General features: G+C 44.5%; 200 protein-coding genes, 3 tRNA genes, 1 pseudogene and 1 riboswitch. Of the genes and pseudogenes, 121 read left to right on the top strand and 83 right to left on the bottom strand.

What is annotated here, in order from left to right; translation table 11 throughout:
* Positions 1 to 132 precede the first annotated feature (132 nt).
* Both LX99_RS17560 and LX99_RS17565 read right to left on the bottom strand, forming a co-directional pair.
* On the bottom strand, positions 133 to 1,314 hold the full coding sequence (locus LX99_RS17560; RefSeq protein ID WP_170122737.1) for an IS4 family transposase: 1,182 nt from the start codon (positions 1,312 to 1,314) through the stop codon (positions 133 to 135).
* Positions 1,315 to 1,618: 304 nt separating this feature from the next.
* Positions 1,619 to 2,668 carry a phospholipase A gene (locus LX99_RS17565; protein WP_170122738.1) on the bottom strand — a complete coding sequence of 350 codons (1,050 nt, stop codon included), beginning with the start codon at positions 2,666 to 2,668 and terminating at the stop codon, positions 1,619 to 1,621.
* A gap of 618 nt (positions 2,669 to 3,286) precedes the next feature.
* Between LX99_RS17565 and LX99_RS17570 the strand changes: the two genes are divergently transcribed.
* The 4 genes from LX99_RS17570 (at position 3,287) to LX99_RS17585 (ending at position 7,916) form a co-directional block, all read left to right on the top strand.
* Entirely contained in the window at positions 3,287 to 3,946 is a 660-nt protein-coding gene (locus LX99_RS17570; protein WP_211319047.1) for a 3-keto-disaccharide hydrolase, read from the top strand.
* A 133-nt stretch (positions 3,947 to 4,079) separates the two neighbouring features.
* Positions 4,080 to 5,816, top strand: a complete 1,737-nt coding sequence (locus tag LX99_RS17575) for a GMC family oxidoreductase (protein WP_109609062.1) — start codon at positions 4,080 to 4,082, stop codon at positions 5,814 to 5,816.
* A gap of 20 nt (positions 5,817 to 5,836) precedes the next feature.
* A complete protein-coding gene (locus tag LX99_RS17580) occupies positions 5,837 to 6,484 on the top strand; it encodes a gluconate 2-dehydrogenase subunit 3 family protein (protein ID WP_109609063.1) in 648 nt (215 codons plus the stop codon).
* 604 nt (positions 6,485 to 7,088) lie between these two features.
* A complete protein-coding gene (locus tag LX99_RS17585; RefSeq protein ID WP_211319048.1) occupies positions 7,089 to 7,916 on the top strand; it encodes an alpha/beta hydrolase in 828 nt (275 codons plus the stop codon).
* Between the two features lie 245 nt (positions 7,917 to 8,161).
* Here LX99_RS17585 and LX99_RS17590 read toward each other — a convergent pair whose 3' ends face one another.
* Positions 8,162 to 9,058 (bottom strand): hypothetical protein, encoded by an 897-nt coding sequence (locus LX99_RS17590; RefSeq protein ID WP_109609064.1) that lies wholly within the window; start codon positions 9,056 to 9,058, stop codon positions 8,162 to 8,164.
* Between the two features lie 97 nt (positions 9,059 to 9,155).
* Here LX99_RS17590 and LX99_RS17595 point away from each other — a divergent pair, with 97 nt between their 5' ends.
* Both LX99_RS17595 and LX99_RS17600 read left to right on the top strand, forming a co-directional pair.
* Complete coding sequence (locus LX99_RS17595; RefSeq protein ID WP_109609065.1) at positions 9,156 to 9,608, top strand: 3-oxoacyl-ACP synthase; 453 nt, start codon at positions 9,156 to 9,158, stop codon at positions 9,606 to 9,608.
* Between the two features lie 422 nt (positions 9,609 to 10,030).
* Positions 10,031 to 10,411, top strand: coding sequence for an RNA recognition motif domain-containing protein (locus LX99_RS17600; protein WP_022832787.1), 381 nt, complete (start codon positions 10,031 to 10,033; stop codon positions 10,409 to 10,411).
* 168 nt (positions 10,412 to 10,579) lie between these two features.
* Here the strand turns inward: LX99_RS17600 and LX99_RS17605 are convergent, their stop codons facing one another.
* Entirely contained in the window at positions 10,580 to 11,785 is a 1,206-nt protein-coding gene (locus tag LX99_RS17605; RefSeq protein ID WP_109609066.1) for a sensor histidine kinase, read from the bottom strand.
* A 252-nt stretch (positions 11,786 to 12,037) separates the two neighbouring features.
* Between LX99_RS17605 and LX99_RS17610 the strand changes: the two genes are divergently transcribed.
* The 6 genes from LX99_RS17610 (at position 12,038) to LX99_RS17635 (ending at position 18,439) form a co-directional block, all read left to right on the top strand.
* Positions 12,038 to 12,886, top strand: a complete 849-nt coding sequence (locus LX99_RS17610; protein WP_109609067.1) for a dienelactone hydrolase family protein — start codon at positions 12,038 to 12,040, stop codon at positions 12,884 to 12,886.
* Between the two features lie 81 nt (positions 12,887 to 12,967).
* Complete coding sequence (locus LX99_RS17615; RefSeq protein WP_109609068.1) at positions 12,968 to 13,942, top strand: lysylphosphatidylglycerol synthase domain-containing protein; 975 nt, start codon at positions 12,968 to 12,970, stop codon at positions 13,940 to 13,942.
* Positions 13,926 to 15,056 (top strand): glycosyltransferase, encoded by a 1,131-nt coding sequence (locus LX99_RS17620; protein WP_109609069.1) that lies wholly within the window; start codon positions 13,926 to 13,928, stop codon positions 15,054 to 15,056. Before LX99_RS17615 ends, LX99_RS17620 begins: the two co-directional genes overlap by 17 nt.
* Positions 15,057 to 15,197: 141 nt before the next feature.
* Positions 15,198 to 16,436 (top strand): PP2C family protein-serine/threonine phosphatase, encoded by a 1,239-nt coding sequence (locus LX99_RS17625; RefSeq protein ID WP_109609070.1) that lies wholly within the window; start codon positions 15,198 to 15,200, stop codon positions 16,434 to 16,436.
* Positions 16,437 to 16,591: 155 nt separating this feature from the next.
* Entirely contained in the window at positions 16,592 to 17,188 is a 597-nt protein-coding gene (locus tag LX99_RS17630; RefSeq protein WP_109609071.1) for a ribonuclease HII, read from the top strand.
* Positions 17,189 to 17,245: 57 nt separating this feature from the next.
* On the top strand, positions 17,246 to 18,439 hold the full coding sequence (locus LX99_RS17635) for a glycosyltransferase family 4 protein (protein WP_109609072.1): 1,194 nt from the start codon (positions 17,246 to 17,248) through the stop codon (positions 18,437 to 18,439).
* A 164-nt stretch (positions 18,440 to 18,603) separates the two neighbouring features.
* Here the strand turns inward: LX99_RS17635 and LX99_RS17640 are convergent, their stop codons facing one another.
* The 3 genes from LX99_RS17640 to LX99_RS17650 form a co-directional block, all read right to left on the bottom strand.
* Positions 18,604 to 19,659, bottom strand: coding sequence for an alpha/beta hydrolase (locus tag LX99_RS17640; protein WP_109609073.1), 1,056 nt, complete (start codon positions 19,657 to 19,659; stop codon positions 18,604 to 18,606).
* Positions 19,660 to 20,026: 367 nt separating this feature from the next.
* Positions 20,027 to 20,917 (bottom strand): helix-turn-helix domain-containing protein, encoded by an 891-nt coding sequence (locus LX99_RS17645; RefSeq protein WP_109609074.1) that lies wholly within the window; start codon positions 20,915 to 20,917, stop codon positions 20,027 to 20,029.
* A 100-nt stretch (positions 20,918 to 21,017) separates the two neighbouring features.
* Positions 21,018 to 21,173, bottom strand: a complete 156-nt coding sequence (locus LX99_RS17650; RefSeq protein ID WP_109609075.1) for a lmo0937 family membrane protein — start codon at positions 21,171 to 21,173, stop codon at positions 21,018 to 21,020.
* A 160-nt stretch (positions 21,174 to 21,333) separates the two neighbouring features.
* Between LX99_RS17650 and LX99_RS17655 the strand changes: the two genes are divergently transcribed.
* Complete coding sequence (locus tag LX99_RS17655; RefSeq protein WP_109609076.1) at positions 21,334 to 22,497, top strand: hypothetical protein; 1,164 nt, start codon at positions 21,334 to 21,336, stop codon at positions 22,495 to 22,497.
* Positions 22,498 to 22,581: 84 nt separating this feature from the next.
* Here LX99_RS17655 and LX99_RS17660 read toward each other — a convergent pair whose 3' ends face one another.
* The 4 genes from LX99_RS17660 to LX99_RS17675 form a co-directional block, all read right to left on the bottom strand.
* Positions 22,582 to 22,986 carry a hypothetical protein gene (locus LX99_RS17660; RefSeq protein ID WP_146203154.1) on the bottom strand — a complete coding sequence of 135 codons (405 nt, stop codon included), beginning with the start codon at positions 22,984 to 22,986 and terminating at the stop codon, positions 22,582 to 22,584.
* Between the two features lie 316 nt (positions 22,987 to 23,302).
* Positions 23,303 to 24,343, bottom strand: coding sequence for a DUF4097 family beta strand repeat-containing protein (locus LX99_RS17665; protein ID WP_022832775.1), 1,041 nt, complete (start codon positions 24,341 to 24,343; stop codon positions 23,303 to 23,305).
* 100 nt (positions 24,344 to 24,443) lie between these two features.
* Positions 24,444 to 25,166 (bottom strand): SDR family oxidoreductase, encoded by a 723-nt coding sequence (locus LX99_RS17670; protein ID WP_109609078.1) that lies wholly within the window; start codon positions 25,164 to 25,166, stop codon positions 24,444 to 24,446.
* A 74-nt stretch (positions 25,167 to 25,240) separates the two neighbouring features.
* Complete coding sequence (locus LX99_RS17675; RefSeq protein ID WP_022832773.1) at positions 25,241 to 25,813, bottom strand: Crp/Fnr family transcriptional regulator; 573 nt, start codon at positions 25,811 to 25,813, stop codon at positions 25,241 to 25,243.
* Positions 25,814 to 25,998: 185 nt separating this feature from the next.
* On the opposite strand from LX99_RS17675, the gene LX99_RS17680 reads away from it, so the two are divergent.
* Positions 25,999 to 26,343 carry a HopJ type III effector protein gene (locus LX99_RS17680; RefSeq protein WP_109609079.1) on the top strand — a complete coding sequence of 115 codons (345 nt, stop codon included), beginning with the start codon at positions 25,999 to 26,001 and terminating at the stop codon, positions 26,341 to 26,343.
* A gap of 93 nt (positions 26,344 to 26,436) precedes the next feature.
* Here LX99_RS17680 and LX99_RS17685 read toward each other — a convergent pair whose 3' ends face one another.
* Positions 26,437 to 27,039, bottom strand: coding sequence for a DUF1349 domain-containing protein (locus LX99_RS17685; RefSeq protein WP_211319049.1), 603 nt, complete (start codon positions 27,037 to 27,039; stop codon positions 26,437 to 26,439).
* Positions 27,040 to 27,233: 194 nt separating this feature from the next.
* Between LX99_RS17685 and LX99_RS17690 the strand changes: the two genes are divergently transcribed.
* From LX99_RS17690 to LX99_RS17700, 3 genes are all read left to right on the top strand, one after another.
* Positions 27,234 to 28,364 (top strand): acyltransferase family protein, encoded by a 1,131-nt coding sequence (locus LX99_RS17690; protein ID WP_109609080.1) that lies wholly within the window; start codon positions 27,234 to 27,236, stop codon positions 28,362 to 28,364.
* 71 nt (positions 28,365 to 28,435) lie between these two features.
* Positions 28,436 to 28,807: a hypothetical protein gene (locus LX99_RS17695; RefSeq protein ID WP_109609081.1), complete on the top strand. Its 372-nt coding sequence runs from the start codon at positions 28,436 to 28,438 to the stop codon at positions 28,805 to 28,807.
* 78 nt (positions 28,808 to 28,885) lie between these two features.
* On the top strand, positions 28,886 to 29,527 hold the full coding sequence (locus LX99_RS17700) for a C40 family peptidase (RefSeq protein ID WP_109609082.1): 642 nt from the start codon (positions 28,886 to 28,888) through the stop codon (positions 29,525 to 29,527).
* A gap of 6 nt (positions 29,528 to 29,533) precedes the next feature.
* Here the strand turns inward: LX99_RS17700 and LX99_RS17705 are convergent, their stop codons facing one another.
* Together LX99_RS17705 and LX99_RS17710 are read right to left on the bottom strand one after the other, a co-directional pair.
* A complete protein-coding gene (locus tag LX99_RS17705; RefSeq protein WP_109609083.1) occupies positions 29,534 to 29,947 on the bottom strand; it encodes a hypothetical protein in 414 nt (137 codons plus the stop codon).
* Complete coding sequence (locus LX99_RS17710; RefSeq protein WP_109609084.1) at positions 29,944 to 30,501, bottom strand: RNA polymerase sigma factor; 558 nt, start codon at positions 30,499 to 30,501, stop codon at positions 29,944 to 29,946. Before LX99_RS17710 ends, LX99_RS17705 begins: the two co-directional genes overlap by 4 nt.
* A 125-nt stretch (positions 30,502 to 30,626) precedes the next feature.
* Here LX99_RS17710 and LX99_RS17715 point away from each other — a divergent pair, with 125 nt between their 5' ends.
* Entirely contained in the window at positions 30,627 to 30,956 is a 330-nt protein-coding gene (locus tag LX99_RS17715) for a DUF6249 domain-containing protein (protein WP_109609085.1), read from the top strand.
* A 117-nt stretch (positions 30,957 to 31,073) separates the two neighbouring features.
* Positions 31,074 to 33,494 carry a beta-sandwich domain-containing protein gene (locus LX99_RS17720; RefSeq protein WP_109609086.1) on the top strand — a complete coding sequence of 807 codons (2,421 nt, stop codon included), beginning with the start codon at positions 31,074 to 31,076 and terminating at the stop codon, positions 33,492 to 33,494.
* Positions 33,495 to 33,681: 187 nt separating this feature from the next.
* Here LX99_RS17720 and LX99_RS17725 read toward each other — a convergent pair whose 3' ends face one another.
* Genes LX99_RS17725 through LX99_RS17740 form a run of 4 tightly spaced genes read right to left on the bottom strand, consistent with a single transcriptional unit; the run spans position 33,682 to position 36,369 of the window.
* Complete coding sequence (locus LX99_RS17725; protein ID WP_109609087.1) at positions 33,682 to 33,945, bottom strand: Trm112 family protein; 264 nt, start codon at positions 33,943 to 33,945, stop codon at positions 33,682 to 33,684.
* Position 33,946: 1 nt separating this feature from the next.
* Entirely contained in the window at positions 33,947 to 34,594 is a 648-nt protein-coding gene (locus LX99_RS17730; protein WP_109609088.1) for a thiamine phosphate synthase, read from the bottom strand.
* Positions 34,594 to 35,646, bottom strand: a complete 1,053-nt coding sequence (locus LX99_RS17735) for an AIR synthase family protein (RefSeq protein WP_109609089.1) — start codon at positions 35,644 to 35,646, stop codon at positions 34,594 to 34,596. Before LX99_RS17735 ends, LX99_RS17730 begins: the two co-directional genes overlap by 1 nt.
* A 9-nt stretch (positions 35,647 to 35,655) precedes the next feature.
* The gene (locus LX99_RS17740) at positions 35,656 to 36,369 is read right to left on the bottom strand and encodes a class I SAM-dependent methyltransferase (RefSeq protein ID WP_109609090.1); all 714 of its coding nucleotides are present in this window, start codon (positions 36,367 to 36,369) and stop codon (positions 35,656 to 35,658) included.
* Between the two features lie 98 nt (positions 36,370 to 36,467).
* A riboswitch (TPP riboswitch) is annotated at positions 36,468 to 36,569 on the bottom strand.
* A gap of 234 nt (positions 36,570 to 36,803) precedes the next feature.
* Here LX99_RS17740 and LX99_RS17745 point away from each other — a divergent pair.
* A tRNA-Met gene (locus tag LX99_RS17745) sits at positions 36,804 to 36,876 on the top strand.
* Positions 36,877 to 36,984: 108 nt separating this feature from the next.
* Here the strand turns inward: LX99_RS17745 and LX99_RS17750 are convergent.
* Entirely contained in the window at positions 36,985 to 37,995 is a 1,011-nt protein-coding gene (locus tag LX99_RS17750; RefSeq protein ID WP_211319050.1) for a zinc-dependent alcohol dehydrogenase family protein, read from the bottom strand.
* A 96-nt stretch (positions 37,996 to 38,091) separates the two neighbouring features.
* Here LX99_RS17750 and LX99_RS17755 point away from each other — a divergent pair, with 96 nt between their 5' ends.
* The 6 genes from LX99_RS17755 to LX99_RS17780 all read left to right on the top strand — a co-directional run bounded on the left by LX99_RS17755 (position 38,092) and on the right by LX99_RS17780 (position 44,295).
* Complete coding sequence (locus tag LX99_RS17755) at positions 38,092 to 38,952, top strand: AraC family transcriptional regulator (RefSeq protein WP_109609091.1); 861 nt, start codon at positions 38,092 to 38,094, stop codon at positions 38,950 to 38,952.
* Positions 38,953 to 39,202: 250 nt separating this feature from the next.
* Complete coding sequence (locus LX99_RS17760; protein WP_109609092.1) at positions 39,203 to 40,651, top strand: circularly permuted type 2 ATP-grasp protein; 1,449 nt, start codon at positions 39,203 to 39,205, stop codon at positions 40,649 to 40,651.
* 108 nt (positions 40,652 to 40,759) lie between these two features.
* Positions 40,760 to 41,695, top strand: coding sequence for an alpha-E domain-containing protein (locus LX99_RS17765; protein WP_022830450.1), 936 nt, complete (start codon positions 40,760 to 40,762; stop codon positions 41,693 to 41,695).
* 96 nt (positions 41,696 to 41,791) lie between these two features.
* On the top strand, positions 41,792 to 42,757 hold the full coding sequence (locus LX99_RS17770; protein WP_022830451.1) for a transglutaminase family protein: 966 nt from the start codon (positions 41,792 to 41,794) through the stop codon (positions 42,755 to 42,757).
* A 133-nt stretch (positions 42,758 to 42,890) separates the two neighbouring features.
* A complete protein-coding gene (locus LX99_RS17775) occupies positions 42,891 to 43,724 on the top strand; it encodes an N-acetylmuramoyl-L-alanine amidase (protein WP_031266067.1) in 834 nt (277 codons plus the stop codon).
* Between the two features lie 106 nt (positions 43,725 to 43,830).
* Entirely contained in the window at positions 43,831 to 44,295 is a 465-nt protein-coding gene (locus LX99_RS17780) for an HAD domain-containing protein (RefSeq protein WP_109609093.1), read from the top strand.
* Positions 44,296 to 44,461: 166 nt separating this feature from the next.
* On the opposite strand, the gene serS is transcribed toward LX99_RS17780, so the two are convergent.
* Positions 44,462 to 45,757, bottom strand: coding sequence for a serine--tRNA ligase (gene serS, locus LX99_RS17785; RefSeq protein WP_109609094.1), 1,296 nt, complete (start codon positions 45,755 to 45,757; stop codon positions 44,462 to 44,464).
* A gap of 98 nt (positions 45,758 to 45,855) precedes the next feature.
* Here serS and rsmI point away from each other — a divergent pair, with 98 nt between their 5' ends.
* Positions 45,856 to 46,623: a 16S rRNA (cytidine(1402)-2'-O)-methyltransferase gene (gene rsmI / locus LX99_RS17790; RefSeq protein WP_109609095.1), complete on the top strand. Its 768-nt coding sequence runs from the start codon at positions 45,856 to 45,858 to the stop codon at positions 46,621 to 46,623.
* A 124-nt stretch (positions 46,624 to 46,747) separates the two neighbouring features.
* Positions 46,748 to 48,370, top strand: a complete 1,623-nt coding sequence (gene lnt / locus LX99_RS17795) for an apolipoprotein N-acyltransferase (protein ID WP_109609096.1) — start codon at positions 46,748 to 46,750, stop codon at positions 48,368 to 48,370.
* Positions 48,371 to 48,377: 7 nt separating this feature from the next.
* Here the strand turns inward: lnt and LX99_RS17800 are convergent, their stop codons facing one another.
* Positions 48,378 to 48,959, bottom strand: a complete 582-nt coding sequence (locus tag LX99_RS17800) for a TetR/AcrR family transcriptional regulator (protein WP_022830457.1) — start codon at positions 48,957 to 48,959, stop codon at positions 48,378 to 48,380.
* Positions 48,960 to 49,029: 70 nt separating this feature from the next.
* Positions 49,030 to 49,779 (bottom strand): SDR family NAD(P)-dependent oxidoreductase, encoded by a 750-nt coding sequence (locus LX99_RS17805; protein ID WP_031266070.1) that lies wholly within the window; start codon positions 49,777 to 49,779, stop codon positions 49,030 to 49,032.
* A gap of 266 nt (positions 49,780 to 50,045) precedes the next feature.
* On the opposite strand from LX99_RS17805, the gene LX99_RS17810 reads away from it, so the two are divergent.
* Positions 50,046 to 50,408: a TM2 domain-containing protein gene (locus LX99_RS17810; protein WP_109609097.1), complete on the top strand. Its 363-nt coding sequence runs from the start codon at positions 50,046 to 50,048 to the stop codon at positions 50,406 to 50,408.
* Between the two features lie 103 nt (positions 50,409 to 50,511).
* On the opposite strand, the gene LX99_RS17815 is transcribed toward LX99_RS17810, so the two are convergent.
* The 4 genes from LX99_RS17815 to LX99_RS17830 all read right to left on the bottom strand — a co-directional run bounded on the left by LX99_RS17815 (position 50,512) and on the right by LX99_RS17830 (position 55,390).
* A complete protein-coding gene (locus tag LX99_RS17815) occupies positions 50,512 to 52,161 on the bottom strand; it encodes a M28 family metallopeptidase (protein ID WP_109609098.1) in 1,650 nt (549 codons plus the stop codon).
* Positions 52,162 to 52,285: 124 nt separating this feature from the next.
* Positions 52,286 to 53,611 (bottom strand): APC family permease, encoded by a 1,326-nt coding sequence (locus tag LX99_RS17820; RefSeq protein ID WP_109609099.1) that lies wholly within the window; start codon positions 53,609 to 53,611, stop codon positions 52,286 to 52,288.
* Positions 53,612 to 53,725: 114 nt separating this feature from the next.
* Positions 53,726 to 54,574, bottom strand: coding sequence for a KPN_02809 family neutral zinc metallopeptidase (ypfJ, locus tag LX99_RS17825; protein WP_109609100.1), 849 nt, complete (start codon positions 54,572 to 54,574; stop codon positions 53,726 to 53,728).
* 120 nt (positions 54,575 to 54,694) lie between these two features.
* Positions 54,695 to 55,390: an SIMPL domain-containing protein gene (locus tag LX99_RS17830; RefSeq protein WP_022834181.1), complete on the bottom strand. Its 696-nt coding sequence runs from the start codon at positions 55,388 to 55,390 to the stop codon at positions 54,695 to 54,697.
* A 363-nt stretch (positions 55,391 to 55,753) separates the two neighbouring features.
* Between LX99_RS17830 and LX99_RS17835 the strand changes: the two genes are divergently transcribed.
* From LX99_RS17835 to LX99_RS17855, 5 genes are all read left to right on the top strand, one after another.
* Complete coding sequence (locus tag LX99_RS17835; RefSeq protein WP_109609101.1) at positions 55,754 to 56,305, top strand: YciE/YciF ferroxidase family protein; 552 nt, start codon at positions 55,754 to 55,756, stop codon at positions 56,303 to 56,305.
* 560 nt (positions 56,306 to 56,865) lie between these two features.
* Complete coding sequence (locus tag LX99_RS17840) at positions 56,866 to 59,859, top strand: SusC/RagA family TonB-linked outer membrane protein (RefSeq protein ID WP_109609102.1); 2,994 nt, start codon at positions 56,866 to 56,868, stop codon at positions 59,857 to 59,859.
* A gap of 26 nt (positions 59,860 to 59,885) precedes the next feature.
* On the top strand, positions 59,886 to 61,502 hold the full coding sequence (locus LX99_RS17845) for a RagB/SusD family nutrient uptake outer membrane protein (RefSeq protein ID WP_109609103.1): 1,617 nt from the start codon (positions 59,886 to 59,888) through the stop codon (positions 61,500 to 61,502).
* A gap of 80 nt (positions 61,503 to 61,582) precedes the next feature.
* Positions 61,583 to 62,659, top strand: coding sequence for a phosphatidylinositol-specific phospholipase C1-like protein (locus LX99_RS17850; RefSeq protein WP_109609104.1), 1,077 nt, complete (start codon positions 61,583 to 61,585; stop codon positions 62,657 to 62,659).
* Between the two features lie 129 nt (positions 62,660 to 62,788).
* The gene (locus LX99_RS17855; protein WP_109609105.1) at positions 62,789 to 63,574 is read left to right on the top strand and encodes a DUF4261 domain-containing protein; all 786 of its coding nucleotides are present in this window, start codon (positions 62,789 to 62,791) and stop codon (positions 63,572 to 63,574) included.
* Here LX99_RS17855 and LX99_RS17860 read toward each other — a convergent pair.
* From LX99_RS17860 to LX99_RS17875, 4 genes are all read right to left on the bottom strand, one after another.
* Complete coding sequence (locus tag LX99_RS17860; protein ID WP_109609106.1) at positions 63,556 to 64,836, bottom strand: cation:proton antiporter; 1,281 nt, start codon at positions 64,834 to 64,836, stop codon at positions 63,556 to 63,558. The genes LX99_RS17855 and LX99_RS17860 overlap by 19 nt on opposite strands.
* 114 nt (positions 64,837 to 64,950) lie before the next feature.
* Positions 64,951 to 66,138, bottom strand: coding sequence for a DUF2062 domain-containing protein (locus LX99_RS17865; protein WP_109609107.1), 1,188 nt, complete (start codon positions 66,136 to 66,138; stop codon positions 64,951 to 64,953).
* Positions 66,139 to 66,385: 247 nt separating this feature from the next.
* On the bottom strand, positions 66,386 to 66,973 hold the full coding sequence (locus tag LX99_RS17870; RefSeq protein ID WP_109609108.1) for a DUF308 domain-containing protein: 588 nt from the start codon (positions 66,971 to 66,973) through the stop codon (positions 66,386 to 66,388).
* A gap of 116 nt (positions 66,974 to 67,089) precedes the next feature.
* The gene (locus LX99_RS17875) at positions 67,090 to 67,686 is read right to left on the bottom strand and encodes a Crp/Fnr family transcriptional regulator (protein WP_109609109.1); all 597 of its coding nucleotides are present in this window, start codon (positions 67,684 to 67,686) and stop codon (positions 67,090 to 67,092) included.
* 166 nt (positions 67,687 to 67,852) lie between these two features.
* Here LX99_RS17875 and LX99_RS25750 point away from each other — a divergent pair, with 166 nt between their 5' ends.
* From LX99_RS25750 to LX99_RS17890, 4 genes are all read left to right on the top strand, one after another.
* Positions 67,853 to 68,026, top strand: coding sequence for a hypothetical protein (locus LX99_RS25750; RefSeq protein ID WP_170122739.1), 174 nt, complete (start codon positions 67,853 to 67,855; stop codon positions 68,024 to 68,026).
* 393 nt (positions 68,027 to 68,419) lie between these two features.
* Positions 68,420 to 68,746 carry a nucleotide pyrophosphohydrolase gene (locus tag LX99_RS17880; RefSeq protein ID WP_109609110.1) on the top strand — a complete coding sequence of 109 codons (327 nt, stop codon included), beginning with the start codon at positions 68,420 to 68,422 and terminating at the stop codon, positions 68,744 to 68,746.
* A 116-nt stretch (positions 68,747 to 68,862) separates the two neighbouring features.
* Positions 68,863 to 69,732: a DUF4349 domain-containing protein gene (locus LX99_RS17885; protein WP_109609111.1), complete on the top strand. Its 870-nt coding sequence runs from the start codon at positions 68,863 to 68,865 to the stop codon at positions 69,730 to 69,732.
* A gap of 221 nt (positions 69,733 to 69,953) precedes the next feature.
* Entirely contained in the window at positions 69,954 to 70,367 is a 414-nt protein-coding gene (locus tag LX99_RS17890; protein ID WP_022834194.1) for a hypothetical protein, read from the top strand.
* A gap of 134 nt (positions 70,368 to 70,501) precedes the next feature.
* Here LX99_RS17890 and dapF read toward each other — a convergent pair whose 3' ends face one another.
* A complete protein-coding gene (dapF, locus tag LX99_RS17895; RefSeq protein WP_109609112.1) occupies positions 70,502 to 71,287 on the bottom strand; it encodes a diaminopimelate epimerase in 786 nt (261 codons plus the stop codon).
* A 193-nt stretch (positions 71,288 to 71,480) separates the two neighbouring features.
* Here dapF and LX99_RS17900 point away from each other — a divergent pair, with 193 nt between their 5' ends.
* Positions 71,481 to 73,013: a Do family serine endopeptidase gene (locus tag LX99_RS17900; RefSeq protein WP_109609113.1), complete on the top strand. Its 1,533-nt coding sequence runs from the start codon at positions 71,481 to 71,483 to the stop codon at positions 73,011 to 73,013.
* 437 nt (positions 73,014 to 73,450) lie between these two features.
* On the opposite strand, the gene LX99_RS17905 is transcribed toward LX99_RS17900, so the two are convergent.
* The 6 genes from LX99_RS17905 to LX99_RS17930 all read right to left on the bottom strand — a co-directional run bounded on the left by LX99_RS17905 (position 73,451) and on the right by LX99_RS17930 (position 79,202).
* Positions 73,451 to 75,175, bottom strand: coding sequence for an STN and carboxypeptidase regulatory-like domain-containing protein (locus LX99_RS17905; protein ID WP_170122740.1), 1,725 nt, complete (start codon positions 75,173 to 75,175; stop codon positions 73,451 to 73,453).
* Between the two features lie 259 nt (positions 75,176 to 75,434).
* On the bottom strand, positions 75,435 to 76,424 hold the full coding sequence (locus LX99_RS17910; RefSeq protein WP_109609115.1) for a FecR domain-containing protein: 990 nt from the start codon (positions 76,422 to 76,424) through the stop codon (positions 75,435 to 75,437).
* Positions 76,421 to 77,062: an RNA polymerase sigma-70 factor gene (locus LX99_RS17915; protein ID WP_109609116.1), complete on the bottom strand. Its 642-nt coding sequence runs from the start codon at positions 77,060 to 77,062 to the stop codon at positions 76,421 to 76,423. The genes LX99_RS17910 and LX99_RS17915 overlap by 4 nt, the downstream gene beginning before the upstream one ends.
* A gap of 19 nt (positions 77,063 to 77,081) precedes the next feature.
* Entirely contained in the window at positions 77,082 to 77,762 is a 681-nt protein-coding gene (locus LX99_RS17920; RefSeq protein WP_109609117.1) for a DUF6134 family protein, read from the bottom strand.
* 284 nt (positions 77,763 to 78,046) lie between these two features.
* Entirely contained in the window at positions 78,047 to 78,373 is a 327-nt protein-coding gene (locus LX99_RS25380; protein WP_146203155.1) for a hypothetical protein, read from the bottom strand.
* A gap of 52 nt (positions 78,374 to 78,425) precedes the next feature.
* Positions 78,426 to 79,202 (bottom strand): HNH endonuclease, encoded by a 777-nt coding sequence (locus LX99_RS17930; protein ID WP_109609119.1) that lies wholly within the window; start codon positions 79,200 to 79,202, stop codon positions 78,426 to 78,428.
* Positions 79,203 to 79,383: 181 nt separating this feature from the next.
* On the opposite strand from LX99_RS17930, the gene LX99_RS17935 reads away from it, so the two are divergent.
* A complete protein-coding gene (locus LX99_RS17935; protein ID WP_109609120.1) occupies positions 79,384 to 80,550 on the top strand; it encodes a hypothetical protein in 1,167 nt (388 codons plus the stop codon).
* A 3-nt stretch (positions 80,551 to 80,553) separates the two neighbouring features.
* Positions 80,554 to 81,687: a ubiquitin family protein gene (locus tag LX99_RS17940; protein WP_109609121.1), complete on the top strand. Its 1,134-nt coding sequence runs from the start codon at positions 80,554 to 80,556 to the stop codon at positions 81,685 to 81,687.
* Between the two features lie 38 nt (positions 81,688 to 81,725).
* Here LX99_RS17940 and LX99_RS17945 read toward each other — a convergent pair whose 3' ends face one another.
* Positions 81,726 to 82,565, bottom strand: coding sequence for an AraC family transcriptional regulator (locus LX99_RS17945; RefSeq protein WP_109609122.1), 840 nt, complete (start codon positions 82,563 to 82,565; stop codon positions 81,726 to 81,728).
* 206 nt (positions 82,566 to 82,771) lie between these two features.
* Between LX99_RS17945 and LX99_RS17950 the strand changes: the two genes are divergently transcribed.
* The 8 genes from LX99_RS17950 to LX99_RS25760 all read left to right on the top strand — a co-directional run bounded on the left by LX99_RS17950 (position 82,772) and on the right by LX99_RS25760 (position 89,198).
* Positions 82,772 to 83,713 (top strand): NADP-dependent oxidoreductase, encoded by a 942-nt coding sequence (locus LX99_RS17950; protein WP_109609123.1) that lies wholly within the window; start codon positions 82,772 to 82,774, stop codon positions 83,711 to 83,713.
* 841 nt (positions 83,714 to 84,554) lie between these two features.
* Positions 84,555 to 85,766 (top strand): MFS transporter, encoded by a 1,212-nt coding sequence (locus LX99_RS17955; RefSeq protein WP_211319051.1) that lies wholly within the window; start codon positions 84,555 to 84,557, stop codon positions 85,764 to 85,766.
* A gap of 131 nt (positions 85,767 to 85,897) precedes the next feature.
* The gene (locus LX99_RS17960; RefSeq protein WP_109609124.1) at positions 85,898 to 86,146 is read left to right on the top strand and encodes a hypothetical protein; all 249 of its coding nucleotides are present in this window, start codon (positions 85,898 to 85,900) and stop codon (positions 86,144 to 86,146) included.
* 38 nt (positions 86,147 to 86,184) lie between these two features.
* Complete coding sequence (locus tag LX99_RS26285) at positions 86,185 to 86,310, top strand: hypothetical protein (RefSeq protein ID WP_022832881.1); 126 nt, start codon at positions 86,185 to 86,187, stop codon at positions 86,308 to 86,310.
* A gap of 37 nt (positions 86,311 to 86,347) precedes the next feature.
* Complete coding sequence (locus LX99_RS25755; RefSeq protein WP_170122741.1) at positions 86,348 to 86,509, top strand: hypothetical protein; 162 nt, start codon at positions 86,348 to 86,350, stop codon at positions 86,507 to 86,509.
* 250 nt (positions 86,510 to 86,759) lie between these two features.
* Entirely contained in the window at positions 86,760 to 88,178 is a 1,419-nt protein-coding gene (locus LX99_RS17965) for an inorganic phosphate transporter (RefSeq protein ID WP_031267111.1), read from the top strand.
* Between the two features lie 14 nt (positions 88,179 to 88,192).
* Entirely contained in the window at positions 88,193 to 89,014 is an 822-nt protein-coding gene (locus LX99_RS17970; RefSeq protein ID WP_022832878.1) for a universal stress protein, read from the top strand.
* Between the two features lie 16 nt (positions 89,015 to 89,030).
* Complete coding sequence (locus LX99_RS25760; RefSeq protein WP_170122742.1) at positions 89,031 to 89,198, top strand: hypothetical protein; 168 nt, start codon at positions 89,031 to 89,033, stop codon at positions 89,196 to 89,198.
* A 121-nt stretch (positions 89,199 to 89,319) separates the two neighbouring features.
* Here the strand turns inward: LX99_RS25760 and LX99_RS17975 are convergent, their stop codons facing one another.
* The 4 genes from LX99_RS17975 to LX99_RS17990 all read right to left on the bottom strand — a co-directional run bounded on the left by LX99_RS17975 (position 89,320) and on the right by LX99_RS17990 (position 92,318).
* Positions 89,320 to 89,997, bottom strand: a complete 678-nt coding sequence (locus tag LX99_RS17975; protein ID WP_109609125.1) for a metal-dependent hydrolase — start codon at positions 89,995 to 89,997, stop codon at positions 89,320 to 89,322.
* Between the two features lie 186 nt (positions 89,998 to 90,183).
* Positions 90,184 to 90,534 (bottom strand): hypothetical protein, encoded by a 351-nt coding sequence (locus LX99_RS17980; RefSeq protein WP_109609126.1) that lies wholly within the window; start codon positions 90,532 to 90,534, stop codon positions 90,184 to 90,186.
* A gap of 84 nt (positions 90,535 to 90,618) precedes the next feature.
* Positions 90,619 to 90,933, bottom strand: a complete 315-nt coding sequence (locus LX99_RS17985) for a YbaB/EbfC family nucleoid-associated protein (RefSeq protein ID WP_109609127.1) — start codon at positions 90,931 to 90,933, stop codon at positions 90,619 to 90,621.
* 173 nt (positions 90,934 to 91,106) lie between these two features.
* Positions 91,107 to 92,318, bottom strand: coding sequence for a serine hydrolase domain-containing protein (locus LX99_RS17990; RefSeq protein ID WP_109609128.1), 1,212 nt, complete (start codon positions 92,316 to 92,318; stop codon positions 91,107 to 91,109).
* A gap of 100 nt (positions 92,319 to 92,418) precedes the next feature.
* Here LX99_RS17990 and LX99_RS17995 point away from each other — a divergent pair, with 100 nt between their 5' ends.
* The 3 genes from LX99_RS17995 (at position 92,419) to LX99_RS25925 (ending at position 95,261) form a co-directional block, all read left to right on the top strand.
* Entirely contained in the window at positions 92,419 to 93,396 is a 978-nt protein-coding gene (locus tag LX99_RS17995) for a tetratricopeptide repeat protein (protein ID WP_109609129.1), read from the top strand.
* A gap of 634 nt (positions 93,397 to 94,030) precedes the next feature.
* On the top strand, positions 94,031 to 94,366 hold the full coding sequence (locus tag LX99_RS18000) for a hypothetical protein (protein ID WP_022832872.1): 336 nt from the start codon (positions 94,031 to 94,033) through the stop codon (positions 94,364 to 94,366).
* A gap of 208 nt (positions 94,367 to 94,574) precedes the next feature.
* Positions 94,575 to 95,261, top strand: a complete 687-nt coding sequence (locus LX99_RS25925; protein ID WP_211319052.1) for a helix-turn-helix domain-containing protein — start codon at positions 94,575 to 94,577, stop codon at positions 95,259 to 95,261.
* An 86-nt stretch (positions 95,262 to 95,347) separates the two neighbouring features.
* On the opposite strand, the gene LX99_RS18010 is transcribed toward LX99_RS25925, so the two are convergent.
* From LX99_RS18010 to LX99_RS18020, 3 genes are all read right to left on the bottom strand, one after another.
* Positions 95,348 to 95,839: a hypothetical protein gene (locus LX99_RS18010; RefSeq protein ID WP_109609130.1), complete on the bottom strand. Its 492-nt coding sequence runs from the start codon at positions 95,837 to 95,839 to the stop codon at positions 95,348 to 95,350.
* 116 nt (positions 95,840 to 95,955) lie between these two features.
* A complete protein-coding gene (locus tag LX99_RS18015; protein ID WP_022832869.1) occupies positions 95,956 to 97,326 on the bottom strand; it encodes a hypothetical protein in 1,371 nt (456 codons plus the stop codon).
* 49 nt (positions 97,327 to 97,375) lie between these two features.
* A complete protein-coding gene (locus LX99_RS18020) occupies positions 97,376 to 100,213 on the bottom strand; it encodes a TonB-dependent receptor (RefSeq protein ID WP_109609131.1) in 2,838 nt (945 codons plus the stop codon).
* Positions 100,214 to 100,434: 221 nt separating this feature from the next.
* On the opposite strand from LX99_RS18020, the gene LX99_RS18025 reads away from it, so the two are divergent.
* From LX99_RS18025 to LX99_RS18090, 14 genes are all read left to right on the top strand, one after another.
* Entirely contained in the window at positions 100,435 to 100,752 is a 318-nt protein-coding gene (locus LX99_RS18025) for an ArsR/SmtB family transcription factor (RefSeq protein WP_022832867.1), read from the top strand.
* A 260-nt stretch (positions 100,753 to 101,012) separates the two neighbouring features.
* Complete coding sequence (gcvH, locus tag LX99_RS18030) at positions 101,013 to 101,393, top strand: glycine cleavage system protein GcvH (protein ID WP_022832866.1); 381 nt, start codon at positions 101,013 to 101,015, stop codon at positions 101,391 to 101,393.
* Positions 101,394 to 101,789 carry a VanZ family protein gene (locus tag LX99_RS18035; RefSeq protein WP_022832865.1) on the top strand — a complete coding sequence of 132 codons (396 nt, stop codon included), beginning with the start codon at positions 101,394 to 101,396 and terminating at the stop codon, positions 101,787 to 101,789.
* Positions 101,790 to 102,361: 572 nt separating this feature from the next.
* Complete coding sequence (locus tag LX99_RS18040; protein WP_109609132.1) at positions 102,362 to 102,577, top strand: FeoA family protein; 216 nt, start codon at positions 102,362 to 102,364, stop codon at positions 102,575 to 102,577.
* Positions 102,578 to 102,587: 10 nt separating this feature from the next.
* Positions 102,588 to 104,702 carry a ferrous iron transport protein B gene (gene feoB, locus LX99_RS18045; protein WP_109609133.1) on the top strand — a complete coding sequence of 705 codons (2,115 nt, stop codon included), beginning with the start codon at positions 102,588 to 102,590 and terminating at the stop codon, positions 104,700 to 104,702.
* Between the two features lie 138 nt (positions 104,703 to 104,840).
* Positions 104,841 to 105,470, top strand: coding sequence for a SprT-like domain-containing protein (locus LX99_RS18050; protein ID WP_109609134.1), 630 nt, complete (start codon positions 104,841 to 104,843; stop codon positions 105,468 to 105,470).
* A gap of 54 nt (positions 105,471 to 105,524) precedes the next feature.
* A complete protein-coding gene (locus LX99_RS18055) occupies positions 105,525 to 106,049 on the top strand; it encodes a Uma2 family endonuclease (RefSeq protein WP_109609135.1) in 525 nt (174 codons plus the stop codon).
* Positions 106,050 to 106,111: 62 nt separating this feature from the next.
* Positions 106,112 to 106,750 carry an MBL fold metallo-hydrolase gene (locus tag LX99_RS18060; protein ID WP_022829721.1) on the top strand — a complete coding sequence of 213 codons (639 nt, stop codon included), beginning with the start codon at positions 106,112 to 106,114 and terminating at the stop codon, positions 106,748 to 106,750.
* A gap of 60 nt (positions 106,751 to 106,810) precedes the next feature.
* Positions 106,811 to 108,037 (top strand): FtsX-like permease family protein, encoded by a 1,227-nt coding sequence (locus tag LX99_RS18065; protein ID WP_109609136.1) that lies wholly within the window; start codon positions 106,811 to 106,813, stop codon positions 108,035 to 108,037.
* A gap of 10 nt (positions 108,038 to 108,047) precedes the next feature.
* Positions 108,048 to 108,419 carry a hypothetical protein gene (locus LX99_RS18070; protein WP_109609137.1) on the top strand — a complete coding sequence of 124 codons (372 nt, stop codon included), beginning with the start codon at positions 108,048 to 108,050 and terminating at the stop codon, positions 108,417 to 108,419.
* A gap of 98 nt (positions 108,420 to 108,517) precedes the next feature.
* Entirely contained in the window at positions 108,518 to 108,889 is a 372-nt protein-coding gene (gene rbfA / locus LX99_RS18075; RefSeq protein WP_109609138.1) for a 30S ribosome-binding factor RbfA, read from the top strand.
* A 32-nt stretch (positions 108,890 to 108,921) separates the two neighbouring features.
* Entirely contained in the window at positions 108,922 to 109,629 is a 708-nt protein-coding gene (locus tag LX99_RS18080; RefSeq protein WP_109609139.1) for a peptidoglycan DD-metalloendopeptidase family protein, read from the top strand.
* A gap of 53 nt (positions 109,630 to 109,682) precedes the next feature.
* A complete protein-coding gene (locus LX99_RS18085) occupies positions 109,683 to 110,357 on the top strand; it encodes an energy transducer TonB (protein WP_109609140.1) in 675 nt (224 codons plus the stop codon).
* Positions 110,358 to 110,506: 149 nt separating this feature from the next.
* Entirely contained in the window at positions 110,507 to 110,992 is a 486-nt protein-coding gene (locus LX99_RS18090; RefSeq protein ID WP_109609141.1) for a hypothetical protein, read from the top strand.
* Here LX99_RS18090 and LX99_RS18095 read toward each other — a convergent pair whose 3' ends face one another.
* On the bottom strand, positions 110,993 to 111,838 hold the full coding sequence (locus LX99_RS18095) for a hypothetical protein (protein WP_109609142.1): 846 nt from the start codon (positions 111,836 to 111,838) through the stop codon (positions 110,993 to 110,995).
* 112 nt (positions 111,839 to 111,950) lie between these two features.
* Positions 111,951 to 112,079 carry a hypothetical protein gene (locus tag LX99_RS26290; RefSeq protein WP_281270976.1) on the bottom strand — a complete coding sequence of 43 codons (129 nt, stop codon included), beginning with the start codon at positions 112,077 to 112,079 and terminating at the stop codon, positions 111,951 to 111,953.
* A 141-nt stretch (positions 112,080 to 112,220) separates the two neighbouring features.
* Between LX99_RS26290 and LX99_RS18100 the strand changes: the two genes are divergently transcribed.
* The 4 genes from LX99_RS18100 to LX99_RS18115 all read left to right on the top strand — a co-directional run bounded on the left by LX99_RS18100 (position 112,221) and on the right by LX99_RS18115 (position 119,297).
* Positions 112,221 to 114,539 (top strand): PSD1 and planctomycete cytochrome C domain-containing protein, encoded by a 2,319-nt coding sequence (locus LX99_RS18100; RefSeq protein WP_109609143.1) that lies wholly within the window; start codon positions 112,221 to 112,223, stop codon positions 114,537 to 114,539.
* A 5-nt stretch (positions 114,540 to 114,544) separates the two neighbouring features.
* Complete coding sequence (locus LX99_RS18105) at positions 114,545 to 116,002, top strand: DUF1501 domain-containing protein (protein ID WP_109609144.1); 1,458 nt, start codon at positions 114,545 to 114,547, stop codon at positions 116,000 to 116,002.
* A gap of 88 nt (positions 116,003 to 116,090) precedes the next feature.
* Positions 116,091 to 117,116 carry an NHL repeat-containing protein gene (locus tag LX99_RS18110; protein ID WP_109609145.1) on the top strand — a complete coding sequence of 342 codons (1,026 nt, stop codon included), beginning with the start codon at positions 116,091 to 116,093 and terminating at the stop codon, positions 117,114 to 117,116.
* Between the two features lie 24 nt (positions 117,117 to 117,140).
* On the top strand, positions 117,141 to 119,297 hold the full coding sequence (locus LX99_RS18115; RefSeq protein ID WP_109609146.1) for an FN3 associated domain-containing protein: 2,157 nt from the start codon (positions 117,141 to 117,143) through the stop codon (positions 119,295 to 119,297).
* 59 nt (positions 119,298 to 119,356) lie between these two features.
* On the opposite strand, the gene LX99_RS18120 is transcribed toward LX99_RS18115, so the two are convergent.
* Entirely contained in the window at positions 119,357 to 119,917 is a 561-nt protein-coding gene (locus LX99_RS18120; protein WP_109609147.1) for an RNA polymerase sigma-70 factor, read from the bottom strand.
* 204 nt (positions 119,918 to 120,121) lie between these two features.
* Between LX99_RS18120 and LX99_RS18125 the strand changes: the two genes are divergently transcribed.
* Positions 120,122 to 120,490 (top strand): bleomycin resistance protein, encoded by a 369-nt coding sequence (locus LX99_RS18125; protein WP_109609148.1) that lies wholly within the window; start codon positions 120,122 to 120,124, stop codon positions 120,488 to 120,490.
* A 193-nt stretch (positions 120,491 to 120,683) separates the two neighbouring features.
* Here LX99_RS18125 and LX99_RS18130 read toward each other — a convergent pair whose 3' ends face one another.
* Positions 120,684 to 122,936 (bottom strand): transglycosylase domain-containing protein, encoded by a 2,253-nt coding sequence (locus tag LX99_RS18130; RefSeq protein WP_109609149.1) that lies wholly within the window; start codon positions 122,934 to 122,936, stop codon positions 120,684 to 120,686.
* 115 nt (positions 122,937 to 123,051) lie between these two features.
* On the opposite strand from LX99_RS18130, the gene LX99_RS18135 reads away from it, so the two are divergent.
* From LX99_RS18135 to LX99_RS18145, 3 genes are all read left to right on the top strand, one after another.
* Positions 123,052 to 124,140: an Mrp/NBP35 family ATP-binding protein gene (locus LX99_RS18135; RefSeq protein ID WP_022831164.1), complete on the top strand. Its 1,089-nt coding sequence runs from the start codon at positions 123,052 to 123,054 to the stop codon at positions 124,138 to 124,140.
* Positions 124,141 to 124,171: 31 nt separating this feature from the next.
* The gene (locus tag LX99_RS18140; protein ID WP_022831165.1) at positions 124,172 to 124,450 is read left to right on the top strand and encodes a NifU family protein; all 279 of its coding nucleotides are present in this window, start codon (positions 124,172 to 124,174) and stop codon (positions 124,448 to 124,450) included.
* A 120-nt stretch (positions 124,451 to 124,570) separates the two neighbouring features.
* Positions 124,571 to 125,200 carry a hypothetical protein gene (locus LX99_RS18145; RefSeq protein WP_022831166.1) on the top strand — a complete coding sequence of 210 codons (630 nt, stop codon included), beginning with the start codon at positions 124,571 to 124,573 and terminating at the stop codon, positions 125,198 to 125,200.
* A 136-nt stretch (positions 125,201 to 125,336) separates the two neighbouring features.
* Here LX99_RS18145 and LX99_RS18150 read toward each other — a convergent pair whose 3' ends face one another.
* The 4 genes from LX99_RS18150 to modA form a co-directional block, all read right to left on the bottom strand.
* Entirely contained in the window at positions 125,337 to 125,816 is a 480-nt protein-coding gene (locus LX99_RS18150; protein WP_109609150.1) for a hypothetical protein, read from the bottom strand.
* A 241-nt stretch (positions 125,817 to 126,057) separates the two neighbouring features.
* Complete coding sequence (locus LX99_RS18155; protein WP_109609151.1) at positions 126,058 to 126,687, bottom strand: sulfate/molybdate ABC transporter ATP-binding protein; 630 nt, start codon at positions 126,685 to 126,687, stop codon at positions 126,058 to 126,060.
* Positions 126,684 to 127,355: a molybdate ABC transporter permease subunit gene (modB, locus tag LX99_RS18160; RefSeq protein WP_109609152.1), complete on the bottom strand. Its 672-nt coding sequence runs from the start codon at positions 127,353 to 127,355 to the stop codon at positions 126,684 to 126,686. The genes LX99_RS18155 and modB overlap by 4 nt, the downstream gene beginning before the upstream one ends.
* 15 nt (positions 127,356 to 127,370) lie before the next feature.
* Complete coding sequence (gene modA / locus LX99_RS18165; RefSeq protein ID WP_109609153.1) at positions 127,371 to 128,147, bottom strand: molybdate ABC transporter substrate-binding protein; 777 nt, start codon at positions 128,145 to 128,147, stop codon at positions 127,371 to 127,373.
* A 223-nt stretch (positions 128,148 to 128,370) separates the two neighbouring features.
* On the opposite strand from modA, the gene LX99_RS18170 reads away from it, so the two are divergent.
* The 10 genes from LX99_RS18170 to LX99_RS18215 all read left to right on the top strand — a co-directional run bounded on the left by LX99_RS18170 (position 128,371) and on the right by LX99_RS18215 (position 143,700).
* Positions 128,371 to 129,858: a glycoside hydrolase family 30 protein gene (locus LX99_RS18170; protein ID WP_109609154.1), complete on the top strand. Its 1,488-nt coding sequence runs from the start codon at positions 128,371 to 128,373 to the stop codon at positions 129,856 to 129,858.
* Between the two features lie 185 nt (positions 129,859 to 130,043).
* Complete coding sequence (locus LX99_RS18175) at positions 130,044 to 131,951, top strand: 7TM diverse intracellular signaling domain-containing protein (protein WP_109609155.1); 1,908 nt, start codon at positions 130,044 to 130,046, stop codon at positions 131,949 to 131,951.
* A gap of 673 nt (positions 131,952 to 132,624) precedes the next feature.
* Positions 132,625 to 134,520, top strand: coding sequence for a glycoside hydrolase family 30 beta sandwich domain-containing protein (locus tag LX99_RS18180; protein ID WP_245927958.1), 1,896 nt, complete (start codon positions 132,625 to 132,627; stop codon positions 134,518 to 134,520).
* Positions 134,521 to 134,560: 40 nt separating this feature from the next.
* The gene (locus tag LX99_RS18185; RefSeq protein ID WP_109609157.1) at positions 134,561 to 135,793 is read left to right on the top strand and encodes a family 16 glycosylhydrolase; all 1,233 of its coding nucleotides are present in this window, start codon (positions 134,561 to 134,563) and stop codon (positions 135,791 to 135,793) included.
* Between the two features lie 63 nt (positions 135,794 to 135,856).
* Entirely contained in the window at positions 135,857 to 136,750 is an 894-nt protein-coding gene (locus tag LX99_RS18190) for a hypothetical protein (RefSeq protein ID WP_109609158.1), read from the top strand.
* 295 nt (positions 136,751 to 137,045) lie between these two features.
* Positions 137,046 to 137,702, top strand: coding sequence for an NAD(P)H-binding protein (locus tag LX99_RS18195; RefSeq protein WP_109609159.1), 657 nt, complete (start codon positions 137,046 to 137,048; stop codon positions 137,700 to 137,702).
* A complete protein-coding gene (locus LX99_RS18200) occupies positions 137,699 to 139,564 on the top strand; it encodes an ABC-F family ATP-binding cassette domain-containing protein (protein WP_109609160.1) in 1,866 nt (621 codons plus the stop codon). The genes LX99_RS18195 and LX99_RS18200 overlap by 4 nt, the downstream gene beginning before the upstream one ends.
* Positions 139,565 to 139,810, top strand: a complete 246-nt coding sequence (locus LX99_RS18205) for a CBU_0592 family membrane protein (RefSeq protein ID WP_109609161.1) — start codon at positions 139,565 to 139,567, stop codon at positions 139,808 to 139,810.
* 265 nt (positions 139,811 to 140,075) lie between these two features.
* Positions 140,076 to 141,938, top strand: coding sequence for a tRNA uridine-5-carboxymethylaminomethyl(34) synthesis enzyme MnmG (gene mnmG / locus LX99_RS18210; protein WP_109609162.1), 1,863 nt, complete (start codon positions 140,076 to 140,078; stop codon positions 141,936 to 141,938).
* A 115-nt stretch (positions 141,939 to 142,053) separates the two neighbouring features.
* Positions 142,054 to 143,700 carry an Ig-like domain-containing protein gene (locus tag LX99_RS18215; protein ID WP_109609163.1) on the top strand — a complete coding sequence of 549 codons (1,647 nt, stop codon included), beginning with the start codon at positions 142,054 to 142,056 and terminating at the stop codon, positions 143,698 to 143,700.
* Here LX99_RS18215 and LX99_RS18220 read toward each other — a convergent pair.
* Complete coding sequence (locus tag LX99_RS18220; RefSeq protein WP_109609164.1) at positions 143,690 to 144,202, bottom strand: gamma carbonic anhydrase family protein; 513 nt, start codon at positions 144,200 to 144,202, stop codon at positions 143,690 to 143,692. The two genes, LX99_RS18215 and LX99_RS18220, sit on opposite strands and share 11 nt — an antisense overlap.
* 76 nt (positions 144,203 to 144,278) lie before the next feature.
* On the opposite strand from LX99_RS18220, the gene LX99_RS18225 reads away from it, so the two are divergent.
* A tRNA-Gly gene (locus LX99_RS18225) sits at positions 144,279 to 144,351 on the top strand.
* Positions 144,352 to 144,428: 77 nt separating this feature from the next.
* Here LX99_RS18225 and nadB read toward each other — a convergent pair.
* Complete coding sequence (gene nadB / locus LX99_RS18230) at positions 144,429 to 146,021, bottom strand: L-aspartate oxidase (RefSeq protein WP_109609165.1); 1,593 nt, start codon at positions 146,019 to 146,021, stop codon at positions 144,429 to 144,431.
* Between the two features lie 408 nt (positions 146,022 to 146,429).
* Here nadB and nadA point away from each other — a divergent pair, with 408 nt between their 5' ends.
* The 4 genes from nadA (at position 146,430) to LX99_RS18255 (ending at position 150,259) form a co-directional block, all read left to right on the top strand.
* Complete coding sequence (gene nadA / locus LX99_RS18235; protein WP_109609166.1) at positions 146,430 to 147,422, top strand: quinolinate synthase NadA; 993 nt, start codon at positions 146,430 to 146,432, stop codon at positions 147,420 to 147,422.
* A gap of 460 nt (positions 147,423 to 147,882) precedes the next feature.
* Positions 147,883 to 148,929 carry a thiamine-phosphate kinase gene (gene thiL / locus LX99_RS18245; RefSeq protein ID WP_109609168.1) on the top strand — a complete coding sequence of 349 codons (1,047 nt, stop codon included), beginning with the start codon at positions 147,883 to 147,885 and terminating at the stop codon, positions 148,927 to 148,929.
* Positions 148,930 to 149,367, top strand: a complete 438-nt coding sequence (locus LX99_RS18250; RefSeq protein WP_109609169.1) for a hypothetical protein — start codon at positions 148,930 to 148,932, stop codon at positions 149,365 to 149,367.
* A gap of 31 nt (positions 149,368 to 149,398) precedes the next feature.
* Positions 149,399 to 150,259 carry a hypothetical protein gene (locus LX99_RS18255; protein ID WP_109609170.1) on the top strand — a complete coding sequence of 287 codons (861 nt, stop codon included), beginning with the start codon at positions 149,399 to 149,401 and terminating at the stop codon, positions 150,257 to 150,259.
* Here the strand turns inward: LX99_RS18255 and rmuC are convergent, their stop codons facing one another.
* The 6 genes from rmuC to LX99_RS18285 all read right to left on the bottom strand — a co-directional run bounded on the left by rmuC (position 150,260) and on the right by LX99_RS18285 (position 156,632).
* Positions 150,260 to 151,630: a DNA recombination protein RmuC gene (rmuC, locus tag LX99_RS18260; RefSeq protein WP_109609171.1), complete on the bottom strand. Its 1,371-nt coding sequence runs from the start codon at positions 151,628 to 151,630 to the stop codon at positions 150,260 to 150,262.
* A 203-nt stretch (positions 151,631 to 151,833) separates the two neighbouring features.
* Positions 151,834 to 152,064: a hypothetical protein gene (locus LX99_RS18265; RefSeq protein WP_109609172.1), complete on the bottom strand. Its 231-nt coding sequence runs from the start codon at positions 152,062 to 152,064 to the stop codon at positions 151,834 to 151,836.
* Positions 152,065 to 152,124: 60 nt separating this feature from the next.
* A complete protein-coding gene (locus tag LX99_RS18270; protein WP_109609173.1) occupies positions 152,125 to 153,408 on the bottom strand; it encodes a tetratricopeptide repeat protein in 1,284 nt (427 codons plus the stop codon).
* Positions 153,409 to 153,477: 69 nt separating this feature from the next.
* Entirely contained in the window at positions 153,478 to 153,960 is a 483-nt protein-coding gene (locus LX99_RS18275) for a gliding motility lipoprotein GldH (RefSeq protein ID WP_109609174.1), read from the bottom strand.
* Positions 153,957 to 155,483 carry a regulatory iron-sulfur-containing complex subunit RicT gene (gene ricT, locus LX99_RS18280; RefSeq protein WP_109609175.1) on the bottom strand — a complete coding sequence of 509 codons (1,527 nt, stop codon included), beginning with the start codon at positions 155,481 to 155,483 and terminating at the stop codon, positions 153,957 to 153,959. The genes LX99_RS18275 and ricT overlap by 4 nt, the downstream gene beginning before the upstream one ends.
* Positions 155,484 to 155,486: 3 nt before the next feature.
* Positions 155,487 to 156,632 (bottom strand): DNA polymerase III subunit, encoded by a 1,146-nt coding sequence (locus LX99_RS18285; protein ID WP_109609176.1) that lies wholly within the window; start codon positions 156,630 to 156,632, stop codon positions 155,487 to 155,489.
* Positions 156,633 to 156,825: 193 nt separating this feature from the next.
* On the opposite strand from LX99_RS18285, the gene ruvX reads away from it, so the two are divergent.
* On the top strand, positions 156,826 to 157,239 hold the full coding sequence (gene ruvX / locus LX99_RS18290) for a Holliday junction resolvase RuvX (protein WP_109609177.1): 414 nt from the start codon (positions 156,826 to 156,828) through the stop codon (positions 157,237 to 157,239).
* Between the two features lie 102 nt (positions 157,240 to 157,341).
* On the opposite strand, the gene LX99_RS18295 is transcribed toward ruvX, so the two are convergent.
* The 5 genes from LX99_RS18295 to LX99_RS18315 all read right to left on the bottom strand — a co-directional run bounded on the left by LX99_RS18295 (position 157,342) and on the right by LX99_RS18315 (position 167,489).
* Positions 157,342 to 159,249, bottom strand: coding sequence for a beta-N-acetylhexosaminidase (locus tag LX99_RS18295; RefSeq protein ID WP_031266398.1), 1,908 nt, complete (start codon positions 159,247 to 159,249; stop codon positions 157,342 to 157,344).
* A 418-nt stretch (positions 159,250 to 159,667) separates the two neighbouring features.
* Positions 159,668 to 160,795: an acyltransferase family protein gene (locus LX99_RS18300; protein WP_022831478.1), complete on the bottom strand. Its 1,128-nt coding sequence runs from the start codon at positions 160,793 to 160,795 to the stop codon at positions 159,668 to 159,670.
* A 133-nt stretch (positions 160,796 to 160,928) separates the two neighbouring features.
* Entirely contained in the window at positions 160,929 to 162,713 is a 1,785-nt protein-coding gene (locus LX99_RS18305) for a RagB/SusD family nutrient uptake outer membrane protein (RefSeq protein ID WP_109609178.1), read from the bottom strand.
* A 23-nt stretch (positions 162,714 to 162,736) separates the two neighbouring features.
* The gene (locus LX99_RS18310) at positions 162,737 to 166,207 is read right to left on the bottom strand and encodes a TonB-dependent receptor (RefSeq protein WP_211319053.1); all 3,471 of its coding nucleotides are present in this window, start codon (positions 166,205 to 166,207) and stop codon (positions 162,737 to 162,739) included.
* 220 nt (positions 166,208 to 166,427) lie between these two features.
* On the bottom strand, positions 166,428 to 167,489 hold the full coding sequence (locus tag LX99_RS18315; RefSeq protein WP_109609179.1) for a FecR family protein: 1,062 nt from the start codon (positions 167,487 to 167,489) through the stop codon (positions 166,428 to 166,430).
* 549 nt (positions 167,490 to 168,038) lie between these two features.
* On the opposite strand from LX99_RS18315, the gene LX99_RS18320 reads away from it, so the two are divergent.
* From LX99_RS18320 to LX99_RS18355, 8 genes are all read left to right on the top strand, one after another.
* A complete protein-coding gene (locus LX99_RS18320; RefSeq protein WP_109609216.1) occupies positions 168,039 to 169,094 on the top strand; it encodes an AAA family ATPase in 1,056 nt (351 codons plus the stop codon).
* A gap of 121 nt (positions 169,095 to 169,215) precedes the next feature.
* On the top strand, positions 169,216 to 170,097 hold the full coding sequence (locus LX99_RS18325; protein WP_109609180.1) for a DUF58 domain-containing protein: 882 nt from the start codon (positions 169,216 to 169,218) through the stop codon (positions 170,095 to 170,097).
* A gap of 5 nt (positions 170,098 to 170,102) precedes the next feature.
* On the top strand, positions 170,103 to 171,071 hold the full coding sequence (locus LX99_RS18330) for a flagellar basal body-associated FliL family protein (protein WP_109609181.1): 969 nt from the start codon (positions 170,103 to 170,105) through the stop codon (positions 171,069 to 171,071).
* Positions 171,068 to 172,072 carry a vWA domain-containing protein gene (locus tag LX99_RS18335; protein WP_211319054.1) on the top strand — a complete coding sequence of 335 codons (1,005 nt, stop codon included), beginning with the start codon at positions 171,068 to 171,070 and terminating at the stop codon, positions 172,070 to 172,072. The genes LX99_RS18330 and LX99_RS18335 overlap by 4 nt, the downstream gene beginning before the upstream one ends.
* A 4-nt stretch (positions 172,073 to 172,076) precedes the next feature.
* Complete coding sequence (locus LX99_RS18340; RefSeq protein WP_109609182.1) at positions 172,077 to 173,123, top strand: vWA domain-containing protein; 1,047 nt, start codon at positions 172,077 to 172,079, stop codon at positions 173,121 to 173,123.
* Complete coding sequence (locus LX99_RS18345) at positions 173,120 to 173,881, top strand: tetratricopeptide repeat protein (RefSeq protein ID WP_022834115.1); 762 nt, start codon at positions 173,120 to 173,122, stop codon at positions 173,879 to 173,881. The genes LX99_RS18340 and LX99_RS18345 overlap by 4 nt, the downstream gene beginning before the upstream one ends.
* A gap of 24 nt (positions 173,882 to 173,905) precedes the next feature.
* Complete coding sequence (locus LX99_RS18350; protein ID WP_109609183.1) at positions 173,906 to 175,750, top strand: BatD family protein; 1,845 nt, start codon at positions 173,906 to 173,908, stop codon at positions 175,748 to 175,750.
* Between the two features lies 1 nt (position 175,751).
* A complete protein-coding gene (locus tag LX99_RS18355) occupies positions 175,752 to 176,513 on the top strand; it encodes a tetratricopeptide repeat protein (protein ID WP_245927959.1) in 762 nt (253 codons plus the stop codon).
* Positions 176,514 to 176,846: 333 nt separating this feature from the next.
* Here LX99_RS18355 and LX99_RS18360 read toward each other — a convergent pair whose 3' ends face one another.
* From LX99_RS18360 to LX99_RS18375, 4 genes are all read right to left on the bottom strand, one after another.
* Positions 176,847 to 177,695 (bottom strand): PfkB family carbohydrate kinase, encoded by an 849-nt coding sequence (locus LX99_RS18360; RefSeq protein ID WP_245927960.1) that lies wholly within the window; start codon positions 177,693 to 177,695, stop codon positions 176,847 to 176,849.
* A 176-nt stretch (positions 177,696 to 177,871) separates the two neighbouring features.
* Complete coding sequence (locus LX99_RS18365) at positions 177,872 to 179,044, bottom strand: glycosyltransferase family 4 protein (protein ID WP_109609185.1); 1,173 nt, start codon at positions 179,042 to 179,044, stop codon at positions 177,872 to 177,874.
* A 27-nt stretch (positions 179,045 to 179,071) separates the two neighbouring features.
* On the bottom strand, positions 179,072 to 179,947 hold the full coding sequence (locus LX99_RS18370) for a phosphatidylinositol-specific phospholipase C/glycerophosphodiester phosphodiesterase family protein (protein ID WP_109609186.1): 876 nt from the start codon (positions 179,945 to 179,947) through the stop codon (positions 179,072 to 179,074).
* Positions 179,948 to 180,130: 183 nt separating this feature from the next.
* Complete coding sequence (locus LX99_RS18375; RefSeq protein WP_146203156.1) at positions 180,131 to 181,021, bottom strand: glutamate--tRNA ligase family protein; 891 nt, start codon at positions 181,019 to 181,021, stop codon at positions 180,131 to 180,133.
* Between the two features lie 153 nt (positions 181,022 to 181,174).
* Here LX99_RS18375 and LX99_RS18380 point away from each other — a divergent pair, with 153 nt between their 5' ends.
* Positions 181,175 to 181,867, top strand: a complete 693-nt coding sequence (locus LX99_RS18380; protein WP_245927961.1) for an SMUG2 DNA glycosylase family protein — start codon at positions 181,175 to 181,177, stop codon at positions 181,865 to 181,867.
* Between the two features lie 331 nt (positions 181,868 to 182,198).
* On the top strand, positions 182,199 to 183,218 hold the full coding sequence (locus tag LX99_RS18385) for a nucleoside hydrolase (RefSeq protein ID WP_109609189.1): 1,020 nt from the start codon (positions 182,199 to 182,201) through the stop codon (positions 183,216 to 183,218).
* A 177-nt stretch (positions 183,219 to 183,395) separates the two neighbouring features.
* Here LX99_RS18385 and LX99_RS18390 read toward each other — a convergent pair whose 3' ends face one another.
* Positions 183,396 to 183,968, bottom strand: a complete 573-nt coding sequence (locus tag LX99_RS18390; protein ID WP_022834105.1) for a porin family protein — start codon at positions 183,966 to 183,968, stop codon at positions 183,396 to 183,398.
* Between the two features lie 195 nt (positions 183,969 to 184,163).
* Between LX99_RS18390 and LX99_RS18395 the strand changes: the two genes are divergently transcribed.
* The 3 genes from LX99_RS18395 to LX99_RS18405 all read left to right on the top strand — a co-directional run bounded on the left by LX99_RS18395 (position 184,164) and on the right by LX99_RS18405 (position 186,791).
* Positions 184,164 to 184,379 (top strand): hypothetical protein, encoded by a 216-nt coding sequence (locus LX99_RS18395; protein ID WP_022834104.1) that lies wholly within the window; start codon positions 184,164 to 184,166, stop codon positions 184,377 to 184,379.
* Positions 184,380 to 184,459: 80 nt separating this feature from the next.
* Positions 184,460 to 186,193 (top strand): S41 family peptidase, encoded by a 1,734-nt coding sequence (locus LX99_RS18400; protein WP_109609190.1) that lies wholly within the window; start codon positions 184,460 to 184,462, stop codon positions 186,191 to 186,193.
* A gap of 124 nt (positions 186,194 to 186,317) precedes the next feature.
* Entirely contained in the window at positions 186,318 to 186,791 is a 474-nt protein-coding gene (locus LX99_RS18405) for a hypothetical protein (protein ID WP_109609191.1), read from the top strand.
* Positions 186,792 to 186,915: 124 nt separating this feature from the next.
* On the opposite strand, the gene LX99_RS18410 is transcribed toward LX99_RS18405, so the two are convergent.
* Positions 186,916 to 188,016, bottom strand: a complete 1,101-nt coding sequence (locus tag LX99_RS18410; protein WP_109609192.1) for a zinc-binding metallopeptidase family protein — start codon at positions 188,014 to 188,016, stop codon at positions 186,916 to 186,918.
* Between the two features lie 258 nt (positions 188,017 to 188,274).
* Between LX99_RS18410 and LX99_RS18415 the strand changes: the two genes are divergently transcribed.
* A complete protein-coding gene (locus tag LX99_RS18415) occupies positions 188,275 to 188,661 on the top strand; it encodes a hypothetical protein (RefSeq protein WP_109609193.1) in 387 nt (128 codons plus the stop codon).
* A 462-nt stretch (positions 188,662 to 189,123) separates the two neighbouring features.
* Here the strand turns inward: LX99_RS18415 and LX99_RS18420 are convergent, their stop codons facing one another.
* Positions 189,124 to 190,428: a leucine-rich repeat-containing protein kinase family protein gene (locus LX99_RS18420; RefSeq protein ID WP_109609194.1), complete on the bottom strand. Its 1,305-nt coding sequence runs from the start codon at positions 190,426 to 190,428 to the stop codon at positions 189,124 to 189,126.
* 156 nt (positions 190,429 to 190,584) lie between these two features.
* On the opposite strand from LX99_RS18420, the gene LX99_RS18425 reads away from it, so the two are divergent.
* From LX99_RS18425 to rplS, 13 genes are all read left to right on the top strand, one after another.
* A complete protein-coding gene (locus LX99_RS18425) occupies positions 190,585 to 191,193 on the top strand; it encodes a sigma-70 family RNA polymerase sigma factor (RefSeq protein WP_022834098.1) in 609 nt (202 codons plus the stop codon).
* Between the two features lie 72 nt (positions 191,194 to 191,265).
* Positions 191,266 to 192,228 (top strand): FecR family protein, encoded by a 963-nt coding sequence (locus LX99_RS18430; RefSeq protein ID WP_109609195.1) that lies wholly within the window; start codon positions 191,266 to 191,268, stop codon positions 192,226 to 192,228.
* A 119-nt stretch (positions 192,229 to 192,347) separates the two neighbouring features.
* The gene (locus LX99_RS18435) at positions 192,348 to 195,884 is read left to right on the top strand and encodes a SusC/RagA family TonB-linked outer membrane protein (protein WP_109609196.1); all 3,537 of its coding nucleotides are present in this window, start codon (positions 192,348 to 192,350) and stop codon (positions 195,882 to 195,884) included.
* A gap of 21 nt (positions 195,885 to 195,905) precedes the next feature.
* Complete coding sequence (locus LX99_RS18440; protein ID WP_109609197.1) at positions 195,906 to 197,705, top strand: RagB/SusD family nutrient uptake outer membrane protein; 1,800 nt, start codon at positions 195,906 to 195,908, stop codon at positions 197,703 to 197,705.
* A 14-nt stretch (positions 197,706 to 197,719) separates the two neighbouring features.
* Positions 197,720 to 198,559 carry an endonuclease/exonuclease/phosphatase family protein gene (locus tag LX99_RS18445; protein ID WP_109609198.1) on the top strand — a complete coding sequence of 280 codons (840 nt, stop codon included), beginning with the start codon at positions 197,720 to 197,722 and terminating at the stop codon, positions 198,557 to 198,559.
* Positions 198,560 to 198,850: 291 nt separating this feature from the next.
* Positions 198,851 to 202,195: a transglutaminase family protein gene (locus LX99_RS18450; RefSeq protein ID WP_109609199.1), complete on the top strand. Its 3,345-nt coding sequence runs from the start codon at positions 198,851 to 198,853 to the stop codon at positions 202,193 to 202,195.
* Positions 202,196 to 202,217: 22 nt separating this feature from the next.
* A complete protein-coding gene (locus tag LX99_RS18455) occupies positions 202,218 to 204,770 on the top strand; it encodes a circularly permuted type 2 ATP-grasp protein (protein ID WP_022832147.1) in 2,553 nt (850 codons plus the stop codon).
* The gene (locus tag LX99_RS18460; protein WP_022832146.1) at positions 204,770 to 205,645 is read left to right on the top strand and encodes a transglutaminase family protein; all 876 of its coding nucleotides are present in this window, start codon (positions 204,770 to 204,772) and stop codon (positions 205,643 to 205,645) included. The genes LX99_RS18455 and LX99_RS18460 overlap by 1 nt, the downstream gene beginning before the upstream one ends.
* A 124-nt stretch (positions 205,646 to 205,769) precedes the next feature.
* Positions 205,770 to 206,453 (top strand): tRNA (guanosine(37)-N1)-methyltransferase TrmD, encoded by a 684-nt coding sequence (gene trmD, locus LX99_RS18465; protein ID WP_109609200.1) that lies wholly within the window; start codon positions 205,770 to 205,772, stop codon positions 206,451 to 206,453.
* A 224-nt stretch (positions 206,454 to 206,677) separates the two neighbouring features.
* The gene (locus LX99_RS18470) at positions 206,678 to 207,244 is read left to right on the top strand and encodes an RNA polymerase sigma factor (protein WP_109609201.1); all 567 of its coding nucleotides are present in this window, start codon (positions 206,678 to 206,680) and stop codon (positions 207,242 to 207,244) included.
* Between the two features lie 44 nt (positions 207,245 to 207,288).
* Positions 207,289 to 207,780: a hypothetical protein gene (locus tag LX99_RS18475; protein ID WP_022832143.1), complete on the top strand. Its 492-nt coding sequence runs from the start codon at positions 207,289 to 207,291 to the stop codon at positions 207,778 to 207,780.
* Between the two features lie 6 nt (positions 207,781 to 207,786).
* Entirely contained in the window at positions 207,787 to 208,011 is a 225-nt protein-coding gene (locus LX99_RS18480; protein WP_109609202.1) for a hypothetical protein, read from the top strand.
* A gap of 169 nt (positions 208,012 to 208,180) precedes the next feature.
* Positions 208,181 to 208,528: a 50S ribosomal protein L19 gene (rplS, locus tag LX99_RS18485; protein ID WP_022832140.1), complete on the top strand. Its 348-nt coding sequence runs from the start codon at positions 208,181 to 208,183 to the stop codon at positions 208,526 to 208,528.
* Between the two features lie 664 nt (positions 208,529 to 209,192).
* Here rplS and LX99_RS18490 read toward each other — a convergent pair.
* From LX99_RS18490 to LX99_RS18505, 4 genes and pseudogenes are all read right to left on the bottom strand, one after another.
* Positions 209,193 to 209,846, bottom strand: a pseudogene (locus tag LX99_RS18490) (phosphatidylserine decarboxylase family protein); the annotation flags it as partial.
* A gap of 26 nt (positions 209,847 to 209,872) precedes the next feature.
* On the bottom strand, positions 209,873 to 210,679 hold the full coding sequence (locus LX99_RS18495; RefSeq protein WP_109609203.1) for a phosphatidate cytidylyltransferase: 807 nt from the start codon (positions 210,677 to 210,679) through the stop codon (positions 209,873 to 209,875).
* Entirely contained in the window at positions 210,676 to 210,888 is a 213-nt protein-coding gene (locus tag LX99_RS18500) for a putative signal transducing protein (protein WP_022832136.1), read from the bottom strand. The genes LX99_RS18495 and LX99_RS18500 overlap by 4 nt, the downstream gene beginning before the upstream one ends.
* A complete protein-coding gene (locus LX99_RS18505; protein ID WP_109609204.1) occupies positions 210,889 to 211,833 on the bottom strand; it encodes a CPBP family intramembrane glutamic endopeptidase in 945 nt (314 codons plus the stop codon).
* Positions 211,834 to 211,870: 37 nt separating this feature from the next.
* Here LX99_RS18505 and dusB point away from each other — a divergent pair, with 37 nt between their 5' ends.
* Together dusB and apaG are read left to right on the top strand one after the other, a co-directional pair.
* Complete coding sequence (dusB, locus tag LX99_RS18510) at positions 211,871 to 212,863, top strand: tRNA dihydrouridine synthase DusB (RefSeq protein WP_022832134.1); 993 nt, start codon at positions 211,871 to 211,873, stop codon at positions 212,861 to 212,863.
* Between the two features lie 45 nt (positions 212,864 to 212,908).
* A complete protein-coding gene (apaG, locus tag LX99_RS18515; protein ID WP_022832133.1) occupies positions 212,909 to 213,295 on the top strand; it encodes a Co2+/Mg2+ efflux protein ApaG in 387 nt (128 codons plus the stop codon).
* Between the two features lie 125 nt (positions 213,296 to 213,420).
* On the opposite strand, the gene LX99_RS18520 is transcribed toward apaG, so the two are convergent.
* Both LX99_RS18520 and LX99_RS18525 read right to left on the bottom strand, forming a co-directional pair.
* Complete coding sequence (locus tag LX99_RS18520; RefSeq protein WP_109609205.1) at positions 213,421 to 214,386, bottom strand: YXWGXW repeat-containing protein; 966 nt, start codon at positions 214,384 to 214,386, stop codon at positions 213,421 to 213,423.
* A gap of 191 nt (positions 214,387 to 214,577) precedes the next feature.
* On the bottom strand, positions 214,578 to 215,288 hold the full coding sequence (locus tag LX99_RS18525; protein WP_245927962.1) for a zinc metallopeptidase: 711 nt from the start codon (positions 215,286 to 215,288) through the stop codon (positions 214,578 to 214,580).
* Positions 215,289 to 215,459: 171 nt separating this feature from the next.
* Here LX99_RS18525 and LX99_RS18530 point away from each other — a divergent pair, with 171 nt between their 5' ends.
* A complete protein-coding gene (locus LX99_RS18530) occupies positions 215,460 to 216,605 on the top strand; it encodes an NAD(P)/FAD-dependent oxidoreductase (protein WP_109609207.1) in 1,146 nt (381 codons plus the stop codon).
* A gap of 37 nt (positions 216,606 to 216,642) precedes the next feature.
* Here the strand turns inward: LX99_RS18530 and LX99_RS18535 are convergent, their stop codons facing one another.
* The 3 genes from LX99_RS18535 to LX99_RS18540 all read right to left on the bottom strand — a co-directional run bounded on the left by LX99_RS18535 (position 216,643) and on the right by LX99_RS18540 (position 218,853).
* Positions 216,643 to 217,194: a transposase gene (locus LX99_RS18535; RefSeq protein ID WP_109609208.1), complete on the bottom strand. Its 552-nt coding sequence runs from the start codon at positions 217,192 to 217,194 to the stop codon at positions 216,643 to 216,645.
* Entirely contained in the window at positions 217,184 to 217,324 is a 141-nt protein-coding gene (locus LX99_RS25765; RefSeq protein ID WP_170122743.1) for a hypothetical protein, read from the bottom strand. Before LX99_RS25765 ends, LX99_RS18535 begins: the two co-directional genes overlap by 11 nt.
* Before the next feature lie 326 nt (positions 217,325 to 217,650).
* Entirely contained in the window at positions 217,651 to 218,853 is a 1,203-nt protein-coding gene (locus LX99_RS18540) for a PQQ-dependent sugar dehydrogenase (RefSeq protein ID WP_109609209.1), read from the bottom strand.
* Between the two features lie 194 nt (positions 218,854 to 219,047).
* On the opposite strand from LX99_RS18540, the gene LX99_RS18545 reads away from it, so the two are divergent.
* Positions 219,048 to 219,121 (top strand) — tRNA-Ala (locus LX99_RS18545).
* Between the two features lie 108 nt (positions 219,122 to 219,229).
* Here LX99_RS18545 and LX99_RS18550 read toward each other — a convergent pair.
* Complete coding sequence (locus tag LX99_RS18550; RefSeq protein WP_342769432.1) at positions 219,230 to 219,436, bottom strand: transposase; 207 nt, start codon at positions 219,434 to 219,436, stop codon at positions 219,230 to 219,232.
* Between the last annotated feature and the right edge of the window lie 3 nt (positions 219,437 to 219,439).

Here is a 219,439-nt window from a genome sequence, read left to right on the forward strand (position 1 = left end):
TAAATACATCATAGACGATACAAAAGCTTGCTTTTTTACCTTTCTTAGGTTCAATAAGCAGACTTTTTATAATTGGGAAGATAGACAACTCCAGCCAGGCTTCAAAGGTGATGTTATAGTTCATTACTGCTCTTAATGAGTATGCCGATAGTTTGGCTTGTTTAAAGAACTTCCAATGAGAGCAGGCATATTCTCTGTTCTCTTTTTAATAGCGGCATCAAGACATCGGAAGATTTTCCAGTTGATTAATATCCAGATGAACTTTGCAAGTAGCATGCACTCAAACCGTTCTTTTTTTACAGGTTTTACCCGGCGGAGGTTTAACAGCGATTTCCAACTTTTAAAGATTAGTTCAATTTGCCATCTGAGACGATAAAGCTCAATCACATCTGTTGATTTAAAGATAGCCTGATCTACATTAGTAATGAATACACTGAAACGGCAGCGTTCTTTGTATTCTTCTGAAAGTTCCCTCCCCCGGCTCTTTGCCTGCTTTTGTGCTTTCCTTATCCGCTCCGCCGAAATTTGCTCCGCGACTGGTACCACGATCAGGCGGCATTCAAGCGCGTTTTTACCCTTGTCAAGTATGATTTCAGTTTCAAAGCATACCTGTTTATTTGCCTGCATACGCTCATAAAGTAACGACCAGTCAATCACTTTGCCTGTGGCCTTATCAACGGGTTTCCATTTCGGTTGCAGTCTGTTTAGAAAAAACGCTTTGCTCTCGGCAACCCCTCTTAAATAAGCCATTGTAACATAACCCAGGTCCCGGATATGGAGATCATCTTTGGCTATGCGGCCTGCTGTTTTCTTCGAATAACTTTGATCGTTTTTTGTTGCTTTGGTTAACTCCAGATTCTCCCAATCTCCATTTTTGAGGTCAAATGAATATTGTATGTTCATTAACGGATTGGAAACCGCTCCTCCGTAACCCGGATAACTTTCCTTGTATTCATCGGGTAGGCAGAATTTACAGGAGTCGGTAATCAGTACCCGCGAGAATGGTTGCCATATATCGTGATTGTAGATAACTAATTTGGTAGCCATTTGCTCTGCTAAAACAAGCTTCATAAATTCAACACTACTTTCGTTGAACCGCTTATGAAGACCGACCTTGCTCAATGGCTTATCATTTTGCTTTATCAGGTCATCGCAACAATCCTGGAGGCTAAGCTGGTGATCAATGCTGTTGAATACAAGCGTATCAATAAATGCTTCCGGCTTAAGTTTGGAACTACGGCGACAAAAACCGCTACGGTGGGCGAATTCTGCGATCTTATCGGTCTTAATAACGGCGCAGATGGAACTGTTCAATGTATCCGAATCATCTGAAATAAACTTACTTTTATCAAAAATAAAAGGTGCTTTTCCTTAGCAAAGCACATTGTTTTTAAAAAAAATGTTATATTTATATAAGAAAAGGCGGTCTTGCCTCGAAACAAACCGCCTTTTCAATAAATATTTAAACTATACAAATATGGGAAAATCTAATCGGTTTTGCCCAACGGCGAAGCCTCGCTTTATGCTCTTTTCAAATTCACTTCAATACAAAAATCCTTAAGTTAACGGCTATGGGCTCCAGCCGAGCGTTTGCGTGTTTTTTTATATTGAGATTTGTTTAACGCTTATGTGCATTAAAGCTCAAACTTGTAGCAAAGCCAATAGTCATATAAGCATAACTATCCTCAAAAAACTGGTTATAATCATCCTGGCCGCGATAACCACCGCCAACCGTAAGCGCGGCATCCGGCATAAACGGAAACTGGTAATAGTATCTCAAACTCACGTTCAGTCGCTTTTTTAGATTAAAATGCGAATAATCATCGTACTTGTCGGCAATGTAAGTGAAGTCGAAACGGATGCGCTGCCAGTTTTGGTAAACCTTTTTGGTTTTATCGGTAGGGTCAACCTCTGCTTTGGCAAAGTTGTACATGCGGCTACCGTTAATGCGGATAAAGCCGTAATGATCTTTCAAACCTTCGGATAAGCCGAGGTTAAACAAACCGGCATGAACTTCTAAGCCCAAATTGTCATATCGCTGAATGATCAGGTCTTTTTTATCAATGCGCTTGCCGTTGTAAAAAGTAAGGGTGTAAAAGTTGGTGGTGAATTTGCCGCTGTCGCGGTTAAAGCTGCCATCCGGGTTGAGCGACGGGCCACGCACACCGTTGGAGTGGTGCGAATAACCTAACGACAAAAACTGCGGCTTGTAAGTATCCGCGTTAAGCCTGTAATAAAAGGTTAAGCCGGGCATAAAGCTTGGCGATTTTACCGGCGCGCCCTGTGATGACAGCAAACGGATTTTTACCCTTGCCGTAAACACCGCATACAACGGCGATTTGGGCGTATTGAACAAAACGAAGTTCGGCGCCAGATCGGCAGTGAGCTGCGTTTTAATTTTGTTGAAGTAATCATTACCGCCCTCGGAGACGCGCAGGTTTTGTTCATAAATATGACCGAATGCCTGGTTAACAAGGCGCTTCTTTATTAACGCGCTGTCTGAAGAGGTGTCTGCCGGGGTATTATAACGAATGCCTGCTGAGGCCGAAAATCCATCAGCCAAAACAAAAAGGAGTACTGCGCAAATTACTTTAAGTGCGGCAGCAGCTAAACGACGGGATAAAACAGGCTTGGCGAAAGCCGGTTTTACTGAAGTAAAATTGATCAATGTATTGCGTATTATTTTTACCGATAATGCCTGAAATAGAACTGTTTGTATTTCAATTCGCTATGTTAAAACACTGTTAACAACAACGGCGCAATATTACTTATTATAAGTTTTTGTTCAATCAGGAATGTGTCAGGGTTAAGTAAATGTATGGGGTGCTAAAAAATCCCCTCTTGAGAGCGGTGGAAAGTGCGGTAGCAGGGGGTATACAAGCGATAAACCGCACGTCGTATAACACCCCCCCCGCCCTCTCAAGAAGCGAATCGCACCTCCCCAGCTTTTTAACAACCCAATATTTTCCGAAAGCAACCACTCCTTACCCCAAATTATCTATTGTAACCAAGCTTTTACCTGGAATTTAACCGGATGACAATTTATTTTTGCGATAATCGTTTTAGCAATGAAAAAATGCCAATATATTTAACCAAAACTAAGTGGGCTTTTATTTATAATTGTAAATAAAACGTTTTATCAACTGCCGCTACCAAAACTACCGGCTTGCTGGTAATCCCTACTTTACCTGAAAAAATAAACTAAAATAATGAAACCAAAGCGGGGCTGTTTAAACCAACCAAACTTATGCATGGTAGCCCTGCCTGCATTTAACAATTATAACTTATGAAAAAGATGATGCTTGGCCTGATGGCCATTCCAGCCTTTTGCCTGTCGGTATCTGCACAAACCAAACTGTTTGATGGTAAAACCACCAAAGGCTGGCACACCTATTTAAAACAAGAGGTTACCGGCTGGAAAGTTGTTGACGGCGCCCTGCAGCTTGACCCTGCCGCGCAAGGCCATGGCGACCTGGTTACCGACGGCGAATATGAAAACTATGAACTTACCCTGGAGTGGAATATTACTAAGGAAGGTAACAGCGGCATCATTTTCAGCGTACATGAAGACCCTCAATTTGGCGCTACTTACCTAACCGGCATGGAAATGCAGGTACTGGATAACAAAGATGCTGATGACAATAAAAAAGCGAACCACCTTGCCGGCTCCTTATATGATATGATAGCCCCGTCAAAAGATGTGTGCAAACCGGCCGGCGAATGGAACAAGGTAAAGCTGCGCAAAAAAGACGGACAGCTTACTTTCTGGCTCAACGGAACGCAGATAGTTGATGTAAAAATTGGTAGCGATGAGTGGAACAAGGCATTGGCCGACAGCAAATTCAAAAACTGGAAAGGCTTTGCCCAATACCCTAAAGGGCACATCGCCTTGCAGGATCACGGGCACCTGGTTAGTTACCGTAAAATTAAACTGAAACAACTTTAATAATTTGATAAACAGGGTGTGTAATAGCGTCCTGTTTAATATATTTACCCTAACTTAAATTATGTTTAAACATGCCGAAAGGTATGTGCAATAATATCTCCTCCCAACACAAAGAAGATACTTTTGATACAATATGAGCGATCTGCAAATTAAAAAATCATCAACCACTTATGATGTGGTTATTGTTGGTTCGGGCGCGGGCGGCGGTATGGCCGGTTACGTACTCGCCAATGCCGGCATTAAGGTTTTAATGCTTGAAGCCGGTGCTTATTTTGACCCGGCTAAAGATTCACAGCAATTAAAATGGCCCTGGGAATCACCTCGCCGCGGCGCAGGTACTACCCGTCCGTTTGGCGATTTTGATGCTGCTTTTGGTGGCTGGCAAATTGATGGTGAGCCGTACACCACCAAAGACAACACCGAGTTTTTCTGGTTCCGCTCCCGTATGCTGGGCGGTCGCACCAATCACTGGGGCCGGATCTCGTTAAGGATGGGGCCTAAAGATTTCCAGGCAAAAGATGGCCTTACTGATGACTGGCCAATCACTTACGACGATGTTAAACCTTATTACGATAAGGTTGACCGTATGATTGGCGTTTACGGCACCAAAGAGAATTTAGAAAACGAGCCGGACGGGATCTTCCTCCCTCCACCTAAACCAAGGCTTAACGAACTGTACATTGTACAGGGCGCGCAAAAAGCCGGTGTAAAAATTATCCCGGGCCGCGGTTCGGTATTAACCGAGGCTTTGCCGGGCAATAAAGACCGCGGCGCATGTTTTTTCTGCGGGCAATGCGGCCGGAGCTGTAAAGTTTACGGCGATTTTTCGGCTTCGTCATGTCTGGTTATCCCGGCCATTAAAACCGGCAACCTCAAGGTGATCACCAATGCCATGGTGCGCGAGATCATCACCAACAAGGAAGGTATCGCTACCGGCGTGTCTTATGTGAATAAAGAAGACCTGCAGGAGTACCAGGTAAACGCCAAAGTAGTTGTACTGGGCGCAAGCGCGGGCGAATCGGCCAGGATCCTATTAAACTCAAAATCAGAAGCCCATCCGGGCGGGCTTGCCAATAGCAGCGGTGTGGTTGGGCATTACCTGCACGATTCTACGGGCTCAAGCGCAGGCGGTTTCCTGCCGCAATTAATGGATCGCAAACGTTATAATGAAGATGGCGTAGGCAGTGTGCACATCTACTCGCCATGGTGGCTGGATAATAAAAAACTGGATTTCCCGCGCGGCTATCACATCGAATACGGTGGTGGCTTACATATGCCCTCATACGGTTTTGGCGGCGGCATCCAGAACATGAACGGTGTTGTTCCCGGTCGTGATGGTAAAATGAAGGAGGCCGGTGGTTATGGCGCTTCGCTGAAAGATGATTACCGTCGTTTTTACGGTACGCAGTTCGGCATGGCCGGCCGAGGTACCGCCATTGCGCGTTATGATAACTATTGCGAGATCGATCCGAACGTAGTTGATAAATACGGGATCCCGGTATTGCGTTTCCACTACAAATGGGCGCCTGAAGAAATTAAACAGGCCAAACACATGCAGGAAACCTTCCAGGAAATTATGCACAATATGGGCGGCGCCATTTATGGTCCGCCGCAAGGCCCCGAAACCAACTACGGCTTAGAGGCCCCGGGCAAAATTATTCATGAGGTAGGAACCATCCGTATGGGTAACGATCCTAAAAAATCGGCCCTGAACAAATATTGCCAGGCACATGATTGTAAAAACCTGTTTGTGGTAGATGCCGCCCCTTTTGTACAACAAGGCGATAAAAATGCTACATGGACCATCCTTGCCCTATCTATGCGTACCGCGGAATACATCATCCAGGAAAGAAAAAAATTAAACGTTTAACAAGCAATCCATAACATATCATGAACAGACGTGATTCCCTTAAAGCATTAGGCTTTACCACACTATCGGCAGGATTATTATTGGAGGCCTGTAAAACCGATACCAAAAAAGGCGCGGAAGAAACAACCACAGCCGCCGCTGGCGACGAGGTTGGCCGCCAGCCCTTTGAAGTTGAGCGCGACAAAAAACTGCATGCCGACAAATTTTTCACCGCCGCCGAAATGGCAACCATAACCGTACTGGCCGATATCATCATCCCTAAAGATGAAAAATCTGGCAGCGCGTCTGACGCCAAAGTGCCCGATTTTATCGAGTTTATTGTAAAAGATATGCCGGACCATCAAACACCGATGCGCGGCGGCTTGCGCTGGTTAGATCTGCAATGCCTTAACCGCTTCGGTAAACCGTTTACCGATTGTACTAAAGATCAGCAGCTGCAACTGGTTGATATGATTGCCTATCCTAACAAAGCTAAACCGGAAATGGCGCAGGGTGTGGCATTTTTTAATCGTATGCGCGATTTAACCGCGTCGGGCTTTTTCACCAGCGAAATGGGAGTTAAAGACCTGGGCTTTGCAGGTAACCAACCAGGTAAATGGACAGGCGTTCCTGAGGATGTTCTGAAACATTACGGTATGGAAAATGTGAAAGCATCCGCTTCAATGTAAACCCATTTTAGTATCGCCTCCTACGAGGGCGAATATCCTGACACCAAAAGGAGTATTAAGCTCCTTTTGGTGTTAACTCTTCTTGTCTCTGCCTGCCGGAAAACGTTTTACAAACCGGGAGCAAGTGGGTTGTTTAAAACCACATCAGGTAAAACGAGCCCTGTCTTAGCTAAATATTAACCCAAACACACGACGAAAAGCGCGCCGAAGGGATAATATATACCATTTTTTGGACAATTTAGTAAACTTTTAACGTTTACGGTTAAGTTATTTTTGCTATTCAGGGTGTAGCCAAATCAAGTGTGATCGTGTCATCTTGTTCAAAAAAAATGCATCTGCCTGTATAAAATGCAAACCCGGAAGCTGATGGTTTTAAATTGCCTTGCGCAGAAAAAAATCATAAGTGGCTAACATGCCGGATGCGATAGTGGATTATATTCCGGGTTAATAGCGGGCAATAGCTTTACTAAGTTGCCTGCAAATATGCTGCGAAAATAATACAGTTACACGGCAGGGAGCACTTGTGTTGATACAATGCAGTACCCTTAAATATTTTAAAAATTGATAAAGCCGTTAACAATACATGCGTACCCGGGAGCGAAACATGGCATTGTTTACAACTGTTACGCCCCCCATGCCATTTAGAACTACCGAGATATCAAATCCCCAATTCGAAAGCAACAATTTACGTTTTATTACAGTTAAAACCATTAACCTGAAAGGCCGCGGAGATATTTGCGTTTACGTGCCGCGGGGCGTAAGCAAAACCGAAATTTTACCTATAGTAATACTGCTGCACGGTGCATACGGCAGCGCCTGGAGCTGGGCCATGGGCGCCGGGGTGCATATTAAAGTTCATGAACTTATAGAAAAGGGCGAACTGCCCAAAATGATCCTGGCTATGCCATCCGACGGGCTTTGGGGCGATGGCTCAGGTTATTTACCGCACAGCGGCCTTAATTTTGAAAAATGGATAGCCGAAGATGTGCAAATGGCCGTGGTTGAAAATATCGCAGGTGCCAGGCCCGATTCGCCCCTGTTTATAGCGGGTGCATCTATGGGCGGCTTTGGAGCATTACGAATAGGCGCCAAATACGGGTATAAGTTCAGGGCAATTGCCGGCCTTTCGTCAATTACCAGTCTTCCGCAAATAAAACTTTTTGCAGGTGAGCCTTTGAAAGTTTACGCACAGGATGTAGTGGATGATGAAGATGTGCTGGCCACATTTAAAAAATACCGGGATCAGTTACCCCCGGTGAGGTTTGATTGCGGCATCAACGATTTGCTTATCAACTATAACCGCGATCTGCATAAAAAGCTGGAAAAAGAAAAGATCCCGCATATTTATGAAGAAAACCCCGGCGTGCACGAGTGGTCGTACTGGGGTAAGCATATCCTGTCAACACTTAAGTTTTTTGCAGGTAAGTTGTAATGTTTTACAATAACAGCTTTGCTCATTACAAATGCTGTTAAATCACAACGCATTTAAAATTGCTTTGAACAACCTATAGGAGCACCGATATGCGATTATCATTATTCTGTCAGTTTTGACAAGGTCAATATACCATTACCAGTAATGCCTGCGTTAATCTACTTTGTAGGTAACACCTGCAAAATAGTGATAAGGTTTAGGTTTAAAGCCCCCAAGCAGCGAGTGCAAGGGGGCTTTTATTTTAACTAATCCTCGTATAGTATTTTCACGGGGTACTTTTTTTCGCCAAATATTTTAATGTTTTTTTCCTGGTCAGCAAATTCATTTTCCATCTCTTCAAAGCATGATATCACACTTGTTGACCCTGCCATTTTTAAACCGGATATTATTTTTAACGAGCCTATGTTTTGAAACTTTCCGGTAAAAAGGAGAAGTTTCTTATGTTCTATTATAAATTGAGCGATACCAAAAAAGTAGTTGCAATTTCCGCCCTCATATTCAAAACTCCATACCTTTTCTACACCCGGCTGCATTTCTCTTGTTTTCTGTTGATCATATCCGGTACCCATTCTTCGGCCAATTACATCAATTTCAAGAATGTCGGCCACGGTTGGTTTGCGAGAGTCGTTATAAGTTGTTCTTGCAAACGCATAATTGCATCTTCCCCGGTGCTGAATTACGTCAATGCAAATAATAGCCCGGTAACTACCGTTTGCAAGCTGGAATGCCAATGCTGTATCTGGCTGAAAATGGAGGTTTGTTATTTTTCGATAGGTTTTAGGTCGGCGTATTTTAAGATTTTTCTGCGAAATCTTTTTCCAAAAGTTTTCCAATTCTCGCTTGCGCGCCTTGCCTTCTTTATCACTATTTTCTGCCCAAAGCGCTACCCCCGCTCCCTTTTCTATAACAGCTTTTACTAATAACAACTTTTCGGGTGTTAGCATTCCGGTTTCCCAATAAGCATGCGCGCAGACAGTCACATAAATTTCGTTATCAACCTCGTCAAAATCATCAAACTCCCTTAGTGGAAATTGATGTTCAATGAACTCAAAATCTATTTGACTATCGTATAAATCCATAAAGCCCCAGTAGGTATCATGTGCTAAATCGCTGTCAATAATTTTCACGCCGTCGATGGCCATATTTTACTTTTGATATTAAAACAAACTAAAGATAAAACCATTAAGGGGTTTTGTTTAAAAAAATCCCCCTACTTTAGCTTTTTGTTTAATATCGTAAATGAGCGATCTGAAAAAAGAATTACACCTGCTATGTGTTAACTACGTGCACAAAAGCATGCAGGCGGCACAGGATGCCATAAATGATGCACAGAAAGCGTCAACCGATGATACCAAAAGCAGCGCCGGCGATAAGTATGAAACAAGCCGCGAAATGATGCAGCAGGAAACCGACCGTAATATGGCGCAGCTTAACGAGGCCAATAAACTATTGGTTGCCTTAAACAGGATTAGCGTAACGGGCATATCAGTCGCAGCCGAACCGGGCAGTATAGTTTTAACCAACAATGGCAACTTTTACCTGGCTATAAGCGCGGGCAGCCTTGTATTGAATGGCAAAAGCTATTTCGCGGTATCTCCGGCATCACCCGTTGGCAATATGCTTCGTGGTAAAAAAGCAGGCGAAACGTTTACATTAAATGGTAAAACCTACCGGGTAGAATCGGTGATCTGATTTTTGTAATTTATACGCTTTGCACATTGATCAACCTATCGGTTCGGATAGTTGTATGGCTATTGAAACCGGTTTATCTTGAATTTTTTCGCTTTGTTTAAACGGATAAAGCGATTTAACAACCGGGCGTGCATATTGCATATGCAGACGGCGTTTTGATAATGAAATGATTAAACCGCGAACGCCTAATTCAGGCTTTTTTACAAAAGCATCATATTTTTAAAACAAATAATTTATGATTTTGTAATATATGATTACCTCATGCCCTATTTTTCATTAATATCAAAAAAAATTAACCTTTTTTAAAAATAAAAGTATTCATTCACACAAACATGCAGTAATCATCAAATATCTATTACTATATTTGATGATAACAAAACGTGGGTAACTAACAAAGCGTACCCATTAAAAACTAAATATTAATGAACATATTCGTAGGAAGTCTTCCTTTTTCTTTAGGGGAAGCCGATTTAAAACAGCTTTTCGAAGCTTATGGTGAAGTTAATTCAGTAAAAATTATTATTGACAGGGAATCAGGAAGAAGTAAAGGTTTCGGATTCATTGAAATGGAAGATGATGAGGCTGCTCAACAAGCAATCAGCGGCCTGAATGGTTCTGAAGTTAAAGGAAGATCAATTGCAGTAAGCCAGGCAGAAGAGAAAAAACCAGGCGGCGATCGCAGAAGCAGCGGCGGCGGTTACGGCGGTGGCAATCGCGGTGGCGGTGGTTACGGCGGCGGCAACCGTGGCGGCGGCGGCGGTTATTCACGTGATAACCGTGGCGGCGGCGGCAAAAGCTGGTAAAATATAATCGGATTAAAATACCGGTTCATACAGATCGGTATTTTAATTTGAACGTACGTTTGCATCTACCTTTTTCAGAAAAACAATCATTTAAATCGGGCTTACCTGTACCGGGCTTGCCCGTTATTTTCAAAAAATAATTTTTTCTGAAGCGTTTTGTGTATACTATTATTGTATTTGAGGTAACCTTACTTCAAATATCGAACCTTCATTGGGTTTTGAGTAGATATTCATCGAGCCGTTTAAAGTATCAATAAGATGTTTTACCAACGCAAGGCCGAAACCGAAACCGGCCTCCTTCGCCGTTCCTTCTGTTGATTTGGCATCGCCTTTTAAAATTTCGCTGATCCCTTTTTCGTCAATACCGGTACCGGTGTCCTTTACCTTAATTTGGAGCGTGTTATAGGCTTCGCCTACTTCAAGGTTTAACTCGACCGCTACATGCCCGCCCGGCGGCGTAAATTTGATAGCGTTTGAAATAAGGTTACCACTGATCTGCAGCAGTTTGTTTTTTGAAAGAGGGATCTGCTCTGAAGCTGCCGAGGTACTCACCGTAAGCCGAACGCCTTTATTACGGGCCTGAGGTATAAATAAGCGTTCGAGTTTATCTTTAAATACCAGCAGGGTAAACTCATTGTTGGTTGCCGCGGCTGTATGTTCCTTTTTATCAGCGCTTAATATCTCGTCGGCCAGATCGAGTATGGACCGGCCGCTTTTGTTGATCAGCTGCATAAATTCCAGCACCTCATCTATCTGGTTGCCTTCCCCCTGCTCGGCAATAAGCTGCGCCAGCCCAATGATGCCGCTCAGTGGCCCCCTAATATCGTGTGCGACTTTCTTCTGTGTTTCGCGTACTTCTAAAAGCTTGGTTTTTAGGTTATCGATCACTTTAAGATCGTTTAACCGGCTAACAATTTCGTTGGCAATAATTTTCAACAATTCAACTTTTTCGGGCGAAAGTTCCCTTACATTCTTATCCAGTACACACAACGCTCCTATATGATGGTTATCCTTTGTTTTTAGCGGGATGCCATAATAGTACCTCAGCTTAGGTTCTTCGGTTACGTAAAACTTATCTTTAAAACGCTCGTCATTACGCAAATCCTCAACCTCAAAAAATTCGTCGTTAATAATGGTATACTGGCAAACAGAATCTTCGCGGGGCATTTGTTCAATTTCCAAGCCGTGCCCGCTGATGCTCCACTGGGTAAACGAATCGATCAGGTTAACCAGCGAAATCTCGGTACCGGCAACCTTAGCGGCCAATTTGGCCAGGTCTTTAAAGCAATCCTTTTGTTCGGTGAAATCAATATCAAAAGCCGAAAGCGACAAAAGCCTGTCCATTTCATTTTCAGGAAGAGGGGGGATTGGCATAATATATATGGTTTATTTGGGTATATATAAACGAAATATCATCCTTTAAAGTTTCAGGAAGCGCGTAATGATTGTTTTAAAATTAACCATTATTTCATTTGATAATCCGTAACTATTCGTGTGAAAATTTTTCAGGATATATATATATACCGGTGATTTCTGTAACAGGTTAAAAAGCGATCTCACGGATGTGATTAACTGTAATTTGTTGACACCGGTAATTTTAAATAAATTCGTAATAAATTGAACCTCATGAAAAAACTGATTTTACTAACCTTGTTTTTAGGCTTTAGCGCCATAACCTTCGCGCAGCGCAAAGTAGTTTGCTGCAGCAACCCATCTTCGGCAACACAACAGTTTGCTATGCTGGCTTCAAATCCGGCTTTTAAAATGTCGCACAAAAACCCTAAGCCTATCCGTTTTCAAAGCAGCATAGGGGCGCCCCTTACCTACAAAACACCCGACGGAAAAGAGGCGACTGCTTTTTTTATGAAAGCCAAAAAGCCTACCAACAATTACCTGTTTGTAATACATGAATGGTGGGGCCTTAACGATTATGTAAAAAAAGAATCAGAAAAATTATATAACGACCTTGGCAACGTCAACATCATCGACCTCGACTTATACGATGGCAAGGTAGCAACCACCCGTGAAGATGCAGGCAAATTAATGCAGGCCGTTAATGAAGACCGTGCGCGGGCCATTGTTGCCGGGGCTATAGCTTTTGCAGGTACAAAAGCCCGCATAGCCACCATTGGCTGGTGCTTTGGCGGCGGATGGAGCCTGCAAACCACGTTACTTGCCGGTAAAAAAGCCGCGGGCTGTGTAATGTACTATGGTATGCCCGAGCAGGATGTAGCCAAACTAAAAACCCTTAACACCGATGTACTGGGCAACTTTGCCAATAAAGACCAATGGATAAACACTAAAGTGGTAACCAAATTTGAAGCCGACATGAAGGCCGCCGGGAAAAGCCTTACCGTACATCAATATGATGCCGACCACGGTTTTGCCAACCCCAGCAACCCTGTTTATAACAGCGATGCAACAAAAGACGCATACGCCAATACGCTTGCTTTTTTAAAAGCACACTTAAAATAAACAAAAGCACTTATGCAGCGTTATATGGGGCAGGAAAAACCTTGCCCCATTTTTTTGTAACATTGCATAAAATTTAGCTGTTTGACACCTTCTACCAAAAAGATAGTCTCCTACCTTTTAAAAGCCGGTATTTTAATTGTGGCCGGTTGGTTCATCTACCACCAGTTCACTAAAAAAAATAACGATTTAAAGCAGTTTGAGTATTTCGCATCGCATATAAACCCAGCACAGGTTGTTGTTACTATGGCGATGGTTGTTTTGCTGATGTTTTTAAACTGGTTTTTAGAAGCCCTGAAATGGCGCTATGTAACCAAAGCCCTTATCAATATTAGTTTATGGGAAGCTATCGAAGCCGTTTTTTGCGGGCTTACCTGGGCGGTTACCACGCCAAACCGACTGGGAGAATATGGCGGCCGTGTGATGTTTTTGCCGCCCCGCAAACGTGTTCCGGGGGTGTTTGCCATGGGTGTAGGTTCGTTTAGCCAGGGAACGGTAACTAATGTTTTGGGCGTAATTGCCATGGTTTGGTTTGTATTTAGCTATATCCACAGCAATTTAACCCTGGCTTGGGGCGTAACAGGGCTTTGCGCTGTGATAGTGGCTATACAGGTGATATTCTATTTCCACATCAACTGGGTGGTTAGCTTTTTTGATAAAATTCCTTTTATTAAAAAATATCACCGTTTTTTTGAGGTGATGAGCCGGTACCATACCCACGAGCTGATCAAGATCATGGGGTTCAGTGTAGCACGCTATGCCACCTTTTCGTTTCAATATTTTTTGGTGTTCAGGATGCTGGTACCAACCATGCCGGTATTTGAAATGCTCATGATGCTGATGTTATTTTTCCTGGTATCATCGGCCATACCATCATTAGATCTTTTTGATATAGGCGTACGGGGTTTTACGGCCTCGCACCTTTTTGTTTACATTACCGATCAAAATATCGCGGTAATTGCAGGCGTATCATCAATATGGCTTATTAATTTATTTATTCCTGCTATTTTAGGTTCATTTTTCGTTTTAAAACTCAAATTCTTTGATCGCGCTTATTAGTTTTCTTTCAGTATTTTCTATCGGTTTATATGTGGTTCTGCTTATCTATTTGCGGATAGGCTGGGCAAGGGCTACTACCGGACCGGTGGCAAGCCCCTCGTTTACTACCAGGGTTACCGTATTGATAGCCGCCCGCAATGAAGAGGAAAACATCGGCAAAACAATAGGCGATCTGCTGGCGCAGGATTACCCCAGGCACCTTGTTGAAATTATTATAGTAGATGATCATTCTACCGACAATACAGCCGCTATTGTTAAAAGCTACGCAGATCAGGGTGTTAAACTACTGCAACTTCAGCTGGGTGAGGCATTAAACTCCTATAAAAAGAAAGCCATTGCAGAGGCCATCAAACTATCAACCGGCGATTTTTTAATGGCTACCGATGCCGATTGCCGTATGGGTACCTCATGGATAAGCACCGTGGTTGGGTTTTACGAACAAAACAACCTGGTGATGATCTCATCGCCGGTAACCTATTTCCAGGAAAAATCGGTTTTTGAGCGGATGCAAACGCTCGATTTTTCATCACTGATAGGCATGGGGGGCGCATTCATGACCAACGGTTTCGCCGCCACCTGTAACGGCGCCAATTTTGCCTACCGCAAAGATGTATTTTACGAGGTGGGGGGCTTTACCGGCATTGATGAGCTGGCCTCGGGCGATGATGAGTTACTTTTGCATAAAGTGGCCGTAAAATATCCGGGGCGGATTGGCTTTTTAAAAAGGCGTGAAGCTATTGTTTATACCCATGCCAAGCCAAACCTTAAAGAGTTTATGCAGCAAAGACGCCGCTGGGCATCAAAATCAACCAAATACAAGGATAAACGTATGGTAGCCTTCGCGCTAAGCGTGTGGCTGTGCAACTTTATGCTACTGCTTACCGCCGTACTCGGGATCTTTAATTTTTACTTCCTTAAGCTGTTTTTGATTACCATTGGCGTAAAATATATTATTGATCTGGTGTACATGACCCCTATCATGAACTTTTTAAAGCGCAGGGAACTGCTTTGGTATGTAAGCTTTACCCTGCCGGCTAACATTATCTATTTTATTATCATTGGATTTTTGGGAAAAAATAAAAAATACGCCTGGAAGGGCAGAATGGTGAAGTAAGTGTCCATGGTTTTTTCCACTATCATGCTGCACGTTTAGCCTTGTTGCCGCCGGCCTGCGTACCGCACTCTACATAAAATCAGAAAGTACTCGCATTTAAAAATTATTTCTTCTATTTTAGTCAGCGGACTAATATAAAACATGGCTAATCTTGAAGACGGCTCGGGCGAAGACGAACTGATCAGGCTGCTGCTTAAACGGCAGTCGGAGTTAAACTCTTTATTGGAAATTACCCGGGCTATCAATAAAAATACGTCAACGCCCATTCTTATCCAGATGCTTGAGGTTATCCTGCAAAATTACCTGCAGGTGGGCAAGCTCAGGTTTTTAATTGAAAAAGACGGAAAATTTGCCTGTATAGCCAAGTACGGCGGTGATGTTGAATCGGCCATGGTATTAAGCCGGGCATGCCGTAAAATGAATAAGTTTAAAACCCCCGTGGGTATATCTGACCATACCGACCCGGTTTTAAAGCGCTACAATTACTTTATCCCAATTTATCATAAAAGCAAGGCCCTTGCCTACGCCCTCATCGGCGATTTTAATACCTCGGGCGAGATGCTTAACAACGATCTGAACTTTATTCAAACGCTGATGAACGTGATTGTTGTAGCGCTTGAAAATAAAAAACTTTTCCGCGAACGATTGCAGTCCGAACGTTTTCAGCGTGAAATGGAACTGGCCGTTGAGGTACAGAACATGCTGATCCCCATGCGCGAGCATAAAGATGAAAGCGTTGAAATTGGCGCCAGGTACCTGCCCCATCAAAACATAGGTGGAGATTATTTTGACTTTATCCGCATTAACGAGCACGAATTTTTATGGTGTATAGCGGATGTATCAGGCAAGGGCGTTTCCGCGGCATTGTTAATGGCCAACTTCCAGGCCAGTCTGCATGCCTGGGCCGCTGTAGAAAATGATTTGACCAATATTATTGACAGGCTCAATAAAATAGTGCTCAACAATACCAAAGGCGAGCGCTTTATTACCCTGTTCCTGGCCCGGTATAACCAAAAAAACCGGAGGCTTAACTACATTAACGCCGGCCATAACCCAACCATACTATATTCGGAGGGCGGAGCTATTCCGCTAAAACTGGGCACCACCATGATAGGGGCTTTTGAAGAACTTCCCTTTTTAAATGAAGGCGAAGTTGATGTAGAGCCGGGTAGCCTGATATTTAATTACACCGATGGCCTAATGGATTTTGAATCGCCCAATACGCGGGTATGGAATGAAGATAAACTGCTGGATTTTGTTTTGGCCCATGGCGAGCTATCGCCTGATCACTTTAACCAGGCATTAATGGATTACCTCGGTTCGGTACATAAAAGTAAACCCATAGATGATATCACCCTGCTTACCCTGAAGATCTTTTAATTTTTACACGGATCTTTCAAAGTGAAACGAATTACACAAAAGAGCGGTTTCTTCCATTAAAATTCGTGTAACGCTTCTTAATCTTACATCGCCGGGAAGTAATTGGTGTAAAATTTAATCTGTATCATCGTTCACAACAATATTATATTTGTAAAATGTTATCAGCAAGGTATCAATATGAATTTTTAGAAGCAGGTTGTGATGAAGCGGGAAGAGGGTGCCTTGCCGGACCGGTATTTGCCGCGGCCGTAATTTTGCCCCCCGATTTTGACCACCACCTGCTTAATGATTCCAAGCAGCTTACCGAAGAAGTAAGGTACCAGCTCCGTACCGAGATTGAAGAAAGGGCCGTTGCCTGGGCGGTAGCCTCCGTTGATAATTTCGAGATTGACGAGATCAATATCCTTAACGCATCTTTCCTTGCCATGCACCGGGCAATTGAAAAGCTGCATCTGGAGCCGCAGTTTTTGATAATAGATGGCAACCGCTTTAAAAAATACCGCAATACCCCTCATGAGTGTATTATTAAGGGCGACGGAAAATATTTCAGTATTGCCGCGGCATCCATCCTGGCAAAAACCTACCGGGACGATTTTATGACCCGAATAGCCATAGAACACCCTGAGTATGATTGGCATACCAACAAAGGCTATCCAACCATAAAACACCGCGAAACGGTGATGAAAATTGGTTACACCCCCTATCACCGCCGCACCTTCAGGGTGAGCGACCCGCAGTTAAGTATTTTTTAAATGAGGCTTTGAATACCACCCTAAGGATGGTATTTTTGTTTAAAACCCATCCACTCCTTGAAGATCCTTATTCTAACACATCGTGTTCCATTTCCGCAAAATGGCGGCTATGCCATTGTGGTATGCAATACCATTAAGGGATTAATAGCGCTTGGGCATGAGGTATCGCTGGTTGCCCTGAACGGTAAAAGATACTATGGCAGCGCACAAAGCGCCGAAGATGATCTGCAGCAAAAAATACAATACACATCCTACAACATCAATATCAATGTATCGGTATTTGACGCATTCAAAGGCCTGTTTAGCCGAAAAGCGAGCCATGTTGACAGGTATTTTGACACGGAGTTTGAAAAACTACTGATCCGTGAGGTAAGGCAAACCGAATATGACGTAATCCAGTTTGAGGGTTTATATGTTACCCCTTACTTTGCATCGTTGCGTAAGCATACCAGGGCCAGGATGATTTACCGGTCGCACAATATTGAACACCAGGTATGGATGCGCCTGGCCCAGCAAAAAAGCGATCTGTTTAAAAAATGGTACCTGCAATTGCTGGCCCGGAGAGTGAAGGATTATGAATTACAGGAACTTAATAAATTTGACGCTATAGCAGTTTTTACAGCTGAAGATAAAAAAACGCTGGCATCATACGGCATCAATATCCCGGTTGAGATTTTTCCGGTAGGTATTGCGCTTGATGATTATAAGCCGGATTACAGCAAAACCGAATTCCCGAGTTTGTTTTTCCTCGGTTCTTTAGATTGGATGCCCAACCGCGAAGGCATAGAATGGTTTATAGATAATTTTCACAAAGACCTTACCGATGGCGACCTGCGCGTAAAATTTTATGTTGCCGGGCATAATATCCCCGATAGTTTTGACGATTATGAAGTATTGGGCAAAATTTTTATCCAGGGCGAGGTTGACGATGCTTCGGAGTTTGTGAACAGCAAGGCGATTATGATAGTGCCCTTGTTATCAAGCGGCGGCATGCGCGTAAAAATTGTTGAAGGTATGGCGATGGAAAAATGCATCATCTCCACTTCATTAGGTGCCGAGGGCATTGATTACACCAACGGCACCAACATCCTGATTGCCAATAACAGGCAGGAGTTTTATGATGCGATAGCGCGTTGTATAAGCGACGAAGATTTTTGTAGAGGCATTGGCATTAACGCCCGAAAACTTATTGAACAACAGCATGATGTAAATGTAATTGCACCAAAGCTTGTTGAATTTTACAGGCAATAAAGCTTTAATTTGCCCGATTAAGATTTTATATACCTGGCTAATTACCTGCCATTTAAATTAAAAACCCGGATCGGAAAATCGCTTCCCAATCCGGGTTTTACTCTTGTAGCAGAGCAGCTGTTTATCTTTAAGATACTCAAATCAGGTGTTTATCAATGTTCAGCTTATTTCGCCAGCGCTTTTTTGATCTCGGCGGCTGCCTGTAACATGGCTGATTGGGTGCCGGGTACGGTAGCCAGCGGGTTTAACAAACCCCAATCGTGAATCATACCGTTATAACGAATGGCGGTTACTTTAACACCGGCTTCGTCCAGCTTGCGGGCGTAGGCTTCGCCTTCATCACGCAACACGTCGTTTTCGGCAGTTTCAACTACGGCTGTTGGCAAACCTTTTAACTGATCTGTTGTGGCCTGCAGCGGCGAAGCGTAAATCTGTTTACGTTCGTCGGGGTTGGTAGTGTAATTATCCCAAAACCATTTCATCATATTTTTAGTCAGGAACCTGCCGGTAGCAAACTGGTTGTATGATTCTGTTTCAAAGTTAGCATCGGTTACCGGCCATAACAGTACCTGTAATTTAATTTCGGGGCCTTTTTTGTCTTTAGCCATCAGGGCTACTACAGCGGCCATGTTACCGCCAACGCTGTTACCGGCCACGGCCAGGCGTTTGCCGTCTACATTAATTTCGGCACCGTGGGCAGCAACCCATTTGGTAGCGCTGTAAGCCTGGTTAATGGCTACCGGGTAATGCGCTTCGGGCGATGGGGGGTAGTTTACAAATACGGCAGCAGCACCGGAGTTAACTACCAAATCCCTAACTAAACGTTTGTGGGTAGGGAAATCGCCTAAAACCCAGCCGCCACCATGAAAGAACATGAATACAGGCAACACGCCTTTAGCATTGGCCGGTTTAACAATATCCAGTTTTATTTGCTGACCATCTTCGGTAATGGTTTTTTCGGTAACGGTGATGTCGCTGTAATCAAACTTTACCGATTCCTGGGCGCCGGTAAGTACGGCGCGGGCATCTTTAGGTGATAATTGTTCAAGAGGTTTGCCGTTGCCGGAGTTAAGCACATTTAAAAACGCCTTAACGTTGCTTTCGATATGTGGGTCTTGTGCTGGATTGATGGGTTGCACGGTTTGTGCTGAAGCTGCTGTACCTAAACTTAAGGTTAATATTACGCTTGCAATTTTGTTGGTTATTGATGGAGTTTTCATTTTGTTATGTATTAAGTTTTTGATCTCTTATTGTACACAACAAAGGTAGGGCGCTAACAAAGGCTACTCAATGCACGAATGTAGACACGAACAGGACATTTTGCCCCGGCGGCGCCCCCCAGCCCCATAAGGGGGGAGTAAGATGAACAAGGTTATAAGCAAGATCGATAGTATACTGCAACGGGTAACCTAAACTACCCGCTCCCACTTCAGGGCATAGCCGTCAACTTAGGCAAAAAGCGGTGGATTGTGCGAATCCCCTCTTGAGAGGGGTGGAGGGGTGTATTATTCTGTGCGAGGTTTATCGCTTGCATAACACACCCCGCCCCCGCGCTTTCCCGTCGCGCGCCCCTCTCAAGAGGGGATTTTAAAAGCTTGATTCCTTAACTTGACGGCTATGCCCTTCAGGGGGCCGGGGGCGCCCTGGCGCATACTGTACCCTGAAATTTTGGGGTGATGTTTCCGCCTGCCTGCTAAACAGCCTGATAAAGTACGAGGGGTCATCATACCCTAATTTGTATGCTATCTCTTTTACGCTTAGCTGCGTATGCACCAGCAAACGTTTGGCTTCAAGTATAATGCGGTTTTTAATAATATCGTTAGGGGTGGTTTTACTGTAGCGGGTAATGCGTTTATTAAGCGCCTTGGGGGTGATGTTGAGCATATCGGCATAGTCGGCAACGGTGTGGAGTTTGGTATAATTCCATTCCACCATCTGGCTGAAACTACGCGAAAACTCTACCTCCTGCCGGGCCTCTTCGGTGGTAACATGGTGTTCCTGTTTCCAGATGCGGGTGGAACGGATGATGATCTGTTTTAGCAGGATCCTCAGCATTTCTTCCAGGTTGCTGTCGCTGGCATCAATCTCTGCTTTTATCTCGCCTATTGACCGCTGCATCACCTCCGAATACCGCTCATTCATCATCACCACCGGGATATCATACACATTATGAAAAAGGATCCCATCGCAGGCTACTTCTTTATCATGTAGTTCCACGCAATAAAAATCGCGGTTATAATAAAGCATGGTGCCTACACAGGTATCTTCAATTTTATGAAACTGACCGGGATTGATAAAAAAGAGCGCGTCCTGCTTTAAATCGTATGCCTTAAAATCGATAACCGTGTGGCCGCCTGCTTTTATAAACAGGATCTGGATAAACTCGGAGTAATCTGTTTTCTGTATTTGCGCGTTATAATCATGTTCAAAATCCAGGTACCCGAATTTTTTAAAAGAGAATTGTTTGAAGCCGGCCATCACGCTTAAATATTTTAACTATGCAGGTAAGCCACAAAGATACCAAGAAAAAATGCCCCGGCTAAAAGGCCGGAGCATCAGTTTTATATTTCGGACAGTGTTATACTGTCGAGGAGCGCCTGATTACGCCCAATAAAAGCGCGATAATGGCTATTACGAGCAGAATATGGATAAGGCCGCCAACTGATGTGAAAAATGCGCCTATTGCCCATCCTATAATAAGGATAACAGCAATAACATACAGGAGTGAGTTCATGATAATTTTATTTTAATTAATGATTTTCATAGATATCAGTATAATACCGGCAGCGGGGTAAAAGTTTTAAAAAATTTCTTTTTTAAACTGTTTTACCGTTACACTAATGTTTTGAAATCATTTAATCGTACATTACCTCTATCCAACACCTTATAAAATAATGAAATGTTTTTTTTTGCTGATAAGCCTGCTAACAGCCAGTTTTGCTTTTAGCCAGACCAAACTGCCGGTAATTAAAGCCACATCAAAAAGTGTAGCTATAAATGATGGCGGTTTCCTTGATAAAAATGCATGGTCACTATCGCCTAAAACCCGGCCTGATATTTATACTGCCGAGCGTACAAGACAAACCAAATGGGTTACTTTTTATACCGACGTGGATTCGATACGGGTAAAGGTGAAGCCCGGCACACGGTTCAACTTTGTGATCCTTCTTAACGGCAAAGATTCATGTTTTACCCAAATAGCCAGCGCCATTCCCCCTCCGGGTAAGCAGGGCGGTATTATAAAAAACGATACCATTCCTTTTACAGTATCAGCCAATAACGCCATCGCGGTAAAAGCTATCCTGAACGATGCTGATACCTTAAACCTGCACTTCGACATCAGTTCGTTCGATTTTCATTTAACCCGCGATGCCATCATCAAAAAAACAAAGCTGCTGCCTAACCAGGCAGATGTATTGGCAGGTAATGCGAAGCCAAATTTCAATAACATGGGCAAAGCGCAAAAACTGCAGTTGGGTACCGCCGTTTGGCGTAACCAGGAAATACTGCCTACCGGCATAACGGCAAGCGGCATGGATGGCCGCTTTGGCTGGAACCTTTTTGAGGGCAGGCAGGTGGCGGTTGATTATGATAACAACCGGATTGTGATTTATAATAAGATGCCCCGCAATACAAAAGGCTATAAACGCTCCAGGATGGGCTTTGTCCGTTCATTTCCGTATGCCGCCGGAACCTTTGAAATAGACGGTAAAAAATACACGGGCAACTTTTCGATGGATACCGGCTCCGATCAATCGCTGATCCTGGATAGCGGCTGGGTGGCCCGGAACAATTTCGCTCAAAATCTTAAACTGATCAAAACCTCAACCCTCAGCGATCCGCGGGGCAATAAATACCTGATCAGGGTGGTGGAAGCGCCGCTTTTTAGGGTTAACGGCTTCCCGGTTAGTAATGTGCCCACGCTTATTTTAGGCAGTAAAAACCCGGTGGGCTTTGAAATGAACTTTTTTGGCAACGACCTCTTAAAACGCTTTAATATGATCCTCGATTTTAAAAATGATTACCTGTACCTACAGCCAAATAAGTTATCAACCTGAAGGGTGCAGGAAGTGCAAAGCTTATGGGAAGATAAGGATACTATCATCCGCAGCGGCAGCGAAGTGCATGACAATGCGGCGTACCTACCGGCCGCCAAGCGATATCATCACGTATTTTTGGTTGGTTTGAATAGTGAAAATATAATCGGTATCCTCAAAAATTTCCTTTCCGGTTTTCGAAGTATCGGCAGGAGCACCTGTACTGATGAGGTTGAAATTATGATTTTCAAAATATGGAGGGTAAGCCTCCGCGTATTCAACGGGTTCCATCAATCTAAGTTCATTTTCCCTGATGGCTAAGGCGCTGTTGTGCCGGCTGTTTACCCATCGGTTTTTGCCGGGCTCAAATTGCCAGCCGGGGTAAACTTTATTAAGTTCGTTTGTGTAATCGGCAGGGTTCATGTTAATCAGGCGAATCAGATTTGCCGGGCCTATCCCCTGCTGCGTATGCGCCGTATTAAAGTTTCGGCACGAGGAAATCGCAATCATCGCCAAACATAAAACAACAACAGCCCATAAATTTTGCCGCAGTATTTTAATCTTTTGTTGTTGTCTGTTAAAGAGCGGTTTAAGCATTGAGCGTGATGTGGTGAGGTTAACGTATAGGGCGCCGTTATAACAATTGCCGACATACGGTATCAACGCTATGATACTGATTATTATTGTACGCGTTTAACATACGCCAAGGCAATGGGTTTGGTATTGCGGTTCGTTGCTTTGATAAGGAAGGATAGGAAAGCTGATAAACAACAAATAAAAAACCCCGGCTGGTAAACCGGGGTTAAAGCTTTACGTTACAGGTTGATTATTTTAGGCGCAGGTTAACGCTGCCGCCTGATGATTCGGCCTTAACGGGGATGCCACCGCCGTTATAGCTGCCGCGCACGCGTTCCTTCTCCCACGTACCGTTAAATTTGGCTAACGATGATGGCGATACGCCATCGCCCCGCAGGTCGAGATCATAGCCCTGGTTTTGAGGTAGTTCAATATCCACATTGCCCGCGCTCGATTCCAGTTTAATGTATTTACCAACTTTTAGCAGTTGTGCATATAAGCCACCACCGCTGGTTGAGGCGCTAACGCTACCCATTATCCGTTTAAGGTTAATGCTGCCGCCCGAGGTGGTAGTCATCAACTCACCGTCAATATTATTGCCGTCAACGCCGCCACCGCTGGTTTCGGCATTGATGTTACCTTTCAGGTTTTCGAGCACGATGCCGCCCCCGCTGGTTTCCAGCCTGATTTTGCCGCTGCAGTTTTTGGCCTCAATGCCGCCGCCCGATGTTTCGAGCGAGATATCATTGCCCGAGTTGGATACCTGGATGCCGCCGCCGCTGGTATTACCGCGAACAACGCCGTAAAGCCTGTCAAGCTGTAAGCCGCCGCCGCTGGTGCTGAATTTCTGGTTGCCCTTTAAATTGTCAATCACAATACCGCCGCCGCTTGTTTGCAAATCGGTTGAGCATTGCCCGGGCACGTAAATCCTGAAGGCGATATTCAATGAACTGCGCCAGTTAAAAAAGTTTTGGCGTTTGCTTTTGGCGATAGCCCTAACCTGGTGACCACTAACGGATACGTCGAGGGTATAATCCTTATCGAGGCGCTTTTGTATCTCCTCTTTCGATAGTATGTTGCCGTTGTTACCTTTAATGTAAACCTCAACACGCGGAGCCTCGCCGGCTTTACCGCTAACAACAATACCTCCGCCTGAGGTATTAACCAAAACGCTGTTAATGGCATCGTTGGCTAATGATTTGGTGAGGTATAGCGCATTCCTATCTTTATCCTGTGCTGCAGCTACCACAGTTTGCCCGGCAAGCAACAAAAGTAAAATGTAATTTTTCATAACGGGTTTAGTTTGCTTTTTCAATATGACAACGCCCGGGGCCAATACGTTACAGGCTTACTGCATTTAATTTGAAGCATAATACTAAAGCCCCTTAACACTAAACCAATACATATCCACCATCAACAACAACCGCCTGACCGGTGCCATATGGTTGTCTCATCAGGTACAAATAAGTTAATGCGATGTCGTCCGGACCGGCAACATACTTAACCGGTAGTTTTTCGGAGAAGTGGCTAAACATACCATCCTGGGCCTCGGTAGTCATGTTGGCCCACAAATTAGTTTTTACAAGGCCTGGCACAACTATATTTACGCGAATTGGCGCTAACTCTACAGCCATGGCGCGGGTAAAGCCTTCCATGGCGGCGCAGATGCTTGCCCCCAAACCCCAGCCTGTACCCGGTCGTTTAGCAGCCGAGCCTCCCGTTAGCGTAATAGAGCCCCCTGCATTAATGTTGCCTGCCGCATATTGCACTGCTAAAAAAGCGCCCCAATAGCGCACGTTAAAGAAGTTCTTCGCTACATCAATATTAGTATCGGCAACGTTGCCTAACTGCAAAGTTTCGCCCGCGGTGAAAACGAGGTGATCGAAATGACCGATGGTTGTGAACAGTGTTGCTATCTGCCGTTCGCTAGCCAGATCTACCGTAAAGCTTTTTGCATTTGCGGGCAACCTGCCAAGTGCTTTATTTAATCGTTCGGGGTTGCTGGATACGATGATTACTTCTGCTCCTTCTTCGGCGGCAGCTTTTGCAACCGAAAACCCTATTCCAACGCTTCCGCCTAAAACAACCACTTTTTTACCTTTTAAATTTTCCATGTGTATTTGCTTTTTGTTGATGCAAATTTGAGGATGCAAAAAGAGGCGGCACTTAACAAATGGTAAAAAATGCTTCAGCGGATATTTTTCCTAATGCGGCTGAGCGATTGTGGCGTGATCTCCAGGTAAGACGCAATATCACTCAGCGGAACTTCCCTTGCGATATCAGGTTGTTGCGATACAAAAGTTTTATAACGGGAAGCCGCATCCTGGCCCAGATACTCATTCCGTACAGCTATTTTATCCAGTAGTGCCTGTTGGGTAATCTGGTTGATGAGGGGTTTTAAGTAGGGCAATTGTTCAAAAAGCTTATTAAGCCCGGCGCGCGTCAGTACAATCACTTCGGCATTGCTAACCGCCAAAATGTTTTCTTTGGCAATTGTGCCATTGTTAAAACTATTTAATATTGAACAAAGCCGACCTTCACGAATAAAAAAGTAAGTCACCTCGTTTCCGGCTTCGTTGATAACCATAATGCGCAATATACCGCTGCACACCAGAAACAACTCGCGGCAAACTTTTCCGGCCACGAAAAGCGGCTCGCCTTTTTTGTAAAAACGACGCTCGGTAGCCGCGTCGATGAGAAGTTGGTCTGTTGCCGGGATTGCCTGGTACTGTTGGAGAAACGAAACAAATTGGGATGCCATAGATACAAAAGTAAAAATACGCCCTGTTTTTAAGTTAGGTATCCCTGGGCAAATATCATCGTACAAACATTTGTTTCAAGCGATGCGTTCATTAGCTGCGCCTGCTCAGGGAATAATACGCTTTGCAAAAATATAACGACGAGGTAAGCTGATTAAATCCTATTTTCAGCCCATATTATATCAACATGAAACAGGAACTATCAGTGCTGCTAAAAGATTTACAGGAAAAGAAAAGAGCATTCGGCGATGTGATCGCTTTTATTGAAACTTACTATAACCACCGGCCAACAGCCTTTAAAAATGGCGAGGCTTACAACGAAGCCACCCAAAACCAGGGCAGCGCAAAAGTTTTTTCATTCGCTCAAATAAACGGATTAAGCGCCGAAGATACCTTGCTGTTATTTGCTGAGCATTATCAATCAGTACTGGCCCACCCCAATGCCGCCGACCACCAGAATATCAGGCAATTTATTGCCCATGGCTGGGCGGGGATTGTTTTTGAAGGACAGGCCCTGGTTGCCAAAAATTAACGCCATATAAACATTTAAAAACCGGAATGATTAGTTCCGGTTTTAATGTTAATTTTCACGGTAAACGCGGCGGTGCCGCAGTGAGCATATTGATCACTTAACCGGCTTTACCACAAAATCATCAAAAGTTACATCAAAGCTCTTTCTACCCGGCGCGGCGGCTACCACACCGATCTGCGCTTTTACTTTTGGCGGGAAATAGGCCAGGCGAAGCATTTTGAAATCCTTATTATCAAACGAGTATTGAATTTGTACATAATCGCCTTTGCGGAGCAATTTTAACCAAACAGATTTAGGGCTGTCACTACGGGGCACAACCGACCAGTCCGAAACTTCGCGGGTTACCACAGCGCTCAGGTTTTGTACGCCGTCAACGTATTCAATGCCGGTTTTAATCCAGTTTTTATAGTCGATGCGTACCATCAGGCCGGCCTGGTGAAACAGTTCCTGGTAGTTGCCCGTCACTTTTACCGATGCTTCAAAATCGCCGGTAACATCTTCATAATAAAACGGCCCCGAATCGCGGATAAAACCGTAGTGGGTTACGCGCCAGTAATCGGTATTAGGGTCAACCGTTACCGTAAGCTGTTTGGCATTACCTTTCCATGCTTTGGGTTTGTTAAACCATTTCATGGTTTGGCCGTGGCTTAACAAGGTAGTTAATGTAAGGGCAAATGTTAGGATATGTTTTTTCATGGCCGCAAAATAACATTTACTGCCAAAATTATTAGCATTTAAATCATCCCCGGTTAAATTTTTGTCATCATTTCTTCCCCTGATATCATTAACCGCCTCTTGTATTTTATGATAAATTACAGCATATTAGGCCTCCGGCTCCAACCAACCCAATTTATTAAACCCAATCAGCTCAAAACAAATAAAATCCTGTAATGTCACAAAACCCTGCTTATCTCGAAACCAAAAGCCATTATAAAATTCTCGACGGACTGCGCGGTGTGGCCGCTATTACCGTAGTGGTGTTTCACACTTTTGAGACCTTTAACGGCGGCAGCCGCTTTGCCCAGATTATAAACCATGGTTACCTTGCCGTAGATTTTTTCTTTTTGCTTTCGGGCTTTGTAGTTGCTTATGCCTACGATGACCGCTGGGGTAAAATGACCCAATGGGATTTTTATAAGCGCCGTTTAATCCGGCTGCAGCCTATGGTTATTATGGGCTCAATTATCGGCGCTATATTTTTTTATTTGCAGGCCGGCAACTTATTTCCGCTTATAGCCCCTACGCCGGTTTGGAAAATGTTGCTGATCATGCTGATCGGTTGTACCATGATCCCTATACTGCCCTCCATGGATATCCGTGGCTGGCAGGAAATGCACCCGCTCAACGGACCTGCCTGGTCATTATTTTTTGAATACGTGGCCAACATCTTATACGCCCTTTTTATTCGCAAATTTTCAAATACGGTGTTAGCCATATTCGTAATAGCTGCGGCAGTTTTACTGATCCGTTATGAGGTTTGGGGACCTACCGGCGATGTGATCGGCGGCTGGACAGTTAATACCGAACAGTTGAACATTGGCTTTACGCGTTTGCTTTATCCCTTCCTGGCCGGGATGCTGCTTTGCCGCACAGCGAAACTGATTCGCGTTAAGTGGGCTTTTACAGTCAGCAGTTTTTTGCTCTTATTAACCTTGTTTATACCCCGCATCGGTGGCCCTCAGCAGCTCTGGATGAACGGCCTTTACGAATCGGTTTGTATTATTTTGATTTTCCCTTTAATTGTATTGATAGGCGCGGGAGGCGAGCTTAACAGCCAATTTGCAAACAAGGTATGCAAGTTTTTTGGCGATATCTCTTACCCTATTTACATTACCCACTACCCGCTTATTTACTGGTTTACCGCCTGGGTGGTGGATAATAAAATCCCGATGAGCTATGGGCTGCGGTGGGGTGCTGTACTGGTTGCCTCAAGTGTAGCTATTGCTTACGCTTGCCTGAAACTGTATGATGAGCCCGTGCGGGAATGGTTGAGGAAAAAGTATCTGGTGAAAAAAAACTAATCATCCAGGTAGTGAACGGATAATTGAAGCGGAATTAAGATGTGGATTTTTTTATGGTTCAAAAATCTTATATGAAATACAAAGCCACATGTTTACTATGGGGCGCACTACTTTTTATAAGTGCCTGCACCCGTTATAACCCTGATATAAAGTTTAACAAAAAGGGATGGAATGAAAAGGACGACTGGGATTATCCGCAGCGGGAACATATGGTTGCAGATCTGATGCAACATCATCAACTTAAAGGGTTATCGTACAAACAGCTTATCGATTCGCTTGGTGAACCTGAAAATTTTTCTGATACGGGCGATATGCATTATCAGCTATTGATGGATTTTGGAGATGACATTGATCCGGTACATACCAAATACTTGGTATTGAAGCTAAACAGGGATTCTGTTGTTACCGGATTTGGCATAAAAGAGTGGAGAAAAGATAATTAACAACACCTGTTAATAAAACGCCCGCATCTTTTTTACATTTTAATGGCAATCTGAAAGTTTTTTTCCTATCATTACAAAATGCATTTTGTAGTTGGCAGCAAACTTCTTCTTATTGCTTTTTTATCATTTTCGAAGCCGGTAAAACCTGCGGCTCACTATGCGGCAGCAAAACGCAAGGCAAATAAAACCGTTAAAATGCACAGGCACGTACGTGTAAGGCATGATGAGGCTGAAGTAGAAGCCAATTACGATACCGGCGAAATCACTCCAAACCAACTGGTTGAATTTGCACAGACACTTAAAGGCATCCGCTACCGTTACGGATCAAGTAATCCCGACAAGGGCTTTGACTGTTCGGGATTTGTGAATTACGTATTCAGTCATTTCGGAATTTCCATCCCCCGCAGTTCGTCAGATTTTGCACCCGTAAAAGGTATTGATATTTCTGAGGCCCGCTTTGGCGACCTGATCTTATTTACAGGCACCCGCAGCCACCACTACCGCAGCGCAGGGCATATAGGCATTGTGATATCTCAACCCGGCGAACCCCTGGTTTTTATCCATTCCACCTCGGGTGAAGAAAACGGCGTTACTGAAACGGCTATGAATGAGCGTTATCAGCGCCGGTATATCAAAACTATCCGCGTGTTTAAAAACGATGCTCCGGCAGAAGAGGAAGAAGCTATTACCCCCGACGACACTGAAACAGTAGCGAGATAACCCGATCTAATAACTTCTCTTTGCCAATCGCTGATCTATAAATAGAAAAGCCAAAAAGCCAGCAACCATCGTTAGCAATACCCATTTATAACTCAAAACAACAGTTAAAAACATATCCCCGCTTTCCGGGCTGATCAGTGCTAGCATTCCGTAAGCCAGGGCTAAGCCAACCACAAATAACAGCAACGCCAATAAATTAAAACGCATATCGCTTTTACGAGCGGCCTGCTCCTGTGTAGCGCGCCTAACGTTAGCGGCAAAACCCATTGGTAAACCCTCGGAAGGTTCAGTATTAAGTGCCTTGAACAGGCTTTGATAGGTTTGCAGGTTATGCTTATCGCTATCCGAAAGCGTTTCATCGTCCGGAAGCAGGCCGCTGTTCAGCAATTCCTGTAATTCATCATCATCCAGGTCTTTCATATATTTTCTCTCTTTAGCTCTTTTTCAATTTTTTCTTTCAGCAACTTTCTTGCCCTAAACAGATGGCTTTTTACAGTGCCCTCTGGTATACCTGTAATTTCTTCTATCTCGGCACACGAAAACTCGTTGAGGTGGTAAAGCGTGAGCACTGTTTTATACTGATGTGGCATTTGTTCAATAAGCAGGTTAACATAAGCAGCGGTGTTTTTCTTTACCAGTTCCTGCTCAGGGTTTTCACCAGTAAAATGATAGTTATCAATATTTTCAGGATATTCGGAAGAAGAATTGTTTTTATTCTTTTTTAGATAGTTTACAGCGGTTAAATAGGCTATGCGTGCTATCCAGGTTGATAATTTGGATTGAAACCGGAAACGGTGCAGGTTTTGGTGAACTTTAATAAACACCTCCTGGCAAATATCCTCTTTGTTTTGCTTGTCATGAACAAGGCGATGTATCACAAAGAAAACCAGCTTTTCATACTGCTTTACCAGCAGTTCAAAAGCCCGCATATCTTTGTTCAATATCCTGGATACTACCTCTTGTTCATTAAACATATTACAGTAGTCAAGATATATGCTTTAGCGGTTGCAAAAAAGAAATAAAAAATATTTTAAAATAATTGCAACCGCGGTGGGCCAAGTGCTGACTACTGGAGCAAATAACTTAAACAAACAACAACATGAAACAGTTAATGCCGTTCATAGTAGTTATCGTATTTTTTATATTGATAGCGATCTTCATACTTGCCCTTTACAATTACAGGCTAAAAAAACGCATTATTGATGCAGGGCCACTTGACGAAAACAGCACCAGATTTTTAGCCGAATTAGGCTCGGGCAACGAAGCTTTAAAATGGGGCCTCGTTCTGCTTTGCGCCGGTATAGGCCTTGTAATAATGCAATTTATCCCATACAGCGCCGAAGATTCTCCGGTTCCTTACGGGGTTGAAATGATCTTTATCTCGGTCGGCTTTATCATCTACTACCTGTTACGCCGCCGCAAGGTTTAAATACACACAGATTATTGCTTAAGCGGGTGGTTTAGCCACCTGCTCTATCAAATTTTTAAGGGAGAAACCCTCCTTTGGGAACCCTTTTGCCTAAAAAACCCAAATACCTCAACACATATGAAAACTAAAACATTCGCAATGCGGCTTATCATCATAATTACCCTGCTGCTCACCCATAATACCATCACTTACAGCCAAACCATATCATCCATAAAAGGCACCGTGGCCGATTCGGTAAGTAAAGCAACCCTTCCTTTAATAACCGTTAGATTAAAAGGACCGGATAACGAAACCATTAAAGTTGCCGTAACTAAAGACGACGGCTCATTTATCTTTACTTTGGTACCTGTATCAAAATATACTCTGTACATCAACGCAATAGGGTATCAAACTAAAACCGTAACTATTGATCTGACACAACAAAAAATACTTGACCTAAAACCCATTTACCTAAACAATGCTACCACCGCGCTGAAAGAGGTATCCATTACTGCCGAACGGCCCATCATCAGGCAAAAAGCCGACAGGATCATTTACGATTTGAAAGCCGATCCGGAAAGCAAAGGAAACAACGTTTTAACCATAATGCGTAAAGTGCCTTATCTTTCGTTAGATGGCAATGATAACCTGTTGTTGAGGGGCAGTTCCGGCTTCAGGGTATTCATCAATGGCAAGCCATCGGGTAGTTTAGAAAACAACCTGAAAGCTGTTTTAAAAAGCATGCCGGCCTCAACCATCGAGCGCATTGAGGTGATCACCAATCCGCCATCCAAATACGATGCCGAAGGATTGGCTGGTATAATCAACATAATCACAGGTAAAAAAATAAATGATGGCATAAACGGCACTGTAAACATTAATGAAAGCCTGCCCACCGGCGGTCCGGGCGTTGGCGCTTCGTTTACAGCTAAAAAGGGCAGGTTTGGCATTTCGGCTTTGGGTGGCGGCAGTATCAATAACGCTCCTGAAACTTATAATAACAATAACCGCGTTGACACCAGCGGCAATATACTTACCCAGCAGGGCTATCAGCGCTCAAACAGCAAAACGGCCTACTTCGGCACAGAAATGAGCTTGCAGATAGATACCCTGCACCTGTTAACTGCTCAGTTTAATTACAATGGCAGCCAGGCTAATGACCATAACGGGCAGGCATCGGTGCTAAACAGCCCCGCCGGGTTTCAACAATACAATTTCGCCAATAACGGCAAAGCTACCGGCTATGGCATTGATGCAGGCATCAATTACGAGATGGGCTTTAAAGCGGTTAAAAACAGGCTGCTCACCCTATCATACCTGTACAGCACCAACCTGAATAACAGAAATGGTAATGTTGAATTTTTAAACCAACTCCATATTAACCATACCAATTTTATCCAGACCGACAGGCAGAATTTTAAAGAGCATACCGTACAGCTTGATTTTGTTACCCCAGTAAATAAAGTAAACATTGAGGCTGGCTTAAAAGGCATTTTCAGGAATAACAGCAGCGATTTTAGTTACAGGGATTTAGATAGCACAACCGGTTTGTACCGGCGTAATGATGGGCTCTCTAACGCTTTCACCAATACACAAAATGTTTTCAGCGCTTATAATTCGTACCAGGTAAACCTGAACAGCTGGAATATCAACGCGGGCTTAAGGATGGAAGAAACCGTGATCCGCGCCAATTTTATGAGTACCGCTTCGGCGGCCGATCAAAACTATTTTAACGTGATTCCTAACCTGTCGGTAAGTAAACATTTTAAGGATGAGAGTAGCATTAACTTCGGCTTTTCGCAACGCATCAGGCGGCCGGGCGTCAATCGCTTAAACCCTTATACAGATCGTTCCAACCCTAACTTTGAAGTTACCGGCAACCCAGACCTGAAACCTGTTTTGTTAAACGATATCCAGTTTAACTACAGCAGCAACAAAAAGCTATCCGTAAATATCGGGGCCGATTATTCGTTCATGAACAACCTGGATGTACAGGTGGTGAACTTTAACAAAGCTACACAAACAAACCAGGTAACTTATGCTAACACCGGCAAAGCCAGTAGCGTGGGTATCAATTTTTACCTGGCATATCCGGCGACTAAAATATACAATGTAAGTCTTAATGGAAGCAGTATGTACTTATGGCTGCAAGGTCAGTCGGCTGGACAAACTGTCTACAACAATACAATGATGTATAATGCCACACTATCAAACGTAGTGCGCCTTAACCATGGCTGGGCCCTGAACGCCGACCTGGGTATTAACAGCCGCACCCCAACTGGATTGCAGGGGTACACCAATGCGTTTTTTTACAGCGCCCTTAACTTTAATAAGGATATTGTTAAAAACAAGTTCAGCATTTCGGGAGGGATTAAAAATCCATTCACCAAATATCGTAACAGTGTGAGCAAAACATTCGGTCCGGAGTTTCGTCAAACTTATCAAAGCATAAATTACTACCGCTCATTCAGCGTTAGCCTCAATTATAATTTCGGCGGTTTAAAGGACAGAATCAATAAAAACAGGGTTGGGATAGAAAATAATGACGTGGCAAATTAACAGGATTATGATACCGGTTTGTCATCCTGAAGCGAAGGGGATTCTCCGCCCTGCCTAACCGCTCTGCACAACGTAGAAGCCCCTTCGCTATCACCACCCATAACAACTCGTTTTTAACATTTCCTGAGCGGTTACCAAGTTGCCGCACTGCCACCGGGAATTATGCGTGCATCGTGATAGCATTTTCCTATCCCTCCGGCAATAGCTTTACATCAACTAAATCATACTCCAGCTTCCACTTTTCAACAATAGGTTGCTCTAATTGAATTTGCCTGTACTCATCCGGCGCCATAATGGGTACACCGTACACAATAGGATATTTGCGGCTACAGGTATTACAGGTAAGGATTCCTTCTATCACATTCTGATCAAGATCTTTAGTCAATACCTGCAGGGTGAGGTCTTGCTTGTCAAAGGGGCAGCACAGTTTGTTAATGGTTTTGAGTTGCATGTTAGATTCGGTTAGCGCTTAGCGCGAGTTGAAATTGTTTAACTTTTTGTTCAGGATCATCGGCACCCATAATACCGGATATAATGGCGATACCATCAAATGAGGTAAGCTTTTTCAGGCTGATGATGTTTTGCAGCGTGATACCTCCGGCCACAAACAGCGGCATATTTGTAAGCGCCCTTGCCCGTTTTACGGTTAGCGGGGTAACGATATCGCAGGTTCCGGCAGATGAAGAGGGGAACATGGAGCAGAACGATACATAATCCAGCCCGTTATCTTCGGCCCAGGCCACCGTATCCAAACTACCCGAACAGGTAATGCCCGTTATAAACGGCCTTTTAACCACATCACGGATTACCGGCAATGAAGCCGGAACCGTATCGAAATGAACCCCATCCAAAGCAGGCACATCGCGCAGCAAAACCCAATCATGGTTAATAAGCAAGGGAACGTTGCGGGGCTTACAAAGCGCGGCTACTTTGTTAATCAGGGCCGGTTTATCAGCCGTGGGGTGCCAGTTATTCCATATTTGCACTACATTGATACCACCCTGCAAAGCTGAATGCAATTTAGCCAGCAAGGTGGCTTCATCAATAGCGGGGTTTAGCACCAGGTAAATACCGCCGGTAATATGATAAGGTTTATCCATTATTTCCATCCGTTTTTATAAGCGTCAAAAAAAGCAGCCCAATAAGGATCTTCGCTGAAGTAGGGCATCGGTTTTTCTTCCCCGTTTTCAATGAGTGTATACCCCTTTTGTTTTTCGGTAAAGCGACCGATAATGGTAGCGGGTATTTTATTTTCGTTGAGGCGCTGTACTACATTATGCACCCATTGCTCATTTACGGCAGTGATCATGGCTCCGGCGCCAATGCAATAGCGCGGATCGATATTGAACAGCCCGCAAATATGGCGTTGAACTTCAGCTACCGGCAGCAGGTGATTATGAACCTCTACCCCATTGCCTGAGGCTATGGCCATTTCGTAAACGGCACCCAATACGCCACCCTCAGTTACATCATGCATGGCGGTAACATCTTTTAAGCCGTTTTCAGTACCGGCGGCAATAAGGCCATCTTTTAATGACGATGTTTGATAAAATAATTCGCAGCCCTGGTTGTAAACTTCCGCACCTAATTTGTTTTTCACCTTTTGAGGAAAGCTCATAGCCAGGATAGCTGCCGACGACATGGCGCATTGCCTGGTCACAACAATCACATCGCCAACCTGCGCGTTTTTGCTCAACAAAATATCGTTAACGGGCGCGGTAAGCAACATGGTACCGCCACCGGCAATGGTGGAATTTTGGCCTTCAATGCTACCGGTATGCCCGCCGGTGATGGCTACGCCAATCTGATCACAATAACGGTGGATATGATCCCAATAGGTAGTAAAATCCTGGCGGCTTAGCCCCGGCGGCAGGTTCAGCACCATTTGCGCGTACTGCGGCGCGAAGCCGGTGGTAGCCATGTCATTAGCCATTAAATGCACCGAAAGCCAGGCCGATTCCTGCAAACCCAATGATGGGACCAGCGAAAGCGGATCGCTGGTTAGGGCCAGCCCTAAACCACCAGGCAGGTTAATCACCGATACATCTACACCAAAAGCCGGACCGCTTAAAACTTCATCCCTGCGGCGGCCACGGCGCGGAAGGATGATATGTTCAAAACCTTCGCCGGTTATTTTCCCTGATAACGACATTGGCTGGTATTAATCTGAAAATTTAACATACAAACCAAAAAAATCGCCGACGGGCACACTCCATTGCTGCACCGGGAACCACTCCGGCAAACCTGTACACGTCCACTCCAGGCTATATTGACGCCCCTTTAGCGCTTCATGAATTTTATGAGTGAGCATGGCCGGAGTGTAAAAAGTGGCAGTAACGTAAAACGGGTTTTTGCCGAATATTTGCTGCACCCGGCGGCGCAAAACTTTAGGCGAATTGCGGTTCATCATGCCAAAGGCGATGCCGTGTTTACCCACACGCGCCGCCTCGCGGATCACCTGCACCGGGTCGCGGTAGTATTCAAAGGTGGTGATAAAGGCCACAGCATCGAAGGTATTATCCTTAAACGGCATAAAGTGCGAATCGGCATTTACGAGGTCGCCTTTAAACAGGTGTACGGCCTGGCCAAGCATAAAAGGCGATAGGTCGCCGCCCGTGGCGTCGATACCTATCTCATGCCACCAGCGGGTGAAACGGGTGGTGCCGCAGCCAAACTCCAACAATTCTTTAACGCGGAGATCGGAGCCCAACAGTTGGGCCATCACCTTTTTTTGCCATACCTCGGCCCGTTTGTAGCGGCCTTCATACCATTGCTCGTAAGTATCGGTGTGTTCGCGGTTAAAAAACCACTCTTTGCGGCCTTGCCAGTTGCTGAGGCTTTGGGTTACGAGGCCAAAATTGTTTTCGGGTTCCATGTGTTTAGTTCATTAAATAAAAAAAGCCTTGTTACTGCACAGGCGTACCGGTACAGAAACAAGGCCATATATCAATAAACAGCAAACGCTGCAAACCAACAATCAAGCCAGTGCATCCCTACGCCGGTATTATCCGTGTCAGGTTGTGCGGGTATTATCTCAGCCTTAACCCTGCGGTTAAAGCACCCCGTGCTATATAAAACGAAGGTAGTTTATTTAATGGAAAATGGCGGATAGAATTTTTATAAATAAAATCATAAGCAATTTAGTTCATACATACAGAGCGCTTTTAACCCGTTACAAAAATTCAGCATATAAAATTTTTCAGAAATTAACACTCTATCCATTAGTGTGTTAAGCGAATATTAAGCAAAGGAGGGGCATTTTTACACTTTGCTGTCATAACTTATTGTACATTTGCAACAACAAAATAGTGCGGGATGGAGCAGTTGGTAGCTCGTCGGGCTCATAACCCGAAGGTCGTAGGTTCGAGTCCTGCTCCCGCTACCTGAAAAAGAGCCTTTAATTGAAAAATTAAAGGCTCTTTTGTTATCATGCCGGAATATCGCATGTGAATTACACGCTTAAAAAGAAAAAACTTCCCCTTCCGGCACCTTATTCCCTAACATCAATCACCAATTTTCCAATCGCCTTGCCATGCTCCAATATCTGGTGCGCTTCATTAGCGGTAGCGAGCGTAAACCTGCGTTCATCAACCAAAGGAACCATTTTCCCTGCTTCGGCAAGTTTGGTAGCCTCTTCCATAATTTCTCCATGATGTTTACAGCCCTTACCGGTAATCATTGGCATTAAAGTAAATACGCCGGAATATGTTGCGCCGCGGAAGGATAAAGGCGCCAGTTTGTGCTCTCCCCATCCCAAACAGCTTACTACGTGGCCGGTGTAAAAACGGGCGGCAGCGAACGAGGCATCCAATGTAGCGCCGCCAAGGGTATCGTAAACAATATCAAAGCCTTCGCCATCGGTGTACTCGTTCACATATTGCCCGACTGTTTTTTCCCGGTAATCAATAAATGTAGCGCCAATGCTTTCAATATATGGTTGTTGAGCCGCACTGCCGGTAGCATAAACCCAGGCACCAAAAGCTTTGGCAATTTGTACCGCTAAATGGCCAACACCACCGGCACCGCCATGTACCAGTACTTTTTGCCCCTCGTGCACCTTAGCCCGGTCAACCAATCCTTCCCAGGCTGTAATAAAGTTAAGCGGCATCGAGGCCGATTGCCGCATGCTCAGGTTTGATGGTTTTAAGGCCAATAAATCGGCATCGAAAGCGCCGTATTGGGCATAAGTGCCCTGCAGGCCGCCAATCCCCCCGGCAAGGCCGTAAACTTCATCGCCAGCCTTAAAACGGGTAACGCCTTCGCCAACAGCTTCTACCTCGCCTGCAAAATCCATCCCTAAAACAGCGGGTAACGGTTGCTGGGCATGGCCCCCTTTACCGGTACGGATCTTGTTATCCAGCACACTTACGCCACTGGCTACTATCCGTACCAACACTTGCCCGGCTGCGGCTACCGGGCGTTCAACTTCGGTTAATACAAAAGGAGCGTTCGCTTCGGCTGCAATGAGGGCTTGCATGGTTGTTTTATTTTGAGTTTTCATTGTTTTTGTGCTTATCATTTAATTGCAATGCAAAATTATACAAGAGCACAACCACTCTTCTTGTACAATCATTCGTAACATTTGTATATTTATACTATGGTAAAAGACAACCTGTATCAGCCATTTGAAATTGTTTTGCGCGAACCGCTCAGCGCATGCCCCCGCAGCGAACATTCACACAGCTTTTTCGAGTTTATTTATATTGTAAGCGGCAGCGGTAAACAGCGCATCAACAAAAGCAAATTCGCGTACAGGCCCGGTCACTTGTTTTTACTTACGCCGGATGATTCACATTACTTCGAAATCGAGGCTGAAACGCAGTTCCTGTTTGTCCGGTTTAACCCGCTTTATATTAAAAACAGCAAGCTGACCGGCGAAATGGCACAACATCTTGACTTCCTGTTAAAAAATACCCAACAAGCTCCGGGCTGTATATTAAAAACAAGTGAAGATAAAGCCGTTGTGAAAGCCATCATGCAGGCTATAATCAGCGAAAAACAAAAAACCAGTTTGTACAGCAAACCGCTTTTGAAGCAGTATGTCAATACTATTATCATAATAGCCGCCCATAACATGGCCTTGAGTATGCCTGATGAGGTTGATGAAAATACCGAAGAGAAAGCGTTAGATATCCTGCAATACATCCAGGCCAATATTTACTTTCCCGAAAAATTGAAAGCTGAAGTTATAGCCGATAAAATGAGCCTCTCCGAAACATACCTGGGCAGGTATTTTAAAAAGCATGCCGGCGAAACCATGCAGCAATACATTATCAATTACAAGCTTAAGCTGATTGAAAACCGCTTGCTTCACAGCAGCATGCGCATGGCAGAAATAGCCAACGAACTTGGCTTTAACGACGAAAGCCATTTGAACAGGATTTTTAAGAAATACAGAAATGTAAATCCGTCGGAGTTTAGGAAAACGGGGATAATCGATAACGCGATTATTGCTTAATGCATTTATCTTCTTAAAGGCATCGTCAATAAGGATCTCATTTCATCCTAAAGGCGCATTTTTTTTGTTAAAAGATGATTTACCCAAACTTAACCTGCTATTAATAATAGAAATCTCAATATAAATTACCAATTTCATTAGAATATATGTAAAAAAATCAAAATAATTTGCTTTTTTATCAAAAACACTTCATAAATTACAATTCTTAAAGATAACTGATTATCAATTTTTAAACTATTGTAATTTTTTCATGGAAGAATCAGCTTATTTTGACAAATACAGCCCAATTGATAACGTTTGGGACGAAATGTACGGCACCGACGCTAATGTTCGTGAGCATTACCGCAAGGTGATCGATTACATTTCGAAAGAATCGGCCGACGACCTGAACAAAAAAGAAGAGCTCGCCAAACGCCTTTTTATGAGCCAGGGCATTACCTTTACCGTTTACAACAGCGGCGAGGGTATTGAAAAGATTTTTCCGTTCGATATTATCCCCCGGATCATCACGGCAAGCGAGTGGGCTTTTGTTGAGCGTGGCATCAAGCAACGCCTTACGGCGCTCAATCTTTTCCTGAAGGATATTTACCATAATCAGTTTATTGTAAAAGACGGCATTGTACCGATAGATATCATTTATTCCTGTCCGCATTTTCTGCGCGAAATGTACCAGCTCCAGGTACCTTATGACATTTATGTACACATTTCAGGCATCGATCTGATCCGCGATCACGACGGCACTTTTTATGTACTGGAAGATAACCTTCGTACCCCATCGGGCGTAAGTTATATGCTCGAAAACCGGGAAATTACCAAGCGCTTATTTCCGGATCTGCTGCCGCAGTGCAGTGTGCGCAGTGTTACCGAATACCCGTCTATTTTATATAAAAACCTGCTGGCCCTTTCGCCAAGGCAAATCCAGAACCCAACCATCGTGTTGCTCACACCGGGCATTTACAACTCGGCCTATTTTGAGCATACCACGCTGGCCCGTTTAATGGGCGTTGAGCTGGTTGAAGGCCGCGACCTGGTAGTAAATAACCATAAAGTATACATGAAAACCACCACCGGTCTGCAGCAGGTTGATGTAATTTACCGCCGGGTGGACGACGAGTTTTTAGATCCGCTGGTATTTAACCCCGAAAGCATGTTGGGTGTGGCAGGCCTGATGGGCGCTTATCGCAAAGGCAATGTAGCGATAGTGAATGCAACAGGAACCGGCGTTGCCGACGATAAGGCCGTTTATGCCTACGTGCCGGATATGATCCGCTATTACCTGAACGAGGAACCGGTGCTTAAAAACGTACCCACACACCAGCTGGGCAACCCCGACGAGCGCGCGTATGTTTTTGAAAACCTAAACAAAATGGTGGTAAAAAAAACCAACGGCAGCGGCGGCTATGGCATGCTGATGGGCCATGCCGCCAGCGAACAGGAAATTGAAGATTACAAAAAGGAAATCCTGAAAGATCCGCGTAACTTCATAGCGCAGCCAACCATCAACCTATCGGCAGCACCATGTTATATGCAGGGCTCGTTAAAACCCCGCAGGGTTGATTTAAGGCCTTACGCGTTATACGGCCCGGATGGCATTGAGATAGTACCTGGCGGCCTCACCCGGGTGGCGCTGAAGGAAGGTTCGCTGGTAGTTAACAGCTCGCAGGGCGGGGGCAGTAAGGATACGTGGGTATTGACCTAAGGCGAAAGGATAAAGGTGAAAGGCAAAAGGTTTTTAATCAATCAAAAAATAAAGGATACGGACAAATAAATCCGAAATCGAACATCCGAATTCCGAAATTCAAATTATATGTTAAGCAGGGTAGCAGCAAGTTTTTATTGGTTAAGCCGTTACATTGAGCGCAGCGATGGTTTGCTGCGGATGCTCAAAATTAATTACGCGTCGTCGCAGGATACGGTGCAGGAATTTACCTGGGAGCCGGTAATGCGCATTTTTGCCGGTTTGGATGCGGATGAAGCCGAGGCGCTTGAAAATGACAGCCGTGCAGTTTTAAAATATATGGTTACAGGTAAAAACAATTCCAACTCCATATTAAACATCATTACGCTGGCCCGCGAAAATGCACGCGGGGTACAGGAGCACATTACTAAAGATTTGTGGCAATGCCTGAACGAGTATTATCACACGGTAAAAGACCCGCGACTTGACCGCGCCCTTCAGCGCGAAGACCCGATAAGCGTATTGGATGTGCTGATTAAACAGGTTATGCTGTACTATGGCACCGTAGAAATTACCATGGAACGCGGCGAAGGCCGGGCATTTATGAACATCGGCAAATACCTGGAACGGGCAATCCAATCGGTGGATATCCTTGACACCAAATTTAGCTCTATCAGCGAAAACCCCGACCTGCTTACAGACACCACCTACTGGAAACACCTTTTACTGTCGTTAGGCGGTTACGAACTCTACCTTAAAACCTACCGCGAAGGCTTTGAATCAGAGAACGTACTGGAACAGGTGGTATTGAATGTTGATTTTCCGCGATCTGTTATTTATTCGGTAAACAATATTCAGCGCTATTTTGATAGATTGAAGAACGAAAGCAATGTAGATGACTACCGCGAAATGTCGTTCCAGATAGGCAGGTTGCAAAGCCGAATTAAATACAGCTCGGTAAAAAGCATTAAAGCAGAAGGTTTGCACCTGTTTTTAACACAGATCAGGAGCGAACTGTACAGTATAGGCAATTCGCTGAACCAGCACTATTTTGCCAATTCATAATTATTATTTGAAAATGAGTTGATTTGAAGATTTGAAAAATGCCGGTCTGGTTTTCATTTTCAAACTTTCAAACTAACAAATCAATCAATTAAAGCCATGCCCGAATTTAAGATCCAACATATCACCAAATACACTTACGAAGGCCCCGTTCGCGATAGCGCCAACCAGATCATTCTTTTCCCCATCAAAGATGAATACCAGGAGGTAATTAAACAGGAACTGCATATAACCGGCAACCCGGTTGTTGATACCCATATTGATTACTACGGCAACGAAGTGGGCAGTTTTACTTACAGTGAGCCACACGCAACGCTGTTGATCAACTCAAAGATCGACGTGATTACCCGCCCCCGGCCTTTGCCTGTAAACGATATTTTCCCCGAACAACACTGGGAAGATTTAAAGCGTCTGCAATACATGGTGCCATATATAGATTTTTTAAAGCAGGAATACTTTGAAGGGCTGCACGAATTGCAGGCCTTTGTTGAAACCGAGCACAATAAAAACGAAGCGCCTTACCAGGTAGCCCTCAGGTTTTGCAACTGGGTATACAAAAATTTTGAGTACATCAAAGGTGTTACTTCCGTCGAAACCACACTTGATGAAGTATGGAAACTTAAAGCCGGGGTATGCCAGGATTTCGCGCATATATTGATGGTGATGCTGCGCCTGCTTAAAATACCCGCCCGCTATGTAAGCGGTTACATATGTACGCATAGCAGCGCCATGCGGGGCGCCGGTGCAACACACGCCTGGGCCGAAGTTTACATTCCGGATTACGGCTGGCTGGGTATCGATCCAACCAATAATTGTGTAGCCAACGAAACCCATGTACGCCTGGCCGTTGGCCGCAACTTTTCGGATTGTTCGCCGGTTAAGGGAGTGTATAAAGGCTCATTTGGCCACAAGCTGGAGGTATCGGTTTTGGTGGATGACGCCGACGCCATTTTATTTGAAGAGAAACCAGCCGAGATACCTGCCCTGCATGCCACCGGCTTTGCCAAAAACAGTTATCAACGTTATATGGAGGTTATCCAGCAACAACAACAGCAGCAGCAATGATTTAGTTGGCAGGGAATTTGTTGCAAAAGCGCCGGCAACGGTTAGTTGCAGGGAAGAAAGAATTAATTTAATATTGCCAACTAACGTCTTTCTTCTTTCAAAAACCCGATAATTCAAATAATCATCAAACCAGGTGCATCAAGTTTATAAATTACTATTGTTAATGATGTCGGTGGCTGTAATTAGTGCCTGTTCGCCCAAAATACAACCGCCTTACGCGGCTGCCAATAAAGTATACCATACCCAAACCGATTCGCTGGTTGAGGTAATAAGCCGCGAACAACCCGCCATGCTGGTTGACAGCGCTGGCGGCGCCATCCCATCCGAATGGGTGGGCACGGTAAACTTTAACCTGCGCAAACCCAATTATGTAATTATCCATTACACCGCGCAGGATTCGGTTAAACAAACCCTTAACACGTTCACCCTGGTAAAGCCCCAGGTAAGCGCACATTATGTGGTGAGCAAAGATGGCAAGGTGTACCATATGCTTAACGACTACCTGCGCGCCTGGCATGCAGGTATCAGCAAATGGGGCAGCATCAGCGATATGAACAGCTGCTCGATAGGTATCGAGATTGACAATAACGGGCACGAACCTTTTAACGATGTACAGGTTAAAAGTCTGCTGGCCCTACTGGCTCAGCTTAAAAAAGCCTACAACATTCCTCAAGCCAATTTTATCGGCCACCAGGACATAGCGCCGTCGCGCAAGCCCGACCCGGGGCCACTGTTCCCATGGAAACTGTTAGCGCAAAAAGGATTTGGTTTTTGGCGGGAAGAGCTCCTGGAACTCCCGCCCGATAATTTTGATTATGCTACAGCATTGCGGCTGATGGGCTATGATACCAGCAACCTGCCTGCCGCTATTGTGGCCTTTAAACGGCATTTTGTACAAACGGATGAAACGCCCGTTATGACAGGGCTGGATTTGAATATTTTGTATAACGTTTATAGGAAGTATTAGCCCCCGGCCCCCTGAAGGGGGAGGAATTATACAAATGTAGTGTTACAAACGCTAAACCACGTTAAGCGCCCGTTGCAAACGAGCGCAAGTAAATAATTTAAATTCGATGTTGATTTTGTTGGATATAGATGGTGTGCTGGTTTCGGCTGCCTCGTGGCGAAAACCTGAATTCATGGATGATGGCTTTCCGGTATTTAACGAAGCTTCGGTTAAAGCCCTCCAACGCATTCTCGCTGAAACGGGTGCTTCTATTTTACTAACAACTTCGCATAAGTTAAAGTATGAGCTTACAGAATGGAAAATCATGCTTAACGCCAGAGGGATTTATCCCAAAGAAATTCAACGACTTTATACTGATAGCCTGACTAAAAAACGCTTGGACGAGATATTGGAATGGTATCAAAAGCGGCAATTACCTAACCGGGCATTTGTAATTATTGATGATGATAAGATGTTGAACAACTTACCTGAAAATATCAAACGCAACCTTATTTTAACAAGCTCATCAGTCGGGCTTACAGATGAACTTGCGGATAAGGCAATTAATATTTTGAGGAAAAAGGAATTATAGCGTTACAAACGCTATACCACGTTAAGCGCTCGTTGCAAACGAGCGCAAGTAAATTACCTGGACAAACAATTACCTGGCACTTGCCGATACAATCAAAAAAACGCCCCGCACAATAAATTGTACAAGGCGTCATACTTTTAACCTCCCCCTTCAGGGCGCCGGGGGGCTAAATCCACTCAAACTTAGTATAAGGCACCAGCACTTCCGGCACTTTAATACCTTGTTCAGTCTGGTTATTTTCTAACAAAGTGGCCACAATACGCGGCAAAGCCAGGGCGCTGCCGTTAAGTGTGTGCGCTAATTGCGTTTTACCCTCCGCATTGCGGAAACGCAGTTTTAGCCTGTTGCTCTGGAAGGTTTCGAAGTTTGATACTGATGATACCTCCAGCCAGCGTTGTTGCGCGGCGCTCCAGGTTTCCATATCGTAAGTTAAAGCCGAGCCGAAGCCCATATCGCCGCCGCAAAGGCGCAATACACGATATGGCAAGCCTAAGTTTTTTAACAGGCCCTGTACGTGGTTGCTCATCAACTCCAATATCTCGTACGATTTATCCGGATGGGCAATGGTTACAATCTCCACCTTATCAAACTGGTGCAAGCGGTTTAAACCACGCACATGCGCGCCGTATGAACCCGCTTCGCGGCGGAAACATGGCGTATGCCCGCAATTGCGGACAGGCAGCTGATCTTCTTTCAAAATCACCTCCCGGTACAGGTTGGTGATGGGCACCTCGGCAGTTGGGATCAGGTAAAGGTTATCGATACCTACGTGGTACATCTGTCCTTCCTTATCAGGCAGTTGCGATGTGCCAAAGCCAGAAGCCTCGTTCACCATCAGCGGTACGCTTACTTCACTGTAGCCTGCTTTTTCGGCCTCATCAATAAAATAATTAATGAGGGCGCGTTGCAGTTTTGCGCCTTTGCCTTTGTATACCGGAAAACCTGCGCCGGTTATTTTAACACCCAATTCAAAATCAATAAGGCCGTATTTGGCAGCCAGTTCCCAGTGCGGCAGGGCATCGGCAGGCAGTTCCGGCTTTTCGCCATGCTCTAAAACAACCTCGTTATCTTCAGGAGTTAATCCCTTAGGTACCGAACTGTGCGGCAGGTTGGGCAGCAGCACCAGTTTTTGATAAAGCTCTTCTTCTAATGCTACCAAATTATCACCTTCTTCCTTTGCTATATCTTTTAATGTCTTTAAGTCCGTAATTCCTGGCACATCGGCTGTGCCGGATTTTATCGCCTCGGCTTCTTCCTTTTTACCGGAACGCATAAGTTCACCGATTAACTTAGATGTTGTATTAACCTGCATTTGAATTTTTTCCAAATAGGTTTTGGTCGAACGTAATTTGCTGTCCAGCTCAATTATTTCATCAACCAGTTCGGGCTGTTTAAAATTTTTTACAGCCAAACGTTCCAAAACCTGTTCCCGGTTATCACGGATATAACTAACTTGCAGCATTATTTGATTTTTTTTTTAGGCAAAGATATAAATAAGTCGATAGTCCATAGTCGATAGTCCATAGTAATTTGCGTTATACCAAGGGGTAATTCAAAGCCATGGACTATGGGCCATCAACCAAGGACTTAAAATCAACCATGAACAACACCACAGGAAAACTATACTTAGTTCCTACCCCAATCGGTAACCTTGAGGATATGACCTTCAGGGCTATCCGCGTACTCAAAGAGGCTGATCTGATCCTGGCTGAGGATACCCGTACATCTGCGCCGATGCTGAAGCATTTTGAGATCCATCAGAAAGTATTTGCGCATCATCAGCATAATGAACATCAGTCAAGCAACGAGATTGTGAAATTTTTGCTGGAAGGAAAAAACATTGCCCTCATTTCGGACGCTGGTACACCGGCTATTTCCGACCCTGGTTTTTACCTGGTACGCGAGGCTTTGAAGTTTAATATCGCTGTTGAGTGCCTGCCGGGCGCTACCGCTTTTGTGCCGGCCCTGGTTAACTCGGGTTTCCCTACCGATAAATTTTGTTTTGAAGGGTTTCTGCCCCTGAAAAAGGGCCGCCAAACCAGGTATAAATTTTTAGCACAGGAAGAACGTACGATTATACTTTACGAGTCGCCGCACCGTTTGTTAAAAACACTGGATGAGATGGCTACCTATTTTGGTACCGACAGGCAGATCTCGGTATCTCGCGAGCTGACCAAAATGTTTGAAGAAACCGTGCGGGGAACTGTTACCGAAGTAAAGCAATACTTTGAAACACACCCCATGAAAGGCGAATTTGTGATGTGCGTGGCAGGGGCCCCGGCCAAACCAGCCAAAGGAAAGTATGAGCGCGATGAGGATGAAGAATAGTAAATAGTATTAAAATAACCACCCGTTATTGCGAGGCACGAAGCAATCTCCAATAAGCAGGTTCGCCCTGTATAGTTCGCGATTGCTTCGTACCTCGCAATGACGGGTTGGAATAACACTCTACATGAAAAAAAACCTACCATTAGCCATACTCTCAGGCCTCCTTTTGTGGATAGCCTGGCCCCCTACTCCATATACCACTTTTTTATTGTTTATCGGTTTTGTGCCGATGCTGCTGGCTATCGAAAACATTATTAAAGATGAAAAGGCTAAAAAAGGCAGGCGCGTATTTAACACCGCTTTCATCGGCTTCCTGGTCTGGAATACGCTTAGTGTTTATTGGGTTTATAATGCCCTTAAATCAATTGGCGAGATAGTAGCTATCCCAATTACACTTATCCCCTATTCTCTTGGCCCGCTGTTAATGGCTACTGCTTTTTGGCTTTATTACCGCTTAAGATTGGTTGCACCCCGCTGGGTAGCGCTTATCGGCCTGGTTTGTTTTTGGGTGGGATACGAATATTTGCACCAAAGCTGGGATTTGAATTTTCCGTGGATGACTTTGGGTAACGGTTTTGCCGTATCGCACCAGTGGGTACAATGGTATGAGTATACCGGCGTTTACGGCGGCACATTGTGGGTTTGGGCCGTAAATATTCTTCTGTTTTTAATTTATGCTGGTCTCCGCGAAGCGCAAAATAAAAACACCCGGCTGGCGCTAATCGGGGCTACATTGGTGGTTTTATTGGCACCGCTCGGCTATTCGCTTTCGGTTTATAATAATTATGTTGAAGAGCAAAACCCATCCAATGTGGTAGTGGCCCAGCCCAATATCGATCCTTACGAAAAAGAAGGAAGCATCCCCGCTAATTTACAGGTAGATGTGCTGATCCACCTTTCCAGGCAAATTGCCCAGCCCAACACCGAATACTTTATCTGGCCCGAAACCGCCATTCCTGAATACATCGATGAGGATAAGCTACGAAGCAGCAACCTGATAGCCCAGGCAAAGTTTTTTTTACGCAACTACAAAAACGCCAACCTGATAACCGGTGCCGAAACCTATAAAATGTACGATACCAGAGCTACCAATACTGCAAAACCCTCGCCGGACGGTGGTTTTTACGATAGCTACAATACAGCTTTAAGCATCGAAAACGGCGACAGGCTGCAAACCTATCATAAATCGCGCCTGGTACCGGGTGCCGAATCTCTGCCATTTGGCGATGCTTTATCATTCATGAAACCGGTATTTGAACATTTGGGCGGCGCTACAGGCACCTATGCACCCGATAAAGATGCAGGCGTATTTTACTCGCAAAGCGGTATCGGGGCGGCGCCCTCTATTTGCTTTGAATCTATCTGGGGCGCTTATGTAGCCCGTTCAGTGGCCAAGGGGGCACAATTCATCGCTATTATCACCAATGATGGCTGGTGGGAAAACACCTCAGGCAAAGATCAGCATCTGGACTATGCCAAGCTCCGCGCCATCGAAACCCGCCGCTGGGTGTGCCGCTCAGCCAATACAGGCATCTCGGCATTTATCAACCAGCGGGGCGATATCGTTAAACATACCGAATGGTGGACCAAAACCGCCATTAAACAGGATATCAACCTGAACAGTACCATTACATTTTATGTAAAACACGGCGATTATATCCCGCAAACGGGAAGTGTTTTGGCAGGACTGGGAATGTTATTTTTGTTGGGGATGAGGTTAAAGAGGAGACAGGTAGTAACCGCATAGCCAAAGGTTAATCAAGTACCGACAGTGTGGTTTTGATAATATCGTCAAAAAAAGCCCTTTCTTTAATTGATTTGGCCGATACCTGTAAGCCTTTGATGGTATTGGAAATGAAGCGGGCAAGCGCCCTGGCATCCTGCCGGGTCTGGATCTCGCCGCTTTGCTGCCCCTTAACTATAGCCATGTAAAAGGCTTCCTCCATTTGCTGTACGCTGCGGCAAATCACATCTTTAACGCAATCGTCGTGCGATGCCAGTTCAATTTCGGCATTCACCATGAAACAGCCTTTTTGCTGGTCATCGCCAATCAAATCATTTACCGTAAGCTCAAGCAGGCGTTTTATTGCAGCTTTTGCACCTGGAGCGGATTTAATCAGGTTGCAAACCTGTTCATCGGCCGCTTTCTGGTAACGCTCTAACGATTTAACATACAGGGTATGTTTATCGGTAAAGGTATCGTACATGCTTGATCTGCTTATGCCGAGGCCGTCTACCAGGTCTTGCATGGAGGTGCCGTTGTATCCTTTATTCCAAAAAATGCAAATAGCCTTACGCAGTACCTCTTCCTCATCAAAATCTTTGGTTCGTGCCATAATTAAAAAAGCTCTGCCTGTTTTAAAAGGCAAAGCTATTCATTTTTAGTTAATTGTTTAAACGTAAACCTTACCTCACGCCGCCACTGGCCAGTATGATCTCGCCGGTTAACCAGCCCGCATCGTCAGACGCGAGAAATACCGCTACCGGGGCGATATCATTTGGCTGGCCGATGCGGCCAAGCGGTGTAGTGGCCTCAAGCTGCGATTGAAAATCGCTGCCGATAAATCCGGCGGTATGTGTACCCTCTGTTTCTACCATACCCGGGTTAATAGCATTTACACGTATTTTTTTAGGCCCCAATTCCTTCGACAACACTTGTGTTATGGAATCAACTGCGCCTTTAGTGCCGGTATAGATAGCGCTTTGCGGCGGGGTAATGCGGGTTACCGTTGAGCTGATGTTGATAATGCTTCCGCCTTTATCGCCAAAGCTTGCCACAGCGCCTTTAGTTGCTAATAACAAGCCCAGTACGTTGGTGTTAAACTGCCGGTGAAATTCTTCTTCAGTGACCGCTTCTATAGGGGTGAACTGGTATACGCCGGCATTATTTACCAGGATATCCGCGGCACCAAAAGCTTCATGTGTTTCTGCAAAAATACGATCTACATCAGCGCTTTTTGATACATCGCCCTGCACTGCTATAGCTTTACCGCCGTTACCGGTAATATCGGCAACCACTTTATCAGCACCGGTTTTATCAGAAGAATAATTTACTACTACCGAAGCACCTTCGGCGGCTAATCCCCTTGCTATTTCGGCTCCTATGCCTTTTGATGCGCCGGTTACAACGGCTACCTTGTTTTCTAACTTTTTCATTTTTTCAGATGTTTTGTTTTGCGTTTCTGGAATGTTTGTTCCGCAAATATAGAGACGTTTTGGAATACTCATTCCGAAATAAACTTTTATTAGGATAGGATGACAAATCACCTATAATTCCGGTAAAAGATTCCAAACGTTTTTCACCGCCAAAACCCATCCTTTTACCGACATCTTATCTGCGCTAACCTATCTTCCATAGGCTTCTGATAGTTACGGATATACCTTTATATCATAAACAATCGCAAACATTAAAACTTACTGAGATGAACACTTATCAAAACCCATATATGTCATTCGACGGTATCACTCCCGAAGAGTACACATTTCTGCAGCAGGCTACCGCCTCATTAACAGAAAACCAGGCACGCACTTTTATGTCATTTTATGCCAGCAAAAGGCGTAACCCGCAGGATATCATGTTTGCAACGCTGGCCGGCTTCCTGGGCGTATCCGGCATACAGCGCTTCATGACAGATCAGATTGGTATGGGGATCCTGTACTTTTTTACCGCAGGCTTTTGCTTTATCGGTACTATTGTGGATCTGATCAACTACAAAACCATCGCTAACGATTATAATCGCCAAATGGCCTACGAAAGCTTCAACATCGCTAAAATGAGCAACTAAATCCCTGTAAGGGCATAGTTTCACCATATATCAAAAAAAATCCACCTTCTGTTACGAGGTGGATTTTTTTAGCCTTTTTAAAGTCTCCCCTTCCGGGGGAGATTTATTGGGGGTTAGATTTATCCCGGATCGCTTTAAACTCCGAACCCGGCTTCCAACCCGGAAAAGTACTTTCATTACTCAGTTTTAGGCCAATCTGGTACATAATGGTGGCTATCTGGGCCATACCGGTTGCATCCATCGCATCGGTATAATTATCAGCCTGCTGGTGATAACGGTTATCGCCATAATCTTTTTGCCTTGCCTCACCATAGCCGCCGCCATGCAGCGCGCTGATGCTCCCGGTGTTAATATCCAGGGCGGGTATGCCTACTTTAGCAAAATTAAAATGATCTGACCGGTAGTAGCTGCCCGAGCCGGGTTGCCTGTCACCAACCGTAGTAAGTCCGTCGTTTTTGGCAATCTCCTCCACATAATCCTCCAGATCATTCTGGCCCTTGCCCGTTACCGCAATATCTTTTGTTTCGCCATAGTCGCCCAGGGCATCCATATTCAAATCGGCAACGGTTTTGTTTACCGGGAAAACCGGATGGGTAGCATAGTATTCCGAGCCTAAAAGGCCCTGCTCTTCTGCAGTTACCGCCAAAAATACTATTGTACGTTTTGGTTTCTCTTTAGTTTTGGCAAACGCTTTGGCTACGCTTAACATGGCGGCAACACCATCGGCATTATCAACAGCGCCGTTATAAATACTATCGCCTTTGGCATTGGGTTTACCAACACCAAGGTGATCCCAATGGGCGCTGTACAATACATACTCGCCCGCCTGACCGGTACCCTTCAATGTAGCGATAACATTGTGCGACATGGAATATTTAAGCTTATTATTGATGGTTAAGCTTACAGATTGGTTAAGCGGGATAGCTTTAAAATCTCTTTTCCGGGCCAGCGCACGAAAATCGCCTGTAATACCGGCTTGCGCAAGTAATTTTTTACCGGCGTCTTCAGTTATCCAACCCTCAACCTTGCAACGGTTCATGTGCTTATCAGCCTGCTGTAAATAAAGTTTCGCGCCGGTATTGCTGTTCGATACCACTTCCCAGCCATAGCTTGCCGGCTCGGTTTGGTGGATGATCAACACTCCCGCCGCGCCCTGACGGGCGGCTTCTTCATATTTATAAGTCCAGCGGCCGTAGTAGGTCATGGTATCGCCCTTAAAAAAATGCGGATCGCCATTTTTAAAACCCGGATCATTTACCAGCACCACTACCGTTTTGCCTTTAACATCAAGGCCTGCATAATCATTCCAATGATATTCGGGCGCTACAACCCCATAACCCGCAAAAACCAGCGGCGAATTTTTAAGGCTTACCGAGTCAACCTCACGGCGGCTAAAAGTTACAAAATCGGTTGTGGCCTTTAATGATAGCGGCTCTTTTCCTCCGGTAATCTCCATAACCGGCGATGGTGTGCTGGTAATTTCAACTAACGGCACATCCTGGAAATAGCTGCCCTTGCTACCCGGCTCAAGCCCTATTTTTTTAAACTGCTGCGCTATGTAGTTGATAGCTTTGGTTTCGCCGGCGGTAAAAGGTTTACGTCCCTGCATCGAATCGTTGGCCAGGGCCGAGATGTATTTTTTAATGTCGGCACCGGTTACCGGTTTTTCGGCAGGTACGGTTTTATTGTTCTGGCAGCCTGCAAAAATGGCAAGCGCCCCTAAAAAGGAAAGTTTATGGAATATGTTTTTCATAAGCAAAACAGGGATTGAATAAGTACAAACGGTACTGAAAGACCGAATTTACACAAATTGTGTTCAAAATATGCAAAAGCCGGGGCAAGGGAATTTAAATACCGGCCAGGTCAATGCCATGCGGTTAAGTTTTCCATCTGAGCCTTTTGCTAAGCCAAACACCGCCCCAGGCTATCCAGGCACTTAACAGGGCAAGTAAGGCAAATACCGCCGCCCGGAAAGCGCCATCAGTTGACCGGAAAGCGCCGATCAGCGCAACGATATAAACAATTAAGGGCAGCAGTAATACCATAGCTAAACCCCAAACCCCAAGCGGAATGCGAAACGGACGCTCCTTATGTGGTTCCGTTATCCTTAATTTGATAAGAGACACATACTCAAGCGATAAGCCCGCCCCATAAACCGTAACATCAATAATCAACAATTCGCCGAACGACCATAGCACCATCAGGCTTACCACTACAGAGCAGATGATGATTGAAATATAAGGTGTTTTAAACCTGCCATGTAACTTGCTGATAAAACGGGGTAACAGTTTATCATCTGCCATCACCTGTGGCACCCGTGATACCGATAGCAATACAGCCGCATAAATACCAAGCGAACTGGCCATTCCCCCAAGTGCTATGATTGTACCCAACCATTTGCCCCCAATCAGTTCGCCTAATACCGGGAAACCGCCGTCTTCAAGTTTAGCATGGTTAATGCCTGATTGCAGGGACACCCAAATCACAAAGAAATAAACCACCATTACCAAAACAAAAGCTCCAAGTACCGATACAAGGTACGACCGCACAGGCTTCTCAACTTCTTCGGCATAGGTTGTAACATTGTCCCAACCCAAACAATTCCACATTACCGTATATAGCGCCATACCAAACGACGGAAAATTGACCCTGCCAAACGATGGCGCCGGGATGTGGATATCGCCGCCATGATGGTAAAAGAACAATACCACTATTATAACAAAGGGTGTTAATACCAAAACGCCCAACAAAAGAGATACGCGACCAACCGGTACAATACCCAGGATGTTTAACAAGGCCGACGCCCATATAATAACCAGGCAAACCGTTATACGGTGCTGTTCGAGGTCGGGATAAAAATAGGTAGCATAAAGTACAAACAGGCCGGGATAAATGGCCAGGTCAATAAAAGTATAAAGCCAGGTCCACCAGCCTTCAATAAAACCCCAGTGCGTACCTAAAGCATATCTTACCCATTTATAGTAACCGCCGGTAACGGGCATCATGCTGTTCAGCTCAAGCACGGTAAAAATGGCCGGAACATCCCACAGTAAAGGGGTAATCAGTAAAACAGGCAAAGCTGCATGATCGCCGGCATAACTAAGCAACTGCTCAAGGCCGTACGGTCCGCCCGATACGGTAAAGAAGATAACAGCGATTAGCTGTATGGGGCGTATTTTTTTTAAGGTGGCTGCTGAGGGCATAAGCTATAAAACTACAACTTATGGTGTAATTTTTATGTTTTATAGCTTGTGAATGCTGAATAATGATCCGGTAACACCGTACAAACGCTTATTAGTTTAAGTTTATGGGCACTATCAATTTAGGTCGCCATTACTAAAGGTATCTCCCTGGTTAATATCGCCTGTTTCAAAACCCTTTTTAAACCAGTACATCCGCTGGGCGCTGGTACCGTGAGTAAAGCTATCCGGCTCCACATGGCCCTGGGCCTGCTTTTGCAGCCGGTCGTCGCCAATGGCGTTGGCGGCGTTCAGGGCTTCTTCTATATCACCCTTATCCAGCACGTTTTTCATCGACTGTTCGTAGTGCGCCCATACGCCGGCGTAAAAATCGGCCTGTAGTTCCAGCTTCACCGAGAGTTTGTTGTAGGCGCGCTCGCTGAGCCTTGAACGGGCGTCATCCATTTTCTGTGAAATCCCTAATAAGTTTTGCACATGGTGACCGACTTCATGCGCTATTACATAGGCCTGTGCAAAATCGCCCCCGGCACCAAGGCGGTTTTTCAGTTCGTCATAAAAAGAAAGATCGATATAAACCCGCGAATCGCCGGGGCAATAAAACGGCCCTGTTGCAGAACTGGCGTTACCACAGGCCGATTGCACATAATCTGTAAAGAGTGTTAAGCGCGGCTTTTGGTAGCTGCGGCCCATATCATTAAAAAGCTTGGTCCAGATATCTTCGGTATCGGCCAGCACAACACGTACAAAATGTTTGCCCTCGTCTTCGGGGCCGTTGTTAGCCTGTTGTTCCTGCCGGGGCTGGTTGGTTGTAACCTGGTTTAGCACCGCCGAGGGGTTGATGCCCGTAAAAAAATAAATCGCCGCCCCTATCAGGCCAAGTAAACCACCGCCTATAGCGAAACGGCCGCCGCCACCGCCGCGTTCATCGTCAACATTATCGCTTTCGCGTCTGCCAAACCATTGCATATTTTTGCCTCCGGAACCTAAATGGATTATTATTTTTCATACAAGATAATGAAAAACGGCCCTGTTTGTTTGAACAGGGCCGCATATTTTTTCACTCCCCCCTTAGGGGTCCGGGTGGCGTTATTTTACGATCTCAAAAACTGCCTGAATCTGGAAACTCAATTTAATGGTTTTGAAACTAATATCCGAATCAGCAACATTGCTTTCAGCTGCTGCTTTAAACATCATGGTATTGGCGTAAACGCGTGGCTGCGGATAGCTGCTGTTATCGCTTTCAGTAATATTGATGGCGCCGCCCAGTTTTTCGCCCAGTGCTGCTAACAGGTAGGTGGCTTTATCGCGGGCGGCCAGCAGGGCTTTAATTTTGAGGTCACGCTTCAGGTCGGCCATTTTTGAATAATCGTAGCTTTCAATATTGGTAGACTGAACACCTTTAGGGTCGATTTTCGACATGATCTGGTTAAATTTATTCAGATCGCGTACACGCAGGCCATACTGTTTTCCGGCCAGAAAATCAGGCGCTCTTTTCTTTTGATAAGTATTATTCCAGGCTGATACATTATTTACCGTAAAATCTGATGCAGGGATCCCGGCATCCTTTACAGCTTTTTCCAGTTGATCTTCCAGATCGTTAATGGCAATGTGCTTTTTGCCATCCATGTATTCCTGTAGTGATATGGTTACGTTTATAATATCAGGAGTAACTTCCTGTTCGGCAATGCCGGTAACTTCAATTTTACGCCTAAGATCAACGTTTTGGGCAAAAGCGCCAATGCTGGTTGCTAATAGTGCGGCAAGGATAAATAGCTTTTTCATGTGTATGTTATTTGATAATATGACTAAGATAACGGGTGTTTAGTTTAATGTGTAACATTAGGGCTACAATATATTTGCTAAATAATTGATATGCATGTAAATAAAACACAGGGCTGTTTTGTTTGGCGCCAGATACAGCACAGGTTGCGTTTCACCCTGCCCCTACCGATTTAATCCGACTGCGTAATTCCTGAAAAACAGTCATGGTGTTCAGTTTTTTAGAGCCGGTAGTTTTGAGACTTTTGGGGGTTGTATCATCTTTCCCGCTTAAATTATCATAATAATTAATTTATTTTAAGATAAATTACAGTTTGGCGTTGTGTTTGTAACATCACGGATGTAAAACATTAAAAAACATCTACCATGGCTACTAATAAAGTAAAAACACCCGAGCAAGAACAAACTACCCCCGTACAGGAATCAGCATTAAATGAGTTATTTATCGACGAGTTGAAAGATATTTACTGGGCTGAAAAGCACCTTGCCAAAGCGTTACCCAAAATGGCGAAGGCAGCTACATCTGACGAACTGAGGTCGGCTATTGAAAATCACCTCGAAGAAACCGAGCGCCAGATCACCCGTCTTGAAGATGCATTCGCCTCTATCGGTGAAAAAGCCGTTGCTGTAAAATGCGAGGCTATGGCCGGTTTAATTAAAGAGGGCGAAGAAATCATTTCTGAAACAGAAAAAGGCAGCATCACCCGCGACGCGGGCATTATTTCGGCTGCTCAAAAAATTGAGCATTATGAAATTGCCTCATACGGCACACTGCGCACATTAGCAGGCGTATTAGGATATGAACAGGCCGCAGAACTATTGGATTCTACCTTGCAGGAAGAAAAAACATGCGACAGCCTGCTCACTCAAATTGCTGAAGCGGGCATTAACCAATCGTCAAAAGCCGAAAAAGCTTAATTTACACCCTAAACAGCCGGTTGACCGGGCTGTTGCTGAAACTAAATTTAACAATAAAAACAGGCTATGCCATTACGGTGTAGCCTGTTTTTTATTTATCGCTTTTATTAAACAGTAATTATGTAATTTACCTCGTTGGCTGAATCCCTTTTAACAACGGTTAGTAAACTCCCATCATTCAATAAGAAAAAAACACGTCTGAAACCAGACTAACTACCCTTCTCTCTAAATCCAATACGACAGGCACTCTTCCGCCAAATTTCCTCCCTGCTCACCCGGCTACTTAATGATTGTTTTAACCAATCCTACAGAAAAATATTAAGCTTTAAAACTGGATAATCTTCCATTAACAAGGCTTAAATATTTATTAAATATAAATAACTGCAAATCAAGCGAAAGTGCCTTTTTTAAGTAAAATATCCTGTTTTTTAATTAATGAATAAGTTAACCTGTCATTTATTTAATGATAATAAAACAACTGTTGCTTTGCGGCAATTATTGCCCGGCTATTCTCAACCAGGGCTTCTTTTTTAAAAAGGGTTTATCATTAAGTAAAAACTATGGAAAAACATTACAAATCTATTTCCAGGCTAACGCGCACATCATGCAAAACAATTTGTTTTTTGATGCTGATGCTGCTGGCCTCATCAGCCGCGTTCGCTCAGCAACGCGTAATTAAAGGTACTGTTACCGACGAGGGCAACCTGCCGCTGCCGGGTGTGGTAGTAACGGTACAAAGCTCGGGCAAAGCAACATCAACCAATGCCAACGGCGGATACCAGGTAACCGTTAACGGCGCAGGCGATGTAATCAAATTTACCTTTTTAGGCTCGGTACCAAAACAGGTTACTGTTGGCGAAAAAAATATAGTTAACGTAACCATGGTTACCGATACCAAACAACTGAAGGATGTGGTAGTTATTGGTTACGGCACAGCCAGCCGTAAGGACGTAACAGGCGCTATTACCTCGGTAAAAGCCGACGAATTCAACAACGGCGTTTTAACCACCCCTGCCGAATTATTGCAGGGAAAAGTTGCCGGTTTGAACATTACCAAAAGCGGCGACCCCAATAAACAGCCTGCTACAATTTTAAGGGGGCCGTCAACCCTGCGCGAAGGTGCCGCACAGCAACCTTTTTATGTAATTGACGGCGTACCGGGCGCTTCTATCGATCTGCTGGCTCCTGCCGATATTGAAAGTATTGATGTATTAAAGGATGCTTCTTCAACCGCTATTTACGGCTCACGTGCAGCAAATGGTGTAATCATTGTTACCACCCGTAAAGCTAAAACGGGCCAGTCGCGCCTTTCATACAGCGGTTATGGCGCCGTTGAAAACGTTTCAAAAAACATTGACGTACTCACCGGCGACGAACTGCGTAAATATTTAACCGACAACGGTGTGCCTAAATTGAGTACAGCCGATGATGACGGTTCAAACACCAACTGGCAAAAACTGGCTGAGCGTACCGGTTATTCGCAAAGCCATAACATTGCATACGGGGGCGCAGGCACCAATTCAGAATATGGAGCAAGCGTAAACTATATGAAAAACAATGGTATTTTACGCAACACCAGCCTTGAACGCACCATTTACAAGGGCTACGTCAACCAACGTTTTTTTAATGACCGTTTAAAATTGGGTATCACCTTAACCAACAGCGTTACTAAAAACAACGACATTTTTCAGAGCCAGGTATTATCAGGAATTCTCTTCTATCTGCCAACGGTAAGCCCCTTTAACCCGGATGGCACTTACAAAGAAAACTATACCCGCACAGGCAGTGGTCCGTTAAACCCGTTATCGTTAATCAACAACAACTTCACCAACACCGAGAATAACAAAACCCTCATTAATGGTTTTGCCTCGTTAGACATTTTGAAGGGGTTAAAATTCACCGTATCGGGATCAACCCAAAAAGAACAGAATAACGTTAATACCTACTCAACCAGCCAATCGGGCATTTATGTGAATGCCGGTGGTGTAGCTGTACGCAGCGCTTACACCAATACCAGCAACGTTGTTGAGGCTTACTTTAACTACGACCGTGTTTTTGGCAAACACTCATTAAAGTTATTAGGTGGTTATTCGTACCAGCAAGATCGTACCAACGATGGTTTTGGAGTACAAACCCAGGGCTTTTCAAACGATGCCCTGACTTACAACTATCTGGCGCTTTCAAACCCTACGCAGCTTTCACAAATAGTTTTTAATCCGGCATATATTTCTACGCTCAGGTTCGTTTCGTTTTATGCACGTGGCCAGTACGAGTTTTCGGATAAATACCTGGTGCAGGCTTCGCTAAGGGAAGACGGTTCTTCGGCATTCGGTATCAATCAGCGTCATGGTTACTTCCCTGCTGCCTCTGCAGGCTGGAAAATCATTAACGAAGATTTTATGAAAAGTATCTCCGTAATCAGCGACCTGAAATTGAGGGCCGGTTATGGTGTATCTGGTAACAGCCTTGGCTTTGACGCCTTTACGGCCAGGTTAATTTACGGTGTGCCTCCGGGGGGCGGTAAGTTTTTAAACAATGGTAACATTGTTAACCCTATCGGCCCGGTACGTAATGACAACCCGGATCTGAAATGGGAAAGCACCGCCACCACTAATATTGGTCTGGATTTCGGCTTGTTCAACAACCGCTTAACAGGTTCGGTTGATTACTACATCAAGAAAACTTCCGATCTGATCTATACCTACCCGGTATCCACCACATTATATTTTTATCCATACTATACGGCTAACGTTGGTAAAATTAAAAACAGCGGTATCGAGGTGGTTTTAAACGCTGTACCTGTAAAAACGCAGGCCTTTACATGGCGCACCTCATTCAACGTTTCGCACAACAAAAACGTTGTTGAAAGCTTATCAAACAGCCAGTTTGGCCTTAACTATATTCAAACGGCACAATTAGGCGGCAAAGGCCAATCAGGCAACTACAGCCAGATCATCCAGCCTGGATACGCTATCGGTACTTTTGATTTATGGCATTACGTTGGGAAAAACTCAAATGGTGTAAGTACTTATCAAAAAGCCGATGGTTCGGTAATTGCCACGCAACCACTTACTACCGATCAGTTTATTAAATACGACGCGCAGCCTAAACTGGTGTACGGTTGGAGCAACAGCTTCTTCTACAAAAACTTCGATTTAAACTTCCTGGTTCGCGGCGTTTACGGAAACAAGATCCTGAATGCTACCCTTGCTTCGTTAAACAACCCTGCCGACTCGAAACTGCAAAACATACCACGTTTTACCCTGGGCGAATCATTTAAAGATATCAACGCATACCTGATCTCTGATCGTTTCCTCGAAAGCGGCTCATACCTGCGCCTGGATAACGCAACCTTGGGTTACACCATTAAACCGCACATCCAGGCTATTAAAAGCCTGCGCTTTTATGCATCGGGCAACAACATCTTCATCATTACCAAATACCGTGGTATCGATCCGGAGGTTAACATCGGCGGCCTTACCCCAGGTATTGACAACCGCGATTTTTATCCTAAAACACGCACGTTCAGCCTTGGTGTAACCGCGCAATTCTAAAACCCAAACAGTAAAGAGAAAAAAAAATGAAAAAGATATTTATAGCATGTGCCGCTGTTGCTACCATGATTGGCAGTTATTCATGCACTAAACTCGACGTGCCCGTTGAGTCGCAATATGTAAAATCAAACTTCCCGGTTACCGACGCCGACTACACCGCGTTGCTGGGAACTATTTATTCAAACCTTTCGTCGAGCTATGCAGTGCCTTACTGGCGCATGCAGGATATGTCGACAGATGAGGCTATCCTTCCGGCCCGTGATGGTAATTTTGACGACGGCGGTCAATATCGCCAACTGCACTACCACACCTGGACGTTTGACCATCCAAACGTGATCGGTGTATGGCAATGGGGTTTTGGTGGTATTAATACCTGTAACCGTATTATCAGCGTTATTAACGCTGGTCCTTCATCAGCGGCTAAAAAAGCGTCGTCAATAGCTGAGGTTAAAGCCATGCGTGCCTTGTATTTGTACTTTATGATGGACCTTTACGGCAACGTACCTATCATAACCGACTTCCCGGTTACCACGCAGCCTTCAAACCAACCGCGTGCACAGGTATACGCATTTATTGAAAGCGAATTAAAAAGCGTACTGCCATTATTACCCGCCAAAAGCAGCAACGCAGCTACAAACGTTTCGCAATACGGTAGGCCAACAAAAGGCATGGTATTCGCCCTGCTTGCAAAAATGTACTTAAACTCGGGGGTTTATGCCGGTACAACCCGTTACCAGGAAACTGTAGCCATGTGCGATAGTGTGCAAGCTAACACTAATTATTTCCTGGATGCTAAATACCGCGATATATTTTTACCAACCAACGGTCCGCAAATTAATGAAACCATTTTCGCAGTACCTTATGATCAGCAGATTCCCGGCAACCAATTTACCCGCTTCGGTTTCTTTTATTACCTGGCCAATGCCTATGGCTTTAACGTTGGTTTAAGTATTGCCATGAGCACCACGCCCGAGTTTTACAACCGCTTTAATATCCCTGGTGACGACCGTACCAAAACCTGGCTGGCCGGCCCGCAGTATTATCCCGACGGCAACGGCGGCTTCACCAACCAACCGGTGTATTACCCTGCCCCAAATGCCGATAAGCAGATCAATATCATCCCAACCCTAACCCTTACCGGTTTAAAACCGATGGATTTGGGCAACGATGTGTTAACCTCGCAATCAGAAGGCGTACGTTCAATTAAATACTACCCGGATGTAAACATTATACAGGCCACCCGTTTAAACAGTAACGACGTTCCGGTATTCCGTTTAGCCGACGTTTACCTGATGAAAGCGGAAGCCATCCTGCGTGGTGCTGCTCCCACCACTGTTAACGGCGAAGTACAAACGCCGCTTACCCTCGTAAATAAATTACGGGCCCGTGCACATGCCCAGTTAGCCTCATCAATTGATTTAGATGGCTTGTTAGACGAACGTGCCCGCGAACTATCATGGGAAGCCTGGCGCCGTAACGACCTGATCCGTTATGGTCTGTTTGAAAAGGAATACCCGCTACCGGTTATGGGCGGCAAAACTGATGACCTGAAAATGAACACCGACCCAACCCGCAGGTTATACCCAATTCCATCAACCGAATTAAAAACTAACCCTAACCTGAAACAAAATCCAGGTTATTAATAAAAGTTAATTTTGATATAAGCGCAAAAGGCAAGCCTTTTGCGCTTTGTTTTGTTAAACCCTATTTATATTTCACCTACATGAAACTTACCATCGGCTTACTTGCGTGCATAGCCCTCTCGGCTTCAGCCTTAACCGGCAATCCCGGCGACCAAAAAATGAACCATTTCCAGGTAATAGGTTCACATAACAGCTACAAACAGGCCATAAATCCAAAGCTATTCAAGTTTTTGCAACAGCGCGATTCGGTTGGTATGAGCAAGATCGATTACGAGCATATCAGCCTTACCGATCAGCTTAATTTAGGTTTGAATGCTTTAGAAATTGATGTTTATGCCGATAGCAAGGGCGGCAAATACGCGCACCCCAAAGGTTTGGATTGGGTACCCGGTCAGCCGGCTTTTGATACGCAAGGTGTAATGAAACAGCCGGGCTTTAAAGTTTTTCATATTGAGGATATCGACTTCCGCAGCAATTGCGCCACTTTTAAACTTTGCCTGCAGGAGCTGAAAAAATGGAGCGACGAGCATCCGGATCACAACCCGATCTACATCACCATGAACGCCAAAGATGAACCGATGGACAAACCGGGATTTACTATACCTGAAAAATTCACCGCAAAAACCTTCGCCGATCTGGATAAAGAGATCCTGGATAACCTGGGCAAAAAGTATTTAATTACCCCAGATGATGTTCGCGGCAGCTACAAAACCTTAGAAGCAGCCGTACTACACAACAACTGGCCTACATTAAACGCCGCCAAAGGCAAATTCATTTTTATTTTGGATGAGAAAGGGGAAAAACGGGCTGCCTATATTGCAGGGCACCCATCATTAAAAGGCCGCGTGCTTTTTGCCGATGCCGAGCCGGGAACGCCCGAGGCTGCCATCCACATTATGAACAATGCGAAGAAGGACCTGGCGCAGATTCAAAGGTTAGTAAAGAAAGGCTTCATCATCCGCACCCGCGCCGATTCGGATACCGAAGAAGCCCGTGCTAATGACAAAAGTTCGTTTATCGCCGCCCAAAAATCCGGTGCGCAGATCATCAGTACTGATTATTATAAAAAAAGCACCCATTTTAAATCTGACTATGTGATCAGTTTTGACGGCGGAACTTATTTTAGGGCTGATCCGTTGTTTGGTTCGGGAAAGTAAGATAACCGGGCTTGCACAATTTAACATGAAACAGGTTTTGCGTAACAGCAAGACCTGTTTTGTTTTGTACGGGTAATCCGCTTTCAAAATAACCACCACGATAACATTTACAGACGTTATATTAGCAATATGAATTTTATAAAAAGGCTTTTCAAAAAACCTGAACCAATTCAAAAGCCCTGCATAAACCTGGCAATGGTTATGCTCCCTGAAGCCGGTTCTTTTTCATTTCACAATTTTTTATCCGATATCAGTAAAAACCACGTAATAAACGAAGCAGATGGCGACAATGAAGCTGCCTCATTTAAATTTGATGGCGAGCTATTTTATATTGCCGCCATGCCGGTGCCAATTCCAAACGAAGATATAGAAGGCACCGCTCAATATGCGTATAACTGGCCAACGGCAGTCCAAGACCTTGAGGGTCACAAGGCTTATATTCTCGTTGCATTATCATCATCCAATAATAATTTTGTTAAGCATTTCAGGCTGATTACCCACGTAGTTAACAGCATCCTTAAAACTACTGATGCTATTGGCGTTTACATCGGGGATCAATCTTTATTAATACCGAAAAATGAGTATTTAATTGAAGTTGAAGCCGCAGCAATGGACGAATCCCTTCTGCCTCTGAATACGTGGATATATATCGGGCTTAGAACTATCGGCGATCAACGCAGCGGCTATACCTATGGCCTCAAAGCTTTTGGGCTTGATGAGATCGAAGTAATTGACACGTCGGCACCGCTAACAAGTATCCGGGAATTGCTATACGATGTATCTCACTATCTCATATCGAACAACATAAAGCTCAATGCAGGCGAAACCGTTGGCAGTTCGGCAGATGAAAAAATCAAGGTTGGTTTTTCGAAGGCCGTTTTTGTGGAGGGTGATAGTTACAAGCTTATTTTTTGATCGTCGGGAGCATTTTGCTGATAACCTTCACCTAAAACCGGTTTACTTTCCTGCACCGGTTCAATTAATTCTTTTCCTGCCTTTTCTGTAGCAAAAGATGCCACCACGCACGTAACCAATATCAATATAATAGTTCCGTTCAAAATATTATCGTCAATAATCTGCGCCTTAAAACCGACCAATATAATGGCCAGCGTGGCTGCCGCATGCGCGCTGCTCAACCCGAAAATCAATGTGCGTTGCGTTGACGAATATTTAAATATTTTTTGGGTAGATAATGCCGCCAGCCATTTGCCCAGCAATGCGCCAATTGTGAGGCCCAGCGCCACAATGGTAGCCTGCGGGCCGCGGGTAAGCACCCGCAGATCAACCAGCATGCCTACGCTGATGAGGAAGAACGGGATGAAGATGGCATTTCCCACAAAATCAATCCTGTGCATTAATACCTGCGATTGCTGTACCGCTTTATTCAGTGCCAACCCGGCCACAAAGGCCCCGATAATTGGCTCGACCCCGGCCAGTTGCGAAAGGAAGGCTGACAGGAACACGATGAACAGCACAAACACATAAGGCAGGGTTTTGCTATCGCAATAACGGTTAAAAAACCAGCGTGCCAATGGGGGAACCAGCACAAACATGATAAATGCGAAAACGGATAGCGAACTCACAAGCTGCAGCCAGAAGCTGAAGCCTAACCCGCCGTTTTTAGCCCCCATAATTACGGGCAACAGAATTAAAACGGCTGTATCGGTAAGGATAGTGCCGCCAACGCTGATGGCCACCGCTTCGTTTTTGGCTATTCCGTACTTACTAACAATGGGATAAGCTACCAGGGTATGCGTAGCAAACATACTGGCTGTTAGCGCCGATGTAATAAGCGGATACCCCAGCAAATAATGACAAACCGGAAAACCGATTACAATAGGAATACAAAAAGTAAAAAAGCCAAAAACGAGGCTACGGTGCTTTTTCTGCTTAAACTCGTTCAAATCAAGCTCAACACCGGCAATGAACATAATGTATAGCAAACCAATAGTTGAAAACAACTCGACCGCCGAATTTTTGGCAAGCAGGTTTAATCCGTGCGGGCCTATGGCTATCCCTGCCAAAATAAAACCCACAATACCGGGGATTTTAAATTTGCCCATAACAATTGGTGCGAGCAGAATAATCAGGAGGATGAGCGAGAAAATAAGTACCGGATTAGTAAAAGGCAAATTGAACTGCTGTGTTAACCGGCCAAGAATATCGGTATTATGCATACCGCAAATTTAGCACTTAAAGTTTTACTTTCTTCTATAGATGCTCTTGCCAGGCTTACGCGCTATCCCCCAATCAGTAATTTCCGAGTAATTCCCTTAAGCACTATCCACTAATTACAACGCGGGAACGGGCTTCCGCCTAAACAGCTTTAACAAAGCGAAAGCGAGCAATCCCGCCGAAATGCCGGCAATAACCGCCAGCGAGATACTGCCATAAAGATATTGTTCCATGTGCTCGCCAATGGATTTGAGCGAAATTTTATCCAACGGGATATCCACCTCCTTGCCGCCCATCCACAAACCGCCGGTTTTATAGCTCATAAAGATGATAACCGGGATCATGGGCGGGAAACTGATGTGTGCCGCCGTAATTACGATAGCCTTGTTTAACCTGAAAACGATAGCCAGCGAAATAGCTACCAGCGACTGAAAGCCCCAGATGGGTATAATCCCCATAAAAACACCAAATGCAACCGAGGCAGCCTTTAAACCGGGAGATTCCGCAGGGTTAAAGAACAGGTTTTTGAGCATTAACTTCGCTTTTCTTTTATCACCAAGCGTTCTGAAAAAATCGCGGGGCCTGATCCACACAAAAGAGGTGATCACCAAAAACACATTCAACAAACCAACGCGCGAAAAATCCTTCAAAGTACGAAAACGCGATCCGCTGGTTTCTTTGGGCGAATTATAAGCCCTAACCGGTACCCAAACAATCCTGATCCCCTCCCAGGCGGCACGTACCATCACTTCTGTCTCAAAGTTGTTGTTACCGGTAATGTATTTGCTGTTGTTTAGCAAATGAACAGGATACAAACGATAACCCGATTGCACATCCGGGCATTTGATACCGGTTTGCAACCAAAAACAAAAACCGGAAAGCTTATCTATCAAACTGCTTAAGGCCGGTTGCTGCTTATTGCGCGAGCCAACAATGAGCGCCGCCCGCTCGTGCTCCAGTTTTTCTATAAAAGCGGGCAGGTCGGCAGCAATATGCTGCCCGTCCGGATTGATGGTGATGGCGTATTGATAGCCCCCTTCGCTTGCCAAATCAAATGCCTTACGTAAAGCCTGCCCTTTGCCCGTATTTTGACTATAATTAACATATTGTACTTGCGGCAATGATTGAATAACGGCAGGTGTATTATCTGTTGAGCCGTAGTTAACCACAATAACCTGGTCGGTATAGGCCAACACATCGGTCATAACGGTGTTCAGCTCACCATCGTTATTATTGGCGGGTATAATTACGCATACCTGTAACTGTTTAAACTTTGCCTGTATATGTTGTAAATTATCCGTCATATGGTATAACCGCAGGTACCGGCTTCAAGTTCAGGTTGGTATTAATGGGTTTGCGGGATTTATTTTTGCTTTACAAAGTTATTTGTTTCGGGTTAAATTAAAGGTTAAATTTTTGTATATATGATTGTAGCACAGCCCGACGGCAATTTATATTATTTAAAACCAGGGCGACGTTATATGTCATTGCCTCATGTAATAAAGAAAAGCCCCCGATAATCAAACCGGAGGCTTTAATCGCACTCATTTATTAGGCCTGTAAAGCGCCCTTTGCTGTTTTCCCTAACCTGATGGCCGCTAATAAGTAATAAAAAGCACCAAAAGCCGAGTATCCCGCCAAATTAACGATACCCATGGCAGGCGAGTGCGCCATGGCAATAAATGATATACCGGCAAGCATTGATTGGCCGCCGCTCAATATCATAGGCCATTGGCCACCCAACGCTTTGCGCCTTTTTACGCCAAGCACCAGTTGGATCAGGCCGGTTAACAACGCCCAGGCGCCAAAAACAATCAGTGCCGATGGTACGCCTTTATCAATAGCAAAGCTAACCGCTATTGTGGTAATGATACTGATGCCAAGGTTAACATATTGCGGCGTTGCCGATGTTCCGTTGCCCTGGTTTGCGCGGATATCCAGAAGTGTTCCGACCACATCCCAGAGAGGATAAATTACAAGCAATATTGTTGCCGCTGTAAATGAAGTTTTGGCTAATAATGATACCGCTGTTACCCAGGCAACTGAAAATATTACCCTGATAAAATAGAGTTTACGCAATTGAGCGGCGGTACGGGTTGCTGCAGAAGTTTGGACGATTACAGTTTTATTTGCTGACATGATTTTTCAGTTTTTTTTGTGTTTTATTTGATGAAGCAAAACTGTACACAAAACGGAACAATAATTTTCACCCGGGTGAAGATCAGGGATAGCAATTGTCAGCCCTGTATCGATTTTTAGGGGTTTTGCCGGGCAAGCCGCTTTTTGATACGGGTTAACGAGGGATTTTTAATGCCCAGGTAGGATGAGATATGATAAGCAGGGATCCGGTTGATAATGTTAGGGTGCTGCGCTAACATTTGTAAGTAACGTTCTTCGGCTGTATTGAATTGAAAGGCTTCGGCACGGGCCTGCGAAAGGTTAAAAAACAGCTCGGCTATTAAACGGCCGAAGCGCTGCCAGCCGGTTGGCGTTGTATAAAGATATTGCAGATCATGGTAGCTGATAGAAATGATCTCGGCATCATCCATGGCCTGGATAAAATAGGCACAGGGATATTGGTTGATAAAACTACGGAAGGATACCAGGAACTGCCGCTCGGAAAAAAAGTAAATATTTTTTTCCTCCTGCGTTTCGGGATGTACATAATAAATGCGAAAAATCCCTTTGGTAATTAATGCCAGATCGGTACAAACAAAATTTTGCATGTTGAAAAAATCGCTTTTCTCAATTTTGCGGCTACGCCAATAAGGCAAACTGATATTGATATCATTAGCCGACAGATCGGCAAATTTGCCAAGTACATCGTTCAATATATCCTGTTTGGTTAGCATACGGTTAACAAAGCCTGATTATTTCAAATATCGGCACAAAAAACCACAGTAATTTTCACCCAGGTTAAAACAAGCTGCTTTATTTTCTTATTTTACAATCAAACTAAATCAAATAAAAAACAATCAAAAATCAATAACACAATGATGAACATAAAAATACCTCCGCATGTTACTGAGTTTGATAGAGATTATCCTTTTCCTGGCCGTTATTGTGCTGGCAGTAGCCGGTCCGCCGAAAAGGAGAAAGCAGGGCGCTAAAACCAATCCCGACGCGCAAAGGCCCTCGGCCTACAGGGTTACCCCCAATGGCGTTTTGGAATATGTAGACACCGACCGTTAAAATTTAATTTCTCCCCCTTAATAATACCGGGACGATACAGATAAAAACCGCCGCAATTGTTTGCGGCGGTTTTTTTTATCAATATTGTATAAAGCGCCCAGGAATCGTTTTTAACATTTTTGTAAACGTTCCCCAATGATGGCCTTGAGATATAATGATATTCATTATCCAAAAGAACCAATTTGTCATGTTGAACGTAGTGAAACATCTTATTCGCCCTGTAAGTTAGCGATTTTGCACCCGCAGAAGATATTTCGCTATCGCTCAATATGACAAAAAACTTTAAAAGCGATTTGCCTGATAAAGTGCCCTCTTATTCGTTAACCCTTAAAACTTTTACATTCGTTTCAATCCGGAAAATTTATTGAAATTCGGCGTCGATAAAACCATATTATGACTATAGACGAAGCTCAACACCTGGTTGACAACTGGATCAAAACAACCGGCATCCGCTATTTTAACGAACTCACCAACACTGCCATTTTAATGGAAGAGGTTGGCGAAGTGGCCCGGATTATGGCGAGACGTTACGGCGAGCAATCGTTCAAAAAATCGGATACCGAAGTTAACCTGGCTGATGAAATGGCCGACGTGCTTTTTGTACTCATTTGCCTGGCCAACCAAACCGGCATCAACCTTACCGAAGCTTTGGAGAAGAACCTGGAGAAGAAAAGTATCCGGGATGCCGAACGGCATAAAAACAATGAAAAATTAAAATAGATGAAATTAAATTGCGAAAAACAACATTAAACAAAATTTAATTCTGATTCTTTGTAGTTTAAAACAATTTAACAGGGCGACGGGCGTTTTATCTGAAACAATTTAACAGCCTTATTATGAAAACGCCTTTTATCCTTTCGCTTAGCTTTTGCGCGATACTATCCTCTTGTAACAATCATCCAACAGAAAAAGTTGCGGTATCTGATATTGTACTGACAGCACCAGCTCCTCCCCTGGAAGCCGATCAGGCAGCAGATGCCAAAGCGCACATCGATCCGGCTACTCCGGCTATCGATACTGCCAAAAAGATCATCAAAGAAGGTAACATTCGCTTTGAAACCCGCAACCCAAAAGCGGCGAGGCAAAACATTGTTGGCTCTCTTCAAAAATTAGGCGGCTACCTTGCCGAAGAAAACGAAACCAACAGCGGCGAAACCAACCAGAAAGAATATAGCCTCCAGATCAGGGTGCCATCCAAAAATTTCGATGCGTTTTTAAACAGCCTTAATTCCAGTGCCGATCATATCGAATCGAAAAATATCCATATCCGCGATGTAACTACCCAATTTATTGATACCCGGGCCGAAATCAGCAATAACAAACAGTTAGAGCAGCGTTACCTGCAACTGGCAGCCAGGGCCACCAAAATGACCGACCTGTTAGCTATTGAAGATAAACTGGCCAGCATCCGTACCACTATCGATTCGGCACAAGGCCAGCTGAATTACCTCAGTAAACAGGTTAGCTATTCATCATTGGATATCAGCTTTTATACCAAACAGGCCGGCGAGGTAAACCCGGGAACCGGATTTGCTTATAAGTTTAAAACAGCGCTTGGTGAAGGTTGGGAGGTATTGCAAAACATGTTCTTTGCCATCATCTCTTTATGGCCTTTATTGATCATCATCCTTTTTATTTTACTGATGATCAGGCGTTGGAGAAAAAAGAAAGCCGCTATAGCCACCCCGGCGCCAACTGCGGTGTAAAACCACGATGGGGCAAACCGGAACCCACCAAAACAATACTTGGCCTATCAAATTTGCACTTAAGGTTAATTTTATATTAAAATTGTAAAAACCGCAATGCCAAAAGTAGCCGTTTTATGAAGATTTAATTAAAAAGGCAGATTTCTTATTAAATCAATTAAAAATGCTTGACAAGTAGCAAATTAACACCTACTTTTAATCACCTTTTTAATTGATTGATTATGATCCGTGTACGGTCTAAAATTGTACTCCTGGTTGCGCCCGAAGTAGTTGGCGTTAAGCTTTTGCCCAATAATAAGGTTTTTAAACAAATCGCGTCTATATCGTCAATTTTTCCATCCATACACGAAATAAAACCCAATTTAATTATCCTCGATTACGATTACCTTATTAACGATATCGAAAAAATTCTTCGTCGTTTAAGCACCAACCCGGCTTATAAAAATATCAGGATCTGCTGTTATAAAAACAAATGGCACTCCAAGGTTGATCCTTTTTTGAAAGCCCTTGGCGTTGATCATATTTTTTACGCCGAAGATTTGGAAGAGGAGCCGGTGAAGAAAAACATATTCGAATCGATAGGCAGCGTACTGGATGTACCTTTGCTGAGTTTATTGGCTAAACCGGCTCATTAACCCCCCGGCCCCCTGAAGGGAGAGTAAGCGAAGATAAGTCATGCTGAATTTATTTCAGCACGTCACTTGCTAAGTAAAGCGTCTATTTTTCCTGCGGGATGCTGAAATCAGTTCAGTATGGCGGTAGAAATTTCTCAAATTATAACATCACCTTCAAAAACCTTTTCTGCGGGCCCTTCTAAAAAAATATCGGTAAAAGCCCTGCCATCATAATTAAAGCGGATATTGAGGTTACCGCCCAATACTTTGATGGGGGTGGTGATGTGGCCTGTTTGTTCGTTATGTTGGGCCATGGCCAGGGCTACGGCTGTTACGCCGGTACCGCAGGCATAGGTTTCATCTTCAACGCCACGTTCAAACGTGCGTACAAAGTAGCCCTCATCCATCGGTTCAACAAAATTTACATTGATCCCTTTTTCGTGGTAAGTTTCATTATTGCGGATGGCGTAGCCTTCGGTGTACATATCTCTACCGGCCAGGCCGTCTACCAGCTTTACGTAGTGGGGCGATCCTGTGTTCAATACATATGCTTCGGCATCGCGGTTAACCTCGTTTACATCAATCATCTGGAGGCTTACCCAATTTCCTTCGGCAGTAATTTTGGCATAATGCGGACCATCAACCGCCAAAAATTCAGTTTCACTGTCAATAACGCCTAAAAATTTGGCAAAGGCGACGATGCAGCGCCCGCCATTACCGCACATGCTGCTCGGCTGGCCGTCGGCATTATAATAAACCATTTCAAAATCGTAACCTTCCTTGTTTTGCAGCAGCATCAGGCCATCGCCGCCGATGCCGAAACGCCGGTCGCAAAGGCTTGAAATCAGCTTAGGATCGTGGTGATTAACGCTGTTATCGCGGTTATCAATCAAAATAAAGTCGTTGCCTGCGCCCTGGTATTTATAGAAGTGTAATTTCACGTAAGTATTTTATTTAGTGTCAGTATGTTGATATCAACAAAACGCGTGCTAACAATCAACCACACCGTTGTTTATCCATTTAACAAAATTTAACAAAATCGCGGATAACTTATCATTGATTATCTCGTCTATATGGTATTAAATTTGATTTGTAAAATAAGTAAACTTAATAATAAGAAAGGCAATTTATAAAATGAAAAAGATAGGTTTAACATTATTAACCGCTTTTGCCGGGGGAGCGATGGCCCTTGGGGTATACCGGGTTATTGAAAATAAATACTCAGACAATTTGAGTTTTGAGGATAAACAGAAGGTATATTTCACCAGCAACCCGATGCCTGCGGTTTCATCAACCGGCGATCTGGATTTTACACAGGCCGCAGCCGTAGCAACACCGGCGGTAGTTTATATCCGCACTACTTACAGCGCTAAATCAAACGGCGGCGGACAAGATCAGCTGGAGCAAATGTTTGGCGACATGTTCGGTCAGCGTGTTCGTCCGCAGGGCCCGCAAATGGCTTCCGGCTCGGGTGTGATCATCTCGCCCGATGGTTATATCGTAACCAATAACCACGTGGTTGAAAAGGCCGATAAAATCACCGTTGCCACTAATGATCACCGTACATTCAGCGCCAAAGTGATCGGTACCGACCCCAATACCGACCTGGCCCTGATTAAAGTGAGCGCAACCAACCTGCCTATTGTAAAATTAGGCAATAGCGATGATGCCAAAGTTGGTGAGTGGGTTTTAGCGGTAGGTAACCCTTTTAACCTTACCTCTACTGTAACCGCCGGTATTATCAGCGCCAAAGGCCGCAGCATTGGCGTTATCGGTAGCGAAAACAACGATGATGACAATCCATTTGGCCGTACAAGCCGTCAGAGCGGTCCGAAATTGAACAAGGCTATCGAATCGTTTATCCAAACAGACGCTGCCATTAACCCTGGTAACAGCGGCGGCGCCCTCGTAAATACCCGTGGCGAACTAATTGGTATTAACGCGGCTATCGCTTCGCATACCGGCTCGTACGAAGGCTATGGCTTCGCCATCCCTATTAACCTGGCCAAAAAAGTACTGAATGATATCAAAAAATTTGGCGCTGTAAAACGCGGTTATGTTGGTGTAACCTTCACCGAGCTTAACCCGGATAAAGCCCAGCAGCTTGATGTATCAACCACTAACGGTTTATATGTTAACGACCTGGTTCCGGGCGGTGGCGCCGAACAGGCCGGTTTACGTAAAGGCGATATCATTGTAAAAGTGGAAGGACAGCCTGTTTATGAATCGTCAGACCTGCAGGAACGCGTAGCCCGACTGCAACCCGGCGATAAGATCAATATCACCGTGCTGCGCGATGGCAAGGATAAAGATTTTTCGATCACCCTTAAAGGCGATGCTGCTCCGGCTAACCGTGTGGCTGCAAATTCAAAATCGGCCGAGGAGTTATTTAATAAACTGGGCGCAAGCTTCCACGCTTTAACCCCTGCCGAAAAAAACAAGCTGCGTGTTAACAGCGGTGTACTGGTAACCCAGGTACGTGAGGGCGGTTTGTTTGATGCTGCAGAAATACCTGAAGGTGTAGTAATTACCAGCATTAATAAAGTACCGGTTAACAGTGTTGATGATATTGACAAAGCTATTGTAAAACCGATACAGGGTAATATCATCATTGCCGGTTTATACCCGGATGGTTCGCACTTTAGCAGCGCGTTCCCGGCTCAATAAGTTTTTAAGTGATTTTTAATAGGAAAGCCCCGGTCGTTTTGATCGGGGCTTTTTGTTTGATGGCTGACGTAAGCCCCACTCAACCCTCACCGGAAGGGAGGGCTTTTAAAAGTCTCCCCATTCCGGGGGAGATTTAGAGGGGGCTACGATTGAGCGGGCCAATGTTTGTTAAATAGCAGAAAGCTGTTAGAAATTATCCCCCAATGTGAATGCCGCTTCGAAAAGGTTTCGTTATTCTCGTTAGAATACAGACTTTGATCCAATACCAACAGCATTGGCCCGCTCATTCGCCGCGGAATGGCTATTACTTTTGGCTTGGCCCAAAACCAAAAACCCAAGACAGAAAAAAGCTTCTCCCCGCAAGGCCATACTCCCTGCCCCGCTTTTCTGTCGCGCCACCGCGCTTTTGGGTTCGCCTATTTTAGCATATTCTTATTTTAAAACAGATTAATCCCTACACTCCAGCCTACCCAGCCTGTCCAGTTGCGGTTGCCTTCAATAAAGGAGTGGTGCAGATCGCGCGTGTAGGCATAACCGTCAATCCGCGAACGCTGATCTGAATACAGGAAATTTAACGATGGCCCGGCAGCTATAGAAAACAGCCTGGCTACTTTAAAAGTGAGATCCAGGTTAAACCTGTTAAGCAGGTTTGTTTTAAGCCAGGTGCCCTGGTACAGGTAGCCCGAACCTAATTCGGTATTGATGGCCAGTTTTCGGCCCAGGCCAAACTCGCGGCCAAAACCTAAGCCGAACGAGTATAGTTTGCTGTTTTCATCAAACCGCATGCCGCCCTGCCATATGGTGTACAGCTTGTTATTGCCGTTTTTAAAAGCGAGATGAAGGTTTTGGGTTTCGTTGGTTGAAATTGCCAGTTTATGGTAACCGCTTTTAATAATATTGAGCAACCCGATGCTGAAGCCCGACGAGGTATCGGCAATATTAACCAAACCTATTTGTACCCCGGTTAGGTGTTTGGCGTAGTTAAAAACTGCGGCTGCCTGCACTCCGCTAAACTTTTGGCCGGCAATGTTGCCTACAGCGGCCAGTTGCAGCGCATCCGAATTTTTCCCGGCGATGTTACCGATCGCCCCTAACTGGATCCCTCTTACCGAACCCCGGGTATGATTGTATAAACCCGAAAGCTGGATGCCGTCCATATCCTGCTTTACACTGTTATGCAGCAGCGATAGTTGAATGCCGCGCACATTGCCCAGCACATTGTTGTAAAGCCCGCCTAATTGTACACCGTTTACCGAACCGCCTACCACATTAAAAACCCCGGCTATCTGCACCGCGCCAACATCGCCCTTATCCAGGTTAAAGATCAGGCCCATTTCAAAACCATCTACTCCGGCATTATAGCCGCCTACTGCGTTAAGCGAAACGATGTTAACGATCTGTCCGCCGAAATCGCCGTGGGTACTTACGCCGGGAATAGCGGAGGCCTGGAATGGCGCCTGGGCTATCAACCCGCGCAGGTTGGCGGCTTCTACCTGTTGTTTGGTGGAAAGGAACAGTTTCCCTAATGATGTTTTTTCAATGCCATTATAATCATCACTCAAAATATAACCCAGCAGTGTTTTCTTTTTACCGATGGTGGTATCGGTGCTTGTAACCTTTACATCGGCTAAAAAAGTAATGGTGGTATCCTTATAAAACTCCTTGCTGATGGTGATGGTAACGGGCTGGTTCTGGTTATGCAGGTTCAGATCGAAGTGCCCATCCTTATCCGTTAATACCGATTGCAGTTCTTCGTGCGAGTATACGCTGGCATTGGGCAGCTTCTTGCCGGTTTGCTCATCGGTTACCGTACCGCTTATGGTATAGCTGTCGCCTTCGGTGGCGGCTTTATCGGTCACTATATTAAGCCGCAGGGGGGCATATCTTAATATTACAAAATTTTTAGCCTCATGGTATTCAAAGCGGTAGCTAAGCATCTGGTCAAGCACCTCTTTAATGGTCTGGTTATCGGCATTAACGGTAACCAGGCTATCGGTTTTTACAATATTGCTGTTGTACGAAAAGTAAAAATTGCCCTTTTCTTCGATGGTTTTGAGCACCGTGCCCAGGCGCATCCGGGTTACATGTACGGTGATGTTTTTGGAGAGGATGGAGCTGGCATGGGCGTGATTGGTTAGGCTGCCGAGGAGGAGCAGTAACATTGCAAAAAACCACTTGTCATTTCGACGAACAGGGGATGGCCTGCGCGCGGGCGTGAGGAGAAATCTTATCCGCCTTGCAAAGCTCACCGGCTGCTTGTATAAGATTTCTCCTCGCTCCCCGCTTTTACCCACACATGCTAGTCGAAATGACATAGTTTTTATATTATTTATATTTAGATTGGTGTCATGTTGCACCCGTCGAAGCATGGTGGGCAGGCCTCTCCAAGCTACCCTTCCACAAGCTCAGGGTGACCCGCCACTACCGCAACACAATCCCCTTCTTACCCTTGTCCACTTTCACCTTAAATGTTTCTTTAATCACCAGCAGCACATCATCCAGGGGCTGATCTTTAAAAACTGTGGTAATGGGCAAATTCTCAATGGCTTTATTGCCTATGCTGATGTGCGCGCCGTAAACTTCGTTTAGCGAAGCCACCAGTTCATGCAGCGGGGTTTGGTCGCATACCAACTGGTGGGTGGCGTAGTAGTTGTACAGCCTGCCGCGGATGTTTTCTTTGGCCTGCAAGCCCTCCTGTTTGGTTACCAGTACTTTTTCGCCGGGGTTGAGGTTGATGCTTTTGCTTTTTTCGCTTACGTTCACAATGCCGGTTTCTACAATTACCTGCGTTTTGCCGTCGCGGCTTTTTACATTGAATGACGTGCCAACCACCCTAACCGTTACACCGTTCACCTTAATAATAAACGGTTTTGTTTTATCGGGCGATACTTTAAAAAAGGCCTCCCCCTTCATGGTTACCGGGCGGATTGTTCCGCTAAATTTCTCGGGATACCTCAGCGTGCTATGGCTGTTCAGTGTAACTTCCGACATGTCTGGCAGGGTTGTAGTACGGGGCTCGTTATTACTTTCGATGGTTACAACCGAAATAAAATCGTTACTATAATAACGGCTGATGGTTAACCAGGCCACCGTGCAAATCAACAATACCGATGCCGCTATCCCCACCCAATACCCGGGCTTCATTTTTTGCACTTTAACAAGCGGCACGGCATCTTCGGTTTTATTCAGCCGGTTTTGCAGGCGGATAAAAGCAGCATCCTCGTCCACATTACGGGTGCCTGCAATCTGCTGGCTCTGATCCCAAATCAGTTTAAAATTTTCGTACTCCTGCCGGTTGGCCGCATCGGCCGCAAGCCAGTTTTGTATCGCTTCGGCCTCGGCGGGCGTGGCTTCGCCAACAAGGTATTTCACCAGCAAATCATCATTTATGGGCATACCGGTATAGCTCATACAAACCAATCAATTAATAACAATAAAATAATGGGTAAAAATTCGGCCAGCTTCTGGCGCATTACCCGCAGCGCCTTGCCCATCTGGTTTTCGATGGTTTTGATCGAAAGGCCCATCTGATCGGCAATTTGCTGGTATTTTAACTGCTCGAACCTGCTGAGCTGAAAAATAATGCGGCACTGCTCGGGCAGTTCGCTCAGAGCTTTTTCAATGTGGCTTTGCAGTTCGGCAGCCATCAGTTTTTTCGAGGCCGGCTCATCGCCGCCTGTGTTTTGTTCCATCTCTCCGGCATAATAAACGCCAAAATTGCTGCGCACCTGTTGGTGCTTCAGGTAGTTTAAACTTTCGTTATGCACGGCCCGGTAAAGGTAGGCCTTAATGCTACCATCGGTTTTTAGCTGGTCGCGTTTCTCCCAAACCCGGCAAAAAACGTTTTGCACCACCTCTTCGGCCTGTTCATCATCCTTTAAAAAAGTGTAGGCGTAGGCATGCAGACTTTTAAAGTGATCTTTAAATAGTCGCTCAAAAGCCTTTTGGCTTCCCTGTTTTATTAAAGTAATGGCCGTGCTATCGCTGTATTCCACTTTCAGGGTGTAGATGTCGGCATTAAAGATAGCAGGTTTGGCCTTTAAATTCATAGCGTGCAGTTGTTAAAAATCAGGCCGGCTGAATTTGGATGGTGTACAGCGTGTGGTGAATATCAACCTTGCTGCACACGCCGTTGGTATAACTGTAAAAATTGTAATTGCCATCGGGCAGGTCAATGCGGTACACATGCGGGCTCACCTGCTTCACCTGCAAAAACTGCTGAAAGTTATCTGAATATACCTGCGCCTGATCATCCGGCTCACGGCAGTACAACAGCATCAGGTTAGCGCCAATCTGCTGCTGATCAAGCTTGCCGCATTTACCCTCGGCCACCGTTTGGTAGCCCGAAGCCACTGCCCTGGTTTGGCGATTGCACTTTTCCTTATCATTAACATGGCGGCAAACGGTAGAGTTGATGAGCTTGCCCTTGCTAAACATGCTCTCTTCCTGAATGTCAACCTTTACGCTGAAAATAAAGCGCATTTTAACCTGCGAGATCATTTTAAGGTACAGCTCATCGCCCTGCTGCCTGCGGTACAAATTGAGGTGACCAACCACCTTGCCGCTATGTAGCACATTGTACTTAACCGTTTGCTCCTGCGCCGCGCTGCCCGCCGCCAGGCCCAGCAAGGCCAAAATTGTGGCAGCCCGTTTTAGCGGCTTCAGAAATTTTACAGTTGGGAATGTTTTGTTACGAAAAGCGGGGAGGATATATTTTTTAAATAACCAAATTATTAATGCGGGTATCATGGGTAATGGTTTTAAGGTAATTGAATAAAGTAGCAAACGCGTTTACTTTATTACAACAACCTAAACTGTTACCCCTATGTGATTGCATTTTTTTGGATTGAATTTATTATACTTTGTCTATATGAATTATATACTTTTTCAAATATAGTAAAATTGGAATAGAAATTTTCACACGAATGCTTAGCAAGCCGACTGCAATTAATCGAATTACACGAATTGGTATCATGGCTTCATTTAAGGAATTTGTGCAATTCGATAATTCGCAAAAATTCGTGGAGAAATTTTTAACCGGATGTCGGCAGGGTTGGGAGCTTTTTAAGGATATCAGCGAATACGTTTATATTTATTTCGCTGTTGGTCTCTTCATCGGTATATTCCAAGCTTTCAAATTCGTGAAAGGTATGGTCGAGATCATTATTCCAGGTGCCGAAGTGTAGATCGGGTACTTGCCATTGATCTGCGTAAAACCAATGATGAGATATCAGTTTGGACCGAATTAAGTCGTCCAATATGGACAGCTCCATATTTTGAGGATTGTTGAATACTACGCTGCTGAAGTTTTTGTAATTACCAGCATCGCGGTATAGGTAGTTGAATTTGATGTTGGGCATGCGGCAAGGTAGGCCGGATGGGGGTGGTTGTCAATCGGAGATAAGTGAACTTTTATCGGTTCGCAAAAATATCATTGTGCATCTTCAGAAACTCCGCTTTAGGGTAAAATTTCTTTGGTTCGATAATTTGCTGGCCGTCGATATCAATGAAGTTTTGTTTGATGGCTTTGACATCTTTTTGGTCATAAAACTTTGTCGAAACCTTTACCTTAAAATCTTCTGTAATCGTAATCATGTGCTTATCAAACGCTTTATCATATAAAGCGATAAATGCAAAACCATTATGTGGGTTTAGGCGATTTCCCTTGTCCTTGCTCCATGGTGCGATATGACTTGCAACCAGTAAACCGGGGATAGCCACGCCCGTAACGCAGCATTGATTATTGTAATTTGAAAGCACTACATCTCTAAAGATTGATTGATTTAAACGTAACTTAACCGATCTAATAGCTTCCCGCCATCCTTCCTCTTGATATTCATCAAGGTTGATAGCATATAATTTTTCTACCGTGGTATGTTTCTTTTGAGCCAATAGTACCTCGCCCTCCATGTATTTTTCATCCCAACGATGCATGTATTCATCCCAAATCTCTCTATCAAGTTTACTGGCGTTGCTCATTCCTTTGATACCATGTTGTTTCAAAACAGGATCAAGACTTGCAAAGTTGACAAGTTTGTAAGCTACCGAGCCCGGTGTTCTTCCTATTAAAGCCGCCAGTTCTTTTATTAAAGGATTGCCTTGATGGATTTGGCCAAATAGTAATTTGCTGTATAAGTTGATGGCTAAAGTCAGCTCGTCTTTTGTCCAGAGTGTTTGGCCTTGTTTCATGAAATAATCTCTTTTTTGAAAATATTTTTTTTAAAGATATTTAAATATTTACTTATACTATAATTGAAAAAGGCCGCTGCTGACAAAGCTCATCGACGCTTTAAAAATTAATAGATGTCGATTATTTTAATCTCAATATTCCCTATATTGGCTTAATTAATAATTTCAATACTCTATTTCAATGATAGTAAGAGACAGATTATACGACAATCGAATTAATTCACTAAATATTTTAATTGAAATAGATATTGAAGAATATTACTCTTTATCTAAGGATATTTTAAAAAACAACGAATTTCAACGGCGTAGAGTCGGGTCCGCATCGTCGATTTATAATTTATTAAAAACCGATTTGAGACAAGGCTGTGTTATTCCTCCTATTGTACTTGCATTGGCAGTTGAGGCCCGACCGAAGATAGATGAAACTGACGATAAGTTGGTGCAGACCATTATAGATCAAAAAGAGAAACTAATTATACTCGACGGTTTGCAGAGAACCTATACTATTAGGGATCTTATTAACGAATTAAATGAGCGGAATGATCCTGACACAAACAAGGTGTTAAAGAATAAATTGAGGGTTGAAATTTATTTAGGTATAAATAAGCTAGGTATATTATATCGTATGTTGACCTTAAACACTGGTCAAACACCAATGTCAAGTAGACATCAAATTGAAATGATTTACTCAGACTATATCCGAGAAAATATTAACGGTATAACTTTATTAAAAGAAGTAGACGACCAGGCTCCAAACAACTTAGGGGAATATAAGTTCAAGGACATAATTGATGGCTTTAGCTCATATCTTGATAGAGACTATTTAGGTTTAGACAGGACAGATATACTCGATAACATTAAGAGTTTGGAAAAGTTATCCATCGAAAATCAAGATAAAGATTTGTTTAAAGATTTTCTAATTACTTATGATGCATTCGTAAAAAAGATGGATCAACTTTCCGACGGGTGGAGTTTAGACGAGAAAAATATAAGACTTACGGGGCAAGCATTTGGAAAGAATACGTTAAAAATCTTCAATAAATCTCAAGCGATGACAGGATTTGGTTCAGCGCTCGGTAAATTATTAGATTTTAAACTTATTGATGAAGTAAAAGATGTAATAGGACTTATTAATGGATTGGAAGATGCTAATATAACTCAAGACTTGGATGTTTTAATAACTAAGCTCGATGAAGTAAGAAGCAAAGCAAAAAAGATTGGCAATGATCAAAGAATGTATTTTCATTTCTTTTTCAGAGAGTTATTTGATAAAAAGTCCGATGGATATTTAGATATTGGAAAATCAATAAATGAAGCATTTTCTCAATACGAAAGAAAAACCCAATAGGCAATGTCCTTAAAATTATTAAGCCCCTTATCCAATTCCGATAAAATTTTCGAAACAATCGCATTCATCGAAGAGCGACAGAAGTCTTATTTTTTATTAAGTGATTCTTCCGGAGAAGAAATAAGAATTAAATACATTCCTCTTGTTGATGCTTCATGGGATCCAACGAGATTCGATCTCTTTTTCTTGGATAACCCCTATTTAAATGCAGAGAATGATGTTTTTCAAGTTTATTGCGATGAAAAAAAAGAAAGACTGGGATGGATTTTTCCTATTACAGTATTAATTTCTAATGACAACGATTTTTCTGACAACCGGAATCTTAATCGATATAAGTATGTTGCTCAATACAAACTTTTAAATGACTATGCTAAAATTTTGAAACCTACTGATGTAAATACCGACTTGTTAATTACCGATATCTACAACGATTCCACTCTAATTTGTATTTTAAGTAGAGATACAATAGAAACAATCAACGATTTTAATTTCAACAATTATCGTTTGTCACTATACAAGTATGGATATTCAATTTTTCAAGAGGATTTTATTAGAAAACCTGTTTTAGCCAAAAATGACTTTGTTGATGAAATGCGTAGGCAAAGGCTTCGAATAAATTTAAAAAAGGCCAAATTCAATATCTCATCTAACAAGTATGTGGAATCTCTTTTTATCAAACACCTTCTTAAGACAGATGATTCACTGGTGCGGTTTATATTCCTGTATCAAATAATTGAACAACTCATGGAAGACGAGTTTAATGATTTATTTGAAAATTACTTAAACGACTACACATCCAAAAAAATCACAAAAAACGATTTTAAAGAATACATAAACACGGCATCAAAAGAAAGAGATCTTATAAAAAGCGTATTCAATAATACCACTATTTCAATTGAGCTTCAAAGAGAATTTGAGGAAGCGTTTTCCAATCTATTTGATAGTCTAGATTATAAAACAAGAAGTTCACTGCCTGATAGAATATATGACTTTAGAAATCTAGTCACACATAGCTACAGAAATGTAATAGATAAAGAAACAATAATAACAGAGTTGGTTCAGATTTTTGAAGACATAATAATTTATGCTTTAATAAACTATAATAAAAATCCAATAGCGTTAGCGGAGGCCTCTTAATTTAAAATATAACCTATTAAGCATTGGTTGGTGATCCTTCACCCCCTCACCAACCGCCTAAACTCCTTCGGGCTCTTCACCCTCTGCTTCTTAAAAAACTTATTAAAATGGCTTTCGTCGGTAAAGCCAAATTCGGAGGCTATTTCATTCAGGCGTTTATCACTAAACCGGAGGCGATGCTCAATCAGTTTGGTTTTGTAGTTGGTAACGTATTGTTGCAGGGTTTCGGAGGTGTGGCGTTTAAAATATTTGCCCAGGTAGGCTTCCGAAATGCCGAAGGTGTTGCTGATGGCTTCAACCTTTAGCTTTTCGGGGTAGTAAATATTGTTCTGTATGTATTGCAGTATGTCGGTTGCGCGCTCTTCGGTGCCGGGGTTTACCTGTTCGGGCAGGTATTTGGCAATGTTGCGGGCCACTACAATAATAAGGGTGTTCACCAGTTGCTGCACCAGTTCGTGGTTGTACAGGTCTTTGTTTTCCACCTCGCGCATCATGGCCTCCACCATGGGCGCAACCAGTTGCTTATCTGTTATATTTTTAAGGATGCAGCCCGGCTGGTGGTTAGCATTGTGCAATATATACTCCAAACGCTTTACACTTTCGTTATGCAGCGCGCCGTTTTTAAGGTAAATATGGTTAAACTGCAAAAAGAAAAACCGGGTAGTGGTTTCGATGTTAAAGGTATGGCAATCGTCGGGCGTGAGCAAAAAGAGGTGGCCCGGCTGGTATTTGAACTTGCTTTGGTTAATGCACTGCTCGCCGGTACCGTTAACAATGTAAACCAACTCAAAAAAGTTATGTTTATGCTCCGGTTTAGTGTACACATCCAGCGTTTGGTGCTGGATGCTAAAGGGTTCGTACAGGTTTTGTTTGATCATAAGCCTCACCTAAATCCTCTCCGGGGGAGAGGACTTTGATCGTTTGGTTTGTTAATAAAAATGAATACCCTGCTACTCAAAGCCCCTCTCTTCCGGAGAGGGGTTGGGGCGAGGCCAATTTACTAATTTATGCCCCATTTATACCAATATTTTTATTTATCCCGGTATAACTTTGACATATCAAAAACAAAAAAGAAATAATAACCATGAAAGCAATAATTTTAAAAGAAGCAGGCGGCGTAGAAAACCTGATCACTACCCAACTGCCCATACCCACTCCTGCTGCCGATGAAGTGCTGATTAAACTAAAAGCCATCAGCATTAATCCTGTGGATGTAAAAACCCGCGCGGGCAAAGGCGTTTGGGGAAGGATAAAAGAGGAACAGCCGGTAATTTTAGGCTGGGATATTTCGGGCGAAATTACCCAAACAGGCAGCGCTGTTACCAATTTTAAACCCGGCGACGAGGTTTTTGGCATGATCGGTTTCCCGCAAAGTGGCAGGGCCTACGCCGAATACGTGGTTGCCAAACCAAATGAACTGGCCCTGAAACCGGCCGGTATCAGCCATGAAGATGCGGCGACCTCAACCCTGGCGGCACTTACGGCCTGGCAGGCCTTCCACAATTTTGAACATTTAAAAGCCGGCGACCGGGTGCTGATTCACGCGGCATCGGGCGGTGTTGGGCATTTCGCCGTACAAATAGCCAAACAGCTTGGCGCCTATGTTATAGCAACCTCATCCGCCGCCAACCGTGATTTTGTACTAAGCCTCGGTGCCGACGAACACATCGATTACAAGGCCCAACCCTTCGAAACCGCCACCAGCGATATCGATTTTGTACTCGACACCATCGGCGGCGAATACATCGACCGCTCGTTACAGGTAATGAAAAAAGGCGGCACCATTGTAAGCATCGTATCGGGCATGAACGAAACCGTTACCCCCAAAGCTACCGCCCTGGGCATTAACGGCCACAACACGCTGGTAAAACCAAGCGCCGATGATATGAAGATTATTGCCGGTTACCTAAAAAGCGGCGCTGTAAAAGCCCATGTGTCGCAGGTTTTTCCGTTTGAGCAAATGGCCCAAGCGCATTCGCAGCTTGAAAGCGGAAGAACTGTTGGGAAAGTGGTGCTGGTGTTTTAAGAGGTTTTCTTAACGCGAATAAATAAAGCTGCTATATAACCCGCTGCCTTTTGAGGTACGAAGCAATTGCGGTCTTTACAGGGTAAAGTTGCATAGCCCCCTGGCCGTCCTTGCGATTGCTTCGTACCTCCTCCTATGTTTGTTTCAAATCTAAGATAGATAAAAGAATTATCTTTAAAAGGTTTTGTAAGTTAAAATATAGCTCAAAAACGGTGAGAATCAGGACCCTGGCGGCTATTAAAAAGTAAAGCCCCTGATGGGCAGGGGCCTTTACTAACCAATTATAAACCTAAATTATGAGAAGACTATTTTATGTGTGTGCTATCCTTAACACGGTGTAAAAGTAACACTAACTTTTGATATTCGGAAATTTTTATTTGTAATTTTTTTGTAAGTTTTATTAATTACTTGCCTATCCGATATCTTATTGTCAAAAATAAGAATAAATCATTGTTAATCTGCTAAATTTTTAAAAAATTAAATCTGATTTGAACAATTGTTTTATCTTATAATAAAAAACCGCATTTTTTGTTTTTAAAATTTACAAAAAGATAACTTTAAGTAATTTTTAAATACAAACAACCATTAAAAACACAAATCAAACAGCTTTTTAATTACAAAAACAGATTAACCATCGCTTTTTGGCTCTTTTTTGTTAAATAAAATCAAATTTGGTGTTATTTTTTGCCAAATGCCGGTTTTTTTCAGTTTGTTAAAGAACGGTGTTTAGCTAAATCAATTTATCACCTAACGCAGCCAGGCAACAAAAATTACTTTGACAAAGCATTTTTTTAAATAAGCTTTAACATTTTTGCTGCGAAAATACGGCTTCTTTAAAAATATGTCAACAATATCTACTCAAAAGCAACATCCCCAACTCACCACGCTAACGCTATGGATCATGACAATTGCCACGGGCCTGGTTGTGGCTAACATTTATTATAACCAACCGCTATTGGCCGATATGGCCCATACCTTTAAGGTAAGCGATAAAAAAGCCCAGCAAATTTCTCTTTTTACGCAAATTGGTTATGCCTCCGGGCTGTTATTTATTATACCGCTGGCTGATATGCGGAGGCGCAAACGGCTTATTTTGATCGACCTGGTATTGGTGATCATAGCGCTGATAGGGAGCGCCATGGCGCAGTCGGTAGTTTTGATGATGGTTGCCGGGTTTTTGGTTGGCGTATCGTCTGTTATTCCGCAACTGCTTATCCCCATGGCTGCGCATTTGGCCAAACCGCACGAGCGCGGCAAAAAAATAGGCTTTGTAATGAGCGGCCTGTTAATAGGTATATTATTATCGCGCACCTTAAGCGGTTTTGTTGGCGAGCATTTTGGCTGGAGGGCCATGTATTACATAGCTGCCGGGTTGATGGTGCTGATCTGGCTGATGATCCTGCTTTTTTTACCCGAAGTGGAGCCAGATTATAAGGGAAATTATGCCAAACTCATGAAATCATTGGTGCACCTAATAAAAACACAACCCAAATTGCGCATCGCGGCTTTTAGGGGCGCCTTGTGCTTTGCCTGTTTCAGCGCGTTTTGGACCACGCTTGTTTTCCTTTTAAAACAGCCCCAGTTTAACGAAGGCAGCGAGGCAGCGGGCATGTTTGGCCTGGTTGGCGCATTCGGGGCCCTGGCGGCAGGGCTTATGGGGCGGCTGAGTGATAAAATGGATGCCTATAAGTTATCGGGCTATACCTTATCGCTTATCCTTATCTCCTTTATAGTGTTTTATTTTTCGAGCCATAGCATGGCGGGCCTTATTATTGGCGTAATTATTTTAGACCTGGGCGTGCAGGCCACGCATATTTCTAATCAGTCCATCATATTCGCTTTAATTCCCGAAGCCCGCAACCGGATCAATACCGTGTACATGGTGTCTTATTTTATAGGCGGGGCATTGGGTACCTTCTTCGCCAGCCAGGTTTGGAAAAGCTACCAGTGGACAGGTGTATGCGTTATCGGCATTGTATTATCCCTGTTTGTGCTGGCGGTGCATGTGTTAAGCTACAAAAAAGCATCTGCCGCTGTACCTGGTGTTCGGTAACTAACCACTGCCGAACGGCTGTTTTTATGTTGATGCTTGTTCTTTTTGAAAAAAAATCAAAAAAGCACCCTTTTAAAAAGTGCTTAAAAACAGACATTTACATGGAATTGTAAAAAATATCTGAGTTTTTAATGACAATTTACGGCCTACATGGAAAGTTTGGCATTGTATTGGATAACTACCTATCAAACGCAGTTGTTATGGAAGCTAAAAACAAAGCGACGGGAGCTGAAGACGAGAAAGAATGGGACAACCCGGTGGAGCCAGCCAAAACATCAGATGCCCGCGACCAGGAACAAATACTGAGGCAGTATAACGAGGCCAAACGCCGCCACGATAACCTCAGCGAAAACAAAGAGACCGAAGACAAAGAAGATTAAAAGAAATCAAAATATTAAAATTACTCATACCGAAAACAATGAAAACGCAAAAACAACCTTCAACCACCAAACTGATTGCAAGTTTTGATAGCGCCCTTAAAGCCATTATCATGAGCGATTTGAAAGCTGTAAAAGCTAAACAATATCTTAATTCGGCAGCATAAATAACACTATATTAAACATCATTACCTACATCTACCTATGAAAGCATATCAACCAACCCCGGCCATCACCAAATTACTTGCCCGTTTCGATGCAGAATTAATGGAGTTGTTAAAAGACGAGCTTAAAAACTACAACGAGCGCAACCGCTTTAAAAACAACAAGCAGCTGGCAGTTCAGCAAACGCTTACTGCCGCCTGATCAATATATATATATACCATCACACCTATGAAAACGATAAAGCCCTGCCAAAAACAGGGCTTTATTTTTTTGCCGGGATTACACCGGCCTCTTTATCCTCGAAACAAAAAATGCAAAATTGAAAACCCTAATTTCGAAATGAGCACGATAACAATATGTTAACACTGCGGTTGCTTTAAAGAAACGGCTGAATCGGTTATTTGATAACGTACCGGGTTAAATAAAACAAACCGGTGATAAACGCTGTTCCATGCATTTTTTTACCCCCGCTGTTATCCTTCCTTTTATCGGCCAGGTTGATCTGAGCGGATCGCTGCTGATTGTTTTTTTACTGTGTATACTTGCCGTTATCGGCTTTGAATTTGTTAACGGTTTTCATGATACCGCCAATGCCGTAGCTACGGTTATTTATACCAAAGCCTTAAAACCAGTTTATGCCATTCCGTGGTCGGGCACCTGGAATTTTTTGGGTGTATGTTTAGGCGGTGTTACCGTAGCAATGGGAATTTTGAAACTGGTACCGCTGGATAATTTGATGACCCTGCCCGTAAGCGTTGGCGCCTGCCTGGTATTATCAGTGCTGTTATCATCCATTATATGGAACCTCGGCACCTGGTATTTAGGGATTCCCTGCTCAAGTTCGCATACCATGATCGGCTCAATGATTGGCGGCGGACTGGCATTTACCTGGTTTTATAACGGTCCGGGTGTAAACTGGGAAAAGGCCGGCGAAATAGGCTCCTCATTGATCCTATCGCCGCTTATCGGCTTTGGCGCCGCCGCCTTGTTGATGCTGTTTTTGAAGCATGTTACCAAATCGCACGCGTTATTCCATATCCCCAGCGGCGAGAACGACAGGCCACCTGTGCTTATCCGCCTGCTGCTGGTAACCACCTGTACATTGGTAAGTTTTTTTCATGGCAGTAACGACGGGCAAAAGGGAGTAGGTTTATTTATGCTGATATTAATTGCCTTTATGCCTGCCCGTTTCGCGGTAAACCACCGGGTATCTAACGATAAAGTGATGGCAGCCCTTAACCAAACCCAACAGGTTATTGATACAAAGCTTAGTGCCGGTAAAAACCATATCGTTACTGAATTGGCTACGGCTATCAGCCAAACCAAACAATCGCTGGCCGAAAAAAATGAAAAGGAGGTAGCTAAAACCTATCATTACCGTAAGCAGGTTGAGGGCCTGGTTAAAAAGATCCGGGCTGTGATTAAAGATAAACAGGTGCCGCTTAATCAGCAGGAAAAAGAAACGTTAACCAGTGCCGCCGGTCAATTGGAGCAGGTAACGGATTTTGCGCCGGTTTGGGTGATAGCCATTATCTCGCTGTCGTTGGGGATCGGTACCATGATAGGATGGAAACGAATAGTGGTTACCATAGGCGAAAAAATTGGCAACGAGCACCTGAATTACGCGCAGGGTGCAACCTCAGAAATTGTAGCCGCATCAACCATTGGTTTAAGTACAGGCTTTGGCTTGCCGGTTAGCACCACGCACGTGTTATCAAGCGGTATTGCCGGGGCTATGGTAGCATCGGGCGGGAAGGGAAATTTAAATAACAAAACCCTTAAAAACATTGCCTTAGCCTGGGTGCTTACTTTGCCGGTAGCTATAATTTTAGCATTTTTATTATTCATGCTTTTTCATTTGTTTATCTGATATCCCTATCCAAAATGAAACAGATCCTGGTTGCAACCGATTTTTCAAAATGCGCCGCCAACGCCATGGCTTATGCCATGGAACTGGCTAAAATATTAGATCGTGAAGTTTGCGCTATTCATGCCATACACCCTACCGAGGGTATTAACAACAGCACTTACAACGCCATATTTATTGAAGATTATTACCATGCCAAACGCGAAGCATTGAAAGAATGGGTAAGGCCTTTTACCGGCGACGATACGTACAACAAGGTAAAAGTAACCACCCTTTGCGATATTGGCTTTTTAAAAACAGTAATAACCAAACACATTGATAATAACCCGGTAGACTTGCTGGTGATGGGCATTATGGGCGCTACCGGCATTACCGGCATCGTAGGCAGCAATGCCAGTATGATGGTTAGCAAAGTGAAGATACCCACCTTGATTGTGCCGCTTGAAAGCAAATTTGCCCGGGTACCGGTAATTACCCTGGCTACCGATTTTGAAACCCGGCTATCGGCAGTTGACGTGTATGCCCTGAATGAAATGGTTAAAGCTTTTGGCTCGGCAAAAATGCAGGTGTTATATGTGTCTGAGGATAAAGAGCTCCCGCAGGCCGGAGTTTGGGAATCGCGGCTGGCCGACCTGATCAACCCTACCGAGCTGGAATTTAATTATATCCGGGATAGCAGCGCCCTGAACGGCATCATGAAATTTATAGAATCGCACGGAACGGATATGTTGTGCCTGGTAAAGCACCATCACAATATTGTTTATCGCCTGTTTGCCAGGAGTACGGTTAACCAGGTGATGAATAAATCGGTAAAGGCCATTTTGGTTTTACATGAGTAACCTTACATAACATTTTATGGAACAGATTAATTATCCCCTTATCATCATCGTTGTTATTGCAGCGGTTATCTTACTGGTATGGATGATCCGCCGGAACCTGAAAGACGAAAAAGATTATGAAAAAGAAACCATGCAATCGGAGATCAAGCCCGAAAAGCATAACAGGGGAGAAGATAAGCCGTAATTAAAATAACCAATATATCGTTAAAAGCGCGAAGCAATCCCCGTTTAGCTGAACGACCATGCATGAGCCGCGCTGTAAATTAAGATTGCTTCGCTCAACAACATCTGGTTAATACACTGAACTATAGTTCAATGGTTTCGCCAATTGCAGGTAATTTCAAATTCAAACCTGCTTTAATAAACTTCCCGGTCACCTCTTCCTTATCAATCTCAATTACCGGGAACGAATCATAATGTATGCCGATGATGTTTTTACAATTGATAAAAGCGGCGGCTTTTATCGCGTCGTCGGCCCCCATGGTGTAGTTATCGCCAACAGGCAGAAAAGCCCACTCCAGGTTTTCATCAGCCAGTAACTTCATATCATAAGTAAGCGCGGTATCGCCGGCAAAATAAACCGCTTTGCCTTCAGCATAAATTACAAAGCCTGCAGGGTTGCCGCCCGGTGAGCCGTCGGGCAAAGTGCTTGAATGTATAGCGTTAACCATTTTAACACGACCGAAATCGAAGTTAAAGCCGCCGCCTATATTCATGCCATGAACGTTCTCGATACCTTTAGTGCCAAGCCAGCCTGCTATTTCGGCAATGCAGATCACCTTGGCTCCGCTGCTTTTGGCAATCTCCAGTAAATCAGCAACGTGGTCGCCGTGGCCGTGCGATACCAGGATATAATCCGGCTTCAGGCTGTGGATGTCGATGTGTTTAGCTAACGGATTTGGAGATATAAAGGGATCTAACAACAGCTTTTTGCCGCTTGCCTCAATCATAAGGGCCGATTGGCCGTAATAAGTAGTTTTCATAAGAGTTGATTTTATATAAGCTGATCAAAGTTAAACACTATAGATAAACATTTAGTTTGAAGTTATAAATGTTACAAATTGATGTTTAAACAGCAAATAGATTTTATTGATAAGGGATTAACGTGCTATAGAATTCCCGAATTTAGCCTTGATAGTTTTTCACCTTAAAATGAGGGAAAGAATTGATTATAATTCTCCCCTTTGCTGATATAAAATTACAAAACATCCTGCCAAAATAGATAGCAGGAAAAGTGCGCCAAGCCAACGGCTTATCGTATTGGTTTGTAATTCTTGTTTGTTTCTCCATGCAACAAAATAGGCAATGCTTAAAAATAGCCCGGCCCAAAACAGCCATAAAAAGTAAAATCGCTCGGATGTTAACAATGGGAGATAAAACAGTGTGGCAGAAATAACAACACTTAGCAGATAAGAGCGATTTTTAGATGCTGGTGCTATACTGGAAAAATAACCTGTTTGCGTCATTATACCAGTTACAGCAAACGGAATTACAGCGATGAAGAGAAAAAGGATAAGCATACAATTTTATTAATTATGCCCTCACATGTTTAAAGGCAATTAGTATAATAACGTATTTTACTAATTGCCTTATGATGGGTTAAGTTATTTGCCAAACAAATTACCCAAACCGCCCATACCACCAAACATACTTTGCGTCATGGCGGCCATTTCGCTTTGGCTTACGTTTTCGGCCTGCTCCATAGCTTTGTTAATGGCTACAACCAAAAGTTCTTCCAGTTCTTCTTTATCGGCGTCTGCCAAAAAATCAGGATCTATCTGTACCGATTGTACTACCTTGTTAGCATTGGCGTTAACCACAATTTTGCCGCCCTCGGCACTGCCCGATACACTGATGGCATCAAGGCGCTTTTTCATTTCGCCAGCCTTTTGCTGGGCTTCCATTAATTTATCAAACATGTTTTTTTGATTTCAGATTTACAAATGCTTCTTCAATGTGCAGATGATTCTTTAGATGTGCAGATTTCAGATGTGCAAATGATTGAATGAGCTTTTTAACTTATCGCCTTTTTAAAGAATCTGCACATCCGCACATCTGAAATCTGCACATAACAAATCCGCACATCTACCCATTAATCATCACTGGTATCACCGTTGCCGTTATAGGCACTTTTACGCACAATCGGCATGCCAGCCGCCTTAAACAGGTCGTCCAGTTTCAGTAAGCTGCCATTAGCCAGGTTGGTTAACAGTACCACCACCACATCTTCCTTCATATCGCGCAGGTAAATGTGCCTGAAGCCGTGCCACCAGCCGGTGTGGTAAATTACTTCCTGCCCGGGGGCCGTGAAGGTACGCCAGCCGTAACCGTAGCTGAAGTGGCCGTGCACCATCGGGTTGCGGGGCACATACGCCGAATCGAGCGTGGCCTTTTTCAATAACAGCCCGGCGCGCAGGGCACGGTCGTACAAAAACAAATCGCCTACGGTACTGTAAATGCCTTTGTCGCCCACCGGCCCATCTAAAAAGTTTTGCACTACCGAGTAGCGCCATTGGCCGCGGTCGTGACCAACCACATCAACCGGTATTTTATCATAAACCGCTTTGGAGTATACATGGGTATGCGCCATGCTGGCCGGTTTAAATACGTTTTCCTGCATGTACTGGGCGTAACTCATGCCGCTGGCCTTTTCAATAATTGCCCCCAATACCATAAAGTTCGAGTTGTTATAATGAAATTTCTTATCAGGCGCGATATAGCGGGCCGGCTTGCGTTCGGCTATAATTTTCATGGCATCGGCATTAGTGAGGCCTTTGCGCTGGTCAAGATGTTCTTTACGGTAAATATCATCAATAAAGTAAACATAATTCATCAAGCCCGACCGGTGGGTGAGTAACAGGCGGATGGTTACCCCTTCGTACGGAAAATCCGGAAAAAACTTTTTTACGTTATCGTCAAGCTTAAGTTTACCCCGCTCCATAAGTTGCAAAATAGCGGTGGAGGTCATGGTTTTGGTAACCGAGGCCAGTTCAAACTGGCTGCCTATTTTAAGGCTGTCGCGGTGCAGGTAATCAGCCCAGCCTATGGCTTTTTCGTAAACTATTTTGCCGTTTTTAGCCACCAGCACGTTGCCGTTAAAGCCCCGGGTGCGATGCAGCTCCTGCATAATGGCATCAATTTTTTTATCGGCCTTTTTGGGGTTGTAGGCCAAAAGGGCAGCGGTATCAAGCGGCTTTGCAGGTATGGCGGCAGCCGTTTTATTTTTATCTTTATTATTGGATGAACAGGTTAACAGAAACAGGGGAGCAGTAAAAACTACAAGGCATTTGTACACTAATCTCATAAAATCAATATCTCACACTAAAACGAATGCGAAAATTAGAAATTATACAGCAGCTAACGATTAAAGTTTTAAATTTTTATGTTAGTTAGCATCTTTAACTATGAATTTATTCAAACATCTTTTGTTCGCCGTTCTGGCCGTCGGCTTTTCCATAAGCGCTTATGGTCAAAACGCGGATATGAACAGCCTTATAAAAGAAGGGATCGGGCTGAACGGACAGCAGGATTACGCGGGCGCTATTGAAAAATATAAGCAGGCCCTGCTTATTGAGGCGGATAACGCCCAGGCCAACTACCAGATGGCGTTTACCCTTAAAGCTGCGGGAAAAGGAAGTGAAGCTATCCCTTATTTAAAAACCGCTATAAAAACCGGGGGCACGTTAACCGGCCCGGCGTACGAACTTTTAGGGAGCATTTATGATGCGGACCATCAGCCGCAGCAGGCTATAAATGCTTACAAAGAGGGCATCAGGCTTAAACCCGATTACCAGCCCTTGTATTTTAACCTCGGCATAGCCTGTTTCCGTGCGCAAAAATATGCCGATGCCGAGCTGGCAGCCATCGAAGCCATCAAGCTGGATCCCAAACATGCCAACAGCCAGCGGCTGTACGGCCTGGTAACGTTTCACCAAAACAAACGGGTACCCGCGCTGATGGGGCTATGTAGTTTCTTATTGCTCGACCCTAAAGGCGCGCGTGCGGATGAAGCCTATACCAACCTGCAAAGCCTATTAAAAGGCGGCGATCTGAAAGCCGTGAAAGCCGATGCCGAAACTTTACTGTTAAACAAATTATTAAGCGCTTCTGTAACCACAGCCGCGGGTAACCTGGAAACCCAGCTAAAAAACATTTTTACCAACGTGGGTAAGCTTACCGAAAAGCCGGGGCATGAAAGTTTTTTCCGGGACTATTACGCGGCCTTTTTTTATAAACTGTCGCAAACCGAACATTTTACCACGGCAGTTAAATTGATCAGCTTAAGCGCTGATAAAGCGGAGGGCGAAAAATGGCTGGAGAACAACGCCGCTAAGCTGAAGGCGTTAAACGACTGGATTGCCTCAACAGAAAGAACTTTTTGAGCATTAGCTATTCAAGGCGGCCTATTGCCGGATACCAATACAAGGCGCAACCATAAGCATAGCACCAGAAAAATCGCTTTTAGAACACGTGGCTCCTATGGAGCCGGAAAATGTTTATTCATTTGCTATAAACACGATACCTCTCTGAGGTGCTTTTATAACTCTGTTAGGAGTTTCGTGTTTATAGCCATATTCAGGAACTATAAATGGCTCCACAGGAGCCGCGTGTAACCCGACTTGTTTTTAAAAGCAATTTCCCTGACCATTGCACCCGGTCTCAGGGAAATCATTTTTAACATTTTTGTAAACCGTCCCCAATGTGATGGCCCAGAGATGCAATGATATTCATTGTACAACAGATCAATTTGTCATATTGAACGTAGTGAAACATCTCATTCGCCATGTAAGTAGGCGACTCTGCAACCGCAGAAGATATTTCGCTACCGCTCAATATGACAAATAAGCTTAAAGGCGATTTCGCTGCCGGCCCTTTCTTAATGCTTTGGTAACATTAAAATTATACTAACCTAATACCCGGAGGGTAGATTTGTGCTTACATCAACAAAAAGTCAAATAACTCTCGTAATAAGAAATGTATTTAAGATACACCAGGTATAAATCATTAATTTTTTTAATGTCATTGGTGTATCTCATTTTTTCATGCTGCTATGTTACCAAATGCCCTAAGTTTGGTATATCGGCCTTAAAGCATAAGGGCGGCCCCACCATACAAAAGGCGGCAACACCGGCAGAAAAAAAATCAAAACACCCGGCAGGCAATTTCCTGTCCAGGCCGCGGGTAATTTCGCACGATAATAAAACACCAGGAATTTTTTGCCTTGTTCTTATTTTAAGCTCCCTTTTTATCGGCTTTAATAATAAAAGGCATTACTCTTACCTCCCTGTTGCTCATTTTAAATACCTGTATCGCCCCGACCTTGTGATCTCGCTCGGCAATTTAAAAATCTGATCTCCTCTTTTTATTAACCTGGCTCCGGTTTTGCGCCGCTGCGATATTGCAGTTGGTGCATCTGCACAAGTTGCCTTTACTTACCGCGGAATCAACTAAATGATCCGTCCGGTAAGCAATTTCACCTTATTATTTATTAAAACTTTTTGGTGCCCTACGTTTACCTAAGGCGCCATCAATGGTATAAACTGCATTTTCATCCTGCAAAATGAAAACCTTTAAATACAGCATCAACGAAAACGATAAAAAATTAGCCGATTTTGCCCGCGCTTTAGCTTTACCCATCAGGGTACAAATTATCAGGTACATTGTTGAAAACGGCTTTACCGTAAGCAAGGAAGAGCTTAATTTTGACGGCACCTCGCGCGAAACAGTAATCAAGCACCTTAGCGAATTGCGTACCCTCGGCATAGTAAAAATGGAGGGGCAGCGGGGGCGCATTACCTACCATATTGATCAAAATTGGTTTACAGAAATGGTTTCCGGTTTTTCGGCAATTTTTGGCGGCAACGCTTTGGCCTTGCCTGCTTCTTACATAAATATGCCGCTCAGTCAAAAAAACAACGCTGTGCAAGATGAACCGTTACCGCCTCATCCGCATTTTGGGGCCTTTATTAAAAAACATCGCGAAGAACTGAATATCAGCCAGGAAAACTTTGCCCAAAAAACAGGACTCGACCGCAGCCAGCTGAGCCGTATAGAATGTGGGAAAGCACCGCTTAACCCCGAAAAACTTAAGGATGTAGCCAAAGCCTTGTATGTCAGCTACGCGGTTATCAAAAAGGAGTATTATAGTTACCAGCTTGCCGAAATGATACAGGAGGGCGGCTATGATGAAGGCCTCCTAACCAGCGCCCGCGAAAAACTGGGGTATGTATCGAGGCCGCAGAAATAAGATTAATTGGCGCTAACCTATTATCATTGCTGCGGAATTTGTTTGAAAGCGATTAAGGCACAACGCCTTCTTTAAAAATCAATCTCTTACTTCGCTGTAAAATATTGATTGATCTTTAAAGAATCTACCCTTTTTGATAGTGGATTGCCTAACAACACTACCGCTTTTATCAGCCACTTGCCGGTGCCTGCAAGGGAGCCTTTTATTTCGCCGCCTATGGGTTGCCGGCTAATATAATCGCAGCAGGGGCATGTAAAGTTGTATAACACCTGCCCCGATGTAATCTGGCTGCCGCTAATGGTAAAATCGGCATTGCTCAGGCCCGTTTTAAAATAAAGTTTCGCGGTGGCGCTGCAAACTTTATTATCCACAGCGTTGTATGAAAATACCCGGCCATTTCCTTCAACAATATCGGCCGGCTGTTTAAAATCAGCCTTATCTGTAAAGCTGTAGCTACAACTGGAGTTTACCGGGCAGCCGCTAAGCGGCTCATTCTGGTCTGATCTCTTGTTTTTGCTGCATGATACAACGGCAACGGTTAATAAAGTGATGATGAACAATTTGCAGGTGGTTTTCATTGGCTTTGGTTTTAATTATATTACGTATAAAAGTGCCCATACGCTACAAAAAAGCACAAAAAAACCCGGCCTTCCGACCCGGTTTTTTGTGATTAATACAATTTGAAAAAGCGGTATTATTTACCGTAAACCAACCATGAAGCTTTGGTCCAATCGGTACCGGCAGGGTCAACTGCACCAACATAAGTAGTTTTGGTAAAGAATGCATCATTTAAAGCAGTTGCAGTAAACGCCGCAGTTGCAGTAGCAGCAGCCGAACCAGCCTTAGGGGCCAGGTTAGGAGCAGCGTTGTTAAACGGATCGTTTAAGCCAACTTCTGCAGCGGTGGCGAAAACTTTGCTGCCATCACGGCCTTCAACCAATGTTTTTAAACCTGCAGCAGTTAATATTGAAGCGGTAGCTAAGGCATCAACCTTGTAGTTATCGCCGTATGATTGCAATAAGCTGTTTTTGAAACCACTTAAGCCATTAACATAGTACTGGGCAGTTGGATCGTTATCAATATCCAAACCAGCCCTTTGGCCGCCCATTACAATTGAGTTAGCTAAAGTGAATTTAGCACCTCTTCTCCAACGCATGTTGTAACCGTATGTGCTTACTGTACCGGTAGCATTATTAGGGCCGATAGCGGTAAAGTTAGACATAGTAGGGTTGGTGATCGGCGTTAACAGGTAACCTTTGGCGGTAGTAGTGTTATCAACCTCAAAGTTGTTTGAAATATCACCTGAGGTACCTTTATCGTCATTAAACGCAGGATCTTTGATAGATACACCAAACTGGATTTTACCGTGGTATCCGTCATCCAAATCAAAGTCGTCATCAGCACAGTTGTAAGCTACCAGGTATTTAGCGTTGAACGAACCGCCAAAAAATTCGAAGGCATCATCCAAACCACGAACAATCTGGATATGATCAACAGTGGTACCGCTGCCTACAGTGTACATACTTAAACCGTTAACCTCGTCGCCAGGGTTAACCGCCTTACCGGCATATTCAATGCGTACATACTGTAATACGCCCGAGTTATCCGCATCATTAGTGCCACCAAAAGCTTTGTGAGCAGCATCAACGCCACCTTCAATTGCTTCGTGGTTGCCGTTACCAACAGCATTACCTACCACGATAACACCGCCAAAATCGCCGGGTTTTGGTGAAGCTTCTGCCGAAGTGAATACGATAGGTTTATCGGCGGTACCCGCAGCATTGATTTTAGCGCCTTTATAAACGATCAGCACACCTGCCGAATCTTTGTTGCTTACAATTTTGGTACCTGGCTCAATGGTTAAAGTAGCGTTATTATCTACATAAACATAGCCGCGCAGCCTGTAGGTAACACCAGCCGACCATTTAGTATCTTTAGTGATTGAACCGCGAACGTCAACATTTGTTACGTTTGGCGGAGGGGTTGTTCCCGGATCATTGTCCTTAGAACATGATGCAAGAGCCAGCATGGCTAATGAACCTAAAAAATAGACTGTTTTTTTCATAATAATCCTTAATAATTCTCTAATCGGTGTATTCTGTTTTTTAGTTTGTTTATTTTTTGAAATCGAAGTTGTATTTGAATGAAAGGGTAGTGCCGAAGCCTGCATAACGGCTCTGGATGATTTTGTCTTCGCCTGCTTTATAAGCGGTTTTGTTGGCTGCGCCATAGTTGTTATAAAACCTGAAAGGTTGCGCCAGCAGATCGGAAACGGTAAGCTTAAGTTCGGCGTGTTTTTTGAACAGAGATTTGCTCGCCTGAAAATCGATCACGTCACGGGCATTCTCATAGATATCAACGGAGCCAACTACCCCACGGAACTTGAGGCGTTGACCTACACGGTTATAAAGCACGTTGAATGAAAAGTCGCTTTTTTCCGGGGTATAGTACAGCCCCGAGTTAATGAGATATGGCGATTGGCCCTGCAGCGGTGTTGAAACCGACCTGCCGCCACCAAGGTTAACCTTGGCATTAATGTATGATGCGTTTACATAAAAAGTAACGTTACGTAAAAAACTGCCCTCGGCTATAAAATTCAATTTTTTGCGTAACTCAGCTTCAAAACCGAAATCTTTAGCGCTAAGGGCGTTTTGATAGGTTAAGATATCGTTGCCCTGGTTTATTTGTTCGATAGGGTTTTTAAACTTCTTGTAGAAAGCCGAGACCGATACGATCTCACCGCCTGAAGGGTAATACTCGTACCTGATGTCGGCATTATCAACCAAACTGCGCTGCAGGTCGGGATTGCCGGCAATAATAAAGTTGGTCTGGTAATCAAAATACCTAAAGCTTGCCAGTTCCCTGAATTCGGGCCTGTTTACCGAACGGAAATAGGATACCCGCAGGTTTGTTTTTTCAGTTAAAGAATAGGTAAGGTTGGCCGATGGCAACACATCGGTGTTGTTATATTTTTGTGTGGTTTTACCGGCCGGGCTTAATTGCTGGTTATAGCTTTCAACACGTGCTCCCCAAACGAGGCGTAATTTTTCAGAAAATTTATTATCCAGCATCACATAACCCGCGCCCTGATCGGCCTTTGCCTTGTAGCTGGTTGAGCTCAGGTCAAGTATCGACAGGTCGATACGGTTTTGCGCGATGCTTTGCGGACTGAATATATTGAATATGGTATAGCCGTTGGTAAGGTCAATTTGCTTTAAACCAAGGGCGTCGGCACTGGTGTAACCAAGGGCATCAATGGTAAAGTCGCGGTCGCGGTGCGATACCAGGCCGCCGAATTTAAATTTTTGCGGCTGGTTTAACCATTTAAACGGAATTGCCAGGTTAGCTTTCGCGCCGTAAATATTTTCGTTAAGCTTTGAGTACACACGGCCAAGCGTATTAGGCTTCGGGCTGTTCTCACTCGATAATGAAATGTATTCAGGAGCGTTATCCGGTGTAAAAATGGTAACTATACGCTGGTCGGGCTGGTTACGGTACGACAGGCCGTAAGACGTATTCCAGTCGAAAACAATGTTTTGTTTCCCAAAAGTATGCTGTCCTTCCAATACCGACGAGTAGATGCCGTTTTGGGTAGTCTCAACCGAGTAGCCTTTATATTTAAGCGGCGTATTGAGGCCGGTTTCGTAATTTTTGGCATTGTTTGTTTGCTCAAAATCAACCGAAAAATCGTTGTTATAAAGGTTACGTAAGGCAATTTTGTTTTTTCCAAAAGTGTAGGCAAAGTTTAATAAGCCACCCAGGCTTTTGTAATTGTTAAACACGTTACGGTCAAAACTATATTGCGCTATCTCGTTAGCGGCATCGTTAAAGCCGGTGTAGCCTATCCTGTCGCCAAACGCTGCCCTGTGGCCGTTGCTGTAGTTAAGGCTGAAGTTGTATCCAAAACGGTTATTGCTTTTGGTTAGGTGCGAGTTGCCTATTGATAACTGGAAGCCGACGTTAGGCAAGCTGTTTTGCCCTTCCTGGTAATAAAACGTGTTTGGAAAGCGCTGCGCGATAGCTATTTTCTGATCGCTGGTGGTGCCGGATGTGTAGTTGTTTCTTACGCTGGTGTAGGCCGACGGCAGTTTCCTTGATCCATCGTCAAAACCCAGGAAATCATATTTGCCATTAGGCCTCGCATCAATAAAGTTGTTTTTAAAAGTTGTTTTTGAGTTGTAGCCAACGTTTAAAGCAATCTCAAGAAACTGTTTTTCGGGAATATCTTTGGTAATGGTATTGATGGTACCGCCCGCAAAATCGCCAGGAAGATCGGGAGTGGCGGTTTTATAAACTACGATATTATCAACCATGCTTGATGGGATAATATCGAACGCGAAGGCTTTTTTATCCGGCTCGGAACTTGGCAGCGAAGTGTTGTTGAGCATGTTATTATTATAACGCTCAGATAACCCGCGCACAACCACAAACTTGCCGTCTTGTACCGATGTGCCGCTTACGCGTTTCAACACGTCGCCGGTGTTGCGATCTGGCGATTTACGGATCAGATCGGCCGAAATGCCGTCGGTAACCTGCACACTTGATTTTTGCCTGGCGTATAACGCGTTTACCGATTCCTGGCGGTAGGTAGCCTTAATCACCACCTCTTTAAGGGCCTGGGTAGTGGCTTCGTCCAGTACGGCATCCAGTTGAACCACCGAGCCCGCCTTTACCTCAACATCAGATACCGATTTGGTTTGATAACCGATGTAGCTGATGCTTATAGTATACCTGCCCGGCGCTATACCGCCTAATATATAGCGGCCATCAACGTTTGTTGTTGTGCCTTTGCCGCTGCCGGTAATACCAACACTGGCGCCGATTAGCGTTTCACCCGTTTTTTTATCGGTGATCTTACCGGCAATTTTACCGGTTGCCTGGGCAAGCGCCTGTGTTACCGGTAAGGTTAGTAATATGATAATGATTGATAAATAGCTTTTTACGCGATACATAAAATTTAATGATGCGGCAAAACTACCCGGGTCAGGTTAAACAAATGTTAACTAAACATTATCATATCGAATATCTTAGATATTAGATTTAACAAAGCATGAATCGCTCATCCTTTCTTCATCCAATGATTTTTTATTTGCGCGGTGTTAAAAACAAAAGCATAACATCAATTTATTGGCAAATACCTGCCGCACGTAGTATCTTTAGCTGATTTTATCACATGGCTATCCACAAAAAAGACGAATTTACTTCTACAGATCAGTTAATATCGATGGTTGCGAAGGCCATGTCGCACCCGGCGCGCATCGCTATTTTGCGCATCGTATCCGAAAACCCTAACTGTACCACGGGTGATATTGTAAACCTGCTACCCCTGGCGCAGGCCACGGTATCGCACCATTTAAAAGAGATGGCGGCAGCAAACCTCATCATCGCATCCAACGAGGGCAAAAAATCCATCTATCAAATTAACTGGCAAAGCTGGAACATGTATACCGCTCTTTTTGGCGGCCTTGCAGACAATATCCAGGAGAAGTAGTTTTGACTTCGGAATCCGGACGTTCGGTTTCGGACTTTAATTTATTGGGATTACACCGATTGATTTTTGATTACAACGATTTGTTGATTTTAGCCTGGACCAGGTTTAAATGATTCTTTTAAAAAAGGATCAGGAATTTTTCGGTTGATCGCCCCAATAATGAGCGGTTTTAGGTTTATTCTTTAATTCGATAAATTCCAGTTCAGACAGTTCAGACAAGAACTTAATTTTATTATTTTTGGGCACAAAAACTTAACGACATGAATTTTCCGGCTGAATTAAAATACACCAAAGACCACGAGTGGATAAAAGTTGAAGGCAATGTTGCAACTGTAGGCATCACCGAATTTGCTCAAAGCGAACTGGGCGACATTGTTTACGTTGATATTACTTCATTAGGTAAGGAAGTTGGTAAAGACAATGTGTTTGGCACAGTTGAAGCGGTAAAAACCGTATCAGACCTGTTTATGCCGGTTACAGGCACCGTAACCGAGGTTAACGCGGCGCTGAATAACCAACCCGAACTGGTAAACAGCGACCCATATGGCGAAGGCTGGATGGTAAAAATTACAGTTGCCGATGCCGCTGATGTGGAAACCCTTTTATCTGCTGATGATTATAAAACTGTTATCGGCGTATAAATGAAGCCATTTTTAAAATATCATGGGCCCGCTGTTTTGTGGGCCTTATTTGTTTTATACATATGTGCTGCCGATCTTAGCTCGGTTGATAAATCGCCTTTATTTTTTGAAGGCTTTGATAAGCTTACCCATTGCGGCTTGTTTTTCACCATGACGGTGCTTTTATGTTTCGGCATCATCAGGCAACAAAAACCCCATGGTTTTACGTTTATAAAGGCCGTAGTGGTTTTAGCGGCTTCCATATTTTTCGGAGCCCTTATAGAAGTATTGCAGGCCGAGATCTTTACCTGGCGTACCGCCGACTGGAACGATCTTTTTTGCGATGTACTGGGTTCTTGTATGGCCGTTTTTGCGGTAATGTTAACTGTTTGGGCAATTGGTTATGAAAAAAAGTAAATTGATGATATTAATGGTTGCGCTAATGCTGATGGCCTCATCGTCCTGCGGTATTTTCCATAAGGGCTGCGGTTGCCCGCATTTTGGCGCGGTTAAGACTGTGGGATATAAATGCACAGTAGCTTAGTCTGACCGTTATCTGGCCGGGTTTTAGTGGTTGTCTGAATCAGAATTTTCAGAATTATAGGATTTTCAGAATTTGACAGGCATTCAGTTGCTCTATTTTTCGTTCACCCACATTGTTTAGTGACGCCTTATTGTAAGTGTTCCATTTTTTAAAACAGCGTGTTCCAGAATTTTATTCTCGTAAAACGCAACACATTGGCTATCAGCACTAATCTGTTCAAAACCGGCTTCAGGCAGAATAGTGCAAAGACCTAAGCCCCTCATTATAAACACCTTTTGTTTTTTGAAAAAGTGCTGCGTGTTCAGGTTTAAAAGTGGAACATCTTCCTATACCATCATCAAATTTCATCATTGAGTCATTTAAAAAAATCTTGCTGTAACAGCATCAATCTTATTTGGATTTAATACAAATAAGCTTACATTTGCTTCGTTATAATTATTGTAAGATGAAGCTGTCACAGTTATCAATAGGCGAAACAGGTATAGTAAAAGAATTTACCGACCTTGAAATGTCGGTAAAACTGATGGAGATGGGTTGTTTACCAGGAGAAGAGATTTGTGTTTCGCGTATAGCGCCCCTTGGCGATCCTATTGCCATCAGCGTGTCGGGTTACCAGCTAAGCCTGCGTAAATTTGAAGCATCAACCATTGTTTTGCAATAACTTGTAAATATTGAACGCCGATATAAGAGTTGCACTTGTAGGGAACCCCAACACCGGTAAGTCAACGCTGTTTAATATACTTACCGGGCTAAATCAAAAAATTGGAAACTTCCCGGGGGTAACGGTTGATAAAAAAACCGGCGCCTGCCAATTGCCCGATGGCCGCACGGCCGAAATTATAGATCTGCCCGGCACCTATAGCATCTACCCAAAAAGCAAAGACGAATCGATTGTATTTTCGGTACTGGCCGATAAATCAAAAGGCCTGGTACCAGATCTGGTTGTGGTAATAGCAGATGCCTCGAACCTGAAACGCAACCTGCTGCTCTACACCCAGATAGCCGACTTAAAAATCCCTGTTATTGTTGCCCTGAACATGATGGATGTGGCCCAAAAGGCGGGCATCAAAATCAATGTTGACCTGTTGGCTAAAAAACTCGGCGTACCCGTAGTGCCTATCTCGGCAAGGAAATCGGAGGGGATAGATAAATTAAAAACCGCCATAGCCTACGCCAACAAGGTTGCCCTGCAGGAAGATACCATTGACGTTCAAAGCCTCGCACCCGGCATTATAGCGCAAATAAGCAGTGAATTGCAGGTTGACAACCCCTATATAGCCCTGCAGCTTGCCCACCAGCATGAAACTTTAAGTTACCTTTCAAACGAAGAGAGCGACCGGATTGAAGCGCTGGAGCAGGAACATGGTTTTAATTCACAAAAAGCACAGGCCTCAGAAACCATTGCCCGCTACAATTTTATCAATGATCTGCTTTATGATACGGTTACCAAACCGCAGGCCGCGCACAACGAATCGGTAAGCAATAAAATTGATAAGATCCTTACCCACAAAGTATTTGGCTTTGTGATCTTTTTCGCGATACTGTTGTTCATTTTCCAGGCTATTTTCTCCTGGTCGGCATACCCCATGTCGCTGATTGAGGATCTGTTTGTATGGCTGCAGTCATTAGCGGCCAAACAGTTGCCCGCCGGGCCATTGAGCAGCCTGATCAATGATGGCATATTGGCCGGACTCAGCGGGGTATTGGTGTTTATACCGCAAATCGCCATCCTGTTTGCATTGATTTCGATATTGGAAGATACCGGCTATATGTCGCGCGTTACCTTTATGATGGATAAAGTGATGCGTAAGGTGGGTTTAAACGGCAAGTCGGTTGTACCGCTTATTGGCGGGTTTGCCTGCGCGGTTCCGTCTATCATGAGCACCCGCACCATCGAAAACTGGAAAGACAGGATGATCACCATCATGGTAACCCCGCTGGTAGCCTGTTCGGCCCGTTTACCGGTTTACACCTTGTTAATTTCGCTTGTGGTGCCCAACCGTAACATATGGTGGATTTTTAACCTGCAGGGCCTCGCGCTCACCGCAATGTACGTGCTTAGTATCGTATCTGCCGTTATTGTTGCCTTTGTAATGAAGTTTGTGCTTAAAGCCCGCGAACGGGGATACTTTATTATGGAACTGCCCGTATACCGCATGCCAAGGTGGAAAAATGTGATCTTTACCATGTACGACAGGTCAAAAACCTTTGTGCTGCAGGCCGGTAAAGTAATAATCGCGGTATCCATCATACTTTGGGTATTGAAATCATACGGCCCCGGCAACAGGTTCGCGCAGATAGATCAGCAATACGCCCAGCCCCGGTACACTAAAACCATGACACCCGACAGCCTTGCCAAGGTTATCGCTTCCGAAAAGCTGGAAAACTCATACGCGGGCGTATTTGGTCATGTTATTGAACCTGTTATCAAACCCTTGGGCTTCGACTGGAAAATTGGTATAGCGCTCATCAGTTCCTTCGCTGCCCGCGAAGTTTTTGTGGGCACCATGGCCACCATTTACAGTGTTGAGGGAGATGCCGACAAACTGCAATCGGTAGAAGAAAAAATGCGCGAGGCCCGCAACCCCGATACAGGGCAGCCTATATTTACCCTTGCAGTAGCATTTTCACTAATGATATTCTACGCCTTTGCCATGCAATGTGCCAGTACCGTCGCGGTGGTTTACCGCGAAACTAAAGACTGGCGCTGGCCCGCCGCGCAGTTTGCCTACATGACAGCGCTGGCTTACACCGCTTCGTTTATTGTTTATCACTGGCTGAAGTAGTTTTTGGTTCATGGATCATAGTTGATGGTTCATGGCCTGAACAACAGCTTGTCTATTATCTATATGTTCTAAAAAAACTATGATCCATGAACCATCAACTATAAGCAGCAAAGCGCTATCTTTGCTTAGAGGTAAACATTGGATAAAGTAAAAATTTTAGAGAAATATTTACCGGCAGAAGCAGCTCCGCTTATTGCCCGGTGGATTGACTACTTTAAATGCGAGTTTAAAATTTCGCGCAACCGCAACAGCAAGTTTGGCGATTACCGTGCGCCTTACGGCGGTAACGGGCACCGTATTTCGGTTAATTACAACCTTAATCCCTATGCCTTCCTGGTAACAACTGTGCATGAGTTTGCACACCTGCATACCTGGAACGAGCACAAGCAGAAAGCCAAACCGCACGGCGCCGAGTGGAAAACCAACTTCAAAAAAATGATGCAGCCTTTTTTTGAAAAAGATATTTTCCCGGCTGATATTAAAAAGGCTATAGTAAGTTACCTGGATAACCCGGCAGCTTCAAGCTGCTCTGATCTCGACCTGTACCGCGCCTTGCGTAAATACGACCCGCCAAAAGCTTCCGAAGCTATTTTAACCGTTGAAAAAATTCCGCTTAAAGCTTTGTTTAAACTAAAGGATGGCCGCGTGTTCAGAAAAGATGAAAAATTGCGTAAACGCTTTAAATGCACCGAAGTAGCTACCCGGCGTGTTTATTTGTTTAGCCCCGTGGCAGAGGTTGAGTTGATAGAGGGGGCTACGGCGGCGTAGCAATGCTTTGTTATCTAAGTTCTTTCAGCTAAATTAGCGTAAAAACAATACCACATGGGCGCTACCATCCCTGCAACTGCTGTAGATATTTACCGGACGTTACCGGAAGGTACAAGGTGCGAAGTATTGTATAACCAACTCATCATGACTCCTGCGCCTAATACCGATCACCAATTCATTTCCGTAAAGCTTTCTGCTCTACTATACAATTATCTCGAAGAAACCGGCAAAGGCGTTATTTTACACGCCCCGGCTGATGTTTACTTTGACCAGGAACAATCTGTTTTAAAACCAGATGTTTTGGTAATTCTCAACGAAAATAAATCAATCATCCATAAAGATGGTATATATGGGGCTCCCGATGTTGTTTTCGAAATCCTGTCGGGCAACCGCATCCATGATACCTTAAAGAAGAAAAACCTATACGAAAAAGCAGGGGTGAAGGAATATTTTATTATAGACCCAGCCGATAAAAAGGTGGTCATGTTTGCCTTAAACGAGATTAATCAGTACGAGTTAGTTTATGAATTAACCGGAAAAATCACGTCGGAGGTTTTAGGGTGCAGCTTTAATTTGTAACCAGGCCTCGGTTGTAAAGCTACTATTCACTCCCCAATCAATTTATTCCGTACTTTTACGGCATGGCAAAAGTTATATCGTTTGTAAATAACCCTTACCAGGAAAACACCTATATTTTGTACGATGAAACCGGCGAGTGTGTCATCATTGATCCGGGTATGTACACCGCGCCCGAGCAAAATGCGGTTGTTGCTTTCATCAAAAACAATAACCTGAAGCCGGTACGCCTGCTCAATACTCATTGCCATATTGATCATGTGCTGGGTAATAAATTTGTATTTGACCAATGGGGTTTGAAGCCCCAATTTCACATCGGCGAATCGGAAACTTTGGCAGCGGTTGTTGCCTATGCCCCCAGCATGGGGTTCAGGTATGAGGTTTCGCCCGTTCCTGATGAATTTTTGCCCGAAACAGGCAGTATCCAATTCGGTAATACTACCTTGCATTTAATATTTGCACCCGGGCATTCGCCTGCGCACCTTTGTTTTTATGATAAAGAGGATCAGATATTGATAGGAGGAGACGTATTGTTCAGGCAAAGTATCGGCCGTACTGATCTGCCCGGCGGTAACTTTACCCAGCTGATAGATAATATAGAAACCAAACTGTTTACCCTGCCCGATGATGTTACCGTTTATCCGGGTCATGGCCCTTCAACAACAATCGGTTACGAAAAACAAAACAATCCGTTTTTAACATAGTTATCTGCTTAACATATATTATCCACACCTCAGCTAACCTGAACGTAAAACCCCACACAATTGAACACCTCCATTTACATAGCTAAGCGTTACCTGTTTTCGGGTAAAAAAATGCATGCTATCAATATCATCTCGGGTATATCCATGCTGGGGGTATTGATAGGCAGCGCCGCTTTGCTCATCATCCTGTCGGTGTTTAACGGGTTCGAAAAGGTGATCCTGTCGCTATACAGTAATTTTACGCCCGAAATAAAAATTGAAGCGAAGCTTGGGAAAACATTCAATCCAAACACGCCTTACTTTAAAAACCTGCACCGGGACGCCCGTTTGTTTTCGTATACGGAGGTTTTGCAGGAAAAAGCGCTCATCAAATACGGCGACAGGCCAATTTTGGGCACCATAATGGGCGTAAGCGACGATTTTTTGAAAAACCCCCAGTTGGATAGTACCGTAGCTGCCGGATCGTTCACTTTAAAAAGTGCGGGGCACAATTACGCAGTTATTGGCGCCACCATACAGGGTAGCCTGGGCGTGAACGTGCGCGACGAACTTTCGCCCCTGATTATTTACTCGCCCCGGCGTGATGCCGAAAATTCGGCCAACCCGCTTAATGAGTTTGTAGTGCGTTCCATTAACCCTGCAGGTGTATTTGCCATACAACAGGAATTTGACGATATTGCGGTTACACCCATCGAATTTGCCCGCGATTTGCTCGATCAGCCCGTAAACGTATCGTCCATACAGCTTAATTATAAAAAAGGCACTGATATCAACGCCGTTCAGCAAAGTATTATTGATAAAATAGGGAAAGACTTTACGGTAAAAAACCGCAAGGAACAAAACAGCGAATTGTATAAAACCCTTAATTACGAAAGCTGGGCTGTATACATGATCCTTACCTTTGTGCTCATCATCGCAATATTTAACATCATTGGCTCGTTAACCATGCTGGTTATTGATAAGCGGAAGGACATTGCAATTTTAAGCGGCCTGGGCGCCAACAAAAACCTGATCCAGGGGATTTTCTTTTTCGAAGGGATGATGATCACCGCTATCGGCTGTGTTACGGGTATTATACTGGGCACTGTTTTTTGCCTGGTGCAACAGCATTACGGATTAATAAAGATGGGCACGCATATGTCTGCAATTGACGCTTACCCGGTCGACCTCAGGATTAAAGATTTTGGCTTGGTGCTGCTAACCGTTGGCGGCATTTCGGTAATTGCTTCGGGCATCAGCGCCCGTTTAAGTATTAAAGGATTGGACGAAATAAATCAGGATTTATAAATTTGCCATTATGGGTATAAGGTATATCAAAATTTTTGTGTTGCTGCTTGTGGCTGTTGCCGCTACTGCCTGTAATCATCATAACGATAAAGAAGGCCGGGAGGTTGTTTATAAAGGCTTGTACAGTGCCGGTCCTGAAATAAAATCGTTTAAAGATTGTGATAGCGGCCAGGAGTTTTGGGCGGTAGACAGTTCGGCGAAACTTGAACTGCAATACTCGCAGCTTAATTTTGAAAAGCCCTATGAACCCGTTTACGTTGAAGTGGAGGGGATCAAATCAAAATCAGGAAAAATAGGTATGGGCGCCGAATATGACAGCACCATCGTGGTAAAAAAAGTAATAAAAATAACTAAAGAAATTCCGCAGGATGTATGTAACTAACATCCCTGCGTTATTGTTAGTAAAAGCCTGAAACAATACCTTGCATCCAGGCATTAAGCATTAATATAATCCGCCTCATCGGCTTTAACTTACAACACATGGAATCAAAACGTCAGCAAAAATTTGCCGGAGTAATACAGGAAGACCTTGCAGCAATATTTCAGCGCGAAGGCATGAACTATTTGCCCAACACCCTGGTAACGATAACCAAAGTGCGTGTAACGCCCGATTTGGCTATAGCACGCATTTTTTTAAGCTTTTTAGGCAACCCCAATGTGCAAACAGCCTTGCATACCATCAAATCGCACGCTTCAGAAATCAGGTATAAACTGGGAGCACGCATTAAAGATCAGGTGAGGATTATCCCTCAGCTTGAGTTTTTTGTTGATGATACCAGCGAATACGTGGAGCGCATGGACAAAATTTTTGATAAAATTAGCAAGGAAGAGCGCCAGTCCGATAATGAGTAACAGCGCAGTAGCAGTTGGTATTGGCAGTAGCTATGGAAAAGCATAGGCACTTAGCTGATTACATCAAAAATCACCCGGAAAATATTGGTAAAGTAGTTGATTTTGATGCCGAAACTGACCGGCTTTTTCAACTCGACCTTACTGCGGCTAATAAGGAGCTAACTACCGGGCTTATTAACGACACTGATCTTTTTAACAGTTGGGTTATTGATAAGCTCGCTGCTAATAAATGCCGCTACGGCGTTGGCGGCTATCTGGAACATCGCACCATCTATGCTTTCAGCAGCCATTTTGATACCGAAGATGAACCCCGTCGTTTACATCTGGGAGTAGATATCTGGGGCGGTGCCGGAACGCCGGTTTACGCGCCGCTGGATGGTATTGTTCATAGCCACCAGGATAACAACCATATAGGCGATTACGGACCGACCATCATATTACAACATAACCTGGATGGTTTGATATTGTATAGCCTGTACGGCCATTTAAACCGCGAAAGCCTTTTGGCTTTATCTGTCGGCATGCCCGTCGTCCGAAATCAACAGATAGCCCGGTTTGGCGAAATTGAGGAAAACGGCAACTGGCCGCCGCACCTGCATTTTCAGCTGATGTTTGATATAGAGGGTAGGCGGGGCGACTATCCCGGAGTGTGCAAATTTTCGGAAATGGAAAAATGGCAGCAAAACATCCCCGATCCCGGGTTGATATTACAATTTCCCAAAGCGGTGAATATTGACTAAAACAACCTTTTAAAAACAAACATATTACCCAATTTATTGTCGATATTTATACTATGCTTAAAGCGTTGTATCTCCATATCGCACTGGTGCTTTTTTCTGCGGGAATTGCAGCGGCGCAGCAACCTGCCTTTAAAGGCGGACAACAGGCGCTTACCGATTTCCTGAAAGCCAAAATAGTGTACCCGGAGTACTCGCGGCAAAACTGCATTTCGGGCACCATCAACGTATCATTTACACTGGATAAAGACGGCGTGGTACACAATGCCCGGGTACAGCAGGGGCCGGGTATTGACCTTGACGAAGAGGCACTGCGCGTAATCAGGCTTACTTCGGGGCAGTGGGCCATTCCAACGGCATATAATATCAGTACAACCATTGTCCAGCCCATCCGCTTTGACCCGGACCCTGCACGCTGCGGCCCCGCCAATATCCGCGACATGCAAAGCGCCATTGCGGGTTATAAAGCACAGCAGGAACTTGAAAACGCCGTTACCAACTACTACATCAACAAATACCAAGGCAAGGCCGATACCGCTAAAGAGGCCGTTATCCTCGGCATTAAAAGGCAGCTTGGCTATGACGATGATTTTATCAATGATCAGCTGAGCGGGGCCAACGAAAAATTTAAACAGGGCGATAAAACCGGCGCATGCGCCGACTGGAACTTTATCCGCAACATCGGCAGCGATAAAGCCGATGATTTTATCAGGAAATATTGTACCCCCTAACCCCCTGAAAGGGGAACAATAGCATAATACCTTTGCAGGCGTTCTTTTTCCCTCCGACTCTGTAAATCCTTATCTTAACATACAAAAATTTCAGTAATTACTGAAATTTTTGTATTTTTGTGAGCGCGAGATTTAAACGTGCTCACATCATGAAAACCGAACCAAACCTTCGCAAACGGGTAAAAACCTGGATAATCTTATTTATTATCGGCCTTGTATTAAGCGGTATCACCGCCTTTCCTATCGAAACAGAGCTTGGCTGGCTGGCCGGGCATTCGTCATTATTCCCTCAATTCATACGCGATTGGCTAAGCGGGGTATACCTTGCCGTAAAAAACACACACCACGCATATCCTTATCTTGCCTATGGTACCGATTGGCTTGCCTTTGCACACCTGGTTATAGCATTAGTATTTGTGGGGCCGCTTATTAACCCGGTTAAAAACATATGGGTGATCCAGTTTGGCATGATTGCCTGCGTAATGGTATTTCCGCTGGCTTTTATCGCGGGGCCAATCAGGGGCATCCCGGTTTACTGGCGTTGTATCGATTGCTGTTTCGGAATCTTCGGCATCATCCCCTTATACATCGTTTACCTGGATATTAAAAAACTGGAAGCGATAGCCACTAAATAGTCAGGCTTTTTTTGATTTTCTTTCCGGGGCGGCTTCAACAATATTGGCATTAACCGGCCTGGTTTTAGAGGCTTTTTCCTTTGCTATGATATACTCAACAATCAGCCTGCCCATTTTCTGTTTGCCTATGGTTGAAAGGTGGCCGGTATTCCGGTAAAGGATCTTATGCTTTTCATAATCATCGCACACCAGGTTAAAGGGTACCACAATGCTCGAATCCTCCAGTCCTGTATTCTTTAACATATCGCCCGCCTGTCTTCGGTACTCATCCAGGCTACGGGTGCTGCCGTTATCTATCAGCAAAGACGATAGCTCATTGCGCACTTTCTTCAACAGATCAAGGCTGTCGGTTTCTTCCTTAAAACCAAACTCGGGCATGGTTACAAAAACCGGCTCAATATGGTTCCGCGCCAGGTCGCTGATAATGAGTGAACAATAATAGGCATAAAATTTGGCGCCCATTTCGCCCTCGGCATCACTGGTACCGGCCAAAATAATGCAATAATCAAGGTTGTGGTGCAATATCTCGTAACTGGAATAAGGCTGGTTGGGCTGCGCATGCAAATTATCATAAATCTGCTTGGTTTTAGCCTCCGGCTGCCCGAACGAGATTACCTCGGTTTTAAACCCTCGCTTCAAAAACTCATCCCTTATAATGGTATCAATGGTGATACCTGTAGCCCAGCTATCGCCGATAATACCTACGCGTAGCACCTCATTTTTGTGCTTTTTTTCGGGTTTAAAAGCGTAACGCCCCTCCAGGCCATATCGCTGGTACAGGTAAAAACCAAAACCGGTTATCGCTATCAAAACAAACAGCAATGCAAGCTTCAATTTCAGTTTCATTCGTGTATTAAATGGTTTGTTTATACCTGCCTCTGCAATAAACGGTATAAAACTACAATGTATCCTATCTTTTACGAAAAAAATTTATTTAAGTTAAGCTGCCCCTTTTTTATTAATAGCACGAAGGATTTCCATAATACTTTTCAATCTCATCATAACCGTCATTCACCCTGCTGCTATCTTCAACAAAAAACATCCTTACGTTATCATAAAATGCTAAAAACCACGGCTTCGATATCATTATGTAAAAACATTTATACAAAATGTATGAACATTATATTTTTGATTGTATATTGTGCTCCGCAAAGCATTTGGGCATAGCTTGTAATTTCAAATTATGCTATAAATTAAATAACCCTAAAGCAGACCAATTTTTAACCCCATGTTACGAAAAACGTATTATGTGTGGCTCCTGGCATCCGTAAGCATGCTCTACACGCTTTATTCCTGCCATTCGGGCAGCGGCATAGCCGGTGAGCAGGTTCCTGATACCATCAGCTACAATTTTAATATCAGGCCCATCCTTTCGGATAAATGCTTTAAGTGCCATGGGCCGGATGCCGGTCACCGGGAGGCTGATTTACGTTTAGACATAGCGGAAGACGCTTACCGGGCTTTAAAAGACAACCCGTCATCGCACGCGCTTGTACCCGGCGATCCTTTGGCTTCCGAACTTTACCGCCGTATCTCAACCAAAGATTCGACCGAGCAAATGCCGCCCGTTTCATCAAACCTTAAAAGGCTGTCGCCTTACGAGGTTTCGCTGATTGAAAAATGGATAAAACAAGGGGCTAAGTATGAAAAGCACTGGGCTTTTGTAGCGCCGCGCAATTACCCTGTGCCGCAGGTAAAGAACACGGAATGGGTAAAAAACCCCATAGATAATTTTGTGCTGAAAAAAATGGAACAGGCCGGACTGGAACCCAACCCCGAAGCGGATAAAGAACGCCTGTTAAAACGCATCTCGCTCGATCTGACCGGCTTGCCGCCATCTTTAGCTTTAATGGATGAGTTTGCCGCCGATAAAAGCCCGAACGCCTATGAGAAAATGGTGGATAAGCTGATGGCAAAACCGCAATACGGCGAAAAAATGGCGCTGCACTGGCTTGACGTTGCCCGCTATGCCGATTCGCACGGGTACCAGGATGATAATTACCGCACCCAGTGGCCATGGCGCGATTGGGTGATTCATGCCTATAACGAAAACCTGCCTTACGATAAGTTTATTACCTGGCAACTGGCCGGCGATCAGCTGCCAAACGCCACCAAAGAACAACTGCTGGCCACAGGTTTTAACCGCAACCATAAAATAACCGAAGAAGGGGGCGTTATTGACGAAGAATACCGGGTAAGCTACGTAACCGACCGCACCAATACCTTTGGCAAAGCCATGCTGGGCATTACACTGGAGTGCGCGCATTGCCACGATCATAAATACGATCCCTTTTCCCAGAAAGAATATTACCAGGTTTACGCGTTTTTTAACAACGTAAAAGAGGTAGGCTTGCAATCAACCGTGGGCGGGCCGGAAACCTATGCCAAAAACCCCATGATGCAGATCAGTAACGAGGATGTTAAAAAAATCCTCACGTTTGTAAACAAGCAGGATACGGATAAACTCATTGTATCCATCATGACGGATAGCGACAAGGTGCGGCCAACCTATATCCTTAAACGGGGAAACTACGATGCCCATGGCGATGAGGTGCAGGCCGGAACGCCGAAATCGATCTTGCCTTTCGCCAATAACTATCCCAAAAACAGGTTAGGCCTTGCGGAGTGGCTGTTCAATAAAGCAAACCCGCTTACCGCGCGTGTGTTTGTGAACCAGGTATGGCAGGAGTTTTTTGGCAAGGGGATAGTTAAAAGCTCGGGCGATTTTGGCATGCAGGGCGACCTTCCGTCGCACCCGGAACTTTTAGACTGGCTGGCCGTTGACTTTCGCGATCATGGCTGGAATATAAAACGACTGGTTAAGCAAATTGTCATGTCGGCCACGTACCGCCAGTCGGCAGTGGTAACACCCGAAAAGCTGAAGGATGATCCTGATAATACCTTATTAGCCAGGGGGCCGCGCGGCAGGTTACCCGCCGAGTTTGTTCGCGACCTGGTACTGGCCAGCAGCGGGTTGCTCAACCCAACCATAGGCGGGCCGAGTGTTAACCCTTACCAGCCTCCCGGCCTTTGGGAAAATGCAACATCGGGCAGGGGCATTTTGGCAAATTACAAGCAGGTACACGGACCAAACCTGTACCGCCGGGGCATGTACACGCTCATTAAACGCACCGTTCCACCGGCATCGTTAGGGATTTTTGATGCCAGTAACCGCGACCAGTGCGAAGTGAAACGCCTCCGCACCAACACACCATTGCAGGCTTTGGTAATGCTTAATGACCCAACCGTGTTAGAAAGCGCGAGGGTATTAGCAGCTAAGCTACTACAGGATAAAAGCACATCTGCTGAGAAGATTACCAAAGCTTTCAGGCTGATTATGTGCCGCCACCCGCAGCAAAAAGAACTGGACATTTTAACATCATACTATAATGATGAGTTGAAAAGCATGAAAAAAGCCGATGCCGAAAAGCTGCTCGCCGTTGGCGAATACCCGGTACCGGCCAACTTGAATAAAATAACGCTGGCTGCCATGATGAAAACCGTAGACACCATGTATAACCTGGAAGAAGCCATTACCAAAACCTGAGTTGTATGGAAAAAGATTTTTTAGAAAACAGGCTTAATATAAACCGCCGTCGGTTCCTTTCAAGGCTTAGCCTTGGCATAGGCAGCGTGGCGCTGGGTTCGCTGCTCATTCCTGATCTGTTTAGCGGTAAGGGGGATGAAGCGGAAGCAGATTTTATTCCGGGCATACCCAATTTTGCACCGAAAGCAAAAAGGGTGATCTACCTGTTTCAGGATGGCGCGCCCTCGCAACTGGAATCATTCGATTATAAACCGAAACTGCGCGAGATGATGGGGCAGGAGCTGCCCCCATCCGTTCGCGGTAACCAGATCCTTACCGGGATGACGGCCAAGCAGGCTTCGTTCCCGCTGGTGGGCTCGTTTTATGACTTTAAGCAATACGGCGAATCGCGCGCGTGGATCAGCGACATGTTTCCGCACATCGGCAAAATCGCGGATGATATCTGCATTATCAAATCGCTCAACACCGATGCTATCAACCACGATCCGGCGCTTACCTTTTTCCAGACGGGCGCCCAGCAGGGCAACCGGCCAAGCATGGGCTCGTGGGTAAGCTATGGCCTCGGCAGCGAAAATAAAAACCTGCCTGCCTTTACCGTACTGCTCTCTAAGGGAAAAGGTAACGGACAGGGCGTTTACTCTAAATTATGGAGCAATGGTTTCCTTGATTCCATTCACCAGGGTGTACAGTTTAGCAGCGGCGAAGACCCGATCCTTTACCTGAAAGACCCTGAAGGGTTGAACCGCCACGAACGCCGCAAAATGCTGGATAAACTGGCCGAGCTTAACGACATGAACTATAAGGAGTTTGGCGATCCGGAGATTAACACCAAGGTACAGCAATACGAAATGGCCTACCGGATGCAAACCGCCGTACCCGAAATTATGGATGTAAGCAAAGAGCCTGATGATATTGTGAAAATGTACGGCCCCGAATGCCTCATCCCCGGCACTTACGCGGCTAACTGCCTGCTGGCCCGCAAGCTATCCGAAAACGGGGTACGCTTTGTACAGCTTTATCACCAGGGCTGGGACCAGCACAGCAACCTGCCACAGGAAATGGCCGGTCAGGCTAAAGATGTAGACCAGGCTTCGGCTGCCCTGGTAACCGATTTGAAGCAACGTGGCCTGCTTGACGAAACGCTGGTAATATGGGGCGGCGAGTTTGGGCGTACCAACTACAGCCAGGGTAAACTGGAAAAAGCCAACTACGGCCGCGACCATCATCCGCGCTGTTTCAGTATCTGGATGGCCGGCGGCGGCATTAAACCAGGCATCGTATACGGCGAAACCGACGAGTTTGGTTATAACATTATCAAAGACCCGGTGCATGTGCATGATTTTCACGCCACCATTTTAAACCAGTTAGGCATCGACCATAAAAAACTAACCTTTAAAAGCCAGGGCAGGCGGTACAGGTTAACCGATGTGGCCGGGAATGTGGTGAAGGGGATTATAACGTAACACCCCAAGGCCCCTCCCAACCCTCCCCTGAAGGGAGAGGGCTTAAAAAAAAAGAATCAAAAAAAATCGGTGTAATCCCAAAAAACAGATGGAAAGAAGAGAATTTATCAAACGTACTTCAGTTTTATCAGCAGGCTTTTTTATAGCGAAAGATATGTTAGCAAAAGATAACGGACCAATTTACGGCCATGGTAATATGCGTTACCGCATGGATAAAAACTGGAGCAAGGCCGACTCGCAGAAAAACCCCGTGAATGATTGCCATGAGATGGTGCAGGACTCGAAAGGGCGCATTTTATTGCTTACCAACGAAACTAAAAACAATGTACTCATCTACAATAAATCGGGTAAACTGCTTGGTTCCTGGGGGCATGATTTTCCGGGCGCGCACGGCTTAACCCTGTTTAATGAAAACGGCACCGAATTTTTATTTATTACCGATACCGTAAAACACCAGGTTTACAAAACCACGCTGGATGGTAAGCTATTAATGACCATTGATGTACCGCTGGAAACTGGCGTTTACAAAAAAGCCGAAGAATTTATACCTACAGAAACCACCATTGATAGCAACGGCGATATTTTTATTGCCGATGGCTACGGTGCGCAATACATCACCCATTACGATAAGGACGGCAAACTGAAAGGTTTTTTTGGCGGCAAAGGCGAAGGTGATGAACACCTGGACAATGCCCACGGCATAGTGATTGACAGGAGGTATGATACGCCGACCCTGCTGATCACCGACCGTACCCGCAACTGCTTTAAACGTTTCAGCATGGATGGCAAATTGCAGGAAGTAATTAACCTGCCCGGAGCCTGTGTTTGCCGCCCGGTAATTAAAGGCGACCATTTATACGCCGCCGTACTCCGTTCACCCAATCTCGGTGCCGAGAACACCGGTTTTACAACCATTTTAGATAAAAACAACAAGGTAGTTTCTAATTTAGGGGGTACCGAGCCAACCTATGTTGATGGCGTATTGCAACCCATGGCCCAGGCCGAAAAGATTTTCCTGAACCCGCATGATGTTTGTGTGGACAATGATGAAAACCTGTATGTGGCACAATGGGCATCGGGCAAAGTGTATCCTTACAAATTCACCAGGGTTTAATTAAAATACACGGTACCGTTAAGTATGAAAAGCAGCCACAAAGGTTTTGCAGAAGGGGCATTGTTTGCCCTCAATATTTTTATTGTAGTGTTGCTCGTGGCCAGCGACAGCCTGGTTGTACCGCGTTGGTTACAGCCCCTTGGCCGCATGCACCCGCTTATTTTGCATTTCCCTATCGTGATACTGATGCTGGCTATGGTAATGGAGTTTTTCCGTTTCAGGCCGGAGTTTATGAACGAAAAGCTGTACCAGACCTTTACCAGTTACCTGCTTGTTTTAGGTGCGCTGTTATCATCAGTAACGGTAATTATGGGGCTGTTCCTCTCGCGCGAGCCGGGCTACGAAGGCGATACCCTGCTGTGGCATAAATGGTTTGGCGTAGGTGTAGCATTTACCGGCTACGCGGTTTATCTTATCCGCAACACATCAAAATATACCATTACCCTTGCCAAAACGGGGGCATTGATAACAGTGCTTTGCCTGCTGGTTGCGGGGCACCTTGGCGGTAACCTCACCCACGGGCAGGATTTTGTGTTAGGCCCCGTAATGGATAAAACAAAAGAAGCTGTTACGATAGATCAGGCCCTGGTTTATAATGATCTGATCAAACCCATATTTGAAGTAAAATGCCTTAGTTGCCACAGCGCCGATAAAATGAAAGGCGGCTTAATGCTCGGCGATTCCGCATCGATAATGAAAGGCGGCAAAAGCGGCAAACTGTTCATCGCCGGCGATCCGGCCATGAGCCTGCTCCTGCAACGCGTACACCTCCCCGAAACCGAAAAAAAGCACATGCCGCCAGCGGGTAAAATGCAATTGAGCGATAACGAAAAAATGCTGCTTTACCTGTGGATAAAAGGCAAAGCGGGTTTTAACAAAAAAGTAACCGATCTGCCCGCTACCGATTCATTACGGATGATAGCCGCCGCCATGCTTAAACCAGCCGAAGGAGCAGCGGAAGTTTACGATTTCCCGACCGCCAATGAAAAAGACATTCAGAAACTTAACAACAACTATCGGTCTGTTTATCCCCTGGCGCGTGAGTCGGCAGCCCTGGCAGTGAACATCTACAATAAAACCACCTACAGCGGCAAGGTATTGAGCGAGTTAAACCCGGTAAAAAAACAGGTAGTATCGATTGACCTGAACAAAATGCCGGTAAAAGATGCCGATCTGAAAGCGATAGCTGATTTTGAAAACCTGCGCAGGCTTATCCTTAATTTTAGCGAGGTTACAGGAAATGGCTTAAAAGATCTGGCCGGGTTAAAACATCTTAAAAGCTTATCGATAGCGGGTGTTAAACTAAGCGGCAGCGATATTAAACAGATCGCGGCGCTGAAAAACCTTGAAGAACTGGCCGTTTGGGATACCGGTTTGAGCGCTTCCGACATCAGGTACCTCCAAAATCAAAACCCTAAACTAAAGCTGTTAACCGGCTTTAAAGATGATGGCCGGGTAATGAAGCTTACCAACCCGCAATTAAAAGATGCCGCCGTTGTTTTTAAACAGCAATACAATTTACAGTTGAGCAATCCCATCAAAGGGGCGGATATCCGTTACACAACTGATGGCAGCGCGCCCGACAGCATCCGTGCCGCCAGTTACAAACCCGGCGTGGTACTTACGCAAAGCACCGTTATCAAAGCCCGGGCTTTTAAAGCCGGTTGGCAGGGAAGCGATACCGTACAGTTTAATATTTACAAATGTGCCTATACGCCAGATAGCATCCGGTTTATCCAATATCCTGACAGTAAATACAAAGGCGATGGCGCCAAAACCGTTATTGATAAAGAGCTTGGCGGCAATAACTTTGGCAACGGCAAATGGGTTGCTTCGCAAAAAGACCTGGCGGTAATGATATGGTTTAATAAACCAGTCTATCTGCATTCGGTAAGCTTAAATACCATGCGCAATACCGGTTCGCAGATCTTCCTGCCGGCAGGGGTGGAGGTTTGGGGCGGCGCCGACCAGGAACACCTAAGCCTGTTAAGTTCAATTAAAACAGCCAGCCCTTTAAAAACCGACGATTTTGGCTTGATACCGTTGGCCTGTAAACTCAAATCGGCACAGCGGGTATCCTGTATAAAACTGATAGCCAAACCCATTAAAAGTGTACCGGCCTGGCACCCGGCAAAGGGCAAACCGGGTTGGGTGTTTGTAGATGAGGTGTTTTTAAATTGATGTTATGAAAAAGGGCTTCATTTTCAATATAGTGCCGACCGTTGTTCAATAACGAACGCTTAAAAAAACATATAACTTACATGCTTAAGCACCTGCCGCAGTTTTTCGAGGGCGATGCTCATTTGCCGTTCAACCGTTTTGGGCGACAGGTTAAGTTGTGTGGCAATTTCCCGGTACTTCATATCGCTAAAGCGGCTCAAAACAAATATTTCGCGGCACTTGTCGGGTAGGGTAGCTATAGCGGCTTCTATCTGTAAGGCAAGTTCCTTTTCTTCAAGGCCGTGCTCGAGGGTATTGCGCAACTCGTCGAACAGGTTGTTTTTTTCGAGATAATTAACGTAAAGGTTTTCTATTTTTTGACGTTTGAGGTAATTGAGGCTCCGGTTTTGCACCATTTTAAAAAGATAGGAACTTACCGAGGTTGCAAAGTTTACTTCATGCCCCCGCTCCCAAAGATGGGTAAATACATCGGCGGTTATTTCTTCAGCAACGGTTAAATCATTCACAAAACGGTTGGCAAACAAGGTTAACCGGGTATAATACAATTTAAACAGGGCTTCAAATGCCTTGGCATCGCCTTGAGTAAATGAGGTTACAGGTAGCTTGTTTTCGGGAACCATTAATATCACCGTTAATTAATCCGAATACTTTTTAAAAAACTTTAACAAGTTAAGAAGAAATTATCGCTACATCAAATTTAATGTGGAAATAATAAAAACCACACTAAAAACATTTTGTAAAAAAGAAGTTACGCCCAATATCAAACTTGTATATTACCACAAAGCCGAATAAATTGAACAACATCTTATAAAAAAACGCGGCAAATGTTTAAACGGTCAACCCCGGTATTGGCTTCGCTTGATGAGGCTAAAACAATAAATTTTTATACGCAAAAATTAGGCTTCAACCTTGTTGACAACTACAACGGATACCTCATTTTTGAGCGCGACGGCATCCATATGCATTTATTTCACTGCGCCAAACCGGATGAATGCCGCAATATGGGGTGCTATATTTATGTAACCGATATCGACACCCTTTATGCCGAATACCGGCAGGCAGGCGTTGTTCATCCTAACGGACCGTTAAAACTAATGCCTTTTGGTTTGCGGCAGTTTGCCGCTGTAGATAACAACGGGAATATATTCTATTTTGCTGAAGATAAGTCCGGGATTACACCGATTGAGGATTGATTATACCTGTTTCGCTTTTTTTGATTTTGTTGATGTTGCCCGGTTTTGTATTTGCGCCAGTCCTGGCGCAATATGTTATAGTAAATGAGAGGTTAAATTTCAACTTACCCCAAACTTAAACACGTACTATGAAGCACCACAGATAACCTAAATCGGTGTAAAATAAAAAAGGGCTTTCGCCCTTTTCATTGCCTTACGGCATTTTATCCTTCAATTCTTTTTCCTTCTCCTTCTCTTCATCCTTTAACCGTCGCCGCTCCTGCCGCACTTCTTTCCGGGTACGGCCGCCGGTGGTATCAACCGCATCAATACGGGCTTTATAATCTGCTTTCAGGGCTTCTATCTGCGCCTTGATCTGCTCTTTTAAGCTTTCCTCTTTCTGCTTCAGCTTTTCTTCGGCTTTTTGCTCCGTGGTATCTTTTTTACCAAACAGGCGCTGAAAAAAGTTCGGCCTTTTTACAGGCTCTTCAACAACCGGCAAAATAGCATCATCATCTGCACCACCCTGTTTCATCAGGCTGTCTGCAGTGGCGGTATCAACAGGGGCAATCTGGCGGCGAAGGCTTTCTTTCAAACGTACATCGTAAAAACCGTAGGCATTGGTATCGCGGGCGGTATAACCCTTCATCGCCATCAGCTTACCTATCAGGTTAAAGTAACCATGCAGGCCGGGCCTCAAAGTGCCGTCGGGCTGGAAGGCGTATAAGCCCCCCTTAGGATATGGCACAATGCTGGCCAGGTAAATAGCCTCGCCAATATTAAGTTCGGATGGCGCTTTACCAAAATAGTAGTGCGATGCCTCGGCGATGCCATAAATACCGCGGCCCCATTCAATAATGTTGAAATAAACTTCCAGCATGCGGTCTTTGGTCATGATGCGGTTGTTCTCAATCAGCCACACAATCATGATCTCTTCTATTTTTCGGGCCAGGGTTTTTTCACGGCTCAGGAAAGCATTTTTTACTAATTGCTGGGAAATGCCGCTGCCCCCGCGTTTATATTTTTTGGTCTTAAAATCGGTAGCTATTGATTTGCGGATGGCCTCCATTACAAAACCATGATTGTTGTAAAATGAAGGGTCCTCGGCAGTCATTACCGCGTACTTTAAGTTTGGCGAGATCCGGCTTAACGGCGTAAACTCCGGGTTATCCGGACCGATCAGGTGCGGGGCCATCGGCTTACCGTTTTCGTAAGGGGTATACACAAACGGGCTGTTCAGTTTGGTTAAATCGGTACGGCCATATTTCAGGATCCTGAAATTATCCTTATCCAAACCCGAATCAAAAATCAGGTCGTCGGGCTTGCTGGTATCCATGAAAAAGTTCATGTGATAGTTCAGTTTACCTGCCACCTGGATGCCATCCAACGCATCGAACATCCCCGAAGGGAAAGAATCAAACACATCCGGCGCATTTTGCCAGCCGGTATTGATTTTCAACTCGTAAATTTTGGTTGGGTTAAGCGTGTATTTGATATAAGGGTGCGCGGTAAGCTTTTTAATATGGATAAGCGATGTGCTATCAATAGCTACATAATTGGTACCCACGCTCAAATCCGCGTCAATGGCAGCCGACGGGAAAACAATATCGGTTGATGAAATACCCGGGTGATGGATCAGCAAATTTTTAACCGACCATGAACCGGAAATTTTGGTTTCGCCGCTGCTGTGATCTTCTTTGGTCAGTTTGGTTTGCAGCGTATCGAAGTTCAGTTTCAGGCGCAGCTTTTTTTCGATGAGCGGGAATTCCACCTTCTTGTTATCGGCATAAAGCTTTATATCAATGTCTTTATCCGAGGGATGCATTTTACCTGCGAAGTGCCAGGTAGCCTCGCCATCGTTAACTTTGATGGTTGATGTAAGCTGCCCGTCTTTAATAAGCGCGGTTTGGGCCTGCAATTTCACCTGGTCGCTGTCGCTTTTAAAGCTGATGGTAAAGTTATTGAGCGAAAGGTTATCCGGAATTTTATACAGTAACTGGTTAATCAGGTTATCGGCCAGCACGCTCAGGTCGGCTTTGTTGCCCGTAGCCGTCGAATCCTTTTTCTTTTTGAAAAGAAAATCGAAATTTTTAATGCCTTTATTATTCACCAGGTGAATAAAGCCGTCTTCAAGCGTTACGTCGGATAGTTTTACCTCGCCTAAAACCAGCGGCATAACGCGCACGCTAACCGCAAAGTTTTTGATGTTCAGCAGGCTATCGCGGCCTTCGGGTACAATGCTAACATCCGAAAACGAAACCGTACTTAACCCTGTAAATTTGGCCGAGCCTATTTTTACATCCAAATTATACTCGTTTTTGGCTTTTAACTTAGCTTTGTTAATGGCTTTTTCAAGCAGGGCTTCGCGTTTTGAGTAGGCAACAAAACTACCAATTAGCAGAATAAGAAATAAGGGAATAAGGATGTATGCTGCTACGCGTATATATTTAGGATTAAGGCGCTTCATTTGTCAATTTTATCCAAAACTAAACTAAATCTTATCCCCTGCAAACGGATGTTTAATCAAATTGTTTCTCAGCACAGCCAATCAACGCCCTGTTTTCATAAATTTGCCTCATATTATGACAATTACTAAAGAACAAGTATTACAAGCACTGGGCAACGTTGAAGAGCCGGATTTAAAAAAAGACCTGGTTACCCTCAACATGATCCAGGATATCCATATTGATGGCAATAACGTTAGCTTCTCGGTTGTGCTTACCACGCCGGCATGCCCGCTAAAAGCCATGATCGAGAATGCCTGCCGTAATGCTATCCTGCATTTTGTAAGCAAAGAGGCCGTGATCAATATCAACATGACCTCACACGTTACCACGCAAAAAAATACCGGCGTACCGGGGGTTAAAAACATCATCGCGGTAGCATCGGGCAAGGGTGGTGTAGGTAAATCAACAGTAGCGGCTAACCTTGCTTTGGGCCTGGCAAAAACAGGCGCTAAGGTGGGTATGATTGATGCTGATATCTACGGCCCGTCGGTACCTATCATGTTCGGCCTGGAGGGCGCACGCCCGATGGCTACCCAGGAGAACGGCAAAACACGCATCGAGCCGATTGAAAAATACGGTATTAAGCTATTGTCGATAGGTTTCTTTACCGATCCTAACCAGCCTGTACCATGGCGCGGACCCATGGTATCAACCGCGGTAAAACAATTATTTAATGATGCCGATTGGGGCGAACTGGATTACCTGGTAGTGGATTTGCCGCCGGGTACCGGCGATATCCATATCACGGTAACTCAAAGCTTCCCCGTAACAGGCGCGGTTATAGTTACCACCCCGCAGAATGTTGCCCTTGCCGATGCTAAAAAGGGTGTGGGCATGTTTATGATGCCGGCCATCAATGTGCCGATATTAGGTGTGGTTGAAAACATGTCGTACTTTACACCTGCCGAACTACCTGATAATAAATATTATATATTTGGTAAAGGCGGCGGCAGGAAATTTGCCGAGATGCTGGAGGTTCCGTTTTTAGGCGAGATCCCGTTGATTAAAGGTATTAGTGACTCGGGCGATGCGGGCAAGCCTACGGTATTGGAAGAAGATGGACCGATGACGGCCGCTTTTGTAGAGATGGCGCAGCGCGTGGCACAACAGGTGGCCATATCAAACGCCAGGGCGCTGGGTGGCGAAAATGTTGTAAATAATTAATAACTTTACATATCATTATAAATTAATAAAAATGAGTTTATTAAGTGAGGTAGAGGCAGCATTGGATACCATCCGTCCGTATCTGGAGGCTGATGGCGGGAATGTTTCTGTTGAAGAAATAACCCCCGAAAATGTAGTGAAGTTAAAGCTGTTAGGTTCGTGCGGATCGTGCCCTATGAGTATCATGACCCTTAAAGCGGGTATTGAGCAGGCCATTAAAAAAGCCGTGCCCGAGGTTACCGCTATTGAAGCAATAAACCTGACTGATATTAACGACCCGAACGCAGTGCTGCCCGAAAACCTGCGCTAATGTTAAGATTTGTTAAATTCAATGCTTAATTACACGTTATAAGGTAATTTTGAAAAAGATTGAAAACTATTTTGGCGCACACGGCGTACTATATACCGTAGCCAGTTAGTTAATAGTGTTATGAAATATTTAGTTGGCATATTATTACTCTTTGTTTCGATAGGCGCTTTCGCTCAAAAAAGCGATAACAGGCCTATTGTACAATTTACGGGGATAGTACGCAACGCCGATAGCAGCAAGGTTACCATTCCATACGTAACCATTACCAACCTGTCGGCCAATAAGGTTGTTAACACCAGTAACTATAAAGGCTACTTCTCGTTTGTAGCGCATGAGCAGGATACCCTGAGCTTTAGCTGCGTAGGGTACGCGAAGGTGCTGGTAGTAATTCCTTCAAAAGTTGCTAACCAGAGTTACACCACAGAAGTTGCTTTAAAAGCTCAGATTATTAACCTGCCTACTTTCCACGTTTTTCCATGGGCTACTACCGATGAGTTCAAGAAAGATTTTCTGACCATTAAACTTGCGGATGACGACCTGGAAATTGCACGTAAAAACATCAGCAAAGCAACATTATCGGCTTTGTATAACACGCTGCCCCGCAACGCGCAGGAAATCCAGTCGGCAAATGCGCAGGCTATGCATACCAGCATTGTCAACCAGCATTCGCTTACCCCCAACCCGTTGTTAAACCCCTTTGCATGGGGTAGTTTGATCAAAACTATTTCTGACGCGGATAATAAGAAGTAAGGTTTCCTTCCATTTCTTTTGTTTGATCACGTCAAGGCGCCGAAGCGAAGATCTTATTTAAGCTTAAGGTTGTTTCACTGCACTACTTCTGCCGAATATTGATTGAACTTTAGCAGTATAAAATATTTAAACATTTTTATTGACCTTCAGAAAAATGCCTTTTAGTTTCGTTTGCAAGGCTTTCTCCTAGCGCTTTATTGATCATATCTCGTGCCTGCCTGGCAGAATAATTTCCTGTTAAAGAAAGGTGTCCTCCCACTGTTAGTTGCAAAGGTAGTTTTGATTCATATTCTTTTATTGTTGCCTCGGCCGTATAATCGATCGATTTGTATAAGGGAATCCATAATGGACCGGTTTCTAAGGTTTTAACAGAAATAACAACTGGTTTAGTTTTATTTATTGCTTTATACAATGTGTCCTTTTCATGCAGCACAATTACAGAAAGGTCTTCCGGCTTCACTTTGGTTAGGCCGAACGGAGCGTTTGCTGTTTGGCTCGGCCAACTCGCCATAGTGTATGCGCTCGATTCGGTTTTATAGTAGCTAAAGTTTAAAGAGGCAATAGCAATTAAAACTAAGCCTATCACTATGTAAATTATTTTCCTACGCGATTTCATAGTTATTTAAGTTAGGTAAAGGTTTCATTTAATAAGTGTTGGATACCTGACTATAGAAATTGTTACATGAAGAAGAATGATAAAAAGATCAATATCTCCGCTGTTGCTGGTATTTTTATGGCATCACTTATGCTCCTGATAAAAGCATTGCGTCTTAGCGACTTTGCGCGCCTAAAATTTTAAACTATCCAAAATTTAAAACTTAGCGCCTTTGTCTCTTTAATGCACCTAAAGCTATTACTCATTCGCCAATCCCCTCAAAATCCATCACCTCCCCCTCAAACAACTCCAGCTCCTGCTGATTATGGCTTACTATCAAGGCAGTCACCCCCAACTCAGCCAAAACAAGCTTCAACTCCCCTATCAGCTCCATTTTCATTTTACTATCCAACGCAGAAAAAGGCTCATCCATTAAAAGCACCTTAGGCTTAATAGCCAGCGCCCGCAAAATAGCCAATCGCTGTTGTTGCCCTCCTGAAAGATGATCTGGTTTATGGGTAGCTAACGTATCCAGCTTACCTAAATGCAATAAGCGGTTTATCCATTCAGTATCTTTAGTGGCATACTGCAAATGCTCAATAACCGTCATGTTAGGGAAAAGCGCGTAGTTTTGAAAAACAAAGCCGGTATTTCTTTTTTGTGGCGAAAGGTTGATTTTGCGCGATGAATCAAACCACGGCAAGCCATTAACAATAATCTCCCCCTGATCGGGATCAGTAAGACTGGCGATCAATTTCAATAATGTAGTTTTGCCCGATCCAGATGGACCGTAAATTTTGGTGATGCCGCCGCCCGCGAACGTCCGGTTTATTTGCAGCACTTGTTGCCCTTTGTAGGCATTCAGCTTTTTCTCTACGTTGATCCTGATCATGCTAAAGGGCTTTTTGCGTGGTAACGGTTAAATACAAAAACGCCGGTTACCAAAACAAAGGTTATGGCGAACAAAACAAGCGAGTAATTATTTGCCGAGGCATAATCCATTTTCTCCACCGAATCGTAAACCGCTATCGAGGCCACCCGCGTAACACCTGGGATATTGCCGCCTATCATCAGCACCACGCCAAACTCTCCCAAAGTATGGGCAAAAGTTAACACGGCGGCGGTAAATAAAGAAGGCCTGATGTTGGGCAGCAATACATACCAGAATGTTTGCCAACCGCTTTTGCCTAAAGTGTAAGATGCTTCGGCCAATGATGAGGGTAATTGCTGCAAAGCGGATTTCACCGGCCCTATCATAAAAGGCATACTGTAAATAACCGAGGCTACAATCAATCCGGGAAAAGAAAAAACCAGCTGTACATCAAAACTCTCATACAGCCATTTGCCAAAACCGTGCTTCGGACTAAAAGTTAGCAACAAATAAAACCCTAATACTGAGGGAGGCAGCACCAGCGGCATAGTAATAATGGCTTCAATAAGTATTTTGAAAAACGCCCTGCCACGTGATAGCCACCAGGCAAGGGGCAGCCCGATAAGCAGCAATATTAAGGTGGTGATGCCTGCCAATTTTAACGTGAGCCATATGGGCGATAGATCCATCAATAAAAATACTAATTATGGTATACGGTAGCCGTATGCTTTAAAAATACTTTTTGCCGCCGGGCTTAGTATATACCTGTAAAACTTTTCGGCACCGGCATTGGCGGCGCCGTGTTTCAGTATTACCATGCCCTGTAGTATCGGATCGTAGGCTTTGGGGTCGATAATTTTATAAAACAGCGGCGATTTATCACCCGCTTCTTTAACCAGCGATTGAGTGGTGAAACCCACATCAACCACACCTGTAGTGATATAGGTATTTACCTGGGCAATGCTTTCGCCATAAACTGTTTTTGGTTTTACATCGTCCAGAATCCCTTTGCCTGCCAATAACTGTTCGGCAGCCCTGCCGTAGGGCGCGATAGCCGGATTGCCGATGGCTACCTTTTTAATGCGCGCGCTTAACAGCAGGCGCTCCCAGTTATCAAAACCAATATTTTGGTTACTGCAAATGATGAGGCTACCCGATGCATACACAACCGGCTTTAGCGTTGTGAGCCCTTTCTTAAAAAGCGTTTCGGGGAAATCCATATCGGCAGATAAAAACACATCGAAAGGTGCACCGTTGCTGATCTGCGCAACCAACTTGCCCGATGAACCGATAACGGGCGAGACGGTAAGCCCTGTTTTTTGTTTAAAATCTTTTTGTAAAGCCTCCATCACGGGTTGCAGGTTGGCAGCGGCCGCTACCCTGATATCCTGGGCCAACGCGCTAAACTCTGTTGCCAAAAACAGCACCAATAAAAAAAATATTTTTTTTATTGGCTTGGTATTGTATTGTTCGTTTTTCATGAGATTAATGGTTTTACGGCTTTATATCACTGTTTTGGCTTGGTATTAAAGCGTATCATAATTTTAAAAAAAGGCGTTTTTGATACTGTTACGCCACAATCCCGCTCTTGTTACAGCCAAAATCACGTTATATATTAGTGATGTTAAGCTATCAAATAAACCAAATTTTAACAAAAATAAAGCTTTTAAACTGCCATAAGTTTACCGGCTTTGTATACTAACCATGAAAAAAAATTTAACCCAAGTGCTGTTAGCCACATTCATTACAATCGGAGTTTTTAGCGGGCAGGCCTGCGGCAAAAAGTCAACTGCTACGCCCCCTATACCTACCGACCCGGTCGACCCTCCGGTAACGCCCACCAAAAGCGACGTTTCCATGTGGCTTACCACTGCCGATAAGTCTGTTGCTTTCGCAAAACAAGGTACCGTCATTAATTTCAGCAATGCTGCCGGCAGCGGTACAACAACTATCAGCATTGATGGTAATACTACCTACCAAACTATTGATGGCTTTGGTTTTTGCCTTACCGGCGGCAGCGCCAGCCTGATTAACGCCATGACAGCGCAAAAAAAGGACGACCTGTTAAAAGAGCTTTTTTCTACCGACGACAACCATATCGGCATCAGTTACCTCCGCATCAGCATCGGCGCGTCTGATTTAAGCGCTACTGATTATACGTATGATGATATTTCGCCGGATGTTAAAGAGGATGTCGAACTCAAAAACTTCTCCATTGATATGGAAAAAACAGATCTGCTTCCTATCCTGAAAAAGATCCTGGCCATAAACCCCAACATTAAAATATTAGGCAGTCCCTGGACAGCCCCTACCTGGATGAAGCTTAATACCCTCGGCTTTAACGGTTTTAAAGGAGGCACGCTTAACCCGGCTTACTACGAAGTTTATGCCAAATACTTTGTAAAATATATCCAGGCCATGAAAGCCGAAGGTATTACCATTGATGCCGTTACCCCTCAAAATGAACCGCTAAATGCCTATAATAACCCGGCTATGTACATGGAATCTGCCGATCAGGCCAAATTTGTTCAGAACCTCGGCACTGCTTTTAAAATTGCCGGCTTAAACACCAAGATTATAGTTTGGGATCATAACGCCGATAACACCGCCTACCCGATGGATATTTTTAAAGATGCCGCTGCTAACCCTTTTGTTGATGGCTCGGCATTTCACCTGTACAATGGCGATATTAATAACCTGCAGGCTGTACATGATGCCTACCCGGCTAAAAACCTGTACTTCACTGAACAGTACACACCCTCGACAGGTGGCTTTGGCGGCGATTTAAACTGGCACGTAACCAACTTAATTGTAGGCGCAACCCGCAACTGGTGCCGCAACGTGCTGGAATGGAACCTGGCCAACAATCCTGATTTCGGCCCCCATACTGAAGGCGGTTGCGATGTTTGCAAAGGAGCCCTAACTATCAATTCCGCATCAGATGTTACGCGTAATGTTTCTTACTACATTATCGCTCATGCATCTAAATTTGTGCGGCCGGGTGCAGTGCGCATTTCGTCTACCGCAGTTGGCGCACTGCCTAACGTAGCCTTTAAAAATACCGACGGCAGCAAAGTACTCATTGTACTAAACTCGAGCGGCAGCCAGCAAACCTTCAATTTCAAGATAGACGGAAAATCGGCCACAAGCACGCTGGCCAATGGTTCGGTTGCCACTTATGTGTGGCAATAAATGTTTTTTAAATAAAACCTGCTAAAAATTAGCGTTTTAAATAACTGTATAACATACTTTTAATAGGAATAGAAAAATAAATATATTATAATTGTATCCGGCCTGACGCTAACCAAACAACCATTTTTTCGCGCCCGCAATGAAAACACCGTTGCAGGCGCGAAAACCATCTATCTACCGAGCCTATGTTTAAAATTGTACTAAGGTATCTTGTAGTTGTTGTTACCCTTTTTTTATGCCTGCCGCCCCGCATAAAAGCGCAAACTACCGTACAAATAAATGATAAGGTAAGCCAGCGTATTTTTGAATATCAGCAAATTATTTATTTTGAAGATACAACAGGGAAACTCGGTCTCGATGGAATCCATGCTGCTTATATGGCCGGTAAATTCAGGCAAAACCATGAGCCAACCCCTGTAACCCGCCATAACAAATCGGCTTATTGGTACCGTATAAAAATAGGCAAGTCCAACCCAACCAGTAACAACTGGATCCTTGAATTTTTTGATCAGACTATTGATAGCATAACCGTTTATTCGCCTGTGGGCGAAACCTATAAGTCAACCTCATTGGGCAGCAGCCACCCGTTTGCCGCCCGCTTTTATCGCCATAAAAATTTCAGCGTTAACATCAACAGCAACCATGGGCCTGATGATGTTTACTATATCCGCATTAAAGCCAATCACTCGGTAAACGTTATTGTGGTAATGCGCACCGTAAGCCGTTTTATTGGTTACGCGTTGGATGAGTATTTCTTTTTCGGCGTATTTTATGGCATGATCCTGGTTTTCGGCCTTTACAATTTGATGATGTTTATAGCCATGCGCCAGGTGCAGTACCTGTACTACATCATTTACAACCTCAGCATCGGTTTGTACGAAATGTGTGCCGATGGCATCGCTTACCAGTACATCTGGCCAAACAACCCCGGCTTTAATAATTACGCTTATGGCATCGCCCTGTTTTCGGCAAGTATTTTCGCTATTCTGTTTGCCCAAAAACTGCTTAATTTAAAGGTCAACGCTCCCCGTCTTAATAAGGTAATCAAGGGCGTAATCATTTTCAGGTGCCTTTATTTCCTGGCCTGCCTTGCCAACATGGCCTGGTTTAACTACAAGATCATCGAGTTTTTACCGCTTTCTATTTCATTTTACGCCGGGTGCTATGTATTGATTAAAGGTTATAAACCTGCCCGTTTCTTTGTTATAGGCTATACCTTTTTGCTTACCGGCTTCATTATTAAAACCTGCATAGCGCTCAATATATGGTGGTTGCCCGTTACCGAGTTTGATTACTACAGCCTCAGCCTTTGTTTTATTATGGAGATGCTGTTCATTTCCTTTGCCATTGGCGATAAGGTGCGCATCCTCAAAAAAGAGAAAGATGATGCCCAACTCAGCATTATCGCCCAGATGAAACAAAACGAAGAACTGAAAGAAACCCTGAACCGCAGCCTCGAAAGCCAGGTACGCGAACGCACCCGCGAACTGGTTGAAAAATCAAATATGATTGCCGAGCAAAACGAAGAATTGAGATCGGTTAACGAACTGTTGCAACAGCAGGCCGAAGAAATCTCGCGCATGAACGTGCTCCTCGAAAAAGATAACATCATCCTCCACAATGATATCGAAAAAGTAACGCACGACAGGGTGATGCTTACCGAAGTTGATTTTGAAGAGTTTAGCCGTATTTACCCCGACAGGGAAACCTGCTTCAAATTCCTGTCTGATTTAAAATGGGAACACGGTTATGCCTGCCGCAAATGCAGTAATACCCACTACGGCAGCGGGCACCTCCCCTATAGCCGCCGGTGTTCAAAATGCGGGTACGAAGAATCGGTTATCGCTTATACAATTTTACAAAACACCCGCATCCCTATCAATAAAGCTTTTTACATGATCTTCCTGATGTACTCAACCAAGGGCAAGATTTCTTCGCATAAACTTTCCGAAATATTATCCATCCGTCAAAGCACTTGCTGGGCCTACAGTTCGCGCATTAAAAAAGTAATGGAACAGCGTAAAAAAGAGATCAAAAACGCCGGTGATAAGGGCTGGAGTAAACTGGTAATTGATAATAGCACGAATGCCTGAACACGCGGACAATAATTAAAATGGATTTTAAGAATCGATTTTTGATAATCATAATGGGCGTTGCCTGCGGCCGGGCTATACGCTCATACTGCATGGCTTTAGCCGCAAGGCCAGTATCCGCTCCTATCCTTAACGTAAAATTTGTCTGAATCAAAATTTACAGAATTTTAGAATTAGCAGAATATTAGGAAACCCGAATTAGACTACCGTAGAATCCGGATTTTGATTGCTTCTCTTCGTGTTACCTATACACCTATTACCTGCATCTCTATTTTACCATTTCTTTTCGTAAAAATTAATTGTGAAGCAAGCGTATCAGCAAAAAAAATATATTACTGCAAAAAGGCTTTGCAAACTATTAAAACTTATTTTTTCTTTTTTGCCGACTGCGATACAAGCGTATTAAATTATTTATAATACACTATATATCAATTATTTATAAAAAATTATCTTGATTATTACAGTTAAATTGGCGTAGATTTGTAATAACCAGTTGAAACTATACTTAAACTAACCTATTGAAAAGCATCCTGTTCGGGCTATAATCTAATCACCTTGTTAATTGGATGTTATTAAGCCACAGTTAAAATAAGTTAACACCTATTTTTTACTGTGGGCCGGCGGTTTATGCGATAAATTTTACAGGATTCAAATCAATCAACTAAATCAACATATGATGAAAACCAATTACAAAATCAAGTGGCTGGCAGCCCTCACCCTGCTTACTGCTGTTGTTTTTTACTCCTGTAAAAAGGATATAAGGCAGGGCGATACACCTGGCCAGAAAGCTACAACAGGCACAGTAGCCCGCGCCGCTAATGAAGTAGTAAATGCCTGGTTAACCACCGGCGATCAATCAAAACTGCTTGAGGCTCAAACCAGTTTCAATTTCGCCGCAGATGCCGGAACCAACGCAACAACCGTAACTGTTGATGAAAATCAAACCTTTCAGGGTATCGATGGCTTTGGCTTCACCTTAACCGGCGGCAGCGCCGGATTGCTGAACGGCCTTGGCAGCAATCAAACCAATGTATTGAACGAACTTTTTGGAACCGGCACCAACCAGATCGGGATCAGCTATATCCGTATCAGCATCGGCGCTTCTGATCTCAGCGCAAACGATTTCACCTACAACCAAACCTCGGGCGATTTTAACATGAATAACTTCAGTATCAGCGCCGAAAACCAGGACCTGCTGCCGATATTGAAAAAGATCATCGCCATAAACCCATCTATCAAAATATTGGCCACCCCATGGACGGCGCCAACCTGGATGAAGGTAAACACCACCGGTAATAACGGTTACACCGGGGGCAGCCTGAATACCGCGGCCGGCTATTACGATGCCTATGCCCGTTATTTTGTAAAATACCTGCAGGCCATGCAGGCCCAGGGCATTACTATTGATGCCATTACACCGCAGAACGAGCCGCTTAACCCATACAACAACCCGAGTATGGTGATGCAGCCCGGAGAGCAGGCCAACTTTATTAAAAACAACTTAGGCCCGCAAATAAGGGCGGCAGGTTTTCAAACCAAAATCATCGCCTACGATCACAATACCGACAGGATTGATTATCCGCAAACCGTACTGGCCGACGGGGCCGCTAACCCTTATGTAGATGGTTCGGCATTTCACCTGTATGCAGGCACTATCGATAAGTTAACCGATATGCATAATGCCTATCCAAACAAAAACGTTTACTTTACCGAACAATGGGTTGGCGCACCCAGTAATTTCGGCGGCGACCTCTCCTGGCACGTGGGCACCCTCATAATCGGCGCTACCCGCAACTGGAGCCGCAACGTACTGGAATGGAACCTTGCCGCCGATCCTAATAATAACCCGCATACCAATGGCGGTTGCAGCAGCTGTTTAGGCGGTATCACTATCAGCGGAACTTCTGTTACCCGTAACGTTGGGTATTATGTTATTGGCCATGCTTCAAAATTTGTTAGGCCGGGAGCTGTCCGGATCTCATCAAATATTGCCGGTAATATCCAAAACGTTGCCTTTAAAAACGCTGATGGCAGCAAGGTACTTATTGCGCTCAACAATGGCTCGTCGGCCGGTAACTTTAAAGTAAAATGGGGGGCAGAATCATTCTCCTATACTTTAGCGGCCGGGGCGGTAGTAACCTTTAAATGGACCGGCATACAATCTACCGACAGCGGAACAGGTTCAGGTGCGCCCATAGGTTCAATAATCACACTGAAAGGCTTCAATAATCAATACGTAAGCGGCGAAAACGGTACACAGGCCATGAATTGCAACCGTGCAACGCCATCAACCTGGGAGCAGTTTACCGTTGTTGATGCCGGTGCAGGCAAAATCGCTTTGCGGAGCATGAACAAATACGTATCGTCAGAAAACGGAACACAGGCCATCACCTGCAACCGCACAACTTTTGGCGACTGGGAAAAATTCGACTGGGTGCCTACCGCCGATGGAAAAGTGACTTTAAGGGGTAATAACGGCAAATTTATTTCGAGTGAAAACGGTACGCAACCCATGACCTGTACCCGGGCCTCAGCATCGGGCTGGGAGGCTTTCGGTGTAAATCAATAACATTTTAAACCAATTAACTTTTTTACCAAATACCATCATTATGAAACAACTTTTAACCTTTGCAAAGGGCGCCTTTACGGCATCTGCATTACTGCTCTTGTTTTCGTCGTGCAGTAAAGACCTCAACAAACCATCGCCATCCATCAAAAACGACGCTGCCGCAGGCACTTCGGGCTCAACCACTACACCAAGGGCGGGCACACTGCTTTGGAGTGATGAATTTAATGGCACCAGCGTTAACACCGCCAACTGGAATATTGATGTAGGCAACCCCAACGTTAATAATGAGAAAGAATACTACCAGGCATCAAATGCTACGGTATCAGGCGGTTTCCTTACCATTACCGCGCGTAAGGAATCAGTTGGCGGTCAGCCTTATACTTCAGCTAAACTGACTACTGCCGGTAAATATCAACCTACATCGGGCCGTATTGAGGCAAGCATTAAACTCCCTGCTGTACAAGGTACCTGGCCGGCATTCTGGATGCTGGGCGCCAACATAGGTACCGTAGGCTGGCCACAATGCGGCGAGATTGACATTATGGAACAGGTAAACACCTCGAACACTATTTTGGGTACCATGCACTGGAACAGCAACGGGCACGTGCAATACGGCGGCAGCACTACTACAACCCCAACCGGTTTCCACACTTACGCCGTTGAATGGGATGCTAATTCTATCCGCTGGTATGTGGATAATACGCTTTATGTAACCGGTAACATTGCCAATAACATCAACAATACCGGCGCTTTCCATAATCCGTTCTTCATTATCCTTAACCTGGCCATAGGCGGCGATTTGCCTGGCAACACCATTAATGATAGCGCCTTACCCTGCAACATGGTGGTTGATTATGTAAGGGTATATGATCTGTCCGGCAGTAGCTCTACGCCTCCAATCGGGCAAACCATTACCTTAAAAGGTTTCAATAACCAATATGTTAGCAGCGAAAACGGTACACAGGCTATGAACTGTAACCGCGCTACGGCATCGGCCTGGGAACAGTTTACCGTAGTTGATGCCGGCGGCGGTAAAGTAGCGCTGCAAAGCATGGGTAAATATGTATCATCAGAAAATGGTACACAAGCCATTACCTGTAACCGCACAACTATAGGCGACTGGGAAAAATTTGACTGGGTGCCAACTGCCGATGGCAAAGTAACCTTCAGAGGTAACAACGGCAAGTTTATCTCGAGCGAGAACGGCACACAGGCCATGACCTGTACGCGTACCACGGCATCGGGCTGGGAAGCTTTTGGTGTTAACCAATAATTTTATGAAGATATTTAGCCTGCCCATGTAAACAAGGGCGGGCTAAACTTTTATAAACCGGCTATGAAAAAACTGATTGTTTTTTATTTTTTACTGGCGGTACCGGCAGCGCGCGTGTTTGCACAAGAGACGGAAAAAAAAGTACGAATTGATGTGACTGACGGCTACCAGCGCGAAAACTTCCATTGGTCGATAGCCGGTAACAGTAACGGCCAAAACCCCGATGTTTTTTCAGAATTAAAGTGGATGAAGCTGGGTGGGCAAAGCTTAGCGGCTAACCTGCAATGGAACGTATATCAAAAATTTGTTTTTTATGCTGATTATAACAGGCTGTTCATTACTTCAGGTACGGTAAATGATTCGGATTACAGTGGTGATCACCGCACCGGCAGTACCTACAACCAAACTTTTAATGCCGGAAAAGGACATACGGAGGGATGGGCCGCAGGTGCAGGTTATCAATTGGTTAATAATCGTTTATTGAAGCTTGTTACTTTTGCCGGCTATAACCAAAACCGGCAGGCATTATTTTTATACGGCGATGCAAACCGCTTTCCTGATTTAAACAGCAGTTACTCCACTGCCTGGAAAGGTGTTTTTATTAAAGCGACAGCAGCTATAAAGCTTACTGACAAGCTTAAATTTAACGCCGATGTTACCTATAGCCAGGTTAATTACAACGCAACCGGTAACTGGAACCTGATCACTACTTTTAAGCACCCGGTAAGTTACCGTCACCATGCCAATGGTTATGGTATTAATGGTGGCGGCACGCTTTCTTTTGATATTACCAAAAATATAGCTGTACAGGCAGGTGCCGGTTATTTACATTGGCAAACCGGAAATGGTATTGACCAACTTTACCTGAGCAGCGGCGAAATTGATAAAACGCAGATGAATGGGGCTTACAGAAACGGCTTCCGGGTGTTTGCCGGCCTCATCATATCTATTGATTAAGAAGTTCCACGTGGCACATTTAATATACAATTGATTCATTATCAATAGTATATTACTTCATTATCAACATCTTCTCAGTTGTCCCGTTTAGGCACTTCTTTAAATCTATACTGTAGATCCCTCATTTCAAGTACTTTCCCGAGAATTCCTGGTATTTTTATTCTATTTATGCTTCTTATTGAAGAGCCGCGGATAACTCAACTATAAACTTAACCAACACTCATAATACATGTTACAACACACAATATTAAATCATGAATTTAATATTGTGTATTTTTGCGAAAATCAATAAGTAATGGCCAAAAAAGCTATTGTAGCAGGCGCGAGCGGGCTTATTGGCACTCATCTCCTGCAGATTTTATTGAAACAAGCCTATTATAACGAAGTATTGATCCTGGTAAGGAAAAAATTACCGCTTCAGCATCAGAAATTAAAGCAGCTTGTTGTAAATTTTGAACAACTCAAATCCTTTTCGGGCGAGTTGAATGGCGAAGCCCTGTTTTGTTGTTTAGGATCAACTAAAAGGAAAACCCCTGATTTGAGCATCTATTACAAAATAGATCATGACTATCCTTTGCAACTGGCACAATTAGCTTTGCAAAATGGCGTTAAACAATATCACCTGGTATCATCCATAGGAGCCAACGCACACGGAAGAAATTTTTACACCAAAACAAAAGGGCAAACCGAAGCGGATATAACAGCTTTGGGTTTACCTACACTGCATATTTATCGCCCTTCGGCTTTAACAGGCAAACGAAATGAAAAGCGCGTTATGGAAAGTATTGTTGCGATAATCATGAAAGTGATAAACCCGCTGTTGATCGGCAGGTTAAAAAAATACCGCAGCATTAATGCTGCTACCGTTGCCATGGCTATGTATAACCAATCAATAATAAACGCGACCGGTGTATTTGTACACGAGTCGGACAAAATAGAACAATTATCGTGAGTACTTATCTATCTGCCGAGAACCTTGGCCATCAATTTCATGACAACTGGTTATTTAAAAATGTAACCATAGGTATTAACCGCGGCCGTAAGGTTGCACTGGTAGGCGTTAACGGTGCCGGCAAATCAACCCTGTTAAAAATATTAGGTGGTACCATTAAACCTACCGAAGGTAAGGTTGTGCATGCCCGTGATTTAAATATGGGTTACCTGGAGCAGGATCCCAACTTTAAAAACGCCGTCACCATCAGCGATTATATTTTTCATGCCGATGATGTGCAGCAACAGCTCATCCGCAGGTATGAGGAATTGATGGAAAATGAGCCTGATAATGCCAAAGCCATTGAAAAGGTGATGGAAGAAATGAGCGAGGTAGACGCCTGGGAATATGAGTATAAAATCAAAACCATTTTAGGCAGGTTAGATATCCATCATTTAAACCAAAAAATCACTACCCTTTCGGGTGGTCAAAAGAAACGTTTGGCGTTGGCTAAATTACTGATTGAAGATCCTGAAGTTTATATATTAGATGAGCCTACCAACCATCTGGACATTGATACCATAGAATGGTTGGAGAAATTACTCACCGAAGGCAACAAAACCATATTGATGGTTACGCACGACAGGTATTTTCTGGATAATGTATGTAACGAGATATTAGAAATTGATCGCGGTAAGATCCAACCCTACAACGGTAGCTATGGTTATTACCTCGAAAAGAAAGCGGAGCGCGAAGCAGCCGATGAGGCAGCCTTTCAAAAAAACTCAAACCTTTTAAGAAAAGAACTGGAATGGATGCGCCGCCAGCCACAGGCCCGCGGTACCAAATCAAAAGCCCGTATTGATGCTTATTATGATCTGGAAGAAAAAACAAAGAATGGCGGCCCTCGCGATAAGGTTGAACTGAGCGTTAAAACCGCGCGCCAGGGAAATAAGATTATGGAGATGGATAACCTCTGTAAATCATTTAACGGCAATACCTATATCAATAATTTCAGCTATATATTTAAAAAAGGCGACAGGATTGGTTTAGCAGGCCGCAATGGTAGCGGCAAATCAACCTTGTTAAACATCATTACAGGCAGTTTGCAGCCAGATTCGGGCACGGTGGTAAAAGGTGAAACCACGGTGATTGGTTACTTTCACCAATCGGGCATTACTTTTAAAGAAGACGAACGGGTAATAGATATCGTAAAAAACGTAGCGGAGTTTATTACCATGGCCGATGGTAAAACCATTTCAGCTTCAGCCCTGCTCACTTTATTTCTCTTCCCTCCTAACAAGCAATATGGTTTTATATCAAAACTAAGCGGTGGTGAAAAGAAACGTTTGCAGTTAATGAGCATCCTGATGAAGAATCCTAACTTCCTGATCCTGGATGAGCCTACCAACGACCTGGATATTGATACCCTGAACGTGCTGGAGGAATTTTTAACTAACTATGGCGGTGTATTGATGATGGTATCGCACGACAGGTACTTGCTGGATAAACTTACCGACCAGCTATTCATTATGGAAGAAAAGGGCCATGTACGCATCTTTAATGGCAACTATTCATCATATCGTTTGGAATTAGAGGAAGCTAAACAGCAAGCAAAAAAGCCTGCACCAGTAGTTCAAAACACTGCTCCCGTTGCTAAAAAAAGTAAACTAAGCTTTAAAGAAACCAAAGAACTGGAAGGCATAGAAAGCGAGATCAGCGCTATTGAAGCAAATATCAAAGAAAAAAATGAGCAATTGAATACTTCAGGCATCGACCCAAAAAAACTTGACGAATTATTAAAACAAATAGAGGTTTTAAATAGCCAACTGGATGATAAAACAGCCCGCTGGATGGAACTGACTGAACTAAACGAAGGATAAATGAAAACGTCCGATATCATCGCTACTTCAGGCGTTATCATTTTATTGATAGCTTTCCTGTTGAATTTGGCAGGTAAATTATCAGCTCAAAGCAAGGTTTATAGCTTAATGAACTTTATAGGTGCAGGTACCTGTGGTTACGCTTCGTACATGATCAGCTTCTACCCTTTTGTGGTTTTAGAAAGTATTTGGGCTATTGTAGCTTTAATATCATTATTCAGGGTTCCACGTGGAACATCTGATTAGATGAGGTAATTTTGTGAATCAACCCTGAAGTTTCAAATAGTAAGTAGAAAGCTACTTTAAAGAAACTATCAGATTATTGAACTAAAGGTTCCACGTGGAACTAAACAAACAGAGTGTTTAGGTTTATCTTAACCATAAAACTCAACAAAGAATATTTAAATAAAGTTCCACGTGGAACACGTCTTTAATTAACGTATAAATAAGCCTACTTCAGGCTTAGAACTTACAACTTAGGACCCACCAAAAGCGGAACAAGGAGGATAAAATGTTTAATAAATATAATGTTATTGTGGTTGGCGCAGGGCATGCGGGCTGTGAAGCTGCTGCTGCCGCCGCCAATTTAGGTTCGTCAGTTTTGCTGATAACTATGAATATGGGTACTATTGCCCAAATGAGTTGCAACCCTGCTATGGGTGGCGTAGCCAAGGGACAGATAGTACGTGAAGTGGATGCGTTGGGTGGATATTCGGGCATTATAACTGATAAAACATCTATCCAATTCCGGATGCTTAACCAATCAAAAGGTCCGGCTATGTGGAGCCCGCGTGCACAAAGCGATAGGATGAGGTTTGCTGAAGAGTGGCGTTTGGCTTTGGAAGCAACACCTAATGTTGATTTATGGCAGGATACTGTGACTTCCCTATTGGTAAAAAACAATACCGTTTGTGGTGTACGTACTTCCATAGGTATCGAAATTGAAGCCGATGCTGTAGTATTAACCAATGGAACTTTCCTTAATGGGGTTATCCATATTGGCGAAAAACGGTTTGGCGGAGGCCGCACCGGGGAGAAAGCAGCTACAGGTTTAACCGAACAATTGGTTGAATTAGGCTTTGAAGCAGGCCGTATGAAGACTGGCACCCCACCCCGCGTGGATGGACGTAGCCTTAATTATAGCCTGATGGAAGAACAATGGGGAGATCCCGTAAGAGGCAAATTTTCCTTCACGGATGTACCCGTTATTGAAGAACAACGCTGCTGCTGGATCACCTATACCAATACAGATGTACACGAAACATTGAAAGAAGGCTTCGAAAGATCGCCAATGTTTACAGGAAGAATTAAAGGTTTAGGTCCGCGCTATTGCCCATCTATCGAGGATAAAATTAATCGTTTCGCGGAACGTGACCGGCACCAGATCTTCGTTGAACCAGAAGGTTTAAATACTGTCGAGATTTATGTAAACGGTTTCTCTACCTCTTTACCTGAAGATGTACAATACAAAGCCCTTACCAAAATACCGGGATTTGAGAATGCTAAAATGTTCAGGCCGGGCTATGCTATCGAGTATGATTTCTTCCCGCCTACCCAGTTAAGCTTAACCTTAGAAACCAAACAGATCAGTAACCTTTACTTTGCAGGACAGATCAATGGTACCACCGGGTATGAAGAAGCGGCATCGCAAGGCTTCATAGCAGGTATCAATGCGCACCAAAAAATTAACGATAAGCATGAACTGATCCTGAAAAGATCAGAATCATACATCGGCGTATTGATAGACGACCTGGTGACCAAAGGTACCGAAGAACCATACCGCATGTTTACGTCAAGAGCCGAACACCGCCTGTTATTACGTCAGGACAACGCCGATATCAGGCTCTCTCCTATCGGTCATGAATTAGGATTGATCAATGATGAGCGCCTGGAAAAGGTAAATCAAAAAGTAAAAAATTCGGATGATATTGTAGCTTATACCAAAAGTAAATCCATCGATCCATCTACCGTAAATGGGTTGCTGGAAGAATTAGGCACAAGCGCCCTGACACAAAGCAATAAGCTGTTCAATTTATTGAGCAGGCCACAGGTTACTTTTGACGACCTGAAAAAGGCAGACGCACCATTAGCTGAACTACTATCGGCCTATGATAAAGAAACTATTGAACAGGCTGAAATAAAAATCAAATATGAGAGTTATTTCATCAAAGAGATGGAGATAGTAGACAAGATGAAAAAAATGGAAGACCGCGAGATCAATCCAAATTTTGATTACCACACCCTGGTGTCGTTATCAAAAGAGGCACGTGAAAAACTGATGCGCATTAAGCCACGTACTTTAGGTCAGGCTTCGCGTATTTCGGGAGTTTCGCCTTCAGATATCTCTGTTTTAATGGTTCATGTGTCAAGATAATTTATAAATAATTGATAATTAGATAATTATAAAAATTCGTTTTAAATCGATTATTTTTAAATTTTAATATCACCATTCATAAAAACATAAAAATCGCTTATATCGCCTAAAAACCATGTTAAACGCAAAACCGGCTATTTTTTACAAAAATTATATACTGATTTTTATCGTTTTATTCATTTTCGGCTGTGCGGCTCAACAACCACCCCAGGGAGGGCCGCGCGACCAAACCCCACCTAAATTGGTGAAGGCAACTCCGGCCAATAAAACCAGGAATTTTAACGCTAAACAAATCGACCTGGAATTTGACGAGTTTATCAAACTAACCAACGCTTATCAGGAAATCAGTATGAGCCCGGCGATGGAAAAACAACCGGAGTATTCATCCAACAAACGAAAACTAAAAGTTGAGTTTAAAGACACACTCCAAAAAAACACAACCTATGTCATCAGCTTTGGTAAGTCTATACAGGATGTGAACGAAAGTAACATCCTTAAAAATTTCACCTACGTTTTCTCTACGGGCAACCATATCGATTCCTTAAGCATGACGGGTTCTGTAACCAACACCCTAACCCAGGAAAAGGAAAAAGATGTACTGGTATTTTTATTCCCGGTTAAACAGGATACCCTGTTCGGAAAAAAAAAGCCGGCTATTTTTGCGCTTACGGATTCGTCAGGAAATTTCGCGCTCAACAATTTGCGCGAAGACGATTACCGGATCTACGCCCTGAAGGAAGCAAGCCCGAATAAAATTTTTGATAACGATAATGAGCTGATCGCCTTCCTAAAAAAACCGATCCATTTAAAAAGCGACACATCCAATATCCAACTCAATTTATTCAGGCAGGATCCTGATAAATTCAGAGTAACCGAAAAACGGTTTGACTCGGACGGAAAACTTCAACTGATCTTTAACCGGGGTTTAATCGAGCCCGGTATCAAAGTTATTTACCCTGTTAATGTAGACGAACGAAAGCAGGTAACTTATACAACTAACAATGACACCGCATCTGTTTATTTACGAAACATGAACTTCGATTCGGTGCGTGTAGCCATTTATGAAAAAGGTAAAGCCATAGATACTATTTACCAACTTAAACGTAAAAACGAAAGCTTTACGCGGGTGCTTACCGCAGGATACAACCTTGGTAACGACAGCAAATTAAAACCCGGTACAGACCTTAAAATAACGGCCAATATCCCTATCGAAAACTTTGATCAATCATTGATCACCTTGAATGAAGACTCAGTAGCTACAAGCGATTTCACCATAAAGAAAGATACAGGCAACTACAAAATACTTTACTTAAAATACCGGTGGCGCGAACAAAGCAAATACGAACTTATATTAAATGAAGGCGCTTTAACAGATATTTATGGCGATAAAAATAAACGTCTCCCGGGTAAAAAATTCCAGATCAATAAAATAGAAAACTATAGCCAGCTTACCGCTAAAATAACTTTGCCTGCCGATACGGGAAAAGCTTATGTGGTTGAACTTTTAAGTGAAGATAAAAAGAAGATCCAGAGCAACCCGATAACCAAAAGCGGTTCGATAGTATACAAGGGCATACCTGCCGCTAAATACTATATCAGGGTTATTTATGATGACAACAAAAACGGTAAATGGGATAGCGGTAACGTAAAAAAACGCCGACAGCCCGAACAAATATGGCTCAATGAAAAACTGATTACCCTGAGGCCCAACTGGGAAGCAGAAGAGCCTATAACAGTACCTAAAGCGCCGGTTACTCCTTAAACCAACCGGAATACATGATATAATTTTGAGGCAGTTGCTTCAGCATAGCCCTTTGCTCATCAGTAAGGGGCTTTATTTTTTTTGCGGGGATGCCGGCATATAAATAGCCCGACTCGCAAACAGTATTTTCCAATACCACAGCACCAGCTGCAATGATCACAAACTCGTTTACAACCGCGTGATCCATCACTATGGCTCCCATCCCTACCAAAGTATGATCATGCAGGGTACAGCCGTGTACCAACGCGTTATGGCCAATAGAAACCTGGTTGCCGATATTGGTAGGGGCCTTTAAATAAGTGGCGTGAATAACCGCGCCATCCTGGATATTGGTATTATTACCTATTTTAATATAATGCACATCCCCACGGATCACCGCGTTAAACCAAACCGAACAATTATCGCCCATTACCACATCCCCTACTATGGTACAGTTTTCGGCAATGAAACAATCACTACCCCAAACCGGGCTCTTATCTTTTACAGGCAAAATTACAGGCATAACTTTTAATTAGTGAATTATTGATTTAGCGAATTAGTGATTTGAATAATTTTAACTATGTTTGAATATAAAATCAGCGAAAATAGCTCAGTCGGTAGAGCGTCAGTTTCCCAAACTGAAGGCCGCGGGTTCGAATCCCGTTTTTCGCTCTACCCCTCCCAAACCCTCCCTTCCGGGAAGGCTTTAATTAAAAAGTTTCCCATGCCGGGGGAGATTTAGAGGGGGGTTAAAACACCGTATCCCTCACCTCGGCAGCATGCTCCGGATAATCGGTAGTATAATGCAATCCTCTACTCTCCTTGCGCAACATAGCAGATTTAACCACAATAAACGATACCTGGATTAAATTACGTAACTCGCAAAGCTTTACCGAAAGTTTGGTTTTCTTATAGAAATCTTCAGTCTCCTCATAAAGCAATTTTAACCTGCGTAAAGCCCTGTCCAACCTAAAATCCGACCGGACAATACCCACATAGTCATTCATCAGCTTTTGCATTTCGCGGATGTTGTGGGTAACCAGGATATCTTCGTTAGAGAGCTGTACACCTTTTTCATCCCAATCCGGGATATTGTCAGGGATCACGTTATTCTCAAAGTTCTTTATGGCATCCTCATAAATTCTGTGTGCAAAAACCAAGGCCTCTAACAATGAATTTGAAGCCAAACGGTTTGCCCCATGCAAACCCGTTGATGAGCATTCGCCGCAGGCATATAACCTTAATATAGACGACCGACCTACATGATCTACCATGATACCACCGCACATATAATGACAGGCCGGCGCAACCGGGATCATATCCTTAGTCATATCGATACCTATCTCCAGGCATTTGGCATAAATATTTGGAAAATGAGCCAAAATATCTTTTTTGCTGCGGTGCCTTACATCCAGGTAAACGTAATCCTCCCCGGATTTTTTGATTTCGGCATCGATAGCGCGCGCCGTGATATCACGTGGCGCCAATGATTTACGCGCATCATATTCATGCATAAACTCTTCGCCGTTGGTACGTTTTAACACTCCCCCGAAACCGCGTACAGCTTCCGAGATCAGGAATGAAGGATATTCACCAGGGTTATATAATGCTGTTGGGTGAAACTGCATGAACTCCATATTGCGCACCTTCCCTTTAGCTCGGTAAACCATCGCTATCCCATCGCCGGTGGCTATGGTTGGGTTGGTAGTAACCGCATAAATATGCCCGGCACCACCGGCAGCCATTACGGTAACTTTAGACAGGATTTTTTCAACAATTTTAGTTTCGGTGTTAAAAGCATAAATACCGAAACAGGTAATATCGGTACTTGATTTGCCCACCAGCTCACCTAAATGGTGCTGGGTAATTAAATCAACCGCAAAATAATGCGTAAGTATCTCAATATTAGGGTTTTTATGAATTTCCTCCAAAAGCGAACGCTCTATCTCCCAGCCGGTTACATCTTTATAGTGCAACACCCTGAACTCGGAATGGCCACCCTCTTTCGCCAGGTCATAAACACCTTCGTTGGTTTTGTCAAAATTGGTTCCGTATTCAATAATCTCGTTAATACGCTCCGGCCCTTCCTTAACAACGGCTTCAACAACTTCGCGGTCGCAAAGGCCGTCGCCACTTATTAAGGTATCCTGGATATGTTTTTCAAACGAATCTTCTTTTTTATCCACAACTACAGCAACCCCTCCCTGGGCATACTTAGTGTTCGATTCGTCTTCGTTAGATTTTGTAACTATCAGAACCTTACCATGTTTCGCTGCCTTGAGCGCGAAACTTAAACCGGCAATGCCTGAACCCACTACGAGGAAATCAACAGATCGGGTCATGATTTATATGAAATGTGTGTAAAAGTAGTACTAATGTTAATAACAGCTGTAAAAGCTGTTAAGTTTATGTAAAGAAAAACTTAAAAATAGATTTGAATGTGTATAACTCCTGTTCAAGCGTCGAATATCAATATTTTTTGAGCGACTTTTACGACGCTTTCGTCATAAAGCTAACATTTTCCCCAACCGTTAATTTTTAACATAAAACTTTTTTAAATAAAAATTGATTGTGATAGATATCTAAAAATCAGCAAGCTTTTTGGTGGAAAAATGTTTAAAGCTGTTAATAAGTTGTGAAAACTAATTTATAAAAGAAAAATTAGAGCGACTTTTGCACAATACCAACACCATAACAAACAATAGTTTTCTTTAATTTAAAAAGTAGTTGTTATTAATTGAATTGTGGAAATGAATACCTTCGAAGAAATAAATCTGAAAGGATACGTGGATGAAGAGATCGACCCAACGCTTGATCTTTTCGCCGAAATTGAAAAATTAAAAAAGCAAAAGAACGCGGTGATCCTGGCGCACTATTACCAGGATGGCGACATACAGGATATTGCCGATTACATTGGCGATAGTTTGGGCCTGTCGCAGCAAGCCGCGAAAACTGATGCCGACATTATTGTTTTTGCCGGTGTGCATTTCATGGCCGAAACAGCCAAGATCCTGTCGCCGACGAAAAAGGTTTTACTGCCCGATATGAAGGCAGGTTGTTCATTAGCAGATAGTTGCCCGCCGCACTTGTTTAAAAAGTTTAAGGAAAACTATCCCGATCACCTGGTGATCACTTATGTAAACTGCACGGCCGAACTGAAGGCTTTAACCGACATTGTGTGTACATCAAGCAACGCGGTGCAGATTGTGGAGAGCTTACCGAAGGATCAGAAGATCATTTTCGGTCCTGATAAAAACCTTGGCGCGTATGTAGCTAAGAAAACCGGCAGAGAACTGGTGTTGTGGAACGGGGCCTGTATGGTGCATGAGATATTTTCGAGAGAAAAGATCACCAAACTGAAAGAACGCCATCCGGGTGCAAAACTGCTGGCACATCCTGAATGCGAGGATGTTATATTAGAAATGGCCGATTATGTTGGTTCAACAACCGGGATTTTAAAATATGCCGGCAGCCGCCAGGAAAAGGAGTTCATCGTAGCAACAGAATCGGGCATATTGCACCAGATGCAGAAGGAAAACCCGGATAAAATATTTATTCCGGCGCCGCCTAACAACAACTGCGCATGTAACGATTGCCCGCACATGAAGCGTAACACCCTGGAAAAGTTATACCTGTGCTTAAAAAATGAAACGCCCGAGGTAACCGTACCGGCGCATATCATTGAAAAAGCGGTGAAACCTATCGAGCGGATGCTGGAGATATCGGCGCAGCTGGGTTTATAATCTTTTAGGATTACACCGATTGAGGATTGATTACACCGATTTTGATGAGGTGGATGATTTGAAATGGGAAGTTATAAACCGGGTAATTGTGGAAAACGCGGAGGATATTTTTGGGAGGTGTTTTGCGATAAAAATGGCTTCCTGGTTCTAAAATGGCTAAAAATCGCAAAAAATTTTTCCGCCTTTGGCGGATATAATGAAGGCAGGTTGCGGCCGTCATTTTTGAGTTATCCACAATACTGTTAAAAAGTATGACGGCCTATACGGATGCGAACAGCAAAGTGCTTGATATATTTGTAACCCTCTTTTGAGGATTTTTAGGTTAATGCCCTGAAAAGGCTAAAATCTAAAAAAATTTTCCCGCCTTCGGCGGAATACAGTAAACCGGGTTGCGGCCCGAAAATTTATAAATTAACTTTTTAAAAGTCTCCCTTTTAGGGGAGATTTAGAGGGGCTCAATATGTTTGAAAACCAGGATAGAACCAATTTAGAGGAACTTGGCGAATTTGGCCTGATCGGCCATCTTACCAAAAACATTAAACTTGCCAACGAAAGCAGCAAAAAAGGTGTTGGCGATGATGCGGCAGTGCTTGACTTCGCCGGGAAGAGAGTGCTGGTGAGTACCGATATGCTTTTGGAGGGGATCCATTTTGATTTGGCTTATACGCCCCTTAAGCACCTGGGCTACAAAGCTATACAGGTAAACCTGAGCGATATTTACGCTATGAATGGCATCGCTTCGCAGGTTACGGTTTCTATCGGGATGTCGAGCAAGTTTCCGTTGGAGGCAATTGAAGAACTTTATCAGGGGATTTATATTGCCTGCGAAAAATACAATGTGGATCTGGTTGGCGGTGATACCACGTCATCAAAACAAGGTTTGGTAATCAGCGTAACTTCTATCGGTTATGCCGATGAGGCGGATATTGTTTACCGAAATGGTGCCGAAGAAGGCGACCTGATCTGTGTATCGGGTGATTTGGGTGGCGCTTATACCGGGTTGCAATTACTGGAACGCGAAAAACTGATTTATCTCGAAAACCCTAATATTCAGCCTGATCTGGAAGGAAAAGATTACATAGTTGAACGCCAGTTGAAACCGGAGGCCCGCCGTGATGTGATCGAATTACTGAAAAGTATCGAGGTAAAACCAACCTCGATGATCGATGTATCGGATGGTTTGGCATCCGAACTTTTACATATCTGCAAGCAAAGCAACAAAGGCTGCAACCTGTACGAAGAGAAGATCCCGCTTGATCCGATGACTTTTGAAACTGCCCGCGAGTTTAACCTCGATCCAACCATTTGTGCTTTAAGTGGCGGCGAGGATTACGAATTGCTGTTCACCGTGAAACAGGCCGATTACGATAAGATCAAATTTAAAATGGATATCAGTATCATCGGTTACATCACCGAACCATCAGCCGGCTGCAACCTGATTACCAAAAGCGGCACCGTACACGAGTTGAAAGCCCAGGGATGGAACGCCTTCAAAAAATCAGAATAAATGCTGCAGGGTATTATCGATAAATTTTACCTGAATAATCATCCCGATGGTAAGCCGCCAATGGGTTTTATTAAGGGGATATTGATACTTTATCTTGCTTTGATTATTCAAACGACAAATAACTACCTGGGCGGCTTTAATATTTCGGCTACTTTGTTCTTTTTTTTAGTGGGTGGCTTTTTGATATTTGCCACCGGCGAGGGACGGAAATGGGCAAAGTCTATCCTGTCTGTTTTGATATTATTGAATGTGTTGCTTTTAGGATGGTCGGTACTATATGCTTTGGGTATTTTGCACGAAACATCTGACGCGAAAAAGCAGTTTCAAATGCCTGTTTATTTGATCATTTTAACCATAGTTGAAATGGTTTGCGAATTATGGGGATGGGCGTTGATGATTAATAAGGAAGCTGATTGGTGGTTTAACAGGAAGAAATAAATAACATATAAATTTAACCTAAACCTTTAAAATGAAAACTTACATTATTTCTTTTTTTTTATTGTTCACGGTAACTTATGGTTTTGCTCAAAAATCGGTTGTTTTCAAAATAAAATATAAACCATCACACACTTACCATTTATCGGTAAAAACTGATCTCAATATGGAGATGGATGCCACCGGCGATGAAGCAAGTTTGGCCGAAATAAAAAAGAGCGCCAAATTGCCGATGCTTATAACCGGGCATAATATTCAGGATTTAAATATAGTTACCGAAAATTCAAAGGCTGATCAATCGTTTCCATTTACCATGACGATGCCGGTAACCGAGTCGGTAATGACTTTAAATGGACAGAAAATTGATACGCCTAATCCTTTGAACGGGAAAACCATTTATGGCACCGGATCTGCCGAAGGAAAAATACACGTTGATTCGGTATCCGGAAAAAATGCTGATGAAAAGGTAAAATCATTGGTTACAGCTATTGTTAACAATATCAGCAGCAAAATACAATTTCCGGATAAGCCAATGGAAATTGGAGAAACATTTACGCAGGAAATGCCTATGGCTTTACCTATACCAGGTTTTTCTAATATTCAGATGAATATCAAAATTGTTTACAAGCTTTTATCCGTTGATAATGATAGCGCCAATTTTGATATCGACCAATTTATGGCGATGGATTTAAAAACCACTCAAAACGGGGTCGAAATGATTATAGGCGGACAAGGTAAAGGAACAGGGAAACTTGTTTATAGTATTAAAAATAATTACATGACCAGTATGAGCTCAAACCTAAACTTTAATGTAAGTTTTGTAATGCAGGGCATAACTTTTAAGGCAAAGGCGGCCGGTAACTCATCATATGTTGCTAATGTTAAAAGCAGATAATTATTCATCTCCAATAAATTTCTGATCGATCTGCTTATCCGCTTTAGCACCTAATTTTTTGATCCTTTCGGCTGTATTGGTAAGGTTACCCCTACCCTCCGACAATTTATTGATAGCGTTATTATAAGCCGATTGCGTTTGGTTAATGTTTTTACCAATGCTATCCATATCGCTCAAAAAGCCTACAAACTTATCATACATATCGCCGCTTAAACGGGCAATTTCCAATACGTTACGGTTTTGGCGTTCCTGTTTCCACATGCTGGCAATGGTACGCAATGTGGCCAGTAAGGTGGATGGGCTAACAATAACCACCTTCCTGTCCCAGGCGTAGTTAAATAAATCATTATCCAGTTGCACGGCTATACTGAAAGATGATTCTATCGGCACAAAAAGCAGTACGAAATCGGGCGAGTTGATTTTGTACAGGTCGTGGTATTTTTTGGTCGATAAGCCCGTCACATGCCCGCGGATGGATTCGATATGGGCTTTGGCGAAAAGTTTACGATCATCTTCAGTATCGGCATTTACCAGCTTTTCGTAAGCTATTAATGAAACCTTCGAGTCGATGATCAGGTGCTTTTCATCCGGCAGGTCAATGATCACATCGGGTTGAAACCTGGTGCCGTCCGTAGCCTGCATGGCAGCCTGAATGCGGTATTCCTGATCTTTAATAAGGCCTGAACGTTCCAATACGCGCTCCAGGATCATCTCGCCCCAGTTACCCTGGCGTTTGTTATCACCTTTCAGCGCTTTGGTCAGGTTTTGCGCTTCATCGCTGATCTGCTTGTTCAGGTCCATCAGCTGCGTAATCACCCCTTTCAGGGTATTACGTTCGGCGGCTTCCATATTGTAAACCTTTTCTACCTTATCTTCAAAAGCCTTCAGGTTTTCCTTTAGCGGATTGAGGATTACGTCGAGGTTACTGCGGTTGATATCGGTAAACTCTTTCGATTTTTCTTTAAGCAGTTTTTCGGCTACGTTTTCAAATTCACGTTGAAATTGAGCTCGGATCTGTTCTATCTCGGTTTTTTGTTCCTGCAGTTTTTCCTGTTGAGATTTGTAATAAGCGCGGGCGCTTTCTAACGATTTATTGGCCTCGGCCAGTTGGCCGCGCTCATACAAAAGTTCGTCAATCAGCCGGTTTTTTTCTTCCTTTAAAAAATTGGTGATGTTTTCCTTTTCCAGTGCCAGCCCTATTGATCTTTCTTCGGCTTTGGCAAGGGATATTTTAAGGCGGTCGTTTTCTGCACGCAAGCGGTTCAAATCTTCGGCAGAAATCAGTTCGATAGCTTTTGGTTTTTTTAGGAATAAAAAAACGGCTACGAGCAGGATAATAAGAGATATAACTACTAATATAATACCAGTCATTTTGATAAAAATATTAGTAAATTAACAAATTTAATTTTATAAATGCTAATAAAAGTAATATCTAAAAGTCGTCATTATAAGATACGAAGCAATCGCGAACTATGCATAGCGAATTGCTTATCGGGGATTGCTTCGTATCTTATAATGACGACTTCGGATTGTCTAAAACGGAATAAACGTCCAGTTTATTTGTAAAATGCCGATCAATGCACAGGATGCACAGCCGAGTCAGTATCGCCATGCAAACTTGTAGTATCAGATGAATTTGGCGTAACAGCGCTATTACCCGGTGCGGAGCTTTTAGTTGTATCAGCAGGGCCGCCGCTTCCTTTGGCTGCGCTTGTATCGCTTTCGCGGTTTGTTTTTTTATCGTTGCTATGGCAGGCAGCTGCGGTAAGTGAAATAGCGCAGAATAGGATGAGCAGTTTTTTCATGGGGTAGTGTTGATGTATCGTATAATGAACGTAAAATGTCCTGTTGGCGAAAGTTAACTACTATTTACAATATTTTTTAAGGTTATCCGGTGCGTATTTATTGCCAAGCGCAAGGGCTTTATTAAAATCGGCACAAGCACCGGTTTTATCATTAAGCAGGTATTTGGCATAGCCCCGGCTGTTGTAGGCATCGCTATACTTAGGGTTCAATACAAGCACCTGGTTATAATCTGTAATAGCAGCCTTACAATCATTTAAATTACGCTTGCACAGGCCCCGGTTATAAAGCGCGTCGAGATATTTAGGATCAAGTTTTAGTGCGCCATTATAATCGTCTATAGCACTTTTATAATCCTGCAGCTCAAATTTGGCGTTACCGCGTTTAAAGTAGCCATCAGCATCTTTTGGCTCTAACGCTATAAATTTAGTGTAATCATCTATTGATGAGCTAAAGTCATTCAAACCATCTTCGGCCAGTCCGCGGTTATAATACGGTGCTGAGTACGTACTATCCAGTGATATGGCTTTAGTGGCATCTTGTTTGGCTCCATAATAATCTTCCAGGTCTGTTTTAACAAGGCTCCTGCTATTATAACCATCAGCTTCATCAGGTTTGAGGTTAATGTAAACTGAATAGTCGGCTATCGCATCCTTATATAATTCCAGGTTCCTTTTGGCGTTTCCGCGCACGAAGAAAGCGTCGGCCCGATTGGGCTCGGCTTCAATAACTAAATTCAAATCGGTTAGCGCACTTTTATAATCTCCGGAAGCATTCTTTGCTATAGCACGGTTGTAATAGGCGTCGTATTGTTTCGGATCTAAGGCTATCGCTTTGGTATAATCGGCAATAGCGCCTTTAAAATCGTCAAGGTTACGTTTGCAAATACCGCGTTCTATAAAAGCGTCGGGATCTTTAGGGTTTAGAATAATTGCCTGGTTATAATCAATCAAAGCTCCTTTATAATCCTCTTTAATACGTTTTGCCAATCCGCGGTTATAAAATGCATCTGTATTTTTTGGTTTTAGTATAATGGCCTTACTGTAATCGGCAATAGCTTTATCGTAATCTTCGAGGGCGTAATAAGTTCGGCCGCGATCAAAAAATGTTTCTTCTGTTTTAGAATCGATAGCAATACTCCGGGTTAAATCGGTTATCGCGTCTTTGTAGTTTTTCAGGTTGTAGTTAGCTACGCCCCTTTTGTGATAATAATCGGCGCTGCCCGGATTTTGGGCTATAGCTTTGGTATAATACTTTAGGCTGCTAACCTGTTTTAAACTATCGGCATTGGTTTGTGCGTCGGCAAATAATGGGAAAAGCAGCGGGATTAAAAGTAGTTTTTTCATTATGCGATAAGGGTTAAAAACCAATCAAAATTAAGTTTTTATTTGCCCCTCACAAAATTATCGTCAATATCACTTAGCCTTTTCTATCCTTAAGCCCACATCACTTACCTCGTGCAGCGGGTTATCGCGCATATTCTGCTCAATCTCAAAATGATAAACACCTGCAGCCGGAAAATGGTAGCCTTTGCGCAGCGAAACCTGGTAGCTGTACAGGTTTCCCGATCCTTTACCCAGCCACTCGCCATCGGGGTTGGCCAGTTTTACTTCAAAACGGGTGGTTTGTTTCTTTTTACCGGGAAGGGTTTGCGATACCAAAACAAAAATATTTGAGTACCGGTAATTACCGGTAACACGCAAATTAAGGTATTGATTATAGGCCGCCTGTACGTCGTCAACCTTTACATCAAATTTTACCCGGTTCACGTACGACCAGTTATGATCTGCTATCTCGGTATTATCATCAAAAATGGCGTTCGGATCGGTACAACCCCAGGCAAGCATTGTTAAAAGTAACAATGCCGCCGGGTAAATGATATTTAAAGCCCGTTTCATTCAGGTTTGGCCTGTGGGTTATTGTTGTTGTTATTACGGTTTGGGCGGTTTGGCCTGCGGCGTTTGTGGTGGTTATTACCGCCGCCTTCGCCTTGCTGCCTGGCTTCGTTCTGAGGTCTGCTTTCTCCCTGTTGCCTTGGTTCAGCCTGTGGTTTACCCTCTCCCTGCGGGCGTGGCTCGCCCTGTGGTTTGCCTTGCTGCTGCGGTTTGTTGCCTGGTTGCTGCCTGTTGTTATTTGGCTGCTGCCGGTTTGCTTCAGGGCGTTGTTTTTGCTGGCCCTGTTGTTTTTCATGTCCGTTAGTATTACTGTGCTGCCGCGGGCGTTGTTGTTGCTGCTGGTTGTTAACAGGTTTGCCCTCGGCCTGCTGCTGCGCTTCGGTTTTCTGGCCGTTTTTGTTACGGTTTTTGTTTTTCTTTTTATTGTTGTTCCGGCGTTCGTCTAAACGGGTAAGGCTATCCTGGCCAACCACATTTTCATAATCCAGCACTTTTACAGGCGCTGTTTCTACTTCAACGGTTTCGCCCAGGTCTTCGGGGATCACGCCATCCTTATTTAACTGCTGAATTTCTTTAACCTTTGCAATTGGCAGGGGGATCCAGCTTTCTTCTTTAGGGTAGCTAAACCACATAATGCGTTTAAAAATATCCGTTTTTTGTAAACGGGCGTCGCCTTTTTCGGTGCGCAACACATTTACATTATCAGGGATATGTTTCAGGGCATCCATATAAGTGTCTAACTCATAGTTTAAACAACATTTAAGTTTGCCGCACTGGCCTGCCAGTTTCAGGGTGTTTAACGAAAGGTTTTGGTAGCGGGCGGCCGAGGTAGATACCGTTTTAAAATCGGTAAGCCAGGTTGAACAGCAAAGCTCCCTGCCGCATGAGCCGATGCCGCCTAAACGGCTTGCTTCCTGCCTCATCCCAATCTGCCTCATCTCAATACGGATGCGGAAGGTTTCGGCCATTTTTTTGATCAGTTCCCTGAAATCAACGCGGCCTTCGGCCGTATAATAAAATGTAGCCTTGGTTTTATCCCCCTGGTAATCCACATCGCTCAGCTTCATGCTCAGGTTTAAATCAAGCGCCAGCTTGCGCGATTTATGCATGGTTTCCCACTCCATTTCCTTGGCTGCTTTCCACTTTTCCACATCGGCAACGGTGGCTTTGCGGTATATCTTTTTTACCACATCGGCTTCCTTCACATGGCGTTTTACCATCTGCATGCGCACCAGTTCGCCGGTTAGCGAAACGTGACCGATATCATAGCCGCCGGTGGTAGCTTCAACCGCCACCAGTTCGCCGGCTTCGAGGTATATATTATCGTTATTTAAATAAAACTCTTTGCGCGAGCCTTTAAATTTTACTTCAATAACCTTAAACGGAGTATAGTTAGCAGGCATGTCCATATGCGACAGCCAATCGTAAACATCTAATTTGCTGCAACCATTAGTAAGGCAACTGCCGTTACTTTTGCAGCCCGCAGGCGAACATCCGCCACCTGTTGAGCAACTTCCACATCCCATAATTTAATTCGGCATATATTGATTCCCCGTGGGGACGTTTCTTGTAATTAATACTTTAATAATTTGTAAAGATACATCTAAAAATAAAATTTTCGGATTAGCGTTTCGTTCCACATGGTAATGCGCTTTTTCCAGTTCGGTTATGATGGATTGTGCCTTGTCGATGGTAAGCACATTGCTCATTTTTTGCGCTGTATCCAGTTCTTTTGCGGGTAAGTGAACCAGGCTGCCCGCGCCGGCCAGCAGCAAGCAACATTCGCGTATAAAGCTTACGCCGTAGCGTAAAAAGTTTTTCTGGTTTTCGCGGCCCATCTTGGCAAACTGATCAACAAAAGCCATTACTTCAATACCCTTGTTACCAAAACAATAACGTAACCACTGTACAAACAGTTCGTGGTAATTTTTATTGTCGTGCTGCAGCATGGCCAAAGCTTCCGTCATGTTGCCGTTGCTTAAATAAGCAATTTCGGCAGCTGCTTCCTCGGTTTGATGATGGTTTGTTAATAAATGATCTTTTATTTCGTTGTACGATAAGGCGGGGATTTTTACCAGTTGCGTACGCGAAAGTATCGTATTCAATATCTGATCCTGGTTTTGTGCAACCAGTAAAAACAGGGTATTGGGTTGCGGCTCTTCAATGATTTTAAGCAGCGAGTTACCTTCTTTATCCAAATATTCGGGTAGCCAGAGGATCAGGATTTTGTACGCAGATTCGAAAGGTTTGAAGCTGAGTTTTTTGATGATCTGGTGGCACTCGGCAATATTGATATTGGCCTGTTTATTTTCGGCATCCAGGTACCCGCGCCAGGTATCGAGGCTGATGTAAGGGTTGGCCAGCAGGGCATCGCGCCAATGTTCAATAAAAGTGAGCGCGGTATCATCCTTATGTTTGGCAAAGAAGGGGTACGAAAAATGCAGATCGGGATGGGCCAGTTTCTGGTATTTGCGGCACGACGAACATATCCCGCACGAATCGCCGGGCTGCTTATCTTCGCACGAAAGGTACTGGGCATACGCAACAGCAAGCGCCAGGCTGCCCGAACCCTCGGGGCCTAAAAATAACTGCGCGTGGCTTACCCGGTTTTCGGCCACCGTATTCAGCAAACGTTGCTTTACTGCCTCCTGTCCTACTATTTGTTTAAACTGCATTTGGTGCAAAATAGGAATTAGATTTTAGATGTGAGATATGAGATGTGAGATTTGAGACAGGAATGATGTTTAATTTCGGATTTCGAATTTTCGATTTCGGATTTTTAATTGAGATGAGCAGCGCCGGAAATCTACATATCTTTACCAAATTAAATCTCAAGTCTCACATCTAATATCTCAAATCTGACACCCCATGAGAGTAATGGCATTCGATTACGGAACCAAGCGTATAGGTATAGCGGTTACCGACCCATTGCAGATCATCGCTACCGGGCTTGATAACATCCATCCTAACAGTATTATCGAATATTTAAAAAAATACCTGCAAACCGAACAGGTGGAGCGTTTTATTGTAGGCGAACCAAAACAAATGGATAATACCCCGTCACAATCGGCCCAACATGTAAAAGGGTTTGTTAACCTGCTTAAAAAAACTTTCCCCGAGATGCCCATTGAAATGGTGGATGAACGCTTCACCTCCAAAATGGCATCGGCCACGATTGCCCAAAGTGGCATGAATAAAAAGAACCGCCAGAATAAGGAACTGGTGGATACCATATCGGCGGTGATACTATTGCAAAGCTGGATGAACCGCAGGTTATTTTGATGCCTTGACTTCGCTGTAAAAGCAGTTATTCATTATCCGGCCCTGCATAAAAAAGCGAAAGCCCTTCGAAAATCAATTCGAAGGCTTCCGCTTTTTTTATATTTATTTTTTCAACCTGCTCTTCAATTCAGCCAGTGGCATGGTAACCATACGGCCTACAGGCTTTTTGCCGCGATAAGTGATCACCCTCAGTAAAGTGGCGTCTTTAGGGGCATCTATCGGTGCCGTGTATTTAGGATAAAACCTATCAGGGAATGAGTTATCAAAACTGTAATAAATATCCAGTCCGTTTACCTCGTTGGTTAAAGTGATTTTCAAAGTGCTGTCGGCGTTCAAGGTTGCATCGAACGACGGATCATAAGCGCTCGGGGCGATTTTGGTTTCAGCCTCGTCAAACCTCGGGAAGTGTTGTTCAACCCGGTTAAAGAAACCATCCCAGTTTTTAGGCCTTTTAGGCGACCATACATTTTCGGCAATGGCCATACCACGCGGCCATGTCATGTACTCGGCCTGGCGGATGTTGTATACCTGCTCGGTCCACAGGTTGCCTTGTCCGCCTTTAATCAGGTGTGCGTCAACGCTGTCGGGTACGGGCTCCCACGAGTAAGTTTTACTTAAGCGCAGGGTTGCATAAATTTTGGTTTCATTTACACGGTCGCTTTGCATGTAATCCAGATAAGCAAAGGTTGTAGGGCTCATCACCACTTCATGACCGGCTTTGGCTGCGATAATGCCACCCTGAATGCCGCGCCAGCTCATCACAGCTGCATTAGGGCCAAGGCCGCCTTCAATGATCTCATCCCAACCCATAAATTTTTTACCCTTCGATTCAACGATCTTTTCCAAACGTTTTTCAAAATAGGCCTGCACCTCGTTCATGTCCTTCAGGTTTTCTTTGGCCATCAGGGCTTTAACGGCATCGCTTTGTTCCCAAAAGTTTTTGGCGCATTCGTCGCCGCCTAAATGGATGTATTGAAAAGGGAACAGCTGCGCTATCTCGGTAACTACTTTATCCATAAAAGTGTAAACGGCTTCGTTTGCCGGGCAAAGCGTATTATCAACAATGGCCCGGTTATGCGGTCCGTTCCAATCCATAAAAGGCTCGCCCGAGTTTACCACATATTTGTCGGCACCCGGGGTGCATGAAAGTTCGGGATAGGCAACCACAGCGGCAAGGCTATGGCCCGGAACATCAATCTCGGGCAGGATGTTTACAAACCTGTCTTTAGCGTATTGTACCAGTTCTTTAATATCATCCTGCGTATAAAAACCGCCATAGGTACGCGGCTCATCAGGTGCCGGCGGAGTGAAAGTACCAAACTGACCAACCTTTTTTACGTTGTGCGATCCTACCTCAGTTAACCTTGGCAGGCTTTTAATTTCAACGCGCCAGCCTTCATCATCAGTAAGGTGCAGGTGCAGCAGGTTAAATTTGTATTTAACCATGGCATCAATGTATTGTTTAACTTCGGCTTTGGTAAAAAAGTGGCGCGATACATCAAACATCAACCCCCGCCAGCCAAAACGCGGATAATCGGTAATCTCTACAGCGGGCGCAGCCCAGGTTACCCCCTTGGCTACCTCAAGGCCTTCAACCTGTTTGGGCAATAACTGAAAAAATGTTTGCACGCCATAAAATAAACCCGCAGCATCGTTAGCCCGGATCACCACTTTTTTAGGGGTTACCGAAAGTTTATAGCCTTCGGTTTTAATTAGCGTATCCGCGGTTTTATTCAGTACCAGCCTGATGGACGCGGTTGGCGCAACACTTTTTATGGTGATGAATGCGCCGGTTGATGTAGACAGCTTTCTTTTAAGATAGGCAGTTACGTTGGCTACATCGGCCGAGGGTGCTGCTTCAACCATAATGGTTTTTGGCAGCACAAACTGACCGGCAGTTTGTGTAACCTTTACCGGCTGCGGGATAAGCGCGAGGGCAGGTTTGCTTGCCTGTGCAGCCGACAATAAATGCGCTACGCAACCGCAGAGCAATAAGGATAATTTCTTCATAAAAAAGAGTTTAGTATGTTTTGAATTGGTGTATGCAAATTAAACTTTTTAAATAAAATTAAAAAGTATACAAATGATGATTTTTTTCCGGGATTGCACCGATTTTTTGTTTGAACTCAAACTTGGGGGAATTATTAGAATTTATCGATTTGCTTTGGTTTTGTAATTTCAATAAACAGCCCCAAGTTTGAGTTCAGACAAAATACCGGCATGCAGCCGTGGGGACACGACCGCCGGGGCGAAAAGTATGGCCCAACTAATGAGCGAACTCTACAATTGATATAATTCCTTAAAATTCGAGTTCACACAAAAAAATCTACTCATCCACTAATCCCTCCCAAATCACGGTTCAGAAAAAATCGGTGCAATCAAAAATCAATCGGTGTAATCCCAAAAAGAAAAATTCGAAATCACAGCATCACACCCTGATGTAAATATTCTTTTTATCCAGCAGATAAGCCACAAACCAGCAAATCAGCATAAAGCTTACGGCAAACAATAATGAGCCAATTGGCCCGGGCGCTATTACCTGGTAAAAAACCTGGTTGATCCAATCAACCGCGTTTGTGCCCCCTATAATGATCATACTTACCGGGATCAGCAGGATTTCAGAAAGTACATAAACAGGCAGCGGGTTTTTACCCATGATGGTAAAAAAGCGGGCCCAGTTGCCCTTGTTCCAATTGTTGATCTCCAGCGCATAGATGAGGGCGGAAAGGATCACGAGGTCGAGACCGGTGGTAACCAGTACAAAAGAGCTTGTCCACAATTTCTTGTTAATCGGGAAAACCATGTTCCAGCACAGGGCCAGGAAAATGAAGAGGCAGCCGGTTAGCAGCAGTTTGGTGGTGGTATCATACCCTTTGCCCTTTTGTTGTACAAATTTACCGGCATAATAACCCACTACCACGTTAACGATGGCAGGCAGGGTGCTCAACACGCCTTCGGGGTCAAAAGGGATGCCCTCGCCGTGGTACAGGTGTTTATCGCCAAATAAAAACTTGTCGATATAAATACCTGCGTTCCCGGTCATGCTCAGGGGATCGGCCGGGTTGCCGTATACCAGTAACAAAATCCAATAAAGCACTAAAAATATAACCGACAAGATGATGACAGAACGCCTGGTTAAAAAATGGATCATGAGCGAGGCAAAGCAATAACACAGGGCTATGCGCTGTAACACACCCATAATGCGCGTGTTGGCAATCGGTTTCCAATGGAAGCCGCCGTTCATTGAAAAGAAGGGGAACCAGTACATCAGGTAGCCTATCAAAAATATGAGCAGCGTACGCCTGAAGATTTTACTTAACACGGCGGCGTTGCCCAGTTCCTGGTAGCGTTTCATTGAAAAGCTCATGGCGTTGCCTACAGCAAAAAGGAAAGAAGGGAACACAAGATCTGTTGGGGTAAAGCCGTGCCAGGCGGCATGTTCAAGCGGCGAAAAGGGCGCAGCCCCGCTGCCGGGCGTATTTACAATGATCATGAAACACAATGTCATGCCACGAAACACATCCAGCGATAAAAACCGCGATGATGATTTATCCATAAAAGTATTTAAAATTAGTTGATAATCAGCTAAAAGCAGGAGTGTTAAGGCAATATAATAAACTTACCGGGAAATTTCCCGGTAAGTTATCATAAATAGCTTTCGGCTTTAAGCGTTTTGCTTTGGACTTCAATTAATGGTAACCCGGGTTTTGTTTAAGAACCGGCGAACCGCCTTTTACGCTTAAGTCAATTTCGCGTTGCGGTATCGGATAATATTCATTTTTACCTTTAAGAAACTTTCCGCCCTTAACGTCATTGGTCTGTGTACTTTGGAACGTTATGTAGGCGTTAAGTTCGGTATCGGCAATTCCCCAGCGTACTAAATCAAAAAACCGGTGGCCTTCCATAGCCAGTTCAATTTTGCGTTCAAAATAAATAGCTTTCAAGGCAAAATCCTTGCTGGCAAAAGCTCCGGCCGGATATGGACTTACTTTATAATTTGCTGCCGGCTCGTCGGTAAAACCTTTGGTCGGATTTTCATCGTCAATATATTTGTGTACAAAACCTTCGGGGTTGGCGGCACGGTTACGCACCTGGTTTACGTAACTTTCGGCTTTATCCAGGCTACCAACCTGTACTTCAACCTCGGCAGCCATTAATAACACATCAGCATAACGGATAATGTTATAATTAATACCTGAACCAGGTGCCCATGAAGTATTATCACCATTAGTTTCCTGCTCGGCCTGGCCGTAAACGTTTTTAATCGGCGAGTACGGTCCCGCGTAAGCCTGATCGCGGATCCAGTCTGAGCCAGGATGTAAGCCCCAATCCAGATAAGGGATACCACGGCGGCCGGCGGTCCAGTCTAAACGAGGGTCGATAGTACCGTCATCAGGCGTAAAGCTTTGGCTTGACGACAGGTTCATGTCCGTTTTAATAGCATGGCTGTTATAGTCATCCAGGTAAGGCAGGCCTGACGTTGGATTGGTGCGGAAATGGTTGGCCAGATCAATAGATGGCTGGTAAAAACCGCAGCAGCTAAACGGACTACTGTTACCATAAGGGAAATTCAGCATATCGCCGTTGTTGGCCTGCGAAGGGCCATTAGGGTCGGCGTTGGCAGCAGCCTGAACAGCAAATACAGATTCGGCGCTGTTATTGGTAGCCGTACGGAAATTATCATTAAACTTTGCGTTAAGCGCATATTTTTTTCCGTTGGCTGTTACCCCTTGTGCTATCACTGCATCAAAAAGGGGTTTTGCATCGGTATATTTATGTTCAAAAAGATAAGTTTTGGCAAGGTAAGCGCCGGCAGCCCATTTATTGGCCCTGCCTGCATCAGGCTGTGTACCCGGCAAATTTGCATAGGCATACTTAAAATCGTCCTCTATCTTAGCCCAGATATCAACGCCCGAATTTGGCTGATTGATATCTTGAGTGGTTTCATCAAGATAAGGCACGTTGTTAAACATCTTTTTCAGATCAAAATAATAATGCGCCCTCAAAAACCTTGTTTGGGCCAGCAAGTTGGTTTTGGCCGCGTCGGTTATTTTAGGAATGCTCATGATTGATCTGATAGTATTATTGCAGCGCGAAATACCTTCATAGTCGGCCCTCCATTTTGAATCGAAAAAGCCGTTGCTGCCATCGGCATTGTATTTCATGATAGGTTCGATAGGGGTTTGATCGCCTGCCACACTGCCTTTAGAGGCATCTCCACCTGCCACACCGCCATAAATCCAGTTGTCTGGCGAAGCTTCCCATGCACCGCCGCCCCCAACTGCGGCGTCGCCACCTTGCTGCCCGTCAAGCACGGCGTATGCCCCGATTAATAATTGGTTTGCACCTTCTTCGGTTTGTAAAAACTGCGGTTCCAGTGCGCCGGTAAGCGGTTTATCTAAATATGATTTTTTACACGCGCCAAGTGCTAATGTACCCAGCAATATGGTTGTGATATATTTTAATGCTTTCATCGTAATCCTTCTTGAATAATCTGTTATAATGAAAAATTAACACCAAATAAAAATGTGCGCGGACTGCCATAGCTGCCTTCGTCAATGCCGAAAGTAGTGGTGCTGCCGCCAAGTTCAGGATCAACGCCTTTGTAACCGGTAATGGTGAACAGGTTGGTTGCCGAAGCATAAATACGCAGCTTTTGTACGCCGATTTTTTTAAGACTATTGAGGTTAAATGAATAGCCTATCTGCGCGTTACGCATACGTACATAGGTGCCGTTTTCAACAAAATAAGAGTTTGGTGTTGAGCCGCTGCTGGTAGATGCGTCGAGCTCCTGGATAGGCGCTTTTGCATTGTGATTGGTGGGTGTCCAGGAATCATATAATGCGGTGTGGCTTTTTGCCGTTTCGAACGAGGAATAAAAATCTGTCCAGTATTTTACGCTGTTCCAGATCTTGTTACCAAACGAACCATATAAAAATACACTGGCATCAAAGTTTTTATAGGTTACGCCAAGGTTTAACCCGGCGGTAACTTTGGGGTTAGGATTACCGATAAATGTACGGTCGGCATCGGTAATTATACCATCGCCATTTACATCTTTGTATTTAAACCTGCCTGGTTTAACATCACTTTGATAAACCTCGTCAGGGTTATTGGTAATTTTTTGTGCCGACGCGTTAGCCGCGTTTATTTCGGCCTGGCTGTTCCAGAAACCTTCTATCTGGTAACCGTAAAATTCGCCTAATGAGTGGCCAACCTGGTTACGGCTTACAAAGTTGTCAAACCGGCCCAGGTGGGTTCCGTAAAAATAATCGGCGCCTGTTGATACGGCTTTAATTTGGTTATTATAAGTAGTTACCGTACCGGTAGCGCTGAAATTCAGGTCGGCGCTGGCTTTGTAGTTTCCGGTTATTGATACGTCCAAACCATCGGTTTTCATTTTACCAACGTTTATGAAAGGAGCAGCGCCATTGCCTGCCGTACCCAATTGAGGCGCGTTAAACAGCAGGTCGCGGATATCTTTACGATAATAATCGGCCGTAATCGAAATCTTGCCATCAAACAAGGTAGCATCAAAGCCAAAGTTGGTGTTTATATCCTTCTCCCACTTGGCATCAGGATTAGCGATTTGTGCCTGGTAAAAGCCGGGGACAATATTAGGTCCGCCATTAATAGGGTAATATGACTGGCCAATATTGGTGTTAAACGTGGTAAAAGCGTTTTCAGGATTGATATTGATCTGGTTGCCCATAATGCCCCATCCGCCCCTGATCTTCAGGTCTGTGATCCATTTAGAGCTTTTAAGGAAGTTTTCCTGCGAGATACGCCACGCGCCGCTAAAAGACGGAAAATAACCATATTTGTTCTTTTCTGAAAACGGAGAAGCGCCGTCCCTACGAATAGTTGAGTTAAACAAATACTTATCATCATAGGCATAATCAAAACGGGCAAATAATGAAAACAGCGTTTGCGAATTACGGCTGCTATAATTGCTGCCAGGTGTGCCGGTTGACAGGTTTACATAATTAGGGTCAAAAGAAAAATAGTTTTTACTGTTGGCACCCATGCTTGAGTTATAATTTTCTACCGATTCGGTACCTGCAAGCAGCTTTATGTTATGCTTGCCAAAATCGCGCTGAAACGTTAACGTGTTGGTCCAGTTATAGGTGTAGTTGCTGTATGAATCTTCCCCGTAGCTGTTAGTTAACGAGTTTTCAACGTTTTCATAAGTAGGATAGCTGAAGTAGTGGTCGTGTCCGTTTGTGATATCGCCGCCAAAGCTGGTACGGAGGGTTAGGCCTTTTAAGATATCGGCCTCAGCAAACAGGTTACCTAATATACGGTAATCAACAGCACCATTTACTGCCGAACGGTTTTGAATTGCTACCGGGTTGTTGGCATCGCCCAGGCCCGAGCCGTAGCTGCCCGCGTAGTTACCTTTAATATCATAAACCGGGATAATAGGCTGCTCACGAATGGCCATGGTAATTACACCATCGGGATCGTTAGCGCCAACTTTTGGATTTTTAGTGATGGAATAAGCAATGTTTTCGCCTACCCTTATATGCTTAGACAGGTTAAACGTAGTATTTGAACGAAGGCTGTAGCGCTTTTGATAAGTATCTATCAGTGTACCCTGCTGATTGTAGTAATTAAGGGAAAACAAATAGCTTGCCTGTTCTGTACTACCGCTTACCGATAGGTTATGACTGGTTATAGGCGCATTTTTAAAAATTGCATGATACCAGTCAGTTCCGGCTTTATTGGCTTTGGTAATACGATAGAAGTTATTATAATCATTGGGTGATGTAAAATAAGGGTTTACATAGTACAGTTTAGGATCAACAGCAGGGTCACCTTCTTTTGCTCCTGCAGGTGTGATGTAATCGGGCAGGGTGTATGTTGATCCGCTGCCGTCTGGATTGTACTGGTCATCCTGAAAATCGGTAATACCTGAGTTTTTCTGCGCTGTCATTTTCAGGGTTGCCATTTCTTTCGGGCTTAAAATATCCCAAACGTTACCGCCTTTAGGCTTTTGGGTGCCGTAGTAAGCATCGTACTGGATATTTACCTTGCCCTTACCCTTTTTAGTGGTAATGATGATTACACCGTTTGCCGCCCTCGAACCATAAATTGAGGCCGAGCTGGCATCCTTTAATACCTGGAACGATTCGATATCGTTTGGATTAAGTGTGCTGACATCGGTTGTCTCCACGCCATCTACTATATATAATGGTGTATTGATACCGAAGGTGTTAAAGCCGCGGATGTGGATCTGCGGTTCCTCGCCAGGCTGGCCCGAACCAGTAACGGTAACACCAGAGGCCTGGCCCTGTAGCTGGTTAATAACCGATGAGGTAGCCTGTTTATTCAGGTCTTTAACGTTCACTACGGCTACCGCGCCGGTTAAATCCTTCTTTTTCTGGGTGGTATAACCAACTACCACAACTTCGTTCAAAGCTTTTGATTCTTCAAGCAAGGTAATATTGATGCTGGTTTGACCATTAACCGGAACAGATTGAGCGGTAAAGCCAAGAAAGGTGAACTCGAGCGTTCCGGTGCCATCAGGCAGGGTAAGGGAATACTTACCGTTAATATCGGTAACGGTTCCTAAATTACTGCCTTTTAATTTTACAGCCACGCCTGGCAGCGGTAAGCCTTTCACGTCTTTTACCACACCTGTAACCGTTACGGTAACGATAGGCTTATCATTAGCAGGTTTTATTACAATAATATCATCCACCACCTGGAAGGTAAGCGCCTGCTTTTGCAAAACCTGCTTCATTACCGATTCGATGGAAGCATCCTGCACAGCGACGCTTATTTTTTTGTCAACATCTACCTGGTCAAGCCGGTAAAAAACAGTGTATTTACTGCTTTTTTCAATCTGCTTAAACATTTGCTTCACAGAGATATTGTTTACATTAAAGTTGTAAACGTTTTGCGAGTAAGCGGCAGCGTGTATTTGCATAATGCCCGTTAAGAGCAGAACGGTTACCAGCTTCATAATTTTGATAGTTTTTTGCCACAGGCCTGCAGCCAGAGCGGACTTTCTGTAAAAATTAATCATAAATTTGTTTGTTAATCAGTTAATACGGTGCTTCCCCAAGCTTAGGGTATTAGCTTTGATTGTTTATAAGCCCGGGTTGTGTTGGTAGCACATCCGGGTTTTTTTTTTGTTATAAGAGCGTTAGTTTTTCTTCATATTTCAGTTGTTTTTCATGTGTTTAGTTATTGTTGGTTTTAGTGATATTAATTACGTCTCCGTTCCGGGTATAATCAATGGGGGTGTTCTCCATAATAAGCGACAGTACTTTTTCAATATCAGGCACATTTTTAAAGCTGCCCGAATAGCGAATGTTGGCAATCTCGTCGTTGTTGATATGGATGGTTACATTGTAGCGCCTTTCCAGTACGCCTGCCATTTCTTTAAGCGTTGCATCTTCAAATACCAGCAGGTTATCCTTCCAGCCGTCGTATAGGTTTAATTTGGCCTCGTCAACCTCGGTAACCTGGATCTCGTTCATGTTTTTAGTATCCGGGGCAGTGTAGCTGTAGCTTTCTTTTTTAGGCTGGTAATAAATACGCAATACCTGGTGATGCTTTACGTAAATGCGGTTCATTTCGCGGTTACTGCTTTCGGCGTTACCTTCAACAGATACCTCGCCCTTTACAACCGTGGTTTCTAAAAACTGATCGGTAGCATAGGCTTTAAGATTGAATTTGGTACCGATATCCCTCACCGTATAGTTTTTGGTATTAACTATAAAGGGGATCTCTTTTTTGCCCGGCGCTATTTCAAAAAAAGCTTCGCCTTCCAAATAAACGGTTCTGGTTGTTTTACCAAAATCGGCGGTATAATTGAGCTTGCTGCCGGCGTTTAACCAAACCAGGGTGCCATCGCTCAACACAACTTTTTTTATGTAGCCATGGTTAACCGCTATTTGTTTTACGCTTTGTATGTTTTTTGAATAGCGCTTATAAAAAGTAACCGAAAGCGCTGTAAGCAAAGCTACACAGGCGGCAACCTTACCCCAGTAAATGAGCCGTGAATAGCGGGTTTGTGTTTGCGGCTCAATCTTACCTGAAAATTTATCGTAAGCATTATACTTATTTACCACCTTTGGCTGCAGGTAAAGCATGTTGTGCCAGGTTTCATAAAGTTGTGCAAAATATTGTTCGTTTTCGGGGTGCGCGCTAATCCACTGCTTCACCTGCTCAAGCTCCTGGGGGGCAGCCTCGCCGGTAATGTATTTTACTAACAGCAGTTTTACTTCTTCGTTATCCATTTGTAATATTATCGTTAAGACAATTAAAAAAATGGATACCCTCAAAAGGAAGCTAAATTTTTTTGGGGATTACACCGATTGAGGATTGATTGCATCGATTTTTTTGTCTGAACTCGAATTTTAAGGAACGATAACAGGGAAATTGGTTAAGAAAAGCCGGATTACATGCGGCTCCTATTGATCCATTTATAGTTCCTTAATATTGTTGTAAACACGAAACTCCTAACGGGAGTTATAAAAGCGCCCCAACGGGGGTATCGTGTTTGCAGCAAATGAATAGACATTTTCCGGCTCAATGGGAGCCACGTGTTCTGAAAGCGATTTCCTTGATCAAATCACGTTTAATTACATCAAAAGCGCTTAAATAGCGTATCTTGGGGATTTGAAAGGGCCGGATTTAACAATTATCACCAAACTTAATGAGTGTTAAACAGATAACCGGCCCGCAACACATTAGTATTTAACAATTTTTAACATTTGAGCTAAATTTTTAGTTGGCGAAAAACTCAACAGGTGTTTAAGTTTGCCTACCGAAACGAAAAAAAATTAATGGAACAACAAAATAGCTATACAGGCGGCGTAGCGCCCACCGCTCCGTCGGCCCCCGTATCGTATTCAACCGATATCAGGGCTTTGAACGAGATGATACAAAGAGAAAGCGCGTTTATCGATCTGCTGGTAATGGAGATGGATAAAGTGATTGTTGGTCAGCGTTACATGGTTGAGCGTTTGCTGATCGGTTTACTGGCCGATGGGCATATCCTTTTGGAAGGCGTTCCGGGCCTGGCGAAAACTTTGGCCATTAATACGCTTTCAAAAGCTATCCAGGCCGGTTTCAGTCGTATACAGTTCACCCCCGACCTGCTTCCTGCGGATTTGGTGGGTACCATGATCTACAACCAGAAAAAAGAAGAGTTCATTGTACGCCAGGGACCTATTTTCTCCAACTTTATTTTGGCGGATGAGATTAACCGTGCGCCTGCCAAAGTACAGAGTGCTTTGCTGGAGGCGATGCAGGAACGCCAGGTAACCATCGGCGATACTACCTTTAAACTACCCAACCCGTTCCTGGTACTGGCCACCCAAAACCCCGTTGAGCAGGAAGGTACCTACCCGCTTCCGGAAGCGCAGGTTGACCGTTTTATGCTGAAGGTAGTGATCAAATACCCAACCAAGGAAGACGAGAAAAAGATTATGCGTGCCAATATTTCGGCTGGTGGTATGGCTAAGCCAAACGCCATCATCAAACCCGAAGAAATTGTACGCGCCCGCCAGATCGTCCGCGAAGTTTATATGGACGAGAAGATTGAGCAGTATATCATCGATATCGTGTTCGCTACCCGTTTCCCTGATCAGTTTAAACTGGCCAAATACAAATCACTGATCACTTTTGGCGCTTCGCCAAGGGCAAGTATCAGTTTGGCGCTGGCCTCAAAGGCTTACGCTTTCATCAAACGCCGCGGTTATGTAATCCCGGAAGATGTTCGCGCGGTTTGTCATGATGTATTAAGGCACCGTATCGGCTTAAGCTACGAAGCCGAAGCCGAAAACATCACCAGCGAGGACATCATTACCGGTATCCTGAACGCGATAGAGGTACCGTAGGCTGCCCCACCCAAACCCTCCCCGGGAGGGAGGGCTTTAAGAAAAAGGGCGTTTAATGAAAATAACTAACTAAGACATTCAAAAGTCTCCCCTACCGGGGGAGATTTAGAGGGGGCTGCTTATGGCTAAAGACACCAAAGATCTGCTAAAAAAGGTAAGGAAGATCGAGATCAAAACCCGTGGCTTGAGTAACCACCTGTTTTCGGGTGAGTATCATTCGGCTTTTAAGGGGCGTGGTATGGCCTTTAGTGAGGTGCGTGAATACCAGATTGGCGACGAGATCCGCACTATCGACTGGAACGTGACCGCACGCTTTAACCACCCCTATGTAAAAGTATTTGACGAGGAGCGCGAGCTTACCGTGATGATTTTGATGGATGTGAGCGGTTCGGAATACTTCGGTACGCAAGCTCAGCAAAAGCAGGAACTGGCTACCGAGATTTGCGCCGTGCTGGCATTTTCGGCCATACAAAACAATGATAAGGTAGGCGTGATATTTTTTAGCGATAAGGTAGAGAAATTTATCCCGCCTAAAAAAGGGCGCAGCCATATCCTGATGATCATTCGCGAACTGATCAACTTCGAACCGGAAAACAAGGGCACCAATGTGGCCGAGGCATTAAGGTATTTTACCGGCGCTATTAAAAAGAAGTGCACCGCCTTTGTACTGTCGGATTTTATTACGCCCGAGTTTGAGAACGAGCTCAAGATCGCCAATAAAAAGCATGATATCGTTGCCCTGAAACTGTACGACAAGCATGAGGAAGAGTTCCCCGACCTGGGCCTCATCCCGATGAAGGACGAAGAAAGCGGGCATATTATGTGGGTAAACACCGGCGATAAAGCCGTGCGCGAAGCTTTTAAATGGGATGCCGTAAAACGCAATGCGGCTTTGCAGGATACCTTTAAACGTTCGGGTGTTGATTATACCACTATCGGTACGCACGAATCATACGTAAAACCATTAATGACACTATTTAAAAAGCGCGGGGGCCGACGTTAATACACATGAACAGGTACATTAAATATACCCTAACTGTATTGGTTTTGCTTGCAGGCTTTTATCATACAGCCGGGGCACAGGAAGCTTTTGGGCCAAGGGCGGCGCTTACCAAACAATCCATATTAATTGGCGAGCAAACCCAGCTGCATTTAAGCGTTCGTTTTCATGCAAAAGACAGTATTGGATTCCCGAAACTGGCTGATAGCATTGGCAGCAAGATCAGGATAGCGGGCATGAAGGCCGATACTACATTTGATAAGGGTGATAACTCTATCGAAACCATTACCCGCCACTATACCATTACGGCATTCGACAGCGGATCGTACACCATACCATCGTACGCGTTTAAAATGCCGGTGGGGGTAATGCAAACCGATTCATTGGTGCTGGATGTTAAAACCGTTCCGGTTGATACCACCAAGGCCTTTTATGATATTAAACAACCGCTGGCCATCAAATACACTTTTTGGGATTGGCTGCGCGATAACTGGAAACTGGTAGCGGGTATTTTAGCGGCCATGGCGGCTACAGGCGGTGTAGTTTACTACCTGCTTAAACGGCCTAAAAAAGAAGTGGTTGTTGAGGAGCCGAAGCCGATCAAGCCACCGCACGTTATCGCCCTTGAAAAACTGGCCGAAATTAAAGGCAAACAGCTTTGGCAGCAGGAACAGGTTAAAGAGTACTATATTGAGATAAGCGATGTAGTACGCGATTACCTGGAGCAACGCTATAACATTCAGGCCCATGAGCAAACATCCGAAGAGATTTTTGCAAGCCTGAAACACATGGATATAGCCAGCGAAGACCGTAACCTGTTGAGGCAGCTGCTTGTATTATCTGACATGGTGAAATTTGCCAAAGAAAAACCTACGCCGTTTGAAAATGAGAAGAGCATGGAAAACGCGGTAAGCTTTGTGAAGGATACGCAACCTAAAGCTGTGCCGGTAAGCACGAAGGAGGACGAAGCCAAATGAGCTGGTTTAAAGGAATAGAATTTGCACATCCGGGCTTTTTCTGGCTGTTTCTCAGCATCCCGCTTATTGCAGGCTGGTACATCTGGAAGCAGAAGCAGTTGAACGCCAGTATGACCATGCCAACCATTCGTGGTTTTGCCATGATTACCAAAAGCGCTTTACCGCGTTTCAGGCATCTGGGCATCATATTGCGATCGTTGGCATTAGCCGCGCTCATTGTGGCGCTGGCCAGGCCGCAAACATCATTAAGCTGGCAGGATACTACTACCGAGGGGATCGATATCGTAATCGCTTCGGATATTTCGGGTAGTATGCTGGCCGAAGATTTTAAGCCCAACAGGCTGGAAGCCGGTAAAAACATCGCTATCGATTTTATTAAAAACCGTCCTAATGATAGGATAGGCCTCGTGATTTTTAGTGGTGAAAGCTTTACGCAGTGCCCGCTTACCATCGATCATTCGGTGCTGGTGAATTTGTATGCAGATATTAAAAACGGGATGATTGAGGATGGTACCGCCATTGGTATGGGTTTGGCTACCGCCGTTAACCGCTTAAAAGATAGCCAGGCAAAAAGTAAAGTAGTGATCCTGCTTACCGATGGTTCTAACAACTCGGGGTCTATCCCGCCCATCACCGCAGCCGAAATTGCCAAACAATTTAACGTAAGGGTTTATACCGTGGGTATAGGTACCAACGGCTATGCCCCCTACCCTGTTCAAACGCCTATGGGCGTACAATACCAACGCATGAAAGTTGATATTGATGAGGGTACATTAAGCAAAATAGCTACCATCACCGGCGGCAGGTATTTTAGGGCCACCAACAACAACGCCCTGAAGGATATTTACGAACAAATTGACAGACTGGAAAAAGCCAAGATAGATGTTACCCAGTACCGCAAAAAAACTGAGCGTTTTTTACCGTTCGCCATTATTGCACTGGCGTTTTTATCGTTGGAGTTTTTAACCAAAAACACCCTGCTTAAAGGGGCTATAACATAACAGCATGCTACGTTTTGCAAATACAGAATATTTATGGGCCTTGCTTGCTATTCCGCTGCTTCTCTTTATTTTTTTGAGGGTTAACTGGTGGAAACGTAAAGTCATAGCCTCGTTAGGTAATAAAGAGGTGGTGGCGCAAATGATGCCGCAGGTATCGCACTCGCGCCCCTGGATCAAGTTTATCTTTTTCATTGTTGCCTACGCTATCCTGATTGTTGGCATTGCCGATCCGCAGTTGGGCTCGAAAACAGAAGAGGTTAAACGCAAAGGCGCCGACCTGATGATCCTGCTCGACGTATCGAACAGTATGCTGGCGCAGGATCTGGCCCCCAACCGCCTGGAAAACGCCAAACGCGCCCTGGCCCAGCTGATAGATAAACTGCATGATGATCGCATCGGCATTATCGTTTTTGCCGGCCAGGCCTATGTGCAGTTGCCCGTTACAACCGATTATTCGGCAGCCAAGCTGTTTTTAAATACCATCAATACCGATATGGTGCCTACGCAGGGTACGGCCATCGGCGCGGCGATCAATTTAGGCTTGCAGTCGTTTGATTTTAAGAACGGTACCGGCAAATCCATGATCATTATTACCGATGGTGAAAACCATGAAGATGACGCGGTATTGGCAGCCAAAGAGGCGCTTTCAAAAGGCGTCACGGTTAATGTGGTTGGTGTAGGCTCGGAAGAAGGCGCGCCGATTCCTATTTTACAAAACGGCAGGCAGGTAGGTTTCCATAACGACAGTACCGGTCACCCGGTTATAAGTAAGCTTAATGAGGCTATGGGGAAAGAAATTTCGGCGGCCGGAAGCGGCGTTTACGTGCGCGCCAACAATGCCAACAGCGGTTTGAACATTGTGATGGACCAGATTGCCAAAGTACAGCGCAAAATGACCGATACCAAACAGTTTAAGGATTTTGAGGATAGGTTCCAGTTTTTCCTGGCCATCACCTTTGTGTTGCTGCTGGTTGAGTTTTTCATCTCCAACCGTAAAAACATGCGCCTGAGCAAGATCAAATTATTTGAAGTTGAAGTAAAACAACCATGAAGCGATATATCATAGCCATTATATTAGTGCTGCAGGCTTCATTAACGTTTGCCCAGCAGGAAAAAAAGTTCATTAAACAGGGTAATGAACTTTATCAGCAAAAGAAATATAAGGAAGCCGAAGCAGCCTATCGCCAGGCCTTAGGGAAACAGGCAAAAACCACTCAAGGTAATTTTAACCTTGGTGATGCCATGTTTAAACAAAAGAAATTTGGCGATGCCGCCAACCAGTTCAATAAGCTGGCTACATCCACAACCGATAAAAATGTGAAGGCCGGCGCCTACCACAATGTGGGCAATTCCTTTTTAACCGAGAAAAAATACCAGGAAAGTATCGATGCCTACAAAAAAGCTTTGCTGAACAACCCAAAGGATGATGAAACCCGCTATAACCTGGCTTACGCCCAAAAAATGCTGAAAAACCAGCAGGACAAAAACAAAGGCGGCGGCGGTGGTGGCGGCAACAACAAAGACAAAAACAAGGATAAAAATAAAGACAACAAGAACAAGGACGATAAGAATAAAGACAAGAGCGATAAGGATAAAAAAGACCAGGATAAAAACAAGCAGGACCAGAACAAGCAAAACCAGGATCAGAAAGATCAGCAGCAACAGCAGGGCCAGCAGCCTAACCAGCTATCTAAAGATGATGCCCAGCGCATGCTTGATGCCCTGAACAATGATGAAAAGCAAACCCAGGATAAGCTGAAGAATAAAAAATTAAAAGGCGCTAAAGTTCCTATTTCAAAAGACTGGTAAACCTTGTTGTTTTTTAAATAACTAATGAAAATTAAACTATCCATATTAACGCTGCTGCTGTTTTGCTCAAGCTTCGCTTTCGCGCAGATTAAGTTTACGGCATCGGCAGATAGAACTACCATCGGTACGGGAGAAATCTTTGAGATCACCTTCTCCATCAATGCCAATGGCGAACGTTTTGCCCCTCCTGCTTTCGCGGGCTTCCAGGTAGTTGCCGGGCCCAACGTATCCAACAGCGTATCCATGATTAACGGGGTAACATCGGCCAGCCTGGCTTATGGGTATGATTTGATGGCCACCAAAGAGGGAGAGTTCACTATCGGCCCCGCCACCATTATGGCTGGCGGAAGGCCTTACAGCACAGCGCCTATTAAAATAAAGGTGGTAAAAGGTTCGGCGCCGGGTGGCGGTGGTGGTTCGCAGGGCAATAGCCGCCAGCAGCAACAACAACAGTTTAACGCTCCCGACGAAAGTAATATCCAGCGCGGCAGGGTGAAGGATATTTCAAAGTCGCTTTTTTTGCGCACTTCGGTTGATAAATCGTCGGTATACTTGGGTCAGCAGATTGTGATGAATCTGAGGCTGTACACCCGTGTAGCTATAGTTAACGGCGAACCCGAAAAAATTCCCGACCTGAACAGTTTTTACAGCCAGGATATTAAAAATAACAACCCTAACGCCCAGTGGCGCACCGAGGTGTTAAACGGTGTACGGTATAACGTGACCGATATCAAGAAAACCATCCTGTTCCCCGAGCATGAGGGCAATATCACCATCGAGCCTGCCATTATGAACTTTGTAATCAGGCAGCAGGCCGCCTCCTCATCGGGCGATCCGTTTGATGCTTTTTTTGGCGGCTATGAGGATGTGAAATACCGTATAAAGAGTACCCCGGTGGTTATCCACGTAAAACCATTGCCAATGGCAGGCAAACCTGCCGATTTTAGCGGAGCGGTTGGTACGTTTAACATCGCGGCCTCGCTGGATAAAAACCAGATCAAAGCCAACGATGCCATTAACTATCAACTCAAGGTAAGCGGTACAGGCAACCTGAAATTATTGAAGCCGATAAGCCCTAACTTCCCGCCCGATTTTGAGAAGTACGACCCCAAGGTAACCGATACCATCACCGAAAATGAAAACGGATCGTCGGGCAGCAGGCGGTACACCTATTTGCTGATCCCGAGGCACCAGGGCGATTATACCATCGACCCGGTTAAGTTCTCATACTTTAACCCGGCAACAGGCAGATACGTAACTTTAACAACCCGCGCCTTCCAGGTTAAGGTGGCTAAAGGTACCGGCGATAACAGCAATGTTACGGCCTTCTCGGGCGCGGGCAAACAGGATGTTAAAGTGCTGAGCAATGATATCCGTTACATCAAAACAGGCACCGAATTAAATGAAGTAGGCAGCGATTTTTATGGTTCGGGGCTATATTATTTCCTGCTGGTATTAGGTCCGCTGGGGTTTGCCGGGGCTTTGGTTTACGGCAAATGGCGCGACAAGAACAATGCGGACGTAGCGGGCATGAAGAGCCGTAAAGCAGGCAGGGTGGCGGCCAAACACCTCGCCGTAGCCAAACAACGTTTAGCCGCCAATGATAGCAAGGCATTTTATGAAGATCTGTTCCGTGGGTTATATGGCTACCTGAGTAACAAGCTGAACATTCCTTATGCCGACCTTAACCGCGAAAAGATTGCCGATGAGTTGAAAGCCCGATCGTTGGATGAAAGCCTGATTAACGAGATGCTGGATACGCTGGATATGTGCGAGATGGCACGTTACGCGCCGGTATCGGGCATTACCGGGCAGCAGGTGTTTGATAAGGCCCAAACCATGATCAATAACATTGAAAGTAAAATATAACATGCTAAAACGTATGATATACCTGTTCATGATCGTAGCCATGCCCTTACTGGCGCTTGGCGATACGAGAGTGAATAACCAATTAAAGAAAGGGAACGAACAATATGCCAAAGGCCGGTACAAGGATGCCATTGCCACTTATCAGAAAATAGTGGACGACGGGCACATGTCGGCCCTGGTTTATTTTAATTTGGGTAACGCCTATTTTAAAAATAACGATGTGCCATCGGCTTTGCTTTACTACGAAAAGGCCCATAAACTTTCGCCCGGGGATGAGGACATCAACTTCAATATCCAGTTTGCCAACCAAAAAACCACCGATAAGGTAGAAGCCCCGGTGGAGTTTTTTCTCACCCGTTGGTGGCATTCGTTTATCCTCCGGTTTTCGTTAACCACACTCGCTGTTACAAGCATCCTGTTAATAATAACCGGGTTTGGCTTACTGGTAGTTTATCGCTTCACCAATTCGGTCGGCATTAAAAAGGCTTCCTTTTACTCGGCATTACTGATCATTTTTTTAGGTTTGGGCAGTATGTTTACCGCCGACAGGCAGCAGCAATATTTTGACGGCCACCACGGCGCAATTATTTTCAGTAATTCGGTAAACGTAAAAAGCGCACCTACCCCAACGGCGAAAAACCTATTCCTGATTCATGATGGAACGAAGGTTGATGTGCTGGATACCAATAACGGATGGATGAAGGTAAAACTGGCCAATGGCAGTGAAGGCTGGATCAATGCCTCGGATGCGAGGGAGATTTAGTTTTTGGGGAGGTGAAAGGATAAAGGTAAAAGGCGAAAGGTTTTTTTAGCTATCCCGTTTTCCCGCCATTTCTTTCTCTTAACTGTCATTTCGACAAATAGGCGCGGGAATTTAGCGTTGGGCATGAGGAGAAATCTTTTACGCCATGCATGTGAAACTCGCGTAATACCGCTGTCCGTAGACGCTGTCTACAGATGATTATGCTCGGAGTTTGCAACTCTGGCATGTGTAAAAATCCACGGTAGTCAAAGACTACCGGCATAGTGGTCCGAAATCTCCAGACTTCGGAGAGCGGACGAGGCTTCCGGCAGCGATAGAAAAAGCTTTTTGCTTTCAGCCTTCAGCTTTAAGCTCCTTACTAACCGACAAAAGTTCCAGTACATCCTCTTCAGTACCCATAAAAGGGCCTGATGTTTGGATATTTAAACTTGCCATTGCTGCGGCAAATTCACCTGCCTCCTGGTAGCCTTTACCTTTGGCACGTTGAAATAGGTAGCCCGCCATGTACGTATCGCCGCAACCGGTAGCGTCAACAATTTCGGTTGGTTTATAGGCGGGGATGGTGTAGTAAACCCCATCTACATAAATTACCGAACCCATGCTGCCAAGGGTTACCACTACTTCCTTAACCCCCCATTCGTTCAGCACTTTGGCACCTTGGTGGATATCGGTGATGCCGGTAAGCACTTCCATTTCGTGTTCGTTTACTTTAAGGGTGGTAATGTACTGCAAAGCCTCACGTTTTTCGGGCCAGTCTACCGGGATTACATTTTTGTCTTCCACCTTGCGCAGGTAGCCTTGCGCATCAAGCGAAAGCCGGCCGTGTTGTGATAGTTTTTTGATAAAGTCCGTCGAGATATCATCGGCCAATAAAGGGCCAAGATGAAAAACGTTAGCTTCGATGCCGTTTAACTGGTGGATAACAAAAGGATCGGCTTTTTGAAGCACGCGCTGGGTACGGTGATCCTGGTTGCCGGAGTAGATATTTTCAAAATAAACAGTTTCGCCGCCGGTGGTGGCTTTTACTTCAATCCCTTTGTCGCGTAGCTTTTCAACAACGGGCATTTCGCTTAAAGCAATTGAGGTAACCAGCACATAGCTCACATCCATATTGCGGATAGCATTTGAAAAATAGAACGAAGTGCCCCCCGCCATGTGTTTTACCGCCTGTGGGGTTACCACTTTATCTAATGTTATATGCCCAACGCAACAAATATCGTACATCAATTTTACTGTTTATGGTGATAAAAAACCGCCTTATTAAGGCAAACAGCAAAAGTAATAAATACCCAACGGAGTACAAGGTTTATAACGGATTATAACAGAAGCGTTATAATTGACAGATACGACAACACCATTTACACCACCGCCCCAAGCACGTGTTGGCGAGCCATCTCCGCCAGGTCGTCAAAATATACCGATGCCAGGTGTTCCCAGCTTAAACGGCGGCTGTACTCAAGGCCTTCTTCAATAAATTGCCTGCGTAGTGTGCTGTTTTTAAGCAGTATAGCTATCTTTTCCACATAACATGCGGCATCATACGGTTGGCATTTAAAACCATTGATACCCTGCTCAATAAAATCTTTCGATCCCCCGCCGTCGGCAATTACGCAAGGCAGGCCCGATGCCATCGCTTCGAGCACTACGTTACCGTAAGTTTCGGAAACAGAAGGGAAAACAAACAGCGTGGCCGAAGCATATAACACCGACAGCGTTTTATGATCAACCTTGCCCAGAAACACCGCGTTTTTCATGCGCGCTTCGCAGGCTTTACGAGCCACACCATCGCCGGCAATTAAAAAATTAACTTCAGGATGCTTATCCTGCATAACCTCGTAAATCCGGAATAAGGTTTCGAGGTTTTTTTCCCAAACCAGGCGGCTGGCAAACAGAATGGTTGGGTTGGTATTGCCGGTAAGTTGCTGTAATACTTCAACATTTCTGTTATCAGGCGAAAAAAGATGATTGTCCATCCCCCTTTGCCAAAGCTTCATGCGATAGGCCTTTACACCGATGTTCACAAGTTCGTTTTTCATGCTGTTTGATGGCACATAAACCTGGTCGCACTGGTTATAAAAGGCCCGGTGGCTATCGCATATCATCTGTTTAACCTTACCAATTAAAAACGGTGTGTGTTTAAGGTAGTAATCTATATAGGAGATAAAGTGGGTATGGTAAATGGAAATAACCGGCAACGATCTTTGTGTGGCATATTTTAAGGCAAAACTACCCAGTAAGGAGGGAGTGGCTATATGTACAACATCCGGCGAGAATCTATCGAGTTCTTCTTTCAGTTCGCCGGTTACAAGCGCCGGGATGGCCATGGTATAACCTGTATTGATAGGCAGGGTAAGTGCAGGTACTTTTAACGATTCAAAACCGTACAAATCATCCGGACCGGCGCCGTACACAAACAGAAAATCAAAAAGCCTGCGATCAATGCGTTTAATAAGCTGGTACATGGTTCGTACTGCGCCATCAAAATCTTCAATCAATATCTCGGCAAAAAAAGCAACTTTTATCCTTTTCATTTTATTACCGATTAGCAGATGTAAAAACTATTTACCGTTTAGCCGGGCATTGGCATACCGTACCTGCTCGGCAGTATGCTCTTCTTCCTGGCGTTTATTTTCAAAAAAATCGCGTAGCTCAGCAAGTTTATCGGTATTGATCAAATCAACATCACAATCAAGCAGGGCACGCCATACCTCTTTATTTTCGGGCGAAGCCCAAAGCCTAACCCTTTTTTTATACTGGTGCGCTGCGGTTACATAGCTGATCAATAATTGCCTTTGGCTTTCGGGCATAGGCCCTTTGCCGGTCCAGTTAAGCAGGTGCGAATATTTACAGCTGGCGGTTTGATAAACCGCGTTCGATGTGGTATCGGTACGCACCTGCATCAGGTCTTCATCAATAAAAGCGTAACGCAGGGATTGCTCCCTGATTACCTGGTAAGGCTTGTTGCCTGTTAAAACAATAGTAACCTTACCTTGCCTGACCTCGCCGTTGTCGTAGCTTGACAGGATGGACTTGTAATTTTTTAGTATTTCAGCAAGTTTGGCATAGGTTTTCTCCGCGTCGGATTTGATGTCGATCATCAGCGTTATCGGGTAAAGCGGGTATTTGATTTCGCTGTTCCGCCCGTCGTAATAATCCAGCAGGGGTTTAAGATAAAGCTGCTCGAGGGTTCTTTTTTTCCGGAAGGCCGGGAGCAGGTGTGCTACCAGCAATTCATCGTCGCGCAGGTAAATATCGGCTTCAACGTTTAAAAAGCCATGGTCCAGCGCATCATAAAGCGGGCGGCTGTGCCAGTAATCATTATGGGCGAAAGCTCTGGGGAGGGGGCTGCGTTGAGCCTGCGCGCAGGCAGCTGAAAGTGTGATAATAACAAAAAATATAAATTTCAGGTGCTTGTGGCAAAATGCGGCTTGCATCGTAAATTTTATTTGTTGATCCAAAGATACCCGGGCTATATGTACAGACAGTTATGTCATGATAAAGTAAATGTATCACGCCCTTTAACTTTGTGTAAACAAGTTTACATTTTCATTACAATAAAGTTTGGCCATACCATCGCAACTTTACATGGGTTAGGTTAATCGAGATCTTAAAAGCGTCTAATTACCCTGGTGCATCCGCATCAACCTGTTCCCTAATTCCTGCCAGTTTTCTGCCTGAAAGTTAATATTGGCCAAACCGGCTATCTGTTTAAAAACATTAGTACATGACATACCGTTTGCCCGCATAAACCTGACCGAAGTTGAACCTGCCGATTTGGACAGCTTCAGCCCCGATGGTTCAAGTAGTAATGGATGATGATAAAATACGGTGTCTTCAAAAATATGCTTTCCAAGTGTTTTAGCCAGCGCCAGTTGCGCCAGGGTGGAGTGCCATAAATCCTCGCCGCGTACAATCAGGTCGGTGCCATAAAACAGATCATCAATAAGCGAGGTTAGCTGATAGGCCGGGAAACCATCTTTTTTGCGTACCACAAAATTTCGCATCCCGGCGGGCAGTTCGGTACTTATCGTTTCGCCCGCATAAGTTTTTACCTTTATCGGGTTGCCATCAGTGTATAAACGCCAGCTTGCTTCAGGGGTATCTAAAGGGATTTTTTTGTTGATGCAGTTACAGGTTCCGTTTTCAAGCAATTGCTTACGGCTGCAGGTGCAGGCAAAAACAGCCCCTTTGTTTTTTAGCTCATCCAGCGCCTCAGTATATAACGGCATCCGGTGCAACTGTGAAAACGCGCGCTCAAACTCATCAGCATCCCGTGGCCCTTCATCCCTGGGGATTTCCAAAAAACGCAGCGTGTCAAAAATATCCGCCAGGTATTCAGGAGTAAATCTCGCCCGGTCCAGATCGTCTATCCGCAGCAATATTTTTGCGCCATGCATACAGGCCAACGCGGCCGTTATTGCAAACGACAAGATATTGCCTACATGCAAAAAGCCGCTTGGCGTTGGTGCAATGCGGGTTTTATTAAAGTATAACGGCTGGCTTTTCACTCTCCCTGATTTGATGAACAGCCGAATATACAAAAGCTTACTATGAAGGCGGTGGCGTTTGATATTGATTTATTTTCGGCACGCCGAACCAATAACAGCTCGCTAAAACAGAAAAGGCACAATTTAAACCAATATGTTAAGTACATTTGAATTATGACATTTGCAGACAGGGTTATCCGGTTCAATGAGCAGCTTATTTATACCGGCGATCCTTTACCACCCGGCATCCGCATCCTTAACCCTTTTAAAGAGTACCCGCAAACCATGCGCATTGTTGATGCTTTTTATCATCGGTATTATAACGATAATAACCAGCGCCATATCATCCTGGGGATCAACCCGGGGAGGTTTGGCGGCGGGCTCACCGGCATCCCCTTCACCGATCCGAAAAGGTTAATGTCTGAATGCCATATTCCTTACGAAGGCAAATTATCACATGAGCCGTCGTCTGTTTTTGTTTACGAGGTAATCAATGCCTTTGGCGGTGCGGAGGCTTTTTATAATAAGATCTACATCAACTCTCCCTGTCCGCTGGGGTTTACCAGTATCGACGAAAAAGGGCGGGAAAAGAATTACAATTACTATGATAGTAAAGATCTCACCAAAGCGGTATACCATTTCATGATCGAAAACATCCGGAAGCAGATAGCCCTTGGGGTTAATACCGATAAATGCTTTTGCTTCGGCACCGGAAAAAACGAGACTTTTTTAAAGAAACTGAATGATGAATACCGGTTTTTTGGCGAGATCATCGCGCTGGAACACCCGCGGTTTATTATGCAGTATAAAACCAAAAGCAAGCAGTTTTATATCGATAAGTATTTGGCGGCGTTTGAGGGGATATAAACCGATAGCAGCAGGATATGAAACAAGTTTAACACCAGGGAAATCACTTTTAGAATAGTCATGCTATTTATAAAAATTATATAAAGAAATTTTCACACGAATTATCTTTTAAGTCGGATACAATTAAACGAATTACACGAATGGTCATTTTCCTGGTATTAAAGTATTCGTGTAATTCGGCAATTCGTAACAATTCGTGTGAAAATTTTTAAGTTATATCTGTCGATATTTTGTAACGGGTTAAAGCGATTCCCTGGTTCAACACACTACATTATTATCGTGTCGTAAAAACGCTTATATTGTGTTCACTAACCGGTAAACCAATTAAGCTATGTTCAAAAACAAATCGCTGATCTTTTTATTGTTGATCACTGCAATACCTTCGTTTTTAATTGCGCAGGTTAATCCGGCGTTTAAAGCCATCAAACCGCGCTTCAGGGTGATTATGGATAACGATTTTGGCGGCGATCCTGATGGTTTATTCGCGCTTACGCACCTGGTGCTGTCCCCCTCGGTTGAAGTGCGGGGCGTTATCGGTTCGCACCTCAATGCCAACGATGGTTTCGATAAATCAAAAACACAGGCAGACAACGCCGTAAAAAAAGCGGCAGAGTTGCTGGATGTTTTAAAGGTTAAAAACCGTTTTCCGCTTGTTGCCGGATCAAATACCGCCATGATCAATGATACCACGCCGGTTAAAAGCGCGGCTGTTGATCTGATCATCAAAGAAGCATCACGCACAGATACATCCTTACCTTTATATATCCTTTGCGGCGCGGGCCTTACCGAAATCGCTTCGGCGGTGTTAACCGAACCCAAAATTGCCGATAAGGTTATTTTGGTTTGGATAGGCGGACCCGAATACGCTGATATTGCCATGCCCCCACCCAATTTCAGCAGCCCCGAATACAACCTCAATATTGATATAGCAGCGGCGCGGGCCGTTTTTAACCATTCGCAACTTAAACTTTGGCAAATACCACGAGATGCTTACCGCCAGGCCATCCTGCCCTGGTCAGAATTGCAAACCCGGATAAAGCCGCATGGCGAAACAGGTAAATACCTGGCCGGGGTGCTTGAAAATTTGATGGTCAACATACAGCAATATAAACTCAATCTTGGCGAGGTTTATATCCTGGGCGATAGTCCGCTGGTATTGTTAACAGCGCTGCAATCCTCATTTGAGGCCGATCCGTCATCCAGTGAATATGTTTTGAAGCCTTGTCCGCTGATTGACGCGCAGGGAGGGTATGCATATAACAGTTATGGCCGCAATATCCGGGTGTACCGCAGGCTGGATATCAACCTGATGTTTAATGATTTTTTTGCCAAGCTGGAGTTGAATAAATAATAATTTCAAAGTTTATGCGAAATAGCGGATCACTTGAGCAGCCGGGATGCTTTAAGAGCCTTTGTTGTAGCATGTTGATTGGATTGGCAGCAAGCTCCTGTAAAAACACAGCCCGGCGACATACGCGCCGGGCTGTACCGTGAAATACTGCCTTATAAAAAGGCGTTCTACCTGTTGTTAAAAAATCTTAAAACCAACGCTTAAAGCCCAAAGGTTTTGGCGTTTGGCAAAGCTGTCGCTCACTTTGGTTAAGCCACCCTCGTAACGTAAATCGGCAGTGATCGAACCGAAATCAACGCCCGCGCCGGCCTGGAAACCAAAATTGCTTTTATTGAAATTATCGGCAGCATTGCTGATGTTATTGCCCAGGCTTGTGTTTTGATCAAGCGTGTAGGTATAAATGGGCCCAGCCATAATACGGAAATTCAAATCTTTCTCGCCGAACGATTTACCTATTAATAAAGGAACATTGAGGTTAGTGAACCGTACTTTACCCTCAAAAGCGGTATTGTTTTGGTTCGATTCAAATTTGCCGCCCGTTCCGCTCAGGTAAAGCTCGGGTTGAAAATACACATCGTTACCTACGCGGGCAAATAAACCGGCCTGGTAACCGGTGAGGTTTTTATCGTTAAAGTTATCGGAGCTTATTTTTGAGAAATTGACACCGCCTTTAACACCTAATGAGAACTGCGCTTTTGCGCTGATGCTTACTGCCATCAGAATCAGCGCGCTTAATAGATACTTTTTCATGTTTTTTTCAATGTTAGTTGTAAATGCCTTAACGTAATAAACCGTTTAAATGGTATACCGCCTTAAGGGGCTGATTAATATTGGTAACATTACAAGGCTAAATTTTAGTCATATGCCATATAATCAATACGTGGGCCAACATTTAAACATCGCCAACGGGGATTTTTTATATTTTTGCCTAAAATAACTTTGAACATGGCTGAGATCAGTATCACTAACAAGGATTGGGAACGTGTAAAGATCAAAATTCAACGCAAATACAACCATCTGACCGACGAACAGTTGAAATACAGCGAAGGACAGGAAGAAAGCCTGATTACCAAATTGATGGAATTGGTGAACCGCGACCGTAAATATGTGGTTTTCACCTTGAAAAAGGCCCTGGTTAATATTGATAATAACAGGCTTTAAAATACGACACTGCGTTTATAAAAACCGGCTGGCTTTTTTGTATTTTTATTTTTTTAGGATAAACGTTTAAACAGGGTACAGTGAACAGAAAAGTATACAAAAGAGCCGGTTTATTTGCCGGAATAGCTATTTTGGCTACAGGCATATTAGCGTTTAACGACGACCTGTTTCAAATTTCTAAAAATCTCGATGTTTTTGCCTCGGTTTACAAAGAGGTAAACATTAACTATGTTGATGATATCAATTCGGCCCGGCTGGTGAAAACCGGTGTTGATGCCATGCTGGATGGCCTTGACCCTTATACTGAGTTTGTACCCGAATCTGAAATTGAAGATTACAAGCTGCATTATGTAAGCACCCAATACGGCGGTATTGGCGCCAGTATCTTTTTGCGTAACCAAAAAGTGTATGTGTCGGATGTATTTGCCGGTTTCCCCGCCCAAAAAGCTGATGTACACCCCGGCGATCAGTTATTGAAGATCAACGATGTGGATCTGAAGGGCAAGGATAATGACCAGGTGAGCGCCCTGCTTAAGGGATCAAAAGGCGCTCCGATCAAATTATTAATTAAACGCGATAATACCCCGCAGCCTTTCGAAAAAAATCTTATCCGTGACGAGATCAAGCAGCCTAATGTATCCTACTTCGGGATGGTTGACGGCAACATGGGTTATATCAAGCTCGATAAATTTCTCGAAAATTCGGCGGCTGAGGTAACTAACGCCCTAACCGAAATTAAAAGGAAAAACCCCAACGGGATCATCCTCGATCTGCGCTCAAACGGGGGCGGCATTTTGCAGGAAGCCGTTAAAATTGTAAACCTTTTTGTACCCAGGGATGTGGAGATTGTATCGCAAAAAGGAAAAATAAAGGATAAAAACTTTACCTACAGCACCATCAGCACTCCGCTGGAGCCTAACCTGCCGCTGGTGGTTTTGGTTAACAGCCATTCGGCCTCGGCAAGCGAAATTGTGGCCGGCTCGTTGCAGGATCTTGATCGCGCGGTAATTATAGGGCAGCGCAGTTATGGAAAAGGGCTGGTACAGCAAACCTTTAACCTGCCTTACAACAGCCTGGTAAAAATTACCATCGCTAAATACTATATCCCTTCAGGCCGCTGCATCCAGGAGTTGGATTATACGCATCGGAAGGATGATGGCAGCGTGTTGAAAGTAGCCGATTCATTGATCCACGAGTTTAAAACCAAAAACGGGCGCTCGGTTTATGACGGCAGCGGTATTTATCCGGATTTGTTCATTAAACAGGAGAAATTTGCCAATGTTACCCAGGCGCTGGTGGGTAAGCTGCTGATATTTGATTATGCCACCGTTTACCGGGATAAGCACAATAAAATTCCGGATGCCCGATCGTTTAAATTAAGCGACGACGATTACAACGATTTTATAAAATACCTTGCCGATAAAAACTACAGCTATACCACGTCATCAGAAAAGCTGTTGAGCAAGCTGAAGGACGAGGTCACCAAAGAAAAACAGTTTACTGAAATCCAGGCCGAGTATGACGGTTTGCGCAATAAACTCCTCGCCAGTAAAAAGAACGACCTGGTGCAGCATAAAGAGGAGATTAAGCAGGTGCTTGAAAACGAAATCGTATCGCGCTATTACTATGAAAAAGGGCGTTATGAAACCAACTTTAAATATGATAAGGAGTTGGCCCAGGCCGTTAAAACCATGCAGGATAAAGCACAGCTGGCATCTATATTAAAAGGTGAAGGCAGCTATAAAGTTATCGGCAAGCCGGTACTGGCGATGGCCGGTAAAAAGCCCGCAGACAAGGATAGTGATGACGAGTAAGCCGATAGCGGTTGATTTTTAATCCTCCTGATTGTAACCTTATAGTTACCCGTTGCAACACGCGTTATATTAAACCTCCAGGCCCGTGATGTTGTCATACCTGCAAACAAAATGACAACACGCCATGAAAAGGATAATTTTAACAACAGCCATTTTATTGAGCAGCCTGGCTGTAAAAGTTGCCAACGCGCAAATCAGCTTAAATATTAATATCGGCAGCCAGCCCGACTGGGGCCCTGTGGGATACGATCATGTAGATTATTACTACCTGCCCGATATTGATGCCTATTATGATATTAATGCCCATCAATATGTTTACTATGATAATCATGTTTGGGTGCATGGCCCTGTATTGCCGCCGCGCTTTGGCAATTATGATGCTTACCGAAGCTACAAGGTAGTGGTTAATGAACATACGCCGTGGCTGCATAATGATGTTTACAGGCGTAAATATGCTTCTTACCGCGGCCGTCATGACCAGGTAGTGATCCGCGATAGCCGCGAGGTTAAGTACAAAAACCATTGGGTTGAAAAACGAACCCTGCGCAGGGTAGATGTACGCGATGACCGCGAACATGGTCGTGGCCACAACTGGTAATTCGGAAAACTTCCGTACCTCCGCTTGCGCTAAGGATGGTATTATTATATGTGAGCCTTTCAGAGCCCATGCCTTAGCGCAAACGGAGTGCCTTTTTGATATGTTTTTTTGAAAAACGGACTGTTTATTTTTTGCCTTCCTTTGATGCAAAACAAACCTTATGTATGAAACTCAATTTTTCCACCACCTTTGGCGGGATAACAAAGGGGTACATATCGGCATTGCCCATGCTGCGGTTCATGCTGTTCATGGCGAAGGTTAGGGGCAGCCACAGGTCGAGCAGTTTTTCAAAATCCGGTTCCTGGTATGGGCTTATGTTGATGGCCGCTTTTAAGCCGCTGTCTTTATCTGCTATGCGCGGCGATACCTTCATACCAAAAGCGTCTGCGGTTTCCAGCGTATCCATAATATGCAGGTAGTGCGCCCAGGTTTCGGCCCAATCCTCCCATGGGTGCGAAGCGGCGTAGGCGCTGATATAATTCTGGTTCCAATCTGCCGGCGGGCCCTCATTGTAGTTGCGTTGAAGGGCCTCGCTGTAATCCTCCCTTTCGTCGCCAAACAACAGGCGGTACTCATCAATATAAGTGCTGTTATCAATTAGCCTGTCCCAATAATAATGCCCTACCTCATGCCTGAAATGGCCCAGTAACGTACGGTAAGGCTCATTCATTTGCAGGCGCGAGGCCTCACGTTTATCATCATCCGCTTCCTCTACATTCAGTGTAATAAGGCCGTTCTCGTGCCCGGTAAGTACCCTTTGCGAGGGATCGGCATCGCTTAAAAAATCAAAGCTGAGACCTTTTTCAATATCCTGTAATTTGCTTACCAACGGCAGTTTAAGTTGCAGCAGCGAGTAAACAAGGCGGTGTTTGGCAGTTTCAATTAAGCGCCATTGCCTCAAATGTTCGGGGTCGGCAAGGTTAGGTACAATGTGGTTGAGTTCGCAGGCTTTGCAAAAAACAGCCTGATTATTGGCCGGGATCAGCCAGTTGCAAACATCATATTGATGGTTTTGGCAGTATTTAAACTGAGGGGGCTGGTTTTTACCCGAACCGAATAAGGGCTTTTTATAACCATACAAGCTGTAGGTACCCTCATCGCCGCCAACAAGGGTATGCACCATCAGGTCATCAGCCGTAAAACCCAGCACATGTTTACAGCATTCGCATAAACTGTTTTCAAAATATAATAGTTGCCCGCAATTGGTGCATTTAAATAGTTTCATCTTTTTGGGTGCTATATGTTGTGAATAGCCTGTGAACTAACAGATTATATAGCTGTGGGTTTTAAGGAAGTGAAAAAAGAATGATCTTTTTTGCAATGCCTAAATGTAGGTTAATATCATCCTTCCCGGTTTTCAAACAAGCCATCATTTAGTTTTAGTTATCGTATTTATAATACTATCGATGTATTTGCGAAATTTGATTTAATTTTAAGGAAATTATTTAACCGAAATTGTTTATAAATCCAAAACTTAATCTTTATGGAAAAGCGTTGCCTGCTTAATTTTTCTAAATCCATTGTATTTTCCAGATCATTGTTCCGATCTGCCATATATCTTTTCCTGTTGGTGATATTGTTTGCAGGCTGTAAGGTGCAACGACAAACCAGGTTTACCAGTGATAAACTTATCCCGGGGATGAACAAAAATGAAGTACTTGAAATTTATGGAAAGCCTTATAAGGAATCGTCAGATAAAGACGGCAATGGAAATAGACAGGAAGCCTGGTATTATAAGGAGCAATTGTATGTAGGGAAATGGTATGAAGTTAACCACGTGCTGCACTTTGAGAATGATAAATTCAAATCGTTGGAGCAAGGTAAGGAAAGCCCGCTGTTCAAAGACACCGTGGTTACTATTAACCATTGAACAATACAGGCTTCAATTATTGGTACCAGGTGAGTAATTGATAGTTTTAATAATTAAGCCATCAATGGGTAATATAGGTTACTATTCATACTTAGTACCTTCAAATAATATTAACCGTTTAAACACTAAAACTTAAAATAATACGTTAATGATAAAGTAATAAAAATAAAAGCCTCCTTGCACTCGCTGCTTGGAGGCTTTAAACCTAAACCTTATCACAAATCAAGGTGGTAACCTTGTATTGAAATAGATACAAATCTAATGTATGTATTATTAAAAATCAAAAAAAAACGATCAAAAGGCAGAATAAATCGATGAAATGGTAAAAATTATCATTTATCGTTCAAATATTTCTAACAGATTAAAAAAATATTCCAGATTGAATGGTCGGGTCTGGCCCAAAAGCACCGTACTGATCAAAAACCGATAAAACGTTTTAAAGAATGAAGCGACATATGGCGATTATTCCGCGAGATTAGCCAGTTGCTTATTTATATATTCAAATATTGGTCTGTTAAAAATATCCTCAGACAGGCACCTGTCTTTCATCTTAGTGAGTTGCTTAATGGCTTCGTTATCTTTTTCTGTGCACAGGCAAATCAGGTCGTCAAGCAGGCAACCATAGGCCCGTACCTCCAGCCTTTCGAGCGCCAAGGAAATCTGCCGGTCATCCTGATCATAAAAACTTGCCGCGCCAAAATCGCTCAGCAGGGTGTTGCCATTATGATCTGTTAAAATATTATGCGCATACAGGTCGCTGTGCATAATTCCGTTACGGTGCAAATGCGCGGTAACGGATGCTATGGTAGCAGCAATTTTTAATACCCGGGCGGCGCTAAGTGTAGTTTCGGGTTTAAAAACATCCCGGGTGCAGCTGGCAAAACTTGGGGGCAGGCCGAGGTTAAAGAATCCTTCCGGGATGAGTTCCATTACTAACCCTTTTTTGTTTTGGGGATGGTTGGCTATCTCGCCGATCAGTTTCACCAACCCCTCATGATTGCCCGCAACAATACAGGCATCCATTTCATCCTGCGGTAGCCCGTCGCTGGTAACCGCGCCTTTAAAAATTTTAACCGCTACATCTTTTGCAATACCCTGCTTATTCCATACGGCCTTTGATATGATGCCCGATGCGCCTTCGCCAATTTGCTGCTCAATTTCAAGTTCGTTCCAATCAATGCTATCAATTGGCTTAACATGATGCTTATGATTGAATTTATTGCCCGAAAAAGCCAGCCATGAGAGTTTGGGCATGGACAATAACCATTGAGGAAGCTCATCAAGTTGATTAGCCGCTATGCGTAGTAACTCCAGGTTTTTGCAGTTGGCTAATGACGAAGGCAATGCTTTCAACCGGTTGCCTGCAAGCATCAGCTTTTGCATCCTGTGGCAATTGCCTGTTTCGGCTGGTAACTCATTTATCCGGTTGTTGGTAAGGATGAGCCAGCGCAAATTAGGATTAATTGCTTTAGCGGGTACGGTTTCAATCTGGTTTGATTTGAAGCCAACAATATCCAGCAGCGGGCAATCTCCCAAAACTTCGGGTAAAACGGTGAATTGATTTTCGGAGCAAAAAAATATCTTCAGCTTTTGCAGGCGACCAAAATCGGAAGGCAATAAACGAAGGGCATTGCCGGAAAGATCAAGGTATTCGAGTGTATCGGCCAGTTCAAAAATCTCTTCAGGAAAACTGGTAAGCTGCCCGGAAAGTTTAAGTGTAGTTAATCCTTTTAATTCGCCGTTTTTTAGCTGTTGTAGTGTTTGCATAGCTTATGGCAAAGGTAAATATTTTCACGGGCCGATTAAGGTAGTAGCGGAACAACGGGAGTGGCGTGTTGATCCTGCCCCCGACTAATTTAGCACCGGTATTCAATTACCCATTTATTTAACCTTTAATTTACGTAGGTTGTTTATTTTTGGCCGATGCAACAATTTGACACCCCTGCTGCCGATGCCGAGCTGTTGGAACTGCTTAAGGAAGATGATCTCAACGCTTTCGACGTATTGTTCAACCGTTATTGGAAATCGCTTTTTATTGCCGCGCAGGTGAGGGTGGGTGATGAGGAAACTGCGAAGGATATTGTGCAAACCCTGCTGATTGATGTTTGGCAAAAGCGTAACGAAATACAGGTAAACACCAGCCTTGAGCAATTTTTGCATGGCGCGGTTAAGCGTAAGGTACTCCACCATTTTCGCTCCGAAAACATCAGGCAAAACGCTATGGAGAACGCTTTGGAGCGGATGGGAAACCTGATTCATAGTGAAGACAACCTTTCATCCTACTTCAACCTGGAAAAAATTGTGAGCGAAGAAGTGGAGGAAATGCCTGTTAATATGAAACGGGCCTTCCTGCTTCGCAGCGACAGTTACTCGGTAAGGGAAATTGCCGAAAACCTTAACCTGGCCGAACAAACGGTATCCAACAATATCACCGAAGCGCTGAAGCGTTTAAAGCGCCGCCTTAAGATGGAATACCCCGACAGGTACCTCAACTGCTTTATTTGTCTCGTTATCCTGTTTACAAAAAGTTAACGTAAAGTTGATTTAAAATAGAAGTAGTAAAAGCGGTTTTGTGCAACATATCCATAAACAGCACAGAACTGAATGGATCCGCAGGAGCTAAAAAACTTAATTGACCGCTACCTAAAAAACAACGTTACCGAACAGGAACGGAAACTTGTTGACGAATGGTATCAATCGTACAACGAAACCGATGAACAGGTATCGGCCGAAAAAGAGCAGCATATAAAAAGCGGGATCTATGGCTACGTAAAGTCACATGTAACTACTCCCACTGCAAAAATACGCCGCTTAAATATTTTTAGCTATGCGGCCGCGGCCGCTATAATTTTACTGGTTGGCGCAGGACTGCTTGTGCGCCGGGCAGTAATAACCCGGCAACAGCAGCAACAACAAGCCCCGGTATTTGCCACTTATAAAACCAAAACAGGCCAGGTAAAAAAACTCGAATTGCCCGATGGTTCAACCGTTTGGCTCAATGCCTTGTCGAGCATCAGGATAGGCACGAGCTTTAATAACACGGCTACCCGCAAGGTTTACCTGGATGAAGGCGAGGCCTTTTTTGAAGTAAAGCATGATGCCGCGCATCCCTTCCTGGTAGTAACCAATAGCGTAACCACCAAGGTGCTGGGAACTTCATTCAACGTAAAAGCTTATAGTCAACTGAACTACGTTGCGGTAACGCTGCGCACAGGCCACGTGGAGGTAAGCGATAAACACGGAAAAATGGCCGTATTGATGCCTAACCAAAGGGCTACCTATACCATAGGGCAGCAGGCTTTTGTGCTGAGTAAATACAACGGCGAAAAAAGCCGTGGCTGGATAGAAGGCCGCACCGCCCTCAGCAACGCGTCATTCCGGGAACTGGCCATGACCGTGAATAACATTTACGGGGTAAAAGTGACCAGCGCAAACAATCAAACAGATACCTATAAATACAACATCATCATCACCAGTCAGCACACGGTTGATGAAACCATGAGGCTAATATGTTCCATCCACAAAAACAGCAGCAGGAGGCGAAACAATGAAGTAACCGTTTACTGAAAATAAAAAAGCCCGGTCTGTAGCAGACCCGGCCATTAGATTGCAAAGCACAATAGATTGAGCCCTATATGCTTATGCCCTTAGTTTCTCTGTTTACAATTCACTAAGAACTCAAAAGTATGAAAAAAAACTTACGTTGCTTAAGTAAAGCTATGCGTATCACTTTTCTGATTTACACCATGATTATCGCGGGCGCGGGTGTATTGATTGCCGCCCCGAGCACCGGACAGATTTTTGAAAGACGCGTTAGCGTTTCCCTTTCAAACGAAACCCTGTTAACTTCCATAAAAAAGATTGAAGCCGCCGGTAACATTGAATTTGCTTACGACCCTAAAACCATTGCCCAGGCAAATGCGCAGGTTAAAAACCAAAGCTTTAGCCACGAACGCTTGGAAACCATTTTAAAGGCGGTTTTTGGCAATACGAACATTGGTTTTAAAGAGGAGGTAACAGGCACCGTTACCTTGTTTAAAAAAGACCCGCCGAAAGCTGCACCCGGCAAAGTAACCGGTAAAATTGTTGATGAAAAAGGCGAGCCGCTTACCGGCGCTACAGTGATGCTGCTTGAAGCAGGCAAAGGCGCGCAGGCCGATGTTAACGGTAATTTTACCATCAGTGCCGATGAGGGCGTTTATACGCTGGTGGTAAGCTTTATCTCGTTCGAATCGAAACGTGTACCGGGTATCAAAATTAAATCGGGCGAGGTTAACGCGCTTAACCCTATTACCCTGGTAGCGCAATCGGGCACGCTGAATGAGGTGTTGGTAGTAGGCTACGGCACGCAGAAAAAGCAAAACCTCACCGGCGCGGTTGAGCAGATCACCTCAAAGGCGCTCGAAAACCGTTCGTTACCTAACTTAACCCAGGGCTTGCAGGGTGTTATACCTAACTTAAACCTTGTGCCTTTGGATGGTAAACCAATCCAATCGCCAACGTACAACGTAAGGGGAACAACCTCTATCGGCCAGGGTGGTAACGCGTTGGTATTGGTTGATGGTGTTGAGGGCGACCCAAGCCGGATCAACCCTAATGATGTGGCCTCCGTATCGGTATTGAAGGATGCTGCTTCGGCTTCTATTTATGGCGCCCGCGGCGCTTTCGGCGTTATCCTCATCACCACAAAAAATCCGGGTAAAGAGAAAACCAGCGTTACCTACTCGTTCAACCAATCCATTAAAAGCCCAACTACGGTACCTAAATTTGTTACCGATGGTTACACTTTTGCCAAAATGTTTAACGATGCCTGGAGCGCCTGGAATGATTACTCGCAAACACCGCAAAATATCAACAAAACGGTAAAGTTTTCTCAAGCTTACCTGGAAGAACTAAGAAAACATTCGCTTGATCCGTCGCTGCCCTCTACTATTGTAAACAGCGCCGGCGAATATGAGTATTATGGCAATACCGACTGGTACAAGCTTTTATATAAAAACCATAACGCGGCCCGCGAGCACAATTTAGCGGTATCGGGCAACAGCGGCAAGGCCGACTTCCTGATCACCGGCCGTTATTACGCGCAGGATGGTTTATTCCGCTATAACTCGGATGATTACAGCATTTATAACTTAAGGGCCAAAGGCTCATTGCAGGTATTTCCGTGGTTAAGCATTTATAACAATGCCGACTACTCGAACATGAAATACCACAACCCGCAAAACGTGGGCGAAGGTGGCAGTGTTTGGAGAAATATCCAGGACGAGGGCCATACTATGGTTCCCTTGTTTAACCCTGATGGTACGTTAACTTATTCGGCAGCGTACTCGGTAGGCGATTTTTACTACGGCAAAAACGGTATCAATTTTGATAACCGTGTATTCAGGAACACTACCGGTTTTGTAGCCCAGTTTTTTGATAACACCTTCCGTGTAAAAGGTGACTTCACCTTCCAAAATACCGATAACGGCAAAAACAGTAAACGTGTGCCTGTAGCGTACAGCCGCAAACCCGGAGTGATCGAATATGTTGGTACAGCCTATAACGATCTGGAGATCTATAATCAAAGCACCCAGTACATAGCTACCAACACTTACGGCGAATTTGAACCAAAACTAAAAGGTGGCCACTATTTTAAAGCTTTAGCAGGTTTCAACTTCGAGCAGTCTACCCAAAAAGCGCTTGATGTTACGCGTAACGGTTTACTTTCTGACGATGCTACAGATATTAACCTTGCCCTTGGCCAGGGGATAACTACTGTAGGAGGTTGGGATAAGTGGGATATTGTAGGTGGTTTTTATCGTTTAAACTACTCTTTTAAAGATCGCTACCTGGTAGAGGCAGATGGGCGCTACGATGGTTCATCAAAATTTCCTTCCGATCAGCGTTATGCTTTCTTCCCTTCGGTATCTGCCGGTTGGAAGATCTCGAACGAACCTTTCTGGAAAGTATCGAAAGAATTGATCACCAATTTAAAAGTAAGAGCTTCTTACGGCTCATTGGGTAACGGTAGCATAGGTTCATACGCGTTCCAGGAGAAATTTAAAATTGAAAAATCACCAAGGATCCTGAATGGTGTGTTGCCTCAAAAAACCGGTCAGCCGGGTGTGTTGCCTGATGGTTTAACCTGGGAAACTTCAAATACCCAAAACCTTGGTTTGGATCTGGGCATGCTGTCAAACCGCTTAACAATTTCGGGTGATGCCTATATCCGCAAAACTACCGATATGTTTACCGTAGGTATGACTTTGCCTGCCGTTTTTGGCACCGATGTACCTAAAGGTAACTATGCCGACCTTAAAACAAAAGGCTGGGAGGTAACTATAGCATGGCGCGATAAATTTAACGACGGTGCCAAACCCTTTAACTACGGTTTAAGGTTAACCATGGCCGACTATACTTCCAAAATCACCAAGTACAACAACCCGGATAAACGCCTTAGCGATTATTATGCAGGCCAAACCGTAGGCGAGATCTGGGGTTTTGAAACAGCCGGTTATTTTACCTCGGCACAGGATATTGCCAACTCGCCTAAACAAACATTGATCAAGGCTTCAACAACCGGTCAGCTTTTACCGGGCGATATCAAGTTTAAAGACCTGAACAATGATGGTGTAATTGATTTTGGCGATCAAACCGTAAATAAACCCGGCGACAGAAAAATTATTGGTAATGCCACCCCTCGATATACTTATGGTATTGGTGTGGACGCTGATTGGAATAACTTCTTTTTCTCGGCATTTTTCCAGGGCGTAGCCAAACGCGATTGGTATCCGGGCTCGGAAGCAAGCGTTTTCTGGGGACAATATAACAGGCCTTACAACAAAATTCCCGCGTCGCAATTGGGCAAGATCTGGTCGGAAGATAATCCGAATGCCTATTTCCCTCGTTACAGGGGCTATACCGCCCAGAATGGCTCGGGTGAGTTAAGTCAGGCACAAACCAAATACATGCAAAATGCGGCTTACCTGCGTATGAAGAACGTACAGGTAGGTTATAACCTGCCATTACACCTGATTCAGAAAATAAAGCTGAACAGCCTGCGGGTATTTGTATCGGGCGAGAACCTGTTAACATGGTCGCCGCTTTATAAAGTTACCAAAGACATCGACCCTGAAAGCATCAACGGATCAGACAGGGTACTTACCGATGGTAAAAGCGGTAACGGTAACAACTACCCGATATTAAAAAGTGTAACCATAGGTTTAACGGCAACATTTTAATCATTAAAAAAAGCTACAGATATGTTTTCTTTAAAATCAGCATACGTAAAGCTATCCGCAATAATGCTTTTTGTGAGTTTTATTGTAGTTAGCTGTAAAAAATTAGACCAGGCGCCGCAGGATACCGCCAAAAGAAACGATGTTTTTGGCAACGTAACGGGCCTGCAACTATACGCCAACTCGTTTTATGAAATACTGCCCGACGCCGGCGCGGTAGTACGAGGCGATGCCATGGCCGATTACGCGGCCAGAACATCTGTTCCCGACTTTTTAAGGCCGGGCGCCTATGGCCCACGGCAAAGTACCGATTGGGTATGGACCGGGCTGCGAAATATTAACTTTTTTATAGAAAATTGTAATAACCCCAAAGTTGCGCTTGCTGATCGCCAGCACTTTATTGGCCTTGCACGTTTTTTCAGGGCCTGGTTTTACTTTGACAAACTGAAACGCTTTGGCGATGTGCCATGGTACAGCAAAACCATGAAGGTCGATGACCCGGCGTTGTATAACCCAAGGGATAAAAGAACCCTGGTGGTCGATTCGATCATTGCCGATCTGGATTATGCCGGTACGTACATTAAAACAACAGATAACACCCGCAGCTTGATTACTAAGTACACCGCTTATGCCTTTAAATCGCGCGTTTGCCTTTTTGAGGGCACTTTCCGCAAATATCATGACGAATACGGCCTGCAGGCTTCAGTGAACGGCCTGTTAACCCAGGCTGCAGAGGCCGCACAAAAAGTGATGACCGAAGGCGGCTTTAGTTTAAATACAGCCGGAGGTACAGATAAATCGTACCGTGCGTTGTTTACCGGCCAGGCTCCCGTAGCATCAGAGGTGATTTTGGCTGCGATCTCAGATCCTGCGTTGGGGGTTTTTAATGATTCGAATTGGTACTGGACAAGCGCTACCTACGGCGACCGGTTAAGCCTTATCCGCACATTTGTAAATACCTATCTTAACATTGATGGCACACCGTTTACGGATAAACCAGGTTACAAAACCATGCCGTTTGTTGAAGAAGTAAAAGGCCGCGATATGCGTTTGCAGCAAACCATCCGTATGGGTAACTACAGCCGCCTTAATGGTACAACACAACAAATAGCCCCGCCTGTGTTTTCCTATACTTACACCGGGTATCAACCAATTAAATTAACGCAGGATGATGCATCGATGGATGGCGGTAAAAGGAACACTAACTCGGTGCCAATTATGCGCTATGCCGAGGTGTTGTTAAACTATGCCGAAGCCAAAGCCGAGTTAGGCACGCTTACCGATGCCGACTGGAATCAAACCATCGGCGCTCTACGTCGCAGGGCCGGTATTACAGGCAATACGGCTACCAAACCCGTTGTTGTTGATCAATATCTTAAAAACAACTATTTCCCGGCTATTTCGGATGCTTCGATATTGGAGATCCGCCGCGAACGCGGTATCGAGCTCGCGTTTGAGGGTTTCAGGTTTTATGATATTGTACGCTGGAAAAGAGGCGAACTGATGGATCAAACCTGGAATGGCTTTTACGTACCGGCATTGAACGTTCCGATGGATTTGAATGGTGATGGCGTACTGGATGTATGCTTTTACACCACGCTCCCGGCTAAGGAAAACCAGGTTGCCGGTGTAACCTACGTAAACGTTGCCCCTACATTGGCCAACGGTACGGCAAATCCGCAGCGGCTTAACAGCGATAACGAACTTACCTGGTTAACCACTATTGCGCGTAAATGGGATAACAAGTTTTATCTTTACCCGATCCCTGAAACCGACAGGCTTCAAAACCCTAAATTGGGCCAGAACCCGGGTTGGGAACAATAAAAGATACATCGATTATGAAAGTAAAACAGTTTTTATTCAGCGCGTTATTGGCGCTGCTCAGCCTGCCGGCGGGCGCCCAGCATTTAATTGTAGCAACCTTTAACCTGAGGTTCGCCAACCCCAGGGATACAGGCAATCTTTGGGTAAACCGGGCGCCTGTTGCCGCCGCGCTGATTCGTTTTCATCAGTTTGATGTTTTTGGTACCCAGGAGGGCCTCAAAAATCAGCTGGAAGATCTGAGTACCGCCCTGCCTGGTTACGAACGCTACGGCTTAGGTCGTGACGACGGGAAAGACGCGGGAGAGCACTCGGCTATATTTTTCAGGAAAAGCCGTTTTACGTTACTCAAAAAAGGTGATTTCTGGTTGTCTGAAACGCCTGATAAACCAGGCTTAGGCTGGGATGCAACCTGCTGCAACCGCATCTGCTCATGGGTGTACCTGCAGGATAAGGAAAGTAAAAAGAAATTTTACTTCTTTAACGCCCATTTTGATCACCAGGGAAAAGTAGCCCGTGAAGAAAGCGCAAAGCTGATCCTGAAAAAGATCAAGGAAATTGCAGGTTCAGAAAAAGCCATCTTTACCGGCGACCTGAACGGCGACCACCAAAGCACGTGGTACCAGCGTTTGGCTACCTCGGGCTATTTGGTTGATACCTACAGCCAGGCCGCGCAACCTTATGAGTTTAACCCATCGTTTAACTCATTTGGCGAGGAGATTAAACGCAGCGGCGTTATCGACCATATTTTCACTACCGGTAAGGTTAATGTGCAAAGATGGGGAATCTTGTCTGATAGCTATCACGGTAAATATCCTTCGGATCATTTCCCGGTGCTGGCCGAGTTGAGTTTGTAAATTCAATACTCATTTGTAGAGGGGTTGCCGAACAGGCAACCCCTTTTTTTATATCCCAATTGATTATTGCTTGTATTTAAGCAACCGGCATCGCCTTAGGTGCATGCAGGTTAAGATGTGAATAAACAGGTTTATTAAACGCTGTTTTTTACACTTTTTGTCAACTAATGTCTTTTATTTTATCATTTTTTCATGATAACGGATTGGGGTTGAAAGTTTCATTAAAAAAACCAACATTTATTAAAGTATTAAAAACAAATAAGATATTTTTATAACATAAAACCCCTATTTATGTCGATAAAAGTAGCTATCCGTCATTTCACAAGTTACAAATACGATAAACACATCACCCTTTCGCCCCAGGTTATCCGCTTACGCCCGGCCGCGCACTCGCGAACCATGATTAAAGGTTACTCGCTAAAGATACTTCCCGAAAAGCATTTTATTAACTGGCAGCAGGACCCTTTCGGCAATTACCTGGCGCGTATCGTCTTCCCCGAAAAGGTAAATGAGTTTAGCGTTGATGTAGAGGTAATAGCCGATATGGTGGTGATCAACCCCTTCGATTTTTTTGTGGAAGAGTACGCTGTTCACTACCCTTTTAATTACGACGACACTTTAACCAAAAACCTCGCCCCATATCTGGAGGTTACCGAACGGGGCCCGCTGTTGATGGACCTGACAGAGAAAGCCAGCGAGTTACTTGAAAAAAACACCATCACGCAAAACTTCCTGGTTACCCTTAACCGTTTGCTTTATAACGAGATTGCCTACAATATCCGGATGGAGCCGGGCATCCAATCATGCGAGGAAACTTTGTCGCTCAAATCCGGATCGTGCCGTGATACGGCCTGGCTGCTGGTTCAGTTACTGAGGCATTTTGGTTTGGCCGCCCGCTTTGCTTCGGGCTACCTGGTACAGTTAAAACCGGATATTAAATCGCTGGAAGGCCCGTCGGGGCCCGAACAGGACTTTACAGACCTGCACGCCTGGACAGAGGTTTACCTGCCCGGTGCCGGCTGGGTAGGGCTCGACCCAACTTCGGGCCTTTTTGCGGGCGAGGGCCACATCCCCCTGGCCTGCACACCCGACCCGCAAAGCGCCGCCCCGATCAGCGGTTTTTCTGAACCTGCCAAAACGGAATTTCATTTTGAAAATACCATTACCCGTATTGAGGAAAAGCCACGGGTAACCAAACCATTCTCAGACGAGCAATGGAATGATATTATGGCCCTTGGCGACCAGGTGGATGCCGAATTTGAGGCCAATAACGTACGCCTTACGATGGGCGGTGAGCCCACTTTTGTATCGGTAGATAATTACGAGGCGCCCGAATGGAATTCGGCCGCCGATGGTGAGCATAAACGCCGCCTGTCCAACATCCTGTTCCACAAACTAAAAGACGAATATGGAACCGGAGCGCTGATGCAGTACGGGCAAGGCAAGTGGTACCCCGGCGAACCCCTCCCCCGCTGGAAACTGGCCTGCTACTGGCGAAAGGATAATGTACCGCTGTGGAATAATGACGCCCTCATGGCCGATCTGAGTAAAGATTATGGCTTCGGCCCCGGGGATGCCGAAAATTTTATGCGTGCCCTTACGCGGGAGCTGCACATCGACAGTAAAAATATTACGCCTACCTACGAAGACCCTTTTTATTTTTTGTGGGAAGAAAGCAAAACCCCCATCAATGTAGATCCCCTGAAGGTCGACCTGAAATCGCCGTTGGAAAGGCAAAAACTGGCCGAGCTGCTTAACAGCGGCCTTAACGAGCCGGTTGGTTTTGTTGTGCCCATTAAATGGGACATCGGTCAAAATAACTGGCAAAGCTGCAAATGGTCGTTCCGCCGCAACAACCTGTTTTTGGTTCCGGGTAATTCGCCGGTAGGATTGCGCTTGCCGCTGGATTCAATTCAATACGTTGATGCCGCCGGGCAGGAGGAACTGCCGGAGCGAAGTTTATTTGCCGAGGTAGACGAACTGCCGGGTGCCGGCAACCTGCCCCCCGAGCAAGGCAGCAGGTTCAATAACAGCGATATTATATTTAAAACCGCCCTGGTAGTTGAGGTAAGGCAGGGCAAACTGTTTGTCTTTTTCCCGCCGACGAGCTATTTTGAACATTATCTGTACCTCGTTAACGCGGTTGAGCGCACAGCCGAAAAGCTCAAGGTCCCAGTATTGATAGAGGGCTACGATCCGCCAGCGGATAACCGGGTTACCAAAATGATGATCACGCCCGATCCGGGGGTTATCGAGGTAAATATCCACCCGGCATCAAGCTGGCGCGAACTGGCCCGTAATTATGATATTTTATATAAAAAAGCAGCCGAATCGCGCCTCGCTACCGAAAAATTCAATATCGATGGCAGGCATACGGGTACCGGCGGCGGCAACCACGTAACCCTTGGCGGCGAAACCCCGGCGGATAGTCCGCTGTTGCGCAGGCCTGATGTGTTGCGCAGCTTTATCACTTTCTGGCAGCACCACCCTTGCCTGTCGTACCTGTTCTCTACCCAGTTTATCGGCCCTACAAGTCAGGCCCCCCGTGTTGATGAGGGCAGGATGGAAACCCTTTATGAACTGGAGATAGCCTTTCAGCAAATCCCCGATCTGAAAGAAAATGAAGTGCCGTTTTGGCTGGTTGACAGGATCTTCCGTCATTTTTTAACGGATATCACCGGTAATACCCACCGCTCGGAGTTTTGCATCGATAAATTATACTCGCCCGATTCATCGAGCGGGAGGCTGGGTATCCTCGAGTTCAGGGGTTTTGATATGCCGCCGCATTACCGTATGAGCATGGTGCAGTTCCTGCTCATCCGTACGCTGCTGGCCTGGTTCTGGAAAACACCATACAACCATAAACTGGTACGCTGGGGTACCGAACTGCACGATCGTTTCCTGCTGCCCCATTATTGCTATAAAGACATGACCGAGGTAGTAAACAGCCTGCGCGATGCCGGTTACGGTTTTGATATCTCCTGGTTCGAGCCGTTTTTCAGCTTCCGCTTTCCCTTCCTGGGCGAATTGCAGGTTGACGATATCAACATCGAAATAAAAATGGCTATCGAACCATGGCATGTACTGGGCGAAGAAATGTCGAGCTCCGGGACCTCCCGCTTTGTTGATTCATCGTTAGAGCGGGTGCAGGTGAAAATTTCAGGCCTTACCGATTCCCGTTATACCTTTTTATGCAACGGCCTCAAAATTCCGCTCAAAAGTACGGGCGTACAGGGCGAATATATTGCGGGTATACGTTACAGGGCCTGGCAGCCGCCATCGGCATTACACCCAACTATCGGGATTGATACGCCGCTGGTGTTTGATCTGTATGATAACTGGACACAGAAATCAATAGCAGCATGCCAGTACCACGTTTCGCATCCCGGCGGGCGCAGTTATGACACCTTCCCGGTAAACAGTTATGAGGCCGAGGCCAGGGTAATTTCACGCTTTTTTGATTTCGGTCATTCGGTTAACCTGGTAGAGCCCGCAGCAAGCCGCCAAACGGCCGGGGGCAGGTTTGTTACCAAAATGAATATATTGCCACAGTATACCATCACACAACAGATGGTCAACCCCGAGTACCCTTACACGATGGATTTGAGGCGATATAAAAATGCTAACAACTTATAGCGAAAAATAAGAGATTTGAAGCATGATTGAAACGTACCTGCAACAGGCCGGTAACACTGCCAGCCCTTTTTTTGATGAGCTTGCGGCTCCGGGCGGCAAGGTACGCGAGCATTGGAAAAAACTGGCGCATGCCTACGATGAGCTCGGTATCGAGAAAATGGAGCAGCGCAGCAGGGAAATAAGCCAGGAACTGCGTGATAATGGGGTTACCTACAACGTGTACAGCGATCCCGATGGCATTAACCGCCCCTGGAAGCTGGACCCGGTGCCCATGGTTTTTAGCCAGCAGGAATGGGAAACCATTGAACGGGGGTTAACCCAGCGCGCCGAGTTGCTGAATTTGATCTTAACAGACATTTACGGCGACCGCAGACTGATTAAAGAAGGTTTTATTCCCTTTGATCTGGTGTTTACCCACAAGGGTTTTTTACGCCAGGCCGATAAGATCAAAATACCCGGCAAATTCCAGCTTATCCAATACTCTGCCGACCTGGTAAGGGGGCCCTTAGGAAAAATCTGGGTATTGCATGACCGTACTGATGCCCCATCGGGTGCGGGTTACACGCTGGAGAACCGGGCCGCCATGACAAGGGTATTCCCCGACCTGATCCGGGAGAACCAGGTGCGCAAGATCTCATCCTACTATCAAACATTAAAAAATACACTCACCAAACTCACCCTTCAAAATAAAGAAAACCCAAGGGTAGTATTGCTGTCGCCGGGTACGGCCAACGAAACTTATTTTGAGCATGCCTATCTGGCCTCATCATTAGGTATTACCCTTGTTTTTGGGCAGGACCTTACTGTGAGCGATGGTTATGTTTGGCTCAAAACCCTGCGCGGCCTTGAAAAGGTAGACGTTATTGTGAGGCGCGTTGACGATATTTTTTGTGATCCGCTGGAGTTTTTTAGCCAGAGCCATTTAGGTGTTGTGGGTTTGATGGAAGCCATTAGGCAAAAAAAGGTGACCGTAATTAATCCCCTCGGCTGCCGGATATTGGAAAACCCCGGATTGATGGCCTTTTTACCTCGCCTGTGCAGGCATTTATTAAATGAAGAACTCATACTTCCATCGGTAGCCACCTGGTGGTGCGGGCACGAAAAGGAACGGAAATATGTATTTGATAACCTGCCATTCCTCATCGTACGCTCCACCTATCGTAATAACGAAGCGCCGCTGTATATAGGCAGCGAGTTAAGCAAAAAGCAGATAGAGGAATTAAAGAAAGAGATCAATACGCGTCCGTATTTATATGTGGCGCAGGAGGTGGTTAACCTCAGCACCACCCCATCGCTAATTGATAACAACCTGGAGGCCAGCAATGCTATTTTCAGAAGCTATGTAGTGGCCGATACTGAAAAACAGGTATACCACGTAATGCAGGGCGGCTTATCAAGAAGCTTTCCTGCCAAAAATGGTTTTATTATTTCCAACCAGTCGGGCGGTATCAGTAAGGACACCTGGGTGTTGGGGCCGTTGCCGCAACATCCGCCGCAGCAACCGGCCAGCCAGCAGCCTTTAAGGCAGGTTAAAAACATTTTGCCAAGTCGTACCGGCGAAAGCCTTTTCTGGCTTGGTCGTTATTTAGACAGGGCGGTAAGCAACGTGCGGATGATGCGCATCGTACTAAAAATATACAACGAGCGCGATGACGAGATCCACCCGGAAACCGACCAGACGCTGGTGATCCTGCTAAAAAGTCTGAGCGCCTTAACCGGTACACTCCCCGGCTTTGCCGCCGAAGATCAGGTTAAACTAACCCAGCCCGAGAGGGAGCTTCTTTCCCTTGCCGTTGAAACCGGCAGACCGGGCACTTTGGCTCAATCCCTGCAATCATTTTTAATTAACGGCTATGCCGTGCGCGACAGGCTAAGCCTCGATACCTGGCGGATATTGGATAGCATCTCTGAAGAGCTGGAACTGATGAAGGAGAACGGTAACAACCTGCACAAAATTTACCATAACCTCGATCAGTTTATCATCAAGCTGATGGCCTTCATCGGCCTTAACAATGATAACATGACCCGGGCATCAAGCTGGCGCCTACTCAATACAGGTCGCTTTTTGGAGCAGGCCATGAATACCTGTACCATTCTGCAATCGGCGCTCGCTATCGAAGTGAAACCCGACGTAGAGAAACAGTTGATGGAGCTGGTGCTGATGAGCCACGAAAGTTTGGTTACCTACCGCTACCTGTACCGCTCAACACTCCAGATGCAGGGGGTGCTCAATTTGCTGCTGATCAATGAAGATAACCCTAAATCAGTTGCGTTTTTAATTTCGAAGATTGACGAGCATCTGAAGCAGCTCCCGGACAATAACAGCGAGGGCGGACTTAGCCCGGCGCGGAAAAAGCTATTGGAAGCGTTAACCATGATCAGGCTTTGCGATGTAAATAAACTGGTGATGCCGGATGCCGAAGGCGACCTGAGCAAAAAGCACCTGCATGATTTTCTGCACCACTTAATTACTACATTGGGCCAGGCATCGGGCGTTATTTATGAAAGTTATTTCAGCCCCACCCAAAGCCAGTACAGTTTTGTAAAAAGCAATAACCCGCTACCCGAATTATAATGAAATACCAGGTTACCCACATTACCCGCTACGAGTACCAGCAACGGGCCTCGTTATGCCATAACCTGGTTTACCAGGTACCGGTTGATCATACTTTTCAGGAGGTAAAAAAAATAAATTACCAGATCCAGCCCGAACCACGGTTGCTGGCTATGCGCGAAGACTTTTTTGGCAATAAATTCATTTATTTTTCGATAGAGGAGTTTCACCGCAAACTAAGCGTGGAGATAAAAAGCAACGTGGAAATTGCCGAGCCGGCATGGATCAAGGCTGATCCTAAGGCTACCATGCCCTGGGAAAATGTGGTAATCTGGCTGCGGAGCGCCGAGGCTGATAATGACATCCGCCAGTTTTATCTCGAATCGGCACATATCCGCTTTGTTGACGAGATCCGCGATTATACGTTACAATCCTTTATGCCTGGCAGGCCCGTTATGGAAGCAATGCTCGATCTTAACTCGCGCATATTTAGCGATTTTGATTTTACACCGGGCTTTACCGATATCAGTACGCGGGTAGAAGATGTTTTTCTGCATAAAAAAGGCGTTTGCCAGGATTTCGCGCATTTTTCGCTGGCCTGCCTGCGGTCGGTAGGTTTAGCAGCAAGGTATGTGAGCGGCTATATTGAAACGATCCCCCCTCCGGGTAAACCCAAGCTTTTTGGCGCCGATGCCTCGCACGCCTGGATAGCCCTCTACATCCCGGATTTAGGCTGGACAGAGTTTGACGCCACCAACAACCTGTTGGTTAATGACCGCCACGTACGTACCGCCTTTGGGCGCGATTTTGCAGACGTTACACCGTTAAAGGGGATTGTGTACAGCGGCGCCGGCCAAAGGATGATTGTGAATGTGGATGTTAGGCGGATGGAGTGATAAATATGCAGTGTGAGGTATCCTTCAGAGGAAACCGCTTGTCGGCAGATAGTACACCGGCGGTTACCTGCTGTCTGAAAATTTGCTACCCGCGCATCTGCCCGTCGATTTATTATCTTTGTGCATGCGTTTTGATATCATCTCCGTTTTGCCCGGCTTATTGGAAAGCCCTTTCGCGCATTCTATTTTACAGCGTGCGCAAAAAAAAGGGATCTCTGAAATTGTAGTCCACAACCTGCGCGATTATGCTACCAACAAGCAAAAAAGCGTGGATGATTACCCCTACGGTGGCGGCAGCGGTATGGTAATGACCATCCCCCCTTTTGCGGCCTGTATAGAAAAACTACAATCGGAGCGGGAGTATGACGAGATCATTTTCATGAGCCCCGACGGCGAAACCCTTAACCAGGGCATAGCCAACCAGCTCTCCATTAAAAAAAACATCATTATACTTTGCGGCCACTACAAAGGGATCGACCAACGCATCCGCGATATTTATGTTACGCGCGAAATCTCGATAGGCGATTATGTATTATCCGGAGGGGAACTGCCGGCAGCGGTGCTGGTTGATGCCGTGGTAAGGCTTATCCCCGGTGTACTCAGCGACGAAACATCCGCCCTTTCAGATTCTTTTCAGGACGATTTACTGGACGCCCCGGTTTATACCCGCCCGGCCGACTGGAACGGCCACAAAGTGCCCGATATCCTTTTAGGCGGCAATACCCCCGAAATAGAAAAATGGCGCCACGAGCAGGCGCTGGAGCGCACGAGGGCGCGCCGGCCGGACTTGTTGAAGCGGGGTGAGTAGTTATTTTTTTGGTGAGTGCTTGATTGGGTTGATTAAGTGAGTGGTTGTTTTGTCTGAACCGGAATTTTTAGAATGCTGAGCAAATTTCAAAAATTCTAATAATTAGCCCAAAGTCAATCCAGACAAAGTAACCATTCAGCCAATCAACTACTCCCTTTAATCAACCAATTTTCATAAATTCTGCAACCAAATAGTGCATCCTGCATTATAGTGGCATTGCAGCTATGAACCCTTACCATACCGAACGCCAGCTTATTGAACAATGCCGAACCGATCCGGCTGCTTTCGGGCAGGTGTTTGACTGCTGGTATAAACCTGTTTTTGGCTACGTGATGCGCCGTTGCGGCGATTACGATTTGGCCCGCGATATTGCCGCCGAAACATTTCTGAAAGCTTTTTTAAAAATCGGTTCGTTTAAATGGAAGGGTATCAGCCTTTCTTCGTGGCTTTACCGCATTGCCACCAACGAGCTTAACCAGTACTACCGCGCCAGCAAATACAAACCCGAATCGTTACAGCAACTGCTCGAAAACCCGCAGATGGAAAAACTACTGCATGACCACGTCGGCAACGAGCGCGAAATGGTAGAACAGGAACTCAAAGCATTTGATGATTATAACCGCATCCGCCAAAACCTGCTGAAACTGGATATCAAATACCAGGAGGTAATAGCCTTGCGCTATTTTGAACAGAAAAACAATACCGAAATCAGCGAGATACTGGATAAAAACGAGGGTACCGTAAAATCGCTGTTATCGCGCGGGCTCGAAAAATTAAGAAATATGCTTTAAGCATTGCAACCCAAATCAATTAACGCATTATAAGGGTAATTAACATGAAAAATCAGGACGAATTTTTAAAACAAATGGAAAACCTAAAAGTACCCGATGTAAACCCATCCCAACACCAGGAGAAGGTAAAAATGGCCATCATGAATGCCAACCGCTCTGCCGCGCTGGGCCTATGGCTGGTGATATTGCCATGCTATTTTATGATATGCGTATTTATGTATTATCATTTTCACGCAAATACCAATTGGTTCAGTTCGATGTTTGGTGTAATGATACAGCTTGAAAAAGTGCCGTACATTAATTATACCGGGCCTATTGTATTATTTATACTGCCGGTAGTATGCATTATCATCAACCTGCTATCCATTATCCACGTTGGCGTTAAACAAATCGACACTAACAGGCGGATGGCAAAAGAGCTCAACATCAGTATCAGGCTAAAACTATGGAATATTGTATTGATCCTTATCAGTTTCGCTATCCTGTTCGCGTTTATCGCCTTTGCTATGACAGAAAACATCTCCATTAAAAATTAAATTATCATGAAATTAAACTGGTTTACCCGTAAAGGGATTATTTACCTGCCGGTATCAATAATTGGCTGGGTTATATTAACATTAGCAGTTACCTACACGGCAATCGGATCGGTAATTATCGGTAAACATTCAGATTCGGTGGGCGATATGTTTATCAACTCGATATTTAACCTGCTTTTAAACGGATTGGCATACACCGTTATCGCCTACTTTACCGAGCGAAAATCGTAGTCCGAAACAGCGTAGCCATTGTGCGCAATGCCTTAAAAAACCGCAACTGTTTGTTAATAAAAAACCTAAATGTTGAAATTTTTAAATTTGGTTTTTATTTAATGAAAAAAATGCCTAATATTGCAATCCGATTTTTACGGGCTAAAAATCGCTTTAAGAGCTTAAAATCATGGATTTAGTAAAATTTGTTGAAGAGCAATCAGTAGAAAAAAAGCAGCTTCCATCCTTCAAAGCTGGTGATACTGTAAGTGTTCACTATAAAATCAGAGAAGGAAATAAAGAACGCGTTCAGGTTTACCAAGGTGTTGTTATTCAGCGCAACAGTACCGGTGTAACTGAAACTTTTACTGTACGCAAAGTATCAAATGGTATTGGCGTTGAGCGTATCTTCCCTGTTAACTCTCCAAACATTGATAAAATTGAGGTTAACAGCGTGGGTAAAGTTCGCCGTTCAAAACTTTACTACCTTCGCGCGCTTACCGGCAAAGCTGCCCGTATCAAATCAAAACGCGTTTAATTACCTCGCTGCTTAGCAGCATATAAAAAATTAAAAGGCCTTTCTGAAAGCAATTTTCGGTAAGGCCTTTTGCTATGCGATGGTTTTTGAGGTTGGCGTAGCATTTTATCCTATTTTGTGGTATTAATCTTGCAATCTGCCGCGGGTTTAACAATAGTGCAACCCGTTGTTTACAATGGCTTAAGTTTTCAACCTAAGCAGCTTAAATTCCTGGTTGTGAATATGGCGGTAGCGTAATTATTGACACATCGCCTTAAACAACACGCTGAAGTTAATAACTTTAGCTATAGGCCAACCACAGGGATATATTATTGCTAAACCTGCGGCAATTGGGGTAAATTTCCATAACAAAGAAGAGCAGGTGGATTCCCGACCTTGCTCTTCTTTGTTATAACTGATTTATATAATATGTTTATTCTTTTCCTTCGGCGTCAGTAGCTTTCTTAGCACGCGAAGTTGTTTTCTTTACGGGTTGCTCATCAGCAGCTGGATCTTCAGCAGCAACTTGTTTATCCGAAACAACTTCAGGATGATCAACCACCAGCGATGGGGCCGGTGTAACCGCGTTCAGGGTAGGCGTTTCTTCTATAACAGTAGCGGGTTCAACCGGCGTTACAACAGCTGCCTGCTTTGCGGGCGCTTCTTTTACCGGTTCGGGGTCAACCAGTTCGGCTAAAACGGTACGGCCACCTTTTACCACATCGCCTATGTTTACCAATATTTTAGTGCCCAAAGGCAAAAATACGTCTACCCTCGATCCGAATTTAATAAAACCAAATTGCTGGCCCTGCTCAACAACATCTCCTTGTTTTACATACCACACAATACGGCGGGCCAAAGCGCCTGCAATTTGCCTGAACAATACGGTTACGCCTTTGCTGTTTTCGATAGCGATGGTGGTACGCTCGTTTTCGGTTGACGACTTGGGGTGCCAAGCCACCAGGTATTTACCTTTATGATATTTAAAATAGCTAACCACACCTGCTATTGGGTTACGGTTAACATGCACATTTACCGGCGACATGAACACCGATAACTGGATGCGTTTATCTTTTAAAAACTCGGTTTCTTCAGTTTCTTCAATCACAACCACTTTACCATCGGCAGGACAAAGAATAGTGTTTTCGGCCGTTTCGATATCAAAAAACGGGCTGCGGAAAAACTGCAGGATGATCAAAAACAAAGCGCCCGAAAAAATATAAACTATCCATTTTAAAGTATGCGCGGTTGGGAAGTAAAATTGTATCACCGCGTTCAGTACAAAAATGAACAGGATAGTAATTGCAAGCGAGGTATAGCCTTCTTTATGTATGGTCATTATATATAAGTTTTAATACAAAGCTACTAATTTGAAATGAAGTACAGGTAAGCGTATACAATTGGCGCAGCCATCAGTAAACCATCAAACCTATCAAGTAAGCCACCGTGCCCCGGCAGGATCCCGCCCGAATCTTTAACGTTGAGGCTGCGTTTAAACATGGATTCGACCAAATCGCCTAGGGTGCCGAAATTGGAGATAATAAGCGACATGATGATCCATTGCAAAACGGAGTACTCTACATAAAAACGGCTTAAAATATACGCTGCCAGCGCGCAAATCAATATCCCGCCGATAAAACCTTCCCACGACTTTTTAGGCGAGTGCCTTTCAAACAGTTTGTTGCGGCCAAATTTGCTGCCTACCAGGTAGGCGCCGGTATCATTGCTCCACAGCATAATTAAAAAGCCCAGCGGCACATGAAAATTAAATACGCCATCGCCGCGGGTAAAAGCCATGGCATGAAAAAACATAAAAGGCACAACGGCCATCAGCAGGCCCAGGTAAGTGAAGCCGATATTGGTAAAGGGCACCGCCGATTTTTTATACAATTCGCCGATAGCGATAAAACTTAACAACACCGGCAGCAGCAAAATAAACTTATATGCCGGGAAATAGCAGTTGGCCGCGAAAAATAAAAATGCGATTACCCCGGCCAGCCCGCCGGTAAAACGCTCAGGCTCCAGCCCGCCCTGTTTAACCAGCTTGTAAAATTCGAGCAAACAAAACAGGCTTAATAGCAGGTAAAATACACTAAAAACATAAGGGCCTAATAAATTAGACCCAATCATTACGATAATAAAAAATAAGCCGGTTATGGCGCGTTGTTTCATATATTAAGTTGGTTGAGGATCATGATCTCGATAGCCCTGCTAAAATCCTCCTGGTGAATATAAACCTCAATTTCGCCAAAGTTGCGGTGCGATGAATCCTGCTTATTGAGCAAAACAGTATCAATATGGTGCCCGGTAAGCATCTGCTTAACAATTTCTGATCGGTAAAAATTAGTTGAAGTAAAAATTTTAACCCAGTTTTTTTCCATTTAGCTAAGCAGCAAACTTTTCCCTTTGGCTATATTGCGATACATAAAGAGCAAAATTAATATAATTATCAGGCTTAAAGCATAGCTTTGATAATTAAATACGTGCTGATCATCAGGGTTAAGGGATATCTTTTTTTGCGAATACAGGTACATGATCACCACCTGGGTAGCGTTGTTTAAAAAATGCGCCCAAACGCTTGTCCAGATGCTGCCGCTCCACATTACAAAATAGCCAAAAAACACCCCTAAAGCCACACGCGGCAAAAAGGTAAAAAACTCCATATGAAAGGCGCTGAACAGGATGGCCGTGATCCAGATAGCCGAATGCGGATTTTTTGTAAGCCTGATCATGATGGTTTGCAGCGCGCCCCTGAACAAAAACTCCTCGGCAATTGCGGTTAATAAACCCACCACCAGCACCGCGAAAAGCATATCCCAAATGGTTTTCATTTGCAGCATGGCTCCGGTAGCTTTCTGCGCCTGCGCTTCCATGCTCCGCAACAGGTTTTCCAAAGCCTTCATCGAATCGGGCAATACCAGCTTTTCATTGATATTAACCAGTACTTCCATCACCGGCGATGAAAAAAACATGATGGCAAATATAAAAATGAGCAATACCGGGTGGAAATTAAAGGCGGGCTTCAGGTAAGTTTTAGGCTCATTTACAACAAATTTAGCAAACAGCACAGGCGCCAAAAACAAGGGCAGTGTAGTGCCAATTATTTGTAACAGCCATAAGGCCTGCCCCGTTTTAGGGTTTTGTGTATTGAAGCTTAAGGCATCGGTAAAAATTTTTTCGCCAAAAAAGGCCCAGATTAACCCGGTAGCTACCAGCGATAAAACAAAAACAAGCGCTACAGTGCCCACCGAAAGTATAATAAACTGTAAAAACGGCGTTATTTGACCTCCCTGTGGCTGAGGCTGTTGATATGGCTCTTTTATCATTCGGTGTAAAATTCTTATTTTTGCGCTAAAGATAAGGATGTCTGTACAAATAGGAAATATTGATTTAGGGGAGTTCCCGCTGCTGCTGGCGCCGATGGAGGATGTAAGCGATCCACCATTCCGTTATGTATGCAAGCAAAACGGGGCGGATATGATGTACACCGAATTTATTTCGAGCGAGGGCCTGATCCGCGACGCAGCCAAAAGCCGCCAGAAGCTGGATATTTTTGAATATGAAAGGCCTATCGGCATCCAAATCTTCGGCAGCGACATCGATCATATGCGCGAAGCTACCGAGATAGCCACGCTGGCCGGACCTGATTTAATGGATATCAACTACGGCTGCCCTGTAAAACAGGTGGCCTGCCGCGGTGCAGGCGCAAGCTTGCTGCAGGATATTGATAAAATGGTGGCCATGACTAAAGCCGTTGTTGAGGCAACGCATTTGCCGGTTACCGTTAAAACCCGCTTAGGCTGGGATGATAATACCAAAAACGTATATGAAGTGGCCGAGCGCCTGCAGGATGTAGGCATTAAAGCGCTGACTATACATGGCCGTACACGCGCCCAGATGTACAAGGGTGTGGCCGACTGGAGCCTGATTCGCGACATCAAGAAAAACCCGCGGATTAAAATCCCCATTTTTGGTAACGGCGACATCGATTCGCCTGAAAAAGCAGCGGCATGGCGCATGGAATACGAGGTTGACGGCATGATGATAGGCCGCGCCGCTATTGGTTACCCATGGATTTTCCGCGAAATTAAGCACTATTTTAAAACCGGCGAATACCTGGATAAACCCACCATTGCCGAACGTGTTGGCGCCTGCAGGGCCCATTTATATAAATCGATAGAGTGGAAAGGCCCCAAAACAGGCATTTTTGAAATGCGCAGGCATTATTCAAACTATTTTAAGGGGATTGATCACTTCAAAGAGTTCAGGATGAGGTTTGTTACCGCGCCCGACCTGGAAGCTGTAGACCAGATACTGGCCGAAATAGAGGAAAAATATAGCGTTGAGTTGGCGTAATATTTGTTCGCATTCATTATATTTGAAATAAACGATACTTGTAGCATGGTTACCACTATAACTGAGGGTGTTAAGGTTTCCATAGAAACCATATATCAGCCGGAATATTCAAACCCGGTAAATGATCATTTTATGTTCGCTTACAAAGTAAGTATCGAAAACATGACAAACTACGCCATCAGGTTGATGAGCCGTCACTGGTATATTTTTGATTCGAACGGGGCTAAACGCGAGGTAGAGGGCGAAGGCGTAGTTGGGCAGCAACCAATTATTGATCCCGGCCACACCCACGAATATGTATCGGGCTGCAACCTTAAAACAGATATGGGCAGCATGAAAGGCGAATACCATATGGTACGCCTGTTGGATAACGCCAATTTTAATGTTCAGATTCCTGAATTTTATCTGATTGCGCCGTATAGGTTGAATTAATCGCCCCGCCCCCCTGAAGGGGAAGGAATGGCGGTAATGATTAAAAATACGAAGAGCCGGTTTTCATTGTTGAAAACCGGCCTTTTGCTTTGTAGGCTATTTATTCCCTCTGGATTCAGGGAGGATTATCTCCTTCCCCTATGCCCTTGCTCGTGGTGCGGGGCCTGTGCCGGTCTGTGTTGTTGAGCCGGCCTGTATTGTTGAGCGGCCCGCTGGTGTGCCAACAACTGGCTGCGCTGGTGGTCGGAAGCGTTTGGATTGCCTGCCGCCTGCCTGGCTCTTTGGTTACCGGCCTGCGATTCAGGGCTGATGTTACCATGCTGCCCGTTACCTTCCGGGGCCTGGCCATCCGGATTTGATTTTACGTTATGTTGCCTCTGGTTTCCCTCCGGTGTAAATCTGTTACCACCCACCTTGTTCATGGCTGTGGTTTCAGGGCGGCCGTGGTTAACATTGGCAAACTGGCTCCTGTCTTTTTGAGCTACCTGCCGATGATTTTCCTGCTCGGTAGTTGGTTGTATGTGGTTTTCGTTCGCGGCAGAACGTTCCTGAACGGTTGGCTTAGCGGTTACGCCTCCCGGGCCATTAAAGCTGTTATTGTTAACTGTTACGTTATTGTTAATTACCGTTTTATTAACGTAAGTGTTATGCACCACGGTGTTGTTTACATTCACTACGGCTGTGTTGTACTGAAATGAGTTGCCTGCCCAACGCCCGCCAACATAGCCGGTGCCAACATAACCATAACCGTAATTTACGCCGCCATAAAAACCGATGTGCCTGCCCCAGTAACCTTCATGAAACACATAAACAGCACCGTCATACCCCCAGTAGCCGGGTGTCCATAAATAACCTACATGCGGCGGACGCACCCATACGCCCGGTACCCAATAATAGCCGTTATCCGGATCATAAGCCCAGTAGCCGGGCACCCACAGATAACCATCAACCGGGCATGGGGGTTGCGAATAGGTTGGTAAAACAGGCGGAGCTATGTTAATAGAAACACCTACACTCACTTGTGCACGAGCCTTAAAGGCTGTTGCTATAACCAGCAAAAACACGGTAAGCACACTGCTAATCTTTTTCATAATTGATAATTTTCACCAAACTTATCCCCGGTCGATGAATATTAAATTAAGTTTTTAGCAGTTGAATGAACAACAGATGAAGATGAATACCGCGGCGCAGCAACCTGTTGGTTAGCCAAATAAAAAGCCCGACAAAAAATTGCCCGGCTTTTTGTTTTCCCTATTGTTCCCCCTTTAGGGGGGTAGGGGGCTTAATTTCTTCGGCCGTTAAATAAAAACGAGGCATAATAAACCAGCGTAGCAAGTGCGCTTATCGCTGCAACTACATAGGTCATGGCTGCCCACCAAAGGGCGTCTTTAGCCATTTCATGTTCCTGCCCGGTTTGTACAATGGCATAGTTATTATCCAGCCAGGCCAGCGCGCGCCTGCTGGCGTCAAACTCGACCGGCAGCGTAACAAAGCTAAAAAATGTAACCAGCGCTAATGCAACAACACCAATGGCCAATACATAGGGGCTGCCGGAAAAGGCCAGCAGGATGACACCGATAAACAACGTCCACTGCGTAATGGTAGAAGCCACATTAATGGCAGGCACCAACGCCGAGCGGAAGCTAAGCCAGCTATAAGCCTGCGCGTGCTGCACCGCATGCCCGCACTCGTGAGCGGCAACGGCCGCGGCGGCAATGCTGCGGCTATAAAAAACATCGGTACTGAGGTTAACTGTTTTGGTTTCGGGGTTGTAGTGGTCGGTTAATTGCCCGTCGACACAAATAACCTGCACATCAAATATACCGTGAGCGCGCAACATTTTTACAGCCACCTCCTGGCCGGATAAGCCGGATAGTAAACCTATTTCTGAATATTGCTTAAATTTACTTCTGAACCTCCATTGTACAATGAAGCTCACCAGGGCCACCACGATCATCAGCAACCATGCCGAATTGGGGGCTATGTATCCCATAATCAATGAAAGATGATTCATATATATCCTTTATATAATATAATTAAAAATTAAGCGGATTAAATGCTACAACCGCTATATGCAGTTCAAAAACTATTCCGGTTTAAATAAAAGTTTGAGCATGACAGGTGTTTACCGGCAATTTGCCCGCTCTATTAGCTATTTTTGATCATGATCAGTCCCTCATTTTCATATTGGGAACGCACATCATTTATCGATAATGCTGATGTTATCATCATCGGCAGCGGACTTGTTGGCCTTAGCGCGGCCCTCCATTTGAAAAAACTCCGGCCATTATTAAAAGTTTTGGTGCTGGAACGGGGCTTTTTACCATCGGGTGCCAGTACTAAAAACGCCGGGTTCGCGTGTTTTGGTACAGTTTCCGAGCAAATTGATAACATCAACCGCTCTTCTGAAGAGGAAGCCATGCGCCTGGTAGCCTACCGCTGGCAAGGGCTACAGCGGTTAAGGGAAAAACTGGGCGATGATGCTATCGATTATCATCAGCATGGCGGCCACGAGTTATTTATGGACCATGAAGCGGAGCATGCCGGGGTTTGTATGGATCAGATAACGCAGCTGAATAAACTAATGCAGCAAGCCATAGGCAAGCCTGACATTTATTCAGTTGCCGATGAAAAAATAGCAGCATTTGGCCTGGGCGGAGTAAGGCATTTGATATACAATCCGTTTGAGGGGCAAATTGATACCGGTAAAATGATGCGCGCTTTGTTATATAAAGCCTATCAATCGGGGGTGCTGGTTTTAAATAATTGCAGTATCTCAGCCATTGAGCGCGAAGATCAATTCATTGTATTGAACACTACGCAAGGCAACTTCAAGGCATCTGATGTAATTTTAGCAACCAACGCTTTTGCGGGTCAGCTATATCCGGAGCTTGATTTGGTACCCGGCAGGGGGCAGGTGTTGGTTACCAAGCCCATCCCGGGCTTAAAACTTAAAGGCACCTATCATTTTAATAAGGGTTACTATTACTTCCGTAATATTGATGACAGGGTACTGTTTGGCGGCGGCCGTAACCTTGATTACAAAGCCGAAGAAAGCTACGATTTCGGGCATACCGAAACTGTTAAGCAACAACTGATCAGTTATTTGAATAAGGTGATTCTGCCCGGCAAAAACGTGGAGATTGATTATTGGTGGAGCGGGATCATGGGATTTGGCCAGGAAATTGCGCCCATTGTTAAACAACTACAGCCAGGTATTTTCTGCGCGGTGCGATGTAATGGCATGGGCGTAGCGATGGGGAGCCTGGTAGGTGAAGAAGTTGCTGAGTTACTCATCAACTGCCTGTAGTTTTAAAGCCTTTAATTCGTTATGGTAATGGCATGAATCAATCCCCAACTACAGAGCTACTTAGTCGAGCCTTAAAAAGTCGATAACCGAGGATTAATATAATCAATTGGTTGTTGTAAAATTGTTTATAGGCCCCGAACGAAGTGAAAAAAAATCGCCGAAGATTTTTCTTCCAGATATTCATCATTCTTTTGAAGTTCATTGCAGCAGCAGCGAGCATCACATTGATGTTATCGCCTTTAATTCCTTTGTAAAAGTTACGGCTCAGGCGGTGATCTGTTTTCAAATGGCCGATCTTAGGTTCGATGGCGGCTCTTTTGGTGAAGCCTTCCTTTAATTTGTTTTTTCGATAAGCCGTTAGTTTATTGCTGAAGGTTTTTGGGGTATGGATAATGGTTCCCAGTACCTCTTTCCTTCCCCGGTAGCCTCTGTCAACAAATGCTTCTTTGAGTTTATGTCCGGTGAGCCTTTGCTGCTGTTCCAGGGCTGCATCCAGCGTATGTCCGTCGTAATCGTTCCCCGGGATGTTCAATGCCCCGATAATCACGCCACTGTTTTGGGTAACGGTAATCGATACTTTACTGATCAAAAGCGCCCATCAGGCGGATCGGTTTGGCCGGACGGCCAAAATTCTCTTTATAACGCTTCTTAAAGCTATCCTCGAACAGTTGCCAGTTAACATGATCTGCTAAAATGTACAGCGGATGTTTGCTCGACAATTGTTCCTTTAAACCTGGTTGTAAAAACTAAATTTGGTAGTATTTATGGGTTTGTTGAGTATAAATATCTGCAAGCTTTTGATACTAACATAGCAAAAACCTGCAAAATCTATGTTGGTTTTATCAATAAATTTTTGAAAATCAAATCATTAAATGTTTTAAGAGCGATTAACTACGATGAGGAGAAGTTGGCAACCAGAAGGGAGAGTTTATCGGAATATATACTCGCGAACAACGAGGCAATCGCGTCCAGGCAGGGAACCCCTGCGTAGTTTGCGATTGCCTTGTTAGTAATAACGTGCCGAAACCGGCAAAAACAATAAATTTTATTTACCTATCCTGTAAAAATTACCACTATCGGTAACACCATATAAAGCGCCGTCTTTGCCGGTAACCAACGAGCGCCAGCGTTCGTTTTTATCTTTAAGCAAACGTTCTTCGGCTATTACTTTATTGTTTTTGATCACGAGGCGGGCAATGTGCGAACCGCCGAGCGCGCCAACAAACAAATTGTTTTTCCACTCGGGGATGAGGTTGCCGGTATAAAAAGTAATGCCGCAAGGTGAGATGCTGGGATCCCAGTAATACACGGGCTGCGTAACGCCCTCTTTTTGCTGGATGCCCTCCCCTACTTTCTGGCCGCTGTACTCGATACCATAAGTAACTACCGGCCAGCCATAATTTTTACCCGGGCGGATGATATTGATCTCATCGCCTCCCCGCGGACCAAATTCGGCTTCCCATAATTCGCCCGTTAACGGGTTGGCGGTCATCCCTTCGGGGTTACGTAGCCCGTAGGCATAAATTTCGGGCAATACACCGCTTTTGCCGGCGAAAGGCCCGCCCGGAACGGGCTTGCCATCGCGGGTAATGTGTAGAACTTTACCTACGGCGGCGCCCAGATCTTGCGCCTTCATGCGGATATCTTCGGCGCCGTGCTCGCCGGTGCTTACAAACAGGTTGCCTTGTTTATCAAACACCACGCGCGAGCCAAACTGCAAATGCCCGTTGTAAGCCGGTTTGGCATGATAAATTACCTGTACGTTTTCAAGCTTGCTATCGTCGGCAGAGAGTTTTCCTTTTGCTACCGCGAGCTGGAAGCCGCCATCTGCCTGTTCGGAGTAAGTGAAGAACAATGTGCGGTTTTTGGTAAATGACGAATCGAAATTAACATCCAGCAAACCACCCTGGCCGCCAACCGCAATTGCAGGCAGGCCAGTTATATCCTTATCAAAACTGCCGTCGGCTTTTAATATCTTCATGGTACCGCCTTTTTCTGTGATCAGGAAGCGGCCATCGGGCAAACAACGCAATGCCCATGGCGATTTTAGCTGTTTATTGATGACAGTAACAACCAGTTTGGTTTTGGTTTGTGTGCCGCCTATACGGGTTTGACCGGCAACGGCAGGTTTATAATCGCTGTTGGGTTTCTGGGTTTCAACCGGCGGTAACGACTGGGCTTTTACCTGCCCCATGAAGGCACCGGTGCATAATACGCCCATTAAAATAATTTTGTTTTTTACTGGCATGATGGTTAACTGTTAAGAATATATGTGCTATGGTCAAATATAGTTAACAAAATAAGATACAGGCAGGTTTTTGTGTATGGGTTTTGTTACGCAGGCATCAGCGATCCTGAACCGGCGATGGGAGCAGTACTGCTAAAAAAATTAAATTATATTTTAGAAATGTACAACTTATACTATATTTGCAGCCCACCAACGGGGGATTAGCTCAGCTGGCTAGAGCGCTTGCATGGCATGCAAGAGGTCATCGGTTCGACTCCGATATTCTCCACCTGATAATCAAGCATCTACAAAACTTTGTAGGTGCTTTTTTTTGACCTTTCGATGACCGGATCAAGCAAAAAAGGGATCAAGCAAAAAAGTTGGGGGGATAGTTTTATTAGGCATAGATTTTCATTAGTCTAAACATAAAGAACTCGACATTTCTTACTCCTCTGAATTGTGCTCTTAAGGCTTTAATCTTTGCATTGAAAGATTCTGCTGAGGCATTGGTGTGCCTTTTGTCAAAGTAATTGAGAATGGTTTGATAATGGTTTTGGATTGTTCTGGAAACGGTAGCAAAAGCCTTAATACCCGATCTTTCCACTTC

Origin of the sequence: Mucilaginibacter oryzae (assembly GCF_003148845.1) — a bacterium.
Lineage (GTDB): Bacteria > Bacteroidota > Bacteroidia > Sphingobacteriales > Sphingobacteriaceae > Mucilaginibacter > Mucilaginibacter oryzae.

Excerpts from the sequence above, each read along its gene's own strand:
- LX99_RS17835 (WP_109609101.1), top strand. The coding sequence starts at position 55,754 with ATGGCTACTAATAAAGTAAAAACACCCGAGCAAGAACAAACTACCCCC.
- LX99_RS25755 (WP_170122741.1), top strand. The coding sequence starts at position 86,348 with ATGAAAGCATATCAACCAACCCCGGCCATCACCAAATTACTTGCCCGT.
- LX99_RS18365 (WP_109609185.1), bottom strand. The coding sequence starts at position 179,044 with ATGAAAAGGATAAAAGTTGCTTTTTTTGCCGAGATATTGATTGAAGAT.
- LX99_RS17980 (WP_109609126.1), bottom strand. The coding sequence starts at position 90,534 with ATGCTTATCCTTTTTCTCTTCATCGCTGTAATTCCGTTTGCTGTAACT.
- LX99_RS18325 (WP_109609180.1), top strand. The coding sequence starts at position 169,216 with ATGGCTAAAGACACCAAAGATCTGCTAAAAAAGGTAAGGAAGATCGAG.
- LX99_RS18000 (WP_022832872.1), top strand. The coding sequence starts at position 94,031 with ATGTCATTGGTGTATCTCATTTTTTCATGCTGCTATGTTACCAAATGC.
- LX99_RS17675 (WP_022832773.1), bottom strand. The coding sequence starts at position 25,813 with ATGGCATCCCAATTTGTTTCGTTTCTCCAACAGTACCAGGCAATCCCG.
- modA (WP_109609153.1), bottom strand. The coding sequence starts at position 128,147 with ATGAAAAACGAACAATACAATACCAAGCCAATAAAAAAAATATTTTTT.
- LX99_RS18115 (WP_109609146.1), top strand. The coding sequence starts at position 117,141 with ATGAAAAGCAGCCACAAAGGTTTTGCAGAAGGGGCATTGTTTGCCCTC.
- LX99_RS17950 (WP_109609123.1), top strand. The coding sequence starts at position 82,772 with ATGAAAGCAATAATTTTAAAAGAAGCAGGCGGCGTAGAAAACCTGATC.
- LX99_RS17865 (WP_109609107.1), bottom strand. The coding sequence starts at position 66,138 with ATGACGGATAATTTACAACATATACAGGCAAAGTTTAAACAGTTACAG.
- rmuC (WP_109609171.1), bottom strand. The coding sequence starts at position 151,630 with ATGACTGGTATTATATTAGTAGTTATATCTCTTATTATCCTGCTCGTA.
- LX99_RS18070 (WP_109609137.1), top strand. The coding sequence starts at position 108,048 with ATGGGTATAAGGTATATCAAAATTTTTGTGTTGCTGCTTGTGGCTGTT.
- LX99_RS17940 (WP_109609121.1), top strand. The coding sequence starts at position 80,554 with ATGTCCTTAAAATTATTAAGCCCCTTATCCAATTCCGATAAAATTTTC.
- LX99_RS17715 (WP_109609085.1), top strand. The coding sequence starts at position 30,627 with ATGAAACAGTTAATGCCGTTCATAGTAGTTATCGTATTTTTTATATTG.
- LX99_RS17740 (WP_109609090.1), bottom strand. The coding sequence starts at position 36,369 with ATGGAACCCGAAAACAATTTTGGCCTCGTAACCCAAAGCCTCAGCAAC.
- LX99_RS17810 (WP_109609097.1), top strand. The coding sequence starts at position 50,046 with ATGAACACTTATCAAAACCCATATATGTCATTCGACGGTATCACTCCC.
- LX99_RS17965 (WP_031267111.1), top strand. The coding sequence starts at position 86,760 with ATGCATTTTTTTACCCCCGCTGTTATCCTTCCTTTTATCGGCCAGGTT.
- LX99_RS17750 (WP_211319050.1), bottom strand. The coding sequence starts at position 37,995 with ATGAAAACTCAAAATAAAACAACCATGCAAGCCCTCATTGCAGCCGAA.
- LX99_RS18480 (WP_109609202.1), top strand. The coding sequence starts at position 207,787 with ATGAAATTAAACTGGTTTACCCGTAAAGGGATTATTTACCTGCCGGTA.
- LX99_RS17655 (WP_109609076.1), top strand. The coding sequence starts at position 21,334 with ATGAAATGTTTTTTTTTGCTGATAAGCCTGCTAACAGCCAGTTTTGCT.
- LX99_RS18135 (WP_022831164.1), top strand. The coding sequence starts at position 123,052 with ATGACAATTACTAAAGAACAAGTATTACAAGCACTGGGCAACGTTGAA.
- LX99_RS17945 (WP_109609122.1), bottom strand. The coding sequence starts at position 82,565 with ATGATCAAACAAAACCTGTACGAACCCTTTAGCATCCAGCACCAAACG.
- trmD (WP_109609200.1), top strand. The coding sequence starts at position 205,770 with ATGCGTTTTGATATCATCTCCGTTTTGCCCGGCTTATTGGAAAGCCCT.
- LX99_RS17855 (WP_109609105.1), top strand. The coding sequence starts at position 62,789 with ATGAATTTTATAAAAAGGCTTTTCAAAAAACCTGAACCAATTCAAAAG.
- LX99_RS18345 (WP_022834115.1), top strand. The coding sequence starts at position 173,120 with ATGAAGCGATATATCATAGCCATTATATTAGTGCTGCAGGCTTCATTA.
- LX99_RS17815 (WP_109609098.1), bottom strand. The coding sequence starts at position 52,161 with ATGAAAAACATATTCCATAAACTTTCCTTTTTAGGGGCGCTTGCCATT.
- LX99_RS18295 (WP_031266398.1), bottom strand. The coding sequence starts at position 159,249 with ATGAAGAAATTATCCTTATTGCTCTGCGGTTGCGTAGCGCATTTATTG.
- mnmG (WP_109609162.1), top strand. The coding sequence starts at position 140,076 with ATGTTTAATAAATATAATGTTATTGTGGTTGGCGCAGGGCATGCGGGC.
- LX99_RS26285 (WP_022832881.1), top strand. The coding sequence starts at position 86,185 with ATGAAAACGCAAAAACAACCTTCAACCACCAAACTGATTGCAAGTTTT.
- LX99_RS18380 (WP_245927961.1), top strand. The coding sequence starts at position 181,175 with ATGACATTTGCAGACAGGGTTATCCGGTTCAATGAGCAGCTTATTTAT.
- LX99_RS18355 (WP_245927959.1), top strand. The coding sequence starts at position 175,752 with ATGCTAAAACGTATGATATACCTGTTCATGATCGTAGCCATGCCCTTA.
- modB (WP_109609152.1), bottom strand. The coding sequence starts at position 127,355 with ATGGATCTATCGCCCATATGGCTCACGTTAAAATTGGCAGGCATCACC.
- apaG (WP_022832133.1), top strand. The coding sequence starts at position 212,909 with ATGGTTACCACTATAACTGAGGGTGTTAAGGTTTCCATAGAAACCATA.
- LX99_RS18120 (WP_109609147.1), bottom strand. The coding sequence starts at position 119,917 with ATGGTTCCCGAAAACAAGCTACCTGTAACCTCATTTACTCAAGGCGAT.
- LX99_RS17610 (WP_109609067.1), top strand. The coding sequence starts at position 12,038 with ATGAAAAAACTGATTTTACTAACCTTGTTTTTAGGCTTTAGCGCCATA.
- LX99_RS17970 (WP_022832878.1), top strand. The coding sequence starts at position 88,193 with ATGAAACAGATCCTGGTTGCAACCGATTTTTCAAAATGCGCCGCCAAC.
- LX99_RS17915 (WP_109609116.1), bottom strand. The coding sequence starts at position 77,062 with ATGAATTTAAAGGCCAAACCTGCTATCTTTAATGCCGACATCTACACC.
- ricT (WP_109609175.1), bottom strand. The coding sequence starts at position 155,483 with ATGGGATGTGGAAGTTGCTCAACAGGTGGCGGATGTTCGCCTGCGGGC.
- LX99_RS17575 (WP_109609062.1), top strand. The coding sequence starts at position 4,080 with ATGAGCGATCTGCAAATTAAAAAATCATCAACCACTTATGATGTGGTT.
- LX99_RS18370 (WP_109609186.1), bottom strand. The coding sequence starts at position 179,947 with ATGCAAGCCGCATTTTGCCACAAGCACCTGAAATTTATATTTTTTGTT.
- LX99_RS18170 (WP_109609154.1), top strand. The coding sequence starts at position 128,371 with ATGAAAAAAAATTTAACCCAAGTGCTGTTAGCCACATTCATTACAATC.
- nadB (WP_109609165.1), bottom strand. The coding sequence starts at position 146,021 with ATGACCCGATCTGTTGATTTCCTCGTAGTGGGTTCAGGCATTGCCGGT.
- LX99_RS17755 (WP_109609091.1), top strand. The coding sequence starts at position 38,092 with ATGGTAAAAGACAACCTGTATCAGCCATTTGAAATTGTTTTGCGCGAA.
- LX99_RS17955 (WP_211319051.1), top strand. The coding sequence starts at position 84,555 with ATGTCAACAATATCTACTCAAAAGCAACATCCCCAACTCACCACGCTA.
- LX99_RS25925 (WP_211319052.1), top strand. The coding sequence starts at position 94,575 with ATGAAAACCTTTAAATACAGCATCAACGAAAACGATAAAAAATTAGCC.
- LX99_RS18175 (WP_109609155.1), top strand. The coding sequence starts at position 130,044 with ATGTTTAAAATTGTACTAAGGTATCTTGTAGTTGTTGTTACCCTTTTT.
- LX99_RS17585 (WP_211319048.1), top strand. The coding sequence starts at position 7,089 with ATGGCATTGTTTACAACTGTTACGCCCCCCATGCCATTTAGAACTACC.
- LX99_RS18205 (WP_109609161.1), top strand. The coding sequence starts at position 139,565 with ATGAAAACGTCCGATATCATCGCTACTTCAGGCGTTATCATTTTATTG.
- LX99_RS18020 (WP_109609131.1), bottom strand. The coding sequence starts at position 100,213 with ATGTATCGCGTAAAAAGCTATTTATCAATCATTATCATATTACTAACC.
- ruvX (WP_109609177.1), top strand. The coding sequence starts at position 156,826 with ATGAGAGTAATGGCATTCGATTACGGAACCAAGCGTATAGGTATAGCG.
- LX99_RS18525 (WP_245927962.1), bottom strand. The coding sequence starts at position 215,288 with ATGGGATACATAGCCCCCAATTCGGCATGGTTGCTGATGATCGTGGTG.
- LX99_RS18495 (WP_109609203.1), bottom strand. The coding sequence starts at position 210,679 with ATGAAACAACGCGCCATAACCGGCTTATTTTTTATTATCGTAATGATT.
- LX99_RS18080 (WP_109609139.1), top strand. The coding sequence starts at position 108,922 with ATGGAAAAGCATAGGCACTTAGCTGATTACATCAAAAATCACCCGGAA.
- LX99_RS17705 (WP_109609083.1), bottom strand. The coding sequence starts at position 29,947 with ATGAAAGACCTGGATGATGATGAATTACAGGAATTGCTGAACAGCGGC.
- LX99_RS25380 (WP_146203155.1), bottom strand. The coding sequence starts at position 78,373 with ATGCCCAACATCAAATTCAACTACCTATACCGCGATGCTGGTAATTAC.
- LX99_RS18095 (WP_109609142.1), bottom strand. The coding sequence starts at position 111,838 with ATGAAACTGAAATTGAAGCTTGCATTGCTGTTTGTTTTGATAGCGATA.
- serS (WP_109609094.1), bottom strand. The coding sequence starts at position 45,757 with ATGCTGCAAGTTAGTTATATCCGTGATAACCGGGAACAGGTTTTGGAA.
- LX99_RS17760 (WP_109609092.1), top strand. The coding sequence starts at position 39,203 with ATGGAAGAATCAGCTTATTTTGACAAATACAGCCCAATTGATAACGTT.
- LX99_RS17885 (WP_109609111.1), top strand. The coding sequence starts at position 68,863 with ATGAAAACGCCTTTTATCCTTTCGCTTAGCTTTTGCGCGATACTATCC.
- LX99_RS18430 (WP_109609195.1), top strand. The coding sequence starts at position 191,266 with ATGGATCCGCAGGAGCTAAAAAACTTAATTGACCGCTACCTAAAAAAC.
- LX99_RS17670 (WP_109609078.1), bottom strand. The coding sequence starts at position 25,166 with ATGGAAAATTTAAAAGGTAAAAAAGTGGTTGTTTTAGGCGGAAGCGTT.
- LX99_RS17890 (WP_022834194.1), top strand. The coding sequence starts at position 69,954 with ATGATCCGTGTACGGTCTAAAATTGTACTCCTGGTTGCGCCCGAAGTA.
- LX99_RS17780 (WP_109609093.1), top strand. The coding sequence starts at position 43,831 with ATGTTGATTTTGTTGGATATAGATGGTGTGCTGGTTTCGGCTGCCTCG.
- LX99_RS17820 (WP_109609099.1), bottom strand. The coding sequence starts at position 53,611 with ATGCCCTCAGCAGCCACCTTAAAAAAAATACGCCCCATACAGCTAATC.
- LX99_RS18415 (WP_109609193.1), top strand. The coding sequence starts at position 188,275 with ATGGAAAAGCGTTGCCTGCTTAATTTTTCTAAATCCATTGTATTTTCC.
- LX99_RS18455 (WP_022832147.1), top strand. The coding sequence starts at position 202,218 with ATGATTGAAACGTACCTGCAACAGGCCGGTAACACTGCCAGCCCTTTT.
- LX99_RS17660 (WP_146203154.1), bottom strand. The coding sequence starts at position 22,986 with ATGATTGCGATTTCCTCGTGCCGAAACTTTAATACGGCGCATACGCAG.
- LX99_RS17640 (WP_109609073.1), bottom strand. The coding sequence starts at position 19,659 with ATGAAAACTCCATCAATAACCAACAAAATTGCAAGCGTAATATTAACC.
- LX99_RS25760 (WP_170122742.1), top strand. The coding sequence starts at position 89,031 with ATGGAACAGATTAATTATCCCCTTATCATCATCGTTGTTATTGCAGCG.
- LX99_RS17985 (WP_109609127.1), bottom strand. The coding sequence starts at position 90,933 with ATGTTTGATAAATTAATGGAAGCCCAGCAAAAGGCTGGCGAAATGAAA.
- LX99_RS18015 (WP_022832869.1), bottom strand. The coding sequence starts at position 97,326 with ATGAAAAAAACAGTCTATTTTTTAGGTTCATTAGCCATGCTGGCTCTT.
- LX99_RS17935 (WP_109609120.1), top strand. The coding sequence starts at position 79,384 with ATGATAGTAAGAGACAGATTATACGACAATCGAATTAATTCACTAAAT.
- LX99_RS18110 (WP_109609145.1), top strand. The coding sequence starts at position 116,091 with ATGGAAAGAAGAGAATTTATCAAACGTACTTCAGTTTTATCAGCAGGC.
- rplS (WP_022832140.1), top strand. The coding sequence starts at position 208,181 with ATGGATTTAGTAAAATTTGTTGAAGAGCAATCAGTAGAAAAAAAGCAG.
- LX99_RS18125 (WP_109609148.1), top strand. The coding sequence starts at position 120,122 with ATGTTTAAACGGTCAACCCCGGTATTGGCTTCGCTTGATGAGGCTAAA.
- LX99_RS18530 (WP_109609207.1), top strand. The coding sequence starts at position 215,460 with ATGATCAGTCCCTCATTTTCATATTGGGAACGCACATCATTTATCGAT.
- LX99_RS17875 (WP_109609109.1), bottom strand. The coding sequence starts at position 67,686 with ATGCTAACCAAACAGGATATATTGAACGATGTACTTGGCAAATTTGCC.
- LX99_RS18265 (WP_109609172.1), bottom strand. The coding sequence starts at position 152,064 with ATGAAAAAACTGCTCATCCTATTCTGCGCTATTTCACTTACCGCAGCT.
- LX99_RS17765 (WP_022830450.1), top strand. The coding sequence starts at position 40,760 with ATGTTAAGCAGGGTAGCAGCAAGTTTTTATTGGTTAAGCCGTTACATT.
- LX99_RS17920 (WP_109609117.1), bottom strand. The coding sequence starts at position 77,762 with ATGATACCCGCATTAATAATTTGGTTATTTAAAAAATATATCCTCCCC.
- LX99_RS17630 (WP_109609071.1), top strand. The coding sequence starts at position 16,592 with ATGTTATCAGCAAGGTATCAATATGAATTTTTAGAAGCAGGTTGTGAT.
- rbfA (WP_109609138.1), top strand. The coding sequence starts at position 108,518 with ATGGAATCAAAACGTCAGCAAAAATTTGCCGGAGTAATACAGGAAGAC.
- LX99_RS18445 (WP_109609198.1), top strand. The coding sequence starts at position 197,720 with ATGAAAGTAAAACAGTTTTTATTCAGCGCGTTATTGGCGCTGCTCAGC.
- LX99_RS17880 (WP_109609110.1), top strand. The coding sequence starts at position 68,420 with ATGACTATAGACGAAGCTCAACACCTGGTTGACAACTGGATCAAAACA.
- LX99_RS18410 (WP_109609192.1), bottom strand. The coding sequence starts at position 188,016 with ATGAAACTATTTAAATGCACCAATTGCGGGCAACTATTATATTTTGAA.
- LX99_RS17995 (WP_109609129.1), top strand. The coding sequence starts at position 92,419 with ATGAATTTATTCAAACATCTTTTGTTCGCCGTTCTGGCCGTCGGCTTT.
- LX99_RS18025 (WP_022832867.1), top strand. The coding sequence starts at position 100,435 with ATGGCTATCCACAAAAAAGACGAATTTACTTCTACAGATCAGTTAATA.
- LX99_RS18250 (WP_109609169.1), top strand. The coding sequence starts at position 148,930 with ATGCTGCAGGGTATTATCGATAAATTTTACCTGAATAATCATCCCGAT.
- LX99_RS17800 (WP_022830457.1), bottom strand. The coding sequence starts at position 48,959 with ATGGCACGAACCAAAGATTTTGATGAGGAAGAGGTACTGCGTAAGGCT.
- gcvH (WP_022832866.1), top strand. The coding sequence starts at position 101,013 with ATGAATTTTCCGGCTGAATTAAAATACACCAAAGACCACGAGTGGATA.
- lnt (WP_109609096.1), top strand. The coding sequence starts at position 46,748 with ATGAAAAAAAACCTACCATTAGCCATACTCTCAGGCCTCCTTTTGTGG.
- LX99_RS17580 (WP_109609063.1), top strand. The coding sequence starts at position 5,837 with ATGAACAGACGTGATTCCCTTAAAGCATTAGGCTTTACCACACTATCG.
- LX99_RS18215 (WP_109609163.1), top strand. The coding sequence starts at position 142,054 with ATGTTAAACGCAAAACCGGCTATTTTTTACAAAAATTATATACTGATT.
- LX99_RS18395 (WP_022834104.1), top strand. The coding sequence starts at position 184,164 with ATGGCTGAGATCAGTATCACTAACAAGGATTGGGAACGTGTAAAGATC.
- LX99_RS18060 (WP_022829721.1), top strand. The coding sequence starts at position 106,112 with ATGGCAAAAGTTATATCGTTTGTAAATAACCCTTACCAGGAAAACACC.
- LX99_RS17975 (WP_109609125.1), bottom strand. The coding sequence starts at position 89,997 with ATGAAAACTACTTATTACGGCCAATCGGCCCTTATGATTGAGGCAAGC.
- LX99_RS18310 (WP_211319053.1), bottom strand. The coding sequence starts at position 166,207 with ATGAAGCTGGTAACCGTTCTGCTCTTAACGGGCATTATGCAAATACAC.
- LX99_RS18390 (WP_022834105.1), bottom strand. The coding sequence starts at position 183,968 with ATGAAAAAGTATCTATTAAGCGCGCTGATTCTGATGGCAGTAAGCATC.
- LX99_RS18320 (WP_109609216.1), top strand. The coding sequence starts at position 168,039 with ATGGAACAACAAAATAGCTATACAGGCGGCGTAGCGCCCACCGCTCCG.
- LX99_RS18180 (WP_245927958.1), top strand. The coding sequence starts at position 132,625 with ATGATGAAAACCAATTACAAAATCAAGTGGCTGGCAGCCCTCACCCTG.
- LX99_RS18435 (WP_109609196.1), top strand. The coding sequence starts at position 192,348 with ATGAAAAAAAACTTACGTTGCTTAAGTAAAGCTATGCGTATCACTTTT.
- LX99_RS17840 (WP_109609102.1), top strand. The coding sequence starts at position 56,866 with ATGGAAAAACATTACAAATCTATTTCCAGGCTAACGCGCACATCATGC.
- LX99_RS18420 (WP_109609194.1), bottom strand. The coding sequence starts at position 190,428 with ATGCAAACACTACAACAGCTAAAAAACGGCGAATTAAAAGGATTAACT.
- LX99_RS17710 (WP_109609084.1), bottom strand. The coding sequence starts at position 30,501 with ATGTTTAATGAACAAGAGGTAGTATCCAGGATATTGAACAAAGATATG.
- LX99_RS18275 (WP_109609174.1), bottom strand. The coding sequence starts at position 153,960 with ATGAAACGGGCTTTAAATATCATTTACCCGGCGGCATTGTTACTTTTA.
- LX99_RS17930 (WP_109609119.1), bottom strand. The coding sequence starts at position 79,202 with ATGAAACAAGGCCAAACACTCTGGACAAAAGACGAGCTGACTTTAGCC.
- LX99_RS17590 (WP_109609064.1), bottom strand. The coding sequence starts at position 9,058 with ATGGCCATCGACGGCGTGAAAATTATTGACAGCGATTTAGCACATGAT.
- LX99_RS17730 (WP_109609088.1), bottom strand. The coding sequence starts at position 34,594 with ATGGATAAACCTTATCATATTACCGGCGGTATTTACCTGGTGCTAAAC.
- LX99_RS17625 (WP_109609070.1), top strand. The coding sequence starts at position 15,198 with ATGGCTAATCTTGAAGACGGCTCGGGCGAAGACGAACTGATCAGGCTG.
- LX99_RS18540 (WP_109609209.1), bottom strand. The coding sequence starts at position 218,853 with ATGCCAGTAAAAAACAAAATTATTTTAATGGGCGTATTATGCACCGGT.
- LX99_RS18350 (WP_109609183.1), top strand. The coding sequence starts at position 173,906 with ATGAAAATTAAACTATCCATATTAACGCTGCTGCTGTTTTGCTCAAGC.
- LX99_RS17735 (WP_109609089.1), bottom strand. The coding sequence starts at position 35,646 with ATGTCGTTATCAGGGAAAATAACCGGCGAAGGTTTTGAACATATCATC.
- LX99_RS17805 (WP_031266070.1), bottom strand. The coding sequence starts at position 49,779 with ATGAAAAAGTTAGAAAACAAGGTAGCCGTTGTAACCGGCGCATCAAAA.
- LX99_RS17900 (WP_109609113.1), top strand. The coding sequence starts at position 71,481 with ATGAAAAAGATAGGTTTAACATTATTAACCGCTTTTGCCGGGGGAGCG.
- LX99_RS18460 (WP_022832146.1), top strand. The coding sequence starts at position 204,770 with ATGAAATACCAGGTTACCCACATTACCCGCTACGAGTACCAGCAACGG.
- LX99_RS18090 (WP_109609141.1), top strand. The coding sequence starts at position 110,507 with ATGAAAACCGAACCAAACCTTCGCAAACGGGTAAAAACCTGGATAATC.
- dusB (WP_022832134.1), top strand. The coding sequence starts at position 211,871 with ATGTCTGTACAAATAGGAAATATTGATTTAGGGGAGTTCCCGCTGCTG.
- LX99_RS17645 (WP_109609074.1), bottom strand. The coding sequence starts at position 20,917 with ATGGCCGGCTTCAAACAATTCTCTTTTAAAAAATTCGGGTACCTGGAT.
- LX99_RS17910 (WP_109609115.1), bottom strand. The coding sequence starts at position 76,424 with ATGAGCTATACCGGTATGCCCATAAATGATGATTTGCTGGTGAAATAC.
- LX99_RS18305 (WP_109609178.1), bottom strand. The coding sequence starts at position 162,713 with ATGAAAGCATTAAAATATATCACAACCATATTGCTGGGTACATTAGCA.
- LX99_RS18055 (WP_109609135.1), top strand. The coding sequence starts at position 105,525 with ATGGGCGCTACCATCCCTGCAACTGCTGTAGATATTTACCGGACGTTA.
- LX99_RS18155 (WP_109609151.1), bottom strand. The coding sequence starts at position 126,687 with ATGATCAGGATCAACGTAGAGAAAAAGCTGAATGCCTACAAAGGGCAA.
- LX99_RS17845 (WP_109609103.1), top strand. The coding sequence starts at position 59,886 with ATGAAAAAGATATTTATAGCATGTGCCGCTGTTGCTACCATGATTGGC.
- LX99_RS17830 (WP_022834181.1), bottom strand. The coding sequence starts at position 55,390 with ATGAAAAAGCTATTTATCCTTGCCGCACTATTAGCAACCAGCATTGGC.
- LX99_RS18285 (WP_109609176.1), bottom strand. The coding sequence starts at position 156,632 with ATGCAGTTTAAACAAATAGTAGGACAGGAGGCAGTAAAGCAACGTTTG.
- LX99_RS18105 (WP_109609144.1), top strand. The coding sequence starts at position 114,545 with ATGGAAAAAGATTTTTTAGAAAACAGGCTTAATATAAACCGCCGTCGG.
- LX99_RS18195 (WP_109609159.1), top strand. The coding sequence starts at position 137,046 with ATGGCCAAAAAAGCTATTGTAGCAGGCGCGAGCGGGCTTATTGGCACT.
- LX99_RS17680 (WP_109609079.1), top strand. The coding sequence starts at position 25,999 with ATGAAACAGGAACTATCAGTGCTGCTAAAAGATTTACAGGAAAAGAAA.
- LX99_RS17905 (WP_170122740.1), bottom strand. The coding sequence starts at position 75,175 with ATGTTACTGCTCCTCCTCGGCAGCCTAACCAATCACGCCCATGCCAGC.
- LX99_RS18130 (WP_109609149.1), bottom strand. The coding sequence starts at position 122,936 with ATGAAGCGCCTTAATCCTAAATATATACGCGTAGCAGCATACATCCTT.
- LX99_RS17850 (WP_109609104.1), top strand. The coding sequence starts at position 61,583 with ATGAAACTTACCATCGGCTTACTTGCGTGCATAGCCCTCTCGGCTTCA.
- LX99_RS17690 (WP_109609080.1), top strand. The coding sequence starts at position 27,234 with ATGTCACAAAACCCTGCTTATCTCGAAACCAAAAGCCATTATAAAATT.
- LX99_RS17600 (WP_022832787.1), top strand. The coding sequence starts at position 10,031 with ATGAACATATTCGTAGGAAGTCTTCCTTTTTCTTTAGGGGAAGCCGAT.
- LX99_RS18475 (WP_022832143.1), top strand. The coding sequence starts at position 207,289 with ATGAAAAATCAGGACGAATTTTTAAAACAAATGGAAAACCTAAAAGTA.
- LX99_RS18140 (WP_022831165.1), top strand. The coding sequence starts at position 124,172 with ATGAGTTTATTAAGTGAGGTAGAGGCAGCATTGGATACCATCCGTCCG.
- rsmI (WP_109609095.1), top strand. The coding sequence starts at position 45,856 with ATGGACTATGGGCCATCAACCAAGGACTTAAAATCAACCATGAACAAC.
- LX99_RS18035 (WP_022832865.1), top strand. The coding sequence starts at position 101,394 with ATGAAGCCATTTTTAAAATATCATGGGCCCGCTGTTTTGTGGGCCTTA.
- thiL (WP_109609168.1), top strand. The coding sequence starts at position 147,883 with ATGTTTGAAAACCAGGATAGAACCAATTTAGAGGAACTTGGCGAATTT.
- LX99_RS18185 (WP_109609157.1), top strand. The coding sequence starts at position 134,561 with ATGAAACAACTTTTAACCTTTGCAAAGGGCGCCTTTACGGCATCTGCA.
- LX99_RS18330 (WP_109609181.1), top strand. The coding sequence starts at position 170,103 with ATGAACAGGTACATTAAATATACCCTAACTGTATTGGTTTTGCTTGCA.
- nadA (WP_109609166.1), top strand. The coding sequence starts at position 146,430 with ATGAATACCTTCGAAGAAATAAATCTGAAAGGATACGTGGATGAAGAG.
- LX99_RS26290 (WP_281270976.1), bottom strand. The coding sequence starts at position 112,079 with ATGATATCGAAGCCGTGGTTTTTAGCATTTTATGATAACGTAAGGATG.
- LX99_RS18335 (WP_211319054.1), top strand. The coding sequence starts at position 171,068 with ATGAGCTGGTTTAAAGGAATAGAATTTGCACATCCGGGCTTTTTCTGG.
- LX99_RS25750 (WP_170122739.1), top strand. The coding sequence starts at position 67,853 with ATGTTACTGAGTTTGATAGAGATTATCCTTTTCCTGGCCGTTATTGTG.
- LX99_RS18300 (WP_022831478.1), bottom strand. The coding sequence starts at position 160,795 with ATGGATAAATCATCATCGCGGTTTTTATCGCTGGATGTGTTTCGTGGC.
- LX99_RS18220 (WP_109609164.1), bottom strand. The coding sequence starts at position 144,202 with ATGCCTGTAATTTTGCCTGTAAAAGATAAGAGCCCGGTTTGGGGTAGT.
- LX99_RS17770 (WP_022830451.1), top strand. The coding sequence starts at position 41,792 with ATGCCCGAATTTAAGATCCAACATATCACCAAATACACTTACGAAGGC.
- LX99_RS18100 (WP_109609143.1), top strand. The coding sequence starts at position 112,221 with ATGTTACGAAAAACGTATTATGTGTGGCTCCTGGCATCCGTAAGCATG.
- LX99_RS17725 (WP_109609087.1), bottom strand. The coding sequence starts at position 33,945 with ATGCAACTCAAAACCATTAACAAACTGTGCTGCCCCTTTGACAAGCAA.
- LX99_RS18010 (WP_109609130.1), bottom strand. The coding sequence starts at position 95,839 with ATGAAAACCACCTGCAAATTGTTCATCATCACTTTATTAACCGTTGCC.
- LX99_RS18040 (WP_109609132.1), top strand. The coding sequence starts at position 102,362 with ATGAAGCTGTCACAGTTATCAATAGGCGAAACAGGTATAGTAAAAGAA.
- LX99_RS17665 (WP_022832775.1), bottom strand. The coding sequence starts at position 24,343 with ATGAAAAATTACATTTTACTTTTGTTGCTTGCCGGGCAAACTGTGGTA.
- LX99_RS18150 (WP_109609150.1), bottom strand. The coding sequence starts at position 125,816 with ATGAAATCGCGTAGGAAAATAATTTACATAGTGATAGGCTTAGTTTTA.
- LX99_RS18500 (WP_022832136.1), bottom strand. The coding sequence starts at position 210,888 with ATGGAAAAAAACTGGGTTAAAATTTTTACTTCAACTAATTTTTACCGA.
- LX99_RS18470 (WP_109609201.1), top strand. The coding sequence starts at position 206,678 with ATGAACCCTTACCATACCGAACGCCAGCTTATTGAACAATGCCGAACC.
- LX99_RS18340 (WP_109609182.1), top strand. The coding sequence starts at position 172,077 with ATGCTACGTTTTGCAAATACAGAATATTTATGGGCCTTGCTTGCTATT.
- LX99_RS17960 (WP_109609124.1), top strand. The coding sequence starts at position 85,898 with ATGACAATTTACGGCCTACATGGAAAGTTTGGCATTGTATTGGATAAC.
- LX99_RS18385 (WP_109609189.1), top strand. The coding sequence starts at position 182,199 with ATGTTCAAAAACAAATCGCTGATCTTTTTATTGTTGATCACTGCAATA.
- LX99_RS18270 (WP_109609173.1), bottom strand. The coding sequence starts at position 153,408 with ATGAAAAAACTACTTTTAATCCCGCTGCTTTTCCCATTATTTGCCGAC.
- LX99_RS18315 (WP_109609179.1), bottom strand. The coding sequence starts at position 167,489 with ATGGATAACGAAGAAGTAAAACTGCTGTTAGTAAAATACATTACCGGC.
- LX99_RS18255 (WP_109609170.1), top strand. The coding sequence starts at position 149,399 with ATGAAAACTTACATTATTTCTTTTTTTTTATTGTTCACGGTAACTTAT.
- LX99_RS17990 (WP_109609128.1), bottom strand. The coding sequence starts at position 92,318 with ATGAGATTAGTGTACAAATGCCTTGTAGTTTTTACTGCTCCCCTGTTT.
- LX99_RS18450 (WP_109609199.1), top strand. The coding sequence starts at position 198,851 with ATGTCGATAAAAGTAGCTATCCGTCATTTCACAAGTTACAAATACGAT.
- LX99_RS18505 (WP_109609204.1), bottom strand. The coding sequence starts at position 211,833 with ATGATAAAAGAGCCATATCAACAGCCTCAGCCACAGGGAGGTCAAATA.
- LX99_RS17720 (WP_109609086.1), top strand. The coding sequence starts at position 31,074 with ATGAAAACTAAAACATTCGCAATGCGGCTTATCATCATAATTACCCTG.
- LX99_RS17595 (WP_109609065.1), top strand. The coding sequence starts at position 9,156 with ATGAGCGATCTGAAAAAAGAATTACACCTGCTATGTGTTAACTACGTG.
- ypfJ (WP_109609100.1), bottom strand. The coding sequence starts at position 54,574 with ATGCAATGGTTTGGCAGACGCGAAAGCGATAATGTTGACGATGAACGC.
- LX99_RS17860 (WP_109609106.1), bottom strand. The coding sequence starts at position 64,836 with ATGCATAATACCGATATTCTTGGCCGGTTAACACAGCAGTTCAATTTG.
- LX99_RS18405 (WP_109609191.1), top strand. The coding sequence starts at position 186,318 with ATGAAAAGGATAATTTTAACAACAGCCATTTTATTGAGCAGCCTGGCT.
- LX99_RS17570 (WP_211319047.1), top strand. The coding sequence starts at position 3,287 with ATGAAAAAGATGATGCTTGGCCTGATGGCCATTCCAGCCTTTTGCCTG.
- LX99_RS17695 (WP_109609081.1), top strand. The coding sequence starts at position 28,436 with ATGAAATACAAAGCCACATGTTTACTATGGGGCGCACTACTTTTTATA.
- LX99_RS18190 (WP_109609158.1), top strand. The coding sequence starts at position 135,857 with ATGAAAAAACTGATTGTTTTTTATTTTTTACTGGCGGTACCGGCAGCG.
- LX99_RS17605 (WP_109609066.1), bottom strand. The coding sequence starts at position 11,785 with ATGCCAATCCCCCCTCTTCCTGAAAATGAAATGGACAGGCTTTTGTCG.
- LX99_RS18440 (WP_109609197.1), top strand. The coding sequence starts at position 195,906 with ATGTTTTCTTTAAAATCAGCATACGTAAAGCTATCCGCAATAATGCTT.
- LX99_RS18145 (WP_022831166.1), top strand. The coding sequence starts at position 124,571 with ATGAAATATTTAGTTGGCATATTATTACTCTTTGTTTCGATAGGCGCT.
- LX99_RS18520 (WP_109609205.1), bottom strand. The coding sequence starts at position 214,386 with ATGAAAAAGATTAGCAGTGTGCTTACCGTGTTTTTGCTGGTTATAGCA.
- LX99_RS17650 (WP_109609075.1), bottom strand. The coding sequence starts at position 21,173 with ATGAACTCACTCCTGTATGTTATTGCTGTTATCCTTATTATAGGATGG.
- LX99_RS17700 (WP_109609082.1), top strand. The coding sequence starts at position 28,886 with ATGCATTTTGTAGTTGGCAGCAAACTTCTTCTTATTGCTTTTTTATCA.
- LX99_RS18085 (WP_109609140.1), top strand. The coding sequence starts at position 109,683 with ATGCTTAAAGCGTTGTATCTCCATATCGCACTGGTGCTTTTTTCTGCG.
- LX99_RS17685 (WP_211319049.1), bottom strand. The coding sequence starts at position 27,039 with ATGAAAAAACATATCCTAACATTTGCCCTTACATTAACTACCTTGTTA.
- LX99_RS18425 (WP_022834098.1), top strand. The coding sequence starts at position 190,585 with ATGCAACAATTTGACACCCCTGCTGCCGATGCCGAGCTGTTGGAACTG.
- LX99_RS17870 (WP_109609108.1), bottom strand. The coding sequence starts at position 66,973 with ATGTCAGCAAATAAAACTGTAATCGTCCAAACTTCTGCAGCAACCCGT.